Raw genomic sequence first — 224,832 nt, 5'->3', positions numbered from 1 at the left:
GCGTTCCGCGCGATCGCCACCCACCCCGGGGTCGCCGCGGCACCGGGCGGCCGAGCGGTCGACCTCCCCGGTGGCGGCAGCCTGGTCATCGACCCGTCGACCGGCGCGGTGAGCGGGGCGTCGATGTTCCTGGACGGCAAGGGCACCCCGGTCGAAAGCGCGGCGGGGGACCAGTACTCGGTCAGCGCCGAGTGGACCGACGACCTGCCGGCGTGACCCCGGTGGCCGGGGCCGTCAGCTCTGGACGGCCTCGGCCAGCGCCAGCACCCGCCGCGCGTTGTCGACGTGGAGGTTCTCGATCATCCGGCCGTCCACAGTGACCACTCCGCGGCCGGCGGCCTTGGCCTCCTCGAAGGCGTCGATGATCCGCCGCGAGCGGTCGATCTCCGCCGCCGACGGGGCGAAGATCCGGTTGCACGGCTCGACCTGCGCCGGGTGGATCAGCGTCTTCCCGTCGAACCCGTACTGACGGCCCTGCTCGCACTCCGCCTCGAAGCCGTCGAGGTCCTTCACGTCGTTGTAGACGCCGTCGAGGATCACCTTGCCGGTCGCGCGCGCGGCCAGCAGGCACAGCGAAAGCCCGCCCAGCAGCGGCCCGCGGCCCGGGACGAACTCCGCGTGCAGTTCCTTGGCCAGGTCGTTCGTGCCCATCACCAGTACGGTCAGCCGCTCGGACGCCGCCGCGATCTCCGCCGCGCGCAGCATCGCGACCGGGGTCTCGAGCATCGCCCAGATCTTCGTGTGGCCCGGGGCGCCGCCGAGTTCCAGCGCGCGCTCGATGTTGTGCACCTGGGCCGCCGAGTCCACCTTCGGCACGACCACCGCGGCCGGGCCGGCCGACGCGGCCGCGCGCAGGTCGGCGTCGTGCCACTCGGTGTCCAGGCCGTTGACCCGGATCGTCACCTCGCGGGAGCCGTACGAGCCGACCGCCGCGCACACGCGTTCGCGCGCGGCTTCCTTGGCGTCGGGGGCGACGGCGTCCTCGAGGTCGAGGATGAGCGCGTCGGCCGGGATGGTCTTGGCCTTCTCCAGCGCTCTTTCGTTCGCGCCGGGCATGTAGAGGACAGAGCGGCGGGGCGTGGTCATCCGAGGATCTCCTTGGTGGCCGCGTCGTAGGCCGCGGCGAGTTCGGGGTCGTCCGCCGCGAGGGCGTCGGCCAGTTCGGCGACCACGCGGCACTGCTTCACCGACGCGTCGTCCTGCATCTTCCCGTCGATCATCACCGCGCCCGTGCCGTCGCCCATCTCCGCGATCACGCGCCGCGCCCAGGCCACATCGGACGGCGAAGGCGAGAACACCTTCTTCGCGATGTCGATCTGCACCGGGTGCAGGCTCCACGCGCCGACGCAGCCGAGCAGGAACGCGTTGCGGAACTGGTCCTCGCACGCGACGACGTCGCGGATGTCCCCGAACGGCCCGTAGTACGGCAGGATCCCGTGCATCGCGCAGGCGTCGACCATCCGCGCCACCGTGTAGTGCCACAGGTCCTGCTGGTAGGTCGTCCGGCCTTCGTTCAGGTCGTCGCCGGTCGGGTCGGTGCGCACCAGGTAGCCGGGGTGGCCGCCGCCGACGCGGGTGGTCTTCATCCGGCGGCTCGCGGCCAGGTCGGCCGGGCCGAGGGAGATGCCCTGCATGCGCGGGCTCGCGCCGGCGATCTCCTCCACGTTGGCCACGCCGCTCGCCGTTTCGAGGATCGCGTGCACCAGCAACGGCTTCGTCAGGCCGGCCCGGGCTTCGAGCTGGGCCAGCAGCCGGTCGACGTAGTGGATGTCCTGCGCACCCTCGACCTTCGGCACCATGATCACGTCGAGCTTGTCGCCGATCTCGGTGACCAGGGTGGTCAGGTCGTCGAGCACCCACGGCGAGTCCAGGCTGTTGACCCGCGTCCACAGCTGGGTCTTGCCGAAGTCGTTGGCCTTGGCGATCGAGACGAGCCCGGCGCGCGCGGCCTCCTTGCGGTCCGCGCGGACGGCGTCCTCGAGGTTCCCGAGCAGGACGTCGACCTTCTTGGCGATGTCCGGCACCTTCGCGGCCATCTTCTCGTTGCCGGGGTCGAAGAAGTGGATCATCCGGGACGGCGTCACCGGTATCTCGCGCACGGGAGCGGGTGCGCCCAGGGCGAGCGGGGCGAAGAAGTCCTTCGGGGAGCGCATCGGTCCTCCACGGCGACGACTAAGTGACTGATCGGTAACTTTAGTCGCGGGCGCCCGTCACCGCTGCGGCGTAGCTCACCGCCGGACGGGTGACGGCGGACAACCGCAGCTCACAGCCCCGCGTCCACTGTGGATTTTGCCGGGGTTGCGCCGAACGGGCTAGTCGGTCCGGGTGGGGGTGTTCGGCCGCGGGTAGTCGGTCGCGGGCGGACGGTAATGCCACTCACCTCGCGATCACTCGGTTGGCCGCACCGTTCGACCGAAGTCGGATGACCGCCTACCGACCGGTCATCGACCGCTGAGCGCCGCCGATCGCAGCCACGTGCCTTACCCGGCGACGCCGCGCCGCCGCGCTGTTAGACAAGTGAGGTGCCGGTTTTCCCCGGTCACGAAGCGGTGCAGGTAAGAAGGAGGCGGACTCGTGGCGGCTACACCTCAGAACACCGAGCGCTCGACGGTCGCCGGTGGCGCGAAGCGCAGCCGGTCGATGCCGAGCCGCGTGGTGCCGCCGATCGAGCTCCCGGCGAGCGTCGACGAACTCGCCACCGCCGCCGCGGCCCAGCTGGGCTGGAACGGCATCGTCCTGCCCGAGACCACGATCCTCGGCCGCAAGGTCTGCGTGGTCGCCAAACTCCGCACCGAAGTGCACGCCGAGCGCATCGCGATGGGTGCCGGCCCGGTGGCCGACCGCGCCACCGTCGACACCTGGACCTGGCCGGAGCTGGCCGGAACCGCCCCCGCCCCGGCCGCCGAGATCGTCGGCGTCCTGGCCGTCGCGCGCCACTGGCGCACCGCGATGGCCTCCGCGGTTCCGTTCGCCCGCTACGGCGAGGCCGCGATGGTGCTCCCGTCGCCGGCCGTCCTCACCGAGGACTACGTCGGCAACTGTCTCCCGCGGGCCCGCGCGTACGGCCTCGCCGTCGTGACCGCCGACCCGAACGCGGTCGTCGACCTCGACCTCGAGGGCCGCACCGAGCGCGTCGTGCTGGCCGAGGACCCGGTCTCGCGGCTGGTGAACGAGCTGGTCTACGACCACCTGCTCCGGACCGCGGAGGCGCCCGCTTCGCACTAGTGTCGACTCCATGCGAGTCGTCATTGCAGGTGGACACGGTCAGATCGCGCTGCGGCTGGAGCGGCTGCTCGCCGCGCGCGGGGACGAAGCGGTCGGCATCATCCGAAACGCCACCCACGCGGCGGACCTCGAAGCCGCCGGTGCCCAAGCCGTCGTGCTCGACCTCGAGAAGTCCGATGTGGACACCGTCGCCGAGGCGCTGAAGGGCGCCGACGCCGCGGTGTTCGCGGCCGGTGCGGGCCCGGGCAGTGGCACCGCCCGCAAGGACACCGTGGACCGTGGTGCGGCGGCGCTGTTCGCCGAAGCGGCCGAGCGAGCCGGCGTCCGGCGGCACGTCCAGGTGGGCTCGATCGGCGCCGACAACCCGGAGAACCCCGACGTCACCGAGGAGTTCCGGCACTACCTGCGCGCCAAGCGCGCGGCCGAAGACGACCTCAAGGCCCGCGACCTCGACTGGACGATCCTCCGGCCGGGCTCGCTCACCGACGACCCGGGCACCGGCCTGGTGCTGCTGGCTGAGCAGACGGGCCGCGGCCCGATCCCCCGTGACGACGTCGCCGCGGTGCTCGTGGGCCTGCTCGACACGCCCGCGTCCATCCACCGCACCCTGACGCTGATCTCCGGCGAGGATGCCATCGGGGAAGCGATCGCCGCGCTGTGATCACCCAGGCTTCCCGGGAAATCGCCGTCTTCAGCGGCAGCGCACACCCCGAACTGGCCGAAGAGATCTGCGAGCACCTCGGCGTGCCGCTGCGCCCGGTCGAGATCCAGCGGTTCGCGAACGACTGCCTCGAGGTGCAGTTGCAGGCGAACTGCCGCGAGCGGGACGTCTTCATCATCCAGCCGCTGGTCAAGCCGGTGCAGGAACACCTCGTCGAGCTGCTGCTGATGCTCGACGCGGCGCGCGGTGCGTCGGCGTCGCGCATCACCGCCGTGATGCCGCACTACTCGTACGCGCGCTCGGACAAGAAGGACGCACCGCGCATCTCGATCGGCGGCCGCCTGGTCGCCGACCTGCTGGTGACCGCGGGCGCGAGCCGCGTGCTGGCGATGACACTGCACTCGCCGCAGGTGCACGGCTTCTTCAGCGTCCCGGTCGACCACCTGCACGCGCTGCAGGAGCTGGCGAAGCACTTCCGGCAGTACGACCTTTCGCGCACCACCGTCGTCTCGCCCGATCTGGGGAACGCGAAAGAGGCGTCGCACTTCGCACGGCTCCTCGGCGTCCAGGTCGCGGCCGGCGCGAAGGAGCGCTTCCCGGACGACCGCGTCCAGATCTCGTCGGTGATCGGCGAGATCACCGGCCGGGACGTCATCGTGCTCGACGACGAGATCGCCAAGGGCAGCACGGTGCTGGAGCTGCTGGACAAGCTGGCCGAGCTGGAGCCGCGGTCGATCCGCGTCGCCTGCACGCACGGGCTGTTCGCGGCGAAGGCCATCGAGCGCATCGGCGGGCGGCCGGAGGTGCTGGAGATCGTCTGCACCAACACCGTCCCGGTGCCGGAAGAAGAGCGCAGCGAGAAGCTGAAGATCCTCTCGATCGCGCCGGCCCTGGCCGAGGCGATCCGCCGGATCCACAACGGCGAATCGGTGTCGGCGCTGTTCTAGGCCGGGCCGAGCACCCGGTCCAGGTAGGTGTTCGTGAAGACGCCGTTCGGATCGGTTTCCTTGCGCACGCGCAGGAAGTCGTCGAAGTGCGGGTAGCGCGAGCGGAGGACGCCGGCGTCGAGGTCGTGCATCTTGCCCCAGTGGGGGCGGCCGCCGACCGCGCCGGCGATCTTCTCGAACGCGCTGAAGTACTCGCGGTACGGCATGCCGACGAACTGGTGGATGGCGATGTAGGCGGAGTCGCGGCCCTGCGCGGTCGACAGCCAGATGTCGTCGGCCGCGGCGACGCGCACCTCGACCGGGAACATCACCGGGTCCTTCAGCTTCGGCACTACCGCCCGTAGTTCGGCGAGTACGTCCAGCACTGATTCACGTGGAACAGCGTATTCCGTTTCGGTGAAGCGGACGTTGCGCGCGGTGACGAAGACCCGGTGGGAGGTGTCGCTGTACTCGCGCGCGGAGAGCATGTTCGACGCGAAGTTGTTCAGCGGGCGCACGAGCCGCGGCATCAGCCGTCCGGTCCGGCAGAGTCCGCCGAAGGCGACGTTTTCCATGATCCGGTAGTCGACGAACTCGCGAACCTTGCTCAGCGGCTCGGCGGTCTCGCATCGGTTGTTGCGCTTGACCAGCGCGTTCTTGCCGTAGGGGAACCAGTAGAACTCGAAGTGCTCGTTCTCGTCGGCGAAGTCGTGGAAGCCTTCGAGCACCTGCTCCAGCGGCTCCGGCCGCTCCTGCGCGCGCAGCACGAACGCCGGCTCGCACTTGAGCGTGACGGTGGTGATGACGCCGAGCGCGCCGAGGCCGACGCGAGCGGCCGCGAAGAGGTCGGGTTTCTCGTCCGCCGAACAGGTGACGACCGAGCCGTCCGCGAGCACGAGCTCCAGCGCGGCGATCTGGGTGGCGATGCCGCCGAGCTTCGCGCCGGTCCCGTGGGTGCCGGTGGAAATCGCGCCGGCGATGGTCTGCGCGTCGATGTCACCGAGGTTGGTCATGGCCAGCCCGAGCGCGTCGAGGGCGGCGTTGAGCTGCTTGATCGTGGTGCCGGAGCGAACGGTGACGAGGCCGGTGTCGAGGTCGGCCTGTTCGACGCCGGTCCAGTACCGCAGGTCGAGGGCGTCGGAGTCGGCGACGGCGATCGCGGTGAAGGAGTGCCCGCTGCCCCAGGGCCGCACGGTCCGGCCGGCCGCGGCGACGTCTCCGACGGCCGCCGCTATCTCGGCGGCGCTGCGCGGCTGGTGAACGTGCCGCGGCGAGGCGGACGCCGTGCCCGCCCAGTTGGTCCACCGGGTCATCCGCGCGCCCTCCATCGGTCGAGTGCTCGAAACAGTAAGTGAATAGTATTCGCGTTTCAAGCCTTCGTGTCGTACTTTAGACCTCGTGACCAGTGCGACGGTGTACGACTTGGCGACCAAGGACCTCGATCCGCCCTTGGCCGTCGTCGACTTGGCGGCCTTCGACGCGAACGCCGACGACCTCCGTCGCCGCGCGGCGGGCAAGCCGATCCGCGTGGTCAGCAAGTCGGTCCGCTGCCGGGCGTTGCTCGAGCGCGTGCTCGCGATGCCGGGTTTCGAAGGCCTGATGTGCTACTCGCTCGCCGAAGCCGTCTGGCACGTCGAGCAGGGCACGACCGATGACATCGTCGTCGCCTACCCGACGGCCGACCACGAGGCTCTTCGCCGCCTGGCCGCGTCGGATTCCGCGCGCGCCGCGATCGCGATCATGGTGGATTCGCCGGAGCACCTGGACCTGGTCGACGCGGCCCTCGGTCACGGGCATCCGGAAATCCGCGTCTGCCTGGAGCTGGACGCGTCTTGGCGCCCGGTGCCGGGCGTCCACGTCGGCACGCGCCGCTCGCCGGTGTTCACCCCGAAGCAGGCTTCGACGCTGGCCCGCCAAATCCTCGCCCGCCCGGGCTTCCGCCTGGTGGGCGTGATGGCCTACGAAGGCCAGATCGCCGGCCTCGGCGACGCGGCGGGCGCCCGCCTGAACCGCCTGGTGATCGGCTGGATGCAACGCCGCTCGGCGGCCGAGCTGAACCGCCGCCGCGGCGAAGCGGTCCGCGCGGTCGAAGCGGTGACCCCCCTGGAGTTCGTCAACGGCGGCGGCACGGGCAGCATCGAGTCGACGGGAGCGGACGCGGTCGTCACGGAGATCGCGGCGGGCTCGGGCCTGATCGGCCCGACCCTGTTCGACGGCTATTCCCGCTTCAGCCCCCGCCCGGCAGCGCTGTTCGCCCTGCCGGTGGTCCGCCGCCCCACCCGCTCCATCGCCACCCTGTTTTCGGGCGGCTACATCGCATCCGGCCCGGCGGGCGCTTCGCGCGTCCCGCAGCCGTACCTGCCGACGGGCCTGAAGCTGCTGGGCTTCGAAGGCGCGGGCGAGGTCCAGACCCCGGTAACGGGCCGCGCCGCACGAACCTTGCAGCTGGGCGACCGCGTGTGGCTGCGCCACGCAAAGGCGGGCGAGCTGGCGGAACGGTTCACGCACTACCACCTGGTCCAGGGCGACCGGGTCGAGCGCACGGTCCCGACTTATCGCGGGGAGCACCAGAACTTCGGCTGACCCGGGGTCCTCCGTCCACGCGGCCGAACACCGGCCGTTCCGCGCGACCACCGTCTTGTCGCAGCCCCGGACGGGCGAACCGAGCGGATCCGTCGGCATGAGCTTGGCGTCGAGGATGCCGGCCGCGCAGCTCCTTGACCAGTTGGTGCACGGAATCCGGGTCCCACATGTCGAACGACCGTTACGCGGGATCGCCGCCGGCCGCGCGCACCTCGGCGATGGTGCACCCAATCCCGCGCTGCGCAAGCACGTCCCGCACCCGGCGTTCGATCTCGGCGACCGAGCCACCGCGCCCGGCGAGCACCGCCCGCATCGCGGTGGGGTCGGTGGGCACGGCCCCCGCGCGCGCCCCGCCCTTCCCTGGGGGAACCCCCGCTTCCAGTCTATCGGCACCCACCGACAACCCAGCCCGAAACCACCAGGTTGTCCACAGCTGTGCATGCCTGTGGACAACTTCTGTGGACAACTACGACTGCTCCCCGAACCGCGCCGCGAGATACCCCTTCACCACGTACTTCGCCTCAGCGACGATCTTCTCGTCCCCGCTCGGCTCCTTCCGGAACGCCAGCTTCAGCAGCGCGTCGGCCACCTCGTTGGCGATGCCGATCGCGAACCGCAGGTCCTCCACCGGGCGGTCCACCTGGGTGGACACCAGATCCGTCAGCGAATCCACGATCACCGCGTTGTTGTCGCGCGTTTCGTCGAGCAGCTGGCGGTCGATGATGTCGCCGAAGTGGACCTTCGAGAAGCCGGGAACGGACCGGTGCATCTCGAGGTAGATGTCGAGGATCGAGTCGACGACGTCCCACCAGTGTTCCGGGCCGAGTTGCTTCAGGCGCTCGTTCACCGCGCCGACGAAGCGTTCCAGGTTCCGGGCCGTAAGCGCTTGCACCACCGCGCGCTTGTCCGGGAAGAACTGGTACAGCGACCCCACAGCCACCCCGGCGCGCTTCGCGATCAGGGTGGTCGTGAGCGCGTCGTAACCGAGTTCGTCGATCAACGCCGCGCTCGCGTCGAGCATCTGCTCGACCCGCTTGGCGCTGCGTTGCTGAACCGGCTGGCGGCGCAAGGGGGTGGCTTCCGCCGGCACCTTCGCGGCCTGGCTGTCGGACACGGCGCTCCTCCTCGTCTGATCTGGGACTTTATCGTGCCGACGGGCTTCCCCACGGACGAGTGACGACCTAGTATATGAGAACTTTTCATGTTCACCCGTACGGGTGTCCTGACGAAGGGGTCAGCAGCCGGTGCAGAACCCGAACTTCCCGCCCGACTTCCTCTGGGGTGTTTCGACCTCGGCGTTCCAGATCGAGGGCGCCACCAGCGAAGGTGGGCGCGGACCGTCCATCTGGGACACGTTCACCGCGACCGAGGGCAAGATCGCCCGCGATGAGACCGCCAACGTAGCCGCCGACCACTACCACCGCTACCCCGAAGACATCGCGCTGATGGCGGAACTCGGGGTCGGCGCTTATCGGATGTCCATCGCCTGGCCCCGCATCCAGCCCGACGGCCGGGGCGCGCCCAATCCCGAAGGGCTCGGCTTCTACGACAAGCTCCTCGACGCCGTGTGCGAGGCCGGCATCGCGCCCGCCGTCACGCTCTACCACTGGGACACCCCGCAGGCGATCGAAGACGACGGCGGCTGGCTCTCCCGGGGTACCGCTGAGCGCTTCGCCGAGTACGCCCACATCCTCGGAGAACGCTTCGCCGATCGGGTGAAGCTGTGGATTCCGCTCAACGAGCCCATGGTCATGTCCATCTACGGCTACGGGATCGGCGAGTACGCGCCCGGGCAGACGCTCCTGCTCGACGCCATCCCGACCGCGCACCACCAGAATCTCGCGCACGGCCTCGCCGTCCAGGCCTTGCGGGCGGCCGGGGCGACGAACGTCGGGACCGCCAACAACCACTCGCCCATCTGGCCCGGCGACGAGAGCGACCGCGACGCCGCCGAGTGGCTCGACGCGCTCATCAACCGGCTCTTCGCCGATCCCGTACTGCTGGGCAGTTATCCCGAGCAGCTCCACGCGCACCTGCCCGCGGGGTTCGCCGACGACCTGACGACGATCGCGCAGCCGCTCGACTTCTACGGCGTCAACTACTACGAGCCGCAGGGGGTCGCGAAACCCGGCCCGGGGAACCCGTTGCCGTTCGAGCTTCGCCCGATCGAGGGTTACCCGATGACGACGAACGAGTCGCCGATCGTGCCGCACGCCCTGCGCGAGCTGCTGCTCGGTTTCCACGCCCGCTACCGCGACAAGCTGCCGCCCATCCACATCACCGAAAACGGGTGCAGCTTCGCAGACGATGTGGCCGAAGACGGCGGGGTGCACGACCCCGAGCGGATCGACTTCCTGCACAGCCACCTGGTCGCGCTGCGCGAGGCGATGGACGCCGGCGTCGACGTCCGCGGGTACTTCTGCTGGTCCCTGATGGACAATTTCGAGTGGTCCAAGGGCTACGCGCCGCGCTTCGGCCTGGTGCACGTCGATTACGAGACCCTGCGGCGGACGCCGAAGGACTCGTTCCACTGGTACCGGAAGCTGGTGCGCGATGAGTGAAACGACCCGGGCCGTCCCGGAGGCGCTCGCCGAACCCGTCGTGCGGGTGCGGCCCGGGTGGATGAGCCTGCTGTTCTTCGCGAACATCGCGCTGTGGCTGGGGATCTACGCACCGATCCAGGTGCTGCTGCCGCAACAGGCCGAATTGCTCGACCAGGTGAACAAGGAGTTCGTGCTCGGCCTGGTGATGGGCGTCGGCGCGATCGTGGCGCTGGTGGTCAACCCGGCGGTCGGGCTGCTCTCGGACCGGACGACCTCGCGGTTCGGCCGCCGCCACCCGTGGACGGTGATCGGGGCTGCGGTCGCCGCCGTCGGGTTGCTGGTGCTGGCGTTCGCGCCCGACGTCGCCCTGATGATCACCGGCTGGTGCCTGGTGCAGGCCGGGCTGAACGGCATGCTCGCCACCCTGATGTCCGCCATCGCCGACCGCGTCCCCGTCGGCCAGCGGGCGCAGGTCGGCGGGCTCGTCGGCATCGCGCAGATGCTCGGCACCGTGCTGGGCGCGGTCGTGGTCGTCGTCATGCTCGGCATCGCCGGGCTGCCGCTGGCCTACGCGGCCTGCGCGGGGATCGTCCTGGTGGGGGCCGCGTTCTTCGTCCTCCGGACGCCGGACGCGCGCCTGCCGGTCGAATCCCGGCCGTCGTCCGACGTCGGCGAGGTCCTCCGCAACCTCTGGGTCTCGCCGCGGCGGCACCCGGACTTCGCCTGGGCGTGGTCGTGCCACTTCATGATCAACCTCGGCAACGCGTTCGGGACGCTCTACCTGCTGTTCTTCCTCAAGGACGCGGTGCACTACCCGGACCCGGACACCGGGCTGCTCATCATGATGGGGTTGTACGGCGTCGCGCTCGTGGCCGGCGCGGTGCTCGCCGGCCACTTCTCCGACAGGTCCGGACGGCGCAAGCCGTACGTCCTGGCGGCCTCCGGCGTGATGGCACTCGCCGCTTTGCTGCTCGTCCTGTGGCAGAGCTGGCCGGTCGCGCTCGCCGCGTCCCCGCTGCTGGGGGTCGGGTTCGGCGCGTACATGGCGGTCGCGCTGGCGATGCTGACGCAGGTGCTGCCGACCGCGCAGGACCGCGCGAAGGACCTGGGTGTCATCAACATCGCGAACTCGCTGCCGCAGGTGGTGGCCCCGCTGGTGACGCCGCTGGTGCTGTCGTACCTGGGCGGCTACCCGGGCCTGTTCGCGGCTTCGGCCGTCGCGACGCTGCTGGCCGCGGTGCTCGTGCTGCGCGTGAAGGCGGTTCGCTGAAGGGAGTGGAACCGCGGGCCGGTGCCGGTCGGGGGAGGGGAGTGCAACGGCACCGGCCCGCGGAATTCGGGGACCGCTCGAGGGGAGCGGATCGCCGCGGTCGGACCAGTGGTCCATACCGGGGCTTGTTGATCAATCTAGCGGGCGATTACCGCTCCGGCTAGGGCTAACGCGTAATTTTTTCGATTAATCGCGGTGGGGACCGGATTGCTGGCCGAGGGCTGGTTCGCACTGCTCGGGGGTGCGGGCGAAACAGCCCTCGGCCGGGGCGAGCGCCGGCGCGGGTCCGATGGGGCGATCGGCCGTCCGCGCTCGCCGGATCTGGGGAGGACGCCACTTTCCCTATGAAAGTTGCGCGTCCTCACGTGGACTTCACGGAGAGGGGGTCAGGCGGTGACCGCTCGGCGCGGGTTCACGAGCGCGTGGCGACCGGTGGTCTCCGCCGCGGTGGGGGCCGGGTGGACCGGGACCGGGCTCTTGCGGCGGCCCTGCAGGCGGCTGTCCGCCGTCGACTGCTGCGGAGCGAGACCGCCGGCCACGAGGTGTTCGTGTGCGACCTGCCAGACCGAGCACGGCGCCTTGCAGCGGTGCCACCGGGTCGAACAGGTCGGGCAGTCACCGCGCTCGTCGGGCTCGTGCATCTTCAGCATCGCGCGCCACGCCTCGGTCAAGCGGGGCAGTTCGCTGCGCGCCACCGAGACGAGCGACTGGGCGTCAGCGCGGTTAGCCAGGTCGGTCAGCATGTCGAGGCGCTCCCAAACCGCGTTGCGGAGGACCTGCCCGAGTACCTGATCCATGTCAGCTCACCGTCACCTTTCCGCCATCTTGGCGGCTTCGTTGAGCGCGGCGCGCAGCTGGCCGAGCTGGCCGGACGTCAGCCGCGCGGTCTCGCCGGGGGGCGAGACCAGTACCACCTGGTTGTCTTCGACGAACACCGTCACCGCGCGTTCCCGGCTGATCAGGTCGCCGCACTGCACCCGCCACACGAGCTGACCGCCCTCGTAGTGGCGGACGCTCGCGGTGCGGGGGTCCACCGCGGCGGCCGGGGTGACGGGACGGACGGCGGAGACGGGAGAGACCGTCGCGATCGCCGGCCGCACGGCGCGGGTGGCCGTGCCGGCATGTCCTCCTGCGAACGAGTCCACGAACTCCACGCCCTTCTCCGCTCTGTCGAAAGTCCTTCGAAGATGCCTTCTGCAACATCTCTTTGTCACAACGCTGCGGTTTTCGTAGCTCTCCGTGATCGCTGCCGGTGTCCGGGCGGTGACGGAGATCTGACAACTACAGTGAGGTGCAACCGGCTGCGATAGAAGGTCGAAATGGCGTCATAGCGGTGACCGGACTCGGTTCCACGGTAAGCGGTCAACGGACTTCGCCCGGACCGATCAGGGCGCCAGTTCGGCAGTTCACACGGTTCACCAGGTTTGCCTACGCTGTTTCACAGACGCCCGACCGGACAGTGGAGGGGGCGCGATGGACGCCAGTAACGGTGGCAGTGCCGAAGCCCGGCAGAGCCACGCGGTTCCCGCTGACGCGTGGGAGCAGCCCGAGATGAGAGCTGCTCTCGCGTCGCGCGAGATCAGCGGCGTCTACCGCCTCTTGCGCAAGCACGGTGTCTCGCAGCGCCAGATCGCCGCGATGACCGGACAGTCCCAGTCCGAGGTGTCGGAGATCCTCAAGGGTCGCCAGGTCATGGCATACGACGTCCTCACGAGGATCGCCGACGGCCTGGGTGTCCCGCGTGGATACATGGGCCTCGCCTACGACGAGGCCACGGCGATACGCGTCGTCGGCTCCGCCGACGGCCAGCAGGCTGAGGAGGACGAGTCCGTGAAGCGACGGAGGTTCCTCGCGCACGCCGCCCAGGTCACGATGGGTGCGGCGGTGTTCGGTCCGGAATCGGGCACCTGGTCGGCGGGACCGGCGCGCACGCCGGCGCCCGGCCGGATCGGCATGACCGACGTGCGTCAGGTGGAGGCCGCGACGCGCGCGCTCCGGGCGCTGGACTACCAGTACGGCGGCGGGTTCTGCCGCGACGCCGTCGTGGCGCAGCTGTCCTGGGGACAGCAGATGCTCGAGGCGCACGGCACCGACATCGTCAAGAACCGCCTGTACGTGGCCCTCGCCGACCTCCACTCGCTGGCCGGCTGGACCTCCTTCGACACCGGCCTGATGGACTCCGCCCGCGGCCACTTCGCGAACGCGCTGGACCTGGCCAAGCAGGGCGAGAACCACCCGCTGGTGGCCAACGTCCTCTACCGCATGGGCCGCGTCTACCTGCACCAGGACGCCCCGAACGACGCGCTGAAGCTTTTCCAGCTGGGCCAGATCGCCGCCCAGGAATCCGGCTCCGAGCTGGCGGTCTCCGTGCTCTGCGCGAACGAGGCCTGGGCCTACGCGATGATGGGCAACGAAGAGCAGGCGGTGAAGCTGCTCGGCCGGAGCAAGGACGAGTTCGAGCGCGCCAACCTGGCCGAGGCCGAGTCCTGGGTGAAGTTCTTCACCGAGACCGACGTCTACGCCATGGTCGGCACCGTCCACACGGTGCTCGCGCAGAAGAACGCCGAGCACACGAAGTACGCGATCCCGGCGCTGACCAGGGCCGTCGACTGCTACGACGACGAGATGGCCCGGTCCAAGACGTTCATGCTCAGCGCGCTGGCCACCAACCACCTGCTGGACGGCGACCTCGACCACGGCGCCAAGGTCGGTGGCAAGGCCATCGACTGCGCCGAGGGCATCAAGTCCGAGCGGGTCAAGGACCGGATGCGGCCGCTCCAGGAAGAGGCGGAGCGCCGCCGCAACAACGCCGACGCGCGTGACCTCGCCGATCGCCTGCACGCTTTCTACGCCGCATAACGCCGGGGGCAACGGGAACACCGGGGCCGTCTTGGCCGGCCGGTTCACAGCCGGGAAACTGCGCGGCGTGCTGGCGGAGACGTGCGCGCTGCTGGGCGTGGACCCGGCGGGCGCGCGGCTGCTGCGATTCACCAACAACGCGGTGTACGCGCTGGTCACGGCCCCGCTCGTGATCCGGATCGTCGGCTCGACGCGGCTGCGGCACCGGGTCGGGACCGTCGTGCGCGTCGCCCGGCACTTCGAACTCCACGGCGTTCCCGCGATCCGGCTCCTCGGCGACGTCGAGCAGCCGCTGGAGGTCGGCGGGCACCTGGTGACCGTGTGGCACCAGGTGCCGAGCATCGGCCGCCCGGCCACGGCGACGGACCTGGCCCGGCTGCTGCGCCGGGTGCACGCGCTGCCGGCGCCCGAGGGCCTCGCCGAGTGGGCGCCGTTCGCCGCGGTGCGGGCCCGGGTGTCCGACGCCGAAGAGATCAGCGACGCCGACCGCGAGTTCCTGCTCGAGCGCTGCGCCGAGCTCGAGGACCGGCTGTCCGGGCTGGAGTTTCCGCTGCCCAGGGCCCTGGTCCACGGCGACGCGTACCCCGGCAACGTCATCCCCGGCCCGGACGGCCCGGTGCTCTGCGACTTCGATTCGTCGTGCGTCGGCCCGCCGGAGTGGGACTTGACGCCGCTGGCCGTCGGCCGCGAGCGGTTCGGGGACCCGCCGGTGCACTACCGGACGTTCGCCGCGGCGTACGGCTTCGACGTGACGTCGTGGTCCGGGTTCGCGGTGCTCCGCGGCATCCGCGAGCTGAAGCTGACGACCAGCGTGCTGCCGATCCTGCGCAGCCGGCCGCAGGTGCGACCGGAGCTGTTCCGCCGGGTGGCCGACCTTCGCAGCGGCCGGACGGACGTGCGCTGGACGCGTTACCGCTGAGCGGGTTCTGTCACATCATGTGACCGGGGCCACAATCTGCACGTGCATTCGCCGACTGCAAATGACCGTTCGTCGCACCGGAAATGCGGTCCGCTCAGGGTAGAAAGTTCGGTCCGACGGGTCGCCCCCAATGGTCTATCTGTCAGCCCAATGCGCAATTTGCAGCTACTCGCCGTGACTTCGCACCGGCCTCACCAGCGGGGAAGGGCTTTCAGGACGCGACGACCGGCGCCCGCGTGAGCACGACGGCGAAGCCGAACGCCAGCCCCATCACGGTCAGCTCCAGCGTCGCCCACGTGGCGAGCGCGGTCCGCTGGTGCCGGACGATCTGCGGCAGCAGCCGCCAGCGGACGTTCGCGCCCAGCAGCGCGATGACGCCGGTGCACACCGCCTTCAGGATGAGCAGCTGCCCGTACGGCGTCGTGAAGATCGCCGCCCAGAACCCGATGGTCGGGTTGAGCGAGATCTCGACCAGGCCGTTGAACAGGCCGGTCGCCGCGGAGAGGACGAGGCAGAGCGTCGCCAGCTTCGAGAACCGCGGCAGCGCGTGGGCCAGCAGCGTCCGGTTCGCCACCAGGAGCACGGCCATCGCGCCGAGGCCGCCGGTCCAGGCGACGGCGCTCATGACGTGCAGCTCCATCGAGATCATCGTGTAGTCGTGGTAGTTCCAGTTCGACGCGTGCCCGGTGACCGGCAGCGGCAGCAGCGCGAACAGGCCGAGCCCGACGCGCACCTCCGCGGGCACCTTCTCGCCGAACCGCAGCGCCAGCGCCCCGATCCCGGCGTGGGCGAGCGCGAGCACGGCGACGATGACGAGCGCCTTCCCGGCACCGACGTCGGCGATGTACTGCCCGATGTCCGACGGCGAGAGCGTCGACGAGCCCGGCTTGTACTCCGCGGTCTGCAGGATCAGCGCGACGACCGCGGTCGTCGCCCAGACGAGCGCGGCCGCGACGCCGGCCGGGCGGGCCAGCCGCATGATCGGCTCGGTGAGCTTCGGCCGGTCGTAGCCGACGAGCACGGACAGCAGCGCGAGGCCGATGGTCGTGACCGCGGCCAGGTCGAGCAGCACCCGCACGACCGGGATGCCGGCCGAGACCACCGCGTCGGGCTGCACCACACCGGGGACCGGCGCGGTCGCGGTGAGCGCGACGCCGATGAGGGCGCCGAGCAGCCCCGCCGTCACGACGCAGAGCAGCGTCGAATAGCGGACGTTCGTGGTGGTCTCGGCCTGCGTCATCAGTTCTTCTCTTCGATCTTGCCGCCCGAGCGCAGCGCGACGGTCAGCCCGATGGCCAGCAGCACGACAGCGCCGGCGATCCAGACCCAGATCGGCACCCCGGTCGACGACGACTGCTGCGGCGACGCCGAAGACGCGCTGCCCGGCGAGCGGGCCGCGTCGACGGTCGCCGGCGTGCCGGTGCCCGCCGCGGTCAGGGTGAAGGTGAGCTCACCGGTCACCGGGTGGCCGTCGGCGGACAGCACCCGGTAGCCGACGGTGTACTTCCCCGCCGGGCCGAGCGGCCGCAGCGGCGCGCTGATGACGTTGTTCACCACGCTGATCGGTCCCTCGGCCCACTGGCCGCCGCCGGGTCCGGTCACCGCGATCTGGTTGACGTCCGCGCCCTGCACGTACTGGTCGAACGTCAGGCTGATCTTCTGCGGGCCGGTGGCGACGGACGAGCCGTTCGCCGGGTCCGAGGAGATCAGCACGTTGTGCGCCAGCGCCGGGGTGGCCGTGCCGAGCACGGCCACCACCGTCAACGCCAGCGCGACGAGCGCCCTCCGCATTTAGCTGTTGCCTCCCGACTTGGCCGTGGCCTTGCGGGCCCGGATGGTCGCGCCGGCCCCGACGCCGAGGCCGACGGCACCGACGAGCAGGCCGGCGCCGCCGAGCCAGCGGGCCGTGCTGTCCGACGTCGCCGCCGCGGCTTCAGTCTGCTCCCCGGTGGTGGCCGCGGTGTTCGCGCCCATCGCGGCGTGGTCGTCGCCCTCGGCCGCCTTCGCGGCCAGCTTCACGACCGGGGCCGGGTGCTCCGGCTCCTCGCCGCCCGCCGGGGTCGGCTGGTTCCAGTCGACGACCTTGCCGTCGCTGTAGGACTGGTGGGCCGGGAACTCGACCTGGTCCACGTTGCTCGGCAGCGGGCCGAAGCTGACGGAGAATTCCTGGTAGTCCGCGGCCTTCAGCTCGTTGCCCGGCTGCGCGGTCCACGTCACCGCGGTGACGGCTTCGGTGATCTGCGTGCCGTTGTCCTTGGTGATCGGCGCCGGCAGCTTCGACTTGGTGACGGCGGCGGTCCAGCCGGGCAGCGGCTTCGTCCGCACCGAGCCGATGCCGTAGTCCGCCTTGAAGTCGACGACGACCTTCGTGGTGGTGACCGGGTCCTTCTCTTCGCTCGGCACGCGGAACACGATCGCCGCGTAACCGCCCTTCGTGGGCTGCGGCCCGTAGACGTTGGCCGTGACGTGCGCGGAAGCGACGCCGGCACCGAGGAAACCGGCGACACCGACGGTGGCGGCGAGGAAACCGGCGCGCTTGAAGACGTGCTGGGACATGGGTTCACTCCTGATGAACTCAGTAAGGGGCAGCGGACTCGGGGGTCCGCTGTGTCGGGGAATGAGCTGGGTTCAGGAGTGGCTGGGCGGCCCGCGCCGCCCGTGGATCCGGCGCAGGTCGACGCCGACGAGGTGGTCCGGGCCGCCCGTGCGGGCGGGGACGAGTGCGGGAGCCGCGGCCGGCACCGGCAGCGGGGTGAGCAGCCGCGGCAGGATCGCGCGCAGCACGGCCAGCACCGTGAGCAGCGTCGCGTCCGCGCGGGCGAGCAGGAGCGCGGTGAGCAGGGTCGCGATCGCGTGCGCCGCGATCATGCCGGTGCCCGTGCTGTCCGGCATCGAGTACATGTCGTGGTGCCCGGCGAGCGTGGTGAGCAGCAGGTGCATCACCAGCTGGGCGGCGCCGAGCAGGGCGATCGTGGCGACCGCGCCGCGGGCCTTGCGGGCGAGCGCGGTGGCGGTCCAGCCGAACAGGCCGGTGAGCAGCAGGGTCATCGCCGGGTCGGGCAGGCCGCCGTCGGCGAGGCGGTGCGCGGTGACGGACAGCACCGCCGCGCTCACGGCGAGCAACACGCCACGGGTAGCGCCGAGCACAGCGGGTCGCCGTGCCGGAACGCTCATGAGCAGCAGCCTAAGGGACCTGCCTCGGGGTGAGCGTGTGATCCCGTGAAGTGAGCACACACCGAGTTCACGTCCCTCGCCACGCCGTGGTTCAGATCATTTCTTGCCGATCCGGGCGGCTTGGGCCACGGTGGGCGGAACCGGTAGCCGATGACTGGGGTTTGGACCGGCTGTGCGCTGGGTACTGAGCCGTCGGTCAGCAACTAGCCCGTTCGGGTGAAGGCCGGCGCGAAGGGCGGGAGAGCGGACACGGATGAACCTCTTCGACTACATCTCCGATCGGGCGAGCAAGCTCTGGCTGGAGGCCTACCTGCACACCAGCATGGTCGTGCAGTGCACGATCCTCGCCGCGGTACTCGGCGTGCTGATCGGAGTCGCGGTCTACCGCAGCCCGATCGGCTCGGCGGTGGCCACGGCGCTGGCCAGCACGATCTTGACGGTCCCGTCGTTCGCCCTCCTGGGCCTGCTGATCCCCCTTTCGGGGCTCGGCCCGACGACGGCCGTGATCGCACTGGTGCTCTACGGCCTCCTGCCGATCGTCCGGAACACCATCGTCGGGCTCGACGGTGTCGACCCGGCGATCACCGATGCCGCGCGCGGCATCGGCATGAGCCGCTTCGGCGTGCTCACCCGGGTCGAGCTGCGGCTGGCGTGGCCGGCGATCCTCACCGGCATGCGGGTGGCCACCCAGATGCTGATGGGCATCGCGGTGATCGCCGCCTACGCGAAGGGTCCCGGCTTCGGCGCCGAGGTCTTCTCCGGGCTCACGAACGCGGGGAGCACCAACTCCCTGAACCAAGCCGTCACCGGCACGGTCGGGGTGGTCATCCTCGCGCTGCTGCTCGACGGCGTCTACGTCCTGATCAAGCGCTTCACCATTTCTAGGGGTGTCCGTGGCTGAGAACGAGGAAGTCTCCGGCGTCGAGATCGAGCTGGAGCACGTGACGAAGCGGTACCCCGGCACCCGCGAAGCGGCGGTCGACGACTTCTCCATGGTCGTGCCCGCCGGCAAGATCGTGGTCTTCGTCGGCCCGTCCGGGTGCGGCAAGACCACGACCATGCGGATGATCAACCGCCTGGTCCAGCCCACCTCGGGCAAGATCACCATCGGTGGCGACGACGCGCTGAAGCTCGACGTGGACACCCTTCGCCGCCGGATCGGCTACGCGATCCAGCAGGCCGGCCTGTTCCCGCACTTCACCGTCGCGCAGAACATCGGCGTGGTGCCCGGCCTGCTCGGCTGGGACAAGAAGAAGGTCAACGACCGGGTCGAGGAGATGATGGACCTGGTCGGGCTCGACCCGGCCGACTTCCGCGACCGCTTCCCGCGCCAGCTCTCCGGCGGGCAGCAGCAGCGCGTCGGCGTCGCACGGGCGCTCGCCGCGGACCCGCCGGTGCTGCTGATGGACGAGCCGTTCGGCGCGGTCGACCCGATCACCCGCGGCAACCTGCAGGACGAGCTGCTGCGGCTGCAGGACGAGCTGAAGAAGACGATCGTGTTCGTCACGCACGACTTCGACGAGGCCGTGAAGCTCGGCGACAAGATCGCGGTGCTCGGCAACCAGTCGTCGATCATGCAGTACGACACCCCCGAGGCGATCCTGGCCAACCCGGCCAACGACACAGTCGCCGGCTTCGTCGGCGCGGGCGCGTCGCTGAAGCAGCTGACGCTGCTGCGGGTCCGGGACGTCGAGCTGGCGCAGGACGCGCTGACCGCGACGGTGACCGACGACCCGGGCGAGCTCCGCAAGAAGCTCGAAGACCAGCGCAAGCACTTCGCGCTGGTGCTGGACGCGCGCCGCCGCCCGACGCGCTGGGTGCACGTCCGCGACCTGACGCCGGGTGCCTCGCTGGCCAACGCCGGCAAGCCGCTGCGCGACATCGTCAGCCTGCAGTCGACGCTGCAGGACGCGCTCGAGGCGATGCTCGCCGAAGGCGGCTCGGTGCCGGTGACCGGCGCACGCGGCGAGTACGCGGGCACCATCCAGCTGGACACCGTGATCTCGACGATCCAGCAGCTGCGGGACGAGCACACGAACGGTGAAGAGGTGTCCGCATGACGGCTGCCGTCGACACGGGCTTCAGCACCGAGTCCGGCTCGAAACGCGCGGAACGCGTCCGGCTGCTCGCCCAGCCCGTCGTGGTCCTGGTGATCGTCGCCGTCACGTTGATCTCGGTGTTCTCCAGCGGGCTGACCGCCACGGAGAAGGAGACGCTCAACGCGTCCTCGCTGCTCACGGCGTTGGGCGACCACGTGCTGATGACGCTCGTGGTGACGGCGATCGTCGTGCTGGTCGCCGTGCCGCTCGGCGTGATCGTGACCCGGCCGTGGGCGCGCTTCCTGGCGCCCGTCTTCCTGGCGATCGCCAACATCGGCCAGGCCGCGCCCGCGCTCGGCGTGCTGGTGCTGTGGTTCATCGTCACCGGCTCGGTCGGCGGGCTGTGGGTGGCGGCGCTGCCGCTGGCCTTCTACTCGCTGCTGCCGGTGCTCCGGAACACCATGGTCGGCATCCAGCAGGTCGACCCGGCGCTGATCGACGCCGGCCGCGGCATCGGGATGTCGGCGTCCGCGGTGCTGTGGCGGGTCGAACTGCCGCTCGCCGTCCCGCTGATCCTGGCCGGCCTGCGCACGTCGCTCGTCCTGGCGGTCGGCACGGCGACGTTCGGCATGTTCGTCAACGCCGGCGGGTTCGGCCTGCTCATCGACACCGGCTACAAGCTGAACCTCACGCCGGTGCTGGTCACCGGCTCGGTGCTGGCCGTCGCGCTGGCACTGCTGGTGGACTGGCTGGGCGCGGTCGCCGAACAGTACTTCGGACCGAAGGGGCTGCGATGAAACTCCGGCGACTGACCGCCGCCCTCGGCGTGGCGGCGCTGGGCGCCACGCTCTCGGCGTGCGGCCTGACGGTCAACCAGGCGGTGCCCTACGACATCCAGCCGGGCTCGATCCAGCCGATCCCCTCGTTGCAGGGCCTGAAGGTGACGGTGGGATCGAAGGACTTCACCGAAAACATCATCCTGGCCTACATGTCGGAGATGGCGTTGTCCGCGGCCGGCGCGGACGTCGTCGACCTGTCGGACATCAAGGGGTCCAACTCCTCGCGGCAGGCGCTGCTGAACGGGCAGACCGACGTCACGTGGGAGTACACCGGCACCGGCTGGATCAACTACCAGGGCAACGAGCTCCCGGTGCCCGGCGGCGAGAAGGCCCAGTACGAGGCGACGGCAAAGGCGGACGAAGAGAAGTTCGGCGTCACGTGGCTGAACTACTCACCGCTGAACGACCAGTACGCGTTCGCCGTCACCGAGGCGTACGGCGCGAAGAACAACCTGAAGACGACCTCCGACCTGGCGGCGTTCCTCAAGCAGAACCCGGACCAGAACCGGTTCTGCCTGGAGACCGAGTTCACCAGCCGGCAGGACGGCTTCCCGGCCGCGGTGAAGGCGTACGGCTTCCAGAGCCCGAAGATCGAGAACTTCGGCATCGGCACGATCTACTCGGCGGTCGCGGGCGGCACCTGCCCGGTCGGCGAGGTGTTCACCACCGACGGCCGGATCTCCGGGCTGAACCTGCGGGTACTCGAGGACGACAAGAAGGCGTTCCCGCAGTACAACGCCGTTCCGACGCTGCGCACGGAGTGGTTGAAGCAGCACCCGGACGTGCGCGGTCCGCTGGAGAAGGTCGGCGCGGCCCTCGACAACGAGCAGATGGTCGAGCTGTGCAAGCAGGTCGACGTCGACGGGCAGGACGCGGGCAAGGTCGCCCACGACTGGATGGTCAAAAAGGGCTTCATCAAGTAGCCCGCGCGGGGGCGCCCCCCGTTTTCCACGCTACCGGCCGGCACCGACAGTTTCGCGGTGCCGGCCGGTGGCGTCAGAGCCCGAGGCGGTGCAGCAGCTGGCCTTCCAGCCGCTCCAGTTCGCCGGCCACCGCGCGGTGCACGGACTTGCGCCGCGCCGCCGGCATCCGCTCCGCGGCGCGGACCGAGGCCGACAGCTGCTCGAGCGTGCTGAGCGCGTCTTTCGCGAACTCCTGGTCCGCGTTCGAAGCCTTCTCGGACTTCTGCAGATCACGGCAGCCGTCGGCGATGCCGGCGATGCGGGCGTGCAGGGCCGCGCCGCGGCCGGTGTACTCGCCCAGCTTGTCGACCGAGACGCCGAGCTTGCGTGCCTGGTAGCGGTCGTACAGCTCCCGGGCGGAGCCCGCCGCGCGCACCGCGAACGGCGCGACCACCGGGATCACGACCGGGCCGAGCACCTTCGCCACCGCGACCGCGTTCTTCGCCTTCTTGGGGGTGAACCTGGCTTCACCCTCGACCTTGGCCTTGCGCGCCATGGCACCTCCCTGCGACGTGTCGAGGTCGAACTTACTGGTAGCCAGGGTGGCGGGCATGTCGGCTCGGCGGTGGGAAACTAGAGTGATCTCCATGCACGGTGAGGTGGTACTCGACGCGGGCGCGGTCAGCCGCTGCCGCCGGCGTGTGCACCTCGAGCACGACCCGTCGATGCGCGGGGTACCGCTTTCCCCGCCGGATCCGACGGCGCAGCAGCGGATCGACGACGCCACCGCGCACCGCGAGGACATCGTCAGCAGGCTGATGGCCGCGAACCCCGGCCACTGGGTGAAGATCGACCGCGACCTGCCCGCGCACGAGCGCGTCGAACGCACCGAGCAGGCCTTCGCCGCCGAAGCCTCCTACATCTGGGGCGCGCTGCTGCCGGTCGACCCGGCCGGGCACCGGCGCGGCGGCGTCGACCTGCTCGTGCGCACCGGCCGCGGCTACGTCCCGGTGCTCGTCGTGCGCCACCGCATCACCGACCGCGGTGCCGGCGCGATCGTCACCGGGCCGACCGACCTCGATCCCGCGCACCGCGCGGCCGACGACACCCGCAAGGTCCGCTCGCAGCCGCGTGACCAGCTCCGGCTGGTGCACGTCCGCCGCATGCTGCAGACGCTCGGGCAGGCCGACGAGGCCCTCACCACCGGCGGCGTGATCGGCCTCGACGCCGACGTCGTCGTCTGGCACGACCTCACCGCGGGCACCTGGCCCGGCGGCCGCAGCGCGCTGACCGAGTACCAGGTCCGGTTCGCCGACCGGCTCGCCATCGCCAGCGCGGCCGCGAACGGCGAAGAGCCGCTGGCCGAGCCGTCGCGCGTGCTGGAGTGCCGCCGCTGCCCGTGGTGGCCGACGTGCGAGGTGGTGCTCACCGAGAGCCGGGACGTCAGCCTCGTCGTCCGCGGCGAGGACGCCGTGGAGCTGCGCCGCGCCGGCGTGTCCACTGTGGACAAGCTGGCCGCGCTCGACCCGGCCGGCGAGCCGCCGGCGGTGAACTGGACGGGCCTCACCTTCCCGGACGCGGTCGTGCTCGCCCGCGCCTGGCTGGCCGACCTGACGCTGGTGCGCCGCGTCGAGGCGGTGGAGGTGCCGCGCGGGGACGTCGAGGTCGACGTCGACATGGAGAGCTTCGGCGACGCCGGCGCGTACCTGTGGGGCTGCCTGCTGACCGGTGCCGACATCGGCGTGCCGCAGGGGTATCGCGCGTTCGCGACGTGGGACCCGCTGCCGACCGACGACGAAGCCCGGTCGTTCGCCGAGTTCTGGGCCTGGCTCACCGACGTCCGCGAGCGCACCGAAGCGGCCGGGCTGACCTTCCGCGCCTACTGCTACAACGCGCTCGCCGAGAACCGCTGGCTCTTCGGCTCCGTCGAGCGCTTCGGCGAGTACCCGGGGATCCCGGCGAAGAAGGACGTCCAGTCCTTTGTGGACTCCGAGGAGTGGGTCGACCTCTTCCGCAGCGTCACCGACCAGTTCCTGTGCTCCCACGGCAAGGGCCTGAAGGTGATCGCGCCGGTCGCCGGGTTCTCGTGGCGCGATCCCGAGGCGGGCGGCGAGGCGTCCATGCGCTGGTACCGCGACGCCGTGGGCATGGACGGCGAGCAGCCGGACGACGAGCAGCGCGAGCGGCTCCTGCGCTACAACGAAGACGACGTCCTCGCGACGCGGGCGCTGCGCGAGTGGATCAGCGCGCGGGCGCAGGTCGAGGTCCCGTACATGTTCGACCTCTGAGTGGTTCACCGGCTAAGACACTTGCCGACTGGCGCACCCTCATGGATACTCGTCTGCGAGTATTCGTGGACGAGGAGCGGGGATGAAGCGGCGGAAGGTCGGCAACCTGCTCGGGCTGGCCGTGCTGTCCGTGCTGGTCGACGGCCCCAAGCACCCGTACGAGATGGCCACCGTGCTCAAGCAGCGCGGCAAGGAAGGCGACCTGCCGATCAAGTGGGGATCGCTCTACACGGTCGTCGCGAACCTGGAGAAGCACGGCTTCCTCGCGGCCGTCGAGAGCGTGAAGGACGGCGGACGGCCCGAGCGGACCGTCTACCGGATCACCCCGGCCGGGCGCGCGGAGTTCGAAGACTGGGTCCGCGAGCTGGTCGGCACCGCCGACCGGGAACCACCGCGGTTCAAGACCGGGCTGTCGATGCTGGGGGTGCTCGGGCCGGACCAGGCCGCGCGGCAGCTGCGGCTCCGGCTCACCGAGCTCGACGAACACGCCGGTGCGCTGCGGACGTCGCTCGAGCAGCTGAGCGCGCTGATGCCGCGGCTGTTCCTGGTCGAAGTCGAGTACGACCTGGCGATGACGGAAGCCGAGGCGCGCTGGGTGCGCGGCTTCCTCGACGAACTGACCAGCGGCGCCGTGCCCGGCACGGACGCGTGGCGGCGCTGGTACGAGACCGGCGAACTCCCCGACGACTTCGGGGAGTTGATGGCTGGGAAATAGCACGGACCCCGGGTGGTGCTGGCACACCGCCCGGGGTCCTCGACCCCGAACCGAGCACGCCCGGCCCCGAGGTGGCACGAAAAGGATAACCGGGCGGCTCTTCGGTTCGGCTCACCCGAAGAGGAGAGATCCATGGAAACGACCCGCAAGCACCGGGTGCCCGAGATGGAGGGGTTCCAGGCCCGCTGGTACGCCAAGAACCGCGGCACGGAAGCCCAGCTCAGGCAGTACCGGAAGCAGGCGGCCGAGGTCACGTCCGGGCTGGCGGCGGGCGCCGCGATCCTGGAGGTGGCGCCCGGGCCGGGCTTCTTCGCCATCGAGCTGGCGAAGCGCGGCTTCCGCGTCACCGGGCTCGACATCAGCCACACGATGGTCGAGATCGCCCGGGAAAACAGTGCCGGCCTGGAGATCGACTTCCGCCAGGGCGACATCACGCACGCGCCGTTCGACGCGGAGTCGTTCGACTTCGTGGTCTGCCAGGCGGCGTTCAAGAACTTCCGGCAGCCGGTCGCGGCGCTGGACGAGATGCACCGGGTGCTGCGCCCCGGTGGGTTCGCGGTGATCCACGATCTCAACCACGAGGCCACGAGCGCGGACATCGGCCGCGAGGTCGCGTCGATGAACGTCGGCGTGGTCAGCGGCTTCACCGTCCGGCAGACGCTCGGCTGGCTGCGGCGCCGCGCGTTCACCCCGACCCAGTTCGAGGAGCTGGCCGCCCAGAGCGCTTTCGGTGGCTGCTCGGTCACCGCGGACGGCATCGGCCTGGAAGTCCGCCTCACCCGCTGACCAGCCCAGGGCGGCACTTTCCCTATGAAAGTGCCGCCCTCGGGGTCAGCGCGGGGCCATGCGCAGCGAGCCGTCCATGCGGACGACCTCGCCGTTCAGGTAGTCGTGGTCGATCAGCGAGAGCGCGAGCTGGGCGTACTCGTCCGGCCGCGCGAGGCGCTTCGGGAACGGGATGCCGGAGGCGAGCGCCGCGCGGAACTCGTCGCTGACCGTGGCCAGCATCGGGGTGTCCACGATGCCGGGCGCGATGGTCAGCACGCGGATGCCGTGTGAGGCGAGGTCGCGGGCGGCCGGCAGGGTCATGCCGACGACGCCGCCCTTGGACGACGAGTAGGCGACCTGTCCGATCTGGCCGTCGAACGCGGCGATGGACGCGGTGTTGATGATGACGCCGCGGGCGTCGTCCTCGAGCGGCTCGGTCTTCGCGATCGCTTCGGAAGCGACGGTCAGGACGTTGAACGTCCCGATCAGGTTGATCTGGATGACCTTCGCGTACAGCGCGAGGTCGTGGCGGCCCTTCTTGGACAGGATCCGCGCGGACGGCCCGATGCCGGCGCAGTTCACCACGGTCCGCAGCGGCACGCCGGAGCCCGATGCGGTCGCGACCGCCGCCTCGACCTGCTCGACGTCGGTGACGTCGGCCTCGACGTAGGTGATGCCGTCGACCTGCTCGGCCTTCTCGATCGACTGCGCCAGGTCGAGCGCGAACACCTTCGCGCCCTTGGCCGCGAGCGCCTTCGCCGTGGCTCCGCCGAGACCCGACGCGCCACCCGTGACGAGCGCCGCGGTGTCCGTGATCTGCATCTGTGCCGTTCCCTTCGCTGCTCCGGTTCGCGGACCAAGGTTAACGCTCGTTCGCATCGACGGTTCGTGTCTTCGCTCACCGCTTCCGGGGGCGTCTGTTTCCGTTAGCGTCGTGGTCAACTCGGGCTGTCACCTTCAGCACCATGACGCCAGCTCGGATCGTGGTGGTAGGGACCGGTTACGTCGGCTTGACCACGGGGGCCTGCCTGGCCAGTCTGGGGCATTCCGTCACCTGCGTGGACGTCGACCGCGCGAAGGTGTCCCGGCTGAGCGCCGGCCGCGTCGACATCCTCGAACCCGGGCTCGCCGACCTGGTGACCCGCGGCATCGCCGCCGGGCGCCTCCAGTTCGTCGTCGGCGCGCGGGACGCGGTCCGCGACGCGCAGGCGGTGTTCCTCTGCGTGCCGACGCCGATGGGGGCCGGCGGCTCCGCGGACCTGCGCGCGGTCGAGGCGGTGACCGCCGAGATCGGCGACGTCCTGCCCGCCGGGTGCGCGCTGGTCACCAAGTCGACCGTGCCGGTCGGCACGTCCGAGCGGATCCAGGCGATGCTCGGCCGCGCCGACGTGCCGGTGGTGTCGAACCCCGAGTTCCTCCGCGAAGGCACCGCGGTCGCCGACTTCCTCGGCCCGGACCGGATCGTCGTCGGGTCGGCCGACCTCGCCGCCGCCCGGTGGGTCGGCGCGCTGTACGCCGAGCTGGACGCGCCGCTCGTCGTCGCCGACGCGGCGAGCGCGGAGCTCGTGAAGTACGCGGCGAACTGCTACCTCGCGCTCAAGCTGTCCTACGTCAACTCGATCGGCGAGCTGTGCGAACGCCTCGGCGCGGACATCACCCTGGTCACCGAGGGCATGGGCTACGACCGGCGGATCGGCCGGACGTTCCTCAAGCCGGGCCCGGGCTGGGGCGGCTCGTGCCTGCCGAAGGACACCAGCGCGCTGGTCAAGGTGGCCGAGTCGGTGAACTACGACTTCAAGATGCTGACCTCGGCCATCGACGAGAACATCGCCCAGCGCGACCGGATCGTCGCGAAGATCGCCGGCGCGGTCGGCGGCACGCTGGCCGGCGCCCGGATCGGTGTGCTCGGCCTGGCGTTCAAGGCGGGCACCAACGACCTGCGCGACTCGCCCGCCCTCGCCGTCGCGTCGGTGCTGGGCGCGCTCGGCGCCGAACTGACCGCGTACGACCCGGCGATCGACGGCGGGCTCGACGGGATGACCGTCGTCGACGACGCCTACCAGGTCGCGAAGGACGCGGACGTCGTCGTCGTACTGACCGAGTGGGCCGAGTTCAAGCACCTCGACTGGGCCGCGATGGCCGAGCTGATGGACGGCATCGACGTCGTCGACACGCGCAACCTCCTGGACCCGCGGGTGATCGTGGCCGCCGGGCTGTCCTGGCAGGGCGTCGGGCGGCCGCGGGCGGCAGCGAAAATCAAGGTGTCCTGACCGGTAGCGCTGGCTACGATCCGGAATCGTGCCAGTATCCGTATCCGTCGAACTCAACCACCTGATCGTCCCGTCCCGGAACAACCGGGAATCCGCCGAATTCCTGGCGACCCTGCTCGGCCTCGAAGTCGGGGAAGAGTGGGGTCCGTTCATCCCCGTCGAGACGCGCAACGGCGTCCGGCTGGACTTCGCGAGCGTCCCCGAAGCGGACCTTCGCCTGCAGCACTACTGCTTCCTGGTCCCCGAAGACGACTTCGACGCCGTCTTCGCGCGGCTCGTCGAATCGGGCGTCACCTATTTCGCCGATCCGCGGATGCAGCAGGTCGGCGAAATCAACCACAACCACGGCGGCCGTGGGGTCTACTTCCTCGATCCCGGCGGCAACGGGATGGAGATCATCACGCAGCCGTACGAGCCGGAGCGGCGCCGTCCGACGGCTTGGTAATTCCTTAGCTTTGCGTACTATCGGGGCATGTTCACGACGAGGCCCGAGCTGGCCGGCACCTTCGGGATGGTGGCATCGACGCACTGGCTGGCCTCGGCCACCGGGATGGCGGTGCTGGAAGACGGCGGCAACGCGTTCGACGCGGCGGTCGCCGCCGGGTTCGTCCTGCAGGTCGCCGAGCCGCACCTGTGCGGGCCGGCGGGCCAGGTACCCGGCCTCTTCGTGACGGCGGACGACCCGACCCCGCGGGCGCTGGCCGGCCAAGGCCCGTCGCCCGCGGGGGCCACGCCCGAGCACTTCGCGGCGCTGGGGCTGGACCTGATCCCCGGCAGCGGCTTGCTCCCGGCGACCGTCCCGGGTGCGTGGGACGGCTGGCTCCTGCTCCTTCGCGACTACGGCACGAAGCCGCTTCGCGAGGTGCTGTCCTACGCGATCGGGTACGCCCGCAACGGCGTCCCGCTGGTCTCGCGGGTCACGGACACGATCAGCGCGGTGTCCCGCTTGTTCACCGAGCACTGGCCGACGTCGGCGGAGCTGTGGCTGCCGGGCGGCGAGCCGGCGGCCGGCCTGCACCGGAACCCGGCCCTGGCGGACACCTGGGAACGGCTGCTGCGGGAAGCCGAAGCCGTCTCGGGTCGCGAAGCGCAGATCGACGCCGGCCGTCGGGCCTGGTCACAGGGTTTCGTCGCCGAAGCGATCGACGCGTTCAGCCGCCAGGAGTTCCGCGACGACTCCGGCCGCGACCACGCGGGCCTGCTGACCGGCGACGACCTGGCGTCGTGGTCGGCGTCGTACGAGGAGCCGGCGTTCGTGGACGTCGGCGACCGGCGCCTGGTCAAGCTGGGCGGCTGGACGCAGGGCCCGGCGCTGCTCCAGCAGGCGCTGCTCCTGCACGGCTTCCGCGATGAGCTGTCCTTTGTGGACGGAGTCGCGTCGGAGCGCACGGTGCACTTGGCGACCGAAGCGGCGAAGCTGGCGTTCGCGGACCGCGAGGCGTGGTACGGCGACACCGACGTCCCCCTCGACGTCCTGCTTTCGGCGTCGTACACGGATTCGCGGCGCGCGTTGATCACCGACACGGCGTCCGCTTCCCTGCGCCCGGGAGACGCCCGCGGCCCGGCGCGGCTGCCGGCGATCCTGGACTCGTTGCAGGGGTTGCGGGCCGAAGGCGGCGCGACCGGCGAGCCGACGGTCGGCCCCCAGGGCCAGACCCGCGGCGACACGGTCCACCTCGACGTCGTCGACGCGGCGGGCAACCTGGTGTCGCTCACGCCGTCCGGCGGCTGGCTGCAGTCCAGCCCGACCATCCCGTCGCTGGGCTTCTGCCTGGACTCCCGCGGCCAGATGTTCTGGCTGGAACAGGGCCTGCCGAACTCCTTGGCCCCGCGCAAGCGCCCCCGGATCACGCTGTCGCCGTCCCTCGCCCTGCGCGACGGCGTCCCGACGCTGGCCTTCGGCACCCCCGGCGGCGACCAGCAGGACCAGTGGCAGCTGTGCTTCTGGCTCGCCCACGTCTACGGCGGCCTGAACCTCCAGGAGTCGATCGACAGCCCGGCCTGGCACACGACGGCGTTCCCGAGCTCGTTCTACCCGCGGTCCTGGAACCCCCGCGAACTGGTGGTGGAGTCCCGCCTCGGCGCGTCCACTTTGGACGGCCTGCGCGCCCGCGGCCACGAGGTCGTGGACGCGGGCGACTGGGCCCTCGGCCGGCTCTCGGCGGTCTCCCGCACCGGCGGCTTGCTCAAGGCGGCGGCCAACGCCCGCGGCATGCAGGGTTACGCCGCCGGCCGCTAGGGCCGCTGCCAGAGCCAGAACTCGATGCCCTGGTTGTCGGTGCAGTCCGCGGTCCGGCCGTACGGGTGGTTCTCCACTTCGCCGGCCTGACCGCCCTGTTCGCCGACCCTGGCCCGGGCCGCGTCGAGGTCGTCCACGGCGTACATCAGCTTCCAGCCGACCTGCCGGTCGCCCGCCCACAGCCCGCCTTCGAGACCCGGTCCCGAGAAGCCCCAAGCGTCGGACACCGAACCCGGCGTGAACTCCCAGCCGAGGACCGCGCCGTAGAACGACTTCGCCGGCTCGGCTTCCGGGACCTGGAACGTGAAGTACATGGCCTCGCCCGGTTTCGGCGACGCGGCGGGCTTCGGCGTCGCCTGCGAGACCAGCCAGCGCTGGCCGAACGGGTCGCGGAACGAGCCGCCGCGCCCGTACGGCGAGTCGCTCACCGCGCGGATCAGCGTCGCGCCCCGCTCCAGGGCCCGGGTCACGCTGACGTCCGGGTCCGGCACCTCCACCCGCACCGACGCGCCCCCTTCGCGCGGGGCCACGTGCCCGATCTCCGGGTACTCCTCGGCGAGCATGAGCACGGCGTCGCCGATGGCCAGTTCGGCGTGCCCGATCCGGCCGTCGTCCATCAGGATCGGCTCGCCGCGGCGCACCGCGCCGAAGACCTCGACGTAGAAGTCGAGGGCGGCGCGCGCGTCGGAGACGGCGAGGTACGGCGTCAGCGAGCGCAGTTCGGCGTCGGTGGCCGGCGCTTCGGAGGTGGTCGTCATATCGGCTCCGTTCAAGATCACGCGACGCAGGTTGTCGCGCAGTTCGGCGGCGAAGTCCGGGTCGGGACCGACCCGCTCGGAAGGCCGGCGAAGCGCGTCGAACGGCTCAGGCATCGCGACCCTCCTTCTCCTCGTAAGCGCGCCGGAACGCGGCGCGGGCCCGCACGAGCAACGCCTCGGTGGCGTGCACGCTCCGGCCCAGGTGGCCGGCGACCTCGGGCACCCCGAGGCCGTCGACGTACCGGAGGGTCAGCGCGGCCCGGTGGTGCGGGCCGAGCGAGTCGAGCACCTGTCTCGCGCGCAGGGCGTCGAGCTGCTCGTCCCACGGGTCTTCGACCTCCGGCTCGCTGTCGTGCACGAGCCGCAAGCCGCGTTCCTCGCGTTCTTTGCGCCGCCAGTGGTCGGCGAGCTTGTGCCGGGCGACGCCGATCAGCCACCCGGTGCTCACTGGAGGTGCGTACTCCTTGCGACAGGCGGCGACCGCGCCGAGGAACGTCTCGGACGTCAGTTCCTCGGCGAGCGTGCGGTCGCCGCAGCGGGACAGCAGGTACCCGTAGACCTCCGGCAGCGCGGTCTCGTAGAGGCCGAGCAGCGCGAAGGCCGGGTCCGGTCGTACCCGAGGTTCCGTCACACCCCCATAGTCGTCCGGGGGACCACTTTTCCGACGGGTGAATCCGGGATTTCTCAGACCCGCGGGTCGGGCAGCCGCCGACCGGTGACCGCGACGATCGCCGCCAGCACCGCCACCACCCCGATCACCAGCGCGAACGCGTCCCGGCTGCCCAGCGAACCCGCGAGGGCCGCGTACAGGCTCCCCAGCGTGGCGACGCCCAGCGCCAGCGACGTCTGCTGGTTCGTCGTCATCACGCCGCTGCCGACGCCGGCCAGGTCGGTCGGCACGTGCGACAGGACGATCCGGAACAACGTCGTCATCGCCAGCGCGTTCCCGACGCCGATCGCCACCATCGACGGCGCCAGGTCGAGCACGGTCAGGTTCGGCCACTGCGCCAGCGACGTGCACAGCAGCGCCACCATGCCGAGCGCCGTGATCGCGCCGCCGACCGGGACGACCCGCTGCCCGTAGCGGGCCACCAGCCGGCTGCTCAGCATCGACACCGTGAAGTACGCGACCGCGAGCGGCGTCAGCGCGACGCCGGCGCCGAGCGGGCCGAAGTGCAGGCCCTCCTGCAGCGTCATCGCGTAGACGAACATGAACGAGCCGAACGCGGCGAAGAACGGGATCGCCACCATGAGCCCGCGCCGGACGCTCGGCAGCCGCAGCACCGACGGCGGCAGCAGCGGCGTGCCACCGGTCCGCTCCAAGCGCCGTTCGACGTGGACCAGCGCGGCGGCGGCGAACGGGAAGACGGCCAGCAGCGCGATCGTCCACACCGGCCAGCCCAGTGCGCGGCCTTCCATCAGCGGGACCAGCAGCGACAGCAGCGTCACGGCCAGGAGCACGGTACCGAGCCGGTCGACGCCCAGCGGGTTGTGCGCGCGGCTCTCCGGCAGGCGGCGGGCCAGCACCAGCACCACCAGCCCGATGGGCACGTTCACCAGGAAGATCGGCCGCCAGCCGCTGCCGAACAGGTCCGCGGCCACCAGTCCGCCGCCGAGGAGCTGGCCGACGACCGTCGAGAGGCCGCCGGTCGCGCCGAACAACCCCAGCGCGCGCGAACGCTCTTCGCCGGACGTCGTCGCCTGGATGATCGAGAGCACCTGCGGCAGCAGCAATGCCGACGCCGCCCCCTGCGCGGCGCGGGCGAGCACCAGCGTGGTCGCCGTCGGGGCGAGTCCGCAGGCCAGGGACGTCAGCGTGAACAGCCAGAGTCCCCAAAAGAACAGCCGTCGCCTGCCGAACGAGTCGCCGAGGCGGCCGCCGACCACCAGCAGCACCGCGTACGCGATGCCGTAGGCCGCCACGACCAGTTCCAGGGTGGCGGTGGACGCGTGCAGGTCGGCGTCGATCGTCGGCAGCGCGACGTTGACGATGAAGAAGTCGATGATGGGCAGTGCCGCCCCCAGCAGCACCGTGACCAGGCCGGCGGGGGTCAGTCCCGGCCGAAATTGGGCGCCGGGGGTACTCGGCGCGAGTTCAGTCGTGGTCATGGGTACTACGATCGACCCGGATTTAACCTGGTACCAGTTGCTGTTCATCCGGGTACCGCCACTACCTGGTACCAGGTTCGGCCGCGTGCGATCCTGGCACCATGACCACCGCCGTCGAATCCGAGCTCCGCCGCCAGGAGCTGGCGAGGTTCCTGCGCAGCCGCCGCGAGCGGATCACCCCTGAGCAGGTCGGCCTTCCCCTCGTGGGCCGCCGCCGCACGCCGGGGCTGCGCCGCGAAGAGGTCGCGCAGCTCGCGGGCGTCGGGGTCACTTGGTACACGTGGCTCGAGCAGGGCCGCGACATCAACGCGTCCGAGCAGGTGCTGCAGGCGATCGCGCGCACGCTGCGCCTCGACCCGCACGAGCACACCCACCTCTTCCGCCTGGCCGGCGCGCCCGAGCCGGACGGCGAGAAGGACTGCCAGGTCATCTCGCCGCAGCTGGAGCTGATGCTGAAGAAGCTCGAGCCGTACCCGGTCGCGGTGCGCAACGCCCGCTGCGACCTGCTCGGCTACAACCGCGGCTACAGCTGGCTGATGGGCGACGTCGACGCGATCCCGTTCGAGGACCGCAACACCCTGGTCCAGTGCCTGCTCAACCCGCAGTGGCGCGAGCGCATGCTCGACTGGGACACGAACATCCCGCGCGTCATCGCCTCGTTCCGCGCGGCGATGGCCGAGCACGTCGCCGAGCCCGCATGGAAGAACCTGGTCAAGCGGCTCAAGGCGGAGTCGCCGCTGTTCGCCGAGCTCTGGCCGCACCACGACGTCAACTCGGAGCCGATCCGCACGAAGCGGTACCTGCACCCGGAGGTCGGGCTGCTGCAGTTCAACTTCACGTACCTCTACTACGGCCGCCGCTCGGAGATCACCGTGTCGACCTACACCCCGGCCGACGAGGAGACCGCGGCGAAGCTGCCGCTCGTGTTCGACTGACGACGTACGCCGGGAGCGCGCTCCGAGACGGACGCGCCGCCGTCCGCTGACCGGTAGTTTTCGCGGCATGAGATGGCCGCCGTGGCTGGGGCGCGTGGTGCGCACCGTCGTCGTCACCGGGTTCGTGCTCGGGGCGACCAGTGGGGCTTCGCGCTGGCAGCCCGGCGCGCCGCCGATGACCCCGCCGGCGGCCGCGTGGCTCGTCGCCACCGGGCTGACCCTGCTGCTCGTCCACCGCTTCCCGCTGACGATCTTCCTGGTCACGACGGCGTCGGCGTTCGGCTACTACGCCTCCGGGCTGCCCGGCGGGCCGGTCATCCTCGTCCCGACCATCGCGCTCTTCCTGCTCACCCGGCAACGCGGGCCGCTCACCGCCGGGATCACCGGGTCCGCCGCGCTCGCCGTCCTCTACCTGGTCCACGTCGTGACGTCGGGGTCGTTCGCGCTGGCGTTCGGCGCCGGGTTCCTCGTCGTCTGGCTGGTCGCGGTGATCGGGGTCGGCACCGCCGTCCGCTACCAGCTCGACGCGCTCGCCGCGCGCCGCGAGCAGGCCGACGAGCACCGCCACCGGCTCGCCGAGCAGGAACGGCTGCGCATCGCCCGCGAGGTCCACGACGTCGTCGCGCACAGCCTCGCCATGATCAACGTCCAGGCAGGCGTCGCCGCGCACGTCGCCGACCGGCGGCCCGAGCAGGCGAAGGAAGCGCTGCTGAACATCAAGGCGGCCAGCGCGTCCGCGCTCAAGGACCTGCGCGCGACCCTGGCCGTGCTGCGCTCGGGCGAGGACAAGGCGCCCGCGCCGAGCCTCGCCCAGGCCGGCGAGCTGCTGGATCACGCGCGCGACGCCGGGCTGGCGGTCGACGTCCACGGCGAGCCCGGTGACCTCCCCGCCCCGGTGGACGCGGCCGCGTACCGGATCCTGCAGGAGTCGCTGACCAACGTCGTCCGGCACGCCGACCGCCCGGACCGCGTCGACGTCCGGTTCGAGCGGAAAGCGGGAACTTTCGTCATGAAAGTTCGCGACGACGGCCGGGGCACCGCCCAGCCGACCCCGGGCCACGGCCTGCGGGGCATGTCCGAACGCGCCGCCGCGCTCGGCGGCCGGTGCACCGCCGGGCCGGTCGAAGGCGGTTTCGAAGTGTGCGTCGAGCTACCGATCGAGGGGGAAGCATGATCCGCGTCCTGCTGGCCGACGACCAGGTCCTGGTCCGCGCCGGGTTCCGCGTGCTGCTGGAGACCGAAGACGGCTTCGAGGTGTGCGGCGAAGCCGGTGACGGCGAGCAAGCCGTGGCCGGCGCGCTCGAGCACCGGCCGGACATCGTCGTGATGGACGTCCGGATGCCCGGCGTCGACGGCCTCGAAGCGACTCGCCGGGTCACCGCGCACCCCGACCTCGCCGGGACGAAGGTGCTGGTCCTGACCACGTTCGACGTCGACGAGTACGTCTACGAAGCCCTGCGGGCCGGCGCGAGCGGGTTCCTGCTGAAGGACACCGAGCCGGTCGAGCTGCTGCGCGCACTGCGCGTGGTCGCGAGCGGCGAGGCGCTGCTGGCGCCCACGGTCACGCGCCGGCTGATCCAGGAGTTCGTCGGCCGCCCGGAGAACCGGCGGGTCGACACCAGCGCCGTCCGCGAGATCACCGACCGCGAACGCGAGGTCCTCGCGCTCGTCGCGGGCGGCATGTCGAACGACGAAATCGCCGCCCACCTGGTGATCTCGACGGCCACGGCCCGCACCCACGTCAGCCGCATCATGACGAAGATCGGCGCGCGGGACCGGGCGCAGCTGGTGGTGCTGGCCTACGAGTCGGGCCTGGTCAGCCCGCGTCGCCCCGCCTGACCACCCGCACGGCCCGCACCAGGAACACCACGGCGAGGACCGCGACCAAGCAGATCCAGATCACGGGTGCCTCCTCTCCCGGCCGACTCTCTGCTCAAGAGGCGTCCGGGAGTGGGACGGCGTTCACCGACACGGCCGAACTCACCCGTTCGGGTCAGTTGTTCGTGCGCTCCGTCGGCGGCGCCTTCTGGACCTGCGCGGTCAGCAGCGTCTTGAACGAGCTGAGCGTCGCGTCCTTGGACGGGCCGAACGAGTCGATGATGACCACGCGGTTGTAGAGCACGTAGACCGCGCGGTAGACCTGCTGGTTCGCGTCGGCCGCGGAGTACACCGGGACGCCGTGCAGCGACAGGTTGCGGTTGACGGTCAGGCCGCCTTCCTGCTCCGCGTTGCCGTACTCGGCGGCCACCGCGGAGGCGGCCTGCGCGTTCGGCAGCTCCAGCGCGAACAGGCCCAGCGTGACGTCGCCGTCCTTGGTCGTCTTGAGCAGGCCCTCGGTCATGCCGCTCTGCTTGAGCTTCTCGATGACCGTCGTCGGCAGGTACTTGGCGGACTGCAGCTTGTCCAGGTCGAACTCGCCACCGCCGGCGCGGGTCGTGCCCGCCGGGGTGATCAGCGCGGCGGAGTTGTCGGCCGGCTCGGGCTTGGCCGCGGGCGGCTCCTGGAGCGGCTTGACGCTCGGCGGGGGCGGCGGCTGCTGCTGGCTCGAGCTCTGGGCGACCGGCGGGTTCTGGCCGCCGCCGTCCTTGATGAACAGCGCCCAGACGCCGAAGCCGAGGCCGGCCACGACGAGCACCGCGATCACGGCGAACGCGATCTTCTTGCCCTTGCCGGACGACGGCTGGGTCTGGAAGCTCTCCGGGCCCTGGCTGATCCAGTCCGCGTTGCTGGACGGCGCCAGCGGCGGGAACTCCGAGCCACCCCACGGCGGGCTGACGTCCTGCTGCTGCGCGCCCCACGGGTTCTGCTGCTGCATCGGCTGGGCGAACCCGCCGGCGGGGGAGTGCTGGCTGTACTGCGGGGGCGGCTGCTGCTGCGGGAACCCGCCCGACGGCGAGTGCTGCTGTTGCTGCTGCCACTGCGGGACGACCTGGGTCCGCTCGCCACCGCCGGCGTCGGCCGCGGAGACGACCTGCGTCGCTTCGGCGGAGTTCTCCTGCGACTGCGGCTGGGGCGGGGACACCGGCGGGATGATCTGGGTCTCGGCGGCGTTGCCGGGTACCTGCGGCTGCGCGGCCTGGGCGGGCTGCGCGGGGGCCGCCGACTGGCTCTCGCCGGTCGAGACGGCCATGGACAGCACGCGATCTCGGCGCGCCCGGTATTCGTCGGCCGTCAGGTTGCCTGCCGCGAGCTCCTCGTCAAGCCTGCGCAGCTCTTCCTGCCAGGTCACCCCGGTACCCCCTTGGGTATATCGCCTGCGAGTGCGAACTGAGGGTTCGCACGGAGTCATTGTGCACGGGTGTGCTCACCTGTTCGTCGCCCACCACCCCGTCGTTACCTCGGCGTGGTGGAGCGTCAGCGCGGGTGCGCCGCGAGCACCTGACCGAGCAGGTCGATCGTCTGGTCGCGCAGCAGCGCGGACGACCCGCCGATGACGCTCCGCTCCACCAGTTCGAAGGTCACGATGTCCCGGTCGGCGAACAGTCCGGCCAGCTCCTGCGCGCTGCTCTGCGCCACCGTCTCGGCGTGCACGATGGTGACGTCCTGGCAGGTCGCGGCCAGGAACGGGCTCGCGAACTGGGTGAACGAGTCGGCGACCACCGCCATGTTCGGAGCGATCGAGCCCTTCGGCTTGGCGCCGTCCGGCTGGCTCAGGTGCAGCGGCGTTTTGAAGTCGCTGGCGATGTAGCGGGTCCGGTCGGCACCGCCGTCGGTGGCGAGGCTGTACGTCGTCAGCGAGCGCTGCTCGTTCTTGCCGAGCACCCGGGCCAGGTCGGCGGGCCACGGCCGGACGCCGTTCGGCGCCGCCTGCCAGTTCGCCGTGCTGCCGGGCTGGATGGCCGCGCCCAGCGCGTACGTCATGACCAGGCCGCCGTCGAACGACCAGTGCGTGTCGTTGCGGTCGTACAGCGAGTGCCCGACCCGCTTTTCGGCGTCGGCGAGCGCGGGCCGCAGGTCGATCGCGCCGGACTCGCGCGGCACGCGGTTCCAGAACTCGGCGGTGCGGGCCTGCGCGCACGGCTTGCCGACGTAGGTGTCGGGCAGGTGCGTGGGCTCTTCGCTGTACTTGTCCGGCGCGATGACCAGCTCGAACTTCCGCCCCGACCGCTCCACGACCGAACGCAGCTTCCGCAGGGCCGCCACGACGTGGTCGGTGTCCATCACCGGACGGCACCGCGCGTTGACGTCCTCGCCGAGGTACAGCCAGCCGTCCTGGCCCGGGAGCACGGTCGGGTAGACGTACCCGGGGACGTCGCCGGTGTTCGGCTTCCCCTGGTCGACGCCGACGGTGCCGCCGTCGTGGCTGGTGCCCTGGCCGGACCCGGGCGGGTCGCCGAAGACGCCGGTGCCGACCGCGTCGGCGGCCTGGACGCCGGCCTGGCGCAGCGGCAGGTGGTCGGTCGCCCAGCCGGACAGGCCGGTGAAGAACCCGAAGCCGTCGGCGAGGCTGGGGAAGTCGCGCAGCGGCCGGTTCTCGAACGCGGCGGGCCGCACGCCGATCACGGACAGGAACAGCGGCGTGACGAAGAAGACGGCCGCGCAGGCCAGCGCGGTGCGCTGGCGCTTGCTGTGCCGGGGCCGGTAGAGGTTGTGCTCCTTGGGGAGGAACGACTCCGGGGTCCTCGGCAGCAGCGGCCGGCTGGGCAACTGCGACGGAGGACGGGAGGACACGGCCGTATCCTAGCGCCGGACCGGTGACGGGTGAGTCCGGAACGGTGATCTCGGAGGGGACGTGCGATGAGTGGTGGCCGAGGGCCGGGCTACGACCAGCGGCTGGCCAGGGAACGCGAGACCTTCGCCGGCCAGGAGGAGATCCACGGCAACCTGCCGCCGTCGGCGCACCGGTGGTCCAACCGGCACGTGCGCCCGAAGCTCGAAGCGCTCGGCGTACCGGGACTCGACGAGCTGATCGTCGGGCAGCTCGCCGACCGCGCGCGGGGGCTCTCCCGCGACGTCGTGGTGCTGTCGCTGGGCAGCGGCAACGGCGACCAGGAGCTCGGCTGGCTGCGCGGCCTGGCCGCCGAAGGCCTGGACAACGTCCGGCTGCGGCTGCTGGAGCTGAACCCCGAGATGCAGGCGCGGGCCGAGGCGTCGGCCCGCGAGCAGGGCGTGGCCGACCGGGTCGAGCTGATCACCGCGGACTTCAACACCTGGCGCGCCGACGCCGAGCACGACGTCGTCGTCGGGTTCCAGGCCCTGCACCACGTGCTGGACCTCGAACACCTCTACGGCGAGATCAAGCGCAGCCTCACCGCGGACGGCGTCCTGGTCGTGCACGACATGATCGGCCGCAACGGGCACCGCCGGTGGCCCGAGGCGCACGAGGTCGTCGACCGGATCTGGGCCACGCTGCCGCCGGAGCTGCGGCACAACTCGCTGACCGGGCGGATCGACGAGCGGTTCGAAGACGTCGACTGCGCCGCGGACGGGTTCGAGGGCATCCGCGCGCAGGACGTCCTGCCGGTGCTGCTCGACCACCTGCACCCGAGCCTGTTCCTGCCCTACGGCAACGTGATCGACCCGTTCGTCGACCGCATCTACGGCCACAACTTCGACATGGAAAACGCCGAGCACGTGGCCCTGATCGACGAGATCGGCGTCCTCGACGACAGCCTGCTCGACCTCGGGCTGGTCACCGGCACGCGGCTGACCGCGCTGTTCCACCCCACGCCCCAGCCGTTGCGCGTGCACGGCAACCGGACGCCCGAGCGGTCGGTGCGCGACACCCGCGTGGTCGACCCCGCGGACCGCGTCTCGTTCCGGCCCGGCGGCAACGGCGAACGGCTGGTGGGCGGCAAGGGCGTGGTGACCGGGCGGATGAACGGCATCGCCCACGACGACTGGGCCGCGCCGTCGGTCGAGTTCCCGGTGCTGACCACCGGCCCGGTCGAAGCGCTCGAACTCAAGACCTACCTGCCGGACGACGCCACCGAGCACGGCAGCGTCACGGTGTCCGTGGACGGCGTCCCGGTCGCGAAGGCCGACGTCGGGGCGGGGCTGACCGAGCAGGTGCTGCCGGTCCGGCTCGACGCGCACCGGCAGGTCCGGCTCTCGCTCGACGCGGACTGGTCGATCACGGCCGGGCTCGGCGGCGACCGCCGCACACTGGCGTACGTCCTGGTCGAAGTGGGCCTCCGCTAATCTGCCCGCCATGGGCAAGGGGACGAGCGGTGAGCGCCTGATCGAGTGGACCGGCGAGCGGTGCGTGCCGTGGACCGACGACCTCCAGGTGATCTACGAGCACTACCACCGCTACGCGTTCGCGAGCCGGTTCACCGGCGGCAAGCGCGTCCTCGACCTGGCCAGCGGCGAGGGCTACGGCGCCGCGCTGGTCGCCGGCACCGGAGCCCGTGAGGTCGTCGGGCTCGAGATCGACCCGCGGACCGTCGAGCACGCCCGCGCCCGCTACCCGCACGTCCGGTTCGAGGTCGGCTCGATCACCGATCCGGCCGCGCTCGACGGCGAGGTCTTCGACGTCATCACGTGCTTCGAGGCGATCGAGCACGTCGACGAGCAGGACCGGCTGATGGCGCTGGTCCGCAACCGGCTCGCGCCGGGCGGGGTCTTCCTCTGCAGCACCCCGGACGTCGAGGTCTACACCCACGACCACGGCAACGAGAACCCGTACCACGTGCACGAATTGACCGAATCGGCTTTCCGCGCGCTGCTGGCCGGCAGCTTCGAGCACGTCGTCGTGCTGCGCCAGAACGTCGCCGTCGGGTCGCTGATCCACGACAACGGCGCGGGCTCCGGCGCGGAGGTCTTCGCGCTCCAGGCCGACGACGCCGACGGCTGGACCATCGAAGCCGGCGCGCCCCACACCTACTTCGTCTCCGTCGCGTCGGCGGAGCCGCTCGACGTGCCCTCGACGTCCGCGATGATCGACCCGAAGCTGACCCTCGTCGCGCGGGCCGCCGCCGAGGCGGGCCGCCTGCGCGACGGGCTGGGCCGCGCGGAAGCCGAACGCGACCAGGCGACGGCGTCGGTCACCCGGCTGACCGCCGAACTCGCCCAGGTCACCGCGGCCGAGCAGCGGGCCGCCGGGGAGCGCGACGAGGCGCTCCGCCAGGCCGAGCGCGCTCGCGAAGACCGGCAGCGCGCCGCCGACGAGCTGAACCGCCTGCAGCGCAAGGCGGGCTACGACCGCGAACGCCTGGAATGGCTGGCGGGCAACAACACCGGCCTCAGCGAAACCATCGGCAGGCTCGCCGCGGAAAACGAGAAGCTGCGCGCCGAGACGTCCGCGCTCGTCCAGCGCGCGATCGGGAAGTACCGCGGCACGATCGAGAAGTACGCGCCGCGCGGCACCCGCCGCCGCGACTTCTACGAGACGGCGCTCGGCCGCCAGGCCGGGGTGCTGCCCGGCGAGGCCGTCGGCGTGCCGGGTCCGGTCGCGGTGACCACCAGCGACCAGCCGATCGTCAGCGTCGTCATCCCGGTCTACGGCAACTGGAACTACACCCGCGGCTGCCTCGACTCGATCCAGCGGCACCTGCCCGCGACGCCGTTCGAGGTGATCGTCGTCGACGACAAGTCGCCGGACGACTCCGCCGACCGCGTGGCGGGCTGCGCCGGCGTGCGGCTGGTCCGCGCGCCGAAGAACCTGGGCTTCGTCGGCGCCTGCAACCTGGGTGCCGAGAACGCGCGCGGCGACTTCATCTTCTTCCTCAACAACGACACCGAGGTCCGCGCGGGCTGGCTGGACGAACTGGTCGCCGTCGTCGAGACGCGGCCGGACGTCGGGCTCGTCGGGTCCAAGCTGGTCTACCCGGACGGCCGCCTCCAGGAGTGCGGCGGCATCATCTGGGCCGACGGCACCGGCTGGAACTACGGCAGGCTGCAGAACCCGGACGCGCCCTGGTTCCAGGCGCTGCGCGACGTCGACTACTGCTCGGGCGCGGCGCTGCTCGTCCGCCGCGAGCTGTTCGAGCGCGTCGGCGGCTTCGACCAGCGCTTCGCCCCCGCGTACTACGAGGACACCGACCTCGCGTTCGCCGTGCGGGCGGCCGGGTACCGGACGATGGTCCAGCCCGCGTCGGTGGTCGTGCACCACGAAGGCATCACCAACGGCACGGACGTCTCCTCCGGCGTGAAGCGCCACCAGGAGCTCAACCGCGGCGTCTTCGTCGACAAGTGGAGCGTCCAGCTGCGCGACCACTTCCCCGAGGCGAGCCCGCGCGCGGTCTGGGCCGGGCGCCAGCGCACGGCGGACGGCCACCGCGGCGGCACCGTGCTGGTCGCCGACCACCAGGTGCCGATGCCGGACAAGGACTCCGGCTCGGTGCGGATGTTCCGCATCCTCGAACTGCTCGTCGGCCTCGGGCAGCGCGTCGTGTTCATGCCGCTCAACAACGCGCTCCCGGAGCCGTACGCCGACGCGCTGTACCGCGCGGGCGTCACGGTGGTGACCGGGCTCGGCGAACAGCTCGAGTTCCTGCGCGACGCCGGCGCCGACCTGAGCCTGGCGGTGCTGTCCCGGCCGCACGTCGCCTGGCAGCTGCTGGAGCAGGTCCGCGAGCACGCGCCCGACTGCGTCATCGCCTACGACACGGTCGACCTGCACTTCGTCCGGCTCAACCGGCAGGCCGACCTGGCCGCGCAGCTCGGCGAAACGCGCGAAGAGCTGACGCTGCGGCGGCGCGCCGAAGTGCTGCGGGAGTCCGAACTCGGCCTCACCCGCGCCACCGACGTCACCTTCGTGGTGTCCGATGTGGAGCGTGCGCTGCTGCGGGAGCTCGTGCCGTCGGCCCGCGTCGAGGTGCTGTCGAACGTGCACTACGCCAACGGCTCGGTCGCGGCGCCCGAAGGCCGTTCCGGTGTGCTGTTCGTCGGCAGCTTCGACCACCTGCCCAACCGGGACGCGGCCCGCTGGCTGGCGGAGGAGATCATGCCGCTCGTGCGCCGCCGCCGTCCGGACGCGGTCGCGCAGGTCGTCGGCAGCAACCCGCCGCAGGAGATGTTCGACCTGGAGCGCGACGGCGTCGTCGTGCGCGGCTGGGTCCCGAACCTCGACAGCGCGTACGGCGAGGCCCGGGTCGTCGTGGCGCCGCTGCGCTTCGGCGCGGGCGTGAAGGGGAAGCTGGGCGAGAGCCTCGGCTACGGCGTCCCCGTGGTCGCGACCCCGCTGGCCGCCGAGGGCATGCACCTGACGCACGGCCGGGACGTCCTCGTCGGTGCCACGGCCCAGGAGCTCGCCGATGAGATCGTCACGCTGCTCGAGGACGACAAGCTGTGGCAGCGGCTGTCCGAAGAGGGCAAGACGGTGGTGGACCGCCTGTTCGGCGCGGACGTCGCCCGCCGGACGCTGGCCGAGGTGCTCGACCGGCGCGGCTGATCAGCTGGGTGGCAACGCTTTCTTGAACACCGCGACGGCGTTGTCCAGGCTGGTCTTCAGCTCGTTCTTGTCCTTGTCGAACGGCTGCGACGCCCAGAGCACGATGGCGACCTTGCCCGAGGTGTACCAGGTGCCGTCCAGCCGCTGGTCGTCGTTGCGGCCGGTGACGGCCGCCGGGTCGCCGGCGACGGGGGCGAACCCGCCGGCCGCGGCGGCCTCGCGCAGGTAGTCGACGATCGCCTTCGCGCCCTCGGCGTTTTCGGCGGGGATCGCGTAGCCGAGGAACCCGGTGTCCCCGGCCGACGAAGCGCGGTACACGAGCTGCGTGACGCCGTGCTGCGAGAAGACCTGCGCGGCCTCCTTGGGGTACAGCTTGAGGTCGAGCCCGCGGGCCAGCGACATCGTCGAGCTCTCCGGGTGCTGCATCCCGGGCAGCGGCGGCACCTGGTCCTCCAGCTGCGGCTGGGTCGCGGCGGCGGGCGGCTGCGTGACGGACGGCGTGAACGACGAAAGGGCGTTGGGTGCCGGGTCGTCCTTGCCGAGCCACAGCGTCGCGCCGACGACCATGCCCAGCACCACCAGCACGCCGAGCGCGATGAACGGCCAGGTGGGCCGGCCGGACGACTCGCCGTCGGTGTCCCACCGGTGCTTCCCCGGCGAGCCCTCCGGTTCGAGCTGCGGCGGGCGGGATTCGCCACCCGGCGGCGTGATCGGCGGGAACCGGCTGCCCGGCCCCTGCTCGGCGGGCCCGTCGACGCGCAGGTAGCGGGTCGGCGTGATGTCGGCCGGGCTGGGCGCGGTCGTCATGTGGTCGGGGATGGCGGGCACGTGGCTGGTCGAGACCGTCTTCGGCAGGCCGGTCCGCTGCCACGGCGGGGGCGGCAGCGGCACGGGCCGGGGCGACTCCATGCGCTGCGGCGGGGGAACGGGGTGGACCGGCGCGGGGTGGCTCGCGGGGTTCGCGCTCCGCCAAGCTTCACCCGGACGGCGTAGCGGCGACGGCACCGGTGACGGCACCGTCGAACCGGAGGCCTGCGCGAGCAGCTCATCCCGCTGTTTGCGGTGGTCAGCGGGCTCGATGCGACCCTCGGCAAGCTCCGCGTCGAGACGGCGAAGCTCTTCCTGCCAGCTCATCCAAGGACCCCCATCCACCGTTCGGGGCATCAGTCTGGCACGCGCTGCCGACCTGCGAGGTTGCGGTTTGAGGTTGATCGGCAACGTAGCGCAAGTCGGCCGGTTTCGGGAGTCCCCTCCCGGGTCACCCGTCGAGCGGCCGAAAACTGTCGTACATATGTTCTAAAATTGGCGTTGTCCAGGGGAGATGCCGCCCGCGTCCGCGGGTGGCGTGATGGAGGAAGGCAGGGCCATGGCCTACATCACCCTGTCCACGTTCGTGGGCTACAGCGCGAGTTCCGGTCCGTCGCGGTCGTCGTTCGTCCGGCGGCAGCGGAGGCAGTACGAAGATCCGGCGCGAGCGGCGTTCAACTACTACCGGCGGGCGGCCAACGCGGTGCGGTCCGGCCGGGCGGCGAACCAGGACGAGGTGGCGCTGCGCGCGCTCGTCAACGCCGCCGACGACCGGACGAAGCCGCACTACGCGGCGATCGCCGAGGGCTGGCTGAAGTACCTCGGCCGCAAGTCGCCGAGGCTGGTCGAAGTCGGCCGCGGCCGCTGCCGCATCGGCGAGCTGGAAATCGGTGTCAGCCCGCAGATGGGGCTCCGCAAGAGCGACGGCCGCCGGTACGCGACCTGGCTCTACTTCAAGGAGGAGCCGTTGACGAAGGCCTCGGCGCAGCTCGCGTTGTGGGTGCTGGAGCAGGCGATGCCCGACGTCCTGCCCGGTGGCGAGGCGCTGGTGATCGACGTCCGCCGCGCGAAGGAGTACCAGCTCTCGGCCCGCGATCGCGAGCGGTTGAGGCCGTGGGCGCGCAGTGAAGCCTCGGCGTTCCTCACGCTCTGGGACGCCGCCTGAGCCAGGGGAGGCGCCGGGACTGCCCGGCGCCTCCCCTAGCATCGCGTCCCGAGCTTTCAGGGGGCGACGATGAGACTCATCGCGGGGCGGTACGCGATCTCGGCCGAGCTCGGCCGCGGCGGGATGGGCGTGGTCTGGCGCGCCGAAGACCAGGTGCTCGGGCGCCCGGTCGCGCTGAAGGAACTGGCCACCCCGCCGGGCACCAGCCTCGACCGCGTCCTGCGCGAGGCCCGGACCGCGGGCCGGCTGAACGACCCCGGCGTCGTCACGGTGTACGACGTCGTCAGCGAGCAGGGCGCCACGTTCATCGTGATGGAACTCGTCGTCGCGCCCACGCTCGCCGACGTCGTGGGCCGCGAAGGGGCGCTGGCGAACGACCGCGTCGCCGCGCTCGGCCTGCAGGTGCTCGGCGCGCTGGAAAGCGCGCACCGGGCCGGGATCGTGCACCGGGACGTCAAGCCCAGCAACATCATGGTGCTGCCCGGCGACCGCGTGAAGCTCGCCGACTTCGGCATCGCGCGGGCGCTGGACGACCCGGGCCTGACGCAGACCGGCGGCGTCATGGGGTCGCCCGGCTACATGGCGCCCGAGCTGTTCGCGGGCGCCGGCCCGTCGCCCGCGTCGGATCTCTGGTCGCTCGGCGCGACGCTGTTCCACGCCGCCGAAGGCCGCGCGCCCTTCCAGCGCACCACCACGGCCGCGACGCTGCACGCGATCATGTACGAGCAGCCGGTGCTCGAACGCTGCCGCGGCCCGCTCGCCGACGCCGTCCGCGGCCTGCTCACGCAGTCCACTTCGGACCGGCTGACCGCGGCCGGCCTGCGGCGGCTGCTGGAAACCGCGCGCACGGCGATCACGGACTCGCCGACGCAGGCGGTCGATCCGGCGTCGCTGCCGACGATCGTCTTCGAGCCGGTGACCGCGAAGGTGGCCGCGCCGTCACCGACCACAGTGGACTGGGACCGGCGGCCGAAGAAGCGACGGCTGCCGCTCGTGCTCGGCGGGGTGGCGGCGGCCGTGGTCGCCGCGCTCGGCGCGATCTTCCTGCTGAAACCGGACACCCCGACCCCGGTGGCCGTGGGCGCGACTTCGACGCCGTCGACCACTCCGGCGCCGTCGACGACCGCGTCGCCCAGCCACAAGAAGTCCCCGAGCGCGACCCCCTCGCCGACCTCGAGCACCACGGCGAAGCCCGACCCGGCGAAGGTGCCGCTGATCCGCTTCCACCAGAAGGACGGCGGCCACTTCAGCGGCACGAAGAAGGTCGCCCCGCCGTCCGGCTTCACCAAGGAAGGCATCTTCGGCTCGCTGGTCGCGACGGCCGAGCCCGGCACGCGGAAGCTGTTCGCCTGCAAGGTGAAGAACGAAAAGGACTGGTTCACCTCGCCCGACCAGAGCGGGAAGTGCGAGGGCCAGCAGGCACTCGGCCTGCTGGGGAACATCTACGCCGACCCGCCGTCCGGGGCGAGCGCACGGGCGCTGTACCGCTGCAACGCGGGCGCGAGCCACTTCGACTCCCTCGACGCCGGCTGCGAGGGCAAGAAGAAGGAGTTCCTGATGGGCTACCTCGTCCTCTGAAGCAGCACCTCGGCGACGAGCTCGGGCCGCGTGACGAACGGGTGGTGCGCCACCGGCAGCTCGACGACGTCGGTCGCGCGCCCGGCCTGCTCCCGCTGCACCTCCGGCGGCGTCGCGAGATCGTCCCCGCAGACGACGTAGGTCGACGGGACCCCCCGCCACGCGGCTTCGGTCGTCCGCTGCCCGAACACGGCCTCGTTCTGCGCGGCGAGCCGGGCCGCGGCGCCGGCGTAGGTGGCGTCGTCGAAGTCCTGGGCGAACAGCGGCCGCACGAGCTCTTCCCGGACGCTCGCGGTCCCGTCGCCGTGGCTGACGTGCCGCGGCTCGCCGCCACCGCCGAAGTCCGCGAGCGCCTGTCCGGTGTCCGGCAGGAACGAGGTCACGTAGACGAGCCGCCGCACCGCGGCGTGGCGCCCGGCCTGTGTGATCACCATCCCGCCGTAGGAGTGTCCGACGAGCAGAACGGGCTCGTCGGAGGCGTCGAGCAGCGCCCGGACGGCCGCGGCGTCGTCGTGGAGATCACCCCGCGGCTCGGCTTCGCAACTCGGCAGCACGACCGCTGAGCTGCGCAAACCGTGGCGCGCGAGGAGGTCCGCGGTCGGCTGCCACCACCAGGCGCCGTCCCGGACGAAGGCGCCGTGGACGAAGACGATTCGCATGGTGACAACCTGACAGACTCCACCCGTCCGAGTGACACAGTTCGCGGCGAGCGGAAGGGGACTGGACAAACCGGAGGCCGAACACGAAGCTTTCGCGTGTTCTTTCTTGCTTGGCCAACTTCGAGGTCGTAAAAGTGAATGCTGCCTGGGAAGCCGTCTCCCGCGTCGCCGACGAGCCCGCCTGGTACTGGGTGTACGACAAGCTGGCGTTCTGGCCGAGCACCTACGCCCACGCCTGGCCGGGTTTCCGCGAGCCGGCACCGTCCCGCACCTGGGACCTCTCACCCGGCGACCTCGACCGCGCGTCGGCCGAGTTCCGCCTCGGCCCGTACGCGGTCGAGGAGCACCAGGTGGCCGCCATCGCGCTGGCCGCGTTCCGCGAGGTCTGCGGCCCGGACGAGTGGCTGTGGGCACTGCACTGGCAGCACCAGTCCTACCGCGTCCGCCCGCACGCGATGACCGACGGCGCCCGCTGGCCGGTGCCGGCGTTCCCGCGCGCGGACTACCACCTGTTCCTGGCGTCCGACTTCTCGTTCGGCACGCTCGGCCACCCGTGGGAGCGCACGCTCTGCGTCTTCGGCGAGAAGCTGGTGCCGGCGTTCGAGCGCCACGGCGAAGGCGTGCTGACCAACGTCCTGCGCCGCGACGGAAAGCCGTCCGCACTGGCCCGCTGAGCTCTTGCTACCGTTCTCCGGGTGTTCGAATACCACGGCTGGGTGACCATCCAGGCGACCGCGAGCGGCGACGACGACGCGGCCCTCCTGGAGCGCCTGGTCGACCGCGTCCACCGCGCCATCCGCGACGCCGGCGACGACTTCGACCTGATCGACCTCCGCTGGAGCGCGGGCATGCCGATGCTCCACCTCGCGGGCTTCGACAAGCACGGCGGCCCCGGCTTGGAACTCCTCGACCTCTTCACGAGGGTCGGCGAACTGGCCGCGGGCTCCTACGGCCTGCTCCACGTCTGGGACGACCAGGACACCGAGCACGACAACGAATTCCGCGTCTACCGCATGGCCCGCGGCCAGGTGACCGAACGCGAAGACCCCCACCTGACCCCGGTCGCCCCGACGGTCCTCGACGTCTACGAGCTCTAGCCGCATTCCTCCAGCCGCACCCTGTAGCCGCATCGCAACCGCGCCTGAGTAGTACTGCTCAAGACACCCACGGCAGCCGGGCGAGACCGTGGTCACATGACGAAATCCACGTCCCCCACCACCACGGCCTTCTACATCCAGGCGGCGCTGTCCTTCGGCCTGGCGCTGGCGGCCGTCACCGGCGGCATCGCGTATCTCCCGGTCGACGGCTGGGTCCGCGGCTTCCTCGCCCTCGGCATGCTCTACCTGGTGACGTCCACGTTCACCCTCGCCAAGTGCGTCCGCGACAGACAGGACGAGACCTCCGTGGTCTCGCGCGTCGACCAAGCCCGGCTCGACAAGCTGCTCGCCGAACACGACCCCTACAAGACCGCGGCGATGTAGGGAGACCGCCGGCTGTGACAGCGATCACGACCCCCGAAAGACTGAAGGCCGCCTCCCGGGCGAACCCGGGAAACGGCCTTCGATCTTGAGCGGATGACGGGATTCGAACCCGCGACCCTCACCTTGGCAAGGTGATGCGCTACCAGCTGCGCTACATCCGCACTGCCTTGCTGATGGGAGGAACTCTATACCCACCCCTGAGGGCACCGTTGAGCGGGTCCCCCCGTGCCCTGACCCGGTACTTCGGTGTCACAGCTGGCGTACAAGGGGTGACGACGGCTGATTCCCTCCGTATGGTGTCCCCATTCGACCGAATGGGGAGACCTTCGGGGAGGAGGTGCCGGGCCGGATGACCGAGCTGGGCACGGCGCCGCCACCAGCGGCCTCGGAATCCGACGAGCAGGCACTGCTGCAACGGCTCCGCAACGGCGAAGACGCCGCGTTCGGGGAGCTGTTCGAGCTGCACGCCGCCGCCGTCCGCCGGCTCGCGCAGAGCCTGGCCGCCGACCGGTCCGAGGCCGAGGACATCACCGCGGAGACCTTCTTCCGCGTGCTGCAGGCCCTCCGCCGCGGCGCCGGACCCCGCGACTACGTCCGCGCCTACCTGCTCACCGTCGCCCGCCGCGTTTCGTGGGAGTGGCACGGGGCCCGCCGGGACGTCCCGGTCTCCGACGACGAACTGACCTTCCGCGCTGGGGCGGGTGCCGACACGCACGCCCGCACCGCGGAGCACACGCTGATCACCACCGCGTTCACCAGCCTGCCTGAGCGCTGGCGGACGGTGCTGTGGCAGACGGAGGTCGAGGGCGAGCAGCCCGCCATGGTCGCCCCGCACTTCGGCTTGAGCGCGAACGCCACCGCGGCGCTCGCCCGCCGGGCCCGTCAGGGCCTGCGCGCGGCCTACTTGCAGGCACACCTTTCGGTGAACCGCGGGCCGGACTCGTGCCGCGCGGTCGTCGAGAAGCTCGGCGGGTTCACCGCGGGCAGCGTCACCGGCGCCGAGGCCGAACGCATCAAGGCGCACCTGCACGGCTGCGCGTCGTGCCGCGCCACCCAGGACGAGCTCCGCGACGTCTGTTCGTCGCTGCGCGCGCACGCCGGCGTGCTGGTGCTGCTGGTGCCCGCCGCCGCGTCGGTCGGCGGCAGCGGGGTGCTGGCCGGGCTCGGCACGACGATCAAGGGCGTGCTGGTCGGTTCGAAGGTCAAGATCGGGCTCGCGCTGGCGTCGACCGCCGCCGTGGGCGCGGTCGGGGTCGCCGCCGGTCCGGTGCTGTTCGGGTCGACGGCGGTCCAGGACGTCGGGCTGACCGGCGGTGCGCCCGAGCTCGTGGTGGTGCCGCCGACCGAGTCGCACCACCAGCCGCCACCGCAGCCGCAGCCCGAGCCCCGGATCGGCATCGGTGTGCTCAACGGCCGCGGCACCGGCGTCCCGGTACCGGTCCGGCCGCGTACCGACGGCCGTCAGCTCGGCGCGAACGAAGTCCCGTCCCTCCCGGCCGGTGACGTCCCCGCGGGCTCGGTCGGCAGCGGCGGCGACGGGCTCACGCCCCGCGAAGACCTGACGTCCTCGACGTTCAACGCGCCCGACCACCCGGAGACGTCGCCGCGGCTCGACACGACGACGAGCCCGGACCTGACGATGACCACCGAGTCGAGCGACTCCCCGGAGAGCGCCGAGGTGCCCGAGCTGTCGCCGACCGACGGGTCGACGGAGCCGAAGGACAAGCCGACGGAAGGCGCCACCGGCACAGCCGAACCGACGACGGTGACGACAACGGTGACGCCGACGTCCGGAAAACCGTGCCCGAGCAGCACCTCGGAAGTCACTGGTTCGAGCGAATCCGCGGAATCGACGTCCACCGCCTCCGAACAGCGGTGATCCACTTCTCCGGGCGGGATGTCCGATTCCTCCCTCGCGCGGGCGAGCCCGGGCGCGGTACCGTTGTGCTGCTCACCCTGCGGGCGGCCCTGGAGGCAACTGAATGAACCGGCTGGTGCGCGGCGAAGACGGCCGCGACTGGGTGGTCCGTGCCCAGATGGAATGGCGTGCGCCGGCGACGGCCGACGACTTCGAGCACGACGTCGCGGGCAGCTACGGCCCCGGTATCGCGATGATCGTGGTGACCGCGCTGCTGGCCGTCATCCTCGTCGTGTGGACGCCGGACCAGGTCAACATCCCCGCGTGGGTGCTGCTCGCGCTGCTGCTCGTCATCCTCTTCTTCCCCCTCCGGTGGATCCTGCGCCGGCCGTGGACGGTCGTCGCGGAGACCGAGGGCGACGTGACGGGCGACCGGCCGTCCGAGCGCTGGGTCGGCACCATCCGCGGCATGTTCACCGTGCAGGGCGAGGTCAAGAAGATCTCCAAGACCATCCAGCGGCACTCGCTGCCGGACTTCGACGGGCCGCTGCACCCGGTCGAATAGCCGGTAGAGGAATTCGGCCGAAGGGGTGAAACTGGGGACATGCCCGAGCTGCCCGAGGTCGAAGCACTGGCCCACCACCTGCGTGAGAACGCGGTCGGTCGGACGATCTTCCGCATCGATGTCGCATCGCTGAGCGTGCTGAAGACGGCGACCCCGCCGTGGACCGAGATGCACGGCCGGGAGATCACCGGCGCGACCCGGTACGGCAAGCACCTCGACGTCGTGGCGGGCGACCTGCACCTCGTCGTCCACCTGGCCCGCGCGGGCTGGCTGCGCTGGTCCGACGGCCTCGCCGCGGCGCCGCTGAAGCCGGGCAAGGGCCCGATCTCGCTGCGCGTGCACCTCGAATCCGCGACCGGGCCGGGGTTCGACCTCACCGAGGCGGGCACGAAGAAGGGCCTCGCGGTGTGGATCGTGAAGGACCCGCAGGAGATCGCGAGCGTGGCGCGCCTCGGCCCGGACGCGCTGACCCTGGACGCGACGCAGCTGCGTGCGCTGTTCGCCGGCAAGAACACCCGCTTGAAGTGGGCGCTCACCGACCAGTCGCTCATCGCCGGGATCGGCAACGCCTACTCCGACGAGATCATGCACCGCGCGAAGCTCTCGCCGTACGCGACGATCGGCAAGCTCGACGACGGCGCGCTGGAAACCCTCGCCGAGGCGATCGTCGAGATCGAGTCCGACGCCGTCGCGCGCTCGGTCGGCCAGAAGGCCGCGCGGCTGAAGGGCGAGAAGCGCTCGGGCCTGCGCGTCCACGCACGCACCGGCCTGCCGTGCCCGGTCTGCGGCGACACGATCCGCGAGATCTCCTTCGCCGACAAGTCGTTCCAGTACTGCCCGACCTGCCAGACCGGCGGCAAGCCACTGGCCGACCGCCGGATGTCGCGCCTGCTCAAGTAGCAGATTCGCCCGTTCGGCCGCAGGTGCTGCGCCGCGCGTCGCCCGCCGCGGGCCCTGCGGCGGCGAAACCCCGTCCTTCCTGCGGCTTTCGCCGGAAGGGGTGGAACAGGCGACGCCGTCCGCGTGTTGCGGACAGTGACCGCGAGGGTCCGGTTCCGACTCTCGGTAGGGTCCCCTCGACTCTCGGTCATCACAGTTGGACAGAAAGTGGGAACAGGCCTTGCACCCGGTTGGTCGAGCGCAGAGCATGGACGCCGTGTCCGGGTTTCCGCTTGCGCAGATCATCCCGTGGGGTGTCGCGGTACTGCTCCTCGTCGTGGTGATCGTGCTGCTCTTGAAACAGCGGAAGCCGGCCAGCCTGAAGGAAGAGGCCATGCTGGAGGCCGTCCACCGGATGTCGAAGGCCGCGCCGAACCTGCGGTCCGGGCTGGACGAGGACGCCGCCGACAAGATCACCACCCAGCTGCTGCAGATGCTCGACTGCGTCGCCGTCGGCATCACCGACAGCGAGGGCACGCTGCTGTCGTGGGACGGCGAGGCGAACGAGCACTACGTCGACCTCGTCGAAGCCATCGGCGCGGCCATCCGCAAGCACCGCCGCGAGGTCGTCGCGCACGACCGGATGCCCTGCAACCACCGCGGCACCTGCCGGATGAAGACCGCGGTCATCGTGCCGCTGCTGGTGGAAGGCGAGACCGAGGCGGCGCTGATCGTCGTCGGCCGCACCCGCGGGCGCCTGGTGCAGATGGCCGACGCGGTCGCGCAGTTCGTCTGCACGCAGTTCGAGCTGTCGCGGCTCGACGAGTCGAAGCAGCAGCTCCAGCAGGCCGAGATCAAGGCGCTGCGCGCGCAGATCTCGCCGCACTTCGTCTACAACGCGCTCAACACGATCTCCGCGTTGATCCGCACGGACCCCGAAGAGGCGCGAGAGCTGCTTCAGGACTTCGCGGACTTCACGCGCTACTCGTTCCGGTCGTCGGGCATGTTCACCTCGCTCGCCGAGGAGCTGCGCAACATCGACCGCTACCTGACCATCGAGAACGCCCGCTTCGGCGGCCGCCTCGAGGTGCGGATGAAGATCGCGCCCGAGGTGCTCAGCGTCGTCGTGCCGTTCCTGATCATCCAGCCGCTGGTGGAGAACGCGGTCAAGCACGGCCTGGCCAGCAAGCCCAGCGGCGGCTGCGTCACGGTGATCGCGCAGGACCACGGCACCGAGGCGCTGATCAGCGTCGAGGACGACGGCATCGGCATGGACCCGCGGCGGCTCAACGACGTCAAGAACGCGCACAGCACCGGCGCGCACGTCGGGCTCGGCAACATCAGCCAGCGCATGCAGCAGGTGTTCGGCAACGACTACGCGGTGATGGTCGAGACCGCGCCCGGCGCCGGCATGAAGGTGACGCTGCGGGTGCCGAAGTTCGTCCCCGGCGTCCGCCCGAACATGCCGGACTACAGCTCCGAAGACGCCGACGTCCCGTCGCAGAGCGGGCCGGCCCAGCTCAACGGCGCCGACGTCAGCGGGGTCAACGGCTCGCGCTCCGGCATCCTCCCCATGGGCTGAGTCCCGGCTAGCCTGGCTTCATGAGCGTTACGGACAAACTGGCTTCGCGGATCCCGGTGCTCGCCGACCGGGTCGACCGCAAGGACGTCGTGGCCGTGGTGAAGCTGCACGGCGTGATCACGCCGTCGCCGTCCCCGCTGGCCAGGGGCGCGATCAATCTGAGCGCCGTCGAGTCGGCCCTGACCAGGGCGTTCGGCCACGAGCGGCTGAAGGCGGTCGCACTGCTGGTGAACTCGCCGGGCGGCGCCCCGACGCAGTCCGGGCTGGTCGCCGAGCGCATCCGGCAGCTGGCCGACGAGAAGAAGGTCCCGGTCTTGGCGTTCTGCGAAGACGTCGCCGCGTCCGGCGGCTATTGGCTGGCCTGCGCGGCCGACGAGATCTACGCCCACCGCACGTCCATGGTCGGCTCGATCGGCGTGATCAGCGGCGGCTTCGGCTTCACCGGGCTGCTGGAACGCTTCGGCATCGAGCGCCGCCTGCACACCGCGGGCGCGAACAAGTCGCGCCTCGACCCGTTCTCGCCGGAGAAGCCGGAAGACGTCGAGTGGCTGAAGAAGATGCACACCCAGCTCCACGACCTGTTCGTGAGCTGGGTCAAGGAACGCCGCGGCAACCGCCTGACCGACGCGGAGGACCTTTTCACCGGCGACGTCTGGCTCGGCGCGAAGGCACAGGAACTCGGCCTGGTCGACGGCCTCGGCAGCCTCCGCCAGATCATCACCGAGCGCTACCCGAACGCCGAGATCTCGGTGGCCGAGCCCAAGCGCCCCCTCCTGGCCCGCCTCGGCGTAGGCGCACCGGCAGCGGCTTCGGCCGTGCTCGACGCGGTCACGCAGAAGGCAGCGTGGTCCCGCTTCGGCCTCTGACGAGTGACTTGCCTGGCCCGCCTGCCGCGGGACGTCGCGGCGGCGGCGCTTGTGGACGAATTCCCGTGGGTGGATGTCCTGCCCGAGATTGAGCGGGCGCAGTTCGTCCACGACTTCGCTCGCGCGTTTCAGGCTTCCGCGGAGCTGGGACAGTGGTCGGTCCTCGCCCAGACGATCGTGGAGTGGCGCAGTACTGCGGCCATTCACGCCGATCCGGCACTCGCTGGCAGCCTCACCGGGCCCGTCGATGAGGACTTCGGTCCCGTCCCGGGTCCCGCGGACGTCTGACCGATGCCCGCAAACGTGGCGACCGGGTCGCGCCGCCCCATCGCTCCGGAGAACCCGGCGCGCCAGCACAAACTGAAGGGCGCTTTCGCCACGCGTGAAGAGCAGGCGGGTGGTTCTCGCGAGCACGGGGCACCCGAAGGGAACCGAGTAGTGAAACCCGGTGTCCGCTTTGAGCACTTCCGGGCAGACTTTGTGACCTCTATCACTCTTGTCGCGTAACGCCTCTGGATCCGCGATGGGGCGTCGGGTCTCCTTGTCGACGGGCTTTGTTGCGATCGGCAACAAATCCGGACGACAAGGAGGTCGTACCCGATGCCCCACTCCCGAAGACTCGCCATCGGTGCCCTGCTCGGCGCCGCGCTCATCGCCGTCCCGCTGACCCTCCCCGCGGCCGCGTCGATCCCGCCGCCCGAGTCGGGCTGGACCACCGTCTTCGCCGACGACTTCACCGGCGGGGCGAACACCCTGCCGTCGAGCGCGAACTGGATCATCGACACCGGCCACGCCTACCCCGGCGGCCCCGGCAACTGGGGCACCGGCGAAATCCAGAACTACACGGCGAGCACCGGCAACCTCTCGCAGGACGGCGCCGGCAACCTCCGCATCACGCCGTTGCGCGACGGCTCGGGCAACTGGACGTCGGCGCGGATCGAAACCCAGCGGACGAACTTCAAGCCGCCGTCGGGCGGGGTCATGCGGATCGAGAGCCGGATCCAGATGCCCAACGTCACCGGGGCTGCCGCGCTCGGGTACTGGCCCGCGTTCTGGGCGCTCGGCGGCCCCTACCGCGGCAACTACTGGAACTGGCCCGCCGTCGGCGAGTTCGACATCATGGAAAACGTCAACGGGATCAACTCCGTCTGGGGCGTGCTGCACTGCGGCGTCAACCCCGGCGGCCCGTGCAACGAGACCACCGGCATCGTCGCCAACCGCGCCTGCCCCGGCAGCAGCTGCCAGTCGGCCTTCCACACCTACCGCTTCGAATGGGACGCGAGCACCAGCCCGCAGGTGTTCCGCTGGTTCGTCGACGGCCAGCAGTTCCACTCCGTGAGCCAGAACCAGGTCGACGCCACGACCTGGGCGAACATGACCACCCACCAGGGCTACTTCGTGTTGCTGAACGTCGCCATCGGCGGCGCGTTCCCGAACAACAACTCCGGCACCACCACGCCGGGGCCGGGGATCGTGCCCGGGCACCCGATGGTCGTCGACTACGTCACCGTCACCACGCGCGGCGGAACCGGTGGCGGAACCACGACCCCGCCCACCACGACAACGCCGCCCGGGAACGGCGGCAGCGCCTACAGCACCATCCAGGCCGAGTCGTACAGCCAGCAGAACGGCCTCGCGAAGCAGACGACCACCGACACCGGCGGCGGCCAGAACATCGGGCCCGCGGGCAACGGCGACTGGGCCCTCTACCCGAACGTCGACTTCGGGAGCAGCGCGGCGACCAACTTCCAGGCGCGGGTGGCGTCCGGTGCCGCGAACGGTGTCAGCGGATTGGTCGAAGTCCGGCTGGACAGCTTGTCCAACGCACCCATCGGCAGCTTCGCTGTCGCCAACACCGGTGGCTGGCAGAGCTGGCGGACGGTTCCCGCGAACATCAGCGCGGTCACCGGGGTGCACAACGTGTACGTGACGTTCACGAGCGGCCAGCCCGCCGACTTCGTGAACCTCAACTGGTTCACGTTCGTGCATTGAGACAGGGACCCGCGGGCGGCGGGGCCGCCCGCGGGTCGGCCCACTTCAGGCAGACGGGGGCTGGACATTGCACTCGGCAATGGGCAGGATGCGTTTCACTGTGAGTGCTCACGATGACACCCGGAAACTCGTGGTCCTGGCTGTGGACGACGAGCCGAACGGTCTTGACGAACTCGTCCACTGCCTGCGCAACAGCCCGCACGTCGCGAAGGTGTTCCCGGCGATCGACGCCTCCGAGGCGCTCCGGTTGCTGTCCACCGACGACCCGCGGTTGCGCGAGCGCAAGGACCGCGGCCTGCCGATCGTCGACGCCGTCTTCGCGGACATCGACATGCCCGGCCTGTCCGGCATGGAGATGTCCCGCGTGTTCGCCGCGCTCCGGCCGTCGCCCGCGCTGGTCTTCGTCACCGGGCACGCCGAAGAAGCGGTCAACGCCTTCGACCTCGGCGCGCTCGACTACGTGCTCAAGCCCTACCAGCAGGATCGCCTCGACCGCGCGATCACCCGCGTGATCGACAAGCTGGCCTCCGCCGCCGCGCCCCCGCCCGGTGCGCTGGGTGGCGAGCCGGTGAAGAACGACGACGAGGTCATCCCGGTCGAACTGGCCGGCACCACCAAGCTCATCCCGCGCTCGTCGGTCCGCTGGGTCGAAGCGCAGGGCGACTACGCGCGGCTGTTCACCACCGAAGGCAGCCACCTCGTCCGCATCCCGCTCGCGCAGCTCGAGGAACGCTGGGAGAAGGCCGGTTTCGTCCGGATCCACCGGTCGTTCCTGGTCGCGTTGCCGCTGATCACCGAGCTGCGCATGGGCCAGGGCGGCTACCAGGTCGTGATCGGCAACGAGGAGAAGGTGCTGCCGGTGAGCCGGCGGCACACCCGCGCGCTGAAGGACCGGCTGGTCGGTTCGGGCCGGAACGGCTGACCCGGGCCCGGTCATGACCGACGACTTCTACGAGCGCCGCGCGAACGGCGTCCGCGAACCCGATCCGACGCTCGGCAGGCGCGCCCGGCAGCGGCCGTTGCCGCAACCCACCGAGCGGGCCGTCGTCGAATCGCTGCCGCCCGCGCCGGAGCCGGAGAAACAGCCGAAGCCGGAGCACCACGCGAGGCCCAAGCGGGAGCGGGTGATCCTCGCCGACCCGCGGCGCGTCGGCGGCACCCTGCGCGCCCGCGTCGAGCTGGAGGAGCAGACCAGCTGGGGGAAGCTGCTCGTCCGCGACCACCTGGTGAAGGTGCAGCTGCGGACGGCGGTGCTGCTCGCGCTGCTGGTCGTCGCCGTGTTCGGCTCGTTGCCGATCCTGTTCTACCTGGTTCCCGGGTTCTCCCGGGCGAGCCTGGGCGGCATCCCGGTGGCCTGGCTGATCCTCGGCGTGCTGCCGTTCCCGTTCTTGTTCGGCATCGGGATCTGGTACAACCGGCTGGCCGAACGCAACGAACGCGCGTTCGTGGACATGATCGAGAATTAGTTCCGCACCGAGTCGTGCGAGGATTCCCCCGTGCAGCTGAACCCGTGGGCCTTGACCGGCATCGTGCTGGTCGCCGTGGTGACGTTCTTCATCGGTCACCGCTCCGCGCGTTCCGCCACGAGCACGCACGACTTCCTGGTCGCGCGCCGCACCGTGCGGTCCCGCCGCAACGCCGCCGCGATCTCCGGTGAATACCTTTCGGCGGCGTCGTTCCTCGGCATCGCCGGGATCGTGCTCAAGGACGGCGCCGACGCGCTGTGGTTCCCGATCGGCTTCACCGCGGGCTACCTCGCCCTGATGCTCTTCGTCGCGGCGCCGCTACGGCGCTCCGGCGCGTACACGCTGCCGGACTTCGTCGAAATGCGGCTCGGCTCGAAGGGCCTGCGCCGGTTCTCGACGGCGTTCGTCGTGTTCATCGGGATCCTCTACATGGTCCCGCAGCTGCAGGGCGCCGGCCTCACGCTGGCGACGATCCTGCCGGTGCCGGTCTGGACGGGCGCGATCGCGGTGATGGTCGTGGTGGCGTTCAACGTGATCGCCGGCGGCATGCGCGCGATCACCGTCGTCCAGGCCTTCCAGTACTGGCTCAAGCTGTTCGCCATCGCGGTGCCCGCGTTCGTGCTGTGCATGGTCTTCTTCGCCGGCGGCGGGCCGGACGGCTTCCGCCCGCTCGGCGCGGCCGCGCCGCCGGTGTTCACCAGCGACACCACGGTGGACGTGCAGACCGACGTCACGCTGCACGTCACTTCGGACACCTTCCTCTACGCCTACGGCCGCACCGACAACGGCCCGGCCGCCGGGCCGACGCACTGGACCCCGCTGGCCCCGCACACGGTCGCCGAAGGCACGACGCTGAAGTTCATGGCCGGCACGCCGGTGCCGGTGGTCAGCGACTCGGTCGCGGAGAACGCGAACTGGCTGCACCCGGGGTCGGGCAGCCTCACCGACCTGCTCCAGACGTACTCGCTGATGTTCGCGACGTTCCTCGGCACGATGGGCCTGCCGCACGTGCTGGTCCGCTTCTACACCAACCCCGACGGCAAGGCCGCGCGCCGCACCACCGTGCACGTCCTGCTGCTGCTGGGCCTGTTCTACCTGTTCCCGACGCTGCTGGGCGCGCTGTCCCGGATGTACGTCCCGGAGCTGCTCGTCACCGGCAAGACGGACGCGGCGATCCTGCGGCTGCCCTCGGCGATCCTGCCGGGCGTCGGCGGGCAGATCCTCGGCGCGGTCACCGCGGCCGGTGCGTTCGCCGCGTTCCTCTCCAGCACGTCCGGGCTGCTGGTGAGCGTCGCCGGGGTGGTGTCGACCGACCTGCTGCCCGGCCGGGTGCGCGACTTCCGCGTGGCGACCGGGCTGGTCGCGCTGTTCCCGATCGCGCTGGCGGTCGCGCTGCGGCCGGAGGACATCTCGCTGTCGATCGGGTTGACGTTCGCGCTCGCCGCGTCGACGTTCAGCCCGCTGCTGGTGCTGGGCATCTGGTGGCGCAAGCTGTCGTGGCCCGGTGCGCTGGCCGGGATGTTCGTCGGCGGCGGCCTGGTGCTCACGGCGCTGATCATCAACGTCGTGAGCGGCTACACCGGCGGCTGGGCGCCGTGGTTCGTCAACCAGCCGGCGCTGATCACGGTCCCGGCCGCGTTCGTGACGACGTACTTCGCCAGCCGCGCGACCGGTTACGGCCGCCCGGAACACGTCCACGACATCATGCTGCGGCTGCACGCGCCCGATCCGCTCGGCTTCATGCGGGACAGGGCGGTTGCGCGATTCGGACAAGCCGAAGAAAAGACGCGAATCGCCGGCCGGGGACGGCACCGCAAGTAAAGCGCTGACAGCGAGTAAGAAAGTAATACCCGATCGAGGGATTACGAACTACACGATCGCCCCATACGTTCCGTTGGTTTCTACCGATACCAAAAACGGGAAAGTGGGGATTCGCCGTGAGCAGCACCGAACAAGACGTCGGGGGCGCGGAGCCGCAGACGGACTGGGAGAAGATCCAGGGCAGTCCCGAATTCACGGACCTGCGCCGCCGGCTGCGGGTGTTCGTGTTCCCGATGACCGCGTTGTTCCTGGTCTGGTACCTGCTGTACGTGCTCCTCGCGGACTACGCGCACGGCTTCATGAGCACCAAGCTGTTCGGGAACATCACCGTCGGCCTGGTCTTCGGGCTCTTGCAGTTCGTCTCGACGTTCGTCATCACGGGCCTGTACGTGCGCTACGCCAACCGGAAGCTCGACCCGGTCGCCGACGGGATCCGCGCCGAAATCGAAGGGGAACCGCGCCGATGAACCTCGCGGCGGGCGTGGAGGGTTCCAACTCCACCCTCAACATCATCATCTTCCTGGTCTTCGTCGCGATCACGCTGGTGATCGTGTTCCGGGCCAGCCGGAACTCCAAGACGGCGTCGGACTACTACGCCGCCGGCCGCGCGTTCACCGGCCCGCAGAACGGCATCGCGATTTCCGGCGACTACCTTTCGGCGGCGTCGTTCCTCGGTATCGCGGGCGCGATCGCGATCAACGGTTACGACGGCTTCCTCTATTCGATCGGCTTCCTGGTGGCGTGGCTCGTCGCGCTGCTGCTGGTCGCGGAACTGCTGCGCAACACCGGCAAGTTCACGATGGGCGACGTGCTGGCGTTCCGCATGAAGCAGACGCCGGTGCGCGCGGCGGCCGCCGTTTCGACGCTGGCGGTTTCGTTCTTCTACCTACTGGCGCAGATGGCCGGGGCCGGTGGTCTGGTCAACCTGCTGCTCGGCATTTCCGGCGAGGCGGGGCAGGACCTCGTGATCGCCGTCGTCGGCGTGATCATGATCCTCTACGTGCTGATCGGCGGGATGAAGGGCACCACCTGGGTGCAGATCATCAAGGCGGCGCTGCTGATCGTCGGTGCCTTCGCGATGACGCTGTGGGTGCTCGGCAAGTACGGCTTCAACCTGTCCGACCTGTTCCAGGCCGCCGTCGACAAGGGCGGCAAGGGCGGTGCGGCGCTGCTCGACCCGGGCAAGCAGTACGGCAAGACGGGCACGACCAAGCTCGACTTCCTGTCGCTCGGCATCGCGCTGGTCCTGGGTACGGCCGGGCTGCCGCACGTCCTGATGCGCTTCTACACGGTGCCGACCGCTCGCGACGCGCGTCGTTCGGTGGTCTGGGCGATCGTGCTGATCGGCGTGTTCTACCTGTTCACGCTGGTGCTCGGCTACGGTGCGGGCGCGATCGTCGGGCCGGACAAGATCTCGAAGGCACCCGGCACGACGAACTCGGCGGCGCCGCTGCTGGCCCTCGAACTGGGCGGCCCGGTGCTGCTCGGGTTCATCTCCGCGGTCGCGTTCGCGACCATCCTCGCGGTGGTCGCCGGCCTGACGATCACGGCGTCGGCGTCCTTCGCGCACGACGTCTACGCCAACGTGATCAAGAAGGGCCAGGTCTCCACCGGCGGCGAGGTTCGCGTCGCGCGGATCACGGCGCTGGTGATCGGCGCGCTGGCCATCGCGGGCGGCATCCTCGCGAAGAGCCAGAACGTGGCGTTCCTCGTGGCGCTCGCGTTCGCGGTGGCGGCGTCGGCGAACCTGCCGACCATCCTGTATTCGCTGTTCTGGAAGCGGTTCAACACCCAGGGCGCGCTGTGGTCGATCTACGGCGGCCTGCTCGTCACGATCGTGCTGATCGTCTTCTCGCCGGCGGTGTCGGGCAAGCCGATCGACCCGAAGACGGGCAAGAGCACGTCGATGATCCAGGGCGTCGACTTCCACTGGTTCCCGCTCGACAACCCGGGCCTGGTTTCGATCCCGGCCGCGTTCCTGCTCGGCTGGCTGGGGACGGTCCTGTCGAAGGAGCGGAACCCGAAGAAGTACGCGGAGATGGAGGTGCGCGCGCTGACCGGCGCGGGCGCCGAGAAGGCCGTTACGCACTGACGCTCGGCGGGGGCGTTGACCTCACGCGCGGACAACGCCCCCGCATGGCAGCATGGAGATCGTGGTGAGCCCTGCTGAACTGCCGACCGCCGAGGTCCGCGACCTGCCCAAGGACGGCCTCGTGCTGCTCGACGTCCGCGAAGACGACGAGTGGGCCGCGGGGCACGCGCCCGGCGCCGTGCACATCCCGATGGGGGAGCTGCCCGCCCGCGTCGGCGAACTGACCGACCTGCCCGACGACCAGCCGATCCACGTGATCTGCCGCAGCGGCGGCCGGTCCGCCCGCGCGGCCGCGTGGCTCAACCAGAGCGGCTGGGACGCGGTGAACGTCGCCGGCGGCATGGGCGCGTGGCAGCGCGAAGGCCGGCCGATGGTCGGCGAGCACCCCGGCATCGACCCCGAAGTGATCTAGCGTTGCAGCCGGGTCCGCCTCCGCCACCTGGGTACTGGCCGCGCCAGGCCCCGCCGCCGACCGCCCAGCAGCTGCAGGGCCGGACGCTGGCTGCCCAGCCGGAGCCGTACCCGTACCACCGCCGCCCGGCCCACCGGCCGAAGCTGCGCTGGGTGGCCACCCCGCCGCCCGGCGCGTGGCCGCGACGCCGCGTGGTGGTGCCCGAGCGGTACCTCGGCCCGCCGTCGTACCCGGTCCCGCCCCGCTGGGGCTTCCCGAACCTGGTCTGGCGCCGTCCGACGTCGGTGCCCGGCACGGCGTCCGACGAGATCCGCCCGATCGACCGCGTGCCGGTGCTCAGCCGCAGCCTGATCGCCGTCCTGTTCGGGTTCGCCGCGCTCGCCGTGGTCGCCGCCGGCGCCGAGATCTGGCGGTACGTGCTGCTCATGCAGGGCCGCGATGCCGCGCTGTCCCGCTCGGTGGTGGCCTTCTCCGACGGCTTCGTGCTGACCGCGGGCCTGCTGGCCTCGATCCTCGCGCTGCTGCCCGCCGGCCTGTCGCTGTGGTGGCTGCTGGTCGCGCGCCAGGCGGCGGCCGACGTCTCGGGCGACGACCCGCCGCGCCCGGTGTGGCAGGTGCTGGTCGGCGTCCTGGTGCCGGTGGCGAACCTGCCGATGGCGCTGTCGGTCGTCGGCGAGCTGGAGCACGCGGTGCTGAGCCGCCCGCGTGACGTCCGCCCGAAGCCGTCGCGCCAGGTCGTGGTGTGGTGGGGCGCCTGGATCCTGAACTGGGTGCTGCTCGGCGTGTCGATCGTCTGGCGCTTCCGCGACGACGTGCAGTCGATGGCCGACAGCGTCGTGCTGGTCGCGCTGACCGACCTGGCCGCGGCGGCGCTCGCCGTGCTGACCGCGCTGGTCGTCCGGCGCTTCTCGGCCCTGCTGGCACCGTTGGACGCGCGGGCCGTGCGCTCGATGCGCGTGCTGAAGGTGGCCGGCGCGCCGGAGCCCGAGCTGCGCACCGCGCGGCCGTCCGGCGCCGCTCGCTAGTACCGGCCGAGCGCCGGTTCGAGCTGGTCGAAGGCCCGTTCCGCGACCGGCCACAGGTCGTCGGCGATCGCTTTCTCCTGCGCGAGCGTCCGGTCGAAGACCTCCTGGAAGAGCACCCGCAGCACGGTGGCGAGGTGGGCGGCGGCGAGGATCGGCTCCAGCCCCTGCTCGGGGTGGCGCCGGATCAGCAGGTCGGTGAGCGTGACCTCGCGCTCGCGATGCATCTCGTGCAGGGCGTTCGTCAGGATCGGGCTCTCGTTGATCATCCGCACGAAGCCGGGGCCGGAGAAGCCCACCAGCGCGTGCTCGGCGCCCAGCATTTCGAAGTAGAGCTCGCGCGTGTCCTGGAAGACGCTGTCGCGGATCAGGGCGGCCGGCCAGGACGTGAAGTCCTCGCGGATGTCGAAGACCAGGTCTTCCTTGCGCGGGAAGTGGTTCGTGACGGTCATCTTGGCGACGCGCGCCTCGGCGGCGATGTCGGCGATCGTCACGTCCTCGAAGCCGTTGCGGATGAACAGCCTGGTGGCCACGTCCGAGATGGTTTTCCTGGTCTCGTGCTTCTTCTGGGCCCGGAGTCCCTCGCTCATGCCCGTCACTCTACTGGGTCGAACCCAAGATTGTGCTTGACCCAGTGAGTGGGTCGAACCTAATCTGAGGTTCGACCTAATCGATGGGGGTGGGTGCATGACGACGGCAGCGGTCCGTCCGGACGCGGCGCTGTGGCGGCTCGGCGGGGTCCTGATCATGGGCGCGGTGCTGTCGATCCTCGACGCGACGATCGTGACCGTCGGGATCGACTCGATCGCCCGCGACCTGGACAGCCCGCTGACCACGGTGCAGTGGGTGGCGAGCGCGTACCTGCTGGCGGCGTCGGTGGCGATCCCGCTGTCGGGCTGGCTGACCGACCGCTTCGGCGGCCGCGCGGTGTGGCTGACCGCGGTCGCGCTCTTCACGGCGGGCACGCTGCTGTGCGGCTTCGCCTGGTCGGCGCCGGCGTTGATCGCGTTCCGCGTGCTCCACGGCCTGGGCGGCGGGCTGATGCAGCCGGTCGGCCAGGCGGTGTTCGCGCAGGCCGCGGGCCCGGCGCTGGGCCGGATGATCGGCGTGATCACCCTGCCGGCGACGGTGGCCCCGGTACTGGGCCCGATGCTCGGCGGGGCGCTGGTGGCGGACTTCGGCTGGCGCTGGATGTTCTTCGGCGTCGTCCCGCTCGGCGTGGCGACGTTCCTGTTCGCCCGCCGCCTGCTGCCCGCCCCGGAGCCCGGCGGCGTCCGCGCACCGCTCGACGTCGTCGGCATCGCACTGCTGTCGCCAGGGCTCGGCGCGCTGGTCTACGGCTTGTCCGAGGGCGTCGTCGTGGCCGCGGTGGCGGGCGTGGCGCTGCTGCTGGCGTACGGCGTCCACGCGTCGCGGACGTCGTCGCCGGTGCTGGACCTGACGCTGTTCCGGAACCGCGGGTTCGCGGTGGCGAGCGCGAGCACGTTCCTGCTCGGGGCTTCGCTGTACAGCTCGATGCTGCTCCTCCCGCTGTACTACCAGCAGGTCGAGCAGGCGAGCGCGTTGCGCGCCGGCCTGCTGCTGGCACCCCAGGCACTGGGCTCCGCGGCCGTGCTGCTGGCGGGCGGGCGCCTCCTGGCCCGCTTCGGCCCCCGCCGGATGATGCTGGCCGGCCTCGGGCTGTCGGTACTGGGCACGGTGGCCTTCACCCAGCTCGGCTCCGAGCCGAGCGGTCTCCTCCTGACGGCGTCACTCCTGATCCGCGGCGCGGGACTCGGTGCGGCGACGACACCCGGCATGACAACGCTGTACGGCTCGCTGGAGCGGTCCCGCATCCCGCGCGCGGCCAGCGCGTTCAACGTGGTCAACCGCATCGGCGGCTCCCTCGGCACGGCCTTGCTGGCCGCGGTCCTGCACCACGAGCTGACCGCGTCGGCGCCCCCGGCGGCGTTCGGCACGACGTTCACGTGGGCGCTGGGGCTGTCGGTCCTGACCCTGCTCCCCGCCGCCTTCTTCCCGCAGAGGAGTCTCCGATGAACCTTCGCCTCCTGACCGTCCACGCCCACCCCGACGACGAATCCAGCAAGGGCGCGGCCACCCTGGCCCGCTACGCCGCCGAAGGCGTCGACGTCCTGGTAGCCACCTGCACCGGCGGCGAGCGCGGCGACATCCTGAACCCGGCGGTCGACACGGAGGAGAACCGCACGAACCTCCCGGCGATCCGCCGTCGCGAAATGGCGGCCGCCGCGGAGATCCTGGGTGTCCGCCACCGCTTCCTGGGCTTCACCGACTCCGGCCTCCCCACCGACGGCGAGCCGTTGCCTCCAGACTGCTTCGCGGCCCTCCCGCTGGCCGCGGCCGCGGCCCCGCTGGTCGCGCTGATCCGCGAGTTCAAGCCCCACGTACTGATCACGTACGACGAAACGGGCGGTTACCCCCACCCGGACCACATCCGCACCCACGAGGCGACGCTGGAAGCCTTCTCAGCGGCGGCCGACCCCGCCCGCTACCCAGGCACCGGCGACCCGTGGCAACCCCAAAAGCTGTACTACCAGGCAACGTTGAGCCGAGCGTGGTTCCTCGCCCTCCACGAGGCCACCCTGGCCGCCGGCCTCGAGTCCCCGATGACCGAGGTCCTGGCGGAACTCCCGCCCGAGGACACCCTCAAGGTGACGACGCGCATCCGCTGCGACTCCCACTTCGCCACCCGCGACAAGGCCCTCTTGTCCCACACCACCCAGGTCGACCCGGCCCACCCGTTCTTCGCCCACTCACGCGAGATCGAGCGAGCGGCGTGGCCATACGAGGACTACCACCTGGCCCACCCGACCCCATGCCCCGAACTGGAGGACGACTTGTTCGCCGGAGTCACACCGTGATCGCCCCAACCCACCGCGAGCCGCCAGCCCACACCCGCTCCCGGGCTGGCCCGCCCAACTCACCGCTGGCCGCCAGCCCGCACGCGCTCCCGGGTCGGCTCGCCCAACCCACCGCGGCCGCCAGCGCACACGCGCTCCCGGGTCGGCTCGCCCAACTCACCGCTGGCCGCCAGCCCGCACGCGCTCCCGGGTCGGCTCGCCCAACTCACCGCGGGCCGCCAGCCCACACCCGCTCCCGGGCCGGCCCGCCTAACCCACCGCCGGCCCGCACCCGCGCCTCCCGGGCCCGCCCGTCGCGACCCGGTGCCGGCCGCACACCCGCACGGGCCCTCCGGCCCGCCCGGCTCCCCTCGGCCGGCCGGGCACAGGCCCGCCGGCTTCAGACCCCCGGCTCACACCGTGACCCGCAGCTCCTTCAACCCCCGGATCACGAACTCCGGCCGCCGCGGCGGAGGCTCCACCAACCGCAACCCCGGCAGCTTCTCCGCCAAAGCACTCAACGCGGCACCGATCTCCACCCGAGCCAGAGGAGCACCCACGCAGTAGTGAATCCCCATCCCGAACCCCAGATGCGCGTTAGGCGTCCGCCCGATGTCCAGCCGGTCCGGCTCCTCGAACACCTCCGGATCCCGCGCCGCGGCCCCGAGCAGCGCCCCGATCTTCTGCCCCTCCGAAACGACATACCCGCGAATCGACACGTCCTCGGTGGCCGTCCGCTCGAACAGCTGCAGCGGAGCGTCGAACCGGATCAGCTCTTCCACGCACGAATCGAGAAGGGAAGGTGAAGCCAGCAGTCGCTCCCACTGGTCCCGATGCGTCAGCAACGCCGTGATCCCGTTGCCGAGCACGTTGACCGTCGCTTCGTGGCCCGCCATCAGCAGCAGCACCGCGGTGGCCACCAGCTCGTCAGGCGTCAGCTCGCTGCGCAGGAGGTCGCTGATGATGTCGTCCCCCGGCGCCGAAGCGCGGGCCGATGCCACCGAGCGGACGTACGACACGAACTCGGCGGAAGCCTGCTCGGCGGCGTCGCGGTCGGACTCCGGGCGCCCGAACTCGTACATCTTCACGATGGCGTTGGACAGCTCGACCATCCGCGGCCCGTCCGAGCCGGGCACGCCGAGCAGCTCCGCGATCACCGCGACCGGCAAGGGCTGGGCGAGGTGCTCGAGGAGGTCCGCGCTGCCGTCGGTGGCGATCGCGGCGGCCAGGTCGTCGACCATGTTCGCGGCCAGCGAGGCGACCATCGGGCGCAGGCGCTGGACGTGGCCGCGGCCGAAGGCGCCCGCGATCAGGCGGCGGAGGCGGGTGTGGGCCGGGGGCTCGTTCTCCAGCAGGGAGTTGCGGTGCAGCAGGTTGAACGACGCGAACCGCTCCAGCGGCTGGGCGTCCTGCCAGATCCGGCCCAGCCCTCGGTGGCGCAGCACCGCCGACGACGCCGCGTGCGACACCGCGATGGCGAGGCCCAGTCCTTCGTGGAAATGGACGTCGCCTTGGGCGCGGAGGGCGGCGAAGGCCGGGTACGGGTCGGCGAGGAACTCGGGATCGCGGGGGTCGAACACGTCGCGAGACTAACCCTTCGATAGCGTTCCAGGCCGAGCCAGAGGAGGCAGCCGTGGGCAAGGGCGCGCGCAAGAAGGGTCCCAAGCAGGCGTCGGACCGCAAGCCGAAGGTGCGCGACGTCTTCGTCGGTCAGCCGTTCGAGGGGCTGGCGGCGGAGCCCGAGCTGATCGCGCTGCGCGAGTTCGTGCCGTCCGCGACCGCGAAGCTGACCCTCGCCGATGGCGGGGACGTCACGCTCGGGACCGTGCTGCCGATGGCGGCCGCCGCGTTCGTGCGGTCGGACGGGGAGCGCTACCTCGGCCTGCAGGTTCAGACCCGCTCCTCCGACATCAGCCGTGACCTCGGCCGGTCGCTGAAGTGGCTGCTCGACGCCAAGGAGGGCGACGTCCTCGGCGTGCCGGACACGACCACGCCGCCGGCCGCCGACGAGCACGCCCGGCTGCAGGACCTGCTGGCGCCGGGTGCCGAACTCGACGTCACGCTGCACACCGACTTCGCCTGGTGGCTGCCCGAGGACGCGGACGCAACCGGGGACGTCGCGGTGTCGCTCGAGCGCGCGAACGCCGCGATCATGCCCACCGAGCGGCTCGGCTCGGGTGCCTACTGGGTGCTCGCCGGCGAGAAGGCGCACCTGCGCTGGGTGCGTCCGGAGCCGGAGAACCTGCTGCTCCAGGCGCTGGCGCGGCTGTCCGCGGCCGGCGAGCTCGGCCTCGGCGAAGGCACGCGGTACGCGGGCTCGTTCCGGGCGCACGGCCTGCTGGTCCCGGTGTGGGACCTCGACCCCGAGGCGCACGCCCGCGAGTGGGCCGAGGCGAAGGACGCCCTCGGGGCCCGGCTCGAGACGGCGCTCAAGTCGCTCGACGGCGAGCCGCTGAACGCGGCCGAGCGGCGGGCCAGGGACGGCCTCATCGGCCGTCAGCTGACCCTGCGCTGACCGGCGCTCACCGGGTGGCTCCACACTCGGTGAGCGTTCAACCAGGGCTTTTGTGGCGCACGAGACACCGCCGACCGAACGCGCCGGTGGGACGATTCTCGGCGTGATACTCCACATCTGCGGGGCGGCCGACTGGGCCGGAGTGGGAGCGGACGACGGCTACCGGCCGTCGTCGCTGGGGGAAGTCGGGTTCGTGCACTGCTCCGACTTCGGCACGGCGCACCTGCCTGCCAACGCGCTCTACCGGGGCCGCACCGATCTGGTGCTGCTCGAAATCGATCCGGCGAAGGTCGGGGCGCCGGTCCGCTGGGAGGTCGGCGAGCCGCCGCACCCGGCCGGGATCTGGTTCCCGCACGTCTACGGGCCGATCCCGCGTGCGGCGGTCGTCGGGGTGCACGAGTTCACCGAAACGGCGGACGGCGGCTTCCGGCTGCCGGACGCACTCGCCCACCGCTGACGTGGGCAACTCATGACCCGCCCGGGCGTCTACGAATTGGGGCGGGAACGCGGGCAACCTGAGGGGGCTGTGATGCGTGTTGGGGGAGAAAGCGACTCGGCTTCTGGCTACCCGACCCCGATGGGAGGCGATACGGTGACCGCTGCGGCACCCGTCCTCACCGGGGGAGAGACGTGGGTGACCAGTGCAGGCCGAGGGAGGGCCGCGACGTTGCCGGGTGAGCTCACCGACTTCGGCGACTTCGTGCAGGCCACCCTGCCGGGGCTGCTGCGGTACGGCCACGCGCTCACCGGCAACCCGCACGACGCGGCCGACCTGGTGCAGACCGTCCTGGAGAAGATCGGTTCGCGCTGGCACTACGTGCACGAGAAGACCGGCGACCCGCTGGCCTACGTCCGCCGTTCGATGGCGAACGCGCACGTCAGCCGCTGGCGTCGGACGCGCCGGGAGAACCTGGTCGCCGACCTGCCGGACACCAGTCCGCACGTGCCGGCCGACCCCTTCGAGCACGAGCCGCTGTGGCGTGCGTTACGGACGCTGCCGCCGCGGCAACGCGCGGTGATGGTGCTGCGTTACTACGAAGGTCTCTCCGAAGCGGAGATCGCCGGGGCGCTCGGCGTCACGCAGGGCACCGTGAAGAGCCAGGCCAGCAAGGCGATCACGTCGCTGCGCACGAAGCTGAAGGCGACCGACAACGAAGGCGAAGGGAGTGACGCGGGTTGAACATCTCCGAGGACGAGCTCGAGCAGCGCCTGCGCGCGATGTTCGCCGATGAGCGGCTGGACCTGCCGCCGCCGGCGGACGCGGGTACGTCCATCGTCGCGGGTGCCGGACGACGTCGTCGCCGTCGTCGCAACCTGCAGGCCGTCACCGGTGTCGCTGCGGCCGTGGTCGTCGTGTCGGCCGGGCTGACGATGGTCCGGATCCACACCGAGGACGGCACCGCCGTGATGTCCGCCGACGGGACCGACATCAGCGTCAAACCGCCCGAGAACCTGACGGCGGGACGGTCGCCGCAGCCGTCGGCGCCGGGGCCGACCGGCACCCAGAGCATCGAGGTTTCCGTGCCGCCGGGCACGCCGACTTCGAAGCCGCCGCGGCCGTCGTCCTCGCACCCTTCGACGTCGTTGCCGACCGTGTCGAGCGGGCCGCTGCTCGCGGCCGACGGCTTCGGCCGCCTCAAGCTGGGCATGTCCGAGGCCGAGGTCACCGCGCAGGCCGTCACGCTCACCGAGGCGCAGGCCGGGGCGAGCTGCACCGTCTACAAGGCGGACGGCGGTGGGGTCCCTGCCGCCGCGAGCGTCGTCATCTCGAAGGCGGTCGGGCTCGTCGTCGTCACCCCGGACGTCGTCGCGCACACCGCCGAAGGCGTCGGCGCCGGAGCCACGAAGGAGCAGGTGCTCGCCGCCTACCCGACGGCCAAGGACGAGAGCGGTGGCGTCGTCGCCCCGGCGAGTCCGGCCGCCGACTACCACTTCCTGCTCGGGGCCGCCGGGGTCGCCCAGACGAGCTTGATGAGCGTCAACCAGGACTGCGCCGGCTGATCAGCCGGCCGCATGCGGAAGCCCGGGCCATCCACAGGGGGAGGGCCCGGGCTTCCGGCATTTCTCGCGCGTGGTGGGAGCGAAAGCTTTAGAGCGCGCCGCCGGCCACCGGCGGCATCTGCGCGTCGGCGCCGTTGTCGCCGACCGACTCGCGGTGGAGGTGGTTCTCGACCTCGAACAGGTTGCCGTTCGCGCGCTTGACGACGTTCAGCAGCGTGCTCATCTGGGAGATCTCTTCGACCTGCTCCTTGAGGAACCACTGCGTGAACTGCTCGCTGATGTAGTCCTCTTCGGCCCGCGCCGCCTTGGTCATCGCGGAGATGTCGGCGGCGACCTCCTTCTCCTGCTCCAGTGCCAGCTCGATGAGCTCGGCGACACCCGAGAAGTCGTTGCGCACCTCGCCGGTGCCGGGGATCTCGACGTGGTGGTCGCGGTCGAGCATGTACTGCACGAGCGCCATCGCGTGGTTGCGCTCTTCGACGGACTGCTTGTAGAAGTGCTTCGCCAGCTGCGGCAGGTCCTCGGCGTCGAACCACACCGCGAGCGCGATGTACTGCTGGGACGCGTTGAACTCGTTGTGGATCTGCGCCTGCAGCAGTTCGAAGAACTTCGAGCGCGGTTCTTTCTTCTTGGTGAGGGCCATGCAGAACAGAATAGATCAAGATTCCGCGCAAAGCCACTCGGTACTGGTGATCTGCCCCCTATTAGGGTTACCATTCCTAGAGAAGACAAACCTTATTTAAGTAAGCCTTCCCTAAATTGTCGAACACATTTAGGGAAGGCTTACTTCATTTAACGCAGTGGTTCGCGGCGGATCGGGCACGACATGCAACGCGGCCCGCCGCGGCCGGAACCCAGCTCGGAGCCCGCGATCGGCAGCACCTCGATGCCCGCCGCCTCCAGCCGCTCGTTCGTCTCGACGTTCCGCTCGTAGCCGACGACGACGCCCGGGGCCAGCGCGAGCGTGTTGTTGCCGTCGTCCCACTGCTCGCGTTCGGCGGTCACCGGGTCGAGGCCGGTGTCGATGACGCGCAGCCGGTCGATCTCCATCGCTTCGGCCGCGGCCACCAGGAACGGGGCCGGGCCGGCCACCTTCACGCCGCCGTCGCCGGTCGGGCGCAGCGTGAACGCGGTCAGGGAGTCGCGTGCCAGCGGGTACATGACCACGGCGTCGGCGTCGACCATCGTGCAGACCGTGTCCAGGTGCATGGTCGCGCGGGACTGCTCGATCGGCACCGCCAGCACGGTGTGCGCGATGCCGTCGGCGAACACCGAGCGGGCGAGCGACTCGGCGCCGGCCGCCGTCGTCCGCTCGCCGACGCCGATGGCCAGCACGCCCGGGGCCAGCAGCATGACGTCGCCGCCTTCGATCGGCGCGGAATGGGCGCCGTACGCGCGGGCCGCGTGCCGGAACTGCGGGTGGTACGCGTAGATCAGGTCCAGCACCGCGGTTTCCCGGCGGCGCGCGGGCATGGTCAGCGACGAAACCGCCACCCGGTCGGCGATCCACGCCGACGAGTCGCGGGTGAACAGCAGGTTCGGCAGCGGGTCGACGGCGAAGTCGTGCGGGTGGTTCATCATCCGCACCAGCGACGCGCCCTCCGCGGACGGCAGCTCCTCGAACGTCATCCCGGCCATCAGGACCTCGGCGAGACCCGCGGCGCTGGCGCTCGACAGGTGCGACCGCAGCGAGTCGGCCAGGTCGCCGCCGAGGCGCCGGTCGTCGACGGCCGCGTGGACGCCCGCCGCGTGGGCGCGGTCGTCCTCCAGCGCGGTGCGGAGCGCGTCGGCCAGCAGCAGGACGTCGACGCCGCGGCTGCGCAGCACTTCGGCGAACGCGTCGTGCTCGGCCTGGGCCCGGTCGACCCACGGGATCGAGTCGAACAGGAGCTGGTCGTTGTTGCGGGGCGTCAGCCTTTTGAGCTCGTTGCCGGGCCGGTGCAGCAGCACCGCGCGCAGGGGTCCGACTTCGCTGTCCACCCGGGGAGGTGTCGTTTCGTCGCTCACCACCCGATCCTATTCACGGGAGCCACGAAACGTGACCTTTGAGCAGCGAATACCCGACGAACGACACGAAGTCGAACAGCGTGTGCGCGGCCACGAGCGGCCACAGCCGGTTCGTCTTCTGCCACAGCCTGCCGAACACCAGGCCCATGATCAGGTTCCCGACGAACCCGCCGAAGCCCTGGTACAGGTGGTACGACCCGCGCAGCACGGCGGCGCCGAACAAGGCGTTGTTCTCGCGGACGCCGAGCTGGCGCAGCCGGGTCAGCAGGTAGCCGACGACCAGGACTTCCTCGGCGAAGGCGTTGCCGAACGCGGACAGCGTCAGCGTGATCGGCCGCCACCACGTGTCGTTCAATGTGGACGGTTGCACCGCCAGGCTGAACCCGAGGTGGTAGGAGACGAAGTAGAGCGCCAGGCCGGGTATCCCGATCAGCGCGGCGAGCGCGAGCGTCAGCAGCGCGTCGCGACCTGGCGACCGGCGGTCCAGGCCGACCTGCGCGATCTTGATCCCCGCGCGCCACAGGAAGTACAGCCCCAGCGCGCCCCAGCCGACCAGCTGGGCGGCCGAGAGCAGCTGCTTGAGCAGGTCGATCAGGCTCGCCGCGGCCTGCGGCACGTTGAGCTGAACCTGCTGCTGGGCCAGCGGCGTCGGCTGCAGCAGCGAGTCCACAAGGGACAGCAGGCTGCGCACGCCGGACAGGCCGAGCGTGATGCCGAAGACGAGCAGCAGCTCGAGCTTGATCGCGCGGCGCTCCGCCGGGTCCTCGATCGTCCCGGGGAATTCGGGGCGGGCCGGGGCCAGCCACGATCGCGCGGTGAACGTCATGCGCGCACGCTACCTTCGGGGTATGCCGAGGAGCATCGCCACCAACGAAACCGTCGACCGCGCCGAGCTGGTCGAGTTCCTGTCCACCCGCCACCGCGCGATCCTGCTGACCACGAAGGCCGACGGCGGGCCGCAGCTTTCGCCGGTCACCTGCGGGGTCGACGCCGAAGGCAGGCTGGTCATCTCGACCTACCCGAAGCGCGCCAAGATCGTGAACATCAAGCGCAACCCCGCCGTCTCGGCCTGCATCCTCTCCGACGAGTGGAACGACCAGTGGGTGCAGCTCAACGGCACCGCGGAGGTGCTGGACATCCCGGAGTCGGTCGAGCCGCTCGTGGAGTACTTCCGGGCCATTTCCGGCGAGCACCCGGATTGGGACGAATACCGCGAAGCCATGGTGAAGCAGGGCAAGAGCATCATCCGGGTGACCATCGAGAGCTGGGGCCCGATCGCGAAGGGCGGGTTCCCCGCCGAGCTAGCCTGACGCGCCGCCGCGCAGGAACGGGCAGCCGACCAGCCGCCGCAGCTCCATCGCGAGCTGCGGCGGGCTGTCGACGGACTTCGAGAAGGCCAGCCGGACGTCGTGGTCGCCGCCCTCGGACTCGACGCGCAGCCGCAGCCCGAACCGGTCGAGGCCGAGCGGGCGGATCCGGCCGCCGCGCAGGTCCGCCGGCAGGTGCTTCGCCAGCTGGTCGACGACGTCGGAGTGGTCGCTCTCCAGGTGTCGCAGCCACTGGGCCTCGTAGTCGTGGAACGGGTCCGGCGGCGCGGCGCTGAACATGTGCGGGCGCAGCGAGTGCGTGCCTTCGGCGTCGGCGAGCACGAGCGACGCCGGGGTGAGCCGCAGCAGCGTGACGCCGTGTCCGACGTCGAGCAGGCGTTCGTCCGCCCGTGTTTCGGCGATCGCTATCGCCCGGGCGCGGGCCGACACCGGCGAGAGCGGGCGCAGCCAGCCGGTGATCCACAGCAGCCCGCGGATCGGCTCCCGCAGGGCGACCGGCGCCTGGTCGGCGAGCTCGACCATCACGGCCAGCTCGCCGCGCTGGGTCTGCTTCGCCGCGTTGACCATCGGGTGGTCGTCGGGCAGCAAGACGCTCACGCTGCCGCTGTGGTGCACGTGGTGCAGGACCGGGACGACGCGCTCGCCGTCGAGACCGGCGCGTTCGCAGGTGGGCAGCAAGGACGCGGGACCGTTGCGGGTCGCGATCGTCTTGGCCCGCTCGGCGGGGTTCGGTGCCGGCGGGCGGCGGATGGATGCGGGTGCCTGGGTCACGGCTCACCTCCTACTTAGGTGAGCCTAACCTGAATTCGACGGTCTGGATAGTCGCCCGCGTCACGCGTTCGTTCCGCTGAACGGAGTATCCGGTAACGCCGGTGACCGGTTCACCGAAAAGCCGGTGATACCGGCCGACACGGTGGGGGCCCAGCGTGCAGATCGTCCCGCTTCCCGAACGCGTGCCGGCGTTCGAACTCGACCCCGCCATGCCGTCCGGGGCGCTGCCGATCTTCGGCGAATACCTCGACCGGATCGGCCGGAGCACCGCGGACCAGCGGTTGCTGTCCTGGGTGTTCCTCGTGTTCGGGTTCGCCCAGTTCTTCACCGGCGCCGGCCTCGCGCTGCCGGTGGGCACGCTCGCGCTGGTCGGCTCGGTCGAGGCGTGGTGGCTCTACCGCGCGTATCTGAGGGTGCCCGAAACGCGGCTGAAGCGGGAAGCGTTCCGGCAGGTGGACGTCACGGTGTTGGTGGCGGCCGGGCCGACGGTCGGCGTGCGCCTGCCGGACGGCCGCTGGCTGCGCGTCCGCCTCGACGAGGCCCACCGGTTGCTGCTGGCCGGGCACCGGCGGGTCTGGCTGCTGGGGCGCGGGCAGAAGGTCTTCGTCGGGTTTTCCGGGCTGGTCCGGGTCCGTCGCGCCCGCATCCACCAGACGCCGCCGCCGGGTGCGGTGGCCGTCCCGGCACCGGCAGGCTCGGGGTCGCCGCGCCTCGACCCGGTGCTCGCCGCGCACCGCCGCCAGCTCGCCCGCGAGCTGCGCCGCACGGCGGCGTTCCTGCTGGTGCTGGCCGGCTTCGCGCTGTGGGTCCGGCTCGACTTCCCGGTGATGGGCTGGGTCGCGTGGGCCTTCGCGACCGGCGCGCTCCTGGGCTCACTGGCCACGGGACTGCGCTCGCTCGCCCACCGCCGCCCCCTGGCCGCCGACCACTGGACGGAACTGCGCGCGGTCCTGGACGGCCCGGTCCGCATGGACCGCCGCGGCACCGCGAGGCTGAGCGGCCTGACGATGCTGGCCGACGGCACGGTCGTCGCTTTCCGCCTCCCCAAGGCCGACCCCTCGATGGCCGCCAACATCGCGGCAACGGGCCGGCTGTGGATCGCCGGAGTGCCTCGGCCAGGCGCGGCCAGAACAGGCTTGCCGGGCTACCCGGTCCTGGGCACGGTCTGGCTGGGCTGAGCGCCTCCGGGCCCGCTGCGGCAAGGTGTCTCACCCCGCGCTGGGCACACCCCGAGCCGCCCACCCCGGCCGCCAGGCGTCGGCGACACCCCGACCAGGCCGCAGGTGGTCCCGCAGCAGAGACACCGCCGGGTGCCGATCGGCCCGGCGCCAGACCAGCGAATGCGGGTACACCGGCACCGGCCGCTCGATCCGCACCCGCCGCAAGTCGTACTCCGCCGGCCAAAGCAGCCGCGCTCCGGTCGGCACCAGCGTCGCGACCTCCGCCGACTTCGCGACCTCGTCCAGCACCACCTCGGTGCCGAAGTTCGGCCCGGTCGTGTCGATCGACAGCCCGAACGCCGCCGCGAGCGCGGCGTAATACGCACCCCACTCCGTCCCGGGCACCACGCCGGGCAGCCAGAGCCGATGCCCGCCCAGCTCGGCCGGCGTCACCGAAGCCGATCCCGCCAGGGGGTGCCGGGGCCCGCACAGCAGCTCGATGGGCTCGTCGAACACCCACTGCGCGTCGAGGTCCGCAGGCAGCTCGACCACCGCGCGGAACGATGCGTCGATCGAGCCGTTCCGCAGCGCGGCGACCGCCGTGTCGAAGAGGGTCACCACCTCCACGGCGATCTCCGGGTGCGCCTCGTGGAACCCGCGCAGCAACGTCGCCGGGCACAGCCGGCGTCCGATGACGTCGACGCGCAGGGGCCCGGTGCGCACCGACGCGAGTGCGCGCGCCTCCGCGGTCAGCAGCTCGTGCGCGTGGGGCAGGAACGCTTCGCCCTCGGCGGTCAGCCGCGCGCCGCGGGCGGTGCGGGTGAACAACCGGGTCCCGACCGCCTTCTCCAGCGTCGCGATGCGCTTCGAGACCGCCTGCTGCGTGATCGACAGCTCTACCGCGGCGTCCTGGAACCGGCCCGCCGCGACGACGGCCACGAAGGTGCGCACTGCGTCGAGGTCCACGGCGCCCGACTTTAGATCCACAACCCGGCGTTGTGGCTCGCCGACGCGTCGGTTGTTTGCTTCGCCGGCCTACTCCTCGCTTTGATCTCCCGGTGATGCGCAGGCGGCTCGGGCGGCGGTTCAGGTGGCTTTGGTCGGCTTACGCCGTGAGCGCGTTCGGCACCTGGCTCGGGTTCGGCGCCTTCCCGATGCTCGCCATCCTCGTGCTGCACGCCGGGCCGGCGGCCGTCTCCGCGCTCGCCGCGATCGGGCCGGCCGTCGGGGCGCTCGTGGCCGTGCCGCTGGGGCCGTGGGTCGACCGGCGCCGGAAGCGGCCGGTCATGGTGGCCATGGACCTGATCCGGTTTGGCGCGCTGCTGAGCGTGCCCGCCTGCTACGCGCTCGGCCTGCTGAGCTTCGGCCAGCTCCTCGCCGTCTCGGTGGTCGTCGCCGCGGCGGACATCACCTTCACATCGGCGAGCGGCGCCTTCCTGAAGGGGCTCGTCGCGCCGGAGGACCTGCTCGTGGCCAACGGCCGGTTCGAGTCGACGAACTGGACCGCCACCGCGCTCGGGCCGCCGCTCGGCGGGGCCGCGTTCGCGGTGCTCGGGCCGGTGACGTCGGTGGTCGCCAACGCCGTCAGCTTCCTGCTTTCCGCGCTCGGGATCCGGGCGATCGGCGGCGACGAACCCCGCCCGCACACCACCGGGCGCCCGCGCGCCCGAGACCTGGCGGGCGGGTGGCGCTTCCTGCTGGCCCACCCCGGGCTGCGGCCCCTCCTGCTCAACGCCATGGTCTTCAACGGCCTGGTCATGGCAACCGAGCCGCTGCTCGCGGTGCTGATGCTGGGCGAGCTCGGGCTCACGCCGTGGCAGTACGGGCTCGCGTTCGCCGTGCCCTGCCTCGGCGGCCTCGCCGGCTCGCGGCTGACCCCGCGGCTGGTCGCCCGGTTCGGGCGGCACCCGGTGCTGCTCACGTCGGGCGCGGTCCGGGCGTGCTGGCTCCTCGCGCTCGCCTTCCTGCCCCGCGGCACCGGCGGGCTCGTCTTCGTCATGGTCGTCGAACTGGGCTTGATCGTCAGCTGCAGCGTCTTCAACCCGGTGCTGGCCACCTACCGCCTCGAACAGCTGCCGCCGGATCGCGCGGCCGGCACGCTCTCGGCGTGGTCGGTCAGCACCAAGGCGGCGATCGCCGCGCTGACCGCGGTGTGGGGCGTGCTCGCCGGCTTCACCGGGCCGCGGGTCGCGATCGGGGTCGCCGGGGTTCTCGTGCTCACGACGCCGCTGCTGCTGCCCCGGCGCGAGCGGACGCCGGTGGCCGTCTAACCCAGCGACTTCCGCGTCGCCTGCTCGGTTTCCAGCACGCCCTGCCGGATGCCTTCCAGCTGGTCGCTCAGCTCCCGCACGGCACCGGTGTCGACGGCGACGTCCGTGGTCGCGGCCGTCAGCTCCGCGACCCGTGCCACCAGGCTGTCCAGGCCGAGCGCGCCGGACTGCAGCTGCGCGAGCAGCTTGTCGCGCGCGCCGGAGAGGCGCGCGTGCACGTCGGCCTGGGCCTGCACCGCCGTCAGCGCCTGCTCGAGATCGCCGTGGACTTCCGGGCTCGCCGAGGGCAGTTCGCGTTCCAGCCGGCGCCGCTCCTTCGCGACCGCGTCGAGGTCGACGCGGGTGAGGGCCTTCCCGGTCGCCGACGCGCGGCCGGCCAGGCGCCGCAGCGTCACCAGCGTCTCCTGGACCACCGGTTCCATGTCCGCGACGCGGTCGGCGAGCGGTCCAGGGTCGAGGGACTCGCTGAGCGACTCGAAGCCCTCGGCCGCGCTTTCGGCCCGGCGCAGCCAGTTCTCCTCGGCCGACCCGGGCGCGACGTCGAGCACCCGCGCCTCACGCGGTTCCGGCTCCTTCTCGCGGGTCGCGACGGCGACGCCCGCCCGCGCGGCGAGCACCGCCACCCCGACCCCGACGGCGGCGACGACCGGCAGCTGCACGGCCCACGCCACCCCGGCCGACGTGGCGGCGAACAGCAGCCCCCACGGTTCGGCGAGCTCACGGGCGAACTTCATGGCCGCCAGGATCTCAGAAATTCGAGATCACGGAGGTGAAGACCTGGTTGATCGAGTCCGGTTTGGACGAGTCGTACTCCGATCCTTCGGTCGCTTCCGCGATCTGCTTCAGCACGTTCTGGTCGGCGTCCGAGCCGTAGGCGATGGTGAACAGCCGGACCGTCTCCGCGTTGCCCTCCGGACGCAGCTGCGGCAGCAGGTGCTCGAGGTCGACGCCGCCGGAATCCTCGTTGCGGCCGTCGGTCAGCACCACGACGGCATTGATCGCCGACGGGTCGAGGTGCGCCTTCATGTACTCGTACGCGGCCTGCGAGGAGTCGTAGAGCCCGGTGCCCGCCTGCGGGGTCAGCCCGCTCAGCCGCGACGCCAGCGTCTCCTTGCCCGCGGTCCCGAGCGCCTGCACCGGGACGAGTTCCTGGTAGTCCTTGTCGCCGTCGAGGTGGGTGGAGAACTGCCAGAGGCCCACCTGGTCGCGTGGCACGAACTGGCCGAGCGCGTCGATCGCGGCCTGCTTGGCCAGGTCGATCTTGCTCTTGCCGGTGCCCTTGACCTCGTCGCCCATCGAGCCGGAGACGTCCACGACCAGCAGCACGTTCGCCTTCTTGCGCAGCTCGGTCCACGTCGTCAGCAGCTTCGAAAGCACGGTCGGCGACGGCGGCCGGATGAAGTTGATCTTCGCGTCGGGCTGGACACCGTTGGCGGTGGTCGCCTGCGGGCCGGGCTTGCCTTCGAACGACCGGAAGCCGAGCGCGGCGAACCGCTGCTGCGTCTCCTGGCCGCGCAGGTAGCCGACGAAGTCGGCGGCGATCTGCTTGCGCGTCGGGTCGGCCCAGTTCAGCGTGACGAACGGGTGGTCGGAGTTGAGCGTGCCGTCGGCCGGGTAGATCGCGACGAGCGGCACCTTCGGCGGCGCGTGCTGGCCGACCTTCGCCGGGTCGTTCGTGGGGTTGCCCTGGTTGTAGCCGATGAGCGAGCTCTCCTCGACGGTCACCGCCGAGATGTAGGACAGCGCCGCGCCGCGGTCGTCGGCCTTCTGCAGGTTCGTCAGGAAGGTGAGCGTGTTGTCGCCGTAGTGCACGATCGCCTGCTCGATGTTCGTGACGAACTGCTTCGCCTCGGGCTTCTCGAGCGCGGCCGCGGTGAGGTCGGACGACGTCCCGGTGGCCGCGTAGTACGCGCCGATGGTGGCGTTCAGCCCCGCGGTCGAGATGTTCGGGTTCGTCTTGCCGAGCCGGAACTTGCCCCACTCGGGGTGGCCGTACTTCGCCCAGCCCGCCGGGTCGGTCGCGAGCGTGGCGAGGTCCTTCCAGCCGATCGGCTTGGCCGGCCAGCCCAGCGCCTCGGCCATCGGCTTCGGCATGGCGACGGTCAGCGGCGAGTTCGCGATCGACGGCGGGTCGCCGTCCGGCACGATCGACGCCGAGTCGCCCTTCGCGTTGACGCGCAGCAGGTTGACCCAGCCGCTCGCGGCCGGCGTCCAGACGTCCGGGCGCGGCCCGTCGGTGGCCTCGTTCCAGCCGTTCGCCAGCGCCTGCATCGCGATGCCCGACGACTTCGATTTCACGACGACGTCGACGCAGTGCCCGGCGACGGACCGTCCGGAGTAGGCCTTGGCGGCTTCTTGGACGATTCCGACCTTTTCCGGTGAGGAAGCGACGTTGAGTGCGACGGCGTCCGCGCCCGTGCATTTCGGCGCGTCGGCCTCGTCGCCCGAGTCGCTGGTCCAGGCCCGGATCCCGATGATCAGCCCGGCGGCGACCACGATCGCGGCCAGGAAGGGGAGGATTTTTCTCTTCCGCCGTGCTGGTTGGGAATTGATCATCGAATCCTCCCCGTTCCGCGACCGGAAAGGCCATTATCCGGTAGCGGAACGGGAAAGGGACGGTATTTTGACTATTGCTTAGGACCGCGGCGCGACCACGTCCACGCGTAACCCGGGTCTTCGGACGCGTCGGCGGCTTCGCCGAGCTCCAGCGGCGCGAACGTGTCGACCATGACCGCGGTCTCGTCGAAGAACTCCGCGCCGATCGACGCCTCCGCCGCGCCCGGCTGCGGGCCGTGCGTGAAGCCGGACGGGTGCAGCGACAGCGAGCCGACGCCGATGCCCGAGCCCTTGCGGGCCTCGTAGTTGCCGCGCACATAGAACATCAGCTCGTCGGAGTCGACGTTCGCGTGGTTGTACGGCACCGGGATCGAGTCCGCGTGGTAGTCGACCTTCCGCGGGCAGAAGGAGCAGACGACGAAGTTCGGGCCCTCGAACGTCTGGTGCACGGGCGGCGGCTGGTGCACGCGGCCGGTGATCGGCTCGAAGTCGTCGATGTTGAACGCCCACGGGTAGAGGCAGCCGTCCCAGCCGACGACGTCGAACGGGTGCGTCGCGTAGGTGTAGCGCGTGAGGCCCGCGCGGTGCCGCACGAGCACCTCGACGTCCTCACCGTCGACCACCAGCGGCGACGACGGCCCGCGGATGTCGCGCTCGCAGTACGGCGAGTGCTCCAGGAACTGGCCCTTCGCCGACAGGTACCGCTTCGGCGGCCCGATGTGGCCGCGCGCTTCCAGCGTGAAGAGGTTGACCTCGCCGTGCGGCACGACGCGGTAGGTGCACGACGTCGGGATCACGAGGTAGTCGCCGTCGCCGACGTCGATGCTGCCGTAGATCGTCTCGACGGTCGCGGAGCCGCCGTGGACGTAGAAGAGCTCGTCGCCGGCCGCGTTGCGGTACAGCGGGCTGGGCGCGGTCGCGGTGACGAAGCCGATGGTGACGTCGTTGTTGCCGAACAGCCGGCGCCGGTCGGTCACCGCGTCGGCCTCGCCGCCGAACTTGAGGTCCTGCGTCCGGTAGGCCCGCGGCTTGAGCGGCAGGTTCGGCGTCAGCGAGCCGCGGTCCTCTTCGACCGTGACGGCGTCGACGATCGCCGTCGGCAGGCCGCGGTGGTAGAGCAGCGCGGAGTCGGCGGAGAAGCCCTCGACGCCCATCAGCTCCTCGGCGTAGAGGCCGCCGTCCGGCTTGCGGAACGCGGTGTGCCGCTTGTGCGGGATCTCGCCTACTTGCCGGTAGTAAGGCATCGCCGTGCCCTCCAGACGTGTCCGCTGTGCGGACGATTTTGTCCTGATGTCGTACGCTACTAGCGTGTCAGTCGTGTCAAGCGCTGTGGAACTCACGCCCCCCGGCCCCCGTGGGATTCCTCCCCTGTTCGCGAGGCTCGTCGACGACTCGGCGCTGTTCCCTCCGGGCGATGCGGCCATGCCCGAAGCTCTGCGCTCGCACTTCGCGAGCCGGGAGTCCGAACACGCCGGTGTCCTGGGGGTTTTTCTCTGCCAGGCCTCCCGGCTGCCGGAGCTGATCACCGAGCTGATCAAGATCAAGCCGAAGCAGCCGCTGCCGCTGTCGCTGATCATCGACACCGGTCTCGGCGGCGTGCCGAAGGCCATCTCGATCGTCGAGTCGCGCAGTGAGCTGCTGGCGCTGCGGATGGTCGAGATGCCCGCGCCGTCGGACGTCGACGAGGTGTGGCTCGAGCGCGTCTCGGAGTTCGTCCCCGAAGACGTCATCCGCGTGGTCGAGCCGCGGCGCGGCGTCGGCTGGCTGGACGGCGTGCGCAAGGTGATCGAGCACGGCAGCTGGCCGAAGATCCGCTGCGGCGGCAAGGCGGGCGAGAACTTCCCCAACGTCGACGAGGTCGCGGACTTCCTCGCCGTCGTCTCCGGCTCCAGCGGTGCGTCGTTCAAGGCGACGAACAGCCTGCACCGCGCGGTGCGGCACACGGACCCGGACACCGGCTTCGTGCACCACGGCTTCCTCAACCTGCTCGTGGCGTCCGCGCGCAGCCTCGCCGGCGGTGACGTCCGGGCGGCGCTGGAGTCGACCGACGCCCAGGCGCTGGCCGACGAGGCCCGTGCGCTGTCCGAGCCGGCCGCGAAGGCCGTGCGGGCGCTCTTCGCGTCCTACGCGGCGGCGTCGTTCGAGGAGCCGGTCGCCGACCTGGGCGAACTCGGCTTGCTGTGACCAGCCGGGAGGGGTCGCTGACGCTCGATCGCGGGCTGGCGCTGCTGCAGGCAGTGGCCGACGCCGGTGGCGACGCGGCGACCATCTCCGAGCTGGCGGTGACCATCGGGGCCAGCCGCGCGGCCGTCTACCGGCTGCTCGTGCCGCTGTCTGAGCGCGGGCTGGTCTGGCGCGACGGCACCAAGGTCCGGCTCGGCGTCGGGCTGCTGCGGCTGGCCGGGCAGGTGCTCCCGCAGCTGCGGGACGCGGCCGGCCCGGTGCTGCGCGAGCTGGCCGAGAAGGTCGGCGCGACCGCGCACCTGTCGGTCGCGCAGGGGGAGCAAGCGCTTGCGGTGGCCGTCGTCGAGCCGTCGTGGACGAGTTTCCACGTCGCCTACCGCGTCGGGAGCAGGCACTCGCTGACCGCCGGCGCGGCGGGCAAGGCGATGTCGCTGCGGCCCGGCGGCGACGGCTGGGTGACGTCGGCGGGCGAGCTCGAAGCGGGCGCGTCCGGGGTCGCGGCGCCGGTCCGCGGGGTGCCCGGGCTGAAGGCGAGCGTCGGTGTCGTCTCGATGGAGCCGTTGAAGGCCGCCGAAGTGGGTCCTCAGGTCGTCGCGGCCGCCGTGCGGCTGGCGGACATCCTCAAGGCTTAGCGCAGCGGCCGGACCATCGTCAGCAGCAGCGTCACGTCGACCGTGAACAGCAGCCGCTCGAACAGGCCCAGCGTGACCTCCTGGTTCGCCGGGCCGAGCAAGAGCGTGAGGACGAACCCGCCGAGCACCACGCCGACGCTGGCGAAGCTCGCGGTGGCCAGGCGCCGGATCGTCGTCCGGCGCGGCTCCCACGGGCAGCGCTCGCGGCCCTTCTTCGTCAGCACGAACGCGGCCGCGGGCAGGGCGACGAACGCCGTGAGCGCGGCGAGGTTGTGGACCTGCCCGGCCAGTGAGCGCGCCTGCCCGTCGGGGTCGACGGGGACGAGCCCGCAGACGAGCAGCCCGGCCGACCAGACGCCGAGCAGCACGCAGACGGCCGTGGTGCCCGGCCGGTGCGCCTTCGCGATGCCGGCGAGCAGGGCGACCGAGCCGAGCGACAGGGCCAGGCACATCACGCTGAACAGCGGCGCGGCCGACGCCGAGCCCAGCTTGCCGTAGACGTACTCCGACAGGGTTTGCCAGACCGGGCTGACCTGGCCGGACAGGCGCAGGTGCAGGCCGATCGAGATGGCCACGGCGAGACCGATGCCGCTGAGCGCGAGCCGGCCGTGCACCGGCGAGACCGCGCGCAATGGCTCGTTCACCTGGCTTCCACCCTTCCGTTTCCGAAAGGTTACCGGGTGAACCTGTGAGGCAGCGGTCAGAAGGCCAGCTGGAGCAGGGCGAACGCGGCGAACCCGGCGAAGACGAACCCGGCGCAGCGCTGGATCAGCTTCGGCTTGATGCGGCTGCGGATCTTCCCGCCGATGAACACGGCGAGCCCGGCGACGATGACGAGCGCGGCGAACGCGCCGACGCCGACGGCGATCGGGTTGCCGATCCGGGCGGCGAGGCTGGCCGTGGCGAGCTGGGAGGCGTCACCCCACTCGGCGGCGAACAGCACGCCGAACGACGTCATCGCGGAGCGCAGGAAGGTCGCCGGCGCCGGGCCGACGCGCGAAGCGTCTTCGCCGGCTTCGTCCGCTTCGCTGAATCCTTCGCGCAGGAGCATGAAAGAACCGAGGCCGAACATCGCGGCGACGACGAGGGAAAGGACGAGATCCGGCAACAGCGTCAGGACGCTGCCGAACGCGACCGCGATGACGCATTGCACGGCGAACGCGGCGCAGACACCGGCGAATACCGGGCCGCCGCGGAAACGGGTGGTCAGCACCAGGGTGGCGACCAGCGTCTTGTCCGGCAGCTCCACGGCGAGGACCAGGCCGAACGCGCTGATCAGCGCCACCATCGCGGAAGTCATGTGATTTCTTCGCCCCTTTCACTGCAACGATAAAGGGGAGGTTTAGACAGCCGCAAGCTGATGGCGAACGCGAAATCGGCCGATCGGTGGTCATGAATTTGTCATGCAGTGTGGGCGCACAATTTTTTTCGGCGTGCCGAATTTTCGTTTGTGGGCTGCGGTAGGTTGGCGCACATGGGGTCGGAAGCGCGTGCCGCGCAGGTCAACGAGGTCATCCGACGGCTGGAAGCGCACTACGTCTTCCCCGCCGTCGCCGCGAAGCTGGCGGACGCGCTCCGCAGTCGTCTCGATGACGGTGCGTACGCGGACGTCGACGACGCCGAGTTCGCGACGCTCGTCACAGCCGACCTGCAGTCGGTCAACGGCGATCCGCACCTGCGCCTGCGCCACCACACCGACCCGGTCGCCGACGACGGCGACGCGGCGGTGAACTCCGACGGCTTCCGGATCGAGGCCGAGCTCGAGGGCTTCGGCGTCGCGGCGGTCCGGCGGCTGGCCGGCAACGTCGGCTACCTCGACACGACGATGCTGTACCCGCCGGAGCTGGCCGGTCCCGCGATCTCGGCCGCGATGACGCTGCTCGCGCCCGCCGACGCGCTGCTGCTGGACGTGCGCCGCAACCGCGGTGGCAGCCCGGGCACCAGCGCGCTCCTCCAGACCTACCTGGTCGACGAGCAGGTGCACTACCTCGACATCTACGAGCGCGAAGGCGACAAGACGACGCAGATGTGGACGCTGCCGTACGTGCCGGGCCCGCGGTTCGGCGGCACGAAGCCGGTCTGGGTGCTGACCGGCCCGCGCACGTTCTCCGGCGGCGAGGACCTGGCGTTCTCGCTCCAGCAGCAGGGCCGGGCGAAGACGGTCGGCGAGGCCACCCGCGGCGGTGCGCACCCGCGTGAGCAGTACAAAGTGGACACCTACCTCGACGTGACGGTGTCGATCGCGCGCTCGTTCCACCCGGAGACGGGGGAGAACTGGGAAGGCACCGGCGTCCGCCCGGACCTCCCGGTGGCGGCGGACAAGGCGTTCGACGCCGCGTACGAGCTGGCGTTGCGGCACGTCCTGGAGCTGGGGGACGCCGGGCCGCGGCGCGGCGTCGCCGAAGAGGCGCGGCAGGCACTCGACCAGGTGAAGGACGTTGGTCCCGGGGTGGACGGGACCGAGTGATCTAGCTGGCGCCCCCGCGCCGGAGCACGCTGGACCACGTGGAGGTCCTTGAGCTAGCGCGGTGGCAGTTCGGCATCACCACCGTCTACCACTTCCTGATGGTCCCGCTGACCATCGGGCTGTCGATCCTGGTCGCGGCGATGCAGACCCAGTGGGTCCGCACCGGCGATCCGCGGCACCTGAAGATGACGAAGTTCTGGGGCAAGCTGCTGCTGGTCAACTTCGCGATGGGCGTCGTGACCGGCATCGTGCAGGAGTTCCAGTTCGGGATGAACTGGAGCGCGTACTCGCGCTTCGTCGGCGACGTCTTCGGCGCGCCGCTCGCGATGGAAGGCCTCGTCGCGTTCTTCGTCGAGTCGACGTTCCTCGGCCTGTGGATCTTCGGCTGGGACCGGCTGCCGAAGAAGGTGCACCTGGCGTGCGCGTGGGCGTTCTCGCTGGCCACGATGGCCTCGGCGTACTTCATCCTGGCCGCGAACTCGTGGATGCAGCACCCGGTCGGTGTGACGTTCGAGAACGGCAAGCCGACGATGAACTCGATCTGGGCGGTGCTGACGAACAACACGGCGCTGGCCGCGATCCCGCACACCCTGGCCGGCGCGTTCTCGGTGGCGGCGGCGTTCCTCGTCGGCGTCGCGGGCTGGCACCTGTGGCGGCGCCGCTCGAACCAGGACGTCTGGCGCTCCTCGCTGCGGCTCGGCGGCTGGGTCGGCATCGCGGCGTTCGCGGTCCTCGCGATCACCGGTGACGCGCAGGGCAAGCTGATGTTCGAGCAGCAGCCGATGAAGATGGCGTCGGCGGAGGCGCTGTGCCACACGGAGAAGCCGGCGAGCTTCTCGATCATCGCGATCGGTGACGTGGCCGGGTCGAACTGCGAGGACGTCAAGACGTTCAACGTGCCGGCGCTGCTGTCGTTCCTGGCGCACAACGACTTCAAGACCGAGGTCAAGGGCGTCGAGGACCTGATCACGGAGTACCAGGCGAAGTACGGCACGAACTACCCGGACGACCCCTCGCTGGGATCGCTCGCGGGCAAGCCGATCGACTACGTGCCGAACCTGCCGGTGACGTACTGGGGCTTCCGCATGATGATCGGCTTCGGCGCGGTCTCGGCGGGCATCGGGCTCCTGGCCCTGTGGCTGACCCGGGAGGACCGGATCCCCACCGCCCGCTGGTTCCCGCTGCTGGTCCTGGGCGGCATCGCGACGCCGTTCCTCGGCAACAGCGCGGGCTGGATCTTCACGGAGATGGGCCGTCAGCCGTTCGTGGTCGTCCCGAACCCGTCGGGGGTCGACGGGGTGTGGATGTTCACGGCCCAGGCTGTGTCGAGGCTGACGACCGGCGAGGTCTGGACGTCGCTGATCGCCCTGACCACGGTGTACGCCGCGCTGGGCCTGGTCGAGCTGTACCTGATGCGCAAGTACATCCGCGGCGGCGTCGAAGCGGTGATGCCCCCGGAAACGAAGGATTCCGACAAACCGGGCGAGGACACACTCGCCTTCGCCTACTGAGGTGCTGACGATGAGTGCCGATGTGATCACCCTCGTGGGTTACCCACAGCCAGCCTGTGGACAACTCGTCAGGTTGTGGACAACTCACGGCGACGGAGTGGGAGGAGTGACCCGATGACCCTCGAAATCGTCTGGTTCGTCGTCATCGCCTTCTTCTGGCTCGGCTACCTGTTCCTCGAAGGCTTCGACTTCGGCGTCGGCATGCTGATGCCGGTCCTCGCCCGCGACAACACCGAACGCCGGGTCATGGTCAACACCATCGGACCGGTCTGGGACGGCAACGAGGTCTGGCTCATCGTCGCCGGCGGCGCGATGTTCGCGGCCTTCCCCGGCTGGTACGCCAGCCTGTTCTCGGCCGCCTACCTGCCGCTCCTGCTCCTGCTGCTCGCCCTCATCGGCCGTGGCGTCGCGTTCGAGTACCGCGGCAAGGTCGACTCCGACCGCTGGCGCCGCACCTGGGACCGCGTCATCATGGTCGGCTCGTGGATCCCGCCGCTCGGCGTCGGGCTCGTCCTCTCGACCACCGTCCTCGGCCTGCCCCTCGACGCCGACGGCAACCGCGTCGGCTCGGCGTTCGCGGCCCTCCGCTGGGACACCCTGCTCGGCGCGGTCGCCATCGCCGCCTTCTCGATCACGCACGGCGCCGCGTTCCTCGCCCTCAAGACCAGCGGCGACCTGCGGGAACGCGCCCGCAAGCTGGCGCTCCGCCTGCTGCCGCCCGCGATGGTGCCGATCGTCGCGTTCCTGACGGTCGTCCAGTGGCGTGAAGGCACGCTGTGGACGCTGCTCGCGTTCGGCATCGCCGCCGTCGCCGCGGTCGTGGCCTGGTTCCGGCTGCGCGCCGACCGCGACGGCCAGGCGTTCGCCGCGCTCGGCGTCGTCATCGCCGGGGCCGCCGTGGTCATGTTCGGTTCGCTCTTCCCGAACGTGCTGCCCTCGACCCTCGACGCCGCCAACACGCTCACCATCGAGGATGCCGCGTCGAGCCCGTACACGCTGACCGTGATGACCTGGGTCGCCGTCTTCGGCGCCCCGGCCGTGCTGATCTACCAGGGCTGGACTTATTGGGTGTTCCGCAAGCGCATCGGTGTCCAGCACATTCCGGCGGTTCACGCGCCATGACCGAACTTCCCGGACGCGCTCCTCTTCTCGCCTCGGAGTCCACAGTGGACTCGGTGCGGCCGGGAAAGGGCCCGCTCGGCGCATTGCCGGCCCTCGTGCCGGCCGTGCGCCGGGCGCTGGCCCTGGTGGGGTTCCTCTCGTTCCTCCACGCCGCCGCGCTGGTGGCACAGGCGTTCCTGCTCGCCGACGTCCTCGCGGCGATCGTCGGAGCGGGCGTCGGGGGACGCACCGCCCAGCTGGCCGCGCTGCTCGCGCTCGTCGCGACGCGCGCGCTGACCGGCTGGGCGGTGCGCACGGTCTCGGCCCGCGCCGCCGCGACCGCGCAACGCGAGCTGCGGGCCCGGGCCGTCGACCACGCGCTGCGCCTCGGCCCCGAGTGGATCGCCCACCGCGGCCACGGCGAGCTGACCGCGCTCACCACCCGCGGCCTCGACGCGCTCGACGCCTACTTCCGCGAATACCTGCCCGCCCTGGTGACGGCGGCCGTCGTCCCGCTCGGCGCCGGCGCGGCGATCCTGTTCGCCGACTGGCCGTCCGGCGTGCTCATCGCGCTGACCGTGCCGCTGCTCCCGATGTTCGCGATCCTCGTCGGCAAGTACACGGCCGGCCGCGTCGCCGGCGCGACCGACGCGACGCACCGGATGTCGGAGCTGCTCCTCGAACTCGTGCGCGTGCTCCCGGTGCTGACCGCGTTCCGCCGTGCCGCGGCCCAGGGCGAGACCGTCCGGCGGCTGTCCGAACGCCACCGCCGCGCGACGCTCAAGACGTTGAAGGTCGCCTTCTCCTCGGCGTTCGTCCTCGAGCTCGCCGCGACGCTGTCGGTGGCGCTGGTCGCGGTCGTCATCGGCGTCCGGCTCGCCGGCGGCCACCTGCCGCTGGCCATCGGGCTCGGCGTGCTGATCCTCGCGCCGGAGTGCTACCAGCCGCTGCGCGCGGTCGGCGCCGCGTTCCACGCCAGCGAGGACGGCGTCGAAGCGGTCCGGCGCGTCGCCGACCTGCTGGCCACCCCGGCTCCCGCGGCCGGCACTGAGGTCCCCGCCCGCGGCGAGCTCCGGGTGTCTTCGCTCCGGGTGGCCCGGCGCGGCGGCTTCGCCCCGGACGGCGAGACGTTCTCGGTCCGCCCGGGCGAGACGGTCTGGCTCCGCGCCCCGAGCGGCGGCGGCAAGTCGACGACCCTCTCGGCCCTGCTCGGCTTCGTCCCGGCGCACGACGGCACCATCACGGCCGGCGGCGTGGACCTCGCCGACGCCGACCTCGAGCGCTGGCGCGAACAGGTCGCGTGGGTGCCGCAGTCGCCGGTGTTCGCCGGCGGCACGGTCCGCGAGGAAGTCGGTTCCGACGCCCTGCTGGACGAACTCGGCCTGACCGGGCTCGCGGACCGCCCGGTCGCGAAGCTGTCGCTGGGCCAGCGCCAGCGCGTCGCCGTCGCCCGCGCCCTGGTGCGGGTCCAGGGCGGCGCCTGGCTGCTGCTGCTCGACGAGCCGACGGCCCACCTCGACGAAGCCACCGCCCGCCTGGTCCTCGACGCGGTCCAGCGAGCAGTCGACAACGGCGCCGCGGCCGTCATCGCGGCCCACGAGCGCACGGCCGCCGTCGACCTGGCTGCTGATATCGCCCCGGCTGCCGAAGTGTCCACAACGGACTCCTCGGCCACGCCGCTGGGCTGGCGCGCCCTCCTCGACGGCCGCATGTTCGCCGGCGCGGTGCTCGGCGCGGTGGCGCTGCTGGCCGGGGTGGCGCTGACCGCGACGTCGGGCTGGCTCATCGCCAAGGCGTCGCAGCAGCCACCGATCCTGACGCTGACCGTGGCGGTCGTCGGCGTCCGCGCGTTCGGCCTGGGCCGCGCCGGGCTGCGGTACGTCGAGCGCCTGGTCACGCACGACGCCGCGTTCCGCATCGCCGGCCGCTTGCGCGTACGGCTCTGGACTTCCCTGGTCCGCCTCGGCCCCGCGCGCGGCCTGCGTGCGGGCGAGGGGCAGCGCCGCCTGGTCGCCGACGTCGACACGGTGCGCGACCTCCTGCCGAGGGTGGTGTCGCCCCCGCTGGTGGTGACGCTGGTCGCGGCCGGCGCGATCGCCGTCCAGACGTGGGTCCTCCCCGCGGCCGGCCTGACCCTCGCCGCGGCGGTGGCCATCGGGCTGTGCGCGCCGTGGGTCGCGCTGCGCACCGAGCGCCGGGCGACGTCGGCCCTGGCGACCGGCCGCCGCGACGTCGCTTCGCGAGTCCTGACCCTGTTCGAAGCGGCGGCCGAACTCCTCGCCTTCGGCACCGCCCGCGACCACCGCCGTGCCCTGGCGGACGCCGACACCCGACTGGCCGCGCAGGCCCGCCGCCAAGCTTTCGGCGCGGGCGCGGCGGAAGCACTGGTCACGCTGGCCTGCGGCACGGCCGCGGTCGTCAGCACGGCGCTGGCCGCCTCGGCGGTCACGTCCGGCGGGCTCGACCCGGTCCTGGCGCCCGTCCTGGCGTTGGTTCCGCTCGCGCTGGCGGAGGTCCTCGCGCTGCTGCCGCCGGTGGCGCAGCACTGGGACACGCTGCAGCGCGCCCGCCGCCGTCTCGCGGACGCACCGCCCGAGCCGGCCCGGCCCGCACACCCCGAAGCGGGCGTCGAGCTGCGCGGAGCGGACCTCGGCTGGCCGGACGGCCCGGTCGTCCTCCACGACGTCGACGTGCACCTTCAGCCGGGCACGTACGCCGCCGTGGTCGGACCGAGCGGCGCCGGCAAGTCGACGCTCGTCGCCGCCCTGCTCGGCTTCCTCGCGCCGCGGGCCGGCGTGGTCGCCGTCCCGGACGAGGTCGCGTGGGCCCCGCAGGAGCCGATGCTCGCGGCCACGACGGTCGGCGAGAACCTCCGCCTCGCCCGCCCCACGGCGACCGAGGACGACCTCCGCCGAGCGCTCCACCAAGCCGCCCTCGACGACGTCGACCCGGCCACCCTGCTCGGCAGCGGCGGCACCGGACTGTCGGGTGGACAGGCCCAGCGAGTCGCACTGGCGCGCGCCCTGCTCGGCGCACCGACGGCGGGGCTAGTCCTGCTGGACGAACCGACCGCGCACCTCGACGAGCCGACCGCCCAGGCCGTGCGCGCCCACCTGCGCGAAGCCCTGGCCGGCCGCACGGTGCTGCACGTGACCCACCGAGCCGACGAGGCCGCCGACGCGGACGTCGTCCTCGAAGTCCGCGACGGCCGGGTCGTGACCCGAGTACCGGTGCCGTGATCGCGCCACCACCGCACCGCGCGATAATGACGGAACTCATGGATCCGACGCTTGCCGCGCGGGCACTGTCCGCCGCCACCGAGATCACGAGCACCGCCCTGTCCGGCGACGACCCGGGCGCGGTGCTCGACACGGTCGTCGCACGCGCCGCCGAACTCGCCGACGCCGACCTGGGCCTCGCAATGGTGAGCGCCGACGACGGCCGCGTGGTGGTGGAGGCCGCGCACTACGCGACCGCCCACCCGGCAGCGCTTCCGAACGCCGGTGGCCGCGGGCCATCAAGTGCCGGTGAACCGGCGTCGAAGGTGAGTGCCGCTGAGTCAGCCGACCAGCCCGCTGCCGCCGCGGACGCCAGCGCCGAACCAGTCGCGGACGCCAGCCCTGGACCGGTCGCGGGCTCCAGTGCTGGCCCGCTCGCGAACCCCGGTGCCAACACGGTCGCCGACGCCAGCGTCGGACCAGTCGCGGGCTCCGGCGCGAGGGCAGTGGGGGACGCCAGCCCCGGACCGGTCGCGGGCTCCAGTGCTGGCCCGCTCGCGAACCCCGGTGCCAGCACGGCCGCGGACGCCAGCGCCGGACCAGTCGCGGACTCCGGTGCCGCGTCGGCTGGGGAGTCCCTGCGAGGTCTCGCGCTGCCCGCCGATTCCGCGGCCGGGCACGTCGCCCGGGGCGGGGAACCCGTGGCCAGCGCAGACTTCACCGTCGATCCGCGCACCGCGCCGTACGTCCCCGCCGAACTCCACGGTTACGGGCCGTTCGCCGCGGCGCCGTTCGGGTCCGGGGGCCGGGTGCTGGGCGCGCTGACCGTCTACCGCAAGCAGGGTCGTGAGCCCTTCTCCGCGGGCACCGTCGAGATGCTCGTCGCCTTCGCCGCGCAGGCCGGGGTCGTGCTCGCGCTCGCCGAGGGAGCCAACGCACGCCACCGCGTCGCCCTCTACGAAGAGCGGGAGCGCATCGCCCGCGAGCTCCACGACGTCATCGTCCAACGGCTCTACGGCGCCGGCATGCAGCTGGACCGGGTCCGGCGCAACATGCGCAAGCGGTTCGCCCAAGCCGACGGGGCTCGCCTCTCCGACGCGATCGACCAGCTCGACCAGACCATCGAGGAAATCCGCGGCACCGTGCGCGCGCTGCGGTCACCGGAGCCTCGCCACGACACCGGCACGCCCACCGACCTCGCCGAGTCGGCGCGCGGCGAGGTCCGCATCGCCGGCGAGCTGCTCGGCTACCCACCGACGCTGGAGCTGTCCGGCGAATTCGCCGACATCCCCGCGGAACACGCCGACCACATCCGGGCCGCTCTGCGCGAAGCACTGTCCAATGTGGTCAGACACTCCGGCGCCAGCGAAACCCGCGTGACGCTGACCAGGGACTCCGACGGTGTCAAACTCCGTGTCCGGGACAACGGTTCCGGTGTTCCCCAGGGCGTCGCCACCCGCGGTCTGCGTCATCTCGCCGAACGCGCGGACGCCGCGGGCGGGAAGTTCTTCCTGAACTCCTCGCCCAGTCTCGGCACGCTCGTCGCGTTCGACCTCCCACTTGACTGACCGGTTCTCCTGCGGACTCAACCTTCTCGGGTCATCCAGCCTCCCTTCCACGCCCTCGAAATGATCGTACCGGCTCATCGAACACACATTCGACTCACGTTCGAGTGAATCTTGTTCGGCGAAACGCCAGATCGGTGTGGCGGACCGTGACAAGGGCTTGAAAAGGTGGCAGCGAACGGCGGATTGCGGACGCGGTGGTCGCGAGGCGTTACTTTTCGCGCCGCGCGATCCAGGCGGCGGCCTGCGTGCGGCGCTGCATGCCGAGCTTCGCGAGCACCGAAGTGACGTAGTTCTTGACGGTCTTCTCCGCGAGGAACAGCCGCTCGGCGATCTCGCGGTTGGACAGGCCCTGGCCGATCAGCTCGAGCACGTCGCGTTCGCGCTCGGTCAGCGTCGCCAGCTCGTCCGTCGGCGGGTGCCGCATCTTGTCCAGCACCCGCGCGGTGCTCACCGGGTCGAGCAGCGAACGCCCGGCCGCGACCTCGCGCACCGCGTGCACGACGTCCTGCCCGCGCACCTGCTTCAGCAGGTACCCGGCCGCACCGGCCATGATCGCGCCGACCATCGCCTCTTCGTCGTCGAACGCCGTGAGCATCAGGCACGCCGGCGGGTTCGGCTTCGACCGCAGTTCGCGGCAGAGCGTGATGCCGTCGCCGTCGCCGAGGCGCACGTCGACCACCGCGACCTCCGGCTCGACGTGCATCGCCACCGCCAGTGCTTCTTCGACGCTGCTCGCCTCGGCGACGACCTCGATGTCGGGCTCGTCGCCGAGGAGGTCGCGGAGCCCGCGGCGGACCAGTTCGTGGTCGTCGACGAGCAGCACCTGGATCGGCATACCCCGAGGTTACGGGGTTGCGGACCGCCGGGTGACGACCGGTCGGCGCCGTCACACGTGAATTACGTCAAACGTGTGACCGCCGTGGCCGTAACATTCCGCCCGGTACGCATTTCCGGTGCGAAAATCCGCAGGTCGGCGGGGAAACGGGAAAGAATCACGGAAATTCCGCGCAGTGGTGGATCACTGGCATTCCGGCAATTCCCGAAAGGTCCGTAACAGCCTCGCCGAGGTCGCGATACTTACCACGCAATCGCCCCGTTTCCCGCTGAAAGGACTTCCGTTGTCCTTGTTCCGACGTGCCCTGACGACGTCCGTCGCCGTCGCCGGGCTCGCCCTCCTCGGCCCCGTTCCCTTCGCATCCGCGCAGCTCGCGACGCCACTCGCCGGTGACCTGGACTGCAGCGACTTCAAGTACCAGGAAGACGCCCAGGCCGTTTACGACCAGGACCCGTCCGACCCCAACGGATTGGACGGGGACGACAAGGACGGCAAGGCCTGCGAATCGCTGCCGCCCCGGCCGCGGGAGGGCACCACCGCCCCGGCGCCGACGTCCGAGCGGTCAACCACGACGACCCGGACCCAGCCGGCGCCGAAGACCACCACCAAGAAGCCCGCCACGGGCCACCAGGTCAAGGTCAAGCCGGTCGGCGGCGTGGCCACCGGCGGCGGCGAACCCGACGCCGAAGTCCCCGGCGTCCTGCTGCTCAGCGGCGCGCTCGTCGCCGCGGCGGCGTCCGGCGGCATGGTGCTCTACCTGCGTCGGCGCCCGAGTTGAGGCACCCGCGCCTGTGGCCGGCGGTCACGGCGGTCGCCGCCGCGCTCGGCGTGGTCGTGGCCGTGGCCCTCGTCCTCGTCCTCTCACCGCGGACGCCGGACCCGATCGCCCCGCCGAGCCCGGCCGCCCCGAGCACCTCGGGCGCCCCGGGCACCGCGGCAGCGACCACCGGTGGCCTTCCGTCCGCGAAACCGGCGTCACTGAGCATCCCGGCGATCGGCGTCCGGGCCGACGGGATCGAGGACCTCGGGCTGACCGCGGACGGCGCGCTCGAGGTCCCGCCCGACGCCACGACGGTCGGCTGGTTCACCGGCGCGCCGTCGCCCGGCGAGGTCGGCCCGGCGGTGCTGGCCGCGCACGTCGACTACAAGCACGTGCCCGGCGCGTTTTCCCGGCTCAAGGAGCTGCACCCCGGCGAACAGGCCAGGGTCGGCCGGGCCGACGGCCGGATCGCGGTCTTCACCGTCTACCGCGTCGACCGCTACGCGAAGGCCGAGTTCCCGACCGACCAGGTGTACGGCGACACGGCCGATCCCGAGCTGCGGCTCATCACCTGCGGCGGGGAGTTCGACCGGGCGAGCGGGAACTACCTCGACAACGTCGTCGTCTACGCCCGGCTGAGCGCGGTCGAAGTCTGAGCCAGGTCGATCCGCGCCAACTCGAGCCGCCGGTACGCGCGGTCACCGAGCGACCAGACGTCGAGGACGTCGCCGTCGAGTTCGGGGTACGCGATCACCAGCCGCGCGGGCTCGGCGCCGTCCGCGCGGTACACGACGTCCACCGGGATCCCGGCTTCGAGCTGCCAGCAGAGTTGCTGCTGCTTCGGCGTGAGCCGGCCCGCGTACCGGTCGCTCATCGCGCGGGCGAGCTGGCCGCGCAGCAGGGCCGGGCCGCTCGACGGCGCCGCCAGCAGCCGTGCGGCGTGGTCGGCGGGATCGGGCGCGAGCTCGTCGGGTCCGGCGTCGCGGAGGACGGCCTTCGGTTCGGGCTGGTCACGGGCGGGCAGCACGATGGTGCCGTCGGCGGCGTGGCGGGTCGGCGCGTAACCGGCCTCCCGCAACGCTTCGAGCGTTCCTGCCGCGTCCACAGTGGACGTCAGCACGGTCGGCGCCACGGCCCGCAGACCGAGCTTGGCGAGCTTGCGGTGCGCGGCGAGTTCGGCCAGCACGGCGGGTTCGCCGACGACGACGCTCGCGACGTCGATCACCTGCGCCTCACCGTGCCGCCGCGCGACGTCGTTGACCAGGTACACCAGCGGTTGCGGCAGCTCGCCCGCGGCGATCGCGCCGAGGTCGCCGAGCAGTTCGTCGGCCGTCACACCTTGGTCGTACGCGCGCCGGACGGACGCGGGGGAGAACCGCCAGCTCGTCGCGGTGCCCTGGGCTTCCCGGTCGGCGGCGCGGTCGAGCAGCGCGGCCAGCCGGGCGTCGGGCGAACCGGCGACGATCGCCGTCAGGTCGGTGCCGAACAACGCCGTCGTCCGCGCGCGGGAGACGAGCTCGTCGGTGACCTCGACGAGCTCGCCGTCCGAAAGCAGCGCGCGCCCGGCGGCGGTGACCGCGCCGTGCGCGAAGACGCCGAGCAGTTCGCCCTCGGCGACCGCGGTCTCGACGTATTCGGTAAGGTCGTCGGCCGGCAGCAGCGGCGCGTGCCACTCGACGAGGCGGGTCAGCTCGCCGGTGATCGCCGTGCCGGGCTCGAGCCGCGCCAGCAGCCGCACGAGCAGCCGCCGGACGAACACGTCGACGTCCGTCCCGTGCTCCGGCGGAACCGGGTTCCACCAGGTCGTCAGCAGCAGGCGGTACAGCAGCGCCGGCGCGGGCCGGGCCAGGTCCGGATCCGGCGCGAGCGTGGGCGGCGGCGCCTTGTGGCCGCGGCGAGGCACCGGCGGCTCGTCGGCGATCAGCAGGCCCGCCTGCGCGGCGAGGTCGATGGCCAGCTCGATCTCCGACGGCGTCGCGCCGGTGTCCTTGGCGACCTTCTTGACCAGCCGGGACCCGATCGTGCCGTCCTTGAGCAGCGGCAACGGTTCCGCGGCGGCGAGGTCGAGGATCGCCGAAACCCGGTCCAGCAACCGCAGCGCGGCAGCCGACGAAGTCGCCTCGCCCGCCTCGACCCCGACGTGCGTGACGGCGCACGCCGGCTCCACGGGCGTGAATGGCAGCCGGTGGTCCGGACCACGCAGGGCGAGCGAGACTTCGATCGGCATGGCGGTACCGCCGTAGTAGGTGCCGAACAGGAAGCCGTGGTCGAGCGCCCAGCCCAGCGGCGGCATGCCGTCGACCTCGGGGACGCCGTCGGCCATGTCCCGCAACACCTTGCGCGTCCGCTCGGGCGCGGTGGCGAACAGTTCGCGGAGGCGCTCGCCGTCGCGGAAGTGCCGGACGAGCTCCTTCGGCGCCACCCCGAGGTTGCGGGCCAGCTGCGCCCGCTGGGTCGTGGTGAGCTCCGCGAGCAGGTCCGTGACGGGCTGACCGAGACCTTCGGCGCGGAAGCTGTTCCGCTGCAGCACTTCCAGCAGGAAGATCCGGTCGTCGTCACGCCACAGCAGGGCCCGCTCGGCGAGTTCGTCCACAAAGGACCGCACGTCGGCCCCGCCGAGCAGCTCGGCGACGTCGTCGAGTGGCACCGGCCCTTGCCTCAGCGCGTCGCACAGCTGGACGGCGCGCAGCACCTGCGCCAACGGCATCGGCAACCCGAGCAGGACTTCGTCGACGGATTCGGGCGCCGCGAGCCGCGCGGCCACGACATCGAGCCGCCGCGGCCACGGCTCCGCCAGCACGTCCGGGCGGTGGGCCAGCACCTTCGCCAGCGCGTCCCGGTCCAGGCCCGCGAGCCTGCCGAGCAATTCCTCGGCGGTGGTCATCGGACCAGGTTAGATCACCGTTCGCAGGCGACGCCGTCGCCGTCGCGGTCGAGCGCGGACCGGTAACCGGGTTCGCCCCGGTACAGCGGAGCGGCGCCCGCGGCCTTCGCGGCGGAGCAGTTCGCGTAGTAGGCGCTGTGGTCCGGTTCCGGGGCCGGCGCTTCCTCGGTCGTCCGGACGACCGGCGGCGGCTTCGGGGCCGCCTTGGTCGTCGGCGCGGGCGGGGCGACCGGCTGGACGACCGTGGTGGGCGCCGGCGCCGGGGCGTCGATGGTGCCGTGGCACGGCGCACCCCACAACCCGGTGGTGGCCTGCTTCGCGGCGGTTTCGGCGGCCGCGAGCGCGGGCAGCGTCGCGTTCGACGCGTACTTCAGATAACCCAGCTGGATCGCGAGAGCCGCGTAATCCCGGCCGTCGGCGAGGGTCACGGCGACGCCTTGCGCGGTTTCCGCGCCGAGTGTCACGGCTTTGCCGGAAAGCGTCGTGACGGCCCAGCCCAGCGATTCCGTCGCGTAGCAGCCGGTGGTGACGAGCGGGGCGACGACGCCGAGCACGTGCACCGTTTTCGTGGTGCCGTCGCTGCCGTTGACGACGACGGTGGCGCCGTCGGTCACCGTGCCGACGGTGTAGGTGACGGCGGCCGGGGTCGGCGACGGCGTCGAAGTCGTGCTGGTCGGCGGCGGTGTGGGCGACGCCGGAGCCGCCGCGACGACGGGCTTCGGCGCCGGCGCTTCGCCGAAGATCGCGCCGAGCACGAACAGGACGCCGAAGGCGGCCAAGACGATCTTCAGCCAGTTAGGAAAACGCTTCATCGGGGATTCCCTGTTCTTCGACTCGGGGTGCCGAGGGTGTACTCGGGAAACCTGCCGCCGTTGTTACGGGCGAGCCCGTGATCGACCACCAGTCGTTATCGGATGGATTGTTGCCGTCACGATCTCGTCACGAACCATGCGCCCACGCCGAAAAGCTGTCACAACGCCGGCCGGGAAAACGACCAGCTGGCGTGATCGAATCCCTCCCGCTGCTCGGCGCCGGCGGCCATCCCGCGCAGGGCACCGACTTCACCGCGCTGGACATCCGCACGACCGGGCTGCGGCCGGGGCACGTCGTCGAGCTGGCCGCGGTCCGGGTCCGCCCCGACGGCTCGGTCGCCGGTGAGCTGTCGACCCTGGTCGACCCCGGGCCCGGCGTGCCGCCCGGTCCGGTCCTCCTGCACGGCATCACGCGCGCCGAACTCGACGGCGCACCGGCGTTCGGTGCCGCGTTGGGATCGCTGCTGAACCTGTGCCGCGGCAGCGTCGTCGTGGCGCACGACCTGCCGTTCGTCACGGCTTTCCTGAGCCACGAGGCCGACCGGCTCGGCGCCCGCGTGCCGGTGCTGCCCGGCGTGGACACGCTGGCCGCCGCGCGGACCGCGGTCCGGCTGCCCAACCACCGGCTCGCCACCGTGGCGCCCGCCTTCGGGATCTCGGCCAGGCCGGGGGCGACGGCGTTGTCGGGGGCGCGCACCGTCGCGCAGCTCGCCGTCAGCCTCTTCGGCCGCCACGGCTTCACCTTCGCCACGCCGCCGGTCCTGCCCGCCCTGCCGCAGTTCGCGGTCGGCCCGCTGCGGCCGCGCGCCGACGTCCCGGTCGCCGAACCGGGGTGGATGGCCGAAGCCGTCGAGCGCGTGGCGATCGGCGAGGGCGGCGACGCCTACCTGGACCTGCTCGCCGGCGTGGTCGCCGACCGGCACCTGTCGCCGGACGAGGTTTCGGCGCTGGCCGGGCTGGCGGCCGAGGCCGGCTGGCCCGCCGATCGCGTGCGCTCGACGCACGAACGGTTCGTGGCCGCTCTGCGTGAAGTCGCGGAACGGGACGGCGTGGTGACCACCGCGGAAGCCCGCGAGCTGCGGCAGGTGGCGACCGCGCTCGGTGTCGGAGCCGCCGGCGACCTCCAGCCGGCCGCGGGCGGCAAACCGGCCCGCGTGCTCGTCCTCGGCAGCACGGCGGCGGCCGACCAGCTGCGCGCCCGCGTGCTGGCGGAAGGTGTGCAGCTGGCCAAGAAGCTGACCGCGAGCGTCACCCACCTCGTGGCCGACCCGAGCGTGCCCGCGAACGAGCCGCGCCTGGCCAGGGCCGCCGAGCTGGGTGCGGTCGTGCTCGACGTCCGCTCGGCCCCGGTGGCCCTCGGCTTCGAGCCCCCGCCTGCCCGACCGGCGGCCGCCCGGCCGGTCGCCGCAAGCCGGACGCCGAAGCTCGTCGGCGGGCGGATCCTGATGGGTGCCGGGCTGTTGCTGATGGTCATCGTCGTACTGGCGATGTTCGGCGGAACCCCGCTGGCCGCAGGCATCTTCGTCGCCGTTCTCGGGGTCGGTGCCCTGGTCGGCGGCTGGTGGCTCGCCGAACCCGCGCCGCGCTAGGGTCGGGGTGGTGCCGAGACTGATCCACTTGAACGGGCCTTCCGGGATCGGGAAGTCCACGATCGCGCAGGCTTACGTCGAGCGGCATCCCGGTGTGCTGAACCTCGACACCGATCGGGTGGTCTGCCTCATCGGGGGCTGGCGGGAAACCTTCTTCGAAACCTTCCGCGCCGCCCAGCTGCTCACCCTGGCCATGGCGGAGGCGCACCTGCGGAGCGGGCACGACGTCGTCATGCCGCAGCTCGCCACCCGCGTTGTCGACGTCGAGGCCTTCGAACGCGTTGCCGTGGAGTGCGGGGCCGAGTACCGGGAAATCCTGCTCACCGCCGAGAAGCCCGTGGCCGGGCAGCGGTTCGCCGCACGGGCGGCCAACGGGGATGCCGCGACCGCGGGGGTCGACCACGTCGTGAACTCGCGGGGTGGCGCCGCCATGGTCGAGCGGATCCACGACCAGCTCACCGCCTACCTGCCGCAGCGGCCCGGGTGTGTTGTCGTCGCCACTGACGGGCGGGCGGCCGAGGAGACCTACGACGCCGTTGTCGCCCACCTGCGCGAGCGGTGAGGCGGTCCGGTTCACTGGTCGGCATGGCGGGCATCCCGGAATTCGCGCTGCGGCAGATCGAGCGCTGGTGTGCCCGGCGCGTGCCCGAACACCTGCGGGACCAGCTGCGCGTCGAGTGCCGGACGCGGGGGCGGGCCGTCACCATCTTCGAGCTGCGGGGTGGGAGCGAGCAGAAGATCGCGCAGCTGCGCGTCGACGACTTCGGGATCTGGTCGGTGTTCTGGGCCGACCGGAACGGGCGGTGGCTGGCGCACCCGGAGGCGCCCGTCGCCAGTACGCCGCCGCCGTTGCTGGCCGAGATCGAACGGCGCTGCGAGCGGAACTAGGCGGGTGGCGGGAAGCGGACCTCGTTGCGGTCGATCTTCGCGTGCGCCGCGGCCGCCAGGTCGACGCCGAGGCGGTCCGCCAGCTGCAGCAGGTACAGCGTGACGTCCGCGATCTCGTCGAGCACCTTCGCCTCCAGCTCGGCGTCTTCGCGCCACGCGTCGGACTCCGACGGCGTCAGCCACTGGAACAGCGAGGTCAGTTCGCCCACCTCGCCGGAGAGCGCCATGACGAGGTTCTTCGGGGTGTGGAACGGCTCCCAGGCTCGGGCCGCCGCGAAGTCGCGCAGGCGCTGGGTCACGTCGTCGAAGGTCACGCGGCGATTGTGCCCGGCCGTCACGGTGCGCTAACAGCCGTATGGCGGATTGTCGTTGACCGGTGAATCTCTCACTCAATAGGTTGCACTTCGTCGGGGATGCTTGCGGGGCCCAAGGCTGGGAAGGGAACGTCTTGAAGTACCTGCGATCCGTCCGCGGCCGCATGCTGGGCATCGCGCTCATCCCCGGCAGTGCTCTCGTCGTGGTGGCGATCGTCATCACGGCTTTCCTTGTCCAGCAAGCGGTTCACACGCGCGACCTCGCGCTGGAGACGGCGTCGGCGGCCGACCGGACGGCCCGGTCCGTGGTCGCGCTGCAGGCGCAGCGGAGCGCCGCGATGGCCGCGCCTGACCTCCGGACGTCCGCGTACGCGAGTTACACCCAGCGGATCGACACCGCCATCGCCGGGCTGCGCGACTACGTCCGCCGCGCGCCGGACGCCGAGTCGGCCTACCAGCAGACGACCGCCGTCGAACTGCTTTCCGTCGCCGAGGGCATGGACCGCTCCGATTCCCTCGCGCTGGCGGGGCTCGACGGCGTCACTCGGCGGCCGTACGCTTCCGCCGTCGCTGCTTACCGGGCCGGGCTGACGCGGGTGGCGCCGCAGCTCACGGACAGTGGCCGGACGGTGTACGAATCGCTCACCCGCAGCGCCGACTGGAGCAGGCTGGCCGCCGCCGAGGACGCGTTCACCGCCGCCGAACCGCTGCCCGTGCCCGAGTCCACGTGGCGCAGCGCCGCCTACACCGTTTCCGAGCAGCTCGGCCGCCTCTACACGCAGCAGAGCCAGTACGCCGTGCAGCTCACGCTCGACGACGGCCGCCGGACGCTCGCCGGCGCGCTCGCCGCGGGGACCGCGCTGCTGCTCAGCGCGGTGCTCTTGCTGATCGTCGTGCGGCGGCTCGTGGCGCGGGTGCCGGTGCCGGTCGTCCCGATCATGGTTCCGACCGTCCGCTCGGCCATCCCGCGCCCCCGACACGCACGGTCACGACGGCCGAAGACGCCCGAGCCGTGGCCGCTGAAAGCCGTGCTCGACGACTTGCGCCGCCCATGAAGGCCTCACCGAGAGTCACCTACTACTCCGAAAAGAGCACGCGGTTGGCCCACACGCCAGCTTGCCGGGGTCGGGCAGACTGGTGCGCGTGAGTCCCCTCCCGGATCTCCGCCCCTACCTGCGCACTTTGGACGCGGAGACGCTGGCGGACCTGCTGCACGCGCAAGCCGAGCGTGACCCTGAGTTGCGGCATTCCCTCGAGCTGCGCGCGGCCACCCAATCCGGTGACGTCAGCGAGGCGCACCGCTTGCTCGACACCGCGGTGACCGACGGGAACGTCGAATACACCGCGAAGATCGGCGCGGTGCTGGACACGCTGCAGCGGATGCTCGACGCCGGCAGCCGCGCCGACCTGGCGCCGCTGGCCCGGCGCACGGTCGACGACATCAGCGAAGTCCTGGAGCAGGCCGGCGACCACACCGGTGACCTCGGCGAGCGGCTGGACCGGGCCGTCGAGCTCTACGCCCGCGCGTGCGCCGCCCGGCCGCCGGACCCCGAGAAGCTGGCCGCTTGGATCGTCGAGGTCGAGTTCGACGGCCCCGGCTGGCCGGTGATCGACCTCGCCGACTTCGCGACCGCGCTGGGCGAACGCGGGCTCAAGCTGATCAAGACCGCGGTGGACGACGTGCTCGCGGCGAACGTCGCTGGCCACCGCCGGGAAGTGGCCGAACGGCTGCGCGAACAGCTGGCCGAAGTGCTCGGCGACGTCGACGAGCTGGTCGCGATCCTGTCCGCCAAGCCGCCGCGCGTCGACGTCAGCCTCAAGATCGTCCGGGTGCTGCGGGCCGCGGGACGCCACAGCGAAGCCATCGCCCACGCCGCCCGTGCGCTCACCCACGACAAGCAGCCGCCGCCGCAACCCGAACCGGAGGACGAGACTTCCCGCCGCCGCAAGGAGTTCGACGCCCGGCCGGACCGCGAGACGTTCGCCGCGCTGCGCGAAGCCGCGCAGGCCGCGGGCAAGTGGACGGCGCAGCGCCGGGACGCGCTGGCGCGCCTGCGCGAACTCGCCGCGGACGGCGGGGCCGACGAGCTCGTCCGCGTCCTGCTCGACGACGGCCGTCCCGACGAAGCCTGGCGCGCCTGCGTCCGGTTCGAGGCGTCGCCGGAACTCAAGCTCGAACTGGCCGAGCTGCGCGCGGCCGAGCACCCGGCCGAGACCATCCCGGTGTTCCGCGAGCACGTCGACGAGCTCATCGAGCGCAAGGACCCGCAGGCGTACCAGGAAGCCGCCCGCCGGCTGAAGTTGTTGCGCGGCTTGCACAAGCGCGCCGAAACGGCGGACGAATTCACCGCTTACCTCGCCGCGCTGGTGGAAACCCACCGCCGGAAAACCCGGCTGATCACGGAAATCCGGACCGCGCGAATCGCGCTGCCCAAAGCCGTAACCTCGCCGCGCGCACCTCGTTGACCGGAATGAACCGGTGTGCACGTGCACCGGGACACCGCGAGCCTGCCGAGGTGGCGACGCCCTGGCCAGCGACGTCGCGGTGGCCCTGTCCCGTCGCCCCCGCTCGGCGCCTCCCCGCCGGGCACGCGACCGGGACCCGCGCCAGGGCCACCGCGACCGGCTCGCGGGTAGGTGAAAACATGGTCGTATGAGCCCGGTCAGTCGTGCCCGCAAGAGGCAGCCGCAGCCCGTCACCCACAGCGTGACCGGCTTGTTCAAGGACGTCCTGAACGACTTCTCGGCGCTGGGTGCCGAGCCCGCGCCGGTCGACGTCGAGCTGCTCGCCTCCGAGGTGCTCGGCCAGTTCCACGGCGTGCCCGTCGAGGACGGCGAAGAGTCGCTCGGCCTGGAGCTGATCGGCTTCGCGCAACGCAAGATCACCCCGGGTGCCGCCGCGCTGCTGGCCGCGCTGGAGGTCGTCGCCGAGACTGACGTCGAGCGCAAGGCCGCCGGAGACGGGCTGCAGGTCGTCCTCGGCCGGGGCATCCCCGTGCCGTCCTGGGCCGCCGACCTCGGCCGGGTCACGGCCGGCGAGTGCTGGCGGACCGGTGACGTCTACGGCGACGAGTCGTCCCTGCTCTGCGTCTTCTCCCACGGCGACCAGGCGTACGGCCTGCTCGCGCTCCTCGACTTCACCGAGGGCGGCCGGGTGCGGGACCTCGTCGTGATCGACCAGCCCGCCGACGTCCTCGGCGAAATGCGCGAGCAGGCCGAAGCGGACCCGGAGCTGGTCGTCTTCGAAGCGGTCGAGCCCGCCGAGGCGCACCGCCTGATCGCGGACGGCCTCGCCGCCACCGACCACCTCGAAGACGCCGACGTCAGCGAGGACTACGCCCGCTTCCACGCGGTCGCGCTGACCTGGTGCCGCGCGCTGCCGGAACCCGCGCTGGTGGCCGAGGTGGCCGCCTGGTCCGAACCCGAGCGGGCCGCGGTCGTCGAGCAGTTCGTCGCGGCGAGCGGGGAGGACGCCGACGCCGCCCGCGCGATCGGCCGCCTGCTGCTGGAGCACGGCCTGCGCACCGACCCGGCGAACCCGCTGCGCGTCGGCCCGGAGAAGGTGGCGCGGTTCCTCGAGGGCCTGCTCGGCGAGGAGTACGAACTCGACGCGGACCACGAGGAAGCCGTCGAGCCGGTCGTGCTGGCCTGGGTGCAGTGGTCGGGGGAGCGGGCCGGGCTGACCGAGACCGCCGTCGCCGCTCTCGACGAGGCCGTCGCCGACTACCTCAGCGAGTACGCCGACGAGGACGACTCCCCGCTGGAGCGCTACTTCAGCGGCGTCGGCGACCTGTCGCCGAGCGAACTGGCCGACGCGCTCGAGCGCCGGATGTTCGCCGTGCCGTCGCTGACCACGGAGATCGACGACGAAGAGGTCGACCTCGACCCCACCGACCCCGAGCAGCGCCGGGCGCTCGTCATCGCCGAAGCCGACGAGGACGAGGAAGAGCAGCGGCTGATCCTGCGCGCGACCATCGTCGACCAGCTGTGGGACGACGAGCCCGCCGAGGTCTGGCCGGCCGTCGAGCGCCTGCAGGAAGGCGAGCTCGACCGCGACGAGATCTTCGAGCAGCTGATCGACGCGCTGGAAGGCAGTTTGGTCGACGGCGAAAGCCTCGAATACGACGCCGACGCCTACCTCGAGGCGCTGGCGGAGCTCTGAGGGCTACGGCAGGGGGCCCGCCGGTTCGGCGGGCTTCTTGCTGCGGCGCTCCTGCAGCCGGTCGTCGAAGTCCACGACGAACGTTCCGGCGGCCATCGCGATCAGCAAGACCAGACCGAGCAACGCACCGACCCAGGTGAGGATCATCGAAAACATCGTGGCCTCCTCCCCAGCTCAGAGCGGTTTTCCTGACTTCTTCAGGGTCGCTTTCCGAACGGGCGTCCGGTATCGGCCAACCGGTTAGGCCTCGGTGCCCCCGCTCGGCCGATCGGCCGGTGTTCGGGGGCTCAGCGTGGGGATGGTGCGCGTGTGGGTGACAGAGCTCGTGAGTGGTAAGTCGGGTTCTAACCCGACTTACCACTCACGAGGGGGGTCAGAGCTTGCGCAGGCGGACGCGGTTGATCGCGTGATCGCAGTCCTTGCGCAGCACCAGCGTCGCCCGCGGGCGGGTCGGCTTGATGTTCTCCATCAGGTTCGGCTCGTTGATCGAGCGCCACAGGTGCTTCGCCTCGGCGCGGGCCTCGTCGTCCGGCAGGCCGGCGAAGTGGTGGAAGTGCGACGCCGGGTCCGCGAACGCCGTGTGCCGCAGCTCCAGGAACCGCTCGATGTACCAGCGCTCGATGTCGCCGGTGTGCGCGTCGACGTAGATCGAGAAGTCGAACAGGTCGGACACCATCAGCCGCGGCCCCGGCTGCAGCACGTTCAGGCCTTCGACGATGAGGATGTCCGGCTGCTGCACGACCTGCTCCTGGCCGGGCAGGATGTCGTAGGCCAGGTGCGAGTACACCGGCGCGGCGACGCGCTCGGCCCCGGACTTGACGTCGGTGACGAACCGCAGCAGCGCGCGCCGGTCGTAGCTCTCCGGGAAGCCCTTGCGGTGCATGATCCCGCGGCGCATCAGCTCGGCGCGCGGGTACAGGAAGCCGTCGGTGGTGACCAGGTCGACGCGGGGGTGGTCCGGCCAGCGGGCGAGCAGCGTGCGCAGGATGCGGGCGGTGGTCGACTTGCCGACCGCCACGCTGCCCGCGATGCCGATCACGAACGGGACCTTCGTGCCGCGGGAGTCGTCACCGAGGAACGTCGTGGTCGCTTCGTAGAGCCGCTGGCGCGCGGCGACCTGCAGGTTGATCAGGCGGGAGAGTGGCAGGTAGACGTCGGCGACCTCGGCCAGGTCGACCTGCTCGCCGAGCCCGCGCAGCCGCAGCAACTCGGCCGCGGTCAGCGGCAGCGGCGTCGAACTCCGCAGTTCTTTCCATTGTTCCCGGTGCAGCTCGACATACGGGCTGAGTTCGCGGACCCGGGTCATCGCACACTCCTCCGGCCGTCGCCTGCACTGGCGCACGTTCACCTGCGTGATTAACGGTAGGGCTTACGACGGGTGAACGCGCTGTGATGTAGTCCACCCCCTGACTTTCAGGGGTTACCGCGGGTAACGGTTCCCGAAGACCTCGTCCCACGCGGCCGCGACCTGACGGGCGCACGTCGCCGGGCTGACGCCGCCGACACCGGTGCCCAGGCCCGGCATCGCGATCGTGTCGACGTGCTCGCGCACCGGCCCGTGGTCGAGCTGCCCGTCGCGCCACTGGACGAACACCGCGCGGGCGGCGAGGTAGGGGTGGACGGTGTCGGCGGGCAGCAGCTCGCCGGGCTCGCGCATGGTCGGCGCGCTGATCAGCCAGGCCGGCTGGACCTCGCCGGTCGGCACGACCACGGCCTCGCCGATCGGCAGCTCGCCGCCGTGGAAGGCCAGGACGGCGCTGCGGACGTGCTGCTCCACACCGGGGAACGCCCGCGCGTAGACCGCGTCGATGCCGCCGCGCATCCAGCCGTAGGAGTTGGCCGGGCTGACCACGGCCTGCGCGACGACGTCCAGCACCGACCCGCGGTACACCCGGACCCGACCCGCCAGCTTTTCGGCGGCGGCGGTCCACGCGGTGGCGAGTGGTTCATCGACGGCGCACAGCACCAGCTCGGGGGTCCGAGAGGAGACCGGCGGGTGTGCGTCCCCGCGGCCGGTGTGCGTGCCGGAGTCGGCGGTCACGGGTTCCAGCATCGCAAAAAACGCCACCCGGCGTAACCGGGTCGCGTACCGGCTGTCCGAGTGAAAGTCGCCACCCCGGACCCCCGTAACCTGGCTTCTGTGTCACGGATCGCATACTTCGGCCCCCGGGGGACCTTCACCGAACAGGCCGCGCGGGTGCTCGCCGCCGGCGAAGAACTGATTCCGGTCGAGACCGTCCGGCAGGCGCTGACGACCGTCCGGGACGGCGGGGCGGACGCCGCCTGCGTGCCGATCGAGAACTCGGTCGAAGGCGTCGTGCCCGCCACGCTCGACGCGCTCAGCGAGTCGACCCCGCTGGTCGCCGTCGCCGAAGCCATCCTGCCGATCCACTTCAGCGTGCTGACCCGGCGCGGGGGCGGCGAGATCAAGACCGTCGCGAGCCACCCGCACGCGCTGGGCCAGGTCCGCGAGTGGCTCGAAACGAACCTCCCCGGCGCGCACCCGGTGGCGTCGTCGTCGACGTCCGCCGCCGCGGTCGGCGTGCTGGAGGGCGAGTTCGACGCGGCGGTCTGCGCCCCGGTCGCGGTCGAGCACTACGACCTCGACGTGCTGGCCACCGAGGTCGCCGACGTCAGCGACGCCGCGACGCGGTTCCTGCTGGTCCGCCCGCCGGGCGCGCTGCCGGAGCCGACGGGTGCGGACCGGACGTCGGTGGTCGCCGCGGCCGTCAACCGCACCGGCACGCTCGCCGAGCTGCTCACCGCGCTGGCCGACCGCGGGATCAACCTGACCCGGCTCGACGCCCGGCCGACGCGCAGCAACTTCGGCGAGTACCGCTTCTTCATCGACTTCGAGGGCCACGTGGCCGAGCCGCGGATCCTCGACGCGCTGACGGCGTTGCGCCGGCACTGCCGCAACCTGCGGTTCCTCGGCTCGCACCCGCGTGCCGACGGCATCCGCTCCACGATCGAGGACGGCGCCGGCAACGACGACTTCGTGGACGCGGCGGTGTGGGCCGAGGCGGTCCGCAAGGGGAAGCTCGCGTGAGGCTGCTGCTCATCCGCCACGGGCAGACCGACGGGAACGTCCGCGGCGCGCTCGACACCGCCCTGCCCGGCCCGCCGCTGACCGAGCTCGGCCGTCGCCAGGCCGCCGACCTCGCGGTGCGGCTCGAGGGCGAGCCGCTGGTCGCGGTCTACGCGTCGCAGGCGACCCGCGCCCAGCAGACCGCGGCGCCGCTGGCCGCCCGCTTCGGCCTGGACGTGCAGGTCGTCGACGGCGTGCACGAGGTCGTCGCGGGCGACCTGGAGGGCGCGACCGACCGCGAGTCGATCCGCGTCTACATGGAGACGGTCCGGCGCTGGACGCTCGGCGAGCTGGCGCCGTCGCTGCCCGGCGGCGAGAGCGGCACCAGCGTGCGCACCCGGATGCTCGACGCGGTCGGCGCGCTGCGGGCCAAGCACGAGCAGGCCGACCCGGACGGCGTGGTCGCGCTGGTCAGCCACGGCGGTGCGATCCGGCTGACCGGCGAGTGGCTGGCGCCGAACGTCCACGCCGACGTCGCCAACGCGGCGCTGATCCCGAACACCGGTCTCGTCGAGCTGGACGCCCGGCCGGACGGGGTGTGGCACTGCCTGACCTGGGTCGACACCCCGCTCTGAATCGCCACTAAAGTGTGATCCCGTCACGTTTAAGAAACGTTTGGTGGGGAATTAACGGTGCGAACCAACCTGCCGGAGATCCGTACGTCTACCCAGTAGCACCACACCAGGGAGGCGATAGACATGGTTCGGACGAAGCTTTCACGGTTGTTCCCGGTGGTCGCGGCTTCGGCAGGCGTTTTCGCGTTGTCCGCCTGCGGGGGCGGCGGGGCCACGCCCGCGGCGAGCAGCTCGACGCCGTCGACCTCGGCGTCGCCGACCTCCACCACCGCCAGTACGGCCACGCCCAGCCCCAGTAGCTCGACGCCGGCTTCCTCGGCGCCCGCCGCCGCGCCCGCGGACAACGGGCTCTGCAAGGCCGGCGACGTCAAGCTCGCGCTCGGCCAGGGCGACGCCGGCGCCGGCTCGGTGTACCGGCCGCTGCTCATCACCAACTCCAGCGCGAAGCCGTGCACCATCCAGGGGTTCCCCGGCGTGTCCTACGTGGCGGGGGCGGACGGGCACCAGGTCGGCAAGGACGCCTTCCGCGAAGGCACCAAGGGCAACGCCGTCAAGCTCAACCCGGGTCAGACCGCGGTCGCCGACATCCAGTTCGTCAACGTGCGGAACTTCGACTCCGGCACCTGCCAGCCGACGCCGGTGAAGGGCCTGCGGATCTACCTGCCGCAGGAGACGGCGTCGAACTTCGTGCCGGACGAGACCACGGCCTGCGCCAGCACGAAGATCCCCGGCAACCAGCTCGCGGTGAAGACGGTCCACCCGGCCTAAATGCGGCCGCAGATCTCTTTCGCTTCGACGAGGTGCCGCTGTCCGGAGATGTCGTTGAAGTGCAGGCTGAGCACCATCCGGCTGACGCCGTCGATGTGGTCGGCCAGCGGCTGGTAGTTGGCGTTGACCTGCGCCGCGGCCGACGAAAGAGCGCGGGCCGCCGTCATGCGCTGCAGCCGTTCCGCGCTGAGGCCGGGCGTCAGCGACGGCTGCGCGTCGCGGCTCGTGTCGGGCAGCTCGCCCACCCGGTCGAGCGCCTGGCACGCCGCGACGGCGTCGTCGAGCGCGCCGGCGTGCACCCCGGACAGCCCCCACAGCAGTCCGAGCACGCTGCCGCCCAGCACGAACCCGGCGACCGCGCAGAGCACCAGCAGCCGGCGTGACGGCTGCGGTGCGGCGGGCTCGCCGGACCCGGCCGGTGACTCGTCGAAGTCGGGGCCGGCGTCGGTGCCGGTGCCCGGGTCAACGGTGCGCATGGTCGCCTCCTCACCACCTGGGTGAGGAGCTATTCCAGCTCACATTCACGGATCCTGGTGCATCAGCGCCGTGGCTGAGTCCGATTCGTCACCGAGCGGGAACCGCCGCAGCGCGCCGAACGCGAACGCGGCGATCGCCAGCATGGCCACGCCGGACACCGCGAACGTCCGCGCGGCCGACCCGAGCGCGTCGGTCAGCACCCCGCCGAGCAGGGCGCCGACCGGGATCGCGCCCCAGACGACCGTGCGCCACACCCCGAGCACCCGGCCGAGCAGCTCGCCGGGCACCAGCGTGTGCCGCGCGGTCGCGAGCACGACGTTCACCGCGACCACCGCGGCCGCGAAGAGGCCGAACAGCGCGGCTCCGGCGACCGGCGAGCGGACCAGGCCCATCCCGCCGAAGCCGGCGCCGCAGCAGACGACCCCGCCGACGACGACCGCGTGGCGCCCGGCCGCGCGGACCAGCCGCGGTGCGACGCCCGCGCCGATCAGGCCGCCGATCCCGCCGACGAACGCGAAGAACCCGAAGGCCGCGTCCGACAGGTGGAGGTCGTCGAGCGCGTACAGCACCAGCTGCGCCTGCGCGAGCTCGCTGACCAGGCTGAGCAGACCGGCGACGACGACCAGCCGCCGCAGCAGCGCGTGCCCGCGCAGCCAGTGCAGGCCGTCGGCCAGCTCGGCGCGGAGCTTCGCCGGCGGCCGGTTCTCGCCCTGCCCGCGGTAGGTGCCGGCCAGCCCGAGCAGCACCGCGGCCGCGATCGCGAAGCCCGCGGAGTTGAGGATGAACGGGAAGGCGGCGAAGAGCGCGAAGGCCAGGCTCCCGATCGGGCCGCCGAGGAACGTCTGGCCGACGATTTCGCAGGCCTGCAGCTTGCTGTTGGCCCCGTCGAGCGAGCCACCGCCGACGACCGCCGGTACCAGCGCGTTCGCCGCGCTGTCCGCGATCGTCTCGGCCGTCCCGATGACCAGCGCGGTCAGGTAGACCAGCCAGATCGTCATCCCGCCGGAGGCGACCAGCACGGCCAGCACGCCGACCGCGGCCGCGCGGGCGGCGTTCGCGACGACCATCGCGCGCCGCCGGTCGATCCGGTCGACCAGCGCACCGGCGACGGCGGCGAACAGCAGCCACGGCAGGAACTGGGTGGCGGACAGCCCGGCGATGAGCACCGGGTCGTGGGTGAGGGTCGTGGCCAGCAGGGGCAGCGCCACCTTGCCGATGCCGTCGCCGAGGTTGGAAGCCGCGCTCGACGTCAGCAACCACGGGAGGCTCGGTGCGTTGTCCATCGGGGCCCCCAGCACTTATCGCAGTCACCCAATGACTTCGGGTAACAGGATAAGCGCGCAGTCAGCCCACAGGGGTCACATTGCGGGCTCAGCCCCAGCCGAGTTCGTGCAGGCGGGCGTCGTCGATGCCGAAGTGGTGGCCCAGCTCGTGCACGACCGTGATCAGGACTTCTTCGACGACTTCGTCCTCGTCCTCGCACATCGAGAGGATCGGCTGCCGGTAGATCGAGATCCGGTCGGGCAGCACCCCGCCGTACGACGACGTCCGCTCGGTCAGCGCGACCCCGTGGTAGATCCCGAGGATGTCCGGCGCCTCGTCGTTGAACTCCTCGACGAGCACGACGACGTTGTCCATCGCCCGCGCGAACTCGGGCGGCACCTCGTCCAGCGCTTCCGAGACCAGTTCCTCGAACCGCTCCCGGCTCATCTCGACCGGCATCAGCCGTTCTTCTTCGACGTCGAGGTCGGCGGGGCCGAGCTCGACGTGGCCGGACCGCCGCCACCGTCCGACGGCGGGCCGCCGTCCTGGGGCTGGCCACCGTCCTGCGGCTGGCCGCCGTCGGGACCCGCGGGCGCGGCCTTGACGCTGCCGGTGACCGCCTGCAGGCCGCTCTTGTCCGGCAGGAGCGCCGCCACCTTGCAGTTGACCTTGCTGGACCCGGCGTCCCAGCTCTCCTGCTCCCGCAGGTCCCAGGTCAGGATCAGCTTCTTCGCGTCGAGGTCGGCGCCGCCGGTGTAGTCCGCGGCCGCCTTGGTGCACTCGGTGTCGAGCCAGGCCTTCTGGTCGTCCTGCTTCGGGTAGCCGTCCTTGAACTTCGTCTTGAGGTCGAGGGTCGCGACGATCTCGTAGGAGTGCGGCTTGGCGCAGTCCAGCGGGTCGCCGACGCCCTTGCCCTGCAGCGCCAGGCAGGTGCCGGGCTCGAAGACCAGCGACTGGTCCTGCTCCTTGGCCGGCCCGGTCGTCGTCAGCAGCTTGCCGCCGGGGCCCGCCCACTGCAGGCCGCACCGCAGCTGGCGGTCGCCGTCGTCCCACTGCGACGGCGTCGGGCGCAGCAGGTTCGTCGTCAGCTTTCCGTAAGGATCGAGGTTGTGGCCGAGGTACGGCTTCACGTCGGCGGTGCACTTCTGCTGCGCGATCTGCTGCCACTGGTCCAGCGACGGCACCGGCGCGCCCTCGGGGAACTGGGCGCCGATGTCCGCCAGCGCGGTCACCTCGAACAGGTGCGGCTCGGTGCAGGCCACCTTCCGCGCGTCGCTCGCGTCCGGGTTGTCCCAGGTCAGGCAGCTGCCCGGGGGTGAGTGGAACGCCTCCTGGGCGGCCGCGGACAGCTTGCCGGCGCCACCGCCGGAGCCGCCGGTGATGCCGTCGCTCCAGGAGAACACGACACTGAGGGCGAGCGCGATGAGCGCGCCCGCGAAGATCCCGCCCATCACGACGCGGGTGCGCAGCGTCTGCGTGGCGGTGGGGAACCGATCGGCGCTGGGAGACATCGCAGTCCATGATGCCCGCGCCGCGCGCGACGTGCGCGACCTAGGGTGGTTAGGGTGGGTCACGGTTTCGTGGTGGCCGGGATTACGGAGCGCACATGACGCAGGACAGCAACACTGGGGACCAGCCGCCCCCCGAGCCGCCGAAGCGCGGTTCGATGAGATTCCAGGACTCGAACACGCAGCCCAAGCAGCTTTCGGTCGCCGAACAGCGGGCGCGGCAGCAGGCGCTCGCGCAGGAGGAACGCGACGAGGAGCTGGCCCGCCAGGCCGATGCCAAGGCGGCCACGCGGCGCAAGATCCTGATCGGCAGTGGCGTGACCGTCGGGCTCGTCGGCCTGGTCGCGACGTTCTACACGGTCGCGAGGCCGACCGGTGACGTGACCGCGGTCTGCACCGACAAGGACGGCATCGTCCAGAACGACGACTACTGCGACGACAACTACGTCACCTCCCACGGCGGCTACCACAGCGGCGGCTTCCTGTTCCTGCCGATCGGCGGTGGCGGCTACCAGAGCTACCGCTACAACTACGGCGGCACCGGCACCATCGGGCAGCGCGTCTCCGGCGGCTCCTACGACGCGCCGTCGTCGCGCACCAACGTCAACACGAAGTCCGGCAAGTCCGTCCAGCGCGGCGGCTTCGGCATCAGCGGGAAGAGCGGCACCACCGGGGGCACCGGCGGCAGCGGCAAGAGCGGGGGATCTTAGGTGTACCGGGACCGGCGCGAGCCGCGGCGTGACTGGCAGCGGATCGTCGAGGAGCAGGGACTCGTCTACGGCACGCCGGCCCGCGACAGCAGCGGCCGCACGCGGCCGTACTGGGACGAATCGGTGCACTACGTCTTCGAGATGGACGAGGTGCTCTCGCTCGAAGCCGACGTCGAGCTGCTGCACTCGATGTGCCTGGAGGCCGTCGACAACGTCGTGACGACCGAGGGCTACCAGCGGTTCGGCATCCCGGAGTGGGTCTGGCCGCACATCGCCGAGTCGTGGAAGCGGCAGGACCCGCACGTCTACGGCCGGTTCGACCTGCGCTACGACGGCAAGTCGCCGGCGAAGCTGCTCGAGTACAACGCGGACACGCCGACCACGCTGCTGGAGGCGTCGCTGCTGCAGTGGCACTGGAAGACCGACGTCTTCCCGGACGACGACCAGTGGAACTCGATCCACGAGAAGCTCGTCGAGCGCTGGGCGTCCCTGCAGGACAAGCTGCCGTCGAACGAGCTGCACTTCACCTGGTCGGCCGCGGACCCGAGCGGCGAGGACAACGTCACCACGGCGTACCTCCAGGAGACGGCGGCCGAGGCCGGGCTGGACACGGTGGGACTGGCGATCGAGGAGATCGGCTGGGACCCGGTGCTCAAGCGGTTCGTCGACCTCGAAGAGCAGCAGATGGCGACCGTGCTGAAGCTGTACCCGTGGGAGTGGGTGGTCGACGAGGAGTTCGGCCGCCACGCCGTCGAGTCGCTGCCGCGGACGCTGTGGATCGAGCCGCTCTGGAAGATGATCCTTTCCAACAAGACGCTGCTGGCGATCCTGTGGGAGAACTACCCGGGTCACCCGAACCTGCTGCCCGCGTTCGCCGACGACCCCGGCCTGCTCACCGAGTACGTCCGCAAGCCGAAGCTCGGCCGCGAGGGTGCCAACGTCCAGATCGTCGCGACCGGCTACGAGACCCAGACCGACGGCGTCTACGGCGCCGAAGGCTTCGTCTACCAGGCGTTCGACCCACTGCCCGAGTTCGACGGCTACCGGCCGGCACTCGGCGCGTGGATCGTCGGCGACAGCTCCGCCGGGCTCGGCATCCGCGAGACCGGCGGCCTGGTCACCGACGACGGTGCGGCATTTGTCCCACATCGCATCGTCGAGTCGTGATAGAACACCGTCGCTGATCAGCTCTTTTCCCCTGGGAGACAACTCGTGAACACGACCCTTGCGCTGTCCGACACGTTCGGCTCCGACCTCGTGCGGGGGATCGGCGCGATCCTGCTGTACGGCGTCATCGGCCTGCTGCTGATGTTCGCCGGCTTCTACGCGATCGACTGGACCACGCCCGGCAAGCTGTCGAAGCTGGTCACGCAGGGCCTGCCCAACGCGGTGATCGTGACGGCGTCCGGGATGCTCTCGATGGCGTTCATCGTCGTCGTGGCGATCTTCAACTCGGCCAGCGACCTCACCGAAGGCCTGATCACGTCGCTGGTCTACGGCTTGCTCGGGATCATCGTCCAGGTCATCGCGGTCCGGCTCCTCGAATGGGCGACCCGCATCGACGTGGCGTCGACCATCGAGAGCGAGAAGTTCGCCCCGGTCAGCATCGTCGTCGCGGCCGCGCACCTGGGCCTCGGCCTCGTGGTGGCGGTCGGCATCTCCTGACCCGGACGGGTGTGAGCCGGGCCACGCCGCGCGTGGCCCGGCTCTTCCGTTCCCACTAGCGTGGGGTTCGTGCGCCTGCTGAGGACACCGGACGACCGGTTCACGGACCTGCCCGACTTCCCCTTCGACCCGAAGTACGCGGAGCTCGACGACCCGTACGACGGCGTGATCAGAGTGGGGTACGTGGAGGCCGGGCCGTCGGACGGTCCCGTGGTGCTGCTGCTGCACGGCGAGCCCAGCTGGTCCTACCTCTACCGCAAGATGCTCCCGGTCCTGGCGGCCGCGGGCCTGCGCGCGATCGCCCCGGACCTGGTCGGCTTCGGCCGCTCCGACAAGCCGGGCGACCTGACGGACCACACCTACGCCCGGCACGTGGAGTGGATGCGCGCCTTCGCGTTCGACGCCCTCGACCTCCACGACGTGACGCTGGTCGGCCAGGACTGGGGCGGCCTGATCGGCCTGCGCCTGGTCGCGGAGAACCCGACCAGGTTCGCGCGGGTGGTGGCGGCCAACACGGGCCTGCCCACCGGCGACACCGACATGCCGGCGGTCTGGCACTCGTTCCGCGAGGCGGTCGAGAACGCCCAGGTCCTGGACATCGCCCGCTTCGTTCAATCGGGCTGCCGTTCGAAGCTGTCGGAGCAGGAGCGGGCGGCGTACGACGCACCGTTCCCGAACGAGATGTACAAGGCCGCCCCGCGGGCGATGCCGTCGTTGGTGCCGTTCCGCCCAGACGACCCGGCATCGGAGGCGAACCGCGCGGCTTGGAAGACGTTGACGGAGCTGGACATCCCGTTCTTGGTGGCGTTTTCCGACGGCGACCCGATCACCGGGGGGATGAGCCCGGTACTGCAGCGCGCGATGAAGGGCGCGCAGGGGGTGGAGCACCCGGTGATCACGGGAGCGGGGCACTTCTTGCAGGAGGACAAGGGCGAGGAGCTGGCGGAACACGTGGTGAGGTTTGTGCGGGGTTAGCCCTTCAGCCCACCCGCGAACGGGCGGCCGGCAACGCAAGCCGACCACGAGGTCACCAGACCTCCCCCGCCCCTCGTCCCAGCCTTCACTTCAGTCGGCGGTCGGGTTTGTCAAGGCACGCTTTCCCGCCTTGACAAACCCGACCGGCGGCTGAAAATCCCACCGGAGGGGCGGGGGAGGTCGGACCCGCCTTTCCGCCGGAGAACAAGCAAAAGACTGTCCTCGCCGGACGGGCAGGCTCTGGGATGACCACCCGTCCCGCTGCTCTCTCCCCTTCTCGAGGTGGGTCGCTGGGTGGTCATCCCGTCGCCTGATTGAGGCCTATCACTTTGAGCCAGGCCCGCAAGGTTGCGTCGTTGTCTCGCGTTGGTCTTTGGGTTGCGGGCCTGGCTCAAAGTGATTTGACGGCCTCAGGCGACGGGATGACCACCCAGCTGCTTGGTTCTACAGGGCTGCGTGCGTCGCTGCCAGTGCGTCTACCAGGATGTTCAGGCCTTCCTGGGCTTCGTCTGCGGTCAGGGTCATGGGTGGGCCTAGGCGCAGGACGTTGCCGTGCAGGCCGCCCTTGCCGATCAGCAACCCGCGCTTCTTCGTCTCCTCCAGCATTCGGGCTGCCGCCGGCACGTTCGGCTCCGTGGTGCCTGGCTTGATCAGCTCGATGCCGATCATCAGGCCCTTGCCGCGCACCTCGGCCACGATCGGCGACGAAGCGGCGCGCAGTCCGTTGAGCAGCTGCTCGCCGCGGGCCGCGCAGTTCGCTTGGAGGTCGTGGTCCTTGATGTAGTCCAGGACCGCTGTTGCTCCCGCCATCGAGACGGGGTTGCCGCCGAACGTCGAGAACGATTGGGCCTGGAAGCAGTCGAGGACGTCGCCGCGGGCTACCACGCCGCCGACCGCCAGGCCGTTGCCCAGGCCCTTGGCGAAGGTCATCATGTCCGGGGTCACGCCGTGGGCGTCGATGCCCCAGAAGTGCTCGCCCGTGCGGCCCCAGCCGGTCTGGACCTCGTCCGACACGAACAGCACTCCGTACTCGTCCAGAACCTCCTTCATCGCTCGGAACAGGCCGTCCGGGGGGAGGCTGAAGCCGCCGACGCCCTGGATCGGCTCGGCGATCAGGCACGCGACGTCGCCGGCGGTCGCCGTGTCCAGTACGTCGACCAGGTCCGCGACGCAGGCCTTGATGTAGTCGGCGTCCGACATGTCGCGGAACGGGCTTCGATACCGATAGCCGCCGTGGACGTAGTTGACCTTGACCGGGCTCAGTGCCGATGCCGACCAGCCGCGGTTGCCGGTGATCGCGACCGTTCCGAAGGAGCGGCCGTGGTAGGAGTTGCGCATCGCCAGCACCTGGTTGCTGCGGCGGAACTGCGTCGCGAGCATCAGCGCCGTGTCGTTGGCTTCGCTGCCGGAGTTGGTGAAGAACACCTTGGCGTCCGGGATGTTCGACAGCTTCGCGATGCGCTCGGCCAGCTCGACCTGCGACCTGATCAAGTACAACGTCGAGGTGTGCAGGATGCCGGTGTCGAGCTGCTTGCGGACCGCGTCGCCGATCTCCGCGACGTCGTAGCCCATCGAGTTGGTCAGCACCCCGGCGAAGAAGTCGAGGTAGGTGCGGCCCTGCGAGTCGGTCATGCGGCGGTCGTGCGCGTGGACGATCTCGATCGGCTCTTCGTAGAGCAGCGACATCCAGGACGGCATCACTGCGCGGTGCCGGGCGAGCAGCTCGTCGGTCATCGGGGCGCCTCCTCCGGGGTTTCCCTGGAGTATGAGGACGCCGTGAACAGCGCTTCAACGATCAGACTGTCGGGATAACCCAATAGGGCCGCACAGTCTGTACGGACTACCCTGTGTCTTCGTGATTGACCCCAGGACTCTGCGCGATGACCCGGAAGCCGTGCGCGCGTCGCAGCGCGCTCGTGGTGAAGACGAGGGAGTGGTCGACAAGCTGCTCTCCCTCGACTCCCGGCGCCGGTCTTCGATCGCGGCCGCGGACAAGCTGCGCAACGAGCAGAAGCTCCTGGGCAAGCAGATCCCGAAGGCGCCGCCCGAAGAGAAGCAGCGGCTGCTGGCCACGGCCAAGGAGCTCGCCGCGCAGGTCAAGGCGGCCGAGGCGGAGCAGAACACCGCGTCGGAGGAGTTCGACCAGCTCTTCCGGACCGTGCCGAACCTGGTGCACCCGGACGCGCCGGTCGGCGGGGAGGACGACTTCACCGTCGTCAAGCACGTCGGTGAGCCGGTGAAGTTCGACTTCGCCCCGAAGGACCACCTCGAGCTGCTCGAAGCGCTCGGCGGCGTCGACATGGAACGCGGCGCGAAGGTGTCGGGCTCGCGGTTCTACTTCCTCACGGGCGTCGGCGCGCAGCTGCAGCTCGGCCTGCTCAACATGGCCATCGCGCAGGCGCTCGAGAACGGCTTCACGCCGATGATCACGCCGTCGCTGGTGCGCCCGGAGATCATGGCCGGCACCGGCTTCCTCGGCCAGCACTCGAGCGAGATCTACCACCTCGAGGACGACGACCTGTACCTCGTCGGCACGTCGGAGGTGCCGCTCGCCGGCTTCCACGCCGACGAGATCCTCGACCTGAACGACGGCCCGAACCGCTACGCGGGCTGGTCGTCCTGCTACCGGCGCGAGGCGGGCTCGTACGGCAAGGACACCCGCGGCATCATCCGCGTCCACCAGTTCGACAAGGTGGAGATGTTCGTCTACGCCAAGCCGGAGGACGCCGAGGCCGAGCACGAGCGGCTGCTCGGCTGGGAAGAGCAGATGCTCGCGAAGATCGAGGTGCCCTACCGGGTGATCGACACCGCGACCGGCGACCTCGGCACGTCCGCGCACCGCAAGTTCGACTGCGAGGCGTGGATCCCGACGCAGGACACCTACCGCGAGCTGACCTCGACGTCGAACTGCACGACGTTCCAGGCCCGCCGGCTGTCGGTCCGCTACCGCGGCGAGAACGGCAAGCCGCAGATCGCCGCGACGCTCAACGGCACGCTGGCCACCACCCGGTGGATCGTCGCGATCGTCGAGAACCACCAGCAGGAAGACGGCTCGGTCCGCGTGCCGGCGGCGCTGCGGCCGTTCGTCGGCGGCCAGGAAGTCCTCACCCCCCGCTGATTTGGGTGGATCCCCGGTGCGCACCCGTTCGGCCCAGTACAGTCCGGGCCGAACGGGAGGATTCATGCGCATGAAGTGGCAGGTCGCGGTGGCGCTGGCCGCGGTCACCGTGGTGACCGGGTGCACGGTGGCGGTCGGCGGTTCGGCGTCGCCGGTGCCCGGCCAGGGCCCGGTCGTCAAGGCGGTCGACGCCTGCAAGCTCCTGGACGAGGCCCAGATCGACGCCCTCGGCTACCAGCAGCCGGGCCGTTCGACGCCGGAGAACAAGGAACGGCTCCAGCCGCCGATGTGCCTGTGGAGCCTGAAGGACAACGACGACCTGTCGGCCGTGCTCAGCGTCGGCCTCGCGACGGACATGGACTTCAACGAGTACATCGCCGGCGCCGTCCCGAAGTCCTCGCCGCAGGAGATCGGCGGGCTCAGCTGGACGCAGTACGGCTCGATCCTCCCCGACGACTGCACGTTCTACGCCTCGCTCGGCGACAAGTCGTTCGCCTTCGTCGGCGTCTCGACGGGCAAGCTCGAGAAGTCGTGCGAACTGGTCAAGCAGGCGATCCCGCAGGCCGCGGCGCACCTGCCGGGCGGGCAGGACGCGCCGCCGATCACGCCGCAGACCTCGGCGAAGCCGGAGCCGGGCGGACCGCTGCTGTCGGCGGACCCGTGCGCGACGCTCAAGCCCGACCAGGTCGCGCAGCTGAAGAACATCGCGCCCACCGGCGAGAAGACCAACTCGACCGTGATCCCGAACTCGACCTACTGCCTCTGGGACGACACCGACGGCGACCAGGGCCAGAAGGCGTTCGAGGTCTGGTTCGGGCCCAGCACGCCGGTGACGGACTGGCCCGGCGCGAAGGGGGTCAGCGCGACCGAGACCCTCGACGTCGGCGGCAAGAAGTGGGGCCTGTTCCCGAACATGGGCGGCCTGCGGGCGACCTGCGGCGCGACCCTGGCGGTCACCGAGACGTCGTCGATCCAGGTGGTCAGCGGGTTCATCGGGGACGACACCAAGACCTGCGACATCGTCAAGCAGGCCCTGCCGCTGGTGACGCCCAACCTGCCTGGCTAGCCCTCCGACACCTGGTCGGCGATGTGGCGCGCGATTTCCAGCGCGCTCGTCGCGGCCGGTGACGGCGCGTTCAGGACGTGCACCTGGTCGCGCGCGGTCTCGATCAGGAAGTCGTCGACGAGCGAGCCGTCGCGGCGCATGGCCTGCGCGCGGACGCCGGAGCCGTGGCGGACGATGTCGGCCTCGGTGACGGCGGGCACGAGCCGGGCGAGGCTGGCGGCGAAGCGCTTCTTCGAGAACGAGCGGCGGACCTCGTCGAGCCCGGTCGGGAACGCGTACTTCTTCGCGAGCCGCCAGACTCCGGGGAAGGCCGCGACCTCGGCGACGTCCTTCGCGGAGAAGTCGCCCCAGCGGTAGCCCTCGCGGCGCAGCGCGAGCACGGCGTTCGGGCCGGCGTGCACGCTGCCGTCGAGCATCCGCGTGAGGTGCACGCCGAGGAACGGCAGCGTCGGGTCCGGCACCGGGTAGATCAGGCCCTTGACCAGGCCGCGGCGTTCCGGTTTGAGCTCGTAGTACTCGCCGCGGAACGGCACGATCCGCGCGGACGGCGTGAGGCCGGCCAGCCGCGCGACGCGGTCGGAGTGCAGGCCGGCGCAGTTGACGAGGGCGTCCGCGACGACGACGTCGTTGCCGGTGGCGACCTCGACCCCGCCGTTCGCGCCGGCCCGGATGGCCAGCGCGGGACTGTCCAGCCGCAGGTCGACGCCGGCCTCGTCGAGCAGCCGGACGAGCGCGTGGCAGACGGCGGGGAAGTCGATGATCCCGGTGGACTCGACCCGCAGCGCGGCGACGCACGAGACCTCGGGCTCGTACTCGCGGGCTTCCGCGGGCGAGATCTTCTTGGCCGGGACGCCGTTGGCTTCGGCCCGCTCGGCGAGCGTGTTCAGCGCGGGGATCTCTTTTTCGTCGGTGGCGACGACGAGTTTCCCGCACACCTCGACCGGCACGCCGTACTGGCGCGCGAAGTCCACGATGGACCGGTTGCCCGCCACGGACATGCGCGCCTTGAAGGAGCCGGGCTTGTAGTAGAGCCCGGCGTGCACGACGTTCGAGTTGTGCCCGGTCTGGTGGGCCGCCCACCGGGATTCCTTCTCCAGCACGGTGACGTCCAGCCCTCGCCTGGTGAGTTCCCAGGCCACGGCCAGACCGACGATCCCGCCCCCGACGACCACCACGTTGCGCACGATCGACCAGGCTACGCGAATGCTTCGCTGGCGTTACCTAACGGTTGTCAGGTAAGGTACCTAACCGATGTCAGGTAAGCGGTTGACCCGAGAGGCGAGGCGAGCGCGGATCCTCGCCGCGGCCGGGGACGTGTTCGCTTCGGCGGGCTACGACGCGGCCGGGATGCGTGAAGTCGCGGCGGCCGCCGGGATCAGCACGCCGGTGCTCTACGACCACTTCCCGGCGAAGGCGGAGCTGTACGCGGCGCTGCTGGAGTCCGAAGTGGACGGTCTACTGGCGGGCTGGGGCGCGCTGCCGCCGTCGGACGACCCGGAAGTGCTGCTGCGCGGCCGCGTCTCGGCGATCTTCGCGTGGATCGAGTCCCACGAGCGGGGCTGGCGGATGATCTTCGCGGAGACGCCGTCGGACCCGGCCGTGGCTTCGGTGCACCGGCAGGGCCAGGCGAGGGCGACGGCCAACCTGGCCGGGCTGTTCCACGGGGTGCCGCTGGACCTCACCGCCCGCATCCCGCGCCCGCTGGCCGACGAGGTGCTGGCGGAGGCGTGCAAGAGCGCGCTCAACGCGATCGCGACCTGGTGGTGGCGCCACCGCGAGGTCCCGCGCGAGGAAGTCGTGGCGCTGACGGCCGACCTGTTGTGGCGCGGGCTCGCCGCGCTGACCGAGGGGGAACGATGAGCACGGAGACCTACCGGCGCGCGACCGAAACCGGCGACGTCGACCTGGCGATGACGGCGTTCGCCCCGGACGCGGTGCTGCACTCGCCGCTGACTTCCCGGGTGCGCTTCAGCGGGCACGCGGAACTGCGGCCGCTGATCGAAGTCGCGTACGCGCACTTGACGGATATCCGCTTCCACACCGACGTCGGCGACGAGCGGACCCGGGTGGTGGTCTACACCGCCCGGATCGGCGGCGAGGAGATCGAGGAAGCCGCGGTCCTGCGCCTGACCGACGGCGGCCTGATCGAGGAGGCGACGCTGTTCGTGCGGACACTGCCGGGGCTGGTGGCGTTGATGGACCGCTTCGGACCGGACATCGCCCGGCGCAACGGACGGCCGATCGCGGCCCGGCTGCTGAGCGTCCTGGCGAAACCGCTGCTGGCGATGGTCCGGTCCGGCGACCGGCACGCGGTCCCGCTCACCAGCCCGCGAACGTCTTGAATGAGTCATTCAGGACGTCGGAGGTCCTGAATGACTCATTCAAGACGTCCGGGTCAGCCCGCTAGACCGGCGGCGGTGAGCGCTTTCTGCGTGCTCATCCCCGCGCCGGTCGCGTACGCCCGCTCGAAGCCCTCCGCGCCCAGCGACTCGCGCACGCGGGCTCGCACCGCGCCGGCGTCCGGGTCGCCCGGGATCGCCGTGCCGCGGACGCCGGCCGCCGCGCCCAGCAGGACCGCCGCCTGCTCCGGCGGGGCGGCGCCCGCCAGCCCCTCCAGCGCGAACGCCACGACGTCACCCGCGTGCCACCGGTGCCCGGTCAGCAGCGCCTCCCGGTGCAGCTGGGCCGCGTCGGCCACGCGGCCCTCCGCCACCGCCAGCCAGCCCAGCGAGATCAGCGCGCCCGCGCGGGCCGTCTCCGCCGCGAACGACCCGCCGGGGCACTCCGCCAGCGCGCGCTCGTTCAACGACCTCGCCGCGGTCAGGTCGCCTTCGTAGCGGGCCAGGTTCGCCAAGCCGATGTACGCCGCCGCGCGGGACTCCGGCATGCCCGCCCGCCGGGCCGTCGCCGCCGCGAGTTCGTAGTCGGCCCTGGCGCCCGCGGGGTCGCCCGAGAGCAGCCGGGTCCACGCACGGCGGCAGGTCAGGTCGGCCACGTCGTCCGTCGCGCCGATCTCGTGCATCAGGCCGAGTGCCTCGTCCATCAGCGGCAGCGCGGCCTCGTGCCCGCCCCGCCACGTCAGCAGCTGCGACAGGTGGTCCAGCGCCATCGACAGGCCCCACCGCTCACCCAGCGCGCGGAACTGCGCCGCGCCCTCGCGCAGGCTTTCCTCGGCCTCGGCCAGCTCGCCCGTCATCATCGCCCGCAGGCCGAGGCCCATCGGCAGCAGCGCCCAGCCCCACGCGTCGCCGCCGGTGAGCAGGCCCTGGCCGCGGCCGAGCAGCTGCTCGTCGTCGCCGGGCGGCCCGGCGACGACCCCCATGAGCATCACGAGCATCGGGTTCCGCGGCGTCCAGTCGCCGGTCTCCGCGTACCGGCGGACCAGCGGCAGGTACTGCTCCAGCGTTTCGCGGGGATGGCCCGACAGCGCGCCGAGCACGCAGACCAGGAACTCCTCGGGGTACTGCTCCTGGTCCTCCGGCGAGCAGCGCGAAACGACCTCCATCGACAACCCGGCGCCCTCGAACCGCCGTCCGCGCATCCACCAGTACATCGCCAGCGGCGGCACCAGCCGCAGCGCCAGCGCGACGTCGTGCGCGGTCGCCCAGCGCAGGGCGGCCAGGACGTTGTCGTACTCCGCGTCGATCCGGTCGAGCCACTCCAGCTGCGCCGCGGTCCGCAGCATCGGGTCCGCTTCCTCGGCGAACCGCAGGAAGTACTCGGCGTGCGAGCGGTGGACCCGCTCGGTCTCGCCCGCCTCGGCGAGCTTCTCCGCGCCGAACGCGCGGATCGTCTCCAGCATCCGGAACCGGCCGCCTGCCGCCTCGGCGAACGACTTGTCGGCCAGCGACGGCAGCAGGTCGACGTCGGCGCCGCACACCTCGGCGGCGGCCGCGGCGGTCGCGCCGCCGGCGAACACCGTGAGCCGCCGCGCCAGCTCGCGCTCCTCGTCGTCGAGCAGGTCCCAGCTCCATTCGACGACGCCGCGCAGCGAGCGGTGCCGCGCTTCGGCCGTGCGGCTGCCGCGGGCCAGCAGCCGGAACCGGTCGTCGAGCCGGGCCGCGATCTCGCCGGCGGGCAGGGTCCGGACCCGGGCCGCGGCCAGCTCGAGCGCCAGCGGCAGGCCGTCGAGGGCCGCGCAGATGTGCTGGACGTCGCCGACCGTGGTCTCGTCGAGCGCGAACGCGGGATCGCTCGCGGCCGCGCGGTCGGCGAAGAGCCGGATCGCCGCGAACGTGCGCGCCTGGCCGGCGGGCGTGCCCGGTGGCGGGACGGCCAGCCGCGGCACCGGGGCCAGCTGCTCGCCGGTGATGCCGAGTGGTTCCCGGCTGGTCGCGAGCACCCGCAGCCCCGGGCACGCGGCGAGCAGCCGCGCGGCCAGCCGGGCCGCGACCTCGACGACGTGCTCGCAGTTGTCGAGCACCAGCAACGTCGAGCGGTCGCGCAACGCGCCGATCAGCCGCTCGACCGGGTCCTGCGGGCCACCGCGCGAGCCGTCCCGCAGGCCGAGCGCGGTCAGCACGGCGCGGACGACGCCGTCGCCCTCGTGCGGAGCCAGCTCCACGAACGCGACCGCGCCGGGGTCGGCGGCGGCGACTTCCACGGCCAGCCGGGTCTTGCCGGTGCCGCCCGGCCCGGTCAGCGTGACGAGCCGGCTGCGCCCCAGCAGCTCCGCCACCTGCCGCAGTTCGGCGTCCCGGCCGACGAAGCTGGTCAGCTGGGCGGGCAGCGCCGGAAGCACCGGCTTCTCGGCTTCGCCGCGAAGGACGGCGAGGTGGGCTTCGGCGAGTTCCGCGCCGGGGTCGGCGCCCAGCTCGTCGGCGAGCGTGCGGCGGGCGTCCTCGAACGCGGCCAGCGCGTCGGCGGACCGGCCCGCGGCGGCCAGCGCCCGCACGAGCTGCGCCCGCGGCCGTTCCCGCAGCGGCCGCGCGGCGACGGTCTCCCGCAGTCCGATGAGGACGTCTTCGGCCTGCCCCAGCGCCAGCCGGGCGTCGACGTGGTCGTCCACCGCGTCGGCCCGCAGCTCCTCCAGCCGCGTGGACTGGGCGGCGGCGAACGGCGCGTCCGCCAGATCGCTGAACGCCGGCCCGCGCCACAGCGCGAGCGCGTCGCCCAGCAGCTCTGCGGCCCGGGCGGCGTCGCCGTTCTTCAGCAGCGCCCGGCCTTCGCGCGCCAGGCGTTCGAAGACGTGAACGTCCACTTCGTCCGGTCCGGCGGCCAGCCGGTACCCGGCCGCGGTGAACTCGACCGGGGCCAGGTCCTTCAGCGCCGTCCGCAGCCGGGACACCTGGGACTGCAGCGCGTTCGCGGCGCCGTCCGGCGGGTGTTCGCCGTACATGCCGTCGATCAGCCGGTCGGCCGGGACGAACCGCCCGGCCTCCAGCGCGAGCAACGCCAGCAGCGTCCGCGAGCGCGGTCCGCCCACCGCCACCGGCGTGCCGTCCGGGGTCCACGCGGCGACGGCCCCCAGTACCCCGAATCGCATGTGCCCAGCGTAAGACGTCGATCGGGCCGCGAGCGGCGTCACTCGAAAGTGGAGTACGGCGTGGGCCTGTGAATCAGCTGAGCGTGCGTATATACACTTCGCCGGGTCCCCACGCAATGGGAGAGGTATGTCGTCCGACAGCATTGCCCTAGGTCAGCCGACCGTCGGTGAAGAAGAGCTCGCGGCCGTCGCGGAGGTCTTCCGGTCCGGCTGGCTGGCCGGTGCCGGCCCGGCGTGCCGCCGTTTCGAAGAACGGTTCGCCCGGACCACCGGCACCGCGCACGCGTTGACGACCGCCAACTGCGGCTCGGCGCTCTTCCTGGGGCTCAAGGTCCTCGGCGTCCGGCCCGGCGACGAGGTGATCGTCGGCGACTACACGTTCCCGGCGACCGGCCACGCCGTCGTCCAAGCGGGCGCGAAGCCGGTCTTCGCCGACATCCGCCCGGACATCTTCAGCGCCGACCCGGCCCACGTCGAGTCGCTGATCACGCCCAAGACCGTCGGCATCCTCGCCGTCGACGTCGCCGGCCAGCCCGGTGACTTCGACGAATACCGCGCGATCGCCGACCGGCACGGCCTCTGGCTCTTCGAGGACGCCGCCTGCGCCGCCGGCGCGACGTACCGGACGCGGCCCGCGGGCAGCCTCGCCGACCTCGCCGCGTTCTCCTTCCACGGCCGCAAGGGCATCACCGCGGGGGAGGGCGGCGCGCTCGTCTCGGACCGCGAAGACCTCATCGCGCACGCCCGCAAGCTGCACACCTACGGCATCGAGCCGGCCATCAGCCGCGAGGGCTCGGCCACGCTGCCGATCCCGGAGTTCCACGAGCTCGGCTACAACTTCCGCATGTCGGACGTCCAGGCCGCGATCATGAACGTCCAGCTCGACCGCCTGCCCGACCTCCTCGCCGCCCGCCGCTCGGTCGCGAAGCGCTATCACGAGGCCTTCGAGGACGTCGACGCGCTGACCGTCCCGGTGGAACTGCCCGACCGCGAGCACCCGTGGCAGGCCTACCTCCTCACGGTCGCGCCGGAGCTCAGCCGTGACGCGCTCGCCCTGCGGATCCGCGAACAGGGCGTCCAGTGCAACTTCGGCACCTACGCCTCCCACCTCCAGCCGGTCTACGGCCCCCAACCCCCGCTGCCCGTCTCCGCCGACGCGTTCGCGCGCCAGCTCGCCATCCCGATGCACGCCAACCTCACCGACGCCGAGGTCACCCGCGTCGGTGAGGTCGTGCGCGCCGCCGTGCAGTCCCTGTCCTGAAGCCGCCCGACCGAGGAGAAATTGGTGTCCGACAAGAAGGTGCTCTTCACCGGGGGCGGCGGCTTCATCGCCGCGCACGTCATCCCCCTGCTGATCGAGGGCGGCTACACGGTCCGGATCTTCGACAACATGACCCGCGGCGACCGCGCCCGCGTCAACGAGTTCGTCGCCACCGGTCAGGTCGAGCTGGTCGAAAAGGACGTCCGCTACGGCGGTGCGGTGCGTGAGGCCATGCGCGGCTGCACGCACGTCATCCACTTCGCGACGGTGTCGATCAACAAGTCGATCGCCGACCCGCACGAGTCGATCGACATCAACATGGTCGGCAACCACAACGTCTTCGCCGCGGCCGCGGACGAAGGCGTCGAGCGGCTGGTGTTCGCCTCGACCGCTTCGGTCTACGGCGACCCGAAGCGGCTGCCGATGCACGAGGACGACGAGCTGAAGCCGCTCACGCCGTACTGCATCTCGAAGCGCGCGGGCGAGGACATGCTCGGCTTCTACGAGCGCACCAAGGGCCTGTCCTGGAACGCGCTGCGGTTCTTCAACGTGTACGGCCCCGGCCAGAAGATCGAGGCCTACTACACCTCGGTCATCAACCACTTCATCCAGCGCCTGCGCGCCGGCCAGCCGCCGATCATCGACGGCCGCGGCGACCAGTCGATGGACTTCGTGCACGTCACCGACCTCGCGCGGGCCGTCGTCGCGGCGCTGGAGTCGGAGCAGGCGAACGTGCCGATCAACATCGGCACCGGCATCGACACGTCGATCGCGGCGCTGGCCAAGATCCTCATCGAGGCCGTCGGCGTCGACGTCGAGCCGCTGTTCAACGAGCGTGACGTGCTGGTCTCGCGCCGCGCCGCCGACATCAGCCGCGCGCGTGAGGTGCTGGGCTGGGAGCCGCGGATCACCGTCGAAGACGGCATGCGGGATCTGGTCAAGGAAACCGAGTGAGTGCCAGCGCGGGGCCGGCCAGGGGACGAGCCATGCGCATCGCGGTGGTGAACAACTTCTTCCCGCCCCGCGTCGGCGGCAGCGCGCACATGTCGGCGTCGCTGGCGGCGCAGTTCGTCGAGGCCGGGCACGAGGTGCTGGCGATCACGGCGGCCTACGGCGAGGCGCCGGCCGAGGAGGAGCGCGACGGCTACCGCGTCGTGCGCCTCCCGGCGGTGAAGATGCCGCAGATCGGCCTGTCGATCGACTTCGACATGAGCTTCGCCTCGCTGCGGCCCGGCAACTGGCGGCGGCTGTGGAAGCTGCTGGACGAGTTCAAGCCCGACGCGATCCACCTGCACGGCCAGTTCTTCGACCTGTCGTGGCTCGCGGGGATCTACGCGCGGCGGCACGGCATTCCGGCGCTTCTGACCATCCACACGCTCCTGATCAGCGACAACAAGCTGTACGGCGGCGTGTTCCGGCTGCTGGACGCCGTGCTCGTCCGGCCGATGCTCGCCTACATCAAGCCGCGGTACGTCATCCTCGACAAGCTCGGCGTCGACTACTGCGTCGACCGCTACGGCACGAGCGACGCGAACTCGGAGTACTTCCCGATCGCGGTCGACACCGGGCACTTCGCGAAGCCGGTGACGAAGGACGTCCGCGCGGAGCACGAAATCGGCGACGCACCGCTGATCGTCTCGCTCGGGCACGTCATCCCGCTGCGCAACCGGCTCCCGCTGATCGAGGCCCTGCCGTCCATTTTGGACCGGCACCCGGGCGTCCGGGTGGTCGTCGTCGGCCGCGTCTACCACGACGCGTTCCTCAAGCGGGCGGCGGAACTCGGCGTCTCGGACGCACTGGTCGTCACGGGCGCGGTCCCGAAGGAGGACGTCCCGGCGTACTTCGCGGCGGCGGACATCGTGACGCACGACCTCAACGGCGGCTGCGGCACGGCGTCCCTGGAGGCGATGCTTTCGGGCACCGCGACGATCGCGTCCGTCACCGAGGACAACTACCCGGGCATCGAGCTGCGCAACGGCGAGAACGTGCTGCTGGTGCGCCCGGACGACGCGGAAGCCGTGGCGCGCACGGTGATCGAGCTGCTCGACGACCCCGACCGCCGGGCCCTGATCGCGCAGCGCGAGTCCGAGATGGTGCGGTCGAACTTCGGCCTCGACGTCGTCGCGGAAGAGCACTTGCGTACCTTCGAGAAGCTGGTGTCGGAAGCCGATGTTCTTCGATGACGAGCGCAGCCACCGGCTGCGCCCGCAGATCCTGACCGAGCTCGTTTCGCAGTACATGAACGACGCGGAGCGCGCGCAGTTCTACGGGCTGCCGTCGACGTGCCGCGTGCGCGAGCGCGTGAAGATCATCAGCCCCGAGAACCTGAAGATGGGCGACCACTGCTGGGTGGGCGAGGGCGCGGCCCTCGACGCGAGCGGCGGCCTGGAGATCGGCGAGCACACCAGCATCGGCCTGAACACGCTGATCTTCACGCACTCGAGCTGGCTGGCGAACATGACGCTGCAGAACCATTCGGGCAGCGACCTCATCGAGCGCAAACCGGTGAAGATCGGCAAGGGCTGTTTCATCGGCGGCCTGGTGGTCATCATGGCCGGCGTGACGATCGGCGACTTCGCGACGGTGCAGCCGAATTCGGTGGTGGCGAAGGACGTCCCGCCCCGGACGTTGGTGGCGGGCAACCCGGCGCGGGTGTTCCAGCGGTACGACGAGGAGTACATCCAGTCCGAAGTGGACCGGGTACGGGCCGAGAACGCGCGGCGCCGGGAGATCGCGGAAGAGCGCGGCGGCGACGCTTCCGGCTGGGGTGCGCCGTCCGGGGACTTCTCGGAGTAGCTGGATGACGGCAGCGCCGGCGCCGAACGCCGGCGCCGCCGTCGTGAAACCGCCCGGTGCGGACCCCGAAGCAGGTCGGTGTCCGCCCGGCGGTGAAGCTCGCGCACGGAAGCGCACGTCCGATAATCTAGTCCTCAGTGACCGAGCGCGAGATATCGATTACGCAACGTCTAGAGTCGCTCGCCGAGCAGTTTGGCGAGGGATTCGCAGACGTCGGCCCGGCTGCGGCCCATTTCGACCTCGGCGACGCGCAGCTGGCCGTGCGCGTGCTTGGCGACCATGACCAGTGAGCTGTAGCCCTTCCCGTAGCAGTAGCTCGCCGCCTCCCCGGCGCCCGGCACCGGCTTCGCGGCGTCGTCGCACTCCGACTGCAGCTGCTTGAGCATCGCGTCCGGCGACTTGCCGCCCGAAACCGCGAGGACGTAGAGCTCGCCCACCGGGTACGAGCACCGGAACGCCTTGCCCGGGCCGATCGGCTCGGGCGGCATCTCGCTCGGCTCCCGCGCGTTCCAGGCGACGCCGAGCAGCTGCGCCAGTTCGACGTTGCCCAGCAGGGGGCAGGCTCCGGTCAGCTTGGCCGGCGACACCGCAGGCGTGAAAGTCGGTGTCGGTGTGGTGGTCGGCTTCGGCTTGCTCACCGAAGTGGTGGCCGGCGGCGGTGGGGTCGAAGCCGCCGTCGTCGTGGTGCCGCTCGAACACGCTGCGACGCAGGTCAGCAGGCATGCGGCGGCGAGGATCCCCCTCAAAGAACGCATGGGGTCAATTTAGCCCGCGCGTACGCTCGGATGATCGACGAGCAACCTTTCCGCGGCCCGCCCGTCGCTGGGTGAGGAACAGGGGGTGACGCATGGCGCGCGGCGACGAGGAGTTCGCGGAGTTCGTCCGCGCGTCCTCGGCCCGGCTCACCCACGCCGCGTTCCTGCTCACCGGCGACCGCCACCAGGCCGAAGACGCCGCCCAGACCGCCTTCACCCGCACCTACGCCGCCTGGTCGCGGGTGCGGCACAAGGACGCCTACGGCTACGCCCGGACCGTCCTGGTGAACCACGTCATCGACGGCTGGCGGCGCCCGATCCGCGAGTACGCCACCGAGGCGATGCCCGAGCGGCCGGACCGGCTCGACGTCGACCAGGCCGTCACCCAGCGCGCCTGGCTCACCGCCGTGCTCAAGACGCTCACCGCGCGGGAACGCGCCGTCGTCGTGCTGCGGCACTTCTTCGACCTGCCGGAAGCCGACGTGGCCCGTGAGCTCGGGGTTTCGGTGGGTACCGTGAAGAGCACGAATTCGCGGGCGCTGGCCAAGCTGCGGATCGAAGCGGGCACCGAAGACACGCTGATCGGAGGGGGCGGGCGATGAACGACCTCGACGACTTCCGCGCCGCGCTCCGGCAGCCGCCCGACGAGCCGTTCGCCGAGCCGGACCTCGCCGCGATCATGGCTGGTGGGACGCGCATCCGGCGTCGCCGCCGGGTGCTGGCGGGGGCCGCCGGGGTGGCCGCCGCGGCCGTCGTCGTGCTCGTGGTCGGGTTCGCGATCCAGGTGCGGCAGCCCGCGTCCGCTCCGGTCGCGCAGCCGCCGGCGCCCGTGTCGAGCACCCCCACGACCACCGCGCCACCCGCGGAGCAGCCGCTGGGCGAGGTCATCGGGACCGGGATCAAGACCGCCCGGGGCGAGATCGTCTTCTTCGCGCGGGCCGTCGACCTGCCTCAGCTGCCGGACATCCACTTCGGCGTGGTGGCCGGGTTCCGCTCCGGGGAGACGCTGCAGGCCGCCCTCATGACCAACGAGTTCCGCGGCTCCGACCGGTCGTTCGGCTTCCACGCCACCGACGGCGGCGAGCTCTCCGGCGACGAGGTCATCCCCGTCTTCGGCTACTTCGCCGGCCAGGCGGCGCGGATCACGACCACGGTGCACGGCAAGACCGTCGAAGCGAAGCTGACGAGGTGGACCGCCGACCCGGACGTGGTCATCTTCTGGTTCGACCCCGTCGCCGTCCCGAACTCCGCCGTCCTGACGCCGCTGATCGCCTACGACGCCGCCGGGAAGCGGCTCACCAAGTAGGCGGTACCCGCCGGGGCGGCGCGGGCGTAAGAAACCGACCGTGACCTCACGACGAGCGTTCCTCACCGCGACGGCCGCACTCGGACTGGCGGCGGGCGCGCCGGCCGGTGCCGCCGAACTCGGGGACCGCGGGCCCGGTGCGCCGGTCCGCCCGCAGCGTCCCGGCCCGCAGTTGCGGGCCCTGCTCCGCCAGGTCGACGAACGGCGGATCGAGGCGACCGTGCGGCGGCTGGCCGCGTTCGGCACGCGGCACACGCTGTCGGCGCAGGACGACCCCGGCCGCGGCATCGGCGCCGCCCGCGACTGGCTCTTGGCCCAGTTCCAGCAGGTCGCGGTCGCGTCCGGGGGCCGGCTGACCGTCGAGCTGCAGTCCTACGTCCAGCCGCCGGCCGACCGGATCCCGGTGCCGACCACGATCACCAACGTCGTCGCGACGCTGCACGGGTCCACCGACCCGGGGCGCGTGTACGTCGTTTCGGGCCACTACGACTCGCGCCGCACCGACGTCATGGACTTCACCGGGGACGCGCCGGGCGCGGACGACGACGCTTCGGGCGTCGCGGTTTCGCTGGAGCTGGCGCGGGTGCTCTCGACGCGGCAGCCGGCCGCGACGATCGTCTTCGCCGCGGTCGCGGGTGAGGAGCAGGGTCTGTACGGCTCGCGGTTCATGGCGCAGCGCTTCAAGGCGGCCGGCACCGACGTCCAGGCGATGTTCACCGACGACATCGTCGGGTCGAGCCGCGCCGACGACGGCACCCGCGACCCGACGACGATCCGCCTGTTCGCCGAGGGCGTCCCGACGGCGGAGACGCCGGCCGAGGCGAGCCTGCGCCGCAGCATCGGCGGCGAGAACGACTCCCCGCCGCGGCAGCTGGCCCGGTTCGTGAAGTCGGTGGCGGAGAACGACGCGACCGGCATGACGGTCCGCGTGGTCTACCGCCGCGACCGCTACCTGCGCGGCGGCGACCACATCGGCTTCCTGGAACAGGGTTATCCGGCGGCGCGCTTCACCGAGCCCGCCGAGGACTTCGCCCACCAGCACCAGGACGTCCGCGTGGAGAACGGCGTCCAGTACGGCGACCTGCCGGAGTTCTGCGACTTCCCCTTCATCGCCAGGGTGGCCCGCGTCAACGGCGCGGCCTTGTGGTCCCTCGCGACGGCGCCGGGAACGCCGAAGGGCGTGAAGATCCGCACGGCGGCGCTGACGAACGACTCGGAACTGCTCTGGGACGCGACGCCGGGCGCGGTGGGCTACGAAGTCCTCTGGCGCGAGACGACGGCCCCGGACTGGACCCACGCGCTCGACGTCGGCCCGGCGCGGACGGCGAAGATCGACCTGTCGAAGGACAACGTCTTCTTCGGCGTCCGCGCGGTGGGCCCGGACGGCAGCCGCAGCCCGGCCGCGTTCCCGGCGCCGGTCAGTTAGCGCGACCCGCGGCCGGTCGGCATGCTGTGCCGATGACGGACCGGGTGCGCAGCAGCGGGGCCTACCTCGCCTACGCGGGGTTCCTCCTGCTGATCGCGCCCACCGGGTGGCCGCTGCTCTTCGCGGTCGGCACGGGGATCTACGCGGTGGCCGAAGCGGACAGCGAGGCGGCGATCGCCGCGGCGGTCTTCGGCGTGCCCGCGGTGGTGCTCGGCTGGCTCTGCTGGCGGTTCCTCGGCCGGTCGTGCCGCCGGCTCCCGGACGGCCTGCGCGTACGCGGCTTCTTCCGCATCCAACGCGTGCCGTGGCGGGACGTCGTGGACGTGACCGCGTCGGAGTTCCGGTCCTACGGCCGCGGGTTCCCGTGGGGGCAGGTCCGCGTGGTGTTCCGCCGGGCGGACGGCGAGGTCCGGACCACCACCGTGGCGTCCAGCTACCGCTCCGCGACGGTGGGCCTGCGCACGATCCGGAGCTGGTTCCCGCCCGGACACCCGCTGCACCGGCCCGCCCCGGCGCCGGTCGTGGCCGTCGACCTGAGCGGCTCGCCGGTGCTGGGAACACTGCGGCCGCAGCAGTCCGTGCGTGCGATCCACACCGGGCTAGACGCGGCCGTCGGGGCCGGCGCGGTCTACGGCCTGGTGCGCGCCATCGAAGCGGGCCTGACCTGGGTCGCGGTCCCGTGCGCACTGGTGCTCGGCGGCGTTGCCTGGCTGGCGGTGCGCATCGCGCGCGCCCGGGTCAACCTCACGCCCGACGGCCTGGTCAACCACGGCTACTTCCACGACTTCACGGTCGCCGCCGCGGCGATCGACGACTTCGTGCTCGTCCCCAGCGGGGCCGGCCGAAGCGTCCGGATCGTCACCGACGCCGGCTCGCTCCAACCCGCCGCCGGGGCCGGGTTCGGGGACTACCCCGGAGAAACCCGGCGCCGGCTGGCGGACTGGCACGCGAGGATCAGGCCGCGGCCTGCGTGAGGACCTGCTCCACCACGTGGTGCGAAGGCAGGATCAGGTCGCGCTCGGTGTCGGCGTCGACCTTGCCCTCCAGCAGGTCGCAGAACCGGTCCAGCTGGGTCGCCAGCGGCTCGCGGGCGGTGACCAGCTCCGGGATCTCGATCACCGTCTGCTGCCGGTAGCCGAGGCCGTCCGGGGTGACGGAGTCGTGCGAGACGTGGCGGTAGATCGTGACGTCGCGGCGCAGCAGGTCGATCTCGATCAGGCGGTCCAGTTCCGAGACCACCAGCGAGCGGACCTTCTTCTGCCCCAGCCGCGAAGCCGACACCGTGGCCAGGCCGGTCGGGAACGACAGCACCGTCTCGATGGTGTCCTCGGCGCCCTCGACCGACGACGGGTGGAAGTACCCCGCGCCGGACGTCACGCGCGCCGGGGTCGCGCCGCCGAAGAACTGGATCGCCAGGTCGACGTCGTGGACCAGGAGGTCCCATGCGACGCCGGTCTTGATGCGCGGCGCGTACGGGCCGTGGCGGCGGGCCATCAGGTGCACCGGCTCGTTCACCAGCGCCCGCGCGGTCATCACCGCCGGGTTGTAGCGCTCCAGGAGCCCGCACATCAGCGGGACGTCCTTCTTCGCCGACAGGCCGACGATCTCCTGGGACTTCTCGAAGCTGTTGCAGACCGGCTTTTCCACCAGCATCGGCTTGCCCTGGCCGAGGATCTCCTGCGCCAGGTCGTGGTGCGCCTCGGTGGCCGACGCCAGCACGACGGCGTCCACATCGGACAGCGAGCCGATCTCCGGTGTCCACCGGGTTTCGTAGCGGTCGGCGACGGCCTTGCCCGCTTCCTCGCGCGGATCGATCACGCGGACCAGGTCGACGCGCTCGTTCCCGGCGAGCACGCGAGCGTGGAGGGAACCCATGTTCCCGGTACCGACAAGAGCGATCCGATGCGTCATGCGCCCAGTACCTCGCGAACGGTTTCGATGATGGTGTCCAGGTCGGACTCGGTCAGGTGCGGGTGCACCGGCAGCGACAGCGCCTGCTCCGAAACAGCGCGAGCCACCGGGAAGTCTTCGACGCGGGCGCCCGGGATCAGGTCGTGGTCCGCGTAGCACTCGTAGTCGAAGACGATCTTGGGGTAGTAGATGCCGTTGCCGATGCCGCGCTCGGTCAGCGCCGCGGCCAGCTCGTCGCGCGAGAGGAACGCGTGCGGGCCGACCAGCACGGTGTACTGGTGCCACACGTGCTCGCGGCCCGGCAGCACCTTCGGGACGTCGAGGCCCGGCGTGCCCGCGAGACCTTCCGAGAGCCGCTTCGCGTTCGCCTGGCGGGCCGCGGTCAGCTGGTCGAGCTTCGCCAGCTGCGGGATGCCCACGGCCGCGTGCAGGTCGGTCATCCGGTAGTTGTGCCCGGCGACCTCGTACTGGTAGCGGGCGCGCATGCCCTGGTTGCGCAGCACGCGCAGCTTGTCGGCCAGCGCGTCGTCGTCGGTCGTGATGACGCCGCCCTCGGCGGTGGTGATGTTCTTCGTCGCGTACAGCGAGAAGCAGCCGATGCCGAACGAACCGGCCTGCTTGCCCTCGAACGACGCCCCGACGGCCTGCGCCGAGTCCTCGATCACCTGGAGGCCGCGCTCGGCGGCCAGCGGGGCGAGCTTGCCCATGTCCGCGGTCTGGCCGTAGAGGTGCACCGGCATCAGCACCTTGGTGCGGTCCGTCACGGCGGCCGCGACGGCGTCGGGGTCGATCGCGAAGTCGTCGCGCCGGATGTCGGCGAACCGGACGGTCGCGCCCGCCTCCAGGATCGCGTTCAGCGTCGCGACGAAGGTGAACGGCGAGGTGATGACCTCGTCACCCGGCTTCAGGTCGAGGACCTGGAGGGCGGCGACCAGCGCGGTGGTCCCGTTGTTGACCGCGATCGCGTGCTTCGTCCCGGAGACGGCCGCGAAGGCGTCTTCGAAGCGCTTGACCATCGGTCCCTGTGCGATGGCGCCGGAGCGCAGCACCTCGACGACGAGGTCCTCCGCGTCGCGGACGTCGACCACAGTGATGGGGATCATGGGCAGTCTCTCTCGGCAGGCGATTTCGGCGCGTCCGGTACAGTGAGCCGCCGGTTCTGCGCCCGGCCGCCCTGCAACAACGCGGGCCACACGTTACCGGGCGCGGTAGCACGCCCAGTACCCAGCCGCCGACGAACGGACGACCACCCGTGGCCAACCGCATCCACCCGACCGCCGTCATCGGCGAAGGCGTCGAACTCGGCGAGGACAACGTCATCGGGCCGTTCGCGGTGATCGTCGGGCCCACCCGCGTCGGTGACGGCAACTGGATCGGCCCGCACGTGACGATCGGCACACCCGGCGAGGACCGCGGCCGCCCGCACCCCGCGGCCTGGGACGAAGCCCCGGCCGGTGATCCGGATCACGACGGCCACGGCGTCGTGATCGGCAGCCGCAACCGCCTCCGCGAGTACGTGAGTGTCCACCAAGGGACCTGGCGGACGACGACCGTCGGCAGCGACGGCTACTACCTCCGCAACTCCCACATCGCGCACGACTGCCTGGTCGGCGACGCCGTGACGATCGCGTCCAACGCCGTCACGGGTGGCCACTGCCACATCTGGGACGGCGCCAACCTCGGCATGGGCGCGATCCTGCACCAGAAGGTCGTGATCGGCCCGGGCGCGATGATCGGCATGGGCTCCGCGGTCCGCCGCGAGATCGGCGCGTTCACCATCGCCGTCGGCAACCCGGCCCGCGTGACCGGCGTCAACGTGGTGGGCCTGTCCCGCCGCGGCGTCGACGAGGCGACCGTCGAGGCGCTCGGGCCGTGGCTGAAGGGCAAGGAAGGTCTCCCGGACGTCACGCTGCCCGAAGACCTCTCTACCTTGGTAAAGGCGTGGGACGCCCGCCCGCGCGAAGAGCACTAGGAGCAATCACCATGGCGGATGTCGCCCCCAAGCTGCGCGAGGTCTTCGTCGAGGCCCTCGATCTCGACGGCGACGTGGACGTCGAGAACCTGAAGTACCGCGACCTCGAGGCGTGGGACTCGGTCGGCCACATGGCGCTGGTCGCGGCCATCGAAGACGAGTTCGACGTCGAGTTCGACACCGACCAGGTCATCGACATGTCGAGCTTCAAGGTCGCCGTGGACATGGTCACCGAGCTCCAGTCGAAGAATGACTGATCTTTCCGGTCGCGTCGCGCTCGTCACCGGCGGGACGCGGGGGATCGGCCTGGCCACCGCCCGCGCCCTCGCCGAGGCCGGCGCGACGGTGGTCCTGACCGGCCGCGACGAGGCTCGCGCCAAGGAGGCGGCGGCTTCGGTGGGCGCGGCTTCCGGGCTCGCCCTCGACGTCACCGACGCGAAAGCGGTGTCGTCGGTGGTCCGGGGCGTCGCGAAGGAGCACGGCAAGCTCGACGTCGTCGTGGCGAACGCCGGGATCATGGCGGACGCGCTCCTCGGCATGATCAAGGAAGAGCTCGTCGACACGACGCTGAGCACGAACGTCGCCGGCACGCTGCACACCGTCCAGGCCGCGGCCCGGGCGATGATGCGGAAGAAGACCGGCTCGATCGTGGTGCTCGCCTCGATCGTCGGCGAGCACGGAAGTGCCGGTCAGACGGTGTACGCGGCCTCGAAGGCGGCGGTGGCGAACATCGCGAAGTCGGCGGCGAAGGAACTCGGCCGGTCCGGCATCCGCGTCAACGCGGTCGCGCCGGGCGTGATCGAGACCGACCTGACCGCCGGCCTGAGCGAAGACGCGAAGGCCGAAAACTCGAGCCGGACGCCGCTCGGGCGCCTCGGCCGCGCGGAAGAAGTGGCGAACGCGATCCGGTTCCTGGTGAGTGATGAGGCTTCGTTCATCACCGGTCAGGTGCTGGGCGTCGACGGAGGCTTGGTGCTGTGACGCTGTTGGGTGCGGGAGCCCGGCTGGTCGATGTGGCCGGGGGCCGCACGCTGGCGGGCGCGGAACTGTCGGCCGAAGTCGGCCGCTCGATGGAAGCGCTGGCCGGGCTGCCGGCCGGCGTCGTGTTCGCGCGGATGTCGGTCGACCTGGACAGCGTGCTGACCTACCTCGGCGCGTTCGAGTCCGGGCGAGCGATCGCGCTGATCGACCCGGCGCTGGACGCCGACGTGCTGGCCGGGCTGGTCTCGCGCTTCCGCCCGGCGGCCGTGCTGTCGGCTTCGGGCGACGCGCCGGACGGCTACTCGGTGCGCGGCGCCGACTGGGTCCGCGACGCCGCCGAGGGAGTCCGTCCGCACCCCGACCTCGCCGTCCTCCTGCCGACCAGCGGGTCGACCGGCAACCCGAAGCTCGTGCGGCTCTCGCGGCAGGCGATCCTGGCCAACGCCGACGCCATCGCGCAGGTGCTGCACATCGACTCCGACGAGGTGGCGCCCACCTGCCTGCCGCTGCACTACAGCTACGGCCTGTCGGTGCTGAACTCGCACCTGGTGCGGGACGCGACCGTCGTCATCGAGCCCTCCGGCGTGCTCGGCCGCGGGTTCTGGGACGCGGTGAACACGTACGGCGTGACGTCCCTCTCGGGAGTCCCGTACCACTACGAAATGCTGCGGCGGCTCAAGTTCGACCCCGCGAAGTACCCGACGCTGCGCACGCTGACGCAGGCCGGCGGGAAGCTGCGCGACGACCTGATCGCCGAGTTCAACGACAAGATGCTCGCGGTCGGCGGCCGGATGTACGTCATGTACGGCCAGACCGAGGCCGCGCCGCGGATGACGACGGTGCCCGCCGAAAGACTGGCCGAAAAGCTCGGTTCCGCCGGGCCGGCGCTGCCGGGCGGGAAGTTCTCGGTCCGTCGCGACGACGGGTCGGAGACCACGCACCCGAAAATTGTCGGTGAGGTCGTCTACCGTGGGCCCAATGTGATGCTGGGTTACGCGGACGACGAGTCCGGCCTGGCCAAGGGTGACGAATACGGCGGCGTGCTGGCCACCGGTGACCTCGGGTACCTCGACGAAGAGGGGTACCTGTTCATCACCGGGCGGCTCAAGCGCATCGGCAAGGTGTTCGGCAACCGTGTCAGCCTCGACGACCTCGAGCACGCCGCGCGCACGGCGGCGGTGGGGATCGACGTGGTGGCGGCCGTGGCCGCCGGTGACAAGGTCGTGCTGTTCGCCGAGGGCGTCGACAAGGACATCTGCAAGGACGCGTCGCGGGCGCTGGCCGAGCGGCTGCACCTGCACGCCAGCGGGTTCGACGTGCGCCCGATCGAAACCGTGCCGCTGCTGGCCAGCGGCAAGATCGACTACCGGACGTTGGAGGGGCGGGTATGAGCGTGTTCACGCGGTCGCAGGCCGACCGGGAAGCCTTGCTGCTGCCCGAGCTTGCTTCGCTCACCGCGCACCACCGGGCGAACTCCGAAGGCTACGAACGGATCCTGGCCTCGCTGGGAATCGCGCCGGACGCCGACTTCGCCACGATCGCGGACCTGCCCTGGCTGCCGGTGCGGATGTTCAAGACGCACGACCTGAAGTCGGTGCCGGACAGCGAGGTCTTCAAGACGCTGACGTCGTCGGGCACCACCGGGGCCGGCGCCTCGCGGATCTACCTCGACAAGGAGGCGGCGGGCGCGCAGACCAAGCAGCTCGGCGCGACCCTGCAGGAGGTGCTCGGCGGCGAGCGGCTGCCGATGCTGATGGTCGACACCATCGGCATCATCAAGAACCGCCGGTCGTTCTCCGCGCGGGGGGCTGGTGTGCTGGGCATGGCGAACTTCGGCCGCAAGCACACGTACGTGCTCGACGAGAACGACCAGCCGGACGTCGAGGCGGTCAAGAAGTTCCTGGCCGAGTACGGCGACAAGCCCTTCCTGATCTTCGGCTTCACGTTCATGGTGTGGCAGTTCCTCTACGAAGTCGCGCGTGATCACGGCCTCGACCTGTCGAACGGCATCCTCATCCACTCCGGTGGCTGGAAGAAGCTGATCGACCGCGCGGTCGACAACAGCGAGTTCCGCCGTCGCTTCAAGGAGGACACCGGGCTCACCCGGATCCACAACTACTACGGGATGATCGAGCAGATCGGCACCGTGTTCCTCGAAGGCCCGTCCGGCAACTCGCTCTACTGCCCGGACTTCGCCGACGTCGTGATCCGCAACCCGGAGACGTGGGAAGAGCAGCCGGTCGGGGAACCGGGCGTGATCGAGGTCGTCTCGACGCTGCCGCGGTCCTACCCGGGGCACGTGCTGCTGACCGAAGACCTCGGCGTCTGCAACGGCATCGACGACGGCGACTGGCCGGGCAAGCACTTCTCCGTGCTGGGCCGGCTGCCCAAGGCTGAGGCCCGCGGCTGCTCGGACACCTTCTCGGGAGCGGCGGCGTGACCACTCTGACCCAGCGTTTCCCCCTGTCGGACGCCGTTTCGGTCGGCGACCTGGTCGACGAGCTGCGCGCCGCGCCCCCGGGCGGGCGGCTGCGCGTCGGCGATCCGCGCATCGTCGAGTTCGTCACGAAGTTCGCCCGCAAGCTGCTGGCCCCGGCCACCGCGCGCCGGTTCCCGGAGCTGGCGTCGCTCGGCTTCTTCCTGCGCAAGGGCGAAATCGCCAAGGCGCTGTCCACACTGGACACCTCGGGCAGCGCGCTGCGGTTCCCGCGCGGCCTGGTGTTCCACGTGCCGCCGGCGAACGTCGACACGATCTTCGTCTACTCGTGGGCGCTCTCGGCGCTGGCGGGCAACCACAACGTCGTGCGGGTGTCGTCGCGCTCGGCCGGCGCTGCCGAGGCGGTGCTGGAGGCGCTGAACGCCGCACTGTCCGAAGTGGACGCTTCGGTCGCGGAGGCGGTCACGGCGACCCAGCGCATGGTGACCTACGACCGCAGCGACGAGGTGAGCGGCGCCCTGTCGCTGGCCGCCGACCTGCGCGTCATCTGGGGCGGCGACGGCTCGGTCGCGGCGCTGCGGAAGTACCCGCTGGCGCCGCACGCGCGTGACCTGACGTTCCCGGACCGCTCGTCCTTCGCCGTCGCTTCGGTGGCGGGCTGGCAGCGGGCGTCCGCGGAAGAACGCCGGGCGGCTGCCGAGGGCTTCTACAACGACTCCTACTGGTTCGACCAGGCCGCCTGCTCGTCACCGCGCGCGGTGTTCTGGGTCGGCGACGAGCCCGGCGCGGCCGCGGCCGGCAGTGAGTTCCGGACGCTGCTGGCGTCGGTGCTGGCGGCGAAACAGCACGTCACCGAGCCGGCGATGGCGGTCCAGAAGCGCGTCTCGGCGTACGGCGCGGCGGTCGACGGCCTGGTCAAGGAAATCGCGTTCGACGGCAACGGACTGGCCACCCTGGAGCTGACCGACCCGGCGATCCTGCCCCGCGAGTGGCTCGGCGCGGGCACGTTCGCGAACGCGCGCGTGTCCTCTTTGTCCGATCTGGTGCCGATCGTCCTGCGCAAGGACCAGACGGTCAGCCAGTTCGGCTTCACCGCCGAGGAGCTGACGGCGTTCGCCCACGAGCTGGCCGGTCGCGGAGTCGACCGGATCGTGCCGTTCGGCAGCGCCCTGACGTTCTCGGCCGTCTGGGACGGTTACGATCTGCTCCACGAATTCAGCCGCCTGGTCACGGTCCAGGCCTGAGGAGACGGTCGATGACGACAGTTGAGGACTTGCCGGCGGCCGGCAAGCCGCCGAAGTCCGCCAAGGCGAAGGTCCTCGACGTCGTCAGATGGGTCGCGATCCTGCTGGTCATCGGCTTCGCGGCCAAGCAGCTCGCTTCGAACTGGGGCGAGTTCTGGCACACCCTGCGTGACGTCGCCTGGCAGTCGTCGCTGCTGAGCCTGCTCGCCCTGGTCGCGGCGATCATGGTCTCGACCTGGGGCTGGCAGGCGATGGTCGACGACCTCGGCAAGCCCATCGGCTACGCCCGCGGCGCCCAGATCTGCCTGGTCGGCTCGCTCGGCAAGTACGTGCCGGGCTCGGTCTGGGCCTACCTGCTGCAGATGGAGCTGGGCCGCAAGGCGGGCCTGGCCAGGGCCCGCATCTTCACCGGCTCCCTGATCCAGCTCGGCGTGGGCGTGGTGTCGGCGCTGGTGGTGTCGCTCCTGGCGGCGCCGGCGGTGTTCAGCAACAGCCCGCGCGCGCTGTGGCTGTTCGTGCTCATCCCGGTCGGCCTGGCGATGCTGCACCCGAAGATCCTGACCTGGGGCACCTCGCTGGTGCTGCGCATCCTCCGCCGCCCGCCGCTCGCCCACCCCCTGGGCTGGCGGGTGGTCGGCAAGGTCTTCGGCGCCTCGACGGCGGCGTGGTGCCTGCAGGGCATCCACCTCTGGCTGCTGGCCAACTCGGTGGGCACCCCGGGCTTCAGCGGCTTCGTGCTCTGCGTGGGCGCGATGGCCGTGGCGATGACGGTGGGCACGTTCGCGTTCATCCTGCCCAGCGGCGTGGGCGTCCGCGAGGTGGCCCAGGTCGCGGTCCTGACGGCGAGCGGCCTGACGGTCGGCCAGGCGACGGCGTTCGCGGTGGCCTCCCGCGTGATGTTCACGGTGGCCGACCTCCTGACGGCGGGCATCGCCGCGGTGGCGGCCCGCTCGACCCGCCCGGTCACGACCGCCGCCTGATCCAAGTTGCCCCCAGGTTGTCCACAGGGCTTACGCACATGTGGACAACTCGGCCTGGCCGTCCCGATCCGGTCCGAGCGCCTGGTGCTCCGCGAGTCCGAGATACGGGATCGGCGGCGTTCGAGCGGTTCGCCTCGCTGGAGCTGGCCCACGTGTCGTGAATGACCCTTTCACCTCGCCGGACGCCAGGGCACCGGCAAAGTCGAGGACGGCGCGGCCGGTTCGGCGGCCGACGGCGCAGCGGACGGGCAGCAGCGGACGGGCGGCGGATGCGCCCCAATGTGGCCTTCGGTGCGTCTGACGCACCGAAGCCCACATTGGGTGCACACGGACTCGCAACCCCACATCCGGCGACACGAATCCGGCAGGCCCCGGCCACCGCGAATGGTGCCAGGTCGGCCCGGTAGTTCGCCGTGATCCTGAGCCCGAGATGTCATGAACGACCTGTTCACCGCGCCGGGCGCCAGAGTTCCGGCTAAGTCGGGGGCGGCGTGGCCGGTCGTAGCCTCGGCGGGTTCGCAACTACTGCGGCGTTCGCCGGTCACCGTGGGACGGGCTGGTTCGACGGCGCACGTCCCGACGAGCCGGTGATCAAGCCACCAGCCGGTAGATGACCGCGTCCGCGTTGCGGAAAGCCTCCTGCAAGAACGGCGCGCCCGCCAATCCGAGCAACCCCGGCTGATAAGGCTTTCCGGGTTCGGTCGACGGTTTGCCCAGAATCACCCAATGGATGTTCAACCGCCGGACCGCGGCGCGCACGTCGGGGTCGGTCGGGTAATCGTGAAAGCGGTCCGCCAGCAACTGCGCGTCCTTCGGTGGCAAAGTTTCGTCGAAATGCCCGGCGACCGTGCGAATACCCGACAATGCATAAGTCCACGCCGTTCCGTCGAAACGGTCGTTCATCGCCCACTCGCCCGGGCGCGCGAGCCGGCCGAGCTCCCCCATAGCGGCGATCTCGCCGGGGGTCGTGCGCAGCTTCGCCGGGTCCGCCGCCTGGTAGCCGGTGTACACGCGGTCGCCGTTGGAGCGGACGTACAGGCCGTTCGACAGCAGCACGAACCCCAGCAGCACCACCGCCGCGACGGCGGCCGCGGGGATCCGGGCCGGGAGCCGGTCGCGCAGCCAGGCCTGCGTCGACGCCAGGCCGTGCGCGGCCAGGACGGACAGCGGGATCGCCGCCATCGAGAAGAAGCGGTACGGGTCGTCCCACCACGGCCGCGACAGCGCCATCACGAGCGGGGCGTTCGACGACGCCACCGCGATGTACGCCAGGCCGGTCACCGCCGCCGTCAGACCGATCCAGCGCAGCGCGCCGGCCCGCGCGAAGAACACGATGCCCAGGAACAACGCCACCGACAGCCACACCTGCGGGTGCGGCTCGAAGTGCTGGAACCCCAGCAACGCTCCCAGCGCCGTCGAGGCGCGGTACTCGCTCGGCCAGCCGTAGTACGGCACCGCGCCCGTCGCCAGGCCCAGCGCGCCGGACAGTTGCAGCCACGCCACCACCAGCGACGCGACCGCGATCGGCAGCAGCGCGAGCAGGTCGCGGCCGAGCCGCCGCCACCGCGACGGCTCGCCCGTCAGCCAGCGCTGCACCAGCAGCGGCCCGGCGAACAGGATGCCGCCGAACAACGTCGACGAGTGGACGCACAGCAGGCCCACCGCGGCCAGCACCAGCACCAGGCCGGTGTCCGGCGCGGGCCGCTCCAGGTAGCGGTGCAGCGCGACCGCGGCGAGCGGCGTCAGGGCCACCCCCAGCGCGAACGGCAGCAGCGGGCCGCGATCCATCGACTCGTACACGCCCATCACCGGCGCCACCGCCGTCAGCGCCACCGCGCCGGCCAGCACCGCGCGGCCGCGGAACTCGCGCACCAGCGTGACCAGCGACAACGCGAGCAAGCCCGGCAGGAGCACGGTGTTCGCGTCCAGTGTCTCCGGGATCGACGCCCCGCTCAGCCGGTACGTCACCGAGGCCAGCAGGTGGTAGCCGTTCGGGTAGAACACCGGCGCCGCGTCGCCGTACCAGTTCATCTGGCTGGTGCCGAACAGGCCGCCGTCGCCGGTGTCGGCGATGTAGCGGACCGCGTTGCCGTGGTAGACCGCGTCGAACCCCTGCGGCAGCGCGCCCAGCCGTCCCATCCCGAGCAGGGCCGCGGTCAGGCCGGTGGCGGCCGCGACGAGCAGGCACGCCACCACCGCGAGGTGCCCGCGGCGTGCCCACACCCCGGGCTCCGGCTCCGGCGGGCGGCGGCGCACCGCCAGTTTCCGGGCCCCGAACGCGATCGCCGCGAACACGACCGCCGCCGCGGCGTACGTCCACGCGTTGAACGGTAACCCCAGCGCGGCGGTCCACGGCCCGGCCAGCCCGCCGATCGCGTAGCTCAGCAACGGCGCCAGGCCGGCGAGCGCCCAGCCGCGCAAACCCGCGGCGAGACCGGTCAGCAGACCGGGAACGGCTAGGACGACAATGGCGGCGCTGACGGAAAGCACGCGTGAGACTAAGCCGCGGAAGATCGGTCCGTTGGCGCGGGGTGAGGCCACGGATCGGGCAATTCCGCGACGTCACTTGGGGCGTCGCGATCGCCACTCGATCGGGTTATATTGAGGGAGACATTTTCCTGATTGACTAACGCGCGGTAAGCGAACTTCGGTTTTTTCGGGTGCGAGGGACAACTCGAAGAAAACGCGGGCGCGGGGGACGACGTGAGGGGGCCGGGGTGGTCTACGCGGTCGTGGTGGCGTGGCTCGTCCTCGCCGCGATCGTCGTCGTGTCCTGGACCCGCCTCGACGCCGAACGCGGCTGGCGCGGCACGGTCCTCACGCTCACCCTCGGCCTCTCGCTGCTCCACCAGCTGCTGTTCGCGACCGTCACCGAGGACGCGCTGGTGTCGTTCCGGTACGCGCAGAACATCGCCGACGGCAACGGGCCCGTCTTCAACCCCGGTGAGCGCGTCGAGGGCTACACGAACTTCTTCTGGCTGGTGCTGATCGCCCTGCCGCGCGCCGCGTTCGGCGCCGACGTCGACACCACCGCCGTCGTGTTCGGGGTCGTCTCCGTGCTCGGCTGCGTGCTGCTGGCCTACTTCCTGGTCAACCGGATCGTCGCCGCGGCCACCCCCGAGGGCACCGAGCCGCGTGCCGCGATCGGCGTCGCCGCGGCGGTGCTCACGGCGAGCGCGGGCGGCCTGGCCGTCTACGGGCCGTCGGGTTCCGAGGTGCCGCTGTTCGTCCTGCTCGTCCTCGCCGTCGGCTACTCGCTCGCGGCCCGGCGCCCGGTGGTCGCCGGGGTGCTCGTCGCCTTCGCCGTGATGACCAGCCCGGAAGGGCTCGTCGTGGGCGTGCTGGGCGGTCTGTGGCTGGCCGGCGCCGCCGTGAAGAAGCAGCACAGCTGGTGGGCGCCGGTCGGCTACCTGCTGGGCGCGCTGGTGTTCCTGATCCCGCGGCTGGCCTGGCGGATGACGTTCTACCAGCACTACCTGCCCGCGCCGCTGGCCGCGAAGCTCGGCGCCGGGGCCGGCGTGCAGGTCGCCACCGGCTGGCCGTACCTGTCCGGGTTCGCGCTCGCGCACCAGGGCTTCCTGCTGCTCGGGCTGGTCGCCGCGGTCGCGCTCGTGCTGCGGCGCGGTGCGGCGGGCGAGGCCAGGGCCCTGATCTGGCTGCTGTTCGCCACGGCGATCGGGCTCGCGGCCGCCGCGGTGCTGATAGGCGGCGACCCCGGCCCGTCGTGGCGGCTGCTGGCCCCGCTGCCGCCGCTGCTCGCCGTCGCTTCGGTCGCGGCGTACGGCGTGCTGACCGCGGACGCGGCGGCCAAGCCGTCGCCGTCGCCGAGGTCGTGGCCCGTCTCGACGCGGCTGGTGCCGGTGACCGCCTGCGGGCTGGCCGGGATCGCGGTGCTCGTGTCGGTGTTCAGCCCCGAGATGCTCGACCGCGTGCGCGACTGGCGTGCGAACGGCACCCAGCTCGCCGAGATCGGCGACTGGCTCGGCGAGTACCTGCCGCCGGGGTCCGTGGTCAGCGGCGCCGCGCCCGGCGCGCTCGCCGTCCACGGCGGCCAGCTGCTCATCGTCGACGTCCTCGGCCGCACCGACGACCACATCGCCCGCGAAGGACGCCACCAAGGCGGCGTCTCGACCGACTACGACTACGTCGTCAACGGCCGCCGCCCGACCGTCGCCGTGCCGGGCGACGGCGGCTACGCCGACCGCCAGCACTGCGCCATCGACCCGGTCTACGCGGGCCAGTACGAGGTCGCGACCTTCCGCCGCGTCGGCACGCCGTACTGGGTCGCGGTGTACCCGCGCACGGAACAGGCGAAGGCCGTGGTCGCCGACCTCGACAAGGGCCCGGACTTCCGCTACGTACCCTGTCCTTCGTGAAGCTCGAGGCCCCGGAACGGCGGCTGCCCGCCGAGGCGCGGCTCGGGATCGGGGTGTTCGGCGCGTCGCTCGCCCTGCTCGTGGTGCGGTTCCTGGTGCCGCGCCCGATCGCGATGTCCAACAACGGCGACGGCGGCCGCGTGCTGTGCGGCGCCGGGATCACCTGGAAGGGCCTGCCCGAGCCGTTCGTCCACCTCGCCTACACGCCCGCGCCGGGGACGCCGCCGTGCCGGCCGACGTACCTGCTCACGCAGAGCTGGCTCGCGGACCTGGCGGTCCGGATCGGCGGGCTGATCGGCCTCCACGGCACGTTGAGCCTGGTGGTGCTGGGCCTGCTGAGCAGCGTCGTCGCCGCGGCCGCCGTGACGGCGATCGTGCTCGGCCTGCCGTACGCGCGGCGCGTGCGGCTCGCGGTGGCGGCCGGGCTGCTGCTGGTCGTCGCCGACTCGGCGTTCTTCGGGTACTTCGCGGCGATCCTCGGCGAGGGTGCGGCCTTCCTCGGCCTGCTGCTCGCCGTCGGCGGCCTGCTGCTGACCGCGCGCGAGGGCCGGTGGAGCCACGCGGGCATGGCGGTCACGTTCGCCGGCGGCGTCCTGGTGGTCAACGCCAAGGTCCAGACGCTGATCATCCTGCCGATCCTCGCGCTCGCGGTGCTGCTGGTCCGGCCGGGCACGCTGCGCGGGGCCAAGCGGTGGGCGTCGGCGGTGCTGGTCATCGGCGCGATCGGGGTCGTCACGCTGTCGGCGCAGCAGAGCGTCGAACCCGCGCTCGCCCCCGACGGGACGTACAGCGAGTTCCCCGGGGACGACTCGCGCGAAATCAACATGTTCAACTCGATCTTCCTGAACATCGTCGACGGCAGGCACGACACCGCGGCCGACCTCGCCGCGCTGGGCCTGCCGCCGTCGTTCGCGCAGTACGCGGGCAACGGCTGGTGGCACCCGCACCCGGCCCGGATCGACCCGCTCTACCCGCGCTACCGCGAGCTGATGAGCCGTCCGAACGTCCTCGCCTACTTCGCGACCCACCCGGGCCGCACCCTCGAAGTCCTGAACCGGGCCGCGACCGACCAGCTCACCGCGCGGCCGGACTACCTCGGCAGCTTCGACCAGGAGGCCGGCTTCGCGCCGCACGCGCAGGAGCACCGGGTGCCGGTCGTGTCGTGGCTGACCGGCCTGCTCGCCCCGCTCGGGCTGTTCGCTCTGGTGCCGATCTGGCTGTTCGTCCTCGTCCGGGCCTGGTTCCGCCGGCAGAGCGCGATGGGTGTCGTGCCGGCGTTCCTGCTCGCCGTCTCGCTGACGCAGTTCGGCACCGCCGCGCTGGGCGACGGCATCGAGGGCGTCAAGCACCAGTCGGTCGCGTTGTTCGCGCTCCTGCTGGCCGTGGTGCTGGCCGTGTGTCCTTCGCCGCTGAACAGCCGGCCACAACCTACGGTCGCGTAACCTTGCCGGATGGCTGACTTCGTTTACCCGCCCGTGATCGCCGCGGCCCGGACGATGTTCCGGGTTCTCGACAACCGCATCCGGGTCGAGGGCGCGGAGCACATCCCGCGCCGCGGTGGCGCGGTCATCGCGTGCAACCACGTCAGCTACCTGGACTTCATCTTCTGCGGCCTCGGCGCGCGCCCGGCCAAGCGGCTGACGCGGTTCATGGCGAAGAAGGAGATCTTCGACAACAAGATCGCCGGGCCGCTGATGCGCGGGATGCACCACATCTCCGTCGACCGCTCCGCCGGGCTCGCCTCCTACCGCGAAGCGCTCGCGAAGCTGCAGGCCGGCGAGGTCGTGGGGGTCTTCCCGGAGGCGACGATCAGCCGCTCGTTCACCGTCAAGGAGATCAAGTCGGGCGCCGTCCGGATGGCCGCGGCGACCAACGTGCCGGTCGTCCCGATGGCGCTGTGGGGCACCCAGCGGCTCTGGACGAAGGGCCGCCCCAAGGACCTGACCCGCCGCCACGTGCCGATCTCGATCCTCATCGGCGAGCCGCTGCACCCGGCCAAGGGCGACGACTGGGACGTCGTGACGAAGGAGCTGCGCACCCGGATGAGCGCGCTGCTCGACCGCGCCCAGGCCGAGTACCCGGAGCAGCCGGCGTCCGACGAGGAACGCTGGTGGCTCCCCGCCCACCTGGGCGGCACGGCCCCGACCCCGGCCGAAGCGGCCGAGCTGGACAACCGCTAGAACCAGCGCTCCAGGACCTGTGCAACGCCGTCCTCGCCGGCCGGCCCGGTGATCTCGTCGGCCACCGCGAGCACCTGCGGGTGCCCGTTCTCCATTGCGACGCCGTGGCCGGCCCAGCGCAGCATCTCGACGTCGTTGGGCATGTCGCCGAACGCGATCACCCGTTCCGGATCGACGCCCAGGCGCTCGGCGAGGTCGGCCAGGCCGGTCGCCTTCGTGATGCCGTGCGCCGACAGCTCCACCAGGCCGCCCGACGACGAGTACGTGACGTCGACCTCGCGGTCGAACAGCGCGTCGATCGCCTCGGCCATCTCCTCGGACGTCATCCCGCGGTGGCTGACCAGCAGCTTGATCGCCGGTTGCCCGAGCACCTCGGCCCGCGGCCCGGTCCGGCCTTCGCCGTCGCCCCACGGGTTGTGGTAGTCCGGCTCGATCACGAAGTTGCGCATGTCGTGGTCGACCGCGCCGGTGCTGACGCGCTCGCTGGCCAGCCGGCAGCCGGGCAGCGCCTTGTCGAGGGCGTGCGCGATGTCGTGCAGCAACGTGGGCGCGAGCAGGCCGTGCACCTCGAGGATCTCCTCGCGGCCGCAGTCGTAGAGCACCGCGCCGTTCGCGCACACGGCGTAGCCGGTCAGCTCGAGCGGCTTCGCGATCGGAGCGATCCACCGGGGCGGACGGCCACTGGCCAGCACGAACGGCACCCCCGCGTCGACCGCCCGGCGAACGGTCGCGATGGTGCGCGCGCTGAGGCTTTCGGAGGGGCCGAGCAGGGTGCCGTCGACGTCGGACGCGATCAACAGGGGTCTCTCCACCCCGCCATTGTCCCTGACACGTTCGGGTGGCCACGTCCCCGTCCGTGCGACTGTCGGTGGTTACCGCTAGTTTTCGGAGTTGTGCGAGCAGGCATCGTCATTCTTCCGGAAGATCGTTGGTGGGCCGCCGAGCCGAAGTGGCGCGCCGCCGAGGAGTACGGCTTCGACCACGCGTGGACCTACGACCACTTGGGCTGGCGCAACCTCGTCGACGGCCCGTGGTTCTCCGCGGTCCCGACCCTGACCGCGGCGGCGATGGTGACGTCCCGCATCCGCCTCGGCACGTTCGTGGCGTCGCCGGTCGCCCGGCACCCCGTGCCGTTCACGCGCGAACTGATCACCCTCGACGACGTCTCCGACGGCCGCTTCGTCCTCGGCGTCGGCGCGGGCGTCGACCACCTCCACTACGACGGCGCGGTCCTCGCCGCCCCCGAGCTGACGCCGAAACAGCGTGCCGACCGCTTCACCGAGTTCGTCGAGGCGCTCGACGGGCTGCTGATGACCGACAAGTTCGACTTCGACGGCGAGTACTACCGCGCCCGCGAGGCCCGCAACCTGCCCGGCCCGGTCCAGCGCCCCCGCCTGCCGTTCGTCGTCGCGGCGAACGGCCCGCGCACGATGACGCTGGCCGCCCGCTTCGGCGCCGGCTGGGTGACGACGGGCAAGGGCGGCGCGACCGTCGACGAGTGGTGGGCGGGGATCAAGGAGCTCACCGACGTCTTCGACCAGCGGCTCGACGCCGTCGGCCGCGACCGCGCGAGCGTCCAGCGGCACCTGAGCTTGGACTCGTCCCCGGTGTTCTCGCTGAGCAGCGTGGAGGCGTTCCGCGACGCGGTGGGCCGGGCGCGGGAGCTGGGCTTCACGGACGTGATCTCGCACTGGCCGAGGTCGTCGACGCCGTACGAGGGCCGCGAGGCGGTCCTGGAGCAGGTCGCGAGCGAGGTCCTGCCCGAGCTGCACTAGGCCGAACGGGTGACATCCGGGCCACCGGGAAACCGATTGCCGCCCCTCAGGCGTCCTTCCCTGCAGACGTCCGAGATCACCCCGGGGGTTCGGGGGCCCTCGTGGCCGCGGCTTGGGGCGCCGCGGCCACGAGGGCGTTCTACTTCACGATCCGGTAGATCACGGCGCCCGGGTTGCGGTACACCGGCTGCACGAAGTCGTGCCCGTCCAGGTGCTGCAGGCCCCGCGCGATCGGGGTGTCGCGGCGGATGGTGCCGCTGCCCACCAGCACGTAGTGGATGTTCAGCCGGCGGACCGCCGCGCGCACCTCCGGGTCGCTGTCGAAGTCCGCGAAGTGCTGGGCCAGGTACACCGCGTCCTTGGGGGCGACGCCGGCGTCGTAGTGGCCGGCCACCGGGTGCACGCCGGTCAGCGCGTACATCCAGGCCGTGCCGTCGAGGCGGTCGTTGAGCACCTTCTGGTCGGCCGGGATGCCGAGCGTGCCCAGCTTCTCCATCGCCTCGATCTCGTCCGCGCTCACCGGCGGGACCACCTCGCCGGGCAGGCCGTTGTAGTAGAGCAGCGACACCGTCTTGGCGTTGGCCGCGCGGTAGAACCCGCCGGTCAGGACGCCCATCGCGACGACCAGCAGCACCGCCGACGCCAGCCCGACGCGGCCGGTCAGCCACGGCCGCGCCCGCACCCACGCGCGGCTTCCGGCGGCCTTCGCCAGCCACCGCTGGGTCTCGCTCATGCCGTGCGCGGCGAGCAGGCACAGCGGGATCGCGGCCAGCGCCATCAGCCGGAACCGGTCGTTCCACCAGGGGCGCGACAGGCTGATCACCCAGTCTTCGCCGCCGAAGCAGGCGACGACCACGAACAGCGCGGACAGCCCGAGCGTCGAGAGCACGAGCCAGCGCATCCGGCGCAGCGCGCCCAGCGTCAGCACGCCGATCGCGAGGAACACCGTCAGCCAGATCTGCGGGACCGGCAGCACCTGCTTGAACGTCGCCAGCATGGCCAGCGCCTTCCACACCGGCATGTGCGAGCCCCACGCGTGGTACGGGTACGACCCGGCCGTGAACGTGATCGCGCCGAGGATCATCGGCGCGGACAGCAGCCCGGCCACGACCATCACCGGCACCATCCGCAGCACGTCGCCGCCGATGACCCGCCACGCCCGCCGTCCCTCGGGGACGCCGTCGGCGCGGCGGCCGCGCAGCGCGCGGTACCAGCGCTGCACGACCAGCGGGAACGCGAAGAGGATCGCCCCGAACAACGCGCTCGAGTGCGCGGCGAGCAGGCCGGCCGCGCTCAGTGCCAGCACCGCGCCGGTGTCGACGCCCGGGCGCACGACGAACCGCTGCAGCGCGACCACCGCCAGCGGCGTCAGCACGATGCCGAGCGCGAACGGCAGCAGCCCGCTCGACACCGACTCGTACGCCCCGGTCGTCGCGCCGCCCGCGACCAGCGCGGCGCTGCCGGCGAACACCGCGCGGCCGCCGAGCTGGCGCACCAGCGCGACGAACGCCAGCGCGAACAGCCCGGCGATCGGCATCGTCACGGCGTTGAGCGTGACCGGGATCGACGTCCCGGACAGCTGGTAGACCAGCGCGCCGACCAGGTGGTACGCGTTCGGGTAGAAGGAGCCGTCGGGGTACCAGTTGATCGTGCCCATGCCGGTCAGCGAGCCGTCGCCGGTCTCCGCGATGTAGCGGATGCCGTTCGCGTGGAACACGGTGTCCCAGCGCTGGAACACCGCGGTCGTCCCGCCGCGGCCGGAGACCACGACGGCGATCGAGACGGCGGTCGCGATCGCGACGCAGGCGCCGACGGCCAGGTGCGCGCGGCGCGTCCACGGCACCGACGGCTCCTCGGCGCCCGGCGTCGACCAGCCGCGCGCGGCGAACAGCCGGCGCAGGCCGAAGAGCACGGCGGCGAGCAGCAGGGTGCACGCGGCGACGCTCGGCGGGCCGTACGGGACGTGCGCGATGGCGAGCCACGGACCGGCCAGGCCGGTGATGGCGTAGCTGAGCAGCGGCGCCAGCCCGGCCAAGGCCCAGCCGCGCAGGCCGGCGGCCCACCCGACGACGCCGCCGGGCACCGCCAGCACGGCCAGGTAGGTGGCCACGGCGGTGAAGTAGCTCAGGAAGTCCTCGGGTGCAGGCACTGCTTTCCAGGTGTGTCGTAGGCCGAAATGTGATAGTCGGGTGCGAGCCGGGTCAGCGACCCCCGTACCCTCGACGCCCGTGAGCGCGCACACGAACCCCGCACAGATTACTGAAGACGATTTCGCAGGTTACGACCTCGTCGTCGTCGGGTCCGGTTTCTTCGGCCTGACCGTCGCCGAACGGGCCGCGACGGAGCTGGGCAAGAAGGTCCTCATCCTGGAGCGGCGCAGCCACCTCGGCGGCAACGCGTACTCCGAGGCCGACCCCGAGACCGGGATCGAGGTGCACAAGTACGGCGCGCACCTGTTCCACACCTCGAACAAGCGCGTGTGGGAGTACGTGAACCGCTTCACCGAGTTCACGAACTACCAGCACCGCGTGTTCGCGCGGGTCAAGGACCAGGTCTACTCGTTCCCGATGAACCTGGGCCTGATCAACCAGTTCTTCGGCAAGTCGCACACGCCGGACGAGGCGCGCGAGCTGATCGCGAAGCAGGCGTCCGAGTTCGAGACCTCCGCCGCGCAGAACCTCGAGGAAAAGGCCATCTCGCTGGTCGGCCGTCCCCTCTACGAGGCGTTCATCCGCGGGTACACCGCGAAGCAGTGGGAGAACGACCCCAAGAACCTGGGCGAGAACATCATCACGCGCCTGCCGGTCCGCTACAACTTCGACAACCGGTACTTCAACGACACCTACGAGGGCCTGCCCGTCAACGGGTACACCGCGTGGCTCGAGAAGATGGCCGAGCACGAGAACATCGAGATCCGGCTGAACGTCGACTACTTCGACGTCCGCGAGCACATCCCGGCGGGCACCCCGACCGTCTACACCGGGCCGCTGGACCGCTACTTCGGCTATTCGGCGGGCCGGTTCACCTGGCGCACCGTCGACTTCGAGTCCGAGGTCGCGGAGACCGGCGACTTCCAGGGCACCTCGGTCGTCAACTACAACGACCAGGAAGTGCCCTACACCCGGATCATCGAGTTCCGGCACTTCCACCCGGAGCGCGACTACCCGAAGGACAAGACGGTCATCTTCCGCGAGTTCTCGCGCTTCGCGACCGAGGAAGACGAGCCGTACTACCCGATCAACACGCCGGAGAACCGCGAGAAGCTCGAGGCCTACCGCGAGCTGGCCAAGGTCGAGGCGCGCGAGAAGAACGTGCTGTTCGGCGGCCGCCTCGGCACCTACAAGTACCTCGACATGCACATGGCCATCGGCTCGGCGCTGTCGGCGTTCGACAACAAGATCGCCCCGCACCTGACCGACGGCGCGCCGCTCGACGGGTCCCTCGATGCTTGAGAAGGGGCAGCCCACCGGAGAGGTGGCGGTCCTGGCGAAGGCCCAGGGCTTTCTGAAGAGTGAAGCTTCGGTGAAAGCCGCGCGCGGCATGTCCCACTTCGGTGAGCACGCCATCGGCTGGTTCGGCCTGGGGATTCTCGGTGCCGTGGTCGACAAGAAGCGGCGCAAGGACTGGCTGGTCGCCTCGGCCGGTGTCGTCGGCGCGCACGCCGCGTCCATCGCGGTGAAACGCGTGGTCAGGCGGCCCCGACCGGACCACCCGAGCGTCGAGGTACTGGTCGGCACGCCGAGCAAGCTGAGCTTCCCGTCGTCGCACGCGACGTCCACTACGGCGGCGGCGGTGCTCTACTCCGGATTGACCGGGCGTAACCTGGTGCCCGCCCTGGTACCGCCGATGCTGGCCTCGAGGCTCGTGCTCGGCGTTCACTATCCGACAGACGTTTTGGCCGGTGCAGCTCTCGGGGGGCTCGTCGGTGGTCTGATACGACGGAAGCTGAAGAAGAACCCATGAGCGAAACGACCGAGCAGCGCCCCGGCGAAGAAACGGCCGTGACTCCTGAGGCTCCCGAGACGGTGGAGTCCGCGGAGGCACCGGCGGCGACCGCGACAGGCGGCCGCTTCGGCCTGGTCGGCGGCGTCATCAAGACGGCGCGGCCGCGGCAGTGGGTGAAGAACGTCCTGGTCTTCGCGGCCCCGTTCTTCGCGTTCTCGAAGTCGACCGACCGCACGGGCCTGCTGCTCGACGCGATCGTCGCCTTCGTGGCGTTTTCCCTGGTGGCGAGCTCGGTCTACCTGATCAACGACGCGATCGACGTCGAGGCCGACCGGGCCCACCCGACCAAGCGCAACCGGCCCATCGCGGCCGGCATCGTGCCCGTCCCCGTCGCGTACGGGGCCGCGGTCGTGTTCTTCCTGGCCGGCCTCGGCGTGTCGTTCTTCGCGAGCTGGCAGCTCGCGGTCGTGCTGGCGGTCTACGAAGCCGTCCAGCTCGGCTACTGCTTCGGCCTCAAGCACCAGCCGGTGGTCGACCTGGCCATCGTCGGCTCGGGCTTCCTGATGCGCTCGATCGCCGGCGGTGTCGCGGGCGGCATCGCGCTGTCCCAGTGGTTCCTGCTGGTCACGGCGTTCGGCTCGCTGTTCATGGTGGCCGGCAAGCGCTACGCGGAGATCATGCTGTTCGAGCGGACGGGCGCGAAGATCCGCTCGTCGCTGAAGAAGTATTCGGCCAGCTACCTGCGGTTCGTGTGGGCGACCTCGGCGGCGATCCTGATCATGTCGTACTGCCTCTGGGCGTTCGAGATCCGCCAGACCGAGCACAACTCGGTGTGGGCGCTCATCTCGATGGTCCCGTTCGTGGTGGCGGTCCTGCGCTACGCGGTCGACGTCGACGGCGGCATCGCGGGCGAGCCCGAGGAGATCGCGCTCAAGGACCGCATCCTGCAGGTCCTCGGCGCGACCTGGGTGGTCACGCTGTTCCTGTCGTTCTACCTGTGAGTCCGGTTCATGGCGGATCGACAGGTTCGTTTCAGGTGACGCACAGCTGACCGGCGCACCCTGAGGTGGTGGGGGCGGGCAGTGCGCCCGTCCCCGTGACCACAGGAGCGACGATGACCGACCAGCCGCGCGAGGAGAAGGCCCCGCAAGGAGCCGACCAGCCCACCGTCGAGCAGCCGACCACCCCGCCGGCGGCCGACCCCACCCAGCCCGCCGCCACCCCGGCGGCCGAGAGTGGCACCGCGCAGGTTCCACCCGCCGCCCCGGCCGACCAGACCGCGGTGCTCGGCCAGCAGCCCCCGGCCGCCGCCGCTTCGGCGCCCGGCCAGCAGGCCCCGGCCGCGCCGGGTGAGCCCGCCGCGCCGGCGCCGGCCCAGTCCGCCGCGACCCCAGCCGAGGGCGGCACCACGCCGGCCGACCAGACCGCGGTGCTCGGCCAGCAGCCCCCACCCGCCGCCGGGCCGGGGCCGCAGGCGCAGCCCCTGCCCACCGCGGCGTCCCAGCAGGCCCCGCCCACCCCTCAGCTCTCGCAGCCCGGCCCCGGCCAGACCTACGGCGCCTACGGCCCGCCCCAGGCCGCCCCACGGCAGCAAGGCGGCTTCCGGCGGTTCGTCGGCCACCGGGCCACCCAGCTCGTCGCCGTCGGGGTGCTCGGGCTGCTGGTCGGCGGCGGCATCGTCGGCGGGATCGCCGCCGCGAGCCACCACGGCCCTCGCGACGGCCGCCCCGGCATCCACCGCCAGTACAACGGTCCCGGGGGCAACCACGACGGCCGCGGTCCGGGCTTCCACGGCGGCGGCCAAGGCCAGGGCAACAACTCCGGCCAAAGCAGCGGCGACGGGATCTGACCCACCGGGGCACTGTGGCCTGCGCCACCCACTCCCCACTCAGATCACGGAAGCATCACGAACCGGGTACGGTGTTCGTGATGCGAAGCGCCTCCGCAGAACTCCCCAAGGTCGCCCGTGCGCTGCCGGCGGCCCTGCCCGCTGCCCGTCCGTGGGCCCTCCCGGCGGGCGCCGCGGCGGCGTCCGCGCTGGTGTTCGCCCTGGTCAGCAGGCATCTCATCGATGACACCTACATCACGCTGTCCTACGCGAAGAACCTCGCCTTCCACGCCCACTGGGGCCTGATCGAGCAGGGGACGGCGAACACCGCGACGTCCCCGCTGAACGTCCTGGCCCTCGGCGCGGTCACGTTCGTCGTCCGCGACGCGATCGTCGCCGCGGGGATCGTGTTCGTCGTCGCGCAGGTGCTGCTCGTGCTGGGCCTGCGCCGGCTCGGCGAGCGCACCGGGCTGCCGGCCGCGTTCGCGCCGCTGACGTTCGCGTTGCTGCTGGTCAACCCGCTGCTGCTGTCGTCGATCGGGCTGGAGGTCGCGCTCGGCGCCACCGGCGTCGTCTGGGTGCTCGTCCACGCCGGCGAGCGCCACGCGGGCCGGCTGGGCGTCGTGATCGGGCTGCTCGCGCTCGTCCGGATCGACCTGCTGCTGATCGCGGCAGTGCTGTTCGCGGCCCGCCGGGACTTCTGGGTGGGCATCTGGCGGACGGCGTTCTCGGCGCTCGCCGTGATGCTCCCGTGGTTCGGCTTCAGCTGGCTGGTGCTCGGCTCGGCCGTGCCGGACACGCTCGTCATCAAGATCAGCCAGCAGTCGTGGGGACCGTTCAGCTTCACCAACGGCCCGCTGCTCTACTGGCGCAACTTCCCGATGGCGGCCACGCTCTCGTTCCTGCCGCTGCTGCTCGGCGGCGTGGCGGGGGTGGCTTGGGTCGTCCTGTACCGCCGCGGCTCCGAGACCGCCCGCCGCCTGACGCCGTTCGCCGCGCTCGCCGTCGCGGGCGCCCTGCACTACGTCGCCTACAGCCGCCTCGGCGTGCCGCCGTACCACTGGTACTACGCGCCCAGCATCATCGGCGCGACGATCTTCCTCGCCGCGTGCGCCTCAGCCGTCCCGGAGCGGGTGCGCCGCGGGACGTGGACGGCCGCCGCCGCGGTGGTCGCGGCCGGCGTCGCCGTGTACGCGATGCCCGGCCTGCCGCGCCAGTTCGCGCCGATCACCAGCAACCACGCGTCGACGACGGAGTACCGCGAGATCGGCCAGGAACTGGCGGCGCTCGCGCACGGCCGCAAGGTCGAGACGGCGGGCGAGGTCGGCGCGCTGGCCTACGCGTGCGACTGCGAACTGGTCGACGAGTTCTCCGACCGCGGCGCGGTCGACCCGGCGATCACCGCGACGAAGCTCCGCAGCGGCGACATCGGCCGGGCGCTGCTGGAAGCCAACTTCCACAACTTCGACCACAGCGTCGCGCCGATCAGCCCGGACCTGGTCCTGGCCACGACCCGCCGCACGCCACCGCCGGCGGCGCTGGCGAGCTGGCGGATCGACTCGCCGTGGATGGGCAGCCAGAACCTGTACCTGGTGCCCGCCCACGCCGTCGGGGGCTGATCAGCGCCAGGCGAACATCCGGCGCCGCGTGAACTTCACACCGCCGACGACGCACAAGACGGTCAGCGCGGACTCGAGGACCGGCACGACGTCCACGGGCAGCGTGAACGCCATCACGAAAACGGTGCCGGCCAGCAGGACGCACCCGGCGCCCCACCACAGCGTCGCCGAACGCCACCGCTGCCGGAACGGCGCGGAGACGCCCCAAAGCCGCTCGAGGTCATCGGCACGGGCCGGCTGGAGGGCGCAGACCGCCCGGAAGAGCAGCGGCCGCTGCCCGGCGAGCAGGCTCCCCAGCAGCACCAAGCCCAGCGGCAGCGTGAGCCAGGCGCCGCGGACGAGCAGCAGCCGCGGATCGCCGGAAAACACCGCCACCGCGCTGTTGACCAGCAGCACGGCCAGCACGAACGCGCTGACCGGGTCGATCCGCCGGTGCCGCGCCAGGACGTACCCGGTCCGCAGCACCGGCACCACGGCGCCGGCCAGCAGGGCCCACAACGCGTCGACGTCGAGGGCGCGCAGGACGTAGTACAGGGCCATCGGGAGAGCGATGTCGCGGAGCAGCATCGTGAGCCCGGCGCGTTCGCTCGTCGTAGTCGTCATGGTGACAGTCTGTTTCGGCTGGCTGACGACCACATCGGCGTGGGGACCGGGCTTGGCTGGAGCTTCGGCTCAACCCCAGGGTGCAGGTCCTAGATCGGGAGCTTGCGGAAGATCGGCCGCGGCACGTGCCGCAGGGCCGACATCACCAGGCGGAACTGCGCCGGCGCCCACACGAGGTCCTTGCCCGCCCGCGCGGCCGCGACGGCGGTCTCCGCCACCTGCTCGGCCGTCTGCGCCAGCGGGGCGTCCTTGAGGCCCTCGGTCATCTTCGTCTTGACGTGCCCGGGCCGGACGACCGTCACCTGCACGCCGGACGGCGCCAGCGCCTCGCCCAGACCCAGGTAGAACCCGTCGAAACCGGCCTTCGTGGACCCGTAGACGAAGTTGGACCGCCGGACGCGCTCGCCGGCCACCGACGACAGCGCGATCACCTTGCCGTGGCCCTGCGCCTTGAGCTTCTCCGACAGCGCGACGCCGACCGACACCGCGGCCGTGTAGTTCACGGTCGCCAGCTCGACAGCCTTCGCGTGGTCCTGCCAGACCTCTTCCGGGTCGCCGAGCAGGCCGAACGCCACGACCGCGACGTCGATGTCGCCGCCGTGGAACGCCTTGTCCAGCACGCCCGGGTGCGACGCCGTGTCCTTCGCGTCGAAGTCCACAGTGGACACCTCGGCGCCGCGGTCCTTCAGGCGCTGCGCGGCCGCGTCCAGCCGGGGCGACGGGCGCGCGGCCAGCACGACCCGCAGGGGCTTCTCGGCCAGGTACTTCTCGGCGATCGCCAGCGCGATGTCGGAGGTGCCGCCGAGCAGGAGCAGGGATTGGGGGTTGCCCACCGCGTCGATCACAGTTCGAGCCTCCGGCTCATGTCAGAGGCGAAAACGCCTTCGGGGTCAACGGAAGCGCGGATCTTGCGCCATTCTTCGAGCCGCGGGTACATCTTCGCGAACGTCTCCGCGGACGTCCGGGAGTCCTTCGCGGTGTACAGCCGGCCACCCGCCGCGAGCACGGCGTCGTCCAGCTCCAGGCAGAACGCGCTCAGGCCGCGCTTGATCGGGAAGTCGACGCTGAGCATCCAGCCCGGCGACGGCCACGACAGGGGCGCCGGGTTGGCGTCGCCCATGCGCTTGAACACGTTGAGGAACGAGTAGTGGCCCGACGTCGCGATCCGCCGGCAGAGGGCCTTGAGCTGGTCCTCCGCGCCGAACGGCACCGAGAACTGGTACTGCAGGAAGCCCTTGGAGCCGTAGGCGCGGTTCCACTCGCTCAGCATGTCCAGCGGGTGGTAGAACTGCGTCAGGTTCTGGATCTTGCCGCGCGCGCCCTTCTTGGGCACGGTCTTCTGCCACAGCTCGTTGATCAGCCCGAACGTGAGCTTGTTGCCCAGGCCGTTCGGGAAGACGTCCGGCAGGGTCGCCAGCTGCGGCGCGTCGAACTTCAGCGGCTCGGCCCGCAGCTTCGGCGGCAGCTGGTCGAGCTTCGCCAGCGAGCCGCGCGAGAACGTCGCCCGGCCGAGGCGGTGGTCCGACGAGATCAGGTCGGGCACCGACATCGAGTAGTCGTAGGTGAGGTCCGAGCCGTCGGTGAACAGGCCGAGCGTCTCGTCCAGGCTCGCCGTGCGGTCGGCGTCGACGATGAAGTAGGCCGTCTCGGTCTTCTTCATCCGGATCGTGGCGCGCACGATGATGCCGGTCAGGCCGATGCCGGCGACGGTCGCCCAGAACAGCTCCGAGTCGGGGCCCTCCGGGGTGAGCGTGCGCACCTGGCCGTCCGCGGTCAGCAGGTCCATCGACACGACGTGGTTGCCGAAGCTGCCCGCGCTGTGGTGGTTCTTGCCGTGGATGTCGTTGGCGATCGCGCCGCCGATCGTCACCTGGCGGGTGCCCGGGAGCACGGGGACCCACAGGCCGTGCGGCAGCGCCTCGCGCATCAGCTTGTCGAGGCTGACGCCGGCGTCGAGGTCCACGAGGCCCGAGTCCGGGTCGATCGAGTGGATCCGGTCGAGCGCGGTCATGTCGACGACCAGGCCGCCCGCGTTCTGCGCCGGGTCGCCGTAGGACCGGCCGAGGCCACGCGCGATGACGCCGCGCTCGCCGGCCTGGCGCACGGCCTTGGCGATGGTCTCGACATCCGGCGTGGTCAGGACGTCGGCGACGGTCGGAGCGGTGCGTCCCCAGCCGGTGAGCGTGCGACGCTGTGTCTCGGGGGAGTGGGTCACCCGACCAGGGTAGCCACGCCGAAACACGCCCGGAACGTGACCCTGAAGTGCTCGCTTCTACACTTTGCGCATCAAGGCACAAGCGCCCGCGCGGGTGACCATGACTCAGGCAACGAGGTAATGCAGTGGTGGCGACCGATCCGCAAGCCGACATCGCAGCTGCTCAGCCGTCCAACATCGGACTGCTCGGGCAGCTGATTCGCTTCGCCCTGATCGGCGGCTTCTGCGCCCTGGTCGACCTGGGCACGTACACGCTGCTGACCCAGGTGGCCGGGATGGCCACTTCACCGTGGGTCGACGTCGCCCGCGCTATCAGTTTCATCGTGGGTACCACCACGGCGTTCTTCCTGAACCGGAAGTTCACCTTCTCCGGCGGCCGCCGCGACGGCAAGGCGCAGGTCGGCTCGTTCGTCCTGCTCTACACCGTCACGTTCTTCGTCGCGGTCGGGGTGAACCAGCTGATGCTGCAGGTTCTGCCGGAATCGGCGTGGCAGCACACACTGTGCTGGGCCGTGTCGCAGGCCACCGCCACGGTGATCAACTTCGTGATGCTCAAGTGGGTCGTGTTCCGCGAGCCGTCGACCAAGGAGAACTGAGGACATCAATGCCCGGTAAAACAGCAACCCCGGCGCCGAGCACCCAAGCCGGCGCGGCCGCCGAGACGCGGTTCACCGAGCACACTCCGCAGGGTCGCCTGACGGCGCAGCGCGGGCTCTACGCCGGCCCGGCGCCGATCGTCAGCAAGGACCTGTACGCCGAGCTCGAATGGGGCTCGGCCGTGCGGGAACGTGCGGCCATCTCCCTCGAGCCCGCCTCCAAGGTGTCGGGCAACACGTACTTCGGCCGGTTCCCGGCCAGCTACTGGCAGCGCTGGACGACCGTGTCCGAGGTCTCGGTCGAGGCCGTTGTGACCGGGACCGGCCTGCTGTCCATGGGCGCGTCCGACGTCGAGGGCGAGCCGCGGGTGATCGAGGCCGAGCAGGTCGCCGACGCCAAGCAGCTGAAGGTGACGCTGACCGGCAAGCTGGACAAGTTCTACGACGGCGGCGCGCTCTGGCTCGACCTCGAGACCGAGGGCGGCCAGACGCTGCGCGTCGAGCAGGTCCGCTGGACGGTCGAGGCGCCGGAGAAGATCCGCCCGACCGCCGTGACCATCTGCACGATGAACCGCGCCGACGACTGCCTGAAGAACCTCCAGGCCCTCGCCGCGGACGTCTCCTCGCTGGAGACCCTGGACGCGATCTACGTCGCCGACCAGGGCACCGACCTCGTCGAGTCCCGCGACGGCTTCGAGCAGGTCGCGAAGGACCTCGCCGACAAGCTGCACTACATCAAGCAGCCGAACCTCGGCGGCGCCGGCGGCTTCACCCGCGGCCTCTTCGAGGTCGCCGGGCACACCGCGACCGAGCACGCGAACGTCCTGTTCATGGACGACGACGTGCTGCTCGAGCCGGACCTGGTGATCCGGATGACGGCGTTCTCGAACCGCGCCGCCAACCCGATCATCGTCGGCGGCCAGATGCTGAACCTGTTCCACCCGAACCAGCTGCACGTCGGCGCTGAGTACGCCCGGCTCAACACCCTCGAGCCCGGCCAGCCGGTCGAGCACTCGCTGTCGACGGCGGACCTGCTCGGCGTCGACGAGGAGACGCTGAAGCCGAACCGCCAGGAGCGCCGCCTCGACGCCGGCTACAACGGCTGGTGGTCGTGCCTGATCCCCTACGAGGTCGTCCAGGCGACCGGGTACCCGCTGCCGTTCTTCTTCCAGTGGGACGACGCCGAGTACTCCTACCGGGCCCGCGCGCACGGCTTCCCGACCGTGACGCTGCCGGGCGCGGGCGTGTGGCACGCGGACTTCCACATGAAGGACTGGGACGAGTGGCACCGGTACTTCAACCTGCGCAACTCGATCATCACCGCCGCGCTGCACTCGCCGTTCAACCTGAACCTGCTCTCGCGGGTGCTGCTCGCGCAGCTGGTGCGCTACCTGCTCGGCATGCAGTACGGCCTGTCGGCGACGCTGATCAAGGCCGTCGAGGACTTCCTCGAGGGTCCGGAGGTCCTGCGTGACGGCGGCGTCGAGGCGATGAAGGAGATCCGCCGGATCCGCGACCAGTACCCGGAGACCAAGCGCCACAAGGCGACCGACGTCCCGGGCATCGCGTCCAACGACATCGGCATCATCAACAGCGCGCCGCGGCCCAGCATGCAGCGCCTGGTGCTGATCAAGCGCGTGCTCGACCGGGTGCTCGGCCGCAGCCGCTTCGGCCTCGGCGCGGTGCCGATCGACGAGGCGAACTGGTGGCACATCGCCCTGTTCGACACGGCGGTCGTGACGGACGCGAACCAGGAAGGCGTCCGCGTCCGCTCCTACGACAAGGTCAAGATGTTCGACCTGGCCAAGCGCGGCGCGAAGGTCGTCCAGCGCCTGCGCAAGGAAGGCGCGGCGGTGCAGGAGCAGTACAAGCGCGCCATGCCCGAGCTGACCTCGCGCGAGAACTGGAAGCGTCTGTACAAGCTCTGAGCTTTTCGCCCGAAGGCCGTCTCACGCTCGTCGTGAGGCGGCCTTCGCCGCGTCAGCCGTGCATGCCGAACACCGTGCTCTTCCGGGTGAGGTCGTCGACGTACGCGGCGGCCACGTGGGCGAAGTTGATCGCGACCTCCGAGTGGTCCTTGGTGGTCACCGTTTCGACGGCGCCGGTCTTCACGAGCTGGGCGAGCTTGCCCGCCAGCTTGCCGGATTCTTCGGTCGTCAGCGCGAACAGCAGCGGTTCCCCGCCGGTGGCGAGGTGCAGCACGAGTGCGGGTTTCGGGTCGGCCATGCGTCCATCGGACCAGCGGCGATCTTCTCCGGGCAAGCGGGTTCGCCGAGAGCGGATGGACTACCGTTTTGCCCAAGTCCGGAAGAACCCGCGGGGGGAAACGCGATGCCTCACTCGTTCTCGCTGTCGCTGGCAGCGGTGGACATCCTGTTCGAACAGCTCGGGCTGGGCCGCGCGCCGACGCCGTTCGAGGTGCCGCACGTCGGCACGACGGTCGAGCAGCGCGCGATGATCCGCGACGCCGTCGTCCGCGACCTGAGCGGCCGCGGGCTGTGGAGCCGCGGCCGCCTCGACGCGGACGCCGAGCTGGCGCTGACGACGTTCGTCCGGGGCAGCGTCACCATCTCCGCGGCCGCCGAGCTGGGCGACCGCCAGCTGTTCGCCCGTGTCGCCTCCGACGGCCAGTTCGCGGTGCTCGGCCGCCAGGAGGAGAACCTCATCGTCTTCGAGGAGGTCCGCCCGACCGGCATCGTCCCGGCGATCGTCGACCTGCTGCCCCTGACCCCGGCCGCCCCCGGCCAGTCGGTCACGATCTCGAGGCCGGTCCAGCAGCCCCGAACCCAGCGCCGCGACGAGGCGTACGACCCGTTCGCCGGCGTCAGCGCCCCGCGTTCGCCCGACGGTGGCGGCGGCCCCCAGGTCCGCATGATCGAGCGCGTCTTCCAGGAACCGAAGAAGCGGGTGGGCCAGTTCACGGCCCAGACCCGCGGCGGCACGTACCCGCCGTTGGCCTGGTTCGACACCCCGGCGGGCCGCTGGCTGATGTCGTCGCGGACGGCCGCGGACGGCCAGCGCTGGCTCACCTACGCCCCGGCCGACAACGCGCGCCTGGCCCAGCAGCTGTACGCGCAGCTCGAAGGGCAGTTCTGAGCTCCGGGAACCGCCTGCACGCCCTGTGCGTCCGAAGTGAAGATCGGTGAAGCGCGGTTGCGCTGGGTGCCCGGCTAGTAGACTCCCGGGTGCACACGCACGGGCGAAGCGAATTCGGGGTGGACTGCGATGCAGATAGCTGACGGCGGAGGCGGCGGCTCCTTCGCGGACATCGTCAACCCGTTCTCGTCGGGCGCCATGGGCGCCGCGGTGCAGAGCGTGACGGCGGAGACGCAGAAGCTGGTCGATGCGGCCAAGAGCGGTGGTTTCAAGATCACCCCCGAGGGCGTCAAGCCGCTCACGACGGCGCTCCTCGCCCTGGTCGACGACCTGGACGGCCTGGGCGAAACGACCTACGTGCTCAACCAGTCACCGCAGCTGGGCAACCACCCGTACGGCCACACCATCGCGGCGCACGACCAGAAGGGCGCGGCGCAGGCCGAGGGGTCCGCGAGCGTCGTGCTCGACCAGCTCAAGCAGGTGGCCAGGCAGGCCAACGAGGCGCTCCAGCGCGCCGCGGGCCTCTACAACGAATCCGAGAACGCCGCGCTCGGCGGCTTGAAGCCCAAGTCCTAGGGAATGATGAAACTCCTCGTACGCGCCGTCCTGCCCGTCGCCGCGGGTGCCCTGCTGCTGGCCGGGTGCACGGACACCCGGAACGGGACACCCTCACCGGTCGGCTCGGCGACGTCCGAGCCGTCCACCGGGGAGTCGAGTTCGGCGAACCCGGGTGGTGCCGATACGACGTCGCTGGAGCCGTGCACGCTGCTGATCGCCGCCGACGTGACCGCCTACGGCACCTTCAAGGAACCCGAGGACAAGAAGCTCGGGGGAGCGCGTGTTTGCTCCTACCAGAAGCAGCGCACCGACGCGAGTGAGGAAGGCGCCATCATCGGCGTCGCCATCCGCGACAATGCCCCGCTCGACTCGGTCGTCGACACCGGCGGCGGCATCAAGGACCTGGACGTCAACGGACGCAAGGCGAAACAGGCGTCGAGCCAGTCGCCCCTCGGGTGCACGGTCGCGCTCGGTGTCGGGGACAAAGCGCGGGTCGACGTGAACGTGACCGCCGTGGACACCGTCGAGAAGGCCTGTCAGATGGCCAATGAAGTGGCCACCAAGGCCGTCGAGCCGAGACTGCCCAAGGCGTAAGGGGAGTTCAGATGAGCACGCGACAGGGACCGCCGCCGAAGACGGCGGACAAGACGCCGCAAGAAGTGCAGGACATGGCTCCTGCCGAGCGCGACGCCTACCTTCAGCAGAAGGCGGAAGAGGGCGTCGACCCCAGCAGCTGGCTGTTCGGCCCGATCCAGCAGTGGATGGCCCAGGCCCGGGCGAAGAACCAAGCTCAGCAGATGGGCGACAAGAACGTCGAGGACGCCACCAAGGGTCGTGACGTCGAGTACGTCCAGGGACTCCAAGCGCCGAACGCCGACTACAAGGGCAGTGACCACGCCCAGCTGCAGGCGTTCTTGGAGAGCAACCTCAACGTGGACCAGGTCGGTGAGGTTTCGACCGCCTATCACCAGGTCCACCAGGTCTTCGACAAGTTCGCCCAGTCGATGAACACCGCCGTCAACTCCTCCAAGGGCACTTGGGAAGGCACCGCGGCCGAGAACGCTCAGCAGTACTTCACCAGCCTGAGCAAGTGGTCCGACGCCAACTCGCAGAACGCGAAACTGGCCTCGGAGACCATCTACGACCAGGGCCAGGCCGCGTCGACGGCCAAGAACTCCATGCCGGCGCCGATTCCGTTCAGCTGGAAGGAGGAGTTCGGGTCGTGGGCGACCTCGAACCCCTTCAACCTCGCCGACAACGTCGACAAGTCCATCCAGAAGCAGAAGGACAGCCAGGCGGCGCACGACCAGGCCGCCGGGGTCATGGCGACCTACGACAAGAACCTCTACGAGGCCGCGTCGAAGCAGCCTGCCTTCGCGCCGCCGCCGAGTTTCAGCACCGGTGGGGGCAGTGACGATCCCAACGGGACCGGGGACAAGAACGGCATCAACACGCCGTCCAAGGTGGATATGCCGGGGTCGCACTCGGTGAACATGCCGGGCGGTGGCACGAACAACTTCACCACCGGCAACATCCCGGGCACCACCGGGACGCCGCAGATCTCCGGGCCGGGCTCGACCACCGGCGCGGGGCTCCTCCCCGCCGGCACGACGACGCCGTCCAGCTTCACGCCGGGGTCGATCCCCGGTGGGTCGGCGCCGAACCCGAACCAGCAGTTCGGGGGCATGCCGATGAGCCCGATGCCGATGGGCGGCGGGATGAACTTCGGCGGGGACGAGGCCTACAACTCCAAGGTCGGCGGGGGTGGCGGCCGGGGTGCCGGCGGCTTCGGGCCCGGCGGCTCGGGCGGGGCCAACGCCACGGGCGCGGGTGCCGCGTCGGGGGCGGCCCGGCCCGGTGGCATCGGGGCGGCCGAGGCCGCGGCCGGACGCGGGATGGGCGGGCTCGGCGCGGGCAGTGGCGCCGGCCGTGGCGGGATGGGTGGCGGCGGGATGGGCCGCGGCCAGAAGGGCGAGGGTGACGAAGACACCGAGCACTCGCGCCCGACCTACCTGGTCGAGGGTGACCCCGACGAGGTCTTCGGCACCGACCTGCGCACCGCGCCGCCGGTCATCGGCGAATAGGAACGCACGAAAAAGGGCCCCCGCGGAACGGGGGCCCTTTTCGTAGGCTCAGTAGCGGTAGAACTTCTCCGCGCGGCCCTGCCGGACCAGCTTCAGCCACTGCAGGAACGCCTTCGGGTCCCGCTTCACACCCACGAAGTACAGCCCGAACCGGACGATCTCCAGCGCGCCGATCTTCCGCATCCCGGGCTGCGACAGCAGGTACCCGCGGTTGCGGTACGTGTAGTAGCGCTTGACCTCGTTCTCCGGGTCCTGCGCGTGGAACTTGCCGCCCAGCATCGGCTTGAACTCGTCCGAGCCGTCCGGGTGCAGGTACTTCGTCTTCAGCGACGTGCCGAACGGCAGCCCCGAACGGACGAGCCGCCGGTGCAGCTCGACCTCGTCGCCGCGGAAGAACAGGCGCAGGTCCGGCACGCCGACGACGTCCAAAGTGGACGCGCGGAAGAGCGCGCCGTTCATCAGGGACGCGATGCCGGGCAGGAAGTCGACGCCCAGCTCGGACTGCGACCGCTTCCACGTCAGGCCGCGGCGCAGCGGGAACGCGAGCTTGTCCGGCGCGTCGATGTTGGACACCACCGGCGAAATCTCCGCCAGGTTCCGCTTTTCCGCTTCCTCCAGCAGGATCGCGAGAACGTTCTCGTCGGCCGGCCGCCCGTCGTCGTCGGCCAGCCAGACCCAGTCCGCGCCCAGCGACAGCGCGTGCAGCATGCCCAGCGCGAACCCGCCGGCGCCGCCGAGGTTGCGGTGCGACGGCAGGTACGTGCTCGGCAGCGGGTAGTTCTCGACGACTTCGCGGGCCGAGTCGTCCGGCCCGTTGTCGACCACCACGAGGTGGTCGACCGGCCGCGTCTGAGCCGCGATGACCTTCAGCGAGTCCGCCAGCAGCTCGCGCCGGTGCCGCGTGACGACCACGCCGACGACCGCGCCGTCGGGCAGCTGCCGGGTCTCGCTGACCATCATTCCCCGCCGTTCGTCGTCGCCGCCGGCTCGACGCCGAAGCGCGCCAGGGTTTCCTCGCTCATGTTCTCGAAGGGGTCGCGCCCCTTGTACGACGTGAGGACGTCCCGCAGCGAACCCTGTTGCTTGAGGTGACCTTCGTCCATCCAGATGGCCGAGTCGCAGAGCTCGAACAGGAACTCGTCCGAGTGGCTGGCGAAGACCAGGATGCCGGAGCGCTTCACCAGGTCCTTGAGCCGGTCGCGGGCCTTGTTGAGGAACGCCGCGTCGACCGCGCCGATGCCCTCGTCGAGGATCAGGATCTCCGGGTCGATGGACGTGACGACGCCCAGCGCCAGACGCACGCGCATGCCCGTCGAGTACGTCCGCAGCGGCATCTGGAGGTAGTCGCCGAGCTCGGTGAACTCGGCGATGTCGTCGACGCGCTTCTCCATCTCCTTGGCCGTCATCCCGAGGAAGAGGCCGCGGATGATGATGTTCTCCTCGCCGGAGATCTCGGGGTCCATGCCGACGCCGAGGTCGAAGACCGGGGCGATCTTGCCCTCGATCCGCGAGGAACCGCGCGTCGGCTCGTAGATCCCGGCGAGCAGCCGCAGCAGCGTGGACTTGCCCGCGCCGTTGTGGCCGACCAGGCCGACGCGGTCGCCTTCGCGCAGCGAAAGCGTCACGTCGTGCAGCGCTTCGATGATCGGCACCTTGGTGTCGGTACCGATCTTGCCGCCGACCTTGCCGAGCACCTTCTTCTTCATCGACCGGGTCTTCGCGTCGAAGATCGGGAAGTCGACGAAGGCGTTCTGGACGTCAATGCTGACCATGTGTCACACCCAATAGGAGACGCGGGCACGGTAGTTGCGCATCGCGACGAGCGCGAGCGCCCAGCCGACGATGGTGATGCCGCCGACGACGATCCAGTTGCCGGGCGTGAAGGACTGCCCGATCAGCGGCGCCCGGACCACCTGCATGAAGTGGTACAGCGGGTTGAGCTGGATGATCGGCAGTGCCCAGGAGGCGTTCGCGCGGGCCCCGCCCGCGAGCAGCTGGTCCACCGGCCAGACGATCGGTGTGGCGTAGAACAGCAGCTGGATCAGCGAGTTGATGACCTGCGGGATGTCGCGGAACCGGGTCGAGATGATGCCCAGCAGCAGCGTCACCCAGCCCGCGTTCAGCGCGAGCAGCAGGAAGCCCGGGATGGCCAGCAGCACGGTCCAGCTGAGGCCGGGGTGGCAGTAGAGGCCGACCGCGCAGAGGCCGTCCTTCGAACCCAGCGAGTACGGGTTGTCCAGCGCGGTGAAGAAGATCGCCAGCACCGCGACGTAGACGATCATGTTGTGCGCCAGCAGCAGCGACTGCCGCCACACCGTGCGCAGCATGTACACGCTCAGCGGGGCGGGGAGCTGCTTGATCAGCCCCTCGTTCGCGATGAACGTTTCCATGCCTTCGGCGAGGCAGCCGCTGATGAAGCCCCAGAGGATGAAGCCGGTGGACAGGTAGGGCAGGAACACCTGGATCGGGGTGTTGAACAGCTGCGAGTACAGCAACCCGAGCCCGAGCGCGATGACGGCCTGGCTGATCGTGATCCAGAAGGGCCCGATCACCGAACGGCGGTAGCGCTGCTTGATGTCCTGCCAGCCGAGGTGTCCCCACAGCTCGCGGGCGTTGAAACCGGCCTGGATGTCGGCAAAGGCGCGCGCGAACGTCTTGCTGTCCGACGTCGGCGGGGCCGGCGTCGCTACGGGTGAGTCCGCGGCCTGAACCGTGCTGGTGGCATGCACGTGGACGAGGGTACCGATGGGATGAGCGGCGTCCGGGCCACCCCGTCGCTGTGGTAGAGCCGAGTGACCGATACGCGGTCGCCGGTGACCTTTGTGCTGGTACTTTCTCGGCTTATGACTGCTGCTCTCGGCGCGGCGAGCCTGATGGTCAACCTGCTCGCGGCGTACGCCGACCGGCCCGACCCGCGTTCGGTGGCCGTCGTCGGCAACCAGCCGCTCCAGCCCGACCCCCAGCGCGCGAAGGCGATCGACGCCTGTGACCTGGTCATCCGGGTCAACGGCTTCGTCGTCGACCAGCCGGGCCAGGAGATCGTCGGCTCCCGGACGCACGTCGTGGTGTTCAACCGGGCGATCCGGGCCACCCCGTACGTCTTCCAGGACTACCGCAAGCGGCTCTACCTGCTGGTCGAGCCGGGCCGCATGCACTGGGAGCCGGAGGACGTGCCGGGCTGGTGGCCCGCCGACCTCGGCGCGGTCCCGGTGTCGAACCGCGAGGTCGTGCTGCCGCTGTCGGACGCGCTGGGCCTGCCGACCCGCGACGAGCCGACGTGGTCGACCACCGGCACGCTCGCCGCGTGGATCGCGCGGACGTCGTTCCCGACCGCGCAGCTCGTGCTCACCGGGTTCTCGTTCATCGACAACCCGGACCAGACCTCGTGGGAGCACGCCGCCGGCGACTCCTGCATCGTCGGCCCGGAGCACCAGATCGCCGCCGAAGGGCGGCTGCTGGACTCCTGGACCAAGACCGGTGACACCACCCTCCTGCGCTGATCGCGCGTCCCCACCCGACACGTAAGGACCCACCCATGGCTGTGCAGAAACTGGGCAGAGGCTTCGTCGACCGGATCGCCCGGCTCATCGACTTCCGCGTCGACGACCGCACCCGCGGCCTCGCCGAGCGCGTCAACAACCTCGAGCACGCGACCGCCGACCACCGGCGCCGGCTCGACAGCGCCGAGCACAACCTCGAGCAGGCCCGCGGCGACCTGGGCTGGGCGCGTGCCGAGCTCGACCGCCTGATCCCGCACGTGGCCGCGCAGGAGGGCCGCCTGGAGACGCTGCGCGAGTCGATCTCGCTGGTGCCCACCGCCGACGCCCCGCAGATCGCCGAAGCCCGCACGCTGATCGAGGAGATCCAGCGGCAGCACGCGCAGATCCGCGTCCGGCTGGCCGGCATCTCCCGCTACGAGGACCGGCTGCGCCGCCTCGAGGACCGGGTCGAAGAGCCCGTCGCGCAGTAGCTTGCGGGCCAGGGAAGCCACCGAAGCGGACGCCGAGCTGCTGCTGGGCTGGCGCAACGACCCGCGGACGCGGCGGTCGTCGCGCTCGACGGCCGTGGTGGCGCTGGACGAGCACCTCGCGTGGCTGCGCGGGGTGCTCGCGGACCCCGATCGGCTGCTGCTCGTCGTCGAGGACGAGGTCGAGCCGGTCGGCACCGTCCGGTTCGACCGGCGCGACGGCGACGGCTGGGAGGTGAGCATCACGCTCGCCCCCGCGAGCCGCGGTCGCGGCCGGTCCGGCGCGGTGCTCGCCGAGGGGGAGCGGGCCGCGCGGGACCGCCTCGGCGTGCAGGTCGTGCTGGCCGCCGTGCACCAGGACAACGCCGCTTCGGCGAAGCTGTTCGAGCACGCCGGGTACGCCGAAGCCGCGCCTGCCGTCGGCGGCTTCCGGCAGCTGCGCAAGACTCTGAGCTGACCCGCAGTCCACCCCGGGGAGGCACCATGCACGACATCCGGTTCGGCGCGCACCTGATCGGTCCGGGCCACGCGCCGTTCGTCATCGCCGAGATGTCCGGCAACCACAACGGCGACCTCGACCGGGCGCTGCAGATCGTCGACGCCATCGCCGAGACCGGCGCGCAGGCGGTCAAGCTGCAGACCTACCGCCCCGACACGATCACCATCGACGTCGACACCCCGGCGTTCCGGATCGGCGAGACCCACGAACTGTGGGGCGGGGAAAACCTGTACAAACTGTACGAAAAGGCCCACACGCCGTGGGAGTGGCACGCGCCGCTGTTCGAACGGGCCCGCTCGAAAGGCCTGGAGATCTTCTCCAGCCCCTTCGACCCGACCGCGGTCGAGCTGCTGGAGTCCCTGGACGCGCCGGCGTACAAGATCGCGTCGTCGGAAATCGTCGACCTGCCGCTGATCGAGCTGTGCGCTCGCACGGGCAAGCCGCTGGTCATCTCGACCGGCATGGCGAACGTCGCCGAAATCGACGCGGCGGTGCGCACCGCGCGTGAGGCGGGCAACGACCAGCTGATCGTGCTCGGCTGCACGGCGAGCTACCCGGCGTCGCCGCGCGAGAGCAACCTGCGCGGCCTGCCGCTGCTGGCCGGGCTGACGCAGACGCTGGTCGGGCTGTCCGACCACACGCCGGGCATCGGGGCGCCGGTCGCGGCCGTCGCGCTGGGCGCGGTCGCCATCGAGAAGCACGTCACGCTGGCCCGCGCGGACGGCGGCGTCGACTCGGAGTTCTCGCTGGAGCCCTCGGAGCTGGCCGCGCTGGTCGCCGAGACGCACCGGGCGTGGGAAGCGCTCGGCGATCCCGTGCTGGGCCCGCGGGAGAGCGAGAAGGAGGGCCTGCGGCTGCGCCGGTCCCTTTACGTCGTCGAGGACGTCCGGGCGGGCGACGAGGTCACCGCGGCCAACGTCCGGTCGATCCGGCCCGCGGGCGGCCTCGCCCCGGCCGAGATCACCAAGGTCGTGGGGCGCACCTTCCGCGTCGACGCCGCGAAGGGCACGCCCCTGACCTGGGACCTGATCTAGAAGAACGCGCGCACGGCGTCGACCACGCGGTCGACGTCGGCGTCCGTCAGCGCCGGGAACAGCGGCAGCGAGAGCTCCTGCTCGTAGTACGCCTCGGCGTTCGGGCAGAGGCCGCGCCGGTACCCGAGGTCTTCGAAGACGGGGTGCCAGTACGCCGGGATGTAGTTGACCTGGACGCCGATGCCGACGCCGCGGAGGTGCTCGAACAGCGCCTTGCGGCGGCCTTCGAGGACCCGCAGCGGGTACAGGTGCCACACCGGGTCGGCGCCCGGGCGGCTCGGCGGCGTCGCCACGCCCTCGACGTCGGCGAGCGCCGCGGAGTACCGGGCGTGGATCTCGGCGCGGCGCTTCTTGAACTCCGCGAGCCGGGTCAGCTGGCTGGACCCGAGCGCGCAGAGGACGTCCGGCAGGCGGTAGTTCAGGCCGAACTCGTGCACTTCCTGGTGCCAGCCGCCCTCGTCCGGGTAGCGCTGCTCGGCGCGGTCGCGGACCAGGCCGTGGTTGCGGAACTTCCGCGCCCGGTCGAGCAGCCCGGCGTCCGGGGTGACGACAGCGCCGCCTTCGGCCGTGGTGAGGTTCTTGGTCGGGAAGAACGAGAACGTCGTCAGGTCGGCGAGCGAGCCCACCGGACGGCCCTGCCAGGACCCGCCGACCGAGTGCGCGGCGTCTTCCAGCAGGAGCGCACCGGCTTCGTGGGCGATTTCGCCGAGCGCGTCCAGTTCGGCCGGGTGACCGGCGTAGTCGACGGCGGCGACGACCTTCGTGCGTTCGGTCACCGCGGCGGCGGCTGCGTCGATGGCCAGGTTGCCGGTGTCGGCCTCGACGTCGGCGAAGACCACCTTCGCGCCGAACAGCGCCGCGGTGGCGGCCGTCGCCACGAAGGTCATCGGGCTGGTGACGACCTCGTCGCCCGGCTTGATCCCGGCAGCCGCGTAGGCGACGTGCAGGGCGGCCGTGCCCGAGGTCACGGCCACCGCCGGGGTGCCGCCGGTGTGCGCGGCGAGGTCGTTCTCGAACTGCTGGACCGCGGGCCCGGTGGTCAGCCAGTCGCCACGCAGGACGTCGACGACCGCCTGGATGTCCTCTTCGCTGATGGACTGGCGGCCGTAGGGGAGGAAGTCAGCCATGCTGCTCGACCAGCTCGCGCAGCTCCTCCGGGTTCAGCCACAGGTCGTTGGTGTCCGAGCGGTACGCGAAGCCTTCGGGCATCGGCGTCCCGCCGTCCGGCTCCTGGTAGCCCCAGCCCGCGAGGTGCGGCTGGACGACGTAGCGGTCCTCGAGCTTGACCGTCCGGCGCGCGTCGTCGGGGGCGATCATCTCCTCGTGCAGCTTCTCGCCCGGGCGGATGCCGACCTCGTGCATGTCGCTGCCCGGCGCGATCGCCTGCGCCAGGTCGACCAGCCGCATGCTCGGGATCCGCGGCACGTACAGCTCGCCGCCGTGCATCTGGTCGAACGAGTCGACGACGAACCGCACGGCCTGCGGGAGCGTGATCCAGAAGCGGGTCATCTCCTTGTGCGTGATCGGCAGCGATTCGCCCTTTTCGGCCAGCTTGCGGAAGAACGGGATGACACTGCCCCGCGAACCCATGACGTTGCCGTAGCGGACCACGGAGAAGCGCGTCACGTGCGCGGCCGCGTAGTGGTTGCCGCTGATGAACATCCGGTCGGCGCACAGCTTGGTGGCGCCGTAGAGGTTGATCGGGCTGGACGCCTTGTCGGTCGACAGCGCGACGACCTTCTTGACGCCGGTGTCGATCGCGGCCTCGATCACGTTCTGCGAGCCCATGACGTTGGTCTGGACGAACTCGAACGGGTTGTACTCACCGGTGTCGACCTGCTTGAGCGCGGCGGCGTGCACGACGTAGTCGACGCCGTGCATGGCGCGCTCGAGCCGGCGGCGGTCGCGGATGTCGCCGATGAACCAGCGCAGGCGCGGGTCGTCGCCGAACAGCTGGCGCGTCTCGTACTGCTTCAGCTCGTCGCGGGAGAGCACGACCAGCCGGCTCGGGTTCAGTTCGGCGAGCGCGTGCGCGATGAACGCCTTGCCGAAGGAACCGGTCCCGCCGGTGAGCAGGATGCTGGAGCCATCCAGCTCGGACATCGTTGACCTCCGCGTTTGGGGTGGGTTGCCGTCGGCCATCATGTCACCCATGCGTGGAGCGCCCGGTGTCAACGCCGTCATCCAGGCCCGGTCGAGCTCGACCAGGCTGCCCGGCAAGGTGCTGCGCCCGCTGGCCGGCCGCAGCGTGCTGGGCTGGGTGGTCCGGGCCGCGGCGGCCGCTCCCGGCGTGGACCAGGTGGTCGTCGCGACCTCTTCGGACGCCTCCGACGACGACGTCGCTCTGGAAGCCGCCCGCTGTGGCGCCGCCGTGGTCCGGGGTCCGCTCGACGACGTGCTCGAACGGTTCGCCGTGGCGCTGCGTGCGCACCCCGCCGACGCCGTGATCAGGCTCACCGCGGACTGCCCGCTGCTGGACCCGTCGCTGATCGGCCAGCTCGCGACGCTGTGGCGGGCCCAGCCGACGCTCGACTACGTGAGCACGACGCTGGTCCGGACGCTGCCGCGTGGCTTCGACGCCGAGCTGGTGCGGGCGTCCGTGCTCCTGGAGCAGGTCGCTTCCGCGTCCGGCGCGGACCGCGAGCACGTGACTTCGGGCATCTACTCGCAGCCCACGCGCTATTCGTGCGCCGGTGTCGTGGTGAGCCCGGCCGCCGACGACCTGCGCGTGACGCTCGACACCGCCGAGGACTGGGAGCTGCTGTCCGCGCTGGTGGCCGAGCTGGGCGACCGCGTCGGCGACTGGCGGGCCGTGGTCGCGCTGCTGCGTGCGCGGCCGGACCTGGTGGCGCTGAACGCGGACGTCGAGCAGAAGAAGGTCGGCCGGTGAGGCTGCTGCTGCGCGCGGACGCGTCGGCGTCGATCGGCGCCGGCCACATCGCGCGGATGGTCGCCTACGCTGAGCGGGCGGTTGCCCGGGGTTTCTCGGTCGCGTTCTCGGGCCAGGTCGAGAACGCGGAATGGCTCGCGGCGCGCTTCGACGAGCTGGGCGTCGAGCGGGTGCCGTTCGACGCGACGGGGTTCGACGCGGTCGTCGTCGACCACTACGGCCTCGGCGACGTGCGGCCCGAGGTCAACGCGGCCGGCGCGGTGCTGGTGTCGATCGAGGACGACGTGTTCGGCCGCCGTCCCGCGGACATCGTGGTCGACTCGAGCTTCGCGCCTGCTCCGCGGCCCGATGACGGCTCCGGCTTCCTGCTGCGCGGAATCGAGTACGCGCCGCTGCGGGACGTCGTGCGCGAAACGCGCCGGGCACCGGCCGGCCCGCCGCCGCACGTCACGGTGGTCCTGGGCGGCGGCGCCGAGTGGACGGCGACGGTCGGGTTGCTGCTTCGCGCCCTTCGCGACACCGAGCAGCCGTTCGTGGCGGACGCCTTGGTGCGCGGCGAGCCGTCGCTGCCTCCGCTGCTCCCCGGACAGTCGATCCGGGTGTCCCCGCCGAGCCCGGCGCTGCTGGACATCCTGGCGACGACCGACGTCGCCGTGAGCGCATCCGGGGTGACGTTCGTGGAGCTGTGCTGCCTCGGCGTCCCGACGGCGGCGGTCCGGCTGGTCGACAACCAGGAGCCGGGCTACCGGGCGGCGCTCGAGCTCGGCCTGGCGGCCGGCCTCGGCCCCGCGGAGTCCCTCGCTTCGCGGCTGCCTGCGGTGACGGCGGTCTTGCGGTCGTTGCTGACCGATGCGTCCCTGCGCCGGGCGCTGTCGGCCACGGCGTCGTCCACAGTGGACGGCCTCGGCGTCGACCGCGTCCTGGATTCCCTCGTATCGAGGACCGGATCTGTCCGCGATGCTTCCTATCGTTGAAGCATGACGATCACCCCGTTCCGCATCGACGTCCCGCAGGCCGCCCTCGACGACCTCCGCACGCGCCTGGCGAACACCCGCTGGCCCGACCAGCCCGCCGACACCGGCTGGCGGCTCGGGGCGCCGGTGGACTACGTGCGCGAGCTGGCGGAGTACTGGCGGACCGGCTTCGACTGGCGGGCGCAGGAGGCGCGGCTCAACGCGTTCCCGCAGTTCACGACCACGATCGACGGCACGAACGTGCACTTCCTGCACGTGGTGTCCCCGGAGCCGTCGGCGACGCCGGTGCTGCTCACGCACGGCTGGCCAGGCTCGATCGTGGAGTTCCTGGACGTGATCGGCCCCCTGACGGACCCCCGCGCGTACGGCGGCGACCCGGCTACGGCGCTGACAGTGGTCGTCCCGTCGATCCCGGGCTACGGCTTCTCGGGCCCGACGCCGACCCCGGACTGGGGCCCGGACCGGGTGGCGCGGGCGTTCGCCACGCTGATGACGTCGCTGGGTTACGAGCGCTTCGGCGCTCACGGTGGCGACTGGGGCGCGATCATCTCGCGCGAGCTGGCGGTCCAGTTCCCCGCGCGGGTGCTGGGCATCCACGTGACGATGCTGGCGTCGGCGGTGGTCCGGACGTCCGCGGAGCTCGCGGAGTTGTCGGACCAGTCGCTGGGCCGCCGTTCGCTGGAGAAGGGGCAGGCGTTCTCGACGTCGGGTACGGGGTACGCGATGATCCAGGCGACGAAGCCGCAGACCCTGGCGTACGGCCTGCACGATTCCCCGGCGGGCCAGCTGGCGTGGATCGCGGAGAAGTTCCGCTCGTTCTCGAACACGACGACGGACCTGATCGACCGCGACGACCTGCTGGCGGACGTGTCGATTTATTGGTTCACGGAGACGGCGAACTCATCGGCCCGGCTGTACGCGGCGTTGACGGGCGGCTGGGGAGCCCCGCCCCCGGCGAACACGGTCCCGACGGCGGTGGCGGTCTTCCCGGACGACATCGGGCTGCCGGTGCGGGAGCTGGCGGAGCGGACGGACAAGATCGTCCGCTGGACGGAGTTCCCGAGTGGCGGCCACTTCGCGGCTCTGGAGGAACCGGACGCGCTGATCGGCGACGTCCGGGAGTTCTTCAGCTCGCTGCGCTGACCTTGCTCCCGGCGCCGGTCGCGGATGTCGCGAATGAGTCATTGGGGACGCCGGAGGTCCCGAATGAGTCATTCGCGACCTGCGCCTCGGCTGCCGACGTGCCGTGAATGACTCATTCACCTCGCCAGACGACGGGGCTCCGGCAAAGTCGGAGTTGACGCGGCGGATCGTGGCATCGGCGGGCTCGCCCGAAGTCTTGAATGACTCATTCAAGACGTCGGACGTCCTGAATGACTCATTCAAGACTTCCCGGGGTGCGCGATCGGCCGGATCCGCCGCGATGTCAGGAACGCCCCGTCCACAACGCCCGGGCCACCGATCCCCGGCCGCCGCCTCCCGCGCACCGAGCGGCGGGCTTGCCGAAGGCGAGGTCGCGAATGACTCATTCGGGACCTCTAAAGCCGCCAATGACTCATTCGCGACCTCGCTCGAACTGCCCACCCCGCCTGCCACCGGTGAAGCGAGCCGGGGCCGGCGACTTTGCCGGAGCCCTGTCGCCAGACGACATGAATGAGTCATTCACGTCATGCGGTGCGCCCCGCCCGGACCGGGCCCCGCCCAGACCGGGCCCCGCCCAGACCGGGCCCCGCCCAGACCGGGCCCCGCCCAGACCGGGCCCCGCCCAGACCGAGCCCCGCCCTCCCTAGGGGGCCGTGCCCATGTCCAGCCTATCGGCGCCCCCGGACAAAACCCGCCTCGAGACGAGTTGTCCACAGGGGTTGTCCACAGGCCCTCCGGTCTGTGGACAACCCCACCGAGCTCAGAGGTACTGCCCAGTCCCCGAGATCCCGGGCCCGTGCCCGTCAAGCCCCGGCCCCGCACCCGGCCCGCCGGCCGAAGGCCCGGCCGGCAACCCCCGCCGCATCTGCTCCAGCTGCACCCGCGCCGCCATCTGCTGGGCGAACAGCGCCGTCTGAATCCCGCTGAACAACCCCTCGAGCCACCCCACCAGCTGCGCCTGCGCGATCCGCAGCTCGGCGTCCGAAGGCGTCTGGTCGTCCGTGAACGGCCGCACCAGGCGCTCCAGCTCGTCCTGCAGCTCCGGGGCCAGCGACGCCGCCAGCTCCTTGACCGACGTCTCGTGGATCTCGCGCACGCGGTTGCGGGACGCGTCGTCCAGCGGGGCCGCGCGGACCTCCTCGAGGAGCTGCTTGATCATCGTGCCGATCCGCATCACCTTCGCCGGCTCTTCGACGAGGTCGCCGACCGACTCCGGGTGGTCGTCCGCGCCCACCGGGGTGCCGTCCGGGCCCACGACCACCACGTGGGGTGAAGATTCCTGGCCAGCGTCACCGGCTGTGAAGTTCGGCTCGGTCATGTGCTCCATCCTGGCTTGCGTTCGACACGCTCCGCGACACCCACGGGGCGTCCGTCTCCGAGCGTAGCCGCTTCGGGGGTTCCCGGTGGCTCTCCACCCAACCCCGGGCGCACGGCGAAACCGCACGTCCGTACGGTGTCCACATGGCGTTCGACGTCGCTCGTATCCGTGGGCTCTTTCCCGCGCTGGGTGACGGCTGGATTCACTTCGACGGCGCCGCCGGAATGCTGGTCCCGGAACAGGTCGCTTCGGCCGTTTCGACGGCGATGCGCGCCCCGGTGTCGGGGCCGGGCGGAGCGTTTCCGGCCTCACAACGCGCGGAAAGCATCGTGACCGCGGCCCGCCGGGCCGTGGCCGACCTGGTCGGGGCCGACCCGGCCGCCGTCGTGCTCGGACCCAGCGCGCCGGTGATGCTGCGCCGGCTCTGCGACTCGCTCGCCGAGCGCTGGACGATCGGCGACGAGGTCGTCGTGTCGAGGCTCGACGAACAGGCCAACCTCGCGCCGTGGCAGCGGGCCGCAAAGCGTGTCGGCGCCGTCGTGCGCTGGGGCGAGATCGACATCGAGACGTGCGAACTCCCGGCGTGGCAGTACGAGCAGCTCGTGTCGGCGCGCACCAAGGCCGTCGCGGTCACGCTCGCGTCCGGGTCCGTCGGGACGCGGCCGGACGTGCCGACGATCATCGAGTTCGCCAAGCGGGTCGGCGCGCTCGTCGTCGTCGACGCCACCTACGCCGCGCCCTTCCTGCCGCTGGACATCAACGCGCTCGGCGCCGACGTCATGGTCGTGTCCGCGCAGGCGTGGGGCGGCCCGTCGGTGGGCGCCCTCGTCTTCCGCGACCCCGAACTGATCGAGCGGATCCCGTCCGTCTCGCTCGACCCGATGGCGCGCGGCGCCGCCCGCCTCGAACTCGGCCCGCACGCGTACCCGCTGCTCGCCGGGCTGATCGCGTCGATCGACTACCTCGCGGGCCTCGACGACGCCGCGGCGGGCTCGCGTCGCGAACGGCTGGTCACCTCGCTCGGCTCCGCGAAGTCCTACCACGCCGGGCTGCTCGCCCAGCTCTCCACGGAACTGCTGTCGCTGCGGCACATCATGGTGATCGGCAACGCCATGCGCCGCATCCCCGCGCTCGCCTTCGCCGTCGCCGGCAAGAAGGCGCCCGAGGTCGCCGAGTACCTGGCTTCGCAGGGGTTGTGCGCCTTCGCCGACGACGGTGCGGCCGGTGTCTTCGCGTCACTGGGCGTCGGGGAAGTGGGCGGCGCCGTGCGGATCGGGCTCGCCCACTACTCCAACGTCTTCGAAATCAACCAGCTCGTGCGGGTCCTCGAAGAACTCCGCTAGGACTTCGCGGCCAGCAGGACCTTGCCGAACACCGAGCCCTCTTCCAGGATCCGGTGCGCGTTCGCGGCTTCGGCCATCGGCACGACCTGGCCGACGATCGGCTTCACGGCACCTTCGGACACCAGCGGCCACAGCCGTTCGCGGACGTCGGCGACGATCGCCGCCTTCTGGTCCAGCGGCCGGAAGCGCAGGCCCGCCGCGAACACCGACGCCCGCTTGCCGATCAGCGAGCCGATGTTCAGCTCGCCCTTGACCCCGCCCTGCATCCCGATGATCACCAGGCGCCCGTCCTGCTGCAGCGCGTCGACGTTGCGCGACAGGTAGGACGCGCCCATGTTGTCGAGGATGACGTGCGCGCCGCCCGTCTCCTTCTTGAGGACCTCGACGAAGTCCTCTTCCTTGTAGTTGATCGTGAGGTCGGCGCCGAGCTGGCGGCAGCTCTCGAGCCGGTCCGCCGACCCCGCGGTGACGGCGACGGTCGCGCCGAGCGCCTTACCGACCTGGATGGCGTGCGTGCCGATGCCGCCGGCGCCGCCGTGCACCAGCAGCACTTCGCCTTCGGTGAGCTTCGCGTGCATCACGACGTTCGCCCACACCGTGCAGGCCACCTCGGGCAGCCCGGCCGCGGCGATCAGCTCGACCTCGCCGGGCACCGGCAGCAGCTGCCCGGCCGGGACGACGGCCTTCTCCGCGTAGCCGCCGCCGGCGAGCAGCGCGCAGACCTCGTCGCCGACGTTCCAGCCTTCGACGCCTTCGCCGAGCTCCGCGATCGTTCCGGAGCACTCCAGACCGAGGGTTTCGCTGGCACCGGGCGGCGGCGGGTAATGGCCCCGGCGCTGCAGCAGGTCGGCGCGGTTCACCGCGCTCGCGGCCACTTCCAGCAGCACCTCACCGGGCCCGGGACGCGGGTCCGGGACCTCGGTCCACTCGAGAACGTCCGGGTCACCTGGCTCACGGATGGTGATCGCGTACATGTGTCGACTGTATACCGGCTGCGGAAGTTCCCGCCGAATGACGCATTGACGAACTACGCATACCCGAACAAAGGTGAGCAACCATGTCACTCACACGAAGAAGACTGCTCGTACCGGCGGCGCTGGCCGCCTGTACGACGCTGGCGTTCGGCATGACCCCGGCCGCGGCGGCGAACACCGCGGCCCAGCCCGACGGCCCCGCCTTGGCCAAGCAGCTCGTCAAGAAGGTCGACGTCGGAGCCATCAACCGGCACCTGATCGCGCTCCAGCGGATCTCCGACGCCAACGGAGGCACGCGCGCGGCCAGCACCGAAGGCCACAAGAAGTCCGCGGAGTACATCGCGACGAAGCTGGAGGCCGCCGGCTTCCAGGTGACCCGCCAGGAGTTCCCGTTCACGTTCGCCGAGACCCTCGCGGAGAAGCTGACCGCGGGCGGCGCCGACGTGCCGGTCATCGCGATGGAGTACACGACGAACACCCCGGTCGGCGGCATCACCGCGCCGCTCGCCGTGGTCGCGGTGGACGACACCAGCGGTTGCGAGGCCACCGACTACACCGCCGACGTCGCCGGCAAGATCGCGCTGATCAAGCGCGGCGGCTGCTCGTTCGCGCAGAAGCAGGCGACCGCCGCGGCCGCGGGCGCGATCGGCGCGATCGTCTACAACAACACCGACGGCGCCCTGAACGGGACTCTGGGGGACCCGGCCAACGCGAAGATCCCGACCGGCGGCGTGACGGCGGCCGCGGGCGCGCAGCTGGCCACGCTGGGCGGCCAGAACGTGACGCTCGAACTGCGTGCCTTCCAGGAGCAGCGGACCAGCTACAACGTCATCGCCGAGACCAAGACCGGGCGCCACGACAACGTCGTGATGCTGGGCTCGCACCTCGACAGCGTCCCGGCCGGTCCCGGCATCAACGACAACGGCACCGGCTCGGCGACCCTGCTCGAGACGGCGCTGCAGCTGGGGAGCAGCCCGAAGAGCAGCAACGCCGTGCGCTTCGGCTTCTGGAGCGCGGAGGAGTTCGGCCTGATCGGCTCGACCTACTACGTCGACTCGCTGACCTTCGAGCAGCAGCTCGACATCGCGCTGTACATGAACTTCGACATGATCGGCTCGCCGAACGCGGCGTACTTCGCCTACGACGGGGACAACTCCGACGGCGTCGGCGCGGGCCCGGGCCCGTACGGCTCGGCGCAGATCGAGCAGACGCTCGCCGGGTACCTCAACGCGAAGGGCGTCCCGACCGAGGGCACCGACTTCGACGGGCGCTCGGACTACGGCGAGTTCATCGCGGTGGGCATCCCGGCCGGCGGCCTCTTCACCGGCGCCGAAGGTCAGAAGACCGCCGCTCAGGCCGCGAAGTGGGGCGGCACGGCGGGCCTCGCCTACGACAGGTGCTACCACCAGGCCTGCGACAACCTGGGCAACATCGACCGGGTCGCGCTCGACCGCAACGCGGACGCCGTCGCCTGGGCGGTCGGTGTCTACGCGACGAGCACCGAGAGCGTCAACGGGGTGCCGCCGGGCAAGAGCAAGACGGCCAAGCAGAAGGCCGCCGACCGCGGTGCGCAGCGGAACTTCGCCGCGCACGCCGTCGCCGGTGACCCGCACGCGCTGGCTTCCTGAGATCAGACCGAAGGGGCCGTCCCGGTGCGGGGCGGCCCCTTCGTCGTGGCTGCGTCAGCCCAGGTTGTTCGTGCCGAAGGTGTCGCAGCGGGCGGGCTCGCCGGTCTGGAAGCCGGTGGTGAACCACTTCTTGCGCTGCGCGGACGTGCCGTGGGTGAACTTCGAGCGGTCGACCTGGCCGCCGCCGAGCTTCTCCTGGATGTAGTCGTCGCCGATGCGGGACGCGGTGTCCAGCGCGGACGCGATGTCGTCCTGGCTGACGTCGGTGATCAGTGGCTTGCCGGTGTCGGTCGGCGTCGTCGTGGCGTGGTTGGCCCAGACGCCGGCGTAGCAGTCGGCCTGCAGTTCGAGTCGCACCGAACCGGACGTCGGGCCGGTGCCGGTGCCCTTCTTCGACGTCCCGAGCAGGTTCTGCACGTGGTGGCCGTACTCGTGGGCCAGCACGTACGCCTCGGTGAAGAGGCCGCCCTGCGCGCCGAAGCGCGTCTTCAGCTCGTCGAAGAACGAGAGGTCGATGTAGACGTCGGAGTCCGCCGGGCAGTAGAACGGGCCGGTGTCGGACGTGGCGCTGCCGCAGCCGGTGCGCACGCCGCCGTTGAAGAACTTGGTCGGCGCCTTCTGGTAGGTCGAGCCGGACCGCGCGAACTGCTGCGCCCAGTAGTCCTGGACGGAGTTCACGATCGCGACGATCGCGCAGTCGTGGTTCTTGTTCGCGTCCGCGCCGGTCTTGCACTCGCTCGACAGCTGCGTGTTGTCGACCTGCTGGCCGGACCCGACGCCGCCGAGCCCGCCGCTCAAGCCGCTCCCGCTGCCGCCGCCGACGCTGACCCCGCCGAGCTGGGAGAGCACGAAGTAGATGATCAGGCCCACCACGCCGAGCCCGCCACCACCCAGTGCCACCCGGCCGCCGATCCCGCCGCCGCCACCATCGCCGCTACCGCGCAGGTCCTGGACTTCGGAAGCGTCCAAGCCGGCGTCGTCGTCGAACCTCACCCGCCGATATTAACGAGCCTGGGCGCGGCCGTCGCGCTGACGGCCGCACCCAGGCGTTGTACCGAGATTCTGTTCGTCGGGCGGTTGGCCGCATCCGGGCCGGCGTTCAGGCGCTGCCGTCACGGCTTCCGAGGCCGTGACCGGAAACAGGCCCGATCGACGCCGAATGCGTGAACGCACCGTAGAAGCCCGCGCTCGTGCTGCTCACAATCGCGATCGACCCGGTAGAAGTCCGTTCCGGTCGCGGGGACGCAGCGGGCGGTCAACCGCGAGGATCACCCGTCACGCAACCACCTGACCTCTCCTGGCGGGGCACCCGGGCCGGCACGTCACCGTCGTCGTGCCGCATACCTGGCCAACCGTCCACCGACAAGCAGAATGCGCCTTTTCGGTCCGAGTCTCAACCTTTTCGTAACCCCACCTTCGGGCGATGTTGCGGTGGTGTCTTCACCGGCCGACGGATCGGACTCGGACCGCGCGTTCCCTTGATCAGCGTTCTACGCTGCCTTATGACCGAGGAGCGACCTGTGCGGTGGTTGAACGATGCCGAGATGGCGGCGTGGCGCTCCTACATCGTCGCGACGCTGCGGCTGCGGCAGCGCCTGCACCGCGAACTGTCCGACCGGCACGAGGTGTCGCTCACGGACTACGAGGTGCTCGTCTGCCTCGAAATCCAGCCCGAGCACCGGATGCGCATGTCGGAACTGGCGTCGATGATGGGATCGACGAAGAGCAGGCTTTCGCACCAGGTCGGCCGGCTCGAGGACATCGGACTGGTCCGGCGGGCCCGCGACCCGGAGGACAAGCGCGGCGTCATCACGGAGCTGACCGAGGACGGCGCGGCCCTGCTGAAGACGGCGGCGCCGACACACGTGGAAGGCGTCCGCGAGCACCTGATCGACCTGCTGAGCCCGACCGAGCAGGCAACGATCGCGGCGGCCTTCGAGCGCGTGCTGGACCACCTGTCGGAAACCGAAAGCTGAACCCGGGCGCGGCCGGCGCCCGGGTGCTCAGTGCGGTAGCGGTGGGATTCGAACCCACGGAGAGGTTGCCCCCTCGCATGTTTTCAAGACATGTTCCTTCGGCCGCTCGGACACGCTACCCCTGCCCACGAGGGTAGCCGACGGAGTCTTCCGCCTCGCCGGGGCAACCGCGGCGGTCCCGGCGGCGTGCTCATCGCATGACATCGCCTGGGGTGGGCCTGCGCCGGACGCTCGCGCTGTGGGTGCCGGTGCTGGTCTTGCTGGCCGGGCTGGTCGTGCTGGGCATCGGCGATGGTCAGCACGAGGACGACGCGCGCTCGGCCGGGGTGTTCCCGGCGCGGGTCGTCGCGACCGGTTCGCGGCAGTACCGGACCGCCGACGTCGAGTTCACCGGGCCCGACGGGCGAACCACCACCGTGACCGTCGAGCACCGGAAGCGGGGCGTCTACCCGGGCGACGAGGTCCAGGTCCGGGTGTGGCCGGCCGAACGGCGGGTGGCGCTCGAGTACGGGGTCTCGCACGAGGCGACGATGGTGGTCGGCGGCGTGCTCGCACTGCTCGGCGCGGGTGGCTGGGTCGTCGCCGTCGTCCGGCGGCGTCGCGAACGGCGCCGGTCGTGACGGCGGGGTCGCGCCGGCTGCCCCCGGCGGCCGTCCTGTGGCTGCCGTTGCTGATGCTGGCCGGCGGGCTCGGGGTGCTGGGCGTCGGTGCGGTGAACCTCGCGGACGAGAGCCGGTCGGCGGGGGTCTTCGCGGGCCGGGTCGTCGCGACCCACGAGCGGACCGCGGACGTCGAGTTCACCAGCGTCGACGGGCGGCCCGCCACGGCGAACTTCGGGCTCCAGAAGCCGGCGCTTCGCGTGGGCGAGACGGTCCAGGTCCGCGTGTGGCCCGCCGAACGGCGGACGGAACTCGACTTCGGCGTCTCCCACACCTCGACGCTGGTGGTGGGCGGGGTGCTGGCGCTGCTCGGCGCGGCCGCCGCCGTGCTGGCCTTCCTGCGGCACCACCGCGAACGGCGCCGGTCGTGACGGCCGGGCAACCGCGGCGGTCGCGACGGCGTGCTGGGGGCATGAAGTCGTGGAGATCCTGGCTGCCGCCGGCGGCCCTGCTGTGGCTCCCGCTGCTGATGCTGGTCGGCGGCTCTGCGGTGCTGGCCACCGGCATCGCCATGGCCGCGGACGTGCACCGGTCGGCCGGGCTCTTCTGGGGGCAGGTCGTCGAGGTCGGTGACCCGCGGGACCGGTCCGCGGCCGTCGAGTACACCGGACCCGACGGGCGGACCAAGAGGCAGACCTTCGAGCTGGACCGGCGCCGGGTCCCCGTGGGCAAGCGGGTCCAGATTCGGGTGTGGCCCGACGAAGGCCGGGCGGAATTCGACGCGGGCGACAAGTACGTCACGCCGATCGTCTACGGCGGGGTGGTGTCGTTGCTGGGCGCGGCCGGCACCGTCGTGGTCTTCGTGCGGCACAACCGCATCCGGCGACGCCGGTGAAGACGGACGTGGTCCGGGGCGCGGTGGCCGCCGTCTCGCTGGCGGTGATGCTCGGTTCCCTGCTCGCGGCCGCGATCATCGGCGGCACGCTCCGGGACCGGTCCGGCTCACTGGTGGGTACCGCGACCGTCGAGCGGGTCGTCGACCGGTCCACGGTGGTCGCGCGCGTCGACGAACCCGGCGGCCTCCGCTACCGGGACGTGCGTGTCAGCCGCGGTTACCCGCACGGCGCCCGCCTCGAGGTCCGCTACTGGGCCCACGACGAGGAGCCCGCGGCCGAGACCAGGGGCGAACTGCGCATCCCTGGCCCGTGGATCTTCGGCGTCTGCGCGGCGGGGTTCGTGGCGGGCAACGTCGGGCTGCGGCCGGCGATCCGCCGGGCTAAGTCCAGCTCAGTGTGAGCGCGGCACCCTGGGCGCGGCCCGCTTCGGCCGCCGGCGTGCGGGTCGCCGGGTCCAGCGGGTTCTCGCCGATCGCCTCGATCGAAGCCTCGTCCGGGGTGATCAGCGCAACCTCCGCGCCCGCCGCGCGCAGCTCGTCCAGGACCGTGGACAGCGGCTTTTCCATCGGCAGCGGGGAATCCGGGCCGAGCGGGGAAACGACCGTGACGCGGGTGCAGCCCGTCGCGTAGTCGGCGTTCTCGCCGGAGCGGACGCCGCCGTCGACGTAGCGGCGGCCGTCGATCGTCACCGGGGGCCAGACGCCCGGGACCGCGCAGCTCGCCGCCACCGCGTCGACCAGGGAGACCCCGGAGGCGCGGTCGAAGCGGCGGGGTTCGCCGGTTTCGGCGTCCACCGCCACGATCACCAGGCGCTGCTCGGGCCACTCGTGCACCGGCAGCCGCGCTTCGAGCACCGCGCGCCGGTCGGCTTCGGGCACCGTTTCGGCCGCCAGTGCCAGCCGGCCGACCGCGCGCCGGACCTCGGCGGGGTCCGCCGTGCCGGTGAGCGCGCCGCCGAAGTCGGCGGCGAACTTCTCGAAGTCGATGTCGGCCGGGATCTCCGGCGCCTGGCGCGCCGGATCGGCCTGGCGGGCGAACAGCTCGGCCAGCGGCAGCCCGCTGGTCACCTGCGCCGCGACCGCCGCGCCCGCCGACGTCCCGACGAGCAGGTCGGCACCGGTGAGGTCCTGCCCGTGCTCGGCGAGCCCGGTCAGCAACCCCGTCGTCCACGCGATCCCGGCGACCCCGCCGCCGCCCAGCACCAAAGCCTGTCCACCCATGCCGACAGCCTATCGGCGCCGGATCACGGCTGTCGCAAGGCTTTCGCGGCGATCCGCGCCTGGACTTCGGGACGCCGCAACGGCGGCACGGTCGCCGGCGGCTGACGGCGTTCGGGCAGCTGCTCCAGCAGCCGCGTGGTGATCGCCGTGATCTCGGCGACCGCGGCCTCGAAGGGCTCGCGCGTGGCGTCCGAAAGCGACTGCACGCCGGTCACCTTGCGGACGTACTGGCGGGCCGCGGCCTCGATCTCCTCGCCGGTCGCGGCCGGCTGGAGCCCCCGGAGGGTGGTGATGTTTCGGCACATGCCGCCCAGGGTACGACTCTTCGGGCGCCCCGATCACACGGTCGGTTAGGCCTGGCCCCACCTCGTTGACGCCCGAACCGCCGCTTGGGCAAGGTCGGAGCAGTGCCCCTCAGACCGTTCCGCTCCGCCCGCCCCGAACCCCCGGTCCTCGACGCCGAGCCGCCGGAAACCCCGATCCCGGAACAGGCCTGGCCCCGCGTGCGAGCCGACGAGCTGGTCACGCTCGTGGCGCACGTCTTCGCCGCCCACGGTTTCCCCGAAGCCCGCGCGCGCATCGCGGCGGAGGCCCTCTGCCACGGCGACCTGACCGGTTCGCCGGACACCGGGGTCGCCGACCTGACCCGCGTCCACTTGCCACTGCTGGAAAACGGGCACGTCGTGCCGCACGCCCGGCCGCTGATGATCGCCGACCGCGGGGCCGCCGCGCTGATCGACTACCGCCGCGCGTCCGGGCTCTGGGCCGTCGGCGACGCGATGGACCGGGCGGTCACCCGGGCCGGCCGGTACGGCGTCGGGCTGGTTTCCCTGCGCGGGATCGGGCCGTTCGGCCGGGCCGGGCACCACGCCGCGCGGGCGCTGCCGCACGCGATGATCGGGCTGGTGCTCGCCGCCGGCGGCGAACCGGGCCAGCCGATGAACCCGCTCGGCATGGCCGCGCCCGGCGGCGCGTACCCGGAGTTCGTGTTCGACATGGACAAGCCGGGCGCCGAAGCCGCCGGGCTGACGCTGCTGGTCGAGGTGCTCGCCGGCGTGCTTTCCGGCGTCGCCGACCACGAGCACGACACCGGCCTGCTGGTGCTGGCCATCGCCCCGACGACGTTGCGCAGCGCCGACGGCTTCTACCGCGCGGCGAGCGCGTTGTTCGGCAGCATGCTCGGCTGGGACGGCGGCGCGCCGATCCGCTACCCGGGCTGGCGCGAGGCCCAGCACCTGGAGCAGTGCCGCGCGCTCGGCGTCCCGCTGGCCGGCCCGGTCCGCCGGGAGCTGGACGCCCTCGCCGCTTCGCTCGGCCTCCCGCCCCTCACGAGCGTCGGCTGACCCCGGTTCGAGCGCCCCAAGGTGGCCTTGGTTGCGTCTCGCGCACCGAAGGCCGCCTTGGGTGCGTCTGACGCACCGAAGGCCACCTTGGGGCGCTTGGGTCAGCGGACCAGGATGACCTTGCCGCGGTCGGGGCCGACGGCCACGACGTCGCCGTCGGTCAGCTGGCGGCCGCGGCGGGTCTCCACCTCGCCGTTGACCGTGACCTCCTCGGCGTCGATCAGGTCCTTGGCGTGCGAGCCGTCCTCGGCGAGGCCGGCCAGCTTGAGGAACTGGCCGAGCCGGATCGGCTCTCCGGTGATGGGTACGTCGACGGGATCGCTCATACCCGCATCATGCCCGGGCGGTCGTCTGCCGGTAGAGGGCCTGGACGTCCGTGTCGAAGTAGCTCGAGTACGACGTGTCCGGGTCGTCGCCGCCGTACTCGAAACCGCCGATGACGCCGATGACCGTGCCGAGCCGGGTCTTCGGGTCCTCGGCGGTGACCCACGGGCCGCCGCTGGTGCCGGTCGGGAAGCCCGCGCAGTCCACTTTCAGCTGGTAGGTGTCCTGCTGGCGGGTCGTGTTCTGGCAGACCGCGGGCACCTCGGCGTCGTCCGGGTAGCCGGTGAGCGTGATGGCCTGCTGGAACCCGGTGCCGGTGGCGAGGGTGTTCGCGCCGACCAGGCTCTCCAACGTCGCCGTCGCGCCCGCCTGGTGCGCGGTCGCGAAGCCGACGTCGAGGTCCGGGTCCGACGATGAGCTCCAGCCGGCCGCGACCAGCTCGTCGGACACCGTCCAGAAGCCGAACGGCGCGACGCCGTCGTGGTAGCCGGGCGCGAAGGTGACGCCGGTGAGGTAGCCGCCGCCTTCGCCGTCGTGGATGCAGTGGGCCGCGGTCAGCAGCACGTCGCCCTGGTCGCTGTGCACGACACTGGCCGTGCAGTAGTGCATGCCCTCGACGAACAGCGCGCCGACGGCGGGGCTCGACCCCGCGGGCAGGTCCGGTGTCGACGCCGGCACGGCCTCGACGGTGCCGGACGTCGTCGCGTCGGCGGACCGCGGCTGGTGCTCCACGAAGATCACGAAGGCCGCGCCGAGCAGCAGGATCGCGGCGACGCTGAGCAGGACGGCCGTCCGCCGCACGCGCATCGCCTCCTCGTCCGTTCGTCCCGGCGCTCCGACCAGATCACCATAAGGCGTCGCACCGACACAAACAGCACACCCACAGCAAGCTCACAGCCGCTAATATCCGTAACTCGCGAGTAACACCCAGGGAGGGACCATGAAGCGGTTCGGGGACAAGGTCGTGGTGATCACCGGGGCGGGCTCGGGCATCGGCCGCGCGCTGGCGCTGGACTTCGCCCGGCGGGGTGCGCGCGTCGCGCTTTCCGACGTCAACGGCGACAACGTGGCGGAGACGGCGAAGCTGGCGGGCGACAACGCCCGCGCGTACACCCTCGACGTCGCCGACCGGGCCGCCGTGCTCGCCCACGCCGAGGAGGTCGTCGGCGACTTCGGCGGCGCGAACGTCATCGTGAACAACGCGGGTGTGGCGCTCGGCGCGACCGTCGAGGAAATGTCCTTCGAGGACTACGACTGGCTGATGGGCGTCAACCTCGGCGGCGTGGTGAACGGCACCAAGGCGTTCCTGCCGCACCTGATCGCTTCCGGCGACGGGCACGTCGTCAACATTTCCAGCGTGTTCGGTTTCGTCGGCGTGCCGACGCAGAGCGCGTACAACGCGGCGAAGTTCGCCGTCCGGGGATTCACCGAAGCGCTGCGCGAAGAAATGCTGATCGCGCGGCACCCGGTCGCGGTGAGCTGCGTGCACCCGGGCGGGATCAAGACCAACATCGTGCGCAACGCGCGCAGCGACGCCGGCGACCAGGAGAAGGCCGCGCGGGGCTTCGAGCGGATCGCGCACACCACCCCGGAGAAGGCGGCCCAGACCATCCTCCGTGGCGTGGAACGGAAGTCCGCGCGGATCCTCATCGGACCGGACGCCTACGTGATCGACGCCATCCCGCGCGTCCTGGGCTCGGCTTACCAGCGTCCACTGGCAGTGTTGGCCCGGCTCGGGCTCAAGCAGATGGAATGACGTTCACTCATTGGGGTTGCCTTTCTGACAGCGGCGTCAGAAATGGTCCAGAATGCGGGGGGTCCGCGCGTCCCCCGTACCGGAGGTCCCGATGCTTCGCACCGCACCGCGCAGTGCGACCCGTCCGTCCAGCGATCGCACCGCGGTCGAGCTGCTGGATCGCACCGGCATCGTCGCCGCGAGCCTGCCCCGGCGCCGCCGCACCGACGACGAGGTCACCGAGAGCGAGCCGATCTACACCCGGCCGCCGGTGTGCGACCAGGACCTGCGGCCGAAGTCCGTGGTGATCCGGCGCCGCGCCCGCACGTGGCTGGGCAGCGGCGCCGCGGTGCTGCTCGTCGCGGCCGGGTGGCTGGGCGGCGGGCTGTTCACCGGCGGCCTGTTCTCCCCGGCGCCCGCCGACGACGTGGCCGAGGTCGACTCGCGCCCGGCCGTCGCCGCGGCCCCGGCGCCCCAGCCGGTGGCCCCGCAGGCGCCGGCGGTCGTGCCGCCGCCGAAGACCGTGTTCGTGCCGGTGCCCGCGAAGCCCGCGCCGAGGCAGGTCCAGGCGCAGGCGCAGGCGAAACCGCAGTCCAAGAAGCCTTCGCCGGAAGAGGAAGCGCGGGTCGACCTGCCGTCGTCCACGACGCCGACGTCGACCACGAACCCCGTCCAGGCCTGGGTCGACGTCGCCGAAAGCATGATGCAGCGCTACGGCGGCCAGAACGGTCGCTAGTCAGGCCCCGGACCAGCGGTACTCGTGCTCGGGGCGCCCGGTGGCGCCGTAGCGCAGCCGCATCTGGACCGTGCCCGACTCCGCCAGCGCGGTCAGGTACCGCTGCGCCGTCGCCCGCGCCATGCCGAGCTCGCCGGCGACCTCCGCCGCGGACAGCGGACGGCCCGCGCGCCGCAGCTGCTCGGAAACCAGGCGGGACGTCGCCGTCGACTGGCCCTTCGGCGCGGACGTCCGGTCCTGGTCGTGCAGCACCCGGTACGCGCGGTCGACGTCGTCCTGCGCGAAGGCGCGGTCTTCGGCGAGCAGGCCGCGGAAGCGCGCGTAGGACGCGAGCCGCTCCGCGAGCTGGCGGGTGGTGAACGGCTTGATCAGGTAGTTCAGCGCGCCGGCCCGGATCGCCGCCGCCACCGACGCGCTGTCGGTTGCCGCGGACAGCACGATGGTGTCGGTCTGCAGCTCCGGGAGCACGGCGAGGCCGGACTCGTCGGGCAGGTAGACGTCGAGCAGGACCAGGTCCGGCGAGAGCTCCCGGACGCGGGCGCGCGCCTCGGCGGCGGTGTGCGCGGTGCCGACCACCGCGAAGCCGTCGACCTCCTCGACGAACCCGGCGTGCACGCCGGCGACCCGGAAGTCGTCGTCGACGATGAGCGTGCGGATCATCGGTCCTCCGTCAGCGTTCCGGGCAGCTTGGCGACGAACAGGGCACCGGTCTCGTCCTCGCCGGGGTCGGCCAGCCAGACGTCGCCGCCGTGGGCGCGGGCGGCCTGCCGGGCGAGCGCCAGGCCGAGGCCGTGCCCGGGCGCGATCTTCGTCGAGACGCCTTCGTCGAACAACGTCCGCCGCAGGTCTTCCGGCACGCCGGGGCCACTGTCCACAACGGACACGTGCAGCGTGCCGCCCTCGGCCAGCAGGCTGATTTCGACCGTCGCCGGCCGCCGCGGGCCCATCCGCGCGGCGTGCAGGGCGTTGTCGACCAGGTTGCCGATCACGGTGTTCGCCGCGATCGGGTCGGTCACCGCGGTGGGCACCCAGGTGTCGTCGGCGAGCTTGAGCGTGAGGCCCTTTTCCTGCGCCTGCTCGGTTTTCGCGACGAGCAGCGCCTGCAGGTACGGGTCGGCGACCGCGTCGCCCAGCTCGCTCGGCCGCGCCGAGGGCGAGTCCGTCAGCGTCTGCAGGTACTCGACGGCCTCGGTGTGGTGGCCGAGCTGCAGCAGCCCGTAGAGCGTGTGCAGCCGGTTGGCGAACTCGTGCCGCTGGGCACGCAGGCCGTCGGACAGCGCGCGGATGCCGTCGAGCTCGCGGGTGAGCGTGTCGAGGTCGGTGCGGTCGCGGAAGGTCAGCACGGTGCCGATCGGCCGGTCGTCCAGCCGGACCGCGCGCGAATTGACGACCAGCACGCGGTTCCCCGCCACGGCCAGGAGGTTGTCGACCGGCCGTCCCTCGCCGACGGCCTTGTGCAGCCGCGGGCTGAGCTCGAGTTCCGCGAGCGCCGCGCCGATCGGGAGCTCGGTGCCGAGCAGGCGTTCGGCTTCGTCGTTGCGGACCGAGACGCGGTTGGCCTCGTCGACGGCGAGCACGCCTTCGCCGATCCCGTGCAGCACGGCTTCGCGTTCGTAGAGCAGCTCGGTGAGTTCGTGCGGTTCGAGGCCGTGCGTGACGCGCCGCAGCCGCCGGTTCAGCAGCGCGGACGCGCCCGCGCCGAGCAGCAGCGCGCCACCGGCGAACACCAGCGTGATCGCCAGGAGCTGGTTGAAGTCGCCGGTCGGGTCGGCCACGTCGAAGCCGACGCTGACCTCGCCGACCACGCGTTGTCCTTGCCAGATCGGGGTTTTGCTGCGCACGGACAAGCCGAGCGTGCCGCTCGCGACGGTGCTGACGTCGTCGAGCCCGGCGAGCGCTCGGTCGGCCGGAGTGCTGACCCGCCGCCCGATCTCGGTCGGCGTCGGGTGCGCGAGCCGGATGCTGTTGTCGTCGGTGATCACGACGAACAACGCTTCGTTCCGCTCCCGCACGGCGAGTGCGCGTTCCTGCAGCGCGCCGCCGGGGACCTTCGCGGCGGTGTTCGCGACCACGACGGGGTCCGCCGCCACCGACTTCGCGATGGCCAATGCCCGCTGGCCGTACTGCTCGGTGAGGGTGCGCGAGAGGAGCACGCTGACCAGCGCGACGCCGATCCCGACGACGAGGACGACCACGCCGATCTGCAGCAGCAGCACCTGCCTGCTGAACCGCATCCGCGGGAAGAGCGCCCACTTTGGCATGGCTGGGAACATACCCCCAGGTCACGGCAGTGCGCTAAACGAGCAAAACATTCAGAACGCACAGCTCGCGCGGAGAACGTCGACAAGCTTCACCTCGAAGCAACGGCTGCTTAACGTCCCTTCCCAACGTGAGCCCCACCACGTGACGAAGGAGTCACCTCCGATGGTCCCCCCTCTGATCGAACTCACCGGAGCCACCAAACGGTTCCCGAGCGGGTCCGGTTCCGTGCACACGGCCGTCCGCGACCTGACCATGACCGTGCAGCCCGGCGAGTTCGTCGCCGTGGTCGGCCCGACCGGCTGCGGCAAGTCGACGACGCTCTCGCTGGTCTCCGGGCTGCAGCCGCCGTCCGCCGGCCGCGTGCGGGTGAACGGCGAGGAGGTGAAGTCCATCCCGGACGGCGTCGGGTACATGTTCCAGACCGACGCCGTGATGCCGTGGCGCTCGGTGCTGGAGAACGTCGCTTCCGGTCCGCGCTTCCGGGGCGTGCCGAAGGCCGAGGCCCGCGCGCAGGCCGTCGACTGGATCGCCCGCGTCGGGCTCGCCGGGTTCGAGAAGTACTACCCGCACCAGCTTTCCGGCGGCATGCGCAAGCGTGTCGCGCTGGCGCAGACGCTGGTCACCAAGCCGAAGATCCTGCTGATGGACGAGCCGTTCTCGGCGCTCGACGTGCAGACGCGGGCGCTGATGCAGGACGAGCTGCTGCGCCTGTGGTCCGGTTCGGGGGCCGCGGTGATCTTCGTGACGCACGACCTCGACGAGGCCATCGCGCTGGCGGACAAGGTCGTCGTGCTGACGACGTCGCCGGCCACCGTGAAGGACGTCTTCGAAATCCCGCTGGAGCGGCCGCGCAAGGTCGAGGACCTGCGGCTCACCGAGGAGTTCCGCAAGCTCTACGCGGACATCTGGGAATCACTGCGCAGCGAGGTCGACAAGGCCCGTGAGAAGGGAGCGAGCAATGTCGCTTGAGACCCCCGCGGCGACGTCCGCGCCCCTCCCGGTCCTCGAGACCGAGCAGGACATCCTGGCCCGCGCGAAGCAGGCGTCCGCGAAGCGCAAGCGCAACATCTGGCTGCTGCGCCTGGCGATCGTGGTCGTCTGGCTGGGCAGCTGGGAGCTGACCGCGACGTACTGGATCGACCCGTTCTTCTACTCGAAGCCGTCGAAGATCTGGCAACGGCTCGTCGAGTGGTTCAGCACCGGCACCGACTTCGGCTCGATCTGGTACCAGATCCTGGTGACCGTCGAGGAAGCCGCGATCGGTTTCGTCATCGGCGCCATCGCCGGCGTCGTGTTCGGCGTCATCCTCGGCCGCAGCTCCTACTTGGCCCAGGTGCTCGCGCCGTTCATCAAGGCCGCCAACGCGTTGCCGCGCATCGTGCTCGCCGCGCTGTTCGTGATCTGGTTCGGGCTCGGGCTGTCGTCGAAGGTCGCGACCGTCGTCGTGCTCGTGTTCTTCGCGGTGTTCTTCAACGCCTTCACCGGCGCGCGTGAGGTCGACCGGAACCTGATCGACAACGCCCGCATCCTCGGCGCGACGCGCGGCCAGGTGCTCAAGTCGATCGTGCTGCCCAGCGCGACGTCGTGGATCCTCTCGTCGTTGCACGTCGCTTTCGGGTTCGCGCTCATCGGCGCGGTCGTCGGCGAGTACACCGGCGCCAAGGCCGGTATGGGTTTCCTGATCGCCAACGCGCAGGGCACGTTCGACACGGCCGGGGTGTACGCCGGGATGCTGATCATCACCGTGGTGGCGCTGCTCGCGGAGTGGGGCATCAGTTCGCTGGAAGGCAGGCTGCTGCGGTGGCGCCCGCCGTCCGCCGCCGACGCCGCGCACGGAGTGGTCTGACATGCGCCTGAAGAGGACAGTCGGCGTCGTGGCCGCGCTCGCGGTCACCCTGGCCGGGGTCACGGCGTGCCGCGACTCGCGGGAGATCGCCATCGGCACCGCCGGCCAGCCGCACCTCAAGATCATGATCGGTGGCATCTCGAAGGTCATCTACCTGCCGGGCCAGCTGGCCGCGCAGATCGGCGCGTACCAACGCCAAGGCCTCGACGTCGAGCTGTTCGACCAGCCCTCGGGCGCGAACGCCGAGACGTCGCTGCTGGCCGGCGAGGTGCAGGGTGTGGTCGGGTTCTACGACCACACGATCGACCTGCAGGCCAAGGAGCAGTGCATCCAGAGCGTCGTGCAGTTCGCGAACGTGCCGGGCGAGGCCGAGATGGTCGCCACCGGCAAGGCGGGCGAGATCAAGTCGGGCCAGGACTTCAAGGGCCGCAACCTCGGCGTCACGTCGCTGGGCTCGTCGACGGACTTCCTGACGAAGGCGCTGGCCGCGCGCGGCGGCGTCAGCTCGAAGGACTACACGCCGGTCAAGGTCGGCGCCGGGCAGACGTTCATCTCGGCGATGAACCAGGGTTCGATCGACGCCGGGATGACCACCGACCCGACGATCGCGCAGCTGACGAACACCGGGCAGGCCAAGGTGCTCTACGAAATGCGCACGGTCGAAGGCACGAAAGCCGCTTTGGGTGGTTTGTACCCGGCGAGTTCGCTGTACATGGGCTGCGAAATCGTGAAGCGGTATCCGGACATCGTGCAGAAACTGGCCAATGCGTACGTCGAGACCCTGAAGTGGATTTCTACGCACACCCCGGAACAGGTCGCCGACATCATGCCGCCGTCGTTCGCCGGCGGGGACAAGGCGCTGTACGTGAAGTCGCTGAAGGACAGCCTGCCGATGTTCACGAAGGACGGCCGGATGGACCCGGCGGGCGCCCAGAACGTGCTGAAGGTGCTGGGCGAGTCGTCGAGCAACGTCAAGCCGAAGAAGGACAAGATCGACCTTTCTCAGACATATACGACGAAATTCGTGGATGCCGCGAAAGCGCAGTCCCAGCAATAGCCCCGCTCACCTGACCGGGCGGTTGGTGAGCGATATCGGCCCGTGAAGGCCTCTTCCCCCGCGGAGGCCTTCACGGGTCTTCATCGTGAAGACCCTTCGAAAGTAGCTACCTTCTTTTTGGTGCGGCTCCAACACTTGAGGAACGGTTTTCCCGGTCCCCTTCGGTGAACGGAGTCCCCGCATGTCCAGAATCCTTGCGTCGCGCGCTGCCCGCGTCCTCACGGCGGTTGCCGCGGCGGCCGCCGGTCTCGCTGTCTCGGGTACCGCGCACGCCGCGGTCGAGTACGGCTCGCACCTCCACGGACACCAGTTCTCGGGCGGCAACTGGGGTGGCTACGTGAGTTTCGGCAGCTTCACCACGGCGACGGCGAGCTGGACCGAGCCGACCGTGACCTGCCGCTCGAGCAACGACCTCTTCGCGCCCTGGGTCGGCATCGACGGCGACGGATCGTCCACAGTGGAGCAGACCGGCGTCGAAACGGACTGCTCCAGCGGCCGCCCGGTGTATTCGGCCTGGTACGAGATGTACCCGGCCGCACCGGTGTACTACAACGTGTCGGTCAGCGCGGGCGACCACATCACCGCGACGGTGACCCGCACGGCCACGAACACCTACCGGCTCGACCTGTCCGACACCACCAAGGGCTGGACGAAGACGACGACGAAGTCGCTGACGTCGAAGCACGCGTCGGCGGAGGCGATCATCGAGTCACCCACCGATTCCTACCCGACGATCTCCGGCGGCATCACGTTCACCGGCGTCAAGTTCAACGGGACGAACCTGGCTTCGACCAGCCCGTCCGCGCTGAACGCCGACGACCGCGGCACGAACACCTGGATCCCGGGCGCCATCGGCTCGGACGGGCAGAGCTTCACGATCTCGCGGCACTGAAAGGTCCTGACGCCCCCTGGGACGACCGGGGGCGTCAGGTCTTCGGCAGCCGCACGGTGACCTTTGTGCTCACCTCGGCCCGCACGTCCACTTCGAGCGCGTAGCCCTCGCCGTAGAGGCGGTCGAGCCGCAGCCGCAACGCGGGCAGGTCGGAGACGCCCAGGTAGCGGCCGAGCAGGCGGTTCTCCCACCACGGCCGGTCCGCGTCGAACCGCGGGGTCGCTTCGTAGGCCAGCCGGGGATCCTCGTGCTCGACGCTGAGCACGATCTCCGCACCGGAGTTGGCCACCACGATCGTCAGCCGCGGCCCGGGTGCGTGTTCCACGGCCCGCTCGACCAGCGGCTGCAGGCAGAGGAACGGCACCTTGAGCGGCAGCACCTCGGGGTCGATGTCCAGCACCGCGGTCAGCCGGTCGCCGAGGTGGATGCGTGCCAGGACGAGGTACTGGTCGACGCACCGCACCTCTTCGGCCAGCTCCGTGAACTCGCCGTACAGCCGGGACCGGTAGCGCAGGAAGTCGGCGAACTCGCGCAGCAGATCGGCCGCTCCACCGGGGTCCGTCTTCGTCAGCGCGCCCACCGCGGCGAGCGACTGCGAAACGAACATCGCCGGGATCGGACTGGGCAGCGGGAACAGCGGCGGCTCGTAGCCGTCGTCTCCGGACGGCTCCCGTTCGCCGAGGCTCAGCTGGTCGGAGATCCAGCCCGCCACCGCCCGCAGCACTTCGTTCCGGTCGGCGGACCGGTCCGCCGAGTAGACGACCAGCGCCGCCCGGACGTCGTCGTTCACCTTCAGCGGCACGGTCGTCGCGTACCGCGCCGGACAGGATCGGTCGTCGCACGAGACCGCCTGGGAATCCGGCTTGGCCACCCCGGTCGCCAGCGCCTTCGCGGCGAGCGCCCGCGCCCGGTCGACGTGCTCGTGGGCCACCTCGCCGTCCCCGCCGGCGGTGCCGTCCGGCTCGACGATCACCACGGCGGCCACGTCGAGCAGCCCCCGCAACCGTGCGGCGTTCCCGGCGTCGAGGCCGCGGCGGAACTCCCGGAGCACCGCGAGCACGGCGAAGATCTGCTCCCGGACGGGTTCGGGGACGGCGCGGCGGTGCCGGGCGGCCGCGGCCCGCCACCTGCGCACCAGGCCCAAGGCCGTCACGAGCCAGAAGAGCGCCGCGACCCCCGTGACGTCCGGCACGTCAGCGGCGTTCCGGCCGCCGTCGCGAGCGGACCAGCGTGCTGCGCGCCGCACGGAGGTACTCGGGGCCGACGTCCAGGCTGCGGCCGACCACCTGGACGGTCATCTCGTGGCCGGCCAGCCGGACGTTTTCGACGTGCTGGGCGGCCACCCAGTGCCGCTCGTCGACCCGGACGAACCCGGCCGCCGCCCAATCCGCGGTCAGCACCGAAACCGGAACCCGCACGGAGAAGACGCCTTCCGCGGTGGTCAGCCGGGCTTGGTCGCCGTCCAGCTCGGCCAGGCACACCTCGGAAAGCCGGAGGAACGCCTCGACGCCGTCGCGCGCCACGGAAATCAGCGGATCCCCCGGCGGTTCGCCCTCGTGCGGCGACGCGCGGTCGAGCAGCTTGCGCACGGTGTCGGCGAGGCGGTCCGTCCGGACCGGCTTGAGCAGGTAGTCGACGGCTTCGAGCTCGAAGGCCTCCAGTGCGTGCTCGTCCCACGCGGTGACGAACACCAGCCCGGGCGGCACGGCGAACCGGGCGATCATCCGGGCGAGGTCGAGCCCGTTGAGCCCGGGCATCTCGATGTCCAGGAACACGGCGTCCAGCGGCTCCTTCTGCCGCAGGACCTCGTGGATGTACCGCGTCGCGGTGAGCGCGTCCGAGACGCCGTCGACCTTGCCGACCCGCGGGTCCATGCGCAGCAGGTGGACGATCTCCGCCAGTGCGGGAGCTTCGTCGTCGACCGCGAGCACGGCCAGCCGGCCGGGCTTCGGCCGCGACACCGGCTGCGCACCCGTGAACACCTGCGAATTGACGTAGACGTGCCCCCGCACGTCGCGCATCTGAACGGCGGTCGCGGGGTCGCCCTCCACCTGGTTGACCACGTCGTCGTTCTGCTCGGTCATGCGTCCCTCGGTCGGTCCCGTTCCAGGGTCGCCGAGGGTTCGGTGGCGGTCAATTGTCAGGAAGTGGACAGTTACTTCAAGTTGTTGATGGCCCACGAGACCACCATGACCGCCAGGACGAGCGAGATCACGGCCTGCAGCATCATCGTCATCTTCGCCCAGATCCGCAGGGGCATGACGTCGGTGGGGCTGAAGGCGGCCGCGTTGGTGAACGAGAAGTAGAGGTAGTCCAGGTAGGACGGTTCCCAGTCCCGGTGCGCCAGGTCCGGGTCGGCCATCTGCGGGAACTGCAGGTCGGGGAACTCGGCCCGGCCTGCAGCCCGCTTGCCGGGGCCGCCGCGGTCGAACTCCCAGTACCAGAGCGAGAAGGCGACGATGTTCGTCCAGTAGACGATCCCGCCGGTGACGAGCACGGCACCGGCGCGCTCGCCGATGGAGCCGGTGGCGATGCCGTAGACGAGCGACACGGCGGAGTAGGCGTTCACCCCGGTCACGGTCGCGACGAGCAGCAGCGAGATGACCCGTTCGACGGCGCTGAACTGCGACATCCGGCCCGGGTTGACCAGCAGCAACGCGACGACGAGCAGCACGGAGACGCCGGGCAGCAGCCACCGCGGGTCCAGCGCCATGTCCTCGGGCAGGACGACCTGCAGCACGAGCGTGGCCACGACGACGCCCATCGCGGGCCACCGCGTCTCGCCGGAGGTCCGCCGGCGCCAGGCGGGAAGTGCCTCTTCAGTCACCGGCCCACGCTAGGCCGCGCCCGCCCACCCCGCCAACGCACCCGGGGCGTCACTTTCCCTACGAAAGCTCCGGGCCCCGGGGTGGAGCTTTCGTAGGGAAAGTGACGGGGTCAGCCGGCGGGGGCGGTCGTCACTTCGCCGGGGAGCTTGCGGGCCACGTCCGTGCGGGAGCGGGCACCGAGTTTGCGCAGGACTTTTGCCACGTGCTGCTCCACCGTCCGCGGTGACAGGAACAGCCCGTCGGCGATCTCGCGGTTCGTCCGGCCCTCCGCGAGCATCCGCGCGACTTCGCGTTCCCGCGGCGACAGCTCGCTCCCGTACCCCCGCCGCCCGCGTTGCGAAGGTGCCCAAGCGCCGTGCTCGCGCAGCTGGTGGCGGCACCGGCCGGCGTCCCGCGTCGCGCCCAGCTGCTCGTACGCCTCCGCGGCCGCCGTCAGCTCTTCGACGGCGTCGCGGTTGCCCGCCGCCAGCCGGCACATCGCCGCCCGTTCTCGCATCGCCGTCGCCGGGTAGGGCATCGGCAACGCCGTGTAGCCCGACGCGGCTTCGTCGAACAGCGCCGCCGCGGCGAGGTGCTTGCCGCGGGCCTCCAGCAGCACCGCGCGCCCGGCCACCAGCGCGGCCGCGGCCACCGGGGCGTCGCGGTCCTCGATGCCGCGGGCGAACGCCTCCACCACGCTGTCGGCCTCCGGCCAGCGCCCGGCCCGCGCGTACGCCTGCGCCGCCGCCGGGACCAGCGCCGCCGCCCAGATCCAGACGCCCTTGCGGCCGGCGGCCGCCACCGCCGTGTCGGCCGCCGCGCAGGCGCCGTCGACGTCGTCGGTCGCCAGCCGGACCGAGATCAGCACGCCGGCGGCCGAGAGCACGACCGGGATCGGCCCGCGGTCCGGTGCGTGCACGCTCGCCGCGGCGAGGTGCCGCTGCGCCGCGGCGAACTCCCCGCGCACGGCCGCGAGCCCGCCGAGCACCAGCGACGACTCCATGACGATCGGGCCGAGCTCCGGGTAGCTGTCGCGCAGCTGCTCGGCGGCTTCGGCGAGGCCGTTCCACCGCCCGCGCACCCAGTCCAGCCGGACGCGGGTGCCCTGGATCAGGCCGATCGCGTACAGCGCGCCGGCGTCGGTCGCCCGCCGGACGCCCTCGGTCACCAGCCGTTCCGCGCGGTCGAGGTGCCCGGCCCACGACTGCCCGTCGGCGAGGTTGCACCACAGCCGGGCCAGCTGGACGCGCTCGGCGACCGTGCCGACGGGGTCCGACAGCGCTTCGAACTCCGCCCACGCCGAGCCGTCGCCGACGTGCGACGCGGCCGCGATGCGGTCGGCGGTCAGCGCGAGCCGCAGCTCCGGGTCGTCGAGCCGCTCGTACACCTCGCCCGCGCGGGCGCGCCAGGATTCGTGCCACGACAACGGCGTCAGCCCGTCGATCGGCTGGGCGAGCAGGGTGATCCCACGCGCGGCGAGGTCGGGCCGGTCGGTCAGCTCGCCGATCGCGCGCTCGACTTCGAGGCGGCCGCGGCCGAGCCCGCCGATGGTCCGGACCAGCAGCATGCCGAGGCTCAGCCGGATCGAACCGCGGACCGACGGCGGCAGCGTCACCTCTTCGAGGACGCGCTCGAGCGTGCCGATCACGTCGGGGCGGAAGCCCCGCAGCGCGACCTGGCTCAGCTTGCCCGCCACGCGCCCGGCGTCCGCCTGCGACGGCCCGGGTTCGGCGAGCACCGACTGCAGCAGGTCGATCGCCCGCGACGTCTCGCCGCGGGTGACCGCCTCGTCGGCGGCCGCTTCCGCGTAGTGCCGCCACTGGTCGACGCGGCCCGCCGCGCGGGAGTGGCGGGCCAGCAGCGTGAGCGGCGGGGACGGCTGCGCGGCGAGCACGCGGATCGCCTGCGCGTGCAGCAACGCGCGTTCGGGCCCGCTCACCGTGTCGTAGACCGCTTTGCGCGCCAAGGGGTGCCGGAAGCCGTACTTGCCGTCGCCGACTTCGCCGAGCACCCCGCCCGACAACGCGGCGAGCAGCGCGGTGCGGAGGACGTCGTCGGCGAGCCCGGCCAGCTCGCCGAGCACGCCGGCTTCGGCGCCGACGCCGAGCACCGCGGCGGCGCCGGCCAGCCGTACGGCCGGTTCGGGCAGCGTGGAAAGCCGTTCGGTGACGGCTTCCCGCAGCAGGACCGGCACTTCGAGGTTCTCCAGCAACCGGTCGGAAAGCACTTCCCCGACCGGAAGCCGCTCGGCCGCTTCCTTGAGCGCCCGCAGGGTTTCTTCGACCACGAACGGGATCCCGGCGGTGCACTCGTGCAGCTTCGCCGCGAACTCGTCGGTGACCCTGGGCAGTTCGAGGATTTCGACCGCCAGTCCGCGCACGGCGGCGACGTCGAGCGCGCCCAGCGCCACGCGGGCGGAGTGGACGGCCGGGTCGGTCCGGAACGGGGCGCCCAAGGGACCGGGCCGGACGTCGGTCGCGGACCGGTAGGTGGCGACCACCGCGAGGTCGGGCGGCATCGCGCCGGCGAGGAACCGCATCAGGTCGCGGGTGTCCTCGTCGGCCCACTGGAGGTCGTCGATCAGCACGAGCGCGGGCCCGCAGGCGGCCAGGAGTTCGCGCACCGCGCGGAACACGCGGTGGCGCTCGGCGACCGGGTCGTCCAGCGGCTCCGGCCGCGGAGGAAGCGCTTCCGCGAGCTCCGGCAGCAACGGCCGCAGCACGCCGGCGACCGGGCTGAGCGGGCCGAGGGGTACGTCGCCGACCGCGCGAAGCGCTTCCAGGACGGGCCCGTAGGGAAAGGGTTCCCGCAGCGGCTGGCACGCCCCGGTGAGCACGCGGCCGCCGTCGAACTCCTTGCGCCGCGCGATCTCCGCGAGCAGCCGGGTGCGGCCCATGCCGGGTTCACCCTCGATCAGCACCGCCGCGGGACGGTGCCGCAGCACGTCGACGATGGCGTCCAATTCGGCGTCGCGGCCGATCAGGCGGGCTGGTCCGGACCTGATCGAGACCGAAGTCGGGCGGGGAGCGGTCAACCACATACGACCTCCTCGGCGCACCGGCGGTGTGCGCGGGAGCCTAAGCAGCGCTGATCGTCCCGTAAACCATTAACCGAATAGGTGGTCGGTACCGCCGTCACACGTCCGCCTACCCCCTGTCACCGGTTTGCCGCGGGATCCGGGGGTTCCGGTGCACAGTGCGTGCGAAACCCCGGCGTTTACCGCGTTCCGGGGGCACTTACCTCGTTCCGGCAGGGGTCCCGGCTACTGAAAGTAGTTCACGGAAACCCTACTTAAGGACCTGTCCGACCGGGTGACACGCCGTGGCCGGGACCGCTTGGAGCAGGGGATTCGTCCGGGGTGAATGCGTATACCCATTCGCCGGGCGCCCGGATTGCACCGTAACGCCCACTGCGGGGACGCTCAGCCGGGTGAGTACCACTGCGTGGCCGGTGCGGAGCCGCGCGTAATCAAACTAGGGAGAAGCATGAAGATCGCGAGACTTCTCGGTGCGGCTGCCACCGCGGTCATGGCGACGGGCGCGCTCGCCGCGACCGCCGTCCCCGCGTCCGGCCAGGACCTGCTGAACCCGGACATCGTGCCCGCGATGCAGCGCGACCTGGGCCTGACCCACGACCAGGTGCTGACGCGGCTGGCGAGTGAGGACGTCGCGACCAAGGTCACCGAGGCCGTCAGCGCGACGCTCGGCGACGCGTTCGGCGGCGCCACCTACAACGCGGCCACGGGCAAGGCGCACATCCAGACGACGAACGCCGCCGCGGTCACCAAGATCCGCGAAGCCGGGGCCGAGGCGGAGGTCGTGAAGTTCAGCGCCCGCCAACTCGACTCCACTGTGGACACCCTGAACGCGCGGGATGCCTCCGCGCCGTACGCGATCACCGGCTGGGGCGTCGACTCCACCACCAACCGCGTCACGGTGTCGGTGCTGCAGGGCCAGCGCGCCGCGGCCGAGACGTTCCTGACGCAGTCCGGTGTGGACAAGTCGTCGGTGACGATCCTCGACGCGACCGCGAAACCGACCCTGCACGCCAACATCCGCGGTGGTGACGCCTACTACATCGGCGGCTCGTCGCGCTGCTCGGTCGGCTTCGCGACCACGACCGGCTTCGTCACCGCCGGCCACTGCGGCGCGCTCACCGGCGGCGGCTCGCTGACCGGGTCGAACGGCGCGGCGCTCGGCAGCTGGATCACCTACCGGTTCCCGAGCGTCGACTACGCGGCGGTCCGGACCAACAGCAGCTGGACCCCGGTCGCGCAGATGAACAACGGCACCGCGGTGCGCGGTTCGTCGAACGCCGCGACCGGCTCGTCGGTCTGCAAGGCCGGCTCGACCACCGGCTGGACCTGCGGCACCATCGGCGCCAAGAACCAGAGCGTCCGCTACTCCGAGGGCACGGTCAACGGCATGACCGCGACCAACGTCCGCTCGGCCGCGGGTGACTCGGGCGGCGGCTTCATCGCCGGCAACTACGCGCAGGGCATCCTGTCCGGCGGCAACACCGCGACGACGTACTTCTACCCGATCGCCGGCGCGCTCTCCGGCACCGGCACCACCCTCAAGACCAGCTGATCCCGGCCGGAAACGGCGAAAGGGCGGGGTTTCGAGTGCCTCCAGCGCACTCGAAACCCCGCCCTTCCTTCCTCGCCGCGGGATTGGGAGGTTCAGGGGTCAGACGTTGCTGATCTCCTCGATCAGCCCGTCGACGTCGAAGTGCGCGCTCTCTTCGCCCAGTGGCACCAGCTCGTAGGACGCTTCGAGGAACGTCCGGATGTCTTCGCGCTCCAGCTCGAACGACGCATAGCCGTCCGGTGACTCGATTTCCAGGGTGAGGAAGTCTTCGTCATCGGACAGATCCGGGCGGATCCGGACGTCGCCGAGACCGGCGGGCTCGTCCAGCCCGGACACGAGCAGCTCACGCGCGAAGGTCCATTCGATCCAGCGGCCGCGCTCGGTCCGGAAGGCCACGGTGACCGCGAACGGCTCGTCGACGTGGTAGGACAGGCGCGACAGGACAGGCGTGGTGCTCTCGTTCAGCAGCACGAACTGGCTCTGGTGTACGGCGTCGGTGTGCACGGCCCCTCCTGGAGTCTCGCGGTCGGTTCGCGCGGCGCGAACTGTTCGGCAAGGAGATGACTGGGGCCCTTGGTCATGACGAAGAAAGCTTCACGTTCACTTGATCGGTTGCATCCGTCCATTGTGGTGTAACGCCGGGCACATACCCCTTGCGCTCAGGCGGGCACGGGTGGTGACGGCTCGCGCAGCGCGCCGGGCAGCCGTTTCCGCAGCGCGAGCAGGGCGGGGACGGCGGCCGCGCAGGTCAGGGCCAGCACCGACCAGGTCAGGGCGTTACCCGCGGTGAGCAGCAGGGACAGCAGGCCGGGCGCGAGCGCCACCGGCAGTCCCCAGGACAGCTGGAAGATCGAGCTGGCCCGCCCTTCGGCCCCGGGCGGTGCGGCCTCGGCGGCCGCGGCGGTGGCGGTCGGGCCGAACATCGCCTCCGCGACCGAGAAGCCGACGCTGGTGACGAGGATCAACCCGGCGGCGACCCCGAGCGGGACGGCTTCCAGCGGGGTCAGCAGCGCGAAGCAGCCGGAGAAGAGAACGGCGGCCCCGATCAGCCCGGCCGTCCGGCTGCGGCGGGCCAGTACCGCGACGATCGGGCGCTGGGTCGTGACGACGACCACGGTGCCGAGCGCGATGGCCGTCCCGGCGATCCACTGTGGACCGTGCAGCAGATCCCGCACGACGATCGGCAGCACGGCGAACTTGCTCGCGCTGGCGAGCGTGAAAGCCAGGTGGGTGACGCAGAACCCGGCGAACGGCCGGTCCCCGAGCACGGCCCGCCAGCTCCCGGCCGGCCGGTCCGCCCGCGCTTCGGCACGGGGCAGCAACCGGATCAGGACGGCGGCCACGGCGAAGCTCGCCGCGTTCGCGTACGCGAGCAGGTGGAAGGCCCACGGACTGGTGAAGGCCGGCAGCACGGCCATGGCGGCCGCGCCGACACCCGCCCCGGCGAACCGCCCCGCCGTCTGCGTCGCGAGCACCCGATCGGTGTCCCGGCCCCCGGCGAGCCGGGCGGCCATCGGGGCGTTGCACGTCCAGAACAGCCGATCCCCGAACCCGGCCACGGCCGAGACGACGACCACCTGCCAGCTGCTGTGCGCGAAGGGGTAGGCGCAGAAGGCCCCGACCCGCACGAGGTTCCCGGCCACGAGCAGCGCCCGCGCCCCGAACCGATCCATGGCGGCCCCGGTGGCCGGCCCGGTCACGAGCGCGAGCAGCGCCCCGGTGCTCAGCGACGTCCCGGCGTCGACCAGGCCGAGGCCCTGGCCGTGCACGAGGAACACCAGGGCGAACGGCACCCAGAGGCCGCTGCCGAGCGCGTCGATCAGGGTGGCGGCGAGGAAGAGCCGGCGGTCCCGAACCATGCTGCGGAGTCCTTCCCCCAGGTGGACAGCAGGCCAGGGTATCGACGGCCGGGTGGCTTTCCCACCGATTTGCCGGCGTAACACCGGGCCCGGTGCGGCCGACTCGGGTGGCCGAGGCGACCGGACCACCGGTCGCGGTGAGGGGGAGTCATGAAGCTGGGGCGTTGGCTGGTCCTGCTGGCGATGGGCGCCGCGGGCTGCGCGGGGCCGACCGGTGGAACGGCCGCACCCGCGGCCGCCCCGGCTCCCGCGAAGGCCGAGCCGGACCTCCTCTCCCTCCTGCCCGACGCGGCCGCGTTCCCGCCGCACCTCACGCGCAACGACGTCCTCGCCCACCGGGTGTTCACCCTCGAAGAGATCGCCAAGAGCTCGTCCTGGAACGTGTTCGGCGGACTCGTCCCCGCGGGGTCGTACCGGCCCGCGGCCTGCACCGCCACCAGCAACCCGGACGCCGAGCCGTACGCCGGAACGCGGTTCGCGCTCGACGCCTACACCTTCGAAGACCAGGCGAACGCGATCCGACCGGACCAGGCGATCGCGGCCGGGGCGACCGTCGCGCGCGGGACCGTCGACGTCGCGGCCGTCCGGGCGCAGGCCGACCGGTGCGCCCGGGTCGGCGACGGCGACGCCCTCGACATCCGGTTCACCCTCCCGGCGAACCCCAAGGCCGATCCGGACCAGGTGCTCGCGGTCAAGATGACGACCGGCGGCGACCTGCTGAAGCTGACCTACGTCGCGCAGGTCGGCGGCTACGTCGTCACCGCGTACGCGCTCTGCTCGAAGCAGCCCGTCTGCGAAGCCGCGCTCAAGCCGGTCCTCGCCGGTGGCGCCGCCAAGGCGCGTGCCGCCTAAGGGCCCAGCGGCAGGTCCAGGCCCACCTTCACCCGGTCCATCGCCACGCTCGTCGTGAAGTGCCGGACGTTCGGGTTCTCGAAGAACATCCGCCGGGTGAAGGACTCGAAGCCGGCCATGTCCGGGCACGTCACGATCAGCACGAAGTCCGCGTTGCCGGTGACGTAGTAGCACTGCTGGACGCAGTCGTCGGTGAGCACCTGGCGGCGGAACGCGTCGAGCACCGCGAGGTTCTCCCGCTCCATCTCGACCATCACCACGAACGTCATGTTCAGCCCGAGCGCCTCCGGCGAGAGCACCGCGACCTCGCGCTCGATGACGCCCGCCTCGCGCAGCCGCTTGATCCGCCGCTGGACCGCCGCGGCCGAGAGGCCGACCTTCGCTCCGATGGTCTCCGCGATGGTGCGGGCGTCCGCCTGGAGGCAGGCGAGGATGGCGGTGTCCAGCTGGTCGAGGTCGGGTGTCTGCACTCCAGCAGGCTAACCGGCACCCCCGACAATCCGCCTGGAGTTACTTCGCCCCTCACCCCTCCGTGACGTCGCTCACTACTCCGGACGAGGCGAAGATGAAACAACTTTTTGAGTGACCTGGAACACAACTGACCGGTCTACCAGGGGGTAGCCCATACAAGTGGAAGACCAGCCGGTCGCCCGCCAACCCACCGGCGTGGGGAGGCTCTCCCGTGCCCGCACCTGCCGCCGTGCTGACCGGCCTCGGCTCGTGGTTGCCGACGAAAGTCCTGGACAACCACGAGATCGCCGCCCGGCTCGACACCTCGGACGAGTGGATCCGGACCCGCACCGGGATCCGCGAGCGCCGCGTCGCCGGGCCGGAGGAGTCCACTGTGGACCTCGCGGTCGGGGCGGGGCGCGAAGCGCTGGGCGGCGGGAGCGCCGACATCGTCGTGCTCGCCACCTCCACGCCCGACCAGCCCTGCCCGGCGAGCGCGCCGCAGGTGGCCGCCCGGCTCGGGCTCGGCACGGCCGCCGCGTTCGACGTCAACGCCGTCTGCAGCGGCTTCGTCTACGCGCTGGCCACCGCGGCCGGGTTCATCGCGGGCGGGCTCGCCGAGCGCGTGCTCGTGATCGGCGCCGACACCTTCACCACGCTCATCGACCCGGACGACCGCACCACCGTGCCGATCTTCGGCGACGGTGCCGGCGCGGTCCTGCTGCGGGCCGGCGACGCCGACGAGCCCGGCGCGTTCGGGCCGTTCGACCTGCACAGCGAGGGCGAGCTCGCCGACCTGCTGTGGGTCGAGGCCGGCGGCGCCCGGAAGCGGCTTTCGGACACCCCGGCCGACCGGTTCCTCGCCATGCAGGGCACCGCGGTCTTCCGCCACGCCTGCGCGCGGATGGCGGAGTCCTCGCGCACCGTCCTCGAGCGCGCGGGCTGGGTGGTCGGCGACGTCGACCGCTTCGTCGGCCACCAGGCGAACATCCGGATCCTCCAGGCGACGGCGAAGCAGCTGGGCATGCCGGTGGACGCCGTCGTCGCCAACATCGACCGGGTCGGCAACACCAGCGCCGCGTCCATCCCGCTCGCGCTGGCCGACGCTCGCGCCGACGGCACCCTCGTGCCCGGCCACCGGGTCCTGCTCAGCGCGTTCGGCGCGGGCCTGACCTGGGGGTCGACCGTGCTGCGCTGGCCGGATCTGGGTCAGCCGTCCTGACGGGTGGTCCAGGTGGGCGTCGCCTCCTGGCGGCCGCGCAGCTCCAGCTCGCCGTGCTTCACCCAGTGCGCCGCTTCGCTGGGCAGAGCCGCGGAGACGACGGCGTCGCTGGCCAGGATGCGTGACGGCGCCGCCTTGGCCAGCTCGGTCAGCCGCGCGGCCTCGTTGACCGCGTCGCCGATCACGGTGTACTCGAGGCGGCTGCTGCTGCCGAGCTGCCCGGCGAACACCGGGCCGCTCGAGACGCCGATGCCGAGGTCGAGCTCCCCGGTCTCGCGGACCGCGTCCCGGATCGCGCGGGCCGCGGCCAGCGCGGCGGTCGGCGCGTCCGCGAGCCGCGTCGGGGCGCCGAAGATGCACAGCGCGGCGTCGCCCTGGAACTTGTTGACCAGCCCGCCGCGGGCCCCGACCGCGGAGACGACGGCGGCGAACAGCCGGTTCAGCTTCCCGACCAGCTCCTCCGGCGGCGTCCGGTAGGCCAGCGCGGTCGAGTCGACGACGTCGACGAACAGCGCCGTCACCTCGCGGACGTCCCCGGAGAGCGAGGCGCCGTACTCCAGCGCGTGCCGGGCGACGTCGGCGCCGACGTGCCTGCCGAAGAGGTCCCGCATCCGCGCCTGCTCGCGCAGGCCGGCCGCGAGCTGGTTCACCGACGTCTGGAGCAGGCCGATCTCGCTGGAGTCGTCGACGTCGACCGCGACGTTCGTGTCGCCGCGCGCGATCTCGTCGAGCGCCACGCGCAGCCGGTGCAGCGGCGCCGCGACCGCCCTGGCCAGCAGCGCGGTGCCGATGGCGCCGACGCTCAGCCCGATCACCGACAGCATGACCAGGCTCGCGGTGGGGTTGCCCGAGCCGAGGTCCGGCGGGGTGGCGACGAGCAGCACGCCCACGAACGGGACGCCGCTGGCCAGCGCCCAGGTGACGATCAGCCGGGTGAGCACGGTGACCGGCAGCGAGCCGCGGGGCGGCAGGACGCCCAGCGCGATCGTCATCACCGGCCGCGCGACCCACTCGGCCGCGAGGTATGTGAGCCCGACCGTGGTCAGGCCGCCGAGGCCGATCACCGTCGCCATGCCGACGGCGTCGTCGGACGAGCCGAGCGCGCCGGCGAGCGCGGTGAGGACGACGGTGCCGATCAGCCAGAGCGTGCCGCTGACCACGGCCATGTCCACGGGCAGCCGCAGCGCGCGCTTGGCTTCGCTCTCCGACGGCGGGCGGCCGAGCACGAACCAGATCGCGGTGCGCCGCTGCAGCCACGCGGTCCACACGGTCCCCGCGAGCAGCGAAGCCGCGACGATGAGGGCGGCGGTCAGGCCGAGCACCCACCCGTGGTCGCCGACGTCGCTGGGCAGGCCCTGCAGCACCAGCAGCAGGGCGACCACCCCGGACCCGGCGACGCTGGAGCCGATGCCGAGCCCGGCGAAGCCCAGGCTGGTGCGCAACACCACCCGGAAGTTCTGCACGGCGATCTTGCGCACGGCGTTGATCGTACGGCCGAAAATGCGTGGCCACCGCCGTGCCCGCTGGTTAGCGTGCCCGTCATGGAGCCACTCGGCCAGGACGAGGTGCGGGCCTCGTTCGTCAACTGCACCCGCGGCGAAGCCAAGGGCGTGACGCTGCCCGCCCGGCCCGAGGAAATTCCCTGGGACCAGCGGGAATTCCTCGGCTGGCGCGACCCCAAGGCGCCGGGCCGCGCCTACCTCGTGCTGCCCTACGGCGGCGAGGTGATCGGGCTCGCCCTGCGTGCGGCCCCCGCGCCGAAGTCCCGCTTGCGCAGCAACATCTGCGGCTTCTGCACCACGACGCACGGGCTGTCCGACGTCACGCTGTTCTCCGGCAAGCGCGCCGGGAAGGCCGGCCGCGACGGCAACACGCTGGGCATCTACGCCTGCGGGAACCTCGGCTGCTGCCAGTACGTCCGCGGCGAGCTGAAGTCCGACGTGCCGCAGCCGTTCGAGACGCTGACGCTGGAGGAACGCGTCGCGCGGCTCGAAGAGAAGCTGCACAAGTTCGTGGCGCGGGTGCTGGAGTCCCGTTAGAAGCGGTACCGCACGAGGTGCGCCATCCGCGCCAGCGGCGGGAAGTACTTCAGCGTCCGCAGCTGGAACCGCGTGAGCGGCCGCAGCCGGGCCATGACGTCCGGGGTGGACCAGTGCGCCGCGTCCAAAGAGGACTCCAGCGTGAGGCCGAGGCGCTCCAGCTCGTGCGGGTCGTCGACGCCCCAGCGCAGGGTCGCTTTCGCCCGCCGGACCGGGGTGTTGAGCTTCTGCGCCTTGATGCCGAGCTTGCTGAAGAGGTCGCAGACGAGCTCGCCGGACTGGAACTTCGCGACCAGCCTGCGGACCAGCTCGGTGCCGTCTTCGGGGGCCAGGTACATGGTCAGGCCCTCGGCGACGATCAGCGCGGGCCGGTCCGAGGGCACCTGGTCGAGCCAGCCGAAGTCGGTCACCGACGTGCCGATGTTCGTGTGGTTGGGCGCCGGCGCGTAGAGCTTCTCGCGCAGCTCGACGACCTCGGGGTAGTCGACGTCGTACCAGTGGACGGTGTCCGGCGGGGCGACGCGCTGGAACCGGGTGTCCATGCCGCAGCCCAGGTGCAGCACGATCGCGTCCGGGTGGGTTTCGAGGTACGCGGCGGCCCAGTCGTCGATCGGTTTCGCGCGCAGGACGACGCTCACGGCGCTGTCGCGGGTGATGCCGAGCTTCGCGAAGTCGTAGTCGATCTGCCGGACGGCCTCGTCGGCGGCGTGGTCGCCGAGGATCGGATCCGCTTCGCGGCTGTCGAGGGCGCGGCCGTAGAGGGTGGCCAGCATGGTGGCCTTTTCCTCGGTGAAGTGCACCTTTTCCATCAGGGCTCCTCGGCGGCGAAGTCGTGGGCGTAGGTCTTGGCGTCGAGCAGGTGCTTGAGCGTCAGCTCGCGGGCCGCGGCCGGGTCGGCGCGGCGGACGGCGTCGAGGATGGCGCGGTGGTCGTCGACGGCCTTGCGGATCTGGCCGGGCAGCCGCAGCGCCGCCCGCCGTTCCTCGCCGACCAGGACGAGGACTGACCGCAGCAGCCCGGCGACGTCGTCGTTGCCCGCGTTCTGCGCGATCACCCGGTGGAATTCGGCGTCGGTGGCGATGACGCGCAGCATGTCCCCGTCCTCGGCGGCCCGCGCCATCTCGGCGACGTTGTCCTCGAGCCGGCTGACGGTCTTCGCGGTGGCGTGCGTCGCCAGCCGCTCGGCGAGCGTCGGTTCGACGGTCGCGCGCAGGTCGAAGAGCTTTTCGACGAGCTGGTCGTGCTCGGTGAACCAGGTCCGCAGGGGCTGTTCCTGCTGCTCGCGCACGTAGGTGCCGGAGCCGGCGCGGATCTGCACGTAGCCGATGGAGTCGAGGACGCGCAGCGCCTGCCGCAGCGACCCGCGGCTGATGCCGAGCTCCTCGCACAGCACGCGTTCGGCGGGCAGCCGCGAACCCGGCGGCAGGTCGCCGGAGTCGATCCGCGACCGCAGCCGGTCCACGGTCGCGCTCCAGACCTGCTCGGTGTCCACGCCGCCCATCCTGTCAGCTCCGGGAATTGTCGGGGGTGGCTGTCATGATCGCGGGCATGGAGATCTTGGGGGCGTGGGCGAGCGGGTGGGCGGTCTCGCGGGCGGTGCCGGCCCCGGTCGAAGAGCCGGACGGGCACCGCCTCGACGTGGGCCTGGCCGGGCACCGGGTGCGGTACCTGCTGCGTTCGCCGTCGACGGTGGCGTCGCGGGCTCGGACGGTGGCGGCGCCGGGCACGTGGCTGAAGACGTGCGGCGCGCGGGCGTCGGTGCTGGCGGGCCTGACGGCCGAGTGGGAAGCAGGGGAGACGGAGTACTTGATGACGTTCGAGGGACCGGCACCCGCGGCGGCTGTGCCACCGGGGTACGCGGTGGCGGTGACCGGTGACGGGCCGGCGTGGGACGTGGTGGTGTCCAGCGAGGGCGCCCCGGCGGCGCGCGGCCGGGTCGCGGTGGCGTCCGGGGTGGCGGTGTTCGACAAGATCGAGACGGAGCCGGAGCACCGTCGCCGCGGGCTCGGCCGGGTGGTGATGCACCGGCTGAGCACGGTCGCGGGCGCGCGGACCAGCGCTTTGCTGGCGACGGAGGCCGGCCGCGGGCTGTACAACTCGCTCGGCTGGCGGGTGGTGTCGGAGCTGGTGCCCGCGCACGTACCGGAGGAAGCGGCATGACGGCGAAGTTCAAGGACCTGGCCCTGGACGCGAACGACCACCAGGCACTGGCGGACTGGTGGTGCTCGGCGCTGGGCTACGTCCGCCGCGACTCGTTGACGGGCGACACGCGACCGGCCGACTGGCCGGTCCCGATCGTCGACCCGGCGGGGGAGGGGCCGCTGATCTGGCTCAACCCGGTCCCGGAGGCGAAGACGGTGAAGAACCGCATGCACCTGGACGTCTTCGGCGAGACGGCGGAGCTGCTCGCGCTGGGAGCGACCTTGATCCGCGAGCGAGGGGGTGATGTGGACTGGGACCAGCTGGCCGATCCGGAGGGGAACGAGTTCTGCGTCTTCCCACCGCGCTGAGTGCCTGACGGGCGTGGCGGAAATCCGGCGGGCCGGCCGGCCCCGGCCGCGCCTCATCGGTGGGAGCGGCCCGGCCCGCCGCGCTGAGTGTCTGACCAGACACATCTGGCCCCGTGCGCGTCGCGGGCCGAGCCGGCGATGCTTAGGCTCCGCACGTGAATGCTTCATGACGTGGTGGCACGCGGTGATCATCGTGGTCGCCGGGATCTGGGCGGGCACCATCAACGCCGTCGTCGGGTCGGGGACGCTCGTGACGTTCCCCGTGCTCGTCGCGCTCGGCTACCCGCCGGTGACGGCGACGACGTCGAACGCCATCGGGCTCGCGCCCGGGACGCTCAGCGGGGCCTGGGGCTACCGGCACGAGCTCACCGGCTACTGGCGGCAGACCGCGAAGTTCGCCGTGGCGTCGTTCCTCGGCGCCATCGGTGGCACGATCCTGCTGCTCTCGCTGCCGAAGGACGCTTTCGAAGCCGTCGTGCCCGTGCTGGTCGGCCTGGCCGTGATCCTCGTGATCGTGCAGCCGAAGGTCTCCAAGTGGGTGGCGAAGCGCCGCGAAGGCAACGGCGAAGAGCACAAAGCCGGTCCGCTGCTGATGTTCTTCATCTTCCTCATCGGCATCTACGGCGGGTACTTCACCGCCGCGCAGGGCGTGATGCTGATGGCGGTCATGGGGATGCTGCTGTCCGAGCCGCTGCAGAAGCTCAACGGCGTCAAGAACGTGCTCGCGGCCGTCGTCAACGTCGTCGCCGGGGTGATCTACGCGTTCGTCGCGCCGATCAGCTGGCCCGTCGTGCTGTGGCTGGCGGTCGGGTCGACCGCCGGCGGCTTCCTCGGCGCGAAGATCGGCCGGAAGCTGCCGCCGGCGGTGCTGCGCGGCGTGATCGTCGTGATCGGTGTCGCCGCCGTCATCCAGCTCGTGGTCAAGCAGTTCTGAATTCCCTGGCCGCGGCCAGGAACAGATCGTTCTCGTCGCGGGTCCCGATGGTCACGCGCACGCCGTCGCCGGCGAAGGGGCGCACCACGAGCTTGCGGTCCAGCGCGTGCTCCGCGAACGGCACCGCCTGGTCACCGAGCGGCAGCCAGACGAAGTTCGCCTGCGTCTCGGGCACCTGGTAGCCGGCTTCGAGCAGCCCGTTCCGGACCCGCCCGCGTTCGGCGACGATCTCCCGGCAGCGCGCCATCAGCTCGTCGGCCGCGTCGAGCGAAGCCAGCGCCGCGACCTGGGCGAGCATGTTCACCGAGAAGGCGACGTACACCTGGCGGAGCGCGTCCGCGATCGGCTCCGGCGCGACCGCGTACCCGACGCGCAGCCCCGCGAGGCCGTACGCCTTCGAGAACGTGCGCAGCACCATGACGTTCGAGCGCGTCCGCGTGTACTCGACGCCGTCCGGCACCTCGGGGTCGGTGACGAACTCCTTGTACGCCTCGTCGAGCACGATCAGCACGCGCTCCGGGACGGCGTCCATGAACCGCTCGAGCTCCGCGCGGCGGATCGCCGTGCCGGTCGGGTTGTTCGGGTTGCAGACGAAGACGACCCTCGTCTTGTCGGTGATCGCCGCGAGCATCGCGTCGAGGTCGAGCTCCTGGGCCTCGGTGATCGGCACCTTCACCGAGACGGCGTTCGCGACCTGTGTGACGATCGGGTACGCCTCGAAGGAGCGCCACGCGAAGATGACCTCTTCGCCGGGCGCGCACACGGCCTGGATCGTCTGCTGGCACAGCGACACCGAGCCGCAGCCGATCGCGACGCGGGCCACCGGGACGTCCAGCTCTCGGGCCAGCCGCTCGCGCAGCGCCTGCGACCCGGTGTCCGGGTAGCGGTTGATCCCGGCCGCGGCCTCGGCGATCGCCTGCGCGACGCTCGGCAGCGCACCGCCGGGCACCTCGTTGCTCGCCAGCTTGATCGCGCCTTCGATCGTCCGGCCGGGGACGTATTTCGGCAACGATTCGAGATCGGCACGCGGGGACACGGACGGCATCTTCGGCGCTCCTGGAATTCGACGGGACGACCCGGTCACCGTATCTTTTCCGCCCGCCGCCCCGCGAGTCCCTTCAGACGGTCGGCGTCGTGCTCTCCTGCCACACTGGGTTCCTCCCGTTCACCTCGAAGTGATTGAGTGACGCAATGACGTCGACCAGCACCGTGGACTACCAGCGCACCGACGGCCCGACCCTGCGCCTGACCTTCTCGGAGCCCGAGGGGTCGCTACGCGGCGGCCTGGTCGTGCTGCACGAGGCGGACGGCGTCACCGACGGCGTGAAGCTGCTGCTCGCCAGCCTGGCCACGGAGGGCTGGCTGACCGTCACCCCGCACCTGGAGAACGATCACCTCACCCAGCAGGACCTGCTCCACGCGACCGACCTGACCCTCGCCTGGCTCGTCGAGCGCGGTGTCCAGGGCGATCTGCTCGGCGTGATGGGCTTCGACCTCGGCGGCACCGCGGCCCTCGTGGTCGCCTCGCACCGCAAGCTGGGCGCGGCCGTCAGCGTCGGCGGGCAGCAGGCCGCCGAGCTGCCCGCGCTGGTCGAGATCGCCGGGAAGCTCACCAGCCCGTGGCTCGGCATGTACGGCGACGCCGGCGACGAGGCGGGCGGCGCCGAGGTCGAGCGGCTGCGCGACGCCGCCGCGTCGGCGAAGGTCGCCACGAACGTCGTCCACTACCCGGGCGCGAACCACCGCTTCGACGCCGACCCGGGCGCGGCCGCGGAGGCCTGGCAGCGCACGCTCAACTGGTTCGACGCGCACCTGCGGTAGGTGTGGGCGACCGACACCCGGCTGACCTGCCGAATGTCGGTTCCGGACACAGTGACTTCCCGATCCGAGGGATTAGGCTCGGGTCGTGACGCACACCGCCGACGCTCCCGAGGTCCTGTGGCGCCCTGAGCCGGGCCACGTTGCCGACACCAAGATCGAAGCCTTCCGCCAGTGGCTGCGCGCCGAGCGCGACGTCGAGGTGGACGACTACCACTCGCTGCACGAGTTCTCCGTGGAGCGCGGCCCCGAATTCTGGGCGGCGGTCGCGGACTTCCTCGGCGTGCGCTGGCACGACCAGCCGGGTGAGGTGCTCTCGGGCGGGATGCCGGACGCCGTCTGGTTCGACGGCGGCACGCTGAACTACGCCGAGCACGCGCTGACCCCCGGCGTCGCGGGCGCGGCCAAGGGCGACGACGAGACGGCGGTGATCTTCCACCGCGAGGACGGCTTCGCGAACCAGCTGACCTACGGCGACCTGCGCGCGCAGGTCGCGGCGGCTCGCGCGGCGTTCCTCGAGCTCGGCGTCGGCAAGGGTGACCGGGTCGTCGCGCTGGCCCCGAACTGCCCGCAGACGCTGGTCGCGTTCCTCGCCGCGGCGAGCATCGGCGCGATCTGGTCGTCGTGCTCGCCGGACTTCGGCGTGCGCGCGGTCGCGGACCGGTTCGTGCAGATCGAGCCGAAGCTGTTCTTCGCCGTCAACGCCTACGCGTACAACGGCCGCCAGTTCGACATCCGCACGACGGTCGCCGACCTGCAGGCGAAGCTGCCGTCGCTGGCCGCGACCGTGCTCGTCGAGTACGTCGGCGAAGGCCGGATGGACGGCACGCACGACTGGGACGAGCTGCTGGCGGCGCACGCGGGCGCGCCCCTGCTGTTCGAGCCGGTCGAGTTCGCGCACCCGCTGTGGGTGCTCTACTCCTCGGGCACCACGGGCCTGCCGAAGGGCATCGTGCACGGCCACGGCGGCATCACCCTCGAGCACCTCAAGGCCCTCGCGCTGCAGACCGACCTCGGGCCGGGCGACCGGTTCTTCTGGTTCAGCACCACCGGCTGGATGATGTGGAACTTCCTCATCTCCGGCCTGCTGGTCGGCACCACGATCGTGCTCTACGACGGCAGCCCGGGGTTCCCGGACCTGAACGCGCTGTGGCACCTGGCCGAGCAGCACCGCGTGACGTACTTCGGCACGTCGGCGCCGTACATCCAGAGCTGCCTCAAGAAGGGCGTCAAGCCGGCCGAGCGCTACGACCTGACGGCGTTGCGCGCGCTGGGGTCCACCGGCGCGCCGCTGAGCGTCGAAGGCTTCCGGTGGATCGTGGACGAGGTCGGCAAGAACGTCCAGATCTGCTCGGTCTCCGGCGGCACGGACCTGTGCGCGGCGTTCGTCGCGTCCGCCCCCGACGTCCCGGTCTGGCTCGGCGAGCTGTCCTGCCCGGCGCTGGGTGCCGCCGTCACCGCGCTCGACGAAGCGGGCAACGCCGTCGTCGAGGAGGTCGGCGAGCTGGTCATCACGAAGCCGATGCCGTCGATGCCGGTGTTCTTCTGGAACGACCCGGACGGCTCCCGCCTGCGTGAGGCGTACTTCGAGATGTACCCGGGCCTCTGGCGCCACGGCGACTGGATCCGGATCACGAACCGCGGCTCGGCGGTCATCTACGGCCGCAGCGACTCGACGCTCAACCGCGGCGGCGTCCGGATGGGCACGGCGGAGTTCTACCGGGTCGTCGAGGGCTACGACGAGATCGCGGATTCCCTGGTCGTGGACACCTCGGCGGCCGGGAACGAGGACGGCCGGCTGATCTGTTTCGTGGTGCTCGCCGACGGCGTCGAGCTGGAAGCGGTCGAGCCCCGGCTGAAGAAGGAGCTTCGCAGCGCTCTGTCACCACGCCATGTACCCGATCGGTTCGTGGTGGTTTCCGAGATTCCTCGTACCTTGAACGGTAAGAAGTGTGAGGTACCGGTGAAGAAGATCCTCGCCGGTGTGGCTCCCGACCGGGCCGTCAGCCGTGACGCGCTGGCCAACCCGGCGGCGCTGACGCCGTTCGTGGAGCTCGCTAGGGGGTAGACGGGGAAGCATGATCGTCCACAACGGGTTGCACAGGTGGTGACGAGTACCCGCGCGCAGACCACCTGGCGGGTGGCGGGAGCCACCACCGTGGGGGTGATCACCTGGGTGACCCGGCTGGCCGGACTGATGACGCTGGTGTCGGTCCTGGTCCCGGCCGGGCGGCGCAGCCTGCGCGGGCGCCTGTCGGAGTGGCTGGAGCTGCCGCAGGAGGCCACGGTCGCGGCGGCCACCGTGGCGTTGGTCACGGGCGTGCTCCTGGTGCTGCTGGCCGCGGGGCTGCGACGGCGCAAGCGCCGCGCGTGGCAGCTGGCGGTCGGCGCGACGGTGCTGCTCACGGTGTCGCACCTCGGCCTGCGGCACGTCTTCGGCGCCGGCCTGGTGTCGGTCGTGCTGCTGGTGGGCCTGATCGCGAGCCGACGCTACTTCGTCGCGAAGCCGGACCCGGTGGTCGGGCGCTGGCGCGCGGTGCGCGTGTTCCTCCAGCTGGCGCTGGCCGGGTTCGTGATCAACGTCATCCTGCTGTCGGTGGCCTCGCACGCGGTGCTCGAGCCGATGAGCTTCGCGGACCGGCTGGCGGAGTCCGCGCTCGCGCTGGTGGGGGCCAGCGGGCCCGCGGAGTTCCACCAGATGTGGCTGGAGGACCTGACCGCCGCCGTCGGCCTGCTGTTCGGCCTGGCCGCGGTCCTGGTCTCGGCGTACTTCCTGTTGCGGTCGGCCGAGCCGGCGCCGAGGTTGAGCGACGAGGAGGTCACCCGCCTGCGCAAGCTGCTGGACGAGCACGGCGAGCGGGACTCCCTCGGCTACTTCGCGCTGCGGCGTGACAAGTTCGCGGTGTTCTCCCGCACCGGCAAGGCCGCGGTCACGTACCGCGTGATCGCCGGGGTCGCGCTGTGTTCGGCGGACCCGCTGGGCGACCACGAGGCCTGGCCGGGCGCGATCGAGGAGTACCTGGAGGTCTGCCGCCGCAACGGCTGGGTCCCGGCCGCGATGGGCGTGTCGGAACTGGGCGCGACGGTCTGGGCCCGCTTCGGCCTGGAGGTACTGGAGATCGGCGACGAAGCGGTCGTCGACGTCGACGGCTTCACCCTCGACGGCCGCGTCATGCGCGGCGTCCGCCAGGCGGCGGCCCGCACGAAGCGCGCGGGCTACAAGGTGCTGGTCCGCCGCACCGAAGACCTGCGCTTCGGCGAACTGGACGAGCTGACGGCCCTGGCCGCGAACTGGCGCGGCACGGACACCGAGCGCGGCTTCTCGATGGCACTGGGCCGCATGGGCGACCCGACGTCGGTCCTGGTGACGGCCGAACAGGGCGGCCGCGTCCGCGGCGTCCTCCAGTTCGTCCCGTGGGGCGCGACCGGTCTGTCCCTGGACGTCATGCGCCGCGACCGCACGGCCGACAACGGCGTCAACGAGCTGATGATCTCGGAACTCCTGCTGGCCGCCGGCCGCCACGGCATCACCCAGGTCTCCCTGAACTTCGCGGCGTTCCGCGCCCTGATGGAACAGGGCCAGCGCATCGGCGCGGGCCCGGTCGCGAAGACGGCGGCGAAGGTGCTGCACTTCTTCTCGCGCTGGATCCAGATCGAAACGCTCTACCGCTTCAACGCGAAGTTCCAGCCCCGCTGGGTCCCCAGGTACCTGGTCTACCCGGGCGTCCGCGAACTGCCCCGCGTCGGCATCGCGACGTTCGAAGCGGAAGGACTGGGCGGACGCTCTCCACGCCTGCTCAGACTGCTGCGACGGGCGTGAGGGGGGTGCCTTTCCGGCGTGATCCGGGGGTGTGTAACCTATCTGAGCAGTGGTCGTTGGGCCCAGGAGGCTTCGCCTAGTCTGGTCTATGGCGCCGCACTGCTAATGCGGTTGGGGGTAACCCCCCCTCCCGGGTTCAAATCCCGGAGCCTCCGCTGGTACCCGGTTCGCCGGGTGCTAGGTTATAGAACAACTGAACACGCGCCCGTAGCTCAGCTGGATAGAGCATCTGACTACGGATCAGAAGGTCAGGGGTTCGAATCCCTTCGGGCGCACGTCTGGTTGAGACAGCAAGAAGACCCCCTCGCGAGAGGGGGTCTTCTTCTTTTTCCCGAACTTGCTTGACCTTCACACTGTGACAACCTCTTCACTACGGGGGAGGAGGTGGTCACCATGGACCCGACACAGCTGAGTGCCGCGAACTCGTCGGTGCGGTTGCGAGCCGCGCTCGCGGTGGGGACGCGCGCCGATCCCGGCGACGTCGAAGCGCTTGTCGCACGGGCCGGCGTCGAGCCGGACTTCTTTGTGCGGGACATGCTCACCTGGGCGCTGACCCGGCTCCCGTCGGACGTCACCGTGCCGAAGCTGGTTGTGGAGTTGCGGTCCGCGGTGCCGCAGGCCCGGAGCCAGGCGCTGCACACGCTCTCCAAGATCGGTGACCGGTCGGTGTGGCCGGAGATCACGCGGGCGTTGCTGCACGACGCCGACGAGGAGGTCGCGCGGAGTGCTTGGCGGGCCGCCGTCGTGCTCGTGCCCGAGGGGGAGCGGGAGGGGCTCGCCGTGGACCTGGCCGCGCAGCTCGGGCGCGGGGATCGGGCCGTGCGGCTGAGTCTCAGCCGGGCGCTCGTCGCGCTCGGGGACGTCGTCGAGGACGCCTTGCGGACCGGGCTCACCAGTCAAGACCCGGCCGTGCGGGCGCACGCTCGGGCCACGCGAAACCTCCTGCGTGACCCGGACGCCGGGTTCGACCTCGGGGTCGACGAGGCGAAGCGGGTCGTCGCGCTCGGTCCGGAGCGCGCGGGGGAAACCGCGTGCTGATCGGGGAAGTGGCCCGCCGGTCCGGGGTGAGTACGCGGATGCTGCGGCACTACGACTCCCTCGGGCTGGTGCGGCCGACCGGGCGCACGGTCGGCGGCTACCGCGAATACTCCGAAGCGGACATCCGCCGGATCTTCCACGTCGAAGGCCTGCGCTCGCTGGGGTTGTCGCTGCGGCAGGTCGGCCGCGCGCTCGCGGATCCGGACTTCACTCCGTCCACTTTGGTCGGTGAGCTGGTCCGGCGGACCGAGGAACGCCTCAACCGGGAACGCGAGCTCCTCGACCGCCTGCGGGCGATCGACGCGTCGGCGCCCGAAGGCTGGGCGGACGTCCTGCGTGTCGTCGAACTCCTGCACGGCCTGGCTTCGCCGAGCGCCGCGAGCCGGCAGCAGGCCGTCCTGGCGCCGGGTGATGACGTGCCGCTGCCCGCCGAGCTGCTGGTCAAAGCCGTGCTCGCCGAACGGGATCCGAACGTCGCCGGTGCGCTGCGGTGGGCGCTGGCGCGGGCGGGTGGGGACGGGCTGGCCGGCGTGGCGGCCGGGGTCCGGTCGGCCGACGCCGATGTCCGGCGCCGCGCGGTGCTGGCGGTCGCGTCGCTGCCCGGTCCCGAAGCGACCGAGGTGCTCACCGGCGCGCTCGAGGACCCGCAACCCGATGTGCGCCGGCGGGCGGCCTTGGCCGCGGGGAGGCGGGGTGTGACCGACGCTGTGCCGGTGCTCGTCGCCATGGTGGCCGAGGGCACGAACGACGTCGAGGCGTCCGAGGTGCTCGGGACGCTGTCCCTCGACCCCGCGTGCGGTGAACGGATCCTGGCCGCGCTCGCCGCCGAACTCACCGCGGACACCGCCGTGCGGATCCGCTTGGCGCAGGCCCTCGCCGAGTTGCCCGGTACCGGTCCGCGGGACCTCCTCCAGCGGCTGGCCGGCGACGAAGACCCGACGGTCGCCCTCGTCGCCTCGGCCCTCCACGGCGCGCGGTCCGCTGACTGAGCCGCGTCAGCGCCGTGGCCACGCCGTGTCAGCGCCCCCGGCGATCGTGGTTCTCACACCGAAGAGAACACGACCGCACCAGGAGACCACCGCCATGACCACGTTCACCACCCCCGCCCCGATCGCCGCCGTCCTGACCGTTCCCGCGGCGCGCATCCGGTTCGTCGCCGCCGACCGGGCCGACACCACGGTCGAGGTCCGCCCCGCGGACCCGGCCAAGAGCCGCGACGCGAAGGCGGCCGAGCAGACCACCGTCGACTACGCCGACGGCGTCCTGCGGATCGCTGCCCCGGCGAAGAACCAGTACTTCGGCGCGTCCGGAGCGATCGACGTGACGGTCGGCCTGCCCGCCGGTTCCCGCGTCGAACTGAAGGCGGCCGCCGCCGAACTCCTGGCCGTCGGGCGGCTCGGCGCCGTGGCCGTCGAGAGCGAGCAGGGCTCGATCGACCTCGACGAAGCCGCGAGCGCCCACCTCACCACCCGCGACGGCGACGTCTCGGTCGGCCGCCTGACCGGCGACGCGGAGATCCGCACGAGCAAGGGCGACATCCGCGTCGTCGAAGCCGGCCCCGGCGTGGTGTCGCTGCGCACCGACGCGGGCGACATCGAGATCGC

General features: G+C 71.4%; 223 protein-coding genes and 4 tRNA genes (2 of these 227 only partly in view). 144 read left to right on the top strand and 83 right to left on the bottom strand.

Annotation, left to right across the window (positions count from 1 at the left end; translation table 11 throughout):
- Positions 1-216, top strand: partial view of a hypothetical protein gene (locus SD460_RS05705; RefSeq protein WP_318305972.1) — the final stretch only. The gene continues 621 nt to the left of window position 1, outside the view; 216 of the gene's 837 nt are visible here — the last part of the coding sequence; the start codon falls outside the window, past its left edge; it ends in the stop codon at positions 214-216.
- An 18-nt stretch (positions 217-234) separates the two neighbouring features.
- Here the strand turns inward: SD460_RS05705 and SD460_RS05700 are convergent, their stop codons facing one another.
- Together SD460_RS05700 and SD460_RS05695 are read right to left on the bottom strand one after the other, a co-directional pair.
- A complete protein-coding gene (locus SD460_RS05700) occupies positions 235-1,086 on the bottom strand; it encodes an HpcH/HpaI aldolase/citrate lyase family protein (protein ID WP_318305971.1) in 852 nt (283 codons plus the stop codon).
- Positions 1,083-2,153 carry an HpcH/HpaI aldolase/citrate lyase family protein gene (locus SD460_RS05695; RefSeq protein WP_290057899.1) on the bottom strand — a complete coding sequence of 357 codons (1,071 nt, stop codon included), beginning with the start codon at positions 2,151-2,153 and terminating at the stop codon, positions 1,083-1,085. Before SD460_RS05695 ends, SD460_RS05700 begins: the two co-directional genes overlap by 4 nt.
- Before the next feature lie 421 nt (positions 2,154-2,574).
- Between SD460_RS05695 and SD460_RS05690 the strand changes: the two genes are divergently transcribed.
- Genes SD460_RS05690 through SD460_RS05680 form a run of 3 tightly spaced genes read left to right on the top strand, consistent with a single transcriptional unit; the run spans position 2,575 to position 4,833 of the window.
- Positions 2,575-3,225: a hypothetical protein gene (locus SD460_RS05690; protein WP_290057898.1), complete on the top strand. Its 651-nt coding sequence runs from the start codon at positions 2,575-2,577 to the stop codon at positions 3,223-3,225.
- 10 nt (positions 3,226-3,235) lie between these two features.
- Entirely contained in the window at positions 3,236-3,886 is a 651-nt protein-coding gene (locus SD460_RS05685) for an NAD(P)H-binding protein (protein WP_290057897.1), read from the top strand.
- Complete coding sequence (locus SD460_RS05680) at positions 3,883-4,833, top strand: ribose-phosphate diphosphokinase (protein WP_290057896.1); 951 nt, start codon at positions 3,883-3,885, stop codon at positions 4,831-4,833. Before SD460_RS05685 ends, SD460_RS05680 begins: the two co-directional genes overlap by 4 nt.
- Here the strand turns inward: SD460_RS05680 and SD460_RS05675 are convergent.
- Positions 4,830-6,125 (bottom strand): D-arabinono-1,4-lactone oxidase, encoded by a 1,296-nt coding sequence (locus tag SD460_RS05675; RefSeq protein WP_290057895.1) that lies wholly within the window; start codon positions 6,123-6,125, stop codon positions 4,830-4,832. The two genes, SD460_RS05680 and SD460_RS05675, sit on opposite strands and share 4 nt — an antisense overlap.
- A gap of 85 nt (positions 6,126-6,210) precedes the next feature.
- On the opposite strand from SD460_RS05675, the gene SD460_RS05670 reads away from it, so the two are divergent.
- The gene (locus SD460_RS05670; RefSeq protein WP_290057894.1) at positions 6,211-7,395 is read left to right on the top strand and encodes an amino acid deaminase/aldolase; all 1,185 of its coding nucleotides are present in this window, start codon (positions 6,211-6,213) and stop codon (positions 7,393-7,395) included.
- Between the two features lie 181 nt (positions 7,396-7,576).
- Here the strand turns inward: SD460_RS05670 and SD460_RS05665 are convergent, their stop codons facing one another.
- Both SD460_RS05665 and SD460_RS05660 read right to left on the bottom strand, forming a co-directional pair.
- Positions 7,577-7,729, bottom strand: a complete 153-nt coding sequence (locus SD460_RS05665; protein ID WP_290057893.1) for a hypothetical protein — start codon at positions 7,727-7,729, stop codon at positions 7,577-7,579.
- 132 nt (positions 7,730-7,861) lie between these two features.
- On the bottom strand, positions 7,862-8,509 hold the full coding sequence (locus tag SD460_RS05660; protein WP_290057892.1) for a TetR/AcrR family transcriptional regulator: 648 nt from the start codon (positions 8,507-8,509) through the stop codon (positions 7,862-7,864).
- Between the two features lie 130 nt (positions 8,510-8,639).
- Here SD460_RS05660 and SD460_RS05655 point away from each other — a divergent pair, with 130 nt between their 5' ends.
- On the top strand, positions 8,640-9,956 hold the full coding sequence (locus tag SD460_RS05655; protein WP_290057891.1) for a GH1 family beta-glucosidase: 1,317 nt from the start codon (positions 8,640-8,642) through the stop codon (positions 9,954-9,956).
- Positions 9,949-11,208, top strand: a complete 1,260-nt coding sequence (locus tag SD460_RS05650; protein ID WP_290057890.1) for an MFS transporter — start codon at positions 9,949-9,951, stop codon at positions 11,206-11,208. Before SD460_RS05655 ends, SD460_RS05650 begins: the two co-directional genes overlap by 8 nt.
- A gap of 386 nt (positions 11,209-11,594) precedes the next feature.
- Here SD460_RS05650 and SD460_RS05645 read toward each other — a convergent pair whose 3' ends face one another.
- Positions 11,595-12,005, bottom strand: coding sequence for a hypothetical protein (locus tag SD460_RS05645; RefSeq protein WP_290057889.1), 411 nt, complete (start codon positions 12,003-12,005; stop codon positions 11,595-11,597).
- A 12-nt stretch (positions 12,006-12,017) separates the two neighbouring features.
- Complete coding sequence (locus SD460_RS05640) at positions 12,018-12,362, bottom strand: hypothetical protein (RefSeq protein ID WP_086860447.1); 345 nt, start codon at positions 12,360-12,362, stop codon at positions 12,018-12,020.
- 319 nt (positions 12,363-12,681) lie between these two features.
- Here SD460_RS05640 and SD460_RS05635 point away from each other — a divergent pair, with 319 nt between their 5' ends.
- Both SD460_RS05635 and SD460_RS05630 read left to right on the top strand, forming a co-directional pair.
- Positions 12,682-14,067, top strand: coding sequence for an NsdA family TPR-like regulatory protein (locus SD460_RS05635; protein WP_318305970.1), 1,386 nt, complete (start codon positions 12,682-12,684; stop codon positions 14,065-14,067).
- A gap of 31 nt (positions 14,068-14,098) precedes the next feature.
- The gene (locus tag SD460_RS05630; protein ID WP_290051381.1) at positions 14,099-14,986 is read left to right on the top strand and encodes a phosphotransferase family protein; all 888 of its coding nucleotides are present in this window, start codon (positions 14,099-14,101) and stop codon (positions 14,984-14,986) included.
- Positions 14,987-15,197: 211 nt separating this feature from the next.
- Here SD460_RS05630 and SD460_RS05625 read toward each other — a convergent pair whose 3' ends face one another.
- From SD460_RS05625 to SD460_RS05610, 4 genes are all read right to left on the bottom strand, one after another.
- The gene (locus SD460_RS05625) at positions 15,198-16,226 is read right to left on the bottom strand and encodes a CopD family protein (protein ID WP_318305969.1); all 1,029 of its coding nucleotides are present in this window, start codon (positions 16,224-16,226) and stop codon (positions 15,198-15,200) included.
- On the bottom strand, positions 16,226-16,777 hold the full coding sequence (locus tag SD460_RS05620) for a copper resistance CopC family protein (RefSeq protein ID WP_290051387.1): 552 nt from the start codon (positions 16,775-16,777) through the stop codon (positions 16,226-16,228). The genes SD460_RS05625 and SD460_RS05620 overlap by 1 nt, the downstream gene beginning before the upstream one ends.
- Positions 16,778-17,542, bottom strand: a complete 765-nt coding sequence (locus tag SD460_RS05615) for a YcnI family copper-binding membrane protein (RefSeq protein ID WP_290051389.1) — start codon at positions 17,540-17,542, stop codon at positions 16,778-16,780. It lies immediately after the preceding gene.
- Positions 17,543-17,614: 72 nt separating this feature from the next.
- Positions 17,615-18,109 (bottom strand): hypothetical protein, encoded by a 495-nt coding sequence (locus tag SD460_RS05610; protein ID WP_290051535.1) that lies wholly within the window; start codon positions 18,107-18,109, stop codon positions 17,615-17,617.
- A gap of 304 nt (positions 18,110-18,413) precedes the next feature.
- Here SD460_RS05610 and SD460_RS05605 point away from each other — a divergent pair, with 304 nt between their 5' ends.
- The 4 genes from SD460_RS05605 to SD460_RS05590 are packed head-to-tail and all read left to right on the top strand — an operon-like array spanning position 18,414 to position 21,961.
- A complete protein-coding gene (locus tag SD460_RS05605; protein WP_290051392.1) occupies positions 18,414-19,061 on the top strand; it encodes an ABC transporter permease in 648 nt (215 codons plus the stop codon).
- On the top strand, positions 19,054-20,220 hold the full coding sequence (locus SD460_RS05600; RefSeq protein WP_290051394.1) for an ATP-binding cassette domain-containing protein: 1,167 nt from the start codon (positions 19,054-19,056) through the stop codon (positions 20,218-20,220). Before SD460_RS05605 ends, SD460_RS05600 begins: the two co-directional genes overlap by 8 nt.
- Positions 20,217-20,996: an ABC transporter permease gene (locus SD460_RS05595; RefSeq protein WP_290051396.1), complete on the top strand. Its 780-nt coding sequence runs from the start codon at positions 20,217-20,219 to the stop codon at positions 20,994-20,996. The genes SD460_RS05600 and SD460_RS05595 overlap by 4 nt, the downstream gene beginning before the upstream one ends.
- A complete protein-coding gene (locus SD460_RS05590) occupies positions 20,993-21,961 on the top strand; it encodes a glycine betaine ABC transporter substrate-binding protein (protein WP_290051398.1) in 969 nt (322 codons plus the stop codon). The genes SD460_RS05595 and SD460_RS05590 overlap by 4 nt, the downstream gene beginning before the upstream one ends.
- 73 nt (positions 21,962-22,034) lie before the next feature.
- Here SD460_RS05590 and SD460_RS05585 read toward each other — a convergent pair whose 3' ends face one another.
- Positions 22,035-22,496, bottom strand: coding sequence for a DUF6474 family protein (locus SD460_RS05585; protein ID WP_290051401.1), 462 nt, complete (start codon positions 22,494-22,496; stop codon positions 22,035-22,037).
- A 91-nt stretch (positions 22,497-22,587) separates the two neighbouring features.
- On the opposite strand from SD460_RS05585, the gene SD460_RS05580 reads away from it, so the two are divergent.
- From SD460_RS05580 to SD460_RS05570, 3 genes are all read left to right on the top strand, one after another.
- The gene (locus SD460_RS05580) at positions 22,588-24,228 is read left to right on the top strand and encodes a TM0106 family RecB-like putative nuclease (RefSeq protein WP_290051403.1); all 1,641 of its coding nucleotides are present in this window, start codon (positions 22,588-22,590) and stop codon (positions 24,226-24,228) included.
- Positions 24,229-24,310: 82 nt separating this feature from the next.
- The gene (locus SD460_RS05575; protein ID WP_290051404.1) at positions 24,311-24,943 is read left to right on the top strand and encodes a PadR family transcriptional regulator; all 633 of its coding nucleotides are present in this window, start codon (positions 24,311-24,313) and stop codon (positions 24,941-24,943) included.
- Positions 24,944-25,075: 132 nt separating this feature from the next.
- Positions 25,076-25,729, top strand: coding sequence for a class I SAM-dependent methyltransferase (locus tag SD460_RS05570; protein WP_290051406.1), 654 nt, complete (start codon positions 25,076-25,078; stop codon positions 25,727-25,729).
- A 45-nt stretch (positions 25,730-25,774) separates the two neighbouring features.
- Here the strand turns inward: SD460_RS05570 and SD460_RS05565 are convergent, their stop codons facing one another.
- On the bottom strand, positions 25,775-26,533 hold the full coding sequence (locus tag SD460_RS05565; protein WP_290051408.1) for an SDR family NAD(P)-dependent oxidoreductase: 759 nt from the start codon (positions 26,531-26,533) through the stop codon (positions 25,775-25,777).
- Between the two features lie 143 nt (positions 26,534-26,676).
- Here SD460_RS05565 and SD460_RS05560 point away from each other — a divergent pair, with 143 nt between their 5' ends.
- The 3 genes from SD460_RS05560 to SD460_RS05550 are packed head-to-tail and all read left to right on the top strand — an operon-like array spanning position 26,677 to position 30,220.
- Positions 26,677-27,981, top strand: coding sequence for a UDP-glucose dehydrogenase family protein (locus tag SD460_RS05560; protein ID WP_290051411.1), 1,305 nt, complete (start codon positions 26,677-26,679; stop codon positions 27,979-27,981).
- A gap of 28 nt (positions 27,982-28,009) precedes the next feature.
- Entirely contained in the window at positions 28,010-28,426 is a 417-nt protein-coding gene (locus SD460_RS05555; RefSeq protein ID WP_290051413.1) for a VOC family protein, read from the top strand.
- Between the two features lie 27 nt (positions 28,427-28,453).
- The gene (locus SD460_RS05550) at positions 28,454-30,220 is read left to right on the top strand and encodes a gamma-glutamyltransferase family protein (RefSeq protein ID WP_290051416.1); all 1,767 of its coding nucleotides are present in this window, start codon (positions 28,454-28,456) and stop codon (positions 30,218-30,220) included.
- Here the strand turns inward: SD460_RS05550 and SD460_RS05545 are convergent.
- From SD460_RS05545 to SD460_RS05535, 3 genes are read right to left on the bottom strand one after another with little or no spacing between them, the layout of a single operon-like run.
- Positions 30,217-31,092: a VOC family protein gene (locus SD460_RS05545; RefSeq protein WP_290051417.1), complete on the bottom strand. Its 876-nt coding sequence runs from the start codon at positions 31,090-31,092 to the stop codon at positions 30,217-30,219. The genes SD460_RS05550 and SD460_RS05545 overlap by 4 nt on opposite strands.
- Positions 31,085-31,609, bottom strand: coding sequence for an RNA polymerase sigma factor (locus SD460_RS05540; protein WP_290051419.1), 525 nt, complete (start codon positions 31,607-31,609; stop codon positions 31,085-31,087). The genes SD460_RS05545 and SD460_RS05540 overlap by 8 nt, the downstream gene beginning before the upstream one ends.
- Before the next feature lie 53 nt (positions 31,610-31,662).
- Positions 31,663-33,087 carry an MFS transporter gene (locus SD460_RS05535; RefSeq protein WP_290051422.1) on the bottom strand — a complete coding sequence of 475 codons (1,425 nt, stop codon included), beginning with the start codon at positions 33,085-33,087 and terminating at the stop codon, positions 31,663-31,665.
- A gap of 101 nt (positions 33,088-33,188) precedes the next feature.
- Here SD460_RS05535 and SD460_RS05530 point away from each other — a divergent pair, with 101 nt between their 5' ends.
- The 3 genes from SD460_RS05530 (at position 33,189) to SD460_RS05520 (ending at position 35,861) form a co-directional block, all read left to right on the top strand.
- Positions 33,189-34,022 (top strand): helix-turn-helix transcriptional regulator, encoded by an 834-nt coding sequence (locus SD460_RS05530; RefSeq protein WP_290051425.1) that lies wholly within the window; start codon positions 33,189-33,191, stop codon positions 34,020-34,022.
- Positions 34,023-34,089: 67 nt separating this feature from the next.
- A complete protein-coding gene (locus tag SD460_RS05525; RefSeq protein ID WP_290051427.1) occupies positions 34,090-35,196 on the top strand; it encodes a sensor histidine kinase in 1,107 nt (368 codons plus the stop codon).
- A complete protein-coding gene (locus SD460_RS05520) occupies positions 35,193-35,861 on the top strand; it encodes a response regulator (protein WP_290051430.1) in 669 nt (222 codons plus the stop codon). Before SD460_RS05525 ends, SD460_RS05520 begins: the two co-directional genes overlap by 4 nt.
- Before the next feature lie 154 nt (positions 35,862-36,015).
- Here the strand turns inward: SD460_RS05520 and SD460_RS05515 are convergent, their stop codons facing one another.
- The gene (locus SD460_RS05515; RefSeq protein ID WP_290051432.1) at positions 36,016-37,251 is read right to left on the bottom strand and encodes a DUF1707 domain-containing protein; all 1,236 of its coding nucleotides are present in this window, start codon (positions 37,249-37,251) and stop codon (positions 36,016-36,018) included.
- 125 nt (positions 37,252-37,376) lie between these two features.
- On the bottom strand, positions 37,377-38,693 hold the full coding sequence (locus tag SD460_RS05510; protein ID WP_438860556.1) for an alginate O-acetyltransferase AlgX-related protein: 1,317 nt from the start codon (positions 38,691-38,693) through the stop codon (positions 37,377-37,379).
- A gap of 66 nt (positions 38,694-38,759) precedes the next feature.
- Here SD460_RS05510 and SD460_RS05505 point away from each other — a divergent pair, with 66 nt between their 5' ends.
- Together SD460_RS05505 and SD460_RS05500 are read left to right on the top strand one after the other, a co-directional pair.
- Positions 38,760-40,163 carry an SAM-dependent methyltransferase gene (locus SD460_RS05505; protein ID WP_290051435.1) on the top strand — a complete coding sequence of 468 codons (1,404 nt, stop codon included), beginning with the start codon at positions 38,760-38,762 and terminating at the stop codon, positions 40,161-40,163.
- A 10-nt stretch (positions 40,164-40,173) separates the two neighbouring features.
- Positions 40,174-43,356 (top strand): glycosyltransferase, encoded by a 3,183-nt coding sequence (locus SD460_RS05500; RefSeq protein WP_290051438.1) that lies wholly within the window; start codon positions 40,174-40,176, stop codon positions 43,354-43,356.
- Here SD460_RS05500 and SD460_RS05495 read toward each other — a convergent pair whose 3' ends face one another.
- Positions 43,357-44,490 carry a hypothetical protein gene (locus tag SD460_RS05495; protein WP_290051440.1) on the bottom strand — a complete coding sequence of 378 codons (1,134 nt, stop codon included), beginning with the start codon at positions 44,488-44,490 and terminating at the stop codon, positions 43,357-43,359.
- Between the two features lie 214 nt (positions 44,491-44,704).
- On the opposite strand from SD460_RS05495, the gene SD460_RS05490 reads away from it, so the two are divergent.
- Both SD460_RS05490 and SD460_RS05485 read left to right on the top strand, forming a co-directional pair.
- A complete protein-coding gene (locus SD460_RS05490; RefSeq protein ID WP_290051442.1) occupies positions 44,705-45,328 on the top strand; it encodes a hypothetical protein in 624 nt (207 codons plus the stop codon).
- 69 nt (positions 45,329-45,397) lie between these two features.
- Positions 45,398-46,906 carry a serine/threonine-protein kinase gene (locus SD460_RS05485; RefSeq protein ID WP_290051444.1) on the top strand — a complete coding sequence of 503 codons (1,509 nt, stop codon included), beginning with the start codon at positions 45,398-45,400 and terminating at the stop codon, positions 46,904-46,906.
- Here the strand turns inward: SD460_RS05485 and SD460_RS05480 are convergent.
- Positions 46,891-47,565, bottom strand: a complete 675-nt coding sequence (locus SD460_RS05480; RefSeq protein WP_290051446.1) for an alpha/beta hydrolase — start codon at positions 47,563-47,565, stop codon at positions 46,891-46,893. The two genes, SD460_RS05485 and SD460_RS05480, sit on opposite strands and share 16 nt — an antisense overlap.
- Positions 47,566-47,699: 134 nt before the next feature.
- Between SD460_RS05480 and SD460_RS05475 the strand changes: the two genes are divergently transcribed.
- The 3 genes from SD460_RS05475 (at position 47,700) to SD460_RS05465 (ending at position 49,046) form a co-directional block, all read left to right on the top strand.
- Positions 47,700-48,239, top strand: a complete 540-nt coding sequence (locus SD460_RS05475) for a DUF2716 domain-containing protein (protein WP_290051449.1) — start codon at positions 47,700-47,702, stop codon at positions 48,237-48,239.
- Between the two features lie 21 nt (positions 48,240-48,260).
- Positions 48,261-48,662: an immunity 7 family protein gene (locus SD460_RS05470; RefSeq protein WP_290051452.1), complete on the top strand. Its 402-nt coding sequence runs from the start codon at positions 48,261-48,263 to the stop codon at positions 48,660-48,662.
- A 96-nt stretch (positions 48,663-48,758) separates the two neighbouring features.
- A complete protein-coding gene (locus tag SD460_RS05465) occupies positions 48,759-49,046 on the top strand; it encodes a YiaA/YiaB family inner membrane protein (protein ID WP_290051455.1) in 288 nt (95 codons plus the stop codon).
- A gap of 88 nt (positions 49,047-49,134) precedes the next feature.
- Here the strand turns inward: SD460_RS05465 and SD460_RS05460 are convergent.
- A tRNA-Gly gene (locus tag SD460_RS05460) sits at positions 49,135-49,207 on the bottom strand.
- Positions 49,208-49,395: 188 nt separating this feature from the next.
- Here SD460_RS05460 and SD460_RS05455 point away from each other — a divergent pair.
- The 14 genes from SD460_RS05455 (at position 49,396) to SD460_RS05390 (ending at position 63,604) form a co-directional block, all read left to right on the top strand.
- Entirely contained in the window at positions 49,396-50,925 is a 1,530-nt protein-coding gene (locus tag SD460_RS05455; protein ID WP_290051458.1) for a sigma-70 family RNA polymerase sigma factor, read from the top strand.
- 103 nt (positions 50,926-51,028) lie between these two features.
- The gene (locus SD460_RS05450) at positions 51,029-51,469 is read left to right on the top strand and encodes a DUF983 domain-containing protein (RefSeq protein ID WP_086858118.1); all 441 of its coding nucleotides are present in this window, start codon (positions 51,029-51,031) and stop codon (positions 51,467-51,469) included.
- Positions 51,470-51,508: 39 nt separating this feature from the next.
- On the top strand, positions 51,509-52,369 hold the full coding sequence (locus SD460_RS05445; protein WP_318305968.1) for an Fpg/Nei family DNA glycosylase: 861 nt from the start codon (positions 51,509-51,511) through the stop codon (positions 52,367-52,369).
- A 247-nt stretch (positions 52,370-52,616) separates the two neighbouring features.
- Entirely contained in the window at positions 52,617-53,930 is a 1,314-nt protein-coding gene (locus SD460_RS05440; protein WP_290051467.1) for a histidine kinase, read from the top strand.
- Between the two features lie 20 nt (positions 53,931-53,950).
- On the top strand, positions 53,951-54,796 hold the full coding sequence (locus SD460_RS05435) for a S49 family peptidase (RefSeq protein WP_290051470.1): 846 nt from the start codon (positions 53,951-53,953) through the stop codon (positions 54,794-54,796).
- A 3-nt stretch (positions 54,797-54,799) separates the two neighbouring features.
- Complete coding sequence (locus SD460_RS05430; protein ID WP_290051472.1) at positions 54,800-55,084, top strand: hypothetical protein; 285 nt, start codon at positions 54,800-54,802, stop codon at positions 55,082-55,084.
- A gap of 312 nt (positions 55,085-55,396) precedes the next feature.
- Positions 55,397-56,788 carry a carbohydrate-binding protein gene (locus SD460_RS05425; protein ID WP_290051473.1) on the top strand — a complete coding sequence of 464 codons (1,392 nt, stop codon included), beginning with the start codon at positions 55,397-55,399 and terminating at the stop codon, positions 56,786-56,788.
- An 88-nt stretch (positions 56,789-56,876) separates the two neighbouring features.
- On the top strand, positions 56,877-57,710 hold the full coding sequence (locus tag SD460_RS05420) for a LytR/AlgR family response regulator transcription factor (protein ID WP_163046789.1): 834 nt from the start codon (positions 56,877-56,879) through the stop codon (positions 57,708-57,710).
- 13 nt (positions 57,711-57,723) lie between these two features.
- Positions 57,724-58,254, top strand: coding sequence for a hypothetical protein (locus tag SD460_RS05415; RefSeq protein ID WP_290051476.1), 531 nt, complete (start codon positions 57,724-57,726; stop codon positions 58,252-58,254).
- 30 nt (positions 58,255-58,284) lie between these two features.
- Positions 58,285-60,075, top strand: coding sequence for a sodium/solute symporter (locus tag SD460_RS05410; protein ID WP_290051477.1), 1,791 nt, complete (start codon positions 58,285-58,287; stop codon positions 60,073-60,075).
- 116 nt (positions 60,076-60,191) lie between these two features.
- The gene (locus SD460_RS05405; protein WP_290051479.1) at positions 60,192-60,542 is read left to right on the top strand and encodes a DUF485 domain-containing protein; all 351 of its coding nucleotides are present in this window, start codon (positions 60,192-60,194) and stop codon (positions 60,540-60,542) included.
- Positions 60,539-62,167 carry a monocarboxylic acid transporter gene (locus SD460_RS05400; RefSeq protein ID WP_318305967.1) on the top strand — a complete coding sequence of 543 codons (1,629 nt, stop codon included), beginning with the start codon at positions 60,539-60,541 and terminating at the stop codon, positions 62,165-62,167. Before SD460_RS05405 ends, SD460_RS05400 begins: the two co-directional genes overlap by 4 nt.
- 52 nt (positions 62,168-62,219) lie before the next feature.
- A complete protein-coding gene (locus tag SD460_RS05395) occupies positions 62,220-62,579 on the top strand; it encodes a rhodanese-like domain-containing protein (protein WP_086858109.1) in 360 nt (119 codons plus the stop codon).
- A 2-nt stretch (positions 62,580-62,581) separates the two neighbouring features.
- On the top strand, positions 62,582-63,604 hold the full coding sequence (locus SD460_RS05390) for a DUF4328 domain-containing protein (protein ID WP_290051483.1): 1,023 nt from the start codon (positions 62,582-62,584) through the stop codon (positions 63,602-63,604).
- Here the strand turns inward: SD460_RS05390 and SD460_RS05385 are convergent.
- Positions 63,601-64,191, bottom strand: coding sequence for a TetR/AcrR family transcriptional regulator (locus SD460_RS05385; RefSeq protein WP_290051486.1), 591 nt, complete (start codon positions 64,189-64,191; stop codon positions 63,601-63,603). The genes SD460_RS05390 and SD460_RS05385 overlap by 4 nt on opposite strands.
- Positions 64,192-64,288: 97 nt before the next feature.
- Between SD460_RS05385 and SD460_RS05380 the strand changes: the two genes are divergently transcribed.
- Together SD460_RS05380 and mca are read left to right on the top strand one after the other, a co-directional pair.
- Positions 64,289-65,638: an MDR family MFS transporter gene (locus SD460_RS05380; protein WP_290051488.1), complete on the top strand. Its 1,350-nt coding sequence runs from the start codon at positions 64,289-64,291 to the stop codon at positions 65,636-65,638.
- Complete coding sequence (mca, locus tag SD460_RS05375) at positions 65,635-66,480, top strand: mycothiol conjugate amidase Mca (RefSeq protein WP_290051491.1); 846 nt, start codon at positions 65,635-65,637, stop codon at positions 66,478-66,480. The genes SD460_RS05380 and mca overlap by 4 nt, the downstream gene beginning before the upstream one ends.
- Positions 66,481-66,872: 392 nt before the next feature.
- Here the strand turns inward: mca and SD460_RS05370 are convergent, their stop codons facing one another.
- Positions 66,873-68,039 carry a cytochrome P450 gene (locus tag SD460_RS05370; RefSeq protein WP_290051494.1) on the bottom strand — a complete coding sequence of 389 codons (1,167 nt, stop codon included), beginning with the start codon at positions 68,037-68,039 and terminating at the stop codon, positions 66,873-66,875.
- Positions 68,040-68,092: 53 nt separating this feature from the next.
- Here SD460_RS05370 and SD460_RS05365 point away from each other — a divergent pair, with 53 nt between their 5' ends.
- From SD460_RS05365 to SD460_RS05350, 4 genes are all read left to right on the top strand, one after another.
- Positions 68,093-68,974 (top strand): DUF5926 family protein, encoded by an 882-nt coding sequence (locus SD460_RS05365; protein ID WP_290051496.1) that lies wholly within the window; start codon positions 68,093-68,095, stop codon positions 68,972-68,974.
- A gap of 103 nt (positions 68,975-69,077) precedes the next feature.
- The gene (locus SD460_RS05360; RefSeq protein WP_318305966.1) at positions 69,078-69,431 is read left to right on the top strand and encodes a DUF952 domain-containing protein; all 354 of its coding nucleotides are present in this window, start codon (positions 69,078-69,080) and stop codon (positions 69,429-69,431) included.
- 210 nt (positions 69,432-69,641) lie between these two features.
- Entirely contained in the window at positions 69,642-70,154 is a 513-nt protein-coding gene (locus tag SD460_RS05355; RefSeq protein WP_290051540.1) for a SigE family RNA polymerase sigma factor, read from the top strand.
- Entirely contained in the window at positions 70,151-70,975 is an 825-nt protein-coding gene (locus SD460_RS05350) for a hypothetical protein (protein WP_290051500.1), read from the top strand. Before SD460_RS05355 ends, SD460_RS05350 begins: the two co-directional genes overlap by 4 nt.
- 88 nt (positions 70,976-71,063) lie before the next feature.
- Here SD460_RS05350 and SD460_RS05345 read toward each other — a convergent pair whose 3' ends face one another.
- From SD460_RS05345 to SD460_RS05335, 3 genes are all read right to left on the bottom strand, one after another.
- Entirely contained in the window at positions 71,064-71,618 is a 555-nt protein-coding gene (locus SD460_RS05345; RefSeq protein ID WP_290051501.1) for a ferritin, read from the bottom strand.
- Between the two features lie 149 nt (positions 71,619-71,767).
- Positions 71,768-72,955 carry an arginine deiminase gene (locus SD460_RS05340; protein ID WP_318306543.1) on the bottom strand — a complete coding sequence of 396 codons (1,188 nt, stop codon included), beginning with the start codon at positions 72,953-72,955 and terminating at the stop codon, positions 71,768-71,770.
- 40 nt (positions 72,956-72,995) lie between these two features.
- Complete coding sequence (locus SD460_RS05335) at positions 72,996-73,808, bottom strand: CPBP family intramembrane glutamic endopeptidase (protein ID WP_290051502.1); 813 nt, start codon at positions 73,806-73,808, stop codon at positions 72,996-72,998.
- Positions 73,809-73,830: 22 nt separating this feature from the next.
- On the opposite strand from SD460_RS05335, the gene SD460_RS05330 reads away from it, so the two are divergent.
- Complete coding sequence (locus SD460_RS05330; protein WP_290051504.1) at positions 73,831-74,292, top strand: PPOX class F420-dependent oxidoreductase; 462 nt, start codon at positions 73,831-73,833, stop codon at positions 74,290-74,292.
- On the opposite strand, the gene SD460_RS05325 is transcribed toward SD460_RS05330, so the two are convergent.
- Positions 74,284-75,081, bottom strand: coding sequence for a DUF2470 domain-containing protein (locus tag SD460_RS05325; protein WP_290051507.1), 798 nt, complete (start codon positions 75,079-75,081; stop codon positions 74,284-74,286). The two genes, SD460_RS05330 and SD460_RS05325, sit on opposite strands and share 9 nt — an antisense overlap.
- Positions 75,082-75,236: 155 nt before the next feature.
- Between SD460_RS05325 and SD460_RS05320 the strand changes: the two genes are divergently transcribed.
- Positions 75,237-76,259 carry a hypothetical protein gene (locus tag SD460_RS05320; RefSeq protein WP_290051508.1) on the top strand — a complete coding sequence of 341 codons (1,023 nt, stop codon included), beginning with the start codon at positions 75,237-75,239 and terminating at the stop codon, positions 76,257-76,259.
- A 30-nt stretch (positions 76,260-76,289) separates the two neighbouring features.
- On the opposite strand, the gene SD460_RS05315 is transcribed toward SD460_RS05320, so the two are convergent.
- Positions 76,290-77,207, bottom strand: coding sequence for a LysR family transcriptional regulator (locus SD460_RS05315; protein WP_290051510.1), 918 nt, complete (start codon positions 77,205-77,207; stop codon positions 76,290-76,292).
- A 92-nt stretch (positions 77,208-77,299) separates the two neighbouring features.
- On the opposite strand from SD460_RS05315, the gene SD460_RS05310 reads away from it, so the two are divergent.
- Positions 77,300-78,511 (top strand): MFS transporter, encoded by a 1,212-nt coding sequence (locus SD460_RS05310; protein ID WP_318305965.1) that lies wholly within the window; start codon positions 77,300-77,302, stop codon positions 78,509-78,511.
- Here SD460_RS05310 and SD460_RS05305 read toward each other — a convergent pair.
- The 3 genes from SD460_RS05305 to SD460_RS05295 all read right to left on the bottom strand — a co-directional run bounded on the left by SD460_RS05305 (position 78,508) and on the right by SD460_RS05295 (position 82,311).
- Positions 78,508-79,245 (bottom strand): hypothetical protein, encoded by a 738-nt coding sequence (locus SD460_RS05305; protein ID WP_318305964.1) that lies wholly within the window; start codon positions 79,243-79,245, stop codon positions 78,508-78,510. The two genes, SD460_RS05310 and SD460_RS05305, sit on opposite strands and share 4 nt — an antisense overlap.
- Positions 79,246-79,258: 13 nt before the next feature.
- Positions 79,259-81,067: a substrate-binding and VWA domain-containing protein gene (locus tag SD460_RS05300; protein ID WP_290051517.1), complete on the bottom strand. Its 1,809-nt coding sequence runs from the start codon at positions 81,065-81,067 to the stop codon at positions 79,259-79,261.
- Between the two features lie 71 nt (positions 81,068-81,138).
- Entirely contained in the window at positions 81,139-82,311 is a 1,173-nt protein-coding gene (locus SD460_RS05295; RefSeq protein ID WP_290051520.1) for a homogentisate 1,2-dioxygenase, read from the bottom strand.
- Positions 82,312-82,396: 85 nt separating this feature from the next.
- On the opposite strand from SD460_RS05295, the gene SD460_RS05290 reads away from it, so the two are divergent.
- Positions 82,397-83,251: a hypothetical protein gene (locus tag SD460_RS05290; protein WP_290051544.1), complete on the top strand. Its 855-nt coding sequence runs from the start codon at positions 82,397-82,399 to the stop codon at positions 83,249-83,251.
- The gene (locus SD460_RS05285) at positions 83,248-83,883 is read left to right on the top strand and encodes an IclR family transcriptional regulator (protein WP_290051522.1); all 636 of its coding nucleotides are present in this window, start codon (positions 83,248-83,250) and stop codon (positions 83,881-83,883) included. The genes SD460_RS05290 and SD460_RS05285 overlap by 4 nt, the downstream gene beginning before the upstream one ends.
- On the opposite strand, the gene SD460_RS05280 is transcribed toward SD460_RS05285, so the two are convergent.
- The gene (locus tag SD460_RS05280) at positions 83,880-84,527 is read right to left on the bottom strand and encodes a DUF998 domain-containing protein (protein ID WP_318305963.1); all 648 of its coding nucleotides are present in this window, start codon (positions 84,525-84,527) and stop codon (positions 83,880-83,882) included. The two genes, SD460_RS05285 and SD460_RS05280, sit on opposite strands and share 4 nt — an antisense overlap.
- A 56-nt stretch (positions 84,528-84,583) precedes the next feature.
- Positions 84,584-85,171: a TMEM165/GDT1 family protein gene (locus SD460_RS05275; RefSeq protein ID WP_290051546.1), complete on the bottom strand. Its 588-nt coding sequence runs from the start codon at positions 85,169-85,171 to the stop codon at positions 84,584-84,586.
- Positions 85,172-85,357: 186 nt separating this feature from the next.
- Between SD460_RS05275 and SD460_RS05270 the strand changes: the two genes are divergently transcribed.
- The 5 genes from SD460_RS05270 (at position 85,358) to SD460_RS05250 (ending at position 93,748) form a co-directional block, all read left to right on the top strand.
- Positions 85,358-86,350, top strand: coding sequence for a S41 family peptidase (locus tag SD460_RS05270; protein WP_290051526.1), 993 nt, complete (start codon positions 85,358-85,360; stop codon positions 86,348-86,350).
- A 38-nt stretch (positions 86,351-86,388) separates the two neighbouring features.
- Positions 86,389-87,861, top strand: coding sequence for a cytochrome ubiquinol oxidase subunit I (locus tag SD460_RS05265; RefSeq protein ID WP_290051529.1), 1,473 nt, complete (start codon positions 86,389-86,391; stop codon positions 87,859-87,861).
- 114 nt (positions 87,862-87,975) lie between these two features.
- A complete protein-coding gene (gene cydB, locus SD460_RS05260) occupies positions 87,976-88,983 on the top strand; it encodes a cytochrome d ubiquinol oxidase subunit II (RefSeq protein ID WP_318305962.1) in 1,008 nt (335 codons plus the stop codon).
- On the top strand, positions 88,980-92,201 hold the full coding sequence (gene cydC / locus SD460_RS05255; protein ID WP_318305961.1) for a thiol reductant ABC exporter subunit CydC: 3,222 nt from the start codon (positions 88,980-88,982) through the stop codon (positions 92,199-92,201). Before cydB ends, cydC begins: the two co-directional genes overlap by 4 nt.
- Positions 92,202-92,686: 485 nt before the next feature.
- Positions 92,687-93,748: a GAF domain-containing sensor histidine kinase gene (locus tag SD460_RS05250; protein ID WP_318306542.1), complete on the top strand. Its 1,062-nt coding sequence runs from the start codon at positions 92,687-92,689 to the stop codon at positions 93,746-93,748.
- A gap of 208 nt (positions 93,749-93,956) precedes the next feature.
- Here the strand turns inward: SD460_RS05250 and SD460_RS05245 are convergent, their stop codons facing one another.
- On the bottom strand, positions 93,957-94,583 hold the full coding sequence (locus SD460_RS05245; protein WP_318305960.1) for a response regulator: 627 nt from the start codon (positions 94,581-94,583) through the stop codon (positions 93,957-93,959).
- 283 nt (positions 94,584-94,866) lie between these two features.
- On the opposite strand from SD460_RS05245, the gene SD460_RS05240 reads away from it, so the two are divergent.
- Both SD460_RS05240 and SD460_RS05235 read left to right on the top strand, forming a co-directional pair.
- Positions 94,867-95,361: a calcium-binding protein gene (locus SD460_RS05240; protein ID WP_290056657.1), complete on the top strand. Its 495-nt coding sequence runs from the start codon at positions 94,867-94,869 to the stop codon at positions 95,359-95,361.
- Complete coding sequence (locus tag SD460_RS05235) at positions 95,358-95,999, top strand: class F sortase (RefSeq protein WP_318305959.1); 642 nt, start codon at positions 95,358-95,360, stop codon at positions 95,997-95,999. Before SD460_RS05240 ends, SD460_RS05235 begins: the two co-directional genes overlap by 4 nt.
- On the opposite strand, the gene SD460_RS05230 is transcribed toward SD460_RS05235, so the two are convergent.
- Complete coding sequence (locus tag SD460_RS05230; RefSeq protein WP_290056659.1) at positions 95,969-98,227, bottom strand: helicase-associated domain-containing protein; 2,259 nt, start codon at positions 98,225-98,227, stop codon at positions 95,969-95,971. The two genes, SD460_RS05235 and SD460_RS05230, sit on opposite strands and share 31 nt — an antisense overlap.
- A gap of 14 nt (positions 98,228-98,241) precedes the next feature.
- Entirely contained in the window at positions 98,242-99,039 is a 798-nt protein-coding gene (locus SD460_RS05225) for an excalibur calcium-binding domain-containing protein (RefSeq protein ID WP_318305958.1), read from the bottom strand.
- A gap of 191 nt (positions 99,040-99,230) precedes the next feature.
- On the opposite strand from SD460_RS05225, the gene SD460_RS05220 reads away from it, so the two are divergent.
- From SD460_RS05220 to SD460_RS05210, 3 genes are read left to right on the top strand one after another with little or no spacing between them, the layout of a single operon-like run.
- Positions 99,231-100,628, top strand: a complete 1,398-nt coding sequence (locus SD460_RS05220) for a 3'-5' exonuclease (protein ID WP_290056662.1) — start codon at positions 99,231-99,233, stop codon at positions 100,626-100,628.
- 10 nt (positions 100,629-100,638) lie between these two features.
- Positions 100,639-101,190 carry a P-loop nucleotide/nucleoside kinase family protein gene (locus SD460_RS05215; protein WP_290056663.1) on the top strand — a complete coding sequence of 184 codons (552 nt, stop codon included), beginning with the start codon at positions 100,639-100,641 and terminating at the stop codon, positions 101,188-101,190.
- 23 nt (positions 101,191-101,213) lie between these two features.
- Complete coding sequence (locus SD460_RS05210; RefSeq protein WP_290056664.1) at positions 101,214-101,516, top strand: DUF3024 domain-containing protein; 303 nt, start codon at positions 101,214-101,216, stop codon at positions 101,514-101,516.
- Here SD460_RS05210 and SD460_RS05205 read toward each other — a convergent pair.
- A complete protein-coding gene (locus tag SD460_RS05205; protein ID WP_290056665.1) occupies positions 101,513-101,830 on the bottom strand; it encodes a nucleotide pyrophosphohydrolase in 318 nt (105 codons plus the stop codon). The genes SD460_RS05210 and SD460_RS05205 overlap by 4 nt on opposite strands.
- 134 nt (positions 101,831-101,964) lie before the next feature.
- Here SD460_RS05205 and SD460_RS05200 point away from each other — a divergent pair, with 134 nt between their 5' ends.
- The 3 genes from SD460_RS05200 (at position 101,965) to SD460_RS05190 (ending at position 105,992) form a co-directional block, all read left to right on the top strand.
- Complete coding sequence (locus tag SD460_RS05200; RefSeq protein ID WP_290056666.1) at positions 101,965-102,885, top strand: nitrate- and nitrite sensing domain-containing protein; 921 nt, start codon at positions 101,965-101,967, stop codon at positions 102,883-102,885.
- 88 nt (positions 102,886-102,973) lie between these two features.
- Positions 102,974-104,296, top strand: coding sequence for a DUF6880 family protein (locus tag SD460_RS05195; protein ID WP_354670621.1), 1,323 nt, complete (start codon positions 102,974-102,976; stop codon positions 104,294-104,296).
- A 187-nt stretch (positions 104,297-104,483) separates the two neighbouring features.
- Positions 104,484-105,992, top strand: a complete 1,509-nt coding sequence (locus SD460_RS05190; RefSeq protein WP_290056667.1) for a hypothetical protein — start codon at positions 104,484-104,486, stop codon at positions 105,990-105,992.
- A gap of 3 nt (positions 105,993-105,995) precedes the next feature.
- On the opposite strand, the gene SD460_RS05185 is transcribed toward SD460_RS05190, so the two are convergent.
- The 3 genes from SD460_RS05185 to SD460_RS05175 all read right to left on the bottom strand — a co-directional run bounded on the left by SD460_RS05185 (position 105,996) and on the right by SD460_RS05175 (position 108,033).
- Positions 105,996-106,148 carry a hypothetical protein gene (locus SD460_RS05185; protein ID WP_290056668.1) on the bottom strand — a complete coding sequence of 51 codons (153 nt, stop codon included), beginning with the start codon at positions 106,146-106,148 and terminating at the stop codon, positions 105,996-105,998.
- A 217-nt stretch (positions 106,149-106,365) separates the two neighbouring features.
- Positions 106,366-107,298, bottom strand: coding sequence for a type I pantothenate kinase (gene coaA / locus SD460_RS05180; RefSeq protein ID WP_247015940.1), 933 nt, complete (start codon positions 107,296-107,298; stop codon positions 106,366-106,368).
- Between the two features lie 114 nt (positions 107,299-107,412).
- Positions 107,413-108,033 (bottom strand): macro domain-containing protein, encoded by a 621-nt coding sequence (locus SD460_RS05175; protein WP_290056684.1) that lies wholly within the window; start codon positions 108,031-108,033, stop codon positions 107,413-107,415.
- A gap of 99 nt (positions 108,034-108,132) precedes the next feature.
- On the opposite strand from SD460_RS05175, the gene pheA reads away from it, so the two are divergent.
- From pheA to SD460_RS05160, 3 genes are all read left to right on the top strand, one after another.
- Positions 108,133-109,041, top strand: a complete 909-nt coding sequence (pheA, locus tag SD460_RS05170) for a prephenate dehydratase (protein WP_290056669.1) — start codon at positions 108,133-108,135, stop codon at positions 109,039-109,041.
- On the top strand, positions 109,038-109,655 hold the full coding sequence (locus tag SD460_RS05165; protein WP_290056670.1) for a histidine phosphatase family protein: 618 nt from the start codon (positions 109,038-109,040) through the stop codon (positions 109,653-109,655). The genes pheA and SD460_RS05165 overlap by 4 nt, the downstream gene beginning before the upstream one ends.
- A gap of 123 nt (positions 109,656-109,778) precedes the next feature.
- Entirely contained in the window at positions 109,779-110,423 is a 645-nt protein-coding gene (locus tag SD460_RS05160) for a DUF4232 domain-containing protein (RefSeq protein ID WP_438860620.1), read from the top strand.
- On the opposite strand, the gene SD460_RS05155 is transcribed toward SD460_RS05160, so the two are convergent.
- From SD460_RS05155 to SD460_RS05140, 4 genes are all read right to left on the bottom strand, one after another.
- Positions 110,420-110,899 (bottom strand): hypothetical protein, encoded by a 480-nt coding sequence (locus tag SD460_RS05155; RefSeq protein WP_290056671.1) that lies wholly within the window; start codon positions 110,897-110,899, stop codon positions 110,420-110,422. The genes SD460_RS05160 and SD460_RS05155 overlap by 4 nt on opposite strands.
- 45 nt (positions 110,900-110,944) lie before the next feature.
- Positions 110,945-112,183 carry an MFS transporter gene (locus SD460_RS05150; protein ID WP_318305957.1) on the bottom strand — a complete coding sequence of 413 codons (1,239 nt, stop codon included), beginning with the start codon at positions 112,181-112,183 and terminating at the stop codon, positions 110,945-110,947.
- Between the two features lie 88 nt (positions 112,184-112,271).
- The gene (locus SD460_RS05145; protein WP_290056686.1) at positions 112,272-112,622 is read right to left on the bottom strand and encodes a metallopeptidase family protein; all 351 of its coding nucleotides are present in this window, start codon (positions 112,620-112,622) and stop codon (positions 112,272-112,274) included.
- The gene (locus SD460_RS05140; protein WP_318305956.1) at positions 112,622-113,674 is read right to left on the bottom strand and encodes a septum formation family protein; all 1,053 of its coding nucleotides are present in this window, start codon (positions 113,672-113,674) and stop codon (positions 112,622-112,624) included. Before SD460_RS05140 ends, SD460_RS05145 begins: the two co-directional genes overlap by 1 nt.
- Positions 113,675-113,829: 155 nt before the next feature.
- Between SD460_RS05140 and SD460_RS05135 the strand changes: the two genes are divergently transcribed.
- The 4 genes from SD460_RS05135 (at position 113,830) to SD460_RS05120 (ending at position 117,021) form a co-directional block, all read left to right on the top strand.
- Positions 113,830-114,381, top strand: a complete 552-nt coding sequence (locus tag SD460_RS05135) for a hypothetical protein (RefSeq protein WP_290056674.1) — start codon at positions 113,830-113,832, stop codon at positions 114,379-114,381.
- Entirely contained in the window at positions 114,382-115,548 is a 1,167-nt protein-coding gene (locus tag SD460_RS05130; protein WP_290056675.1) for a glutathionylspermidine synthase family protein, read from the top strand.
- Positions 115,549-115,593: 45 nt separating this feature from the next.
- Positions 115,594-116,046 (top strand): DUF350 domain-containing protein, encoded by a 453-nt coding sequence (locus tag SD460_RS05125; protein WP_086678937.1) that lies wholly within the window; start codon positions 115,594-115,596, stop codon positions 116,044-116,046.
- 69 nt (positions 116,047-116,115) lie between these two features.
- Positions 116,116-117,021: a haloalkane dehalogenase gene (locus SD460_RS05120; protein WP_290056676.1), complete on the top strand. Its 906-nt coding sequence runs from the start codon at positions 116,116-116,118 to the stop codon at positions 117,019-117,021.
- A gap of 444 nt (positions 117,022-117,465) precedes the next feature.
- Here SD460_RS05120 and SD460_RS05115 read toward each other — a convergent pair whose 3' ends face one another.
- A complete protein-coding gene (locus SD460_RS05115; RefSeq protein WP_290056677.1) occupies positions 117,466-118,755 on the bottom strand; it encodes an aspartate aminotransferase family protein in 1,290 nt (429 codons plus the stop codon).
- Between the two features lie 121 nt (positions 118,756-118,876).
- Between SD460_RS05115 and serS the strand changes: the two genes are divergently transcribed.
- Both serS and SD460_RS05105 read left to right on the top strand, forming a co-directional pair.
- On the top strand, positions 118,877-120,139 hold the full coding sequence (gene serS / locus SD460_RS05110; RefSeq protein WP_290056678.1) for a serine--tRNA ligase: 1,263 nt from the start codon (positions 118,877-118,879) through the stop codon (positions 120,137-120,139).
- Between the two features lie 64 nt (positions 120,140-120,203).
- The gene (locus SD460_RS05105; protein WP_290056679.1) at positions 120,204-121,205 is read left to right on the top strand and encodes a DUF3558 family protein; all 1,002 of its coding nucleotides are present in this window, start codon (positions 120,204-120,206) and stop codon (positions 121,203-121,205) included.
- Here the strand turns inward: SD460_RS05105 and lhgD are convergent.
- Positions 121,202-122,389: an L-2-hydroxyglutarate dehydrogenase gene (gene lhgD, locus SD460_RS05100; RefSeq protein ID WP_290056680.1), complete on the bottom strand. Its 1,188-nt coding sequence runs from the start codon at positions 122,387-122,389 to the stop codon at positions 121,202-121,204. The two genes, SD460_RS05105 and lhgD, sit on opposite strands and share 4 nt — an antisense overlap.
- 67 nt (positions 122,390-122,456) lie before the next feature.
- Here lhgD and SD460_RS05095 point away from each other — a divergent pair, with 67 nt between their 5' ends.
- A complete protein-coding gene (locus SD460_RS05095) occupies positions 122,457-123,065 on the top strand; it encodes a TetR/AcrR family transcriptional regulator (RefSeq protein WP_438860621.1) in 609 nt (202 codons plus the stop codon).
- Positions 123,062-123,547: a nuclear transport factor 2 family protein gene (locus SD460_RS05090; protein WP_290056682.1), complete on the top strand. Its 486-nt coding sequence runs from the start codon at positions 123,062-123,064 to the stop codon at positions 123,545-123,547. The genes SD460_RS05095 and SD460_RS05090 overlap by 4 nt, the downstream gene beginning before the upstream one ends.
- 53 nt (positions 123,548-123,600) lie before the next feature.
- Here SD460_RS05090 and SD460_RS05085 read toward each other — a convergent pair whose 3' ends face one another.
- Positions 123,601-126,690 carry an AfsR/SARP family transcriptional regulator gene (locus SD460_RS05085; RefSeq protein WP_318305955.1) on the bottom strand — a complete coding sequence of 1,030 codons (3,090 nt, stop codon included), beginning with the start codon at positions 126,688-126,690 and terminating at the stop codon, positions 123,601-123,603.
- A 127-nt stretch (positions 126,691-126,817) separates the two neighbouring features.
- Between SD460_RS05085 and SD460_RS05080 the strand changes: the two genes are divergently transcribed.
- The 4 genes from SD460_RS05080 to SD460_RS05065 are packed head-to-tail and all read left to right on the top strand — an operon-like array spanning position 126,818 to position 130,747.
- Positions 126,818-127,951 (top strand): DegT/DnrJ/EryC1/StrS family aminotransferase, encoded by a 1,134-nt coding sequence (locus SD460_RS05080; RefSeq protein WP_290061652.1) that lies wholly within the window; start codon positions 126,818-126,820, stop codon positions 127,949-127,951.
- Between the two features lie 24 nt (positions 127,952-127,975).
- Positions 127,976-128,905 carry an NAD-dependent epimerase/dehydratase family protein gene (locus SD460_RS05075; RefSeq protein ID WP_290061651.1) on the top strand — a complete coding sequence of 310 codons (930 nt, stop codon included), beginning with the start codon at positions 127,976-127,978 and terminating at the stop codon, positions 128,903-128,905.
- A 32-nt stretch (positions 128,906-128,937) separates the two neighbouring features.
- Positions 128,938-130,134 (top strand): glycosyltransferase family 4 protein, encoded by a 1,197-nt coding sequence (locus SD460_RS05070; RefSeq protein WP_290061654.1) that lies wholly within the window; start codon positions 128,938-128,940, stop codon positions 130,132-130,134.
- Entirely contained in the window at positions 130,121-130,747 is a 627-nt protein-coding gene (locus SD460_RS05065) for an acyltransferase (protein WP_086849473.1), read from the top strand. The genes SD460_RS05070 and SD460_RS05065 overlap by 14 nt, the downstream gene beginning before the upstream one ends.
- 170 nt (positions 130,748-130,917) lie before the next feature.
- On the opposite strand, the gene SD460_RS05060 is transcribed toward SD460_RS05065, so the two are convergent.
- Positions 130,918-131,502, bottom strand: a complete 585-nt coding sequence (locus SD460_RS05060; protein ID WP_290061650.1) for a hypothetical protein — start codon at positions 131,500-131,502, stop codon at positions 130,918-130,920.
- A gap of 92 nt (positions 131,503-131,594) precedes the next feature.
- Here SD460_RS05060 and SD460_RS05055 point away from each other — a divergent pair, with 92 nt between their 5' ends.
- The 4 genes from SD460_RS05055 to SD460_RS05040 are packed head-to-tail and all read left to right on the top strand — an operon-like array spanning position 131,595 to position 135,208.
- A complete protein-coding gene (locus tag SD460_RS05055) occupies positions 131,595-132,104 on the top strand; it encodes a SigE family RNA polymerase sigma factor (protein WP_290061649.1) in 510 nt (169 codons plus the stop codon).
- Positions 132,101-132,808, top strand: coding sequence for a hypothetical protein (locus SD460_RS05050; protein ID WP_290061648.1), 708 nt, complete (start codon positions 132,101-132,103; stop codon positions 132,806-132,808). Before SD460_RS05055 ends, SD460_RS05050 begins: the two co-directional genes overlap by 4 nt.
- A 40-nt stretch (positions 132,809-132,848) precedes the next feature.
- Positions 132,849-134,234 carry a M20/M25/M40 family metallo-hydrolase gene (locus SD460_RS05045; RefSeq protein WP_318305954.1) on the top strand — a complete coding sequence of 462 codons (1,386 nt, stop codon included), beginning with the start codon at positions 132,849-132,851 and terminating at the stop codon, positions 134,232-134,234.
- A gap of 32 nt (positions 134,235-134,266) precedes the next feature.
- A complete protein-coding gene (locus SD460_RS05040; protein WP_318305953.1) occupies positions 134,267-135,208 on the top strand; it encodes a PH domain-containing protein in 942 nt (313 codons plus the stop codon).
- On the opposite strand, the gene SD460_RS05035 is transcribed toward SD460_RS05040, so the two are convergent.
- Positions 135,189-136,145 (bottom strand): Gfo/Idh/MocA family protein, encoded by a 957-nt coding sequence (locus SD460_RS05035; RefSeq protein WP_290058186.1) that lies wholly within the window; start codon positions 136,143-136,145, stop codon positions 135,189-135,191. The genes SD460_RS05040 and SD460_RS05035 overlap by 20 nt on opposite strands.
- The gene (locus SD460_RS05030; RefSeq protein WP_290058185.1) at positions 136,142-137,248 is read right to left on the bottom strand and encodes a DegT/DnrJ/EryC1/StrS family aminotransferase; all 1,107 of its coding nucleotides are present in this window, start codon (positions 137,246-137,248) and stop codon (positions 136,142-136,144) included. The genes SD460_RS05035 and SD460_RS05030 overlap by 4 nt, the downstream gene beginning before the upstream one ends.
- A 149-nt stretch (positions 137,249-137,397) precedes the next feature.
- Between SD460_RS05030 and SD460_RS05025 the strand changes: the two genes are divergently transcribed.
- Genes SD460_RS05025 through SD460_RS04995 form a run of 7 tightly spaced genes read left to right on the top strand, consistent with a single transcriptional unit; the run spans position 137,398 to position 143,759 of the window.
- Positions 137,398-138,117 (top strand): acyl-ACP--UDP-N-acetylglucosamine O-acyltransferase family protein, encoded by a 720-nt coding sequence (locus tag SD460_RS05025; RefSeq protein WP_290058184.1) that lies wholly within the window; start codon positions 137,398-137,400, stop codon positions 138,115-138,117.
- Between the two features lie 11 nt (positions 138,118-138,128).
- Complete coding sequence (locus SD460_RS05020; protein ID WP_125305968.1) at positions 138,129-138,374, top strand: acyl carrier protein; 246 nt, start codon at positions 138,129-138,131, stop codon at positions 138,372-138,374.
- Positions 138,367-139,098, top strand: coding sequence for an SDR family NAD(P)-dependent oxidoreductase (locus tag SD460_RS05015; protein ID WP_290058183.1), 732 nt, complete (start codon positions 138,367-138,369; stop codon positions 139,096-139,098). The genes SD460_RS05020 and SD460_RS05015 overlap by 8 nt, the downstream gene beginning before the upstream one ends.
- On the top strand, positions 139,095-140,489 hold the full coding sequence (locus SD460_RS05010) for an AMP-binding protein (RefSeq protein WP_290058182.1): 1,395 nt from the start codon (positions 139,095-139,097) through the stop codon (positions 140,487-140,489). Before SD460_RS05015 ends, SD460_RS05010 begins: the two co-directional genes overlap by 4 nt.
- Positions 140,486-141,538 carry a LuxE/PaaK family acyltransferase gene (locus SD460_RS05005; protein ID WP_318305952.1) on the top strand — a complete coding sequence of 351 codons (1,053 nt, stop codon included), beginning with the start codon at positions 140,486-140,488 and terminating at the stop codon, positions 141,536-141,538. The genes SD460_RS05010 and SD460_RS05005 overlap by 4 nt, the downstream gene beginning before the upstream one ends.
- On the top strand, positions 141,535-142,779 hold the full coding sequence (locus SD460_RS05000; RefSeq protein ID WP_290058180.1) for an acyl-CoA reductase: 1,245 nt from the start codon (positions 141,535-141,537) through the stop codon (positions 142,777-142,779). The genes SD460_RS05005 and SD460_RS05000 overlap by 4 nt, the downstream gene beginning before the upstream one ends.
- An 11-nt stretch (positions 142,780-142,790) precedes the next feature.
- Positions 142,791-143,759 (top strand): lysylphosphatidylglycerol synthase transmembrane domain-containing protein, encoded by a 969-nt coding sequence (locus SD460_RS04995; RefSeq protein ID WP_290058179.1) that lies wholly within the window; start codon positions 142,791-142,793, stop codon positions 143,757-143,759.
- Between the two features lie 591 nt (positions 143,760-144,350).
- On the opposite strand, the gene SD460_RS04990 is transcribed toward SD460_RS04995, so the two are convergent.
- Positions 144,351-146,249: a DUF6541 family protein gene (locus SD460_RS04990; protein WP_318305951.1), complete on the bottom strand. Its 1,899-nt coding sequence runs from the start codon at positions 146,247-146,249 to the stop codon at positions 144,351-144,353.
- 227 nt (positions 146,250-146,476) lie between these two features.
- Between SD460_RS04990 and SD460_RS04985 the strand changes: the two genes are divergently transcribed.
- Genes SD460_RS04985 through SD460_RS04975 form a run of 3 tightly spaced genes read left to right on the top strand, consistent with a single transcriptional unit; the run spans position 146,477 to position 150,315 of the window.
- The gene (locus SD460_RS04985; protein WP_290058177.1) at positions 146,477-148,135 is read left to right on the top strand and encodes a DUF8728 domain-containing protein; all 1,659 of its coding nucleotides are present in this window, start codon (positions 146,477-146,479) and stop codon (positions 148,133-148,135) included.
- Positions 148,132-149,577, top strand: a complete 1,446-nt coding sequence (gene wsfD, locus SD460_RS04980) for a glycan biosynthesis hexose transferase WsfD (RefSeq protein WP_290058176.1) — start codon at positions 148,132-148,134, stop codon at positions 149,575-149,577. Before SD460_RS04985 ends, wsfD begins: the two co-directional genes overlap by 4 nt.
- A gap of 9 nt (positions 149,578-149,586) precedes the next feature.
- A complete protein-coding gene (locus SD460_RS04975) occupies positions 149,587-150,315 on the top strand; it encodes a lysophospholipid acyltransferase family protein (RefSeq protein ID WP_290058175.1) in 729 nt (242 codons plus the stop codon).
- On the opposite strand, the gene SD460_RS04970 is transcribed toward SD460_RS04975, so the two are convergent.
- The gene (locus SD460_RS04970) at positions 150,312-151,112 is read right to left on the bottom strand and encodes an HAD family hydrolase (RefSeq protein ID WP_290058189.1); all 801 of its coding nucleotides are present in this window, start codon (positions 151,110-151,112) and stop codon (positions 150,312-150,314) included. The genes SD460_RS04975 and SD460_RS04970 overlap by 4 nt on opposite strands.
- A 96-nt stretch (positions 151,113-151,208) precedes the next feature.
- Between SD460_RS04970 and SD460_RS04965 the strand changes: the two genes are divergently transcribed.
- Positions 151,209-152,090 carry an LLM class flavin-dependent oxidoreductase gene (locus tag SD460_RS04965; RefSeq protein WP_290058174.1) on the top strand — a complete coding sequence of 294 codons (882 nt, stop codon included), beginning with the start codon at positions 151,209-151,211 and terminating at the stop codon, positions 152,088-152,090.
- Between the two features lie 139 nt (positions 152,091-152,229).
- On the opposite strand, the gene SD460_RS04960 is transcribed toward SD460_RS04965, so the two are convergent.
- Positions 152,230-154,239, bottom strand: a complete 2,010-nt coding sequence (locus tag SD460_RS04960; protein ID WP_290058173.1) for a DUF6541 family protein — start codon at positions 154,237-154,239, stop codon at positions 152,230-152,232.
- Between the two features lie 79 nt (positions 154,240-154,318).
- On the opposite strand from SD460_RS04960, the gene glf reads away from it, so the two are divergent.
- The 5 genes from glf (at position 154,319) to SD460_RS04935 (ending at position 159,482) form a co-directional block, all read left to right on the top strand.
- Entirely contained in the window at positions 154,319-155,542 is a 1,224-nt protein-coding gene (gene glf, locus SD460_RS04955; RefSeq protein ID WP_290058172.1) for a UDP-galactopyranose mutase, read from the top strand.
- A complete protein-coding gene (locus SD460_RS04950) occupies positions 155,535-156,053 on the top strand; it encodes a phosphatase PAP2 family protein (protein ID WP_290058171.1) in 519 nt (172 codons plus the stop codon). Before glf ends, SD460_RS04950 begins: the two co-directional genes overlap by 8 nt.
- Entirely contained in the window at positions 156,050-157,036 is a 987-nt protein-coding gene (locus SD460_RS04945; RefSeq protein WP_290058170.1) for a decaprenyl-phosphate phosphoribosyltransferase, read from the top strand. Before SD460_RS04950 ends, SD460_RS04945 begins: the two co-directional genes overlap by 4 nt.
- Before the next feature lie 113 nt (positions 157,037-157,149).
- Entirely contained in the window at positions 157,150-157,884 is a 735-nt protein-coding gene (locus SD460_RS04940) for a hypothetical protein (protein WP_318305950.1), read from the top strand.
- An 80-nt stretch (positions 157,885-157,964) separates the two neighbouring features.
- Positions 157,965-159,482 carry a hypothetical protein gene (locus tag SD460_RS04935; protein WP_290061666.1) on the top strand — a complete coding sequence of 506 codons (1,518 nt, stop codon included), beginning with the start codon at positions 157,965-157,967 and terminating at the stop codon, positions 159,480-159,482.
- Here SD460_RS04935 and SD460_RS04930 read toward each other — a convergent pair whose 3' ends face one another.
- The 3 genes from SD460_RS04930 to dprE1 form a co-directional block, all read right to left on the bottom strand.
- Positions 159,483-160,085, bottom strand: a complete 603-nt coding sequence (locus SD460_RS04930) for a VC0807 family protein (protein WP_290061665.1) — start codon at positions 160,083-160,085, stop codon at positions 159,483-159,485. It abuts the gene before it with no gap.
- 89 nt (positions 160,086-160,174) lie between these two features.
- Entirely contained in the window at positions 160,175-160,930 is a 756-nt protein-coding gene (gene dprE2 / locus SD460_RS04925; RefSeq protein ID WP_290061664.1) for a decaprenylphospho-beta-D-erythro-pentofuranosid-2-ulose 2-reductase, read from the bottom strand.
- The gene (gene dprE1 / locus SD460_RS04920) at positions 160,927-162,300 is read right to left on the bottom strand and encodes a decaprenylphosphoryl-beta-D-ribose oxidase (RefSeq protein ID WP_290061663.1); all 1,374 of its coding nucleotides are present in this window, start codon (positions 162,298-162,300) and stop codon (positions 160,927-160,929) included. The genes dprE2 and dprE1 overlap by 4 nt, the downstream gene beginning before the upstream one ends.
- Positions 162,301-162,425: 125 nt before the next feature.
- Here dprE1 and SD460_RS04915 point away from each other — a divergent pair, with 125 nt between their 5' ends.
- Entirely contained in the window at positions 162,426-162,896 is a 471-nt protein-coding gene (locus tag SD460_RS04915) for a GtrA family protein (protein WP_290061662.1), read from the top strand.
- 8 nt (positions 162,897-162,904) lie between these two features.
- Positions 162,905-164,824, top strand: a complete 1,920-nt coding sequence (locus SD460_RS04910; RefSeq protein ID WP_290061661.1) for a glycosyltransferase — start codon at positions 162,905-162,907, stop codon at positions 164,822-164,824.
- A 52-nt stretch (positions 164,825-164,876) separates the two neighbouring features.
- On the opposite strand, the gene SD460_RS04905 is transcribed toward SD460_RS04910, so the two are convergent.
- Positions 164,877-165,122 carry a hypothetical protein gene (locus tag SD460_RS04905; RefSeq protein ID WP_290061660.1) on the bottom strand — a complete coding sequence of 82 codons (246 nt, stop codon included), beginning with the start codon at positions 165,120-165,122 and terminating at the stop codon, positions 164,877-164,879.
- 105 nt (positions 165,123-165,227) lie between these two features.
- On the opposite strand from SD460_RS04905, the gene SD460_RS04900 reads away from it, so the two are divergent.
- The 4 genes from SD460_RS04900 to SD460_RS04885 all read left to right on the top strand — a co-directional run bounded on the left by SD460_RS04900 (position 165,228) and on the right by SD460_RS04885 (position 168,634).
- On the top strand, positions 165,228-165,992 hold the full coding sequence (locus SD460_RS04900) for an ESX secretion-associated protein EspG (protein WP_318305949.1): 765 nt from the start codon (positions 165,228-165,230) through the stop codon (positions 165,990-165,992).
- A gap of 129 nt (positions 165,993-166,121) precedes the next feature.
- Positions 166,122-166,568, top strand: coding sequence for a hypothetical protein (locus tag SD460_RS04895; RefSeq protein ID WP_290061658.1), 447 nt, complete (start codon positions 166,122-166,124; stop codon positions 166,566-166,568).
- Positions 166,569-166,574: 6 nt separating this feature from the next.
- Positions 166,575-167,144 (top strand): DUF3558 domain-containing protein, encoded by a 570-nt coding sequence (locus tag SD460_RS04890; RefSeq protein WP_290061657.1) that lies wholly within the window; start codon positions 166,575-166,577, stop codon positions 167,142-167,144.
- An 11-nt stretch (positions 167,145-167,155) separates the two neighbouring features.
- The gene (locus tag SD460_RS04885) at positions 167,156-168,634 is read left to right on the top strand and encodes a hypothetical protein (protein WP_318305948.1); all 1,479 of its coding nucleotides are present in this window, start codon (positions 167,156-167,158) and stop codon (positions 168,632-168,634) included.
- A gap of 48 nt (positions 168,635-168,682) precedes the next feature.
- On the opposite strand, the gene glfT1 is transcribed toward SD460_RS04885, so the two are convergent.
- From glfT1 to wzm, 3 genes are read right to left on the bottom strand one after another with little or no spacing between them, the layout of a single operon-like run.
- Positions 168,683-169,591 (bottom strand): galactofuranosyltransferase GlfT1, encoded by a 909-nt coding sequence (gene glfT1, locus SD460_RS04880; RefSeq protein ID WP_318305947.1) that lies wholly within the window; start codon positions 169,589-169,591, stop codon positions 168,683-168,685.
- Entirely contained in the window at positions 169,591-170,406 is an 816-nt protein-coding gene (gene wzt, locus SD460_RS04875) for a galactan export ABC transporter ATP-binding subunit Wzt/RfbE (protein WP_290058123.1), read from the bottom strand. Before wzt ends, glfT1 begins: the two co-directional genes overlap by 1 nt.
- A gap of 3 nt (positions 170,407-170,409) precedes the next feature.
- A complete protein-coding gene (wzm, locus tag SD460_RS04870) occupies positions 170,410-171,363 on the bottom strand; it encodes a galactan export ABC transporter permease subunit Wzm/RfbD (RefSeq protein ID WP_290058124.1) in 954 nt (317 codons plus the stop codon).
- A gap of 144 nt (positions 171,364-171,507) precedes the next feature.
- Here wzm and SD460_RS04865 point away from each other — a divergent pair, with 144 nt between their 5' ends.
- Genes SD460_RS04865 through pseI form a run of 4 tightly spaced genes read left to right on the top strand, consistent with a single transcriptional unit; the run spans position 171,508 to position 174,134 of the window.
- Positions 171,508-172,134 carry a glycosyltransferase family 29 protein gene (locus SD460_RS04865; protein WP_290058147.1) on the top strand — a complete coding sequence of 209 codons (627 nt, stop codon included), beginning with the start codon at positions 171,508-171,510 and terminating at the stop codon, positions 172,132-172,134.
- Positions 172,135-172,169: 35 nt separating this feature from the next.
- Positions 172,170-172,604 (top strand): hypothetical protein, encoded by a 435-nt coding sequence (locus tag SD460_RS04860; RefSeq protein ID WP_290058125.1) that lies wholly within the window; start codon positions 172,170-172,172, stop codon positions 172,602-172,604.
- Position 172,605: 1 nt separating this feature from the next.
- A complete protein-coding gene (locus tag SD460_RS04855) occupies positions 172,606-173,058 on the top strand; it encodes a GNAT family N-acetyltransferase (RefSeq protein ID WP_290058126.1) in 453 nt (150 codons plus the stop codon).
- A 26-nt stretch (positions 173,059-173,084) separates the two neighbouring features.
- Entirely contained in the window at positions 173,085-174,134 is a 1,050-nt protein-coding gene (gene pseI, locus SD460_RS04850) for a pseudaminic acid synthase (protein WP_290058127.1), read from the top strand.
- On the opposite strand, the gene pseC is transcribed toward pseI, so the two are convergent.
- Positions 174,131-175,261 carry a UDP-4-amino-4,6-dideoxy-N-acetyl-beta-L-altrosamine transaminase gene (gene pseC / locus SD460_RS04845; protein ID WP_290058128.1) on the bottom strand — a complete coding sequence of 377 codons (1,131 nt, stop codon included), beginning with the start codon at positions 175,259-175,261 and terminating at the stop codon, positions 174,131-174,133. The two genes, pseI and pseC, sit on opposite strands and share 4 nt — an antisense overlap.
- Positions 175,254-176,237, bottom strand: a complete 984-nt coding sequence (gene pseB / locus SD460_RS04840; RefSeq protein ID WP_290058129.1) for a UDP-N-acetylglucosamine 4,6-dehydratase (inverting) — start codon at positions 176,235-176,237, stop codon at positions 175,254-175,256. The genes pseC and pseB overlap by 8 nt, the downstream gene beginning before the upstream one ends.
- Positions 176,238-176,277: 40 nt before the next feature.
- Here pseB and SD460_RS04835 point away from each other — a divergent pair, with 40 nt between their 5' ends.
- The 3 genes from SD460_RS04835 to SD460_RS04825 are packed head-to-tail and all read left to right on the top strand — an operon-like array spanning position 176,278 to position 179,141.
- Positions 176,278-177,024 carry a cytidylyltransferase domain-containing protein gene (locus SD460_RS04835; protein ID WP_290058130.1) on the top strand — a complete coding sequence of 249 codons (747 nt, stop codon included), beginning with the start codon at positions 176,278-176,280 and terminating at the stop codon, positions 177,022-177,024.
- Entirely contained in the window at positions 177,021-177,998 is a 978-nt protein-coding gene (locus tag SD460_RS04830) for a spore coat protein (RefSeq protein WP_290058131.1), read from the top strand. The genes SD460_RS04835 and SD460_RS04830 overlap by 4 nt, the downstream gene beginning before the upstream one ends.
- A gap of 3 nt (positions 177,999-178,001) precedes the next feature.
- Entirely contained in the window at positions 178,002-179,141 is a 1,140-nt protein-coding gene (locus tag SD460_RS04825; protein WP_290058132.1) for an epoxide hydrolase family protein, read from the top strand.
- A gap of 760 nt (positions 179,142-179,901) precedes the next feature.
- Here the strand turns inward: SD460_RS04825 and SD460_RS04820 are convergent.
- Positions 179,902-180,468: a bacterial proteasome activator family protein gene (locus SD460_RS04820; RefSeq protein ID WP_290058133.1), complete on the bottom strand. Its 567-nt coding sequence runs from the start codon at positions 180,466-180,468 to the stop codon at positions 179,902-179,904.
- A gap of 134 nt (positions 180,469-180,602) precedes the next feature.
- Here SD460_RS04820 and SD460_RS04815 point away from each other — a divergent pair, with 134 nt between their 5' ends.
- Positions 180,603-181,802, top strand: coding sequence for a cysteine desulfurase-like protein (locus tag SD460_RS04815; RefSeq protein WP_290058134.1), 1,200 nt, complete (start codon positions 180,603-180,605; stop codon positions 181,800-181,802).
- Here the strand turns inward: SD460_RS04815 and SD460_RS04810 are convergent.
- Positions 181,799-182,776 (bottom strand): NAD(P)H-quinone oxidoreductase, encoded by a 978-nt coding sequence (locus tag SD460_RS04810; RefSeq protein WP_290058135.1) that lies wholly within the window; start codon positions 182,774-182,776, stop codon positions 181,799-181,801. The two genes, SD460_RS04815 and SD460_RS04810, sit on opposite strands and share 4 nt — an antisense overlap.
- A gap of 83 nt (positions 182,777-182,859) precedes the next feature.
- Here SD460_RS04810 and SD460_RS04805 point away from each other — a divergent pair, with 83 nt between their 5' ends.
- Positions 182,860-184,404: a M28 family metallopeptidase gene (locus tag SD460_RS04805; RefSeq protein ID WP_318305946.1), complete on the top strand. Its 1,545-nt coding sequence runs from the start codon at positions 182,860-182,862 to the stop codon at positions 184,402-184,404.
- Positions 184,405-184,458: 54 nt separating this feature from the next.
- On the opposite strand, the gene ypfJ is transcribed toward SD460_RS04805, so the two are convergent.
- A complete protein-coding gene (ypfJ, locus tag SD460_RS04800; RefSeq protein ID WP_290058137.1) occupies positions 184,459-185,397 on the bottom strand; it encodes a KPN_02809 family neutral zinc metallopeptidase in 939 nt (312 codons plus the stop codon).
- A gap of 509 nt (positions 185,398-185,906) precedes the next feature.
- On the opposite strand from ypfJ, the gene SD460_RS04795 reads away from it, so the two are divergent.
- A complete protein-coding gene (locus tag SD460_RS04795) occupies positions 185,907-186,380 on the top strand; it encodes a MarR family winged helix-turn-helix transcriptional regulator (RefSeq protein WP_290058138.1) in 474 nt (157 codons plus the stop codon).
- Between the two features lie 33 nt (positions 186,381-186,413).
- On the opposite strand, the gene SD460_RS04790 is transcribed toward SD460_RS04795, so the two are convergent.
- Positions 186,414-186,500: transfer RNA gene (locus tag SD460_RS04790), tRNA-Ser, on the bottom strand.
- A gap of 77 nt (positions 186,501-186,577) precedes the next feature.
- Here SD460_RS04790 and SD460_RS04785 point away from each other — a divergent pair.
- The 4 genes from SD460_RS04785 to SD460_RS04770 are packed head-to-tail and all read left to right on the top strand — an operon-like array spanning position 186,578 to position 188,275.
- On the top strand, positions 186,578-187,000 hold the full coding sequence (locus tag SD460_RS04785; RefSeq protein WP_290058139.1) for a hypothetical protein: 423 nt from the start codon (positions 186,578-186,580) through the stop codon (positions 186,998-187,000).
- Positions 186,997-187,410 carry a DUF3592 domain-containing protein gene (locus SD460_RS04780; RefSeq protein ID WP_290058140.1) on the top strand — a complete coding sequence of 138 codons (414 nt, stop codon included), beginning with the start codon at positions 186,997-186,999 and terminating at the stop codon, positions 187,408-187,410. Before SD460_RS04785 ends, SD460_RS04780 begins: the two co-directional genes overlap by 4 nt.
- 41 nt (positions 187,411-187,451) lie before the next feature.
- Positions 187,452-187,874 (top strand): hypothetical protein, encoded by a 423-nt coding sequence (locus SD460_RS04775; protein ID WP_290058141.1) that lies wholly within the window; start codon positions 187,452-187,454, stop codon positions 187,872-187,874.
- Positions 187,871-188,275 carry a hypothetical protein gene (locus tag SD460_RS04770; RefSeq protein WP_290058142.1) on the top strand — a complete coding sequence of 135 codons (405 nt, stop codon included), beginning with the start codon at positions 187,871-187,873 and terminating at the stop codon, positions 188,273-188,275. The genes SD460_RS04775 and SD460_RS04770 overlap by 4 nt, the downstream gene beginning before the upstream one ends.
- Here SD460_RS04770 and SD460_RS04765 read toward each other — a convergent pair.
- Both SD460_RS04765 and SD460_RS04760 read right to left on the bottom strand, forming a co-directional pair.
- Complete coding sequence (locus SD460_RS04765) at positions 188,256-189,095, bottom strand: patatin-like phospholipase family protein (RefSeq protein ID WP_290058143.1); 840 nt, start codon at positions 189,093-189,095, stop codon at positions 188,256-188,258. The two genes, SD460_RS04770 and SD460_RS04765, sit on opposite strands and share 20 nt — an antisense overlap.
- Before the next feature lie 23 nt (positions 189,096-189,118).
- Entirely contained in the window at positions 189,119-189,400 is a 282-nt protein-coding gene (locus SD460_RS04760) for a DUF2277 domain-containing protein (RefSeq protein ID WP_247015799.1), read from the bottom strand.
- Positions 189,401-189,502: 102 nt separating this feature from the next.
- Between SD460_RS04760 and SD460_RS04755 the strand changes: the two genes are divergently transcribed.
- Positions 189,503-190,438 carry an Ldh family oxidoreductase gene (locus SD460_RS04755; RefSeq protein ID WP_290058144.1) on the top strand — a complete coding sequence of 312 codons (936 nt, stop codon included), beginning with the start codon at positions 189,503-189,505 and terminating at the stop codon, positions 190,436-190,438.
- Between the two features lie 101 nt (positions 190,439-190,539).
- Here the strand turns inward: SD460_RS04755 and SD460_RS04750 are convergent, their stop codons facing one another.
- Positions 190,540-190,764 (bottom strand): RNA-binding S4 domain-containing protein, encoded by a 225-nt coding sequence (locus SD460_RS04750; protein WP_257926244.1) that lies wholly within the window; start codon positions 190,762-190,764, stop codon positions 190,540-190,542.
- Between the two features lie 7 nt (positions 190,765-190,771).
- A complete protein-coding gene (locus SD460_RS04745; RefSeq protein ID WP_290058145.1) occupies positions 190,772-191,569 on the bottom strand; it encodes a trypsin-like serine peptidase in 798 nt (265 codons plus the stop codon).
- Between the two features lie 133 nt (positions 191,570-191,702).
- Between SD460_RS04745 and SD460_RS04740 the strand changes: the two genes are divergently transcribed.
- Both SD460_RS04740 and SD460_RS04735 read left to right on the top strand, forming a co-directional pair.
- Positions 191,703-192,518 carry an SDR family oxidoreductase gene (locus SD460_RS04740; protein WP_290058146.1) on the top strand — a complete coding sequence of 272 codons (816 nt, stop codon included), beginning with the start codon at positions 191,703-191,705 and terminating at the stop codon, positions 192,516-192,518.
- A 91-nt stretch (positions 192,519-192,609) separates the two neighbouring features.
- Positions 192,610-193,233: a hypothetical protein gene (locus tag SD460_RS04735; RefSeq protein ID WP_318305945.1), complete on the top strand. Its 624-nt coding sequence runs from the start codon at positions 192,610-192,612 to the stop codon at positions 193,231-193,233.
- Here the strand turns inward: SD460_RS04735 and SD460_RS04730 are convergent, their stop codons facing one another.
- Both SD460_RS04730 and SD460_RS04725 read right to left on the bottom strand, forming a co-directional pair.
- Positions 193,234-193,893 carry a response regulator gene (locus tag SD460_RS04730; protein ID WP_290057069.1) on the bottom strand — a complete coding sequence of 220 codons (660 nt, stop codon included), beginning with the start codon at positions 193,891-193,893 and terminating at the stop codon, positions 193,234-193,236.
- On the bottom strand, positions 193,890-195,467 hold the full coding sequence (locus SD460_RS04725) for a sensor histidine kinase (protein ID WP_318306541.1): 1,578 nt from the start codon (positions 195,465-195,467) through the stop codon (positions 193,890-193,892). The genes SD460_RS04730 and SD460_RS04725 overlap by 4 nt, the downstream gene beginning before the upstream one ends.
- A 190-nt stretch (positions 195,468-195,657) precedes the next feature.
- Here SD460_RS04725 and SD460_RS04720 point away from each other — a divergent pair, with 190 nt between their 5' ends.
- From SD460_RS04720 to SD460_RS04705, 4 genes are all read left to right on the top strand, one after another.
- A complete protein-coding gene (locus SD460_RS04720; RefSeq protein ID WP_290057066.1) occupies positions 195,658-196,464 on the top strand; it encodes an ABC transporter ATP-binding protein in 807 nt (268 codons plus the stop codon).
- Positions 196,454-197,341, top strand: a complete 888-nt coding sequence (locus SD460_RS04715; protein ID WP_290057064.1) for an ABC transporter permease — start codon at positions 196,454-196,456, stop codon at positions 197,339-197,341. The genes SD460_RS04720 and SD460_RS04715 overlap by 11 nt, the downstream gene beginning before the upstream one ends.
- Before the next feature lies 1 nt (position 197,342).
- A complete protein-coding gene (locus SD460_RS04710; RefSeq protein WP_290057062.1) occupies positions 197,343-198,398 on the top strand; it encodes an ABC transporter substrate-binding protein in 1,056 nt (351 codons plus the stop codon).
- A 181-nt stretch (positions 198,399-198,579) separates the two neighbouring features.
- Complete coding sequence (locus tag SD460_RS04705) at positions 198,580-199,290, top strand: G1 family glutamic endopeptidase (protein ID WP_290057060.1); 711 nt, start codon at positions 198,580-198,582, stop codon at positions 199,288-199,290.
- A gap of 34 nt (positions 199,291-199,324) precedes the next feature.
- Here SD460_RS04705 and SD460_RS04700 read toward each other — a convergent pair whose 3' ends face one another.
- The 4 genes from SD460_RS04700 to SD460_RS04685 form a co-directional block, all read right to left on the bottom strand.
- Positions 199,325-200,482, bottom strand: coding sequence for a histidine kinase (locus SD460_RS04700; protein WP_318305944.1), 1,158 nt, complete (start codon positions 200,480-200,482; stop codon positions 199,325-199,327).
- 1 nt (position 200,483) lies between these two features.
- Positions 200,484-201,374 (bottom strand): LytR/AlgR family response regulator transcription factor, encoded by an 891-nt coding sequence (locus SD460_RS04695; RefSeq protein ID WP_290057057.1) that lies wholly within the window; start codon positions 201,372-201,374, stop codon positions 200,484-200,486.
- Between the two features lie 71 nt (positions 201,375-201,445).
- Positions 201,446-202,054 carry a hypothetical protein gene (locus SD460_RS04690; RefSeq protein WP_290057071.1) on the bottom strand — a complete coding sequence of 203 codons (609 nt, stop codon included), beginning with the start codon at positions 202,052-202,054 and terminating at the stop codon, positions 201,446-201,448.
- Positions 202,055-202,227: 173 nt separating this feature from the next.
- Positions 202,228-205,137, bottom strand: coding sequence for an ATP-binding protein (locus SD460_RS04685; protein ID WP_318305943.1), 2,910 nt, complete (start codon positions 205,135-205,137; stop codon positions 202,228-202,230).
- A gap of 445 nt (positions 205,138-205,582) precedes the next feature.
- Here SD460_RS04685 and SD460_RS04680 point away from each other — a divergent pair, with 445 nt between their 5' ends.
- Positions 205,583-206,686 carry a S1 family peptidase gene (locus SD460_RS04680; RefSeq protein ID WP_290057053.1) on the top strand — a complete coding sequence of 368 codons (1,104 nt, stop codon included), beginning with the start codon at positions 205,583-205,585 and terminating at the stop codon, positions 206,684-206,686.
- Between the two features lie 99 nt (positions 206,687-206,785).
- Here the strand turns inward: SD460_RS04680 and SD460_RS04675 are convergent, their stop codons facing one another.
- Positions 206,786-207,190: an SsgA family sporulation/cell division regulator gene (locus SD460_RS04675; RefSeq protein ID WP_290057051.1), complete on the bottom strand. Its 405-nt coding sequence runs from the start codon at positions 207,188-207,190 to the stop codon at positions 206,786-206,788.
- Positions 207,191-207,345: 155 nt separating this feature from the next.
- Positions 207,346-208,545 carry an MFS transporter gene (locus SD460_RS04670; protein ID WP_290057050.1) on the bottom strand — a complete coding sequence of 400 codons (1,200 nt, stop codon included), beginning with the start codon at positions 208,543-208,545 and terminating at the stop codon, positions 207,346-207,348.
- A gap of 150 nt (positions 208,546-208,695) precedes the next feature.
- Here SD460_RS04670 and SD460_RS04665 point away from each other — a divergent pair, with 150 nt between their 5' ends.
- The gene (locus SD460_RS04665; RefSeq protein ID WP_290057049.1) at positions 208,696-209,397 is read left to right on the top strand and encodes a hypothetical protein; all 702 of its coding nucleotides are present in this window, start codon (positions 208,696-208,698) and stop codon (positions 209,395-209,397) included.
- Here SD460_RS04665 and SD460_RS04660 read toward each other — a convergent pair.
- On the bottom strand, positions 209,394-209,867 hold the full coding sequence (locus SD460_RS04660; RefSeq protein ID WP_290057047.1) for an Lrp/AsnC family transcriptional regulator: 474 nt from the start codon (positions 209,865-209,867) through the stop codon (positions 209,394-209,396). The two genes, SD460_RS04665 and SD460_RS04660, sit on opposite strands and share 4 nt — an antisense overlap.
- Before the next feature lie 212 nt (positions 209,868-210,079).
- On the opposite strand from SD460_RS04660, the gene SD460_RS04655 reads away from it, so the two are divergent.
- On the top strand, positions 210,080-211,069 hold the full coding sequence (locus tag SD460_RS04655) for a beta-ketoacyl-ACP synthase III (RefSeq protein WP_290057045.1): 990 nt from the start codon (positions 210,080-210,082) through the stop codon (positions 211,067-211,069).
- Here SD460_RS04655 and SD460_RS04650 read toward each other — a convergent pair.
- Positions 211,057-212,547 carry an adenylate/guanylate cyclase domain-containing protein gene (locus SD460_RS04650; RefSeq protein WP_290057043.1) on the bottom strand — a complete coding sequence of 497 codons (1,491 nt, stop codon included), beginning with the start codon at positions 212,545-212,547 and terminating at the stop codon, positions 211,057-211,059. The genes SD460_RS04655 and SD460_RS04650 overlap by 13 nt on opposite strands.
- A gap of 63 nt (positions 212,548-212,610) precedes the next feature.
- Between SD460_RS04650 and SD460_RS04645 the strand changes: the two genes are divergently transcribed.
- Positions 212,611-213,108, top strand: a complete 498-nt coding sequence (locus SD460_RS04645; protein WP_290057041.1) for an FBP domain-containing protein — start codon at positions 212,611-212,613, stop codon at positions 213,106-213,108.
- Here SD460_RS04645 and SD460_RS04640 read toward each other — a convergent pair.
- Positions 213,105-213,917 carry a class I SAM-dependent methyltransferase gene (locus tag SD460_RS04640; RefSeq protein WP_290057040.1) on the bottom strand — a complete coding sequence of 271 codons (813 nt, stop codon included), beginning with the start codon at positions 213,915-213,917 and terminating at the stop codon, positions 213,105-213,107. The two genes, SD460_RS04645 and SD460_RS04640, sit on opposite strands and share 4 nt — an antisense overlap.
- Complete coding sequence (locus tag SD460_RS04635; RefSeq protein WP_438860631.1) at positions 213,917-214,600, bottom strand: FadR/GntR family transcriptional regulator; 684 nt, start codon at positions 214,598-214,600, stop codon at positions 213,917-213,919. The genes SD460_RS04640 and SD460_RS04635 overlap by 1 nt, the downstream gene beginning before the upstream one ends.
- A gap of 56 nt (positions 214,601-214,656) precedes the next feature.
- Between SD460_RS04635 and SD460_RS04630 the strand changes: the two genes are divergently transcribed.
- The 3 genes from SD460_RS04630 (at position 214,657) to SD460_RS04620 (ending at position 216,552) form a co-directional block, all read left to right on the top strand.
- A complete protein-coding gene (locus tag SD460_RS04630) occupies positions 214,657-215,268 on the top strand; it encodes a GNAT family N-acetyltransferase (protein ID WP_438860630.1) in 612 nt (203 codons plus the stop codon).
- The gene (locus SD460_RS04625) at positions 215,265-215,618 is read left to right on the top strand and encodes a VOC family protein (RefSeq protein WP_290057037.1); all 354 of its coding nucleotides are present in this window, start codon (positions 215,265-215,267) and stop codon (positions 215,616-215,618) included. The genes SD460_RS04630 and SD460_RS04625 overlap by 4 nt, the downstream gene beginning before the upstream one ends.
- Before the next feature lie 166 nt (positions 215,619-215,784).
- Positions 215,785-216,552, top strand: a complete 768-nt coding sequence (locus SD460_RS04620; protein ID WP_290057035.1) for a sulfite exporter TauE/SafE family protein — start codon at positions 215,785-215,787, stop codon at positions 216,550-216,552.
- On the opposite strand, the gene hisC is transcribed toward SD460_RS04620, so the two are convergent.
- Positions 216,539-217,597 (bottom strand): histidinol-phosphate transaminase, encoded by a 1,059-nt coding sequence (gene hisC / locus SD460_RS04615; RefSeq protein ID WP_290057033.1) that lies wholly within the window; start codon positions 217,595-217,597, stop codon positions 216,539-216,541. The genes SD460_RS04620 and hisC overlap by 14 nt on opposite strands.
- Before the next feature lie 146 nt (positions 217,598-217,743).
- Between hisC and SD460_RS04610 the strand changes: the two genes are divergently transcribed.
- The 8 genes from SD460_RS04610 to SD460_RS04575 form a co-directional block, all read left to right on the top strand.
- Complete coding sequence (locus tag SD460_RS04610; RefSeq protein ID WP_290057032.1) at positions 217,744-218,373, top strand: dienelactone hydrolase family protein; 630 nt, start codon at positions 217,744-217,746, stop codon at positions 218,371-218,373.
- An 85-nt stretch (positions 218,374-218,458) separates the two neighbouring features.
- A complete protein-coding gene (locus SD460_RS04605; protein ID WP_290057031.1) occupies positions 218,459-220,438 on the top strand; it encodes an acetoacetate--CoA ligase in 1,980 nt (659 codons plus the stop codon).
- Between the two features lie 36 nt (positions 220,439-220,474).
- Positions 220,475-222,190 (top strand): phosphatidylglycerol lysyltransferase domain-containing protein, encoded by a 1,716-nt coding sequence (locus SD460_RS04600; RefSeq protein WP_290057030.1) that lies wholly within the window; start codon positions 220,475-220,477, stop codon positions 222,188-222,190.
- A 65-nt stretch (positions 222,191-222,255) separates the two neighbouring features.
- Positions 222,256-222,345, top strand: a tRNA-Ser gene (locus SD460_RS04595).
- Positions 222,346-222,391: 46 nt separating this feature from the next.
- A tRNA-Arg gene (locus SD460_RS04590) sits at positions 222,392-222,465 on the top strand.
- Between the two features lie 118 nt (positions 222,466-222,583).
- Positions 222,584-223,228 (top strand): HEAT repeat domain-containing protein, encoded by a 645-nt coding sequence (locus SD460_RS04585; RefSeq protein WP_290057029.1) that lies wholly within the window; start codon positions 222,584-222,586, stop codon positions 223,226-223,228.
- Positions 223,222-224,217, top strand: a complete 996-nt coding sequence (locus SD460_RS04580) for a HEAT repeat domain-containing protein (RefSeq protein WP_318305942.1) — start codon at positions 223,222-223,224, stop codon at positions 224,215-224,217. Before SD460_RS04585 ends, SD460_RS04580 begins: the two co-directional genes overlap by 7 nt.
- Positions 224,218-224,311: 94 nt before the next feature.
- Positions 224,312-224,832: the 5' portion of a DUF4097 family beta strand repeat-containing protein gene (locus SD460_RS04575; protein WP_290050563.1), read on the top strand. 139 nt of this gene lie beyond the right edge of the window; 521 of the gene's 660 nt are visible here — the first part of the coding sequence; its start codon is at positions 224,312-224,314; its stop codon lies off the right edge, out of view.

The organism is Amycolatopsis solani, assembly GCF_033441515.1.
GTDB lineage: Bacteria > Actinomycetota > Actinomycetes > Mycobacteriales > Pseudonocardiaceae > Amycolatopsis > Amycolatopsis solani.
Note: the sequence above shows the minus strand (reverse complement) of the source record. Positions and strands in the feature narration are given on the sequence as shown.

Bases quoted from the DNA above. Each gene is read 5' to 3' on its own strand.
- SD460_RS05700 (WP_318305971.1), bottom strand. From the start codon at position 1,086: ATGACCACGCCCCGCCGCTCTGTCCTCTACATGCCCGGCGCGAACGAA.
- SD460_RS05695 (WP_290057899.1), bottom strand. From the start codon at position 2,153: ATGCGCTCCCCGAAGGACTTCTTCGCCCCGCTCGCCCTGGGCGCACCC.
- SD460_RS05685 (WP_290057897.1), top strand. From the start codon at position 3,236: ATGCGAGTCGTCATTGCAGGTGGACACGGTCAGATCGCGCTGCGGCTG.
- SD460_RS05675 (WP_290057895.1), bottom strand. From the start codon at position 6,125: ATGACCCGGTGGACCAACTGGGCGGGCACGGCGTCCGCCTCGCCGCGG.
- SD460_RS05650 (WP_290057890.1), top strand. From the start codon at position 9,949: ATGAGTGAAACGACCCGGGCCGTCCCGGAGGCGCTCGCCGAACCCGTC.
- SD460_RS05645 (WP_290057889.1), bottom strand. From the start codon at position 12,005: ATGGATCAGGTACTCGGGCAGGTCCTCCGCAACGCGGTTTGGGAGCGC.
- SD460_RS05635 (WP_318305970.1), top strand. From the start codon at position 12,682: ATGGACGCCAGTAACGGTGGCAGTGCCGAAGCCCGGCAGAGCCACGCG.
- SD460_RS05625 (WP_318305969.1), bottom strand. From the start codon at position 16,226: ATGACGCAGGCCGAGACCACCACGAACGTCCGCTATTCGACGCTGCTC.
- SD460_RS05620 (WP_290051387.1), bottom strand. From the start codon at position 16,777: ATGCGGAGGGCGCTCGTCGCGCTGGCGTTGACGGTGGTGGCCGTGCTC.
- SD460_RS05615 (WP_290051389.1), bottom strand. From the start codon at position 17,542: ATGTCCCAGCACGTCTTCAAGCGCGCCGGTTTCCTCGCCGCCACCGTC.
- SD460_RS05605 (WP_290051392.1), top strand. From the start codon at position 18,414: ATGAACCTCTTCGACTACATCTCCGATCGGGCGAGCAAGCTCTGGCTG.
- SD460_RS05595 (WP_290051396.1), top strand. From the start codon at position 20,217: ATGACGGCTGCCGTCGACACGGGCTTCAGCACCGAGTCCGGCTCGAAA.
- SD460_RS05590 (WP_290051398.1), top strand. From the start codon at position 20,993: ATGAAACTCCGGCGACTGACCGCCGCCCTCGGCGTGGCGGCGCTGGGC.
- SD460_RS05585 (WP_290051401.1), bottom strand. From the start codon at position 22,496: ATGGCGCGCAAGGCCAAGGTCGAGGGTGAAGCCAGGTTCACCCCCAAG.
- SD460_RS05580 (WP_290051403.1), top strand. From the start codon at position 22,588: ATGCACGGTGAGGTGGTACTCGACGCGGGCGCGGTCAGCCGCTGCCGC.
- SD460_RS05575 (WP_290051404.1), top strand. From the start codon at position 24,311: ATGAAGCGGCGGAAGGTCGGCAACCTGCTCGGGCTGGCCGTGCTGTCC.
- SD460_RS05570 (WP_290051406.1), top strand. From the start codon at position 25,076: ATGGAAACGACCCGCAAGCACCGGGTGCCCGAGATGGAGGGGTTCCAG.
- SD460_RS05565 (WP_290051408.1), bottom strand. From the start codon at position 26,533: ATGCAGATCACGGACACCGCGGCGCTCGTCACGGGTGGCGCGTCGGGT.
- SD460_RS05560 (WP_290051411.1), top strand. From the start codon at position 26,677: ATGACGCCAGCTCGGATCGTGGTGGTAGGGACCGGTTACGTCGGCTTG.
- SD460_RS05550 (WP_290051416.1), top strand. From the start codon at position 28,454: ATGTTCACGACGAGGCCCGAGCTGGCCGGCACCTTCGGGATGGTGGCA.
- SD460_RS05545 (WP_290051417.1), bottom strand. From the start codon at position 31,092: ATGCCTGAGCCGTTCGACGCGCTTCGCCGGCCTTCCGAGCGGGTCGGT.
- SD460_RS05535 (WP_290051422.1), bottom strand. From the start codon at position 33,087: ATGACCACGACTGAACTCGCGCCGAGTACCCCCGGCGCCCAATTTCGG.
- SD460_RS05530 (WP_290051425.1), top strand. From the start codon at position 33,189: ATGACCACCGCCGTCGAATCCGAGCTCCGCCGCCAGGAGCTGGCGAGG.
- SD460_RS05525 (WP_290051427.1), top strand. From the start codon at position 34,090: ATGAGATGGCCGCCGTGGCTGGGGCGCGTGGTGCGCACCGTCGTCGTC.
- SD460_RS05520 (WP_290051430.1), top strand. From the start codon at position 35,193: ATGATCCGCGTCCTGCTGGCCGACGACCAGGTCCTGGTCCGCGCCGGG.
- SD460_RS05505 (WP_290051435.1), top strand. From the start codon at position 38,760: ATGAGTGGTGGCCGAGGGCCGGGCTACGACCAGCGGCTGGCCAGGGAA.
- SD460_RS05500 (WP_290051438.1), top strand. From the start codon at position 40,174: ATGGGCAAGGGGACGAGCGGTGAGCGCCTGATCGAGTGGACCGGCGAG.
- SD460_RS05495 (WP_290051440.1), bottom strand. From the start codon at position 44,490: ATGAGCTGGCAGGAAGAGCTTCGCCGTCTCGACGCGGAGCTTGCCGAG.
- SD460_RS05490 (WP_290051442.1), top strand. From the start codon at position 44,705: ATGGAGGAAGGCAGGGCCATGGCCTACATCACCCTGTCCACGTTCGTG.
- SD460_RS05485 (WP_290051444.1), top strand. From the start codon at position 45,398: ATGAGACTCATCGCGGGGCGGTACGCGATCTCGGCCGAGCTCGGCCGC.
- SD460_RS05480 (WP_290051446.1), bottom strand. From the start codon at position 47,565: ATGCGAATCGTCTTCGTCCACGGCGCCTTCGTCCGGGACGGCGCCTGG.
- SD460_RS05465 (WP_290051455.1), top strand. From the start codon at position 48,759: ATGACGAAATCCACGTCCCCCACCACCACGGCCTTCTACATCCAGGCG.
- SD460_RS05455 (WP_290051458.1), top strand. From the start codon at position 49,396: ATGACCGAGCTGGGCACGGCGCCGCCACCAGCGGCCTCGGAATCCGAC.
- SD460_RS05450 (WP_086858118.1), top strand. From the start codon at position 51,029: ATGAACCGGCTGGTGCGCGGCGAAGACGGCCGCGACTGGGTGGTCCGT.
- SD460_RS05445 (WP_318305968.1), top strand. From the start codon at position 51,509: ATGCCCGAGCTGCCCGAGGTCGAAGCACTGGCCCACCACCTGCGTGAG.
- SD460_RS05440 (WP_290051467.1), top strand. From the start codon at position 52,617: ATGGACGCCGTGTCCGGGTTTCCGCTTGCGCAGATCATCCCGTGGGGT.
- SD460_RS05435 (WP_290051470.1), top strand. From the start codon at position 53,951: ATGAGCGTTACGGACAAACTGGCTTCGCGGATCCCGGTGCTCGCCGAC.
- SD460_RS05425 (WP_290051473.1), top strand. From the start codon at position 55,397: ATGCCCCACTCCCGAAGACTCGCCATCGGTGCCCTGCTCGGCGCCGCG.
- SD460_RS05420 (WP_163046789.1), top strand. From the start codon at position 56,877: ATGCGTTTCACTGTGAGTGCTCACGATGACACCCGGAAACTCGTGGTC.
- SD460_RS05415 (WP_290051476.1), top strand. From the start codon at position 57,724: ATGACCGACGACTTCTACGAGCGCCGCGCGAACGGCGTCCGCGAACCC.
- SD460_RS05400 (WP_318305967.1), top strand. From the start codon at position 60,539: ATGAACCTCGCGGCGGGCGTGGAGGGTTCCAACTCCACCCTCAACATC.
- SD460_RS05395 (WP_086858109.1), top strand. From the start codon at position 62,220: ATGGAGATCGTGGTGAGCCCTGCTGAACTGCCGACCGCCGAGGTCCGC.
- SD460_RS05385 (WP_290051486.1), bottom strand. From the start codon at position 64,191: ATGAGCGAGGGACTCCGGGCCCAGAAGAAGCACGAGACCAGGAAAACC.
- SD460_RS05380 (WP_290051488.1), top strand. From the start codon at position 64,289: ATGACGACGGCAGCGGTCCGTCCGGACGCGGCGCTGTGGCGGCTCGGC.
- mca (WP_290051491.1), top strand. From the start codon at position 65,635: ATGAACCTTCGCCTCCTGACCGTCCACGCCCACCCCGACGACGAATCC.
- SD460_RS05345 (WP_290051501.1), bottom strand. From the start codon at position 71,618: ATGGCCCTCACCAAGAAGAAAGAACCGCGCTCGAAGTTCTTCGAACTG.
- SD460_RS05335 (WP_290051502.1), bottom strand. From the start codon at position 73,808: ATGACGTTCACCGCGCGATCGTGGCTGGCCCCGGCCCGCCCCGAATTC.
- SD460_RS05330 (WP_290051504.1), top strand. From the start codon at position 73,831: ATGCCGAGGAGCATCGCCACCAACGAAACCGTCGACCGCGCCGAGCTG.
- SD460_RS05305 (WP_318305964.1), bottom strand. From the start codon at position 79,245: ATGAAGTTCGCCCGTGAGCTCGCCGAACCGTGGGGGCTGCTGTTCGCC.
- SD460_RS05300 (WP_290051517.1), bottom strand. From the start codon at position 81,067: ATGATCAATTCCCAACCAGCACGGCGGAAGAGAAAAATCCTCCCCTTC.
- SD460_RS05295 (WP_290051520.1), bottom strand. From the start codon at position 82,311: ATGCCTTACTACCGGCAAGTAGGCGAGATCCCGCACAAGCGGCACACC.
- SD460_RS05275 (WP_290051546.1), bottom strand. From the start codon at position 85,171: ATGGTGGCGCTGATCAGCGCGTTCGGCCTGGTCCTCGCCGTGGAGCTG.
- SD460_RS05270 (WP_290051526.1), top strand. From the start codon at position 85,358: ATGGGGTCGGAAGCGCGTGCCGCGCAGGTCAACGAGGTCATCCGACGG.
- cydB (WP_318305962.1), top strand. From the start codon at position 87,976: ATGACCCTCGAAATCGTCTGGTTCGTCGTCATCGCCTTCTTCTGGCTC.
- cydC (WP_318305961.1), top strand. From the start codon at position 88,980: ATGACCGAACTTCCCGGACGCGCTCCTCTTCTCGCCTCGGAGTCCACA.
- SD460_RS05245 (WP_318305960.1), bottom strand. From the start codon at position 94,583: ATGCCGATCCAGGTGCTGCTCGTCGACGACCACGAACTGGTCCGCCGC.
- SD460_RS05230 (WP_290056659.1), bottom strand. From the start codon at position 98,227: ATGACCACCGCCGAGGAATTGCTCGGCAGGCTCGCGGGCCTGGACCGG.
- SD460_RS05225 (WP_318305958.1), bottom strand. From the start codon at position 99,039: ATGAAGCGTTTTCCTAACTGGCTGAAGATCGTCTTGGCCGCCTTCGGC.
- SD460_RS05210 (WP_290056664.1), top strand. From the start codon at position 101,214: ATGGCGGGCATCCCGGAATTCGCGCTGCGGCAGATCGAGCGCTGGTGT.
- SD460_RS05190 (WP_290056667.1), top strand. From the start codon at position 104,484: ATGAGCCCGGTCAGTCGTGCCCGCAAGAGGCAGCCGCAGCCCGTCACC.
- SD460_RS05185 (WP_290056668.1), bottom strand. From the start codon at position 106,148: ATGTTTTCGATGATCCTCACCTGGGTCGGTGCGTTGCTCGGTCTGGTC.
- coaA (WP_247015940.1), bottom strand. From the start codon at position 107,298: ATGACCCGGGTCCGCGAACTCAGCCCGTATGTCGAGCTGCACCGGGAA.
- SD460_RS05160 (WP_438860620.1), top strand. From the start codon at position 109,779: ATGGTTCGGACGAAGCTTTCACGGTTGTTCCCGGTGGTCGCGGCTTCG.
- SD460_RS05155 (WP_290056671.1), bottom strand. From the start codon at position 110,899: ATGCGCACCGTTGACCCGGGCACCGGCACCGACGCCGGCCCCGACTTC.
- SD460_RS05150 (WP_318305957.1), bottom strand. From the start codon at position 112,183: ATGGACAACGCACCGAGCCTCCCGTGGTTGCTGACGTCGAGCGCGGCT.
- SD460_RS05145 (WP_290056686.1), bottom strand. From the start codon at position 112,622: ATGCCGGTCGAGATGAGCCGGGAGCGGTTCGAGGAACTGGTCTCGGAA.
- SD460_RS05140 (WP_318305956.1), bottom strand. From the start codon at position 113,674: ATGTCTCCCAGCGCCGATCGGTTCCCCACCGCCACGCAGACGCTGCGC.
- SD460_RS05135 (WP_290056674.1), top strand. From the start codon at position 113,830: ATGAGATTCCAGGACTCGAACACGCAGCCCAAGCAGCTTTCGGTCGCC.
- SD460_RS05115 (WP_290056677.1), bottom strand. From the start codon at position 118,755: ATGACCGACGAGCTGCTCGCCCGGCACCGCGCAGTGATGCCGTCCTGG.
- SD460_RS05105 (WP_290056679.1), top strand. From the start codon at position 120,204: ATGCGCATGAAGTGGCAGGTCGCGGTGGCGCTGGCCGCGGTCACCGTG.
- SD460_RS05095 (WP_438860621.1), top strand. From the start codon at position 122,457: ATGTCAGGTAAGCGGTTGACCCGAGAGGCGAGGCGAGCGCGGATCCTC.
- SD460_RS05090 (WP_290056682.1), top strand. From the start codon at position 123,062: ATGAGCACGGAGACCTACCGGCGCGCGACCGAAACCGGCGACGTCGAC.
- SD460_RS05085 (WP_318305955.1), bottom strand. From the start codon at position 126,690: ATGCGATTCGGGGTACTGGGGGCCGTCGCCGCGTGGACCCCGGACGGC.
- SD460_RS05080 (WP_290061652.1), top strand. From the start codon at position 126,818: ATGTCGTCCGACAGCATTGCCCTAGGTCAGCCGACCGTCGGTGAAGAA.
- SD460_RS05070 (WP_290061654.1), top strand. From the start codon at position 128,938: ATGCGCATCGCGGTGGTGAACAACTTCTTCCCGCCCCGCGTCGGCGGC.
- SD460_RS05065 (WP_086849473.1), top strand. From the start codon at position 130,121: ATGTTCTTCGATGACGAGCGCAGCCACCGGCTGCGCCCGCAGATCCTG.
- SD460_RS05060 (WP_290061650.1), bottom strand. From the start codon at position 131,502: ATGCGTTCTTTGAGGGGGATCCTCGCCGCCGCATGCCTGCTGACCTGC.
- SD460_RS05055 (WP_290061649.1), top strand. From the start codon at position 131,595: ATGGCGCGCGGCGACGAGGAGTTCGCGGAGTTCGTCCGCGCGTCCTCG.
- SD460_RS05050 (WP_290061648.1), top strand. From the start codon at position 132,101: ATGAACGACCTCGACGACTTCCGCGCCGCGCTCCGGCAGCCGCCCGAC.
- SD460_RS05040 (WP_318305953.1), top strand. From the start codon at position 134,267: ATGACGGACCGGGTGCGCAGCAGCGGGGCCTACCTCGCCTACGCGGGG.
- SD460_RS05035 (WP_290058186.1), bottom strand. From the start codon at position 136,145: ATGACGCATCGGATCGCTCTTGTCGGTACCGGGAACATGGGTTCCCTC.
- SD460_RS05030 (WP_290058185.1), bottom strand. From the start codon at position 137,248: ATGATCCCCATCACTGTGGTCGACGTCCGCGACGCGGAGGACCTCGTC.
- SD460_RS05020 (WP_125305968.1), top strand. From the start codon at position 138,129: ATGGCGGATGTCGCCCCCAAGCTGCGCGAGGTCTTCGTCGAGGCCCTC.
- SD460_RS05015 (WP_290058183.1), top strand. From the start codon at position 138,367: ATGACTGATCTTTCCGGTCGCGTCGCGCTCGTCACCGGCGGGACGCGG.
- SD460_RS05005 (WP_318305952.1), top strand. From the start codon at position 140,486: ATGAGCGTGTTCACGCGGTCGCAGGCCGACCGGGAAGCCTTGCTGCTG.
- SD460_RS04995 (WP_290058179.1), top strand. From the start codon at position 142,791: ATGACGACAGTTGAGGACTTGCCGGCGGCCGGCAAGCCGCCGAAGTCC.
- SD460_RS04975 (WP_290058175.1), top strand. From the start codon at position 149,587: ATGGCTGACTTCGTTTACCCGCCCGTGATCGCCGCGGCCCGGACGATG.
- SD460_RS04950 (WP_290058171.1), top strand. From the start codon at position 155,535: ATGCTTGAGAAGGGGCAGCCCACCGGAGAGGTGGCGGTCCTGGCGAAG.
- SD460_RS04945 (WP_290058170.1), top strand. From the start codon at position 156,050: ATGAGCGAAACGACCGAGCAGCGCCCCGGCGAAGAAACGGCCGTGACT.
- SD460_RS04940 (WP_318305950.1), top strand. From the start codon at position 157,150: ATGACCGACCAGCCGCGCGAGGAGAAGGCCCCGCAAGGAGCCGACCAG.
- SD460_RS04935 (WP_290061666.1), top strand. From the start codon at position 157,965: ATGCGAAGCGCCTCCGCAGAACTCCCCAAGGTCGCCCGTGCGCTGCCG.
- SD460_RS04930 (WP_290061665.1), bottom strand. From the start codon at position 160,085: ATGACGACTACGACGAGCGAACGCGCCGGGCTCACGATGCTGCTCCGC.
- SD460_RS04910 (WP_290061661.1), top strand. From the start codon at position 162,905: ATGCCCGGTAAAACAGCAACCCCGGCGCCGAGCACCCAAGCCGGCGCG.
- SD460_RS04905 (WP_290061660.1), bottom strand. From the start codon at position 165,122: ATGGCCGACCCGAAACCCGCACTCGTGCTGCACCTCGCCACCGGCGGG.
- SD460_RS04900 (WP_318305949.1), top strand. From the start codon at position 165,228: ATGCCTCACTCGTTCTCGCTGTCGCTGGCAGCGGTGGACATCCTGTTC.
- SD460_RS04895 (WP_290061658.1), top strand. From the start codon at position 166,122: ATGCAGATAGCTGACGGCGGAGGCGGCGGCTCCTTCGCGGACATCGTC.
- SD460_RS04890 (WP_290061657.1), top strand. From the start codon at position 166,575: ATGAAACTCCTCGTACGCGCCGTCCTGCCCGTCGCCGCGGGTGCCCTG.
- SD460_RS04885 (WP_318305948.1), top strand. From the start codon at position 167,156: ATGAGCACGCGACAGGGACCGCCGCCGAAGACGGCGGACAAGACGCCG.
- glfT1 (WP_318305947.1), bottom strand. From the start codon at position 169,591: ATGGTCAGCGAGACCCGGCAGCTGCCCGACGGCGCGGTCGTCGGCGTG.
- wzt (WP_290058123.1), bottom strand. From the start codon at position 170,406: ATGGTCAGCATTGACGTCCAGAACGCCTTCGTCGACTTCCCGATCTTC.
- SD460_RS04865 (WP_290058147.1), top strand. From the start codon at position 171,508: ATGGTCAACCTGCTCGCGGCGTACGCCGACCGGCCCGACCCGCGTTCG.
- SD460_RS04860 (WP_290058125.1), top strand. From the start codon at position 172,170: ATGGCTGTGCAGAAACTGGGCAGAGGCTTCGTCGACCGGATCGCCCGG.
- pseI (WP_290058127.1), top strand. From the start codon at position 173,085: ATGCACGACATCCGGTTCGGCGCGCACCTGATCGGTCCGGGCCACGCG.
- pseC (WP_290058128.1), bottom strand. From the start codon at position 175,261: ATGGCTGACTTCCTCCCCTACGGCCGCCAGTCCATCAGCGAAGAGGAC.
- pseB (WP_290058129.1), bottom strand. From the start codon at position 176,237: ATGTCCGAGCTGGATGGCTCCAGCATCCTGCTCACCGGCGGGACCGGT.
- SD460_RS04835 (WP_290058130.1), top strand. From the start codon at position 176,278: ATGTCACCCATGCGTGGAGCGCCCGGTGTCAACGCCGTCATCCAGGCC.
- SD460_RS04825 (WP_290058132.1), top strand. From the start codon at position 178,002: ATGACGATCACCCCGTTCCGCATCGACGTCCCGCAGGCCGCCCTCGAC.
- SD460_RS04820 (WP_290058133.1), bottom strand. From the start codon at position 180,468: ATGGAGCACATGACCGAGCCGAACTTCACAGCCGGTGACGCTGGCCAG.
- SD460_RS04815 (WP_290058134.1), top strand. From the start codon at position 180,603: ATGGCGTTCGACGTCGCTCGTATCCGTGGGCTCTTTCCCGCGCTGGGT.
- SD460_RS04810 (WP_290058135.1), bottom strand. From the start codon at position 182,776: ATGTACGCGATCACCATCCGTGAGCCAGGTGACCCGGACGTTCTCGAG.
- SD460_RS04805 (WP_318305946.1), top strand. From the start codon at position 182,860: ATGTCACTCACACGAAGAAGACTGCTCGTACCGGCGGCGCTGGCCGCC.
- SD460_RS04795 (WP_290058138.1), top strand. From the start codon at position 185,907: ATGACCGAGGAGCGACCTGTGCGGTGGTTGAACGATGCCGAGATGGCG.
- SD460_RS04785 (WP_290058139.1), top strand. From the start codon at position 186,578: ATGACATCGCCTGGGGTGGGCCTGCGCCGGACGCTCGCGCTGTGGGTG.
- SD460_RS04775 (WP_290058141.1), top strand. From the start codon at position 187,452: ATGAAGTCGTGGAGATCCTGGCTGCCGCCGGCGGCCCTGCTGTGGCTC.
- SD460_RS04765 (WP_290058143.1), bottom strand. From the start codon at position 189,095: ATGGGTGGACAGGCTTTGGTGCTGGGCGGCGGCGGGGTCGCCGGGATC.
- SD460_RS04760 (WP_247015799.1), bottom strand. From the start codon at position 189,400: ATGTGCCGAAACATCACCACCCTCCGGGGGCTCCAGCCGGCCGCGACC.
- SD460_RS04750 (WP_257926244.1), bottom strand. From the start codon at position 190,764: ATGAGCGATCCCGTCGACGTACCCATCACCGGAGAGCCGATCCGGCTC.
- SD460_RS04745 (WP_290058145.1), bottom strand. From the start codon at position 191,569: ATGCGCGTGCGGCGGACGGCCGTCCTGCTCAGCGTCGCCGCGATCCTG.
- SD460_RS04740 (WP_290058146.1), top strand. From the start codon at position 191,703: ATGAAGCGGTTCGGGGACAAGGTCGTGGTGATCACCGGGGCGGGCTCG.
- SD460_RS04735 (WP_318305945.1), top strand. From the start codon at position 192,610: ATGCTTCGCACCGCACCGCGCAGTGCGACCCGTCCGTCCAGCGATCGC.
- SD460_RS04730 (WP_290057069.1), bottom strand. From the start codon at position 193,893: ATGATCCGCACGCTCATCGTCGACGACGACTTCCGGGTCGCCGGCGTG.
- SD460_RS04725 (WP_318306541.1), bottom strand. From the start codon at position 195,467: ATGCGGTTCAGCAGGCAGGTGCTGCTGCTGCAGATCGGCGTGGTCGTC.
- SD460_RS04720 (WP_290057066.1), top strand. From the start codon at position 195,658: ATGGTCCCCCCTCTGATCGAACTCACCGGAGCCACCAAACGGTTCCCG.
- SD460_RS04715 (WP_290057064.1), top strand. From the start codon at position 196,454: ATGTCGCTTGAGACCCCCGCGGCGACGTCCGCGCCCCTCCCGGTCCTC.
- SD460_RS04710 (WP_290057062.1), top strand. From the start codon at position 197,343: ATGCGCCTGAAGAGGACAGTCGGCGTCGTGGCCGCGCTCGCGGTCACC.
- SD460_RS04705 (WP_290057060.1), top strand. From the start codon at position 198,580: ATGTCCAGAATCCTTGCGTCGCGCGCTGCCCGCGTCCTCACGGCGGTT.
- SD460_RS04695 (WP_290057057.1), bottom strand. From the start codon at position 201,374: ATGACCGAGCAGAACGACGACGTGGTCAACCAGGTGGAGGGCGACCCC.
- SD460_RS04690 (WP_290057071.1), bottom strand. From the start codon at position 202,054: ATGGGCGTCGTCGTGGCCACGCTCGTGCTGCAGGTCGTCCTGCCCGAG.
- SD460_RS04685 (WP_318305943.1), bottom strand. From the start codon at position 205,137: ATGTGGTTGACCGCTCCCCGCCCGACTTCGGTCTCGATCAGGTCCGGA.
- SD460_RS04680 (WP_290057053.1), top strand. From the start codon at position 205,583: ATGAAGATCGCGAGACTTCTCGGTGCGGCTGCCACCGCGGTCATGGCG.
- SD460_RS04670 (WP_290057050.1), bottom strand. From the start codon at position 208,545: ATGGTTCGGGACCGCCGGCTCTTCCTCGCCGCCACCCTGATCGACGCG.
- SD460_RS04665 (WP_290057049.1), top strand. From the start codon at position 208,696: ATGAAGCTGGGGCGTTGGCTGGTCCTGCTGGCGATGGGCGCCGCGGGC.
- SD460_RS04645 (WP_290057041.1), top strand. From the start codon at position 212,611: ATGGAGCCACTCGGCCAGGACGAGGTGCGGGCCTCGTTCGTCAACTGC.
- SD460_RS04640 (WP_290057040.1), bottom strand. From the start codon at position 213,917: ATGGAAAAGGTGCACTTCACCGAGGAAAAGGCCACCATGCTGGCCACC.
- SD460_RS04630 (WP_438860630.1), top strand. From the start codon at position 214,657: ATGGAGATCTTGGGGGCGTGGGCGAGCGGGTGGGCGGTCTCGCGGGCG.
- SD460_RS04625 (WP_290057037.1), top strand. From the start codon at position 215,265: ATGACGGCGAAGTTCAAGGACCTGGCCCTGGACGCGAACGACCACCAG.
- SD460_RS04620 (WP_290057035.1), top strand. From the start codon at position 215,785: ATGACGTGGTGGCACGCGGTGATCATCGTGGTCGCCGGGATCTGGGCG.
- hisC (WP_290057033.1), bottom strand. From the start codon at position 217,597: ATGCCGTCCGTGTCCCCGCGTGCCGATCTCGAATCGTTGCCGAAATAC.
- SD460_RS04610 (WP_290057032.1), top strand. From the start codon at position 217,744: ATGACGTCGACCAGCACCGTGGACTACCAGCGCACCGACGGCCCGACC.
- SD460_RS04585 (WP_290057029.1), top strand. From the start codon at position 222,584: ATGGACCCGACACAGCTGAGTGCCGCGAACTCGTCGGTGCGGTTGCGA.